Annotated in this window: 225 protein-coding genes and 3 tRNA genes (2 of these 228 cut by a window edge); 103 read left to right on the top strand and 125 right to left on the bottom strand. The window is 64.3% G+C overall.

Features of this window, described 5'->3' with window-relative positions:
- From ACEQZ0_RS03565 to ACEQZ0_RS03540, 6 genes are all read right to left on the bottom strand, one after another.
- Positions 1-632, bottom strand: the 5' portion of a protein-coding gene (locus ACEQZ0_RS03565; protein WP_370188465.1) for a nitroreductase family protein. It extends 40 nt beyond the left edge of the window; only the first 632 of its 672 coding nucleotides appear in the window; it begins with the start codon at positions 630-632; the stop codon falls past the left edge of the window.
- Between the two features lie 27 nt (positions 633-659).
- Complete coding sequence (locus ACEQZ0_RS03560; RefSeq protein WP_370188463.1) at positions 660-1037, bottom strand: argininosuccinate lyase; 378 nt, start codon at positions 1035-1037, stop codon at positions 660-662.
- Between the two features lie 79 nt (positions 1038-1116).
- Positions 1117-1524, bottom strand: a complete 408-nt coding sequence (locus ACEQZ0_RS03555) for a DUF3052 family protein (RefSeq protein WP_370188461.1) — start codon at positions 1522-1524, stop codon at positions 1117-1119.
- Between the two features lie 3 nt (positions 1525-1527).
- Positions 1528-3774, bottom strand: a complete 2247-nt coding sequence (purL, locus tag ACEQZ0_RS03550; RefSeq protein ID WP_370188459.1) for a phosphoribosylformylglycinamidine synthase subunit PurL — start codon at positions 3772-3774, stop codon at positions 1528-1530.
- 10 nt (positions 3775-3784) lie between these two features.
- Positions 3785-4465, bottom strand: coding sequence for a hypothetical protein (locus ACEQZ0_RS03545; protein ID WP_370188457.1), 681 nt, complete (start codon positions 4463-4465; stop codon positions 3785-3787).
- Positions 4466-4468: 3 nt separating this feature from the next.
- Entirely contained in the window at positions 4469-4864 is a 396-nt protein-coding gene (locus ACEQZ0_RS03540) for a DUF2177 family protein (protein WP_370188455.1), read from the bottom strand.
- 64 nt (positions 4865-4928) lie between these two features.
- Between ACEQZ0_RS03540 and ACEQZ0_RS03535 the strand changes: the two genes are divergently transcribed.
- The 5 genes from ACEQZ0_RS03535 to queA all read left to right on the top strand — a co-directional run bounded on the left by ACEQZ0_RS03535 (position 4929) and on the right by queA (position 8480).
- Positions 4929-5186, top strand: a complete 258-nt coding sequence (locus tag ACEQZ0_RS03535) for an exodeoxyribonuclease VII small subunit (protein ID WP_370188453.1) — start codon at positions 4929-4931, stop codon at positions 5184-5186.
- A 5-nt stretch (positions 5187-5191) separates the two neighbouring features.
- On the top strand, positions 5192-6091 hold the full coding sequence (locus ACEQZ0_RS03530) for a polyprenyl synthetase family protein (protein WP_370189919.1): 900 nt from the start codon (positions 5192-5194) through the stop codon (positions 6089-6091).
- Entirely contained in the window at positions 6088-6600 is a 513-nt protein-coding gene (gene coaD, locus ACEQZ0_RS03525; RefSeq protein ID WP_370189917.1) for a pantetheine-phosphate adenylyltransferase, read from the top strand. The genes ACEQZ0_RS03530 and coaD overlap by 4 nt, the downstream gene beginning before the upstream one ends.
- An 84-nt stretch (positions 6601-6684) precedes the next feature.
- Positions 6685-7371 (top strand): peptidylprolyl isomerase, encoded by a 687-nt coding sequence (locus tag ACEQZ0_RS03520; RefSeq protein ID WP_370189915.1) that lies wholly within the window; start codon positions 6685-6687, stop codon positions 7369-7371.
- A gap of 80 nt (positions 7372-7451) precedes the next feature.
- Positions 7452-8480: a tRNA preQ1(34) S-adenosylmethionine ribosyltransferase-isomerase QueA gene (gene queA / locus ACEQZ0_RS03515; protein WP_370188451.1), complete on the top strand. Its 1029-nt coding sequence runs from the start codon at positions 7452-7454 to the stop codon at positions 8478-8480.
- On the opposite strand, the gene ACEQZ0_RS03510 is transcribed toward queA, so the two are convergent.
- The gene (locus ACEQZ0_RS03510; RefSeq protein WP_370188449.1) at positions 8481-9038 is read right to left on the bottom strand and encodes a TetR/AcrR family transcriptional regulator; all 558 of its coding nucleotides are present in this window, start codon (positions 9036-9038) and stop codon (positions 8481-8483) included.
- A gap of 54 nt (positions 9039-9092) precedes the next feature.
- On the opposite strand from ACEQZ0_RS03510, the gene ACEQZ0_RS03505 reads away from it, so the two are divergent.
- The 7 genes from ACEQZ0_RS03505 to ACEQZ0_RS03475 all read left to right on the top strand — a co-directional run bounded on the left by ACEQZ0_RS03505 (position 9093) and on the right by ACEQZ0_RS03475 (position 17258).
- A complete protein-coding gene (locus ACEQZ0_RS03505; RefSeq protein ID WP_370188447.1) occupies positions 9093-10523 on the top strand; it encodes a carotenoid oxygenase family protein in 1431 nt (476 codons plus the stop codon).
- Between the two features lie 6 nt (positions 10524-10529).
- Positions 10530-11471 carry an ABC transporter ATP-binding protein gene (locus ACEQZ0_RS03500; RefSeq protein WP_370188445.1) on the top strand — a complete coding sequence of 314 codons (942 nt, stop codon included), beginning with the start codon at positions 10530-10532 and terminating at the stop codon, positions 11469-11471.
- Positions 11468-12232, top strand: coding sequence for an ABC transporter permease (locus ACEQZ0_RS03495; RefSeq protein WP_370188443.1), 765 nt, complete (start codon positions 11468-11470; stop codon positions 12230-12232). The genes ACEQZ0_RS03500 and ACEQZ0_RS03495 overlap by 4 nt, the downstream gene beginning before the upstream one ends.
- A 57-nt stretch (positions 12233-12289) precedes the next feature.
- Positions 12290-13237: a DUF481 domain-containing protein gene (locus ACEQZ0_RS03490; protein WP_370188441.1), complete on the top strand. Its 948-nt coding sequence runs from the start codon at positions 12290-12292 to the stop codon at positions 13235-13237.
- Between the two features lie 2 nt (positions 13238-13239).
- Positions 13240-14364 (top strand): tRNA guanosine(34) transglycosylase Tgt, encoded by a 1125-nt coding sequence (tgt, locus tag ACEQZ0_RS03485; RefSeq protein ID WP_370188439.1) that lies wholly within the window; start codon positions 13240-13242, stop codon positions 14362-14364.
- Positions 14365-14389: 25 nt separating this feature from the next.
- A complete protein-coding gene (locus ACEQZ0_RS03480) occupies positions 14390-15151 on the top strand; it encodes a M50 family metallopeptidase (RefSeq protein ID WP_370188437.1) in 762 nt (253 codons plus the stop codon).
- A 112-nt stretch (positions 15152-15263) separates the two neighbouring features.
- Positions 15264-17258, top strand: a complete 1995-nt coding sequence (locus tag ACEQZ0_RS03475; RefSeq protein WP_370188435.1) for an alpha/beta hydrolase family protein — start codon at positions 15264-15266, stop codon at positions 17256-17258.
- Between the two features lie 75 nt (positions 17259-17333).
- Here ACEQZ0_RS03475 and rpsD read toward each other — a convergent pair whose 3' ends face one another.
- Positions 17334-17948: a 30S ribosomal protein S4 gene (gene rpsD / locus ACEQZ0_RS03470; protein WP_370188434.1), complete on the bottom strand. Its 615-nt coding sequence runs from the start codon at positions 17946-17948 to the stop codon at positions 17334-17336.
- Positions 17949-18153: 205 nt separating this feature from the next.
- Between rpsD and ACEQZ0_RS03465 the strand changes: the two genes are divergently transcribed.
- Positions 18154-18471: a chorismate mutase gene (locus ACEQZ0_RS03465; protein WP_370188432.1), complete on the top strand. Its 318-nt coding sequence runs from the start codon at positions 18154-18156 to the stop codon at positions 18469-18471.
- A 6-nt stretch (positions 18472-18477) separates the two neighbouring features.
- Here ACEQZ0_RS03465 and ACEQZ0_RS03460 read toward each other — a convergent pair whose 3' ends face one another.
- The 13 genes from ACEQZ0_RS03460 to ACEQZ0_RS03400 form a co-directional block, all read right to left on the bottom strand.
- Positions 18478-18771 carry a hypothetical protein gene (locus ACEQZ0_RS03460; protein WP_370188430.1) on the bottom strand — a complete coding sequence of 98 codons (294 nt, stop codon included), beginning with the start codon at positions 18769-18771 and terminating at the stop codon, positions 18478-18480.
- An 84-nt stretch (positions 18772-18855) separates the two neighbouring features.
- On the bottom strand, positions 18856-19152 hold the full coding sequence (locus ACEQZ0_RS03455; RefSeq protein ID WP_370188429.1) for a hypothetical protein: 297 nt from the start codon (positions 19150-19152) through the stop codon (positions 18856-18858).
- Positions 19153-19241: 89 nt separating this feature from the next.
- Positions 19242-19532 carry a hypothetical protein gene (locus tag ACEQZ0_RS03450; RefSeq protein ID WP_370188427.1) on the bottom strand — a complete coding sequence of 97 codons (291 nt, stop codon included), beginning with the start codon at positions 19530-19532 and terminating at the stop codon, positions 19242-19244.
- Positions 19533-19634: 102 nt separating this feature from the next.
- The gene (locus ACEQZ0_RS03445; RefSeq protein WP_370188425.1) at positions 19635-20363 is read right to left on the bottom strand and encodes an RNA methyltransferase; all 729 of its coding nucleotides are present in this window, start codon (positions 20361-20363) and stop codon (positions 19635-19637) included.
- Entirely contained in the window at positions 20350-20820 is a 471-nt protein-coding gene (gene nrdR, locus ACEQZ0_RS03440; RefSeq protein WP_370188423.1) for a transcriptional regulator NrdR, read from the bottom strand. The genes ACEQZ0_RS03445 and nrdR overlap by 14 nt, the downstream gene beginning before the upstream one ends.
- Positions 20821-21045, bottom strand: a complete 225-nt coding sequence (locus tag ACEQZ0_RS03435) for a hypothetical protein (protein ID WP_370188421.1) — start codon at positions 21043-21045, stop codon at positions 20821-20823.
- Positions 21046-21056: 11 nt separating this feature from the next.
- Complete coding sequence (gene glyA / locus ACEQZ0_RS03430) at positions 21057-22334, bottom strand: serine hydroxymethyltransferase (protein ID WP_370189913.1); 1278 nt, start codon at positions 22332-22334, stop codon at positions 21057-21059.
- A 37-nt stretch (positions 22335-22371) separates the two neighbouring features.
- Positions 22372-22809, bottom strand: a complete 438-nt coding sequence (gene rpiB / locus ACEQZ0_RS03425; protein WP_370188420.1) for a ribose 5-phosphate isomerase B — start codon at positions 22807-22809, stop codon at positions 22372-22374.
- Between the two features lie 67 nt (positions 22810-22876).
- Positions 22877-23431, bottom strand: a complete 555-nt coding sequence (locus tag ACEQZ0_RS03420; protein WP_370188418.1) for a DUF2059 domain-containing protein — start codon at positions 23429-23431, stop codon at positions 22877-22879.
- Positions 23432-23451: 20 nt separating this feature from the next.
- Positions 23452-25467 carry an RNA polymerase sigma factor RpoD gene (rpoD, locus tag ACEQZ0_RS03415; RefSeq protein WP_370188417.1) on the bottom strand — a complete coding sequence of 672 codons (2016 nt, stop codon included), beginning with the start codon at positions 25465-25467 and terminating at the stop codon, positions 23452-23454.
- Between the two features lie 52 nt (positions 25468-25519).
- The gene (gene dnaG / locus ACEQZ0_RS03410; RefSeq protein WP_370188415.1) at positions 25520-27367 is read right to left on the bottom strand and encodes a DNA primase; all 1848 of its coding nucleotides are present in this window, start codon (positions 27365-27367) and stop codon (positions 25520-25522) included.
- A 94-nt stretch (positions 27368-27461) separates the two neighbouring features.
- A complete protein-coding gene (locus ACEQZ0_RS03405) occupies positions 27462-28199 on the bottom strand; it encodes a hypothetical protein (RefSeq protein WP_370188413.1) in 738 nt (245 codons plus the stop codon).
- Positions 28196-28648 carry a GatB/YqeY domain-containing protein gene (locus ACEQZ0_RS03400; RefSeq protein WP_370188411.1) on the bottom strand — a complete coding sequence of 151 codons (453 nt, stop codon included), beginning with the start codon at positions 28646-28648 and terminating at the stop codon, positions 28196-28198. The genes ACEQZ0_RS03405 and ACEQZ0_RS03400 overlap by 4 nt, the downstream gene beginning before the upstream one ends.
- Before the next feature lie 148 nt (positions 28649-28796).
- Here ACEQZ0_RS03400 and carA point away from each other — a divergent pair, with 148 nt between their 5' ends.
- The 4 genes from carA (at position 28797) to greA (ending at position 34299) form a co-directional block, all read left to right on the top strand.
- A complete protein-coding gene (gene carA / locus ACEQZ0_RS03395; RefSeq protein ID WP_370188409.1) occupies positions 28797-29975 on the top strand; it encodes a glutamine-hydrolyzing carbamoyl-phosphate synthase small subunit in 1179 nt (392 codons plus the stop codon).
- Positions 29972-30409: a hypothetical protein gene (locus tag ACEQZ0_RS03390; protein ID WP_372520057.1), complete on the top strand. Its 438-nt coding sequence runs from the start codon at positions 29972-29974 to the stop codon at positions 30407-30409. The genes carA and ACEQZ0_RS03390 overlap by 4 nt, the downstream gene beginning before the upstream one ends.
- Positions 30393-33716 (top strand): carbamoyl-phosphate synthase large subunit, encoded by a 3324-nt coding sequence (gene carB / locus ACEQZ0_RS03385; protein WP_370188405.1) that lies wholly within the window; start codon positions 30393-30395, stop codon positions 33714-33716. Before ACEQZ0_RS03390 ends, carB begins: the two co-directional genes overlap by 17 nt.
- 115 nt (positions 33717-33831) lie before the next feature.
- The gene (greA, locus tag ACEQZ0_RS03380) at positions 33832-34299 is read left to right on the top strand and encodes a transcription elongation factor GreA (protein WP_370188403.1); all 468 of its coding nucleotides are present in this window, start codon (positions 33832-33834) and stop codon (positions 34297-34299) included.
- 154 nt (positions 34300-34453) lie between these two features.
- Here the strand turns inward: greA and ACEQZ0_RS03375 are convergent, their stop codons facing one another.
- The 5 genes from ACEQZ0_RS03375 to ACEQZ0_RS03355 form a co-directional block, all read right to left on the bottom strand.
- The gene (locus ACEQZ0_RS03375; RefSeq protein WP_221603838.1) at positions 34454-34684 is read right to left on the bottom strand and encodes a DUF4170 domain-containing protein; all 231 of its coding nucleotides are present in this window, start codon (positions 34682-34684) and stop codon (positions 34454-34456) included.
- Between the two features lie 108 nt (positions 34685-34792).
- Positions 34793-35323: a hypothetical protein gene (locus tag ACEQZ0_RS03370; RefSeq protein ID WP_370188401.1), complete on the bottom strand. Its 531-nt coding sequence runs from the start codon at positions 35321-35323 to the stop codon at positions 34793-34795.
- A gap of 29 nt (positions 35324-35352) precedes the next feature.
- Positions 35353-35691, bottom strand: coding sequence for a hypothetical protein (locus tag ACEQZ0_RS03365; protein ID WP_370188398.1), 339 nt, complete (start codon positions 35689-35691; stop codon positions 35353-35355).
- Positions 35688-36122, bottom strand: a complete 435-nt coding sequence (locus ACEQZ0_RS03360; protein WP_370188396.1) for a phage holin family protein — start codon at positions 36120-36122, stop codon at positions 35688-35690. The genes ACEQZ0_RS03365 and ACEQZ0_RS03360 overlap by 4 nt, the downstream gene beginning before the upstream one ends.
- A 22-nt stretch (positions 36123-36144) precedes the next feature.
- Positions 36145-36789, bottom strand: a complete 645-nt coding sequence (locus ACEQZ0_RS03355) for a hypothetical protein (protein WP_370188395.1) — start codon at positions 36787-36789, stop codon at positions 36145-36147.
- A gap of 161 nt (positions 36790-36950) precedes the next feature.
- Here ACEQZ0_RS03355 and eno point away from each other — a divergent pair, with 161 nt between their 5' ends.
- Positions 36951-38240, top strand: a complete 1290-nt coding sequence (gene eno / locus ACEQZ0_RS03350; protein ID WP_370188393.1) for a phosphopyruvate hydratase — start codon at positions 36951-36953, stop codon at positions 38238-38240.
- A gap of 23 nt (positions 38241-38263) precedes the next feature.
- Here the strand turns inward: eno and ACEQZ0_RS03345 are convergent, their stop codons facing one another.
- Positions 38264-38509 carry a hypothetical protein gene (locus ACEQZ0_RS03345; RefSeq protein ID WP_370188391.1) on the bottom strand — a complete coding sequence of 82 codons (246 nt, stop codon included), beginning with the start codon at positions 38507-38509 and terminating at the stop codon, positions 38264-38266.
- 78 nt (positions 38510-38587) lie between these two features.
- Between ACEQZ0_RS03345 and ACEQZ0_RS03340 the strand changes: the two genes are divergently transcribed.
- Entirely contained in the window at positions 38588-39637 is a 1050-nt protein-coding gene (locus ACEQZ0_RS03340) for a phosphotransferase family protein (protein ID WP_370188389.1), read from the top strand.
- On the top strand, positions 39637-40728 hold the full coding sequence (locus ACEQZ0_RS03335) for a hypothetical protein (RefSeq protein ID WP_370188387.1): 1092 nt from the start codon (positions 39637-39639) through the stop codon (positions 40726-40728). The genes ACEQZ0_RS03340 and ACEQZ0_RS03335 overlap by 1 nt, the downstream gene beginning before the upstream one ends.
- Here ACEQZ0_RS03335 and ribH read toward each other — a convergent pair.
- From ribH to ACEQZ0_RS03315, 4 genes are all read right to left on the bottom strand, one after another.
- Positions 40725-41147, bottom strand: coding sequence for a 6,7-dimethyl-8-ribityllumazine synthase (ribH, locus tag ACEQZ0_RS03330; protein ID WP_370188386.1), 423 nt, complete (start codon positions 41145-41147; stop codon positions 40725-40727). The genes ACEQZ0_RS03335 and ribH overlap by 4 nt on opposite strands.
- 5 nt (positions 41148-41152) lie before the next feature.
- Positions 41153-42397: a 3,4-dihydroxy-2-butanone-4-phosphate synthase gene (ribB, locus tag ACEQZ0_RS03325; RefSeq protein ID WP_370188384.1), complete on the bottom strand. Its 1245-nt coding sequence runs from the start codon at positions 42395-42397 to the stop codon at positions 41153-41155.
- Between the two features lie 111 nt (positions 42398-42508).
- Positions 42509-42584: transfer RNA gene (locus ACEQZ0_RS03320), tRNA-Lys, on the bottom strand.
- A gap of 99 nt (positions 42585-42683) precedes the next feature.
- Positions 42684-43004, bottom strand: a complete 321-nt coding sequence (locus tag ACEQZ0_RS03315) for a hypothetical protein (RefSeq protein ID WP_370188382.1) — start codon at positions 43002-43004, stop codon at positions 42684-42686.
- Between the two features lie 181 nt (positions 43005-43185).
- Here ACEQZ0_RS03315 and ACEQZ0_RS03310 point away from each other — a divergent pair, with 181 nt between their 5' ends.
- Positions 43186-43896 (top strand): LuxR C-terminal-related transcriptional regulator, encoded by a 711-nt coding sequence (locus ACEQZ0_RS03310; protein WP_370188380.1) that lies wholly within the window; start codon positions 43186-43188, stop codon positions 43894-43896.
- Here the strand turns inward: ACEQZ0_RS03310 and rodA are convergent.
- From rodA to ACEQZ0_RS03285, 5 genes are read right to left on the bottom strand one after another with little or no spacing between them, the layout of a single operon-like run.
- The gene (rodA, locus tag ACEQZ0_RS03305) at positions 43893-45011 is read right to left on the bottom strand and encodes a rod shape-determining protein RodA (RefSeq protein ID WP_370188378.1); all 1119 of its coding nucleotides are present in this window, start codon (positions 45009-45011) and stop codon (positions 43893-43895) included. The two genes, ACEQZ0_RS03310 and rodA, sit on opposite strands and share 4 nt — an antisense overlap.
- Positions 45008-47134 (bottom strand): penicillin-binding protein 2, encoded by a 2127-nt coding sequence (gene mrdA / locus ACEQZ0_RS03300; RefSeq protein WP_370188377.1) that lies wholly within the window; start codon positions 47132-47134, stop codon positions 45008-45010. Before mrdA ends, rodA begins: the two co-directional genes overlap by 4 nt.
- Complete coding sequence (gene mreD, locus ACEQZ0_RS03295) at positions 47134-47685, bottom strand: rod shape-determining protein MreD (RefSeq protein ID WP_370188375.1); 552 nt, start codon at positions 47683-47685, stop codon at positions 47134-47136. The genes mrdA and mreD overlap by 1 nt, the downstream gene beginning before the upstream one ends.
- Entirely contained in the window at positions 47685-48575 is an 891-nt protein-coding gene (gene mreC / locus ACEQZ0_RS03290) for a rod shape-determining protein MreC (protein WP_370188374.1), read from the bottom strand. Before mreC ends, mreD begins: the two co-directional genes overlap by 1 nt.
- 13 nt (positions 48576-48588) lie before the next feature.
- Positions 48589-49632 carry a rod shape-determining protein gene (locus tag ACEQZ0_RS03285; protein WP_370188372.1) on the bottom strand — a complete coding sequence of 348 codons (1044 nt, stop codon included), beginning with the start codon at positions 49630-49632 and terminating at the stop codon, positions 48589-48591.
- A 193-nt stretch (positions 49633-49825) separates the two neighbouring features.
- On the opposite strand from ACEQZ0_RS03285, the gene mutL reads away from it, so the two are divergent.
- Complete coding sequence (mutL, locus tag ACEQZ0_RS03280) at positions 49826-51664, top strand: DNA mismatch repair endonuclease MutL (protein WP_370188370.1); 1839 nt, start codon at positions 49826-49828, stop codon at positions 51662-51664.
- 586 nt (positions 51665-52250) lie between these two features.
- On the top strand, positions 52251-52739 hold the full coding sequence (locus ACEQZ0_RS03275) for a hypothetical protein (RefSeq protein ID WP_370188367.1): 489 nt from the start codon (positions 52251-52253) through the stop codon (positions 52737-52739).
- Between the two features lies 1 nt (position 52740).
- On the opposite strand, the gene ACEQZ0_RS03270 is transcribed toward ACEQZ0_RS03275, so the two are convergent.
- From ACEQZ0_RS03270 to ACEQZ0_RS03245, 6 genes are all read right to left on the bottom strand, one after another.
- Positions 52741-53199, bottom strand: coding sequence for a MaoC family dehydratase (locus ACEQZ0_RS03270; protein WP_370188365.1), 459 nt, complete (start codon positions 53197-53199; stop codon positions 52741-52743).
- A gap of 16 nt (positions 53200-53215) precedes the next feature.
- Positions 53216-53956 (bottom strand): MauE/DoxX family redox-associated membrane protein, encoded by a 741-nt coding sequence (locus tag ACEQZ0_RS03265; protein WP_370188363.1) that lies wholly within the window; start codon positions 53954-53956, stop codon positions 53216-53218.
- A 37-nt stretch (positions 53957-53993) separates the two neighbouring features.
- Entirely contained in the window at positions 53994-54791 is a 798-nt protein-coding gene (locus ACEQZ0_RS03260) for a DUF1206 domain-containing protein (protein WP_370188362.1), read from the bottom strand.
- A 63-nt stretch (positions 54792-54854) separates the two neighbouring features.
- Positions 54855-56126, bottom strand: coding sequence for an ectonucleotide pyrophosphatase/phosphodiesterase (locus ACEQZ0_RS03255; protein ID WP_370188360.1), 1272 nt, complete (start codon positions 56124-56126; stop codon positions 54855-54857).
- 10 nt (positions 56127-56136) lie between these two features.
- Entirely contained in the window at positions 56137-57237 is a 1101-nt protein-coding gene (ychF, locus tag ACEQZ0_RS03250; protein ID WP_370188358.1) for a redox-regulated ATPase YchF, read from the bottom strand.
- Positions 57238-57301: 64 nt separating this feature from the next.
- Positions 57302-58297, bottom strand: a complete 996-nt coding sequence (locus ACEQZ0_RS03245; RefSeq protein ID WP_370188356.1) for an SDR family oxidoreductase — start codon at positions 58295-58297, stop codon at positions 57302-57304.
- 150 nt (positions 58298-58447) lie between these two features.
- On the opposite strand from ACEQZ0_RS03245, the gene ACEQZ0_RS03240 reads away from it, so the two are divergent.
- The gene (locus ACEQZ0_RS03240) at positions 58448-59479 is read left to right on the top strand and encodes a magnesium transporter (RefSeq protein ID WP_370188354.1); all 1032 of its coding nucleotides are present in this window, start codon (positions 58448-58450) and stop codon (positions 59477-59479) included.
- On the opposite strand, the gene pth is transcribed toward ACEQZ0_RS03240, so the two are convergent.
- The 5 genes from pth to ACEQZ0_RS03215 all read right to left on the bottom strand — a co-directional run bounded on the left by pth (position 59476) and on the right by ACEQZ0_RS03215 (position 63291).
- Positions 59476-60045, bottom strand: coding sequence for an aminoacyl-tRNA hydrolase (gene pth, locus ACEQZ0_RS03235; protein WP_370188352.1), 570 nt, complete (start codon positions 60043-60045; stop codon positions 59476-59478). The two genes, ACEQZ0_RS03240 and pth, sit on opposite strands and share 4 nt — an antisense overlap.
- Positions 60046-60083: 38 nt before the next feature.
- Positions 60084-60518: a DUF1330 domain-containing protein gene (locus tag ACEQZ0_RS03230; RefSeq protein WP_370188350.1), complete on the bottom strand. Its 435-nt coding sequence runs from the start codon at positions 60516-60518 to the stop codon at positions 60084-60086.
- A 78-nt stretch (positions 60519-60596) separates the two neighbouring features.
- On the bottom strand, positions 60597-61277 hold the full coding sequence (locus ACEQZ0_RS03225; protein ID WP_370188348.1) for a 50S ribosomal protein L25/general stress protein Ctc: 681 nt from the start codon (positions 61275-61277) through the stop codon (positions 60597-60599).
- Between the two features lie 122 nt (positions 61278-61399).
- A complete protein-coding gene (locus tag ACEQZ0_RS03220; RefSeq protein ID WP_370188346.1) occupies positions 61400-62287 on the bottom strand; it encodes a TraB/GumN family protein in 888 nt (295 codons plus the stop codon).
- 68 nt (positions 62288-62355) lie between these two features.
- Complete coding sequence (locus ACEQZ0_RS03215; protein WP_370188345.1) at positions 62356-63291, bottom strand: TraB/GumN family protein; 936 nt, start codon at positions 63289-63291, stop codon at positions 62356-62358.
- Positions 63292-63488: 197 nt separating this feature from the next.
- Between ACEQZ0_RS03215 and ACEQZ0_RS03210 the strand changes: the two genes are divergently transcribed.
- The 4 genes from ACEQZ0_RS03210 (at position 63489) to ppdK (ending at position 69781) form a co-directional block, all read left to right on the top strand.
- Positions 63489-64388 carry a glycine--tRNA ligase subunit alpha gene (locus ACEQZ0_RS03210; RefSeq protein WP_370188344.1) on the top strand — a complete coding sequence of 300 codons (900 nt, stop codon included), beginning with the start codon at positions 63489-63491 and terminating at the stop codon, positions 64386-64388.
- A complete protein-coding gene (locus ACEQZ0_RS03205) occupies positions 64385-64516 on the top strand; it encodes a hypothetical protein (protein ID WP_370188343.1) in 132 nt (43 codons plus the stop codon). Before ACEQZ0_RS03210 ends, ACEQZ0_RS03205 begins: the two co-directional genes overlap by 4 nt.
- Positions 64509-67004, top strand: a complete 2496-nt coding sequence (locus ACEQZ0_RS03200) for a glycine--tRNA ligase subunit beta (protein WP_370188342.1) — start codon at positions 64509-64511, stop codon at positions 67002-67004. The genes ACEQZ0_RS03205 and ACEQZ0_RS03200 overlap by 8 nt, the downstream gene beginning before the upstream one ends.
- A 113-nt stretch (positions 67005-67117) precedes the next feature.
- Positions 67118-69781, top strand: coding sequence for a pyruvate, phosphate dikinase (gene ppdK, locus ACEQZ0_RS03195; RefSeq protein ID WP_370188340.1), 2664 nt, complete (start codon positions 67118-67120; stop codon positions 69779-69781).
- On the opposite strand, the gene ACEQZ0_RS03190 is transcribed toward ppdK, so the two are convergent.
- Positions 69778-70536 (bottom strand): methyltransferase, encoded by a 759-nt coding sequence (locus ACEQZ0_RS03190; RefSeq protein WP_370188338.1) that lies wholly within the window; start codon positions 70534-70536, stop codon positions 69778-69780. The genes ppdK and ACEQZ0_RS03190 overlap by 4 nt on opposite strands.
- Positions 70537-70590: 54 nt before the next feature.
- Between ACEQZ0_RS03190 and ACEQZ0_RS03185 the strand changes: the two genes are divergently transcribed.
- From ACEQZ0_RS03185 to ACEQZ0_RS03170, 4 genes are all read left to right on the top strand, one after another.
- A complete protein-coding gene (locus ACEQZ0_RS03185) occupies positions 70591-71343 on the top strand; it encodes a double zinc ribbon domain-containing protein (RefSeq protein WP_370188336.1) in 753 nt (250 codons plus the stop codon).
- A 393-nt stretch (positions 71344-71736) separates the two neighbouring features.
- Positions 71737-72069 carry a phosphoribosyl-AMP cyclohydrolase gene (hisI, locus tag ACEQZ0_RS03180; protein ID WP_370189911.1) on the top strand — a complete coding sequence of 111 codons (333 nt, stop codon included), beginning with the start codon at positions 71737-71739 and terminating at the stop codon, positions 72067-72069.
- A 32-nt stretch (positions 72070-72101) separates the two neighbouring features.
- A complete protein-coding gene (locus ACEQZ0_RS03175) occupies positions 72102-72560 on the top strand; it encodes a MerR family DNA-binding transcriptional regulator (RefSeq protein WP_370188334.1) in 459 nt (152 codons plus the stop codon).
- A gap of 52 nt (positions 72561-72612) precedes the next feature.
- Positions 72613-74418 (top strand): acyl-CoA dehydrogenase C-terminal domain-containing protein, encoded by a 1806-nt coding sequence (locus tag ACEQZ0_RS03170; RefSeq protein WP_370188333.1) that lies wholly within the window; start codon positions 72613-72615, stop codon positions 74416-74418.
- Positions 74419-74473: 55 nt separating this feature from the next.
- Here the strand turns inward: ACEQZ0_RS03170 and ACEQZ0_RS03165 are convergent, their stop codons facing one another.
- The 5 genes from ACEQZ0_RS03165 to tyrS form a co-directional block, all read right to left on the bottom strand.
- Positions 74474-75169: a dienelactone hydrolase family protein gene (locus tag ACEQZ0_RS03165; RefSeq protein WP_370188331.1), complete on the bottom strand. Its 696-nt coding sequence runs from the start codon at positions 75167-75169 to the stop codon at positions 74474-74476.
- Positions 75169-76086, bottom strand: a complete 918-nt coding sequence (gene cysK / locus ACEQZ0_RS03160) for a cysteine synthase A (protein ID WP_370188329.1) — start codon at positions 76084-76086, stop codon at positions 75169-75171. The genes ACEQZ0_RS03165 and cysK overlap by 1 nt, the downstream gene beginning before the upstream one ends.
- A complete protein-coding gene (locus ACEQZ0_RS03155; protein ID WP_370188327.1) occupies positions 76083-77393 on the bottom strand; it encodes an MFS transporter in 1311 nt (436 codons plus the stop codon). Before ACEQZ0_RS03155 ends, cysK begins: the two co-directional genes overlap by 4 nt.
- Positions 77394-77466: 73 nt before the next feature.
- Entirely contained in the window at positions 77467-77805 is a 339-nt protein-coding gene (locus ACEQZ0_RS03150; protein ID WP_370188325.1) for a PilZ domain-containing protein, read from the bottom strand.
- Positions 77806-77918: 113 nt separating this feature from the next.
- Positions 77919-79148, bottom strand: a complete 1230-nt coding sequence (gene tyrS, locus ACEQZ0_RS03145; RefSeq protein ID WP_370188323.1) for a tyrosine--tRNA ligase — start codon at positions 79146-79148, stop codon at positions 77919-77921.
- A 32-nt stretch (positions 79149-79180) separates the two neighbouring features.
- Here tyrS and ACEQZ0_RS03140 point away from each other — a divergent pair, with 32 nt between their 5' ends.
- The 5 genes from ACEQZ0_RS03140 (at position 79181) to ACEQZ0_RS03120 (ending at position 84852) form a co-directional block, all read left to right on the top strand.
- Positions 79181-79723, top strand: coding sequence for a DOMON-like domain-containing protein (locus ACEQZ0_RS03140; RefSeq protein WP_370188321.1), 543 nt, complete (start codon positions 79181-79183; stop codon positions 79721-79723).
- A complete protein-coding gene (locus ACEQZ0_RS03135; RefSeq protein WP_370188319.1) occupies positions 79720-80922 on the top strand; it encodes an exo-beta-N-acetylmuramidase NamZ domain-containing protein in 1203 nt (400 codons plus the stop codon). Before ACEQZ0_RS03140 ends, ACEQZ0_RS03135 begins: the two co-directional genes overlap by 4 nt.
- Positions 80922-82376 carry a sulfotransferase gene (locus ACEQZ0_RS03130; RefSeq protein ID WP_370188317.1) on the top strand — a complete coding sequence of 485 codons (1455 nt, stop codon included), beginning with the start codon at positions 80922-80924 and terminating at the stop codon, positions 82374-82376. The genes ACEQZ0_RS03135 and ACEQZ0_RS03130 overlap by 1 nt, the downstream gene beginning before the upstream one ends.
- Positions 82377-82761: 385 nt before the next feature.
- On the top strand, positions 82762-83445 hold the full coding sequence (locus ACEQZ0_RS03125) for an aspartyl/asparaginyl beta-hydroxylase domain-containing protein (RefSeq protein ID WP_370188315.1): 684 nt from the start codon (positions 82762-82764) through the stop codon (positions 83443-83445).
- A gap of 117 nt (positions 83446-83562) precedes the next feature.
- Complete coding sequence (locus tag ACEQZ0_RS03120; RefSeq protein ID WP_370188313.1) at positions 83563-84852, top strand: spinster family MFS transporter; 1290 nt, start codon at positions 83563-83565, stop codon at positions 84850-84852.
- Here ACEQZ0_RS03120 and ACEQZ0_RS03115 read toward each other — a convergent pair.
- The 3 genes from ACEQZ0_RS03115 to ACEQZ0_RS03105 are packed head-to-tail and all read right to left on the bottom strand — an operon-like array spanning position 84849 to position 87239.
- Positions 84849-85691 (bottom strand): DUF817 domain-containing protein, encoded by an 843-nt coding sequence (locus ACEQZ0_RS03115; protein ID WP_370188312.1) that lies wholly within the window; start codon positions 85689-85691, stop codon positions 84849-84851. The genes ACEQZ0_RS03120 and ACEQZ0_RS03115 overlap by 4 nt on opposite strands.
- Entirely contained in the window at positions 85678-86037 is a 360-nt protein-coding gene (locus ACEQZ0_RS03110) for a hypothetical protein (RefSeq protein WP_370188310.1), read from the bottom strand. Before ACEQZ0_RS03110 ends, ACEQZ0_RS03115 begins: the two co-directional genes overlap by 14 nt.
- Positions 86038-86057: 20 nt before the next feature.
- The gene (locus ACEQZ0_RS03105; RefSeq protein WP_370188307.1) at positions 86058-87239 is read right to left on the bottom strand and encodes a VWA domain-containing protein; all 1182 of its coding nucleotides are present in this window, start codon (positions 87237-87239) and stop codon (positions 86058-86060) included.
- 124 nt (positions 87240-87363) lie between these two features.
- Here ACEQZ0_RS03105 and ACEQZ0_RS03100 point away from each other — a divergent pair, with 124 nt between their 5' ends.
- Entirely contained in the window at positions 87364-88764 is a 1401-nt protein-coding gene (locus ACEQZ0_RS03100; protein WP_370188305.1) for a methyl-accepting chemotaxis protein, read from the top strand.
- A gap of 57 nt (positions 88765-88821) precedes the next feature.
- On the opposite strand, the gene ACEQZ0_RS03095 is transcribed toward ACEQZ0_RS03100, so the two are convergent.
- Entirely contained in the window at positions 88822-89688 is an 867-nt protein-coding gene (locus ACEQZ0_RS03095; RefSeq protein ID WP_370188303.1) for an AAA family ATPase, read from the bottom strand.
- A gap of 90 nt (positions 89689-89778) precedes the next feature.
- Between ACEQZ0_RS03095 and ACEQZ0_RS03090 the strand changes: the two genes are divergently transcribed.
- Positions 89779-90999 carry an alpha/beta fold hydrolase gene (locus tag ACEQZ0_RS03090; protein ID WP_370188301.1) on the top strand — a complete coding sequence of 407 codons (1221 nt, stop codon included), beginning with the start codon at positions 89779-89781 and terminating at the stop codon, positions 90997-90999.
- On the opposite strand, the gene parE is transcribed toward ACEQZ0_RS03090, so the two are convergent.
- The gene (gene parE, locus ACEQZ0_RS03085) at positions 90996-92972 is read right to left on the bottom strand and encodes a DNA topoisomerase IV subunit B (protein ID WP_370188299.1); all 1977 of its coding nucleotides are present in this window, start codon (positions 92970-92972) and stop codon (positions 90996-90998) included. The genes ACEQZ0_RS03090 and parE overlap by 4 nt on opposite strands.
- 131 nt (positions 92973-93103) lie before the next feature.
- Positions 93104-94261, bottom strand: a complete 1158-nt coding sequence (locus ACEQZ0_RS03080; RefSeq protein ID WP_370188297.1) for a penicillin-binding protein activator — start codon at positions 94259-94261, stop codon at positions 93104-93106.
- Between the two features lie 37 nt (positions 94262-94298).
- Between ACEQZ0_RS03080 and rsmI the strand changes: the two genes are divergently transcribed.
- From rsmI to ACEQZ0_RS03060, 4 genes are read left to right on the top strand one after another with little or no spacing between them, the layout of a single operon-like run.
- Positions 94299-95150, top strand: coding sequence for a 16S rRNA (cytidine(1402)-2'-O)-methyltransferase (gene rsmI / locus ACEQZ0_RS03075; protein WP_370188295.1), 852 nt, complete (start codon positions 94299-94301; stop codon positions 95148-95150).
- Positions 95147-95497: a YraN family protein gene (locus tag ACEQZ0_RS03070; RefSeq protein WP_370188294.1), complete on the top strand. Its 351-nt coding sequence runs from the start codon at positions 95147-95149 to the stop codon at positions 95495-95497. Before rsmI ends, ACEQZ0_RS03070 begins: the two co-directional genes overlap by 4 nt.
- A gap of 34 nt (positions 95498-95531) precedes the next feature.
- Positions 95532-96500, top strand: a complete 969-nt coding sequence (gene gshB / locus ACEQZ0_RS03065) for a glutathione synthase (protein WP_370188292.1) — start codon at positions 95532-95534, stop codon at positions 96498-96500.
- Between the two features lie 23 nt (positions 96501-96523).
- Entirely contained in the window at positions 96524-97132 is a 609-nt protein-coding gene (locus ACEQZ0_RS03060) for a DedA family protein (protein WP_370188290.1), read from the top strand.
- Here ACEQZ0_RS03060 and ACEQZ0_RS03055 read toward each other — a convergent pair.
- Both ACEQZ0_RS03055 and hemW read right to left on the bottom strand, forming a co-directional pair.
- Positions 97129-98025: a tyrosine recombinase XerC gene (locus ACEQZ0_RS03055; protein ID WP_370188287.1), complete on the bottom strand. Its 897-nt coding sequence runs from the start codon at positions 98023-98025 to the stop codon at positions 97129-97131. The genes ACEQZ0_RS03060 and ACEQZ0_RS03055 overlap by 4 nt on opposite strands.
- Positions 98022-99176 carry a radical SAM family heme chaperone HemW gene (gene hemW / locus ACEQZ0_RS03050; protein ID WP_370188285.1) on the bottom strand — a complete coding sequence of 385 codons (1155 nt, stop codon included), beginning with the start codon at positions 99174-99176 and terminating at the stop codon, positions 98022-98024. The genes ACEQZ0_RS03055 and hemW overlap by 4 nt, the downstream gene beginning before the upstream one ends.
- 47 nt (positions 99177-99223) lie before the next feature.
- Between hemW and ACEQZ0_RS03045 the strand changes: the two genes are divergently transcribed.
- Entirely contained in the window at positions 99224-99808 is a 585-nt protein-coding gene (locus tag ACEQZ0_RS03045; RefSeq protein WP_370188281.1) for a CAP domain-containing protein, read from the top strand.
- 2 nt (positions 99809-99810) lie between these two features.
- On the opposite strand, the gene rdgB is transcribed toward ACEQZ0_RS03045, so the two are convergent.
- Both rdgB and rph read right to left on the bottom strand, forming a co-directional pair.
- Positions 99811-100437: an RdgB/HAM1 family non-canonical purine NTP pyrophosphatase gene (gene rdgB / locus ACEQZ0_RS03040; protein ID WP_370188279.1), complete on the bottom strand. Its 627-nt coding sequence runs from the start codon at positions 100435-100437 to the stop codon at positions 99811-99813.
- The gene (gene rph / locus ACEQZ0_RS03035) at positions 100434-101150 is read right to left on the bottom strand and encodes a ribonuclease PH (protein WP_370188277.1); all 717 of its coding nucleotides are present in this window, start codon (positions 101148-101150) and stop codon (positions 100434-100436) included. Before rph ends, rdgB begins: the two co-directional genes overlap by 4 nt.
- An 84-nt stretch (positions 101151-101234) precedes the next feature.
- Here rph and hrcA point away from each other — a divergent pair, with 84 nt between their 5' ends.
- Genes hrcA through ACEQZ0_RS03020 form a run of 3 tightly spaced genes read left to right on the top strand, consistent with a single transcriptional unit; the run spans position 101235 to position 104674 of the window.
- Positions 101235-102278 carry a heat-inducible transcriptional repressor HrcA gene (gene hrcA, locus ACEQZ0_RS03030; protein ID WP_370188275.1) on the top strand — a complete coding sequence of 348 codons (1044 nt, stop codon included), beginning with the start codon at positions 101235-101237 and terminating at the stop codon, positions 102276-102278.
- 13 nt (positions 102279-102291) lie between these two features.
- A complete protein-coding gene (grpE, locus tag ACEQZ0_RS03025) occupies positions 102292-102897 on the top strand; it encodes a nucleotide exchange factor GrpE (protein WP_370188273.1) in 606 nt (201 codons plus the stop codon).
- A 25-nt stretch (positions 102898-102922) separates the two neighbouring features.
- Positions 102923-104674: a DUF885 family protein gene (locus tag ACEQZ0_RS03020; RefSeq protein ID WP_370188271.1), complete on the top strand. Its 1752-nt coding sequence runs from the start codon at positions 102923-102925 to the stop codon at positions 104672-104674.
- On the opposite strand, the gene ACEQZ0_RS03015 is transcribed toward ACEQZ0_RS03020, so the two are convergent.
- Both ACEQZ0_RS03015 and ACEQZ0_RS03010 read right to left on the bottom strand, forming a co-directional pair.
- On the bottom strand, positions 104671-105096 hold the full coding sequence (locus ACEQZ0_RS03015) for a vgr related protein (RefSeq protein ID WP_370188268.1): 426 nt from the start codon (positions 105094-105096) through the stop codon (positions 104671-104673). The two genes, ACEQZ0_RS03020 and ACEQZ0_RS03015, sit on opposite strands and share 4 nt — an antisense overlap.
- A gap of 113 nt (positions 105097-105209) precedes the next feature.
- On the bottom strand, positions 105210-105689 hold the full coding sequence (locus ACEQZ0_RS03010) for a copper chaperone PCu(A)C (protein WP_370188266.1): 480 nt from the start codon (positions 105687-105689) through the stop codon (positions 105210-105212).
- 177 nt (positions 105690-105866) lie between these two features.
- On the opposite strand from ACEQZ0_RS03010, the gene dnaK reads away from it, so the two are divergent.
- The 3 genes from dnaK to ACEQZ0_RS02995 all read left to right on the top strand — a co-directional run bounded on the left by dnaK (position 105867) and on the right by ACEQZ0_RS02995 (position 109646).
- Positions 105867-107798, top strand: a complete 1932-nt coding sequence (gene dnaK, locus ACEQZ0_RS03005) for a molecular chaperone DnaK (RefSeq protein WP_370188264.1) — start codon at positions 105867-105869, stop codon at positions 107796-107798.
- A gap of 68 nt (positions 107799-107866) precedes the next feature.
- Positions 107867-108985, top strand: a complete 1119-nt coding sequence (gene dnaJ, locus ACEQZ0_RS03000; protein WP_370188262.1) for a molecular chaperone DnaJ — start codon at positions 107867-107869, stop codon at positions 108983-108985.
- 37 nt (positions 108986-109022) lie between these two features.
- On the top strand, positions 109023-109646 hold the full coding sequence (locus ACEQZ0_RS02995; RefSeq protein WP_370188260.1) for a DUF6445 family protein: 624 nt from the start codon (positions 109023-109025) through the stop codon (positions 109644-109646).
- Here ACEQZ0_RS02995 and ACEQZ0_RS02990 read toward each other — a convergent pair.
- Positions 109643-111958, bottom strand: a complete 2316-nt coding sequence (locus ACEQZ0_RS02990; RefSeq protein ID WP_370188258.1) for a patatin-like protein — start codon at positions 111956-111958, stop codon at positions 109643-109645. The genes ACEQZ0_RS02995 and ACEQZ0_RS02990 overlap by 4 nt on opposite strands.
- A gap of 71 nt (positions 111959-112029) precedes the next feature.
- On the opposite strand from ACEQZ0_RS02990, the gene radA reads away from it, so the two are divergent.
- The 9 genes from radA (at position 112030) to rnr (ending at position 123123) form a co-directional block, all read left to right on the top strand.
- Positions 112030-113397: a DNA repair protein RadA gene (radA, locus tag ACEQZ0_RS02985; protein ID WP_370188256.1), complete on the top strand. Its 1368-nt coding sequence runs from the start codon at positions 112030-112032 to the stop codon at positions 113395-113397.
- 21 nt (positions 113398-113418) lie between these two features.
- A complete protein-coding gene (locus ACEQZ0_RS02980) occupies positions 113419-113940 on the top strand; it encodes a CvpA family protein (RefSeq protein ID WP_370188254.1) in 522 nt (173 codons plus the stop codon).
- Positions 113940-114374: an iron-sulfur cluster assembly scaffold protein gene (locus tag ACEQZ0_RS02975; RefSeq protein ID WP_370188252.1), complete on the top strand. Its 435-nt coding sequence runs from the start codon at positions 113940-113942 to the stop codon at positions 114372-114374. The genes ACEQZ0_RS02980 and ACEQZ0_RS02975 overlap by 1 nt, the downstream gene beginning before the upstream one ends.
- Before the next feature lie 44 nt (positions 114375-114418).
- Entirely contained in the window at positions 114419-116065 is a 1647-nt protein-coding gene (locus tag ACEQZ0_RS02970) for an MFS transporter (RefSeq protein WP_370188250.1), read from the top strand.
- A 7-nt stretch (positions 116066-116072) separates the two neighbouring features.
- Positions 116073-117107 (top strand): alanine racemase, encoded by a 1035-nt coding sequence (locus ACEQZ0_RS02965; protein WP_370188248.1) that lies wholly within the window; start codon positions 116073-116075, stop codon positions 117105-117107.
- A gap of 75 nt (positions 117108-117182) precedes the next feature.
- The gene (gene phaR / locus ACEQZ0_RS02960; RefSeq protein WP_370188246.1) at positions 117183-117737 is read left to right on the top strand and encodes a polyhydroxyalkanoate synthesis repressor PhaR; all 555 of its coding nucleotides are present in this window, start codon (positions 117183-117185) and stop codon (positions 117735-117737) included.
- A gap of 49 nt (positions 117738-117786) precedes the next feature.
- On the top strand, positions 117787-119328 hold the full coding sequence (gene proS / locus ACEQZ0_RS02955; RefSeq protein ID WP_370188244.1) for a proline--tRNA ligase: 1542 nt from the start codon (positions 117787-117789) through the stop codon (positions 119326-119328).
- Between the two features lie 141 nt (positions 119329-119469).
- Entirely contained in the window at positions 119470-120816 is a 1347-nt protein-coding gene (locus ACEQZ0_RS02950; RefSeq protein WP_370188242.1) for a M20/M25/M40 family metallo-hydrolase, read from the top strand.
- 12 nt (positions 120817-120828) lie between these two features.
- Positions 120829-123123 (top strand): ribonuclease R, encoded by a 2295-nt coding sequence (gene rnr / locus ACEQZ0_RS02945; RefSeq protein ID WP_370188240.1) that lies wholly within the window; start codon positions 120829-120831, stop codon positions 123121-123123.
- A 105-nt stretch (positions 123124-123228) separates the two neighbouring features.
- Here the strand turns inward: rnr and ACEQZ0_RS02940 are convergent, their stop codons facing one another.
- A complete protein-coding gene (locus tag ACEQZ0_RS02940) occupies positions 123229-123681 on the bottom strand; it encodes a universal stress protein (protein ID WP_370188238.1) in 453 nt (150 codons plus the stop codon).
- 133 nt (positions 123682-123814) lie between these two features.
- Here ACEQZ0_RS02940 and ACEQZ0_RS02935 point away from each other — a divergent pair, with 133 nt between their 5' ends.
- The 7 genes from ACEQZ0_RS02935 (at position 123815) to ACEQZ0_RS02905 (ending at position 131032) form a co-directional block, all read left to right on the top strand.
- Positions 123815-125137, top strand: coding sequence for a pyruvate dehydrogenase complex dihydrolipoamide acetyltransferase (locus tag ACEQZ0_RS02935; RefSeq protein ID WP_370188237.1), 1323 nt, complete (start codon positions 123815-123817; stop codon positions 125135-125137).
- Positions 125138-125223: 86 nt separating this feature from the next.
- Positions 125224-125535 (top strand): hypothetical protein, encoded by a 312-nt coding sequence (locus ACEQZ0_RS02930; RefSeq protein ID WP_370188235.1) that lies wholly within the window; start codon positions 125224-125226, stop codon positions 125533-125535.
- The gene (locus ACEQZ0_RS02925) at positions 125528-125902 is read left to right on the top strand and encodes an acyl-CoA thioesterase (RefSeq protein ID WP_370188234.1); all 375 of its coding nucleotides are present in this window, start codon (positions 125528-125530) and stop codon (positions 125900-125902) included. The genes ACEQZ0_RS02930 and ACEQZ0_RS02925 overlap by 8 nt, the downstream gene beginning before the upstream one ends.
- Before the next feature lie 170 nt (positions 125903-126072).
- Positions 126073-127488 (top strand): dihydrolipoyl dehydrogenase, encoded by a 1416-nt coding sequence (lpdA, locus tag ACEQZ0_RS02920; protein ID WP_370188232.1) that lies wholly within the window; start codon positions 126073-126075, stop codon positions 127486-127488.
- A 34-nt stretch (positions 127489-127522) separates the two neighbouring features.
- A complete protein-coding gene (locus tag ACEQZ0_RS02915; protein WP_370188230.1) occupies positions 127523-129382 on the top strand; it encodes a cation:proton antiporter in 1860 nt (619 codons plus the stop codon).
- A 1-nt stretch (position 129383) separates the two neighbouring features.
- Entirely contained in the window at positions 129384-130310 is a 927-nt protein-coding gene (locus ACEQZ0_RS02910) for an aminotransferase class IV (protein WP_370188229.1), read from the top strand.
- The gene (locus ACEQZ0_RS02905) at positions 130307-131032 is read left to right on the top strand and encodes an HAD family hydrolase (RefSeq protein ID WP_370188228.1); all 726 of its coding nucleotides are present in this window, start codon (positions 130307-130309) and stop codon (positions 131030-131032) included. The genes ACEQZ0_RS02910 and ACEQZ0_RS02905 overlap by 4 nt, the downstream gene beginning before the upstream one ends.
- Before the next feature lie 19 nt (positions 131033-131051).
- Here the strand turns inward: ACEQZ0_RS02905 and ACEQZ0_RS02900 are convergent.
- Positions 131052-131141 (bottom strand) — tRNA-Ser (locus tag ACEQZ0_RS02900).
- Positions 131142-131266: 125 nt separating this feature from the next.
- On the opposite strand from ACEQZ0_RS02900, the gene ACEQZ0_RS02895 reads away from it, so the two are divergent.
- The 10 genes from ACEQZ0_RS02895 (at position 131267) to mazG (ending at position 140187) form a co-directional block, all read left to right on the top strand.
- Entirely contained in the window at positions 131267-132289 is a 1023-nt protein-coding gene (locus tag ACEQZ0_RS02895; RefSeq protein ID WP_370188226.1) for a lytic transglycosylase domain-containing protein, read from the top strand.
- A gap of 82 nt (positions 132290-132371) precedes the next feature.
- Positions 132372-133265, top strand: coding sequence for an SPOR domain-containing protein (locus ACEQZ0_RS02890; protein ID WP_370188224.1), 894 nt, complete (start codon positions 132372-132374; stop codon positions 133263-133265).
- A gap of 34 nt (positions 133266-133299) precedes the next feature.
- The gene (locus ACEQZ0_RS02885) at positions 133300-134460 is read left to right on the top strand and encodes a D-alanyl-D-alanine carboxypeptidase family protein (protein ID WP_370188223.1); all 1161 of its coding nucleotides are present in this window, start codon (positions 133300-133302) and stop codon (positions 134458-134460) included.
- Positions 134457-135095, top strand: coding sequence for a dTMP kinase (gene tmk / locus ACEQZ0_RS02880; protein WP_370188221.1), 639 nt, complete (start codon positions 134457-134459; stop codon positions 135093-135095). The genes ACEQZ0_RS02885 and tmk overlap by 4 nt, the downstream gene beginning before the upstream one ends.
- A complete protein-coding gene (locus ACEQZ0_RS02875; RefSeq protein ID WP_370188220.1) occupies positions 135092-136045 on the top strand; it encodes a DNA polymerase III subunit delta' in 954 nt (317 codons plus the stop codon). The genes tmk and ACEQZ0_RS02875 overlap by 4 nt, the downstream gene beginning before the upstream one ends.
- A complete protein-coding gene (metG, locus tag ACEQZ0_RS02870; RefSeq protein ID WP_370188218.1) occupies positions 136038-137597 on the top strand; it encodes a methionine--tRNA ligase in 1560 nt (519 codons plus the stop codon). The genes ACEQZ0_RS02875 and metG overlap by 8 nt, the downstream gene beginning before the upstream one ends.
- The gene (locus tag ACEQZ0_RS02865; protein WP_370188216.1) at positions 137597-138373 is read left to right on the top strand and encodes a TatD family hydrolase; all 777 of its coding nucleotides are present in this window, start codon (positions 137597-137599) and stop codon (positions 138371-138373) included. The genes metG and ACEQZ0_RS02865 overlap by 1 nt, the downstream gene beginning before the upstream one ends.
- Complete coding sequence (locus ACEQZ0_RS02860; protein ID WP_370188214.1) at positions 138370-139137, top strand: MBL fold metallo-hydrolase; 768 nt, start codon at positions 138370-138372, stop codon at positions 139135-139137. The genes ACEQZ0_RS02865 and ACEQZ0_RS02860 overlap by 4 nt, the downstream gene beginning before the upstream one ends.
- Positions 139134-139301 carry a hypothetical protein gene (locus tag ACEQZ0_RS02855; RefSeq protein WP_370188212.1) on the top strand — a complete coding sequence of 56 codons (168 nt, stop codon included), beginning with the start codon at positions 139134-139136 and terminating at the stop codon, positions 139299-139301. The genes ACEQZ0_RS02860 and ACEQZ0_RS02855 overlap by 4 nt, the downstream gene beginning before the upstream one ends.
- Positions 139302-139422: 121 nt before the next feature.
- Positions 139423-140187, top strand: coding sequence for a nucleoside triphosphate pyrophosphohydrolase (gene mazG, locus ACEQZ0_RS02850; RefSeq protein ID WP_370188210.1), 765 nt, complete (start codon positions 139423-139425; stop codon positions 140185-140187).
- Here mazG and hflX read toward each other — a convergent pair.
- From hflX to dusB, 7 genes are all read right to left on the bottom strand, one after another.
- Positions 140184-141482, bottom strand: coding sequence for a GTPase HflX (hflX, locus tag ACEQZ0_RS02845; RefSeq protein WP_370188208.1), 1299 nt, complete (start codon positions 141480-141482; stop codon positions 140184-140186). The genes mazG and hflX overlap by 4 nt on opposite strands.
- Positions 141483-141499: 17 nt before the next feature.
- Positions 141500-142042 (bottom strand): RNA chaperone Hfq, encoded by a 543-nt coding sequence (gene hfq, locus ACEQZ0_RS02840; protein ID WP_370188206.1) that lies wholly within the window; start codon positions 142040-142042, stop codon positions 141500-141502.
- Positions 142043-142209: 167 nt separating this feature from the next.
- Positions 142210-143595 (bottom strand): sigma-54-dependent transcriptional regulator, encoded by a 1386-nt coding sequence (locus ACEQZ0_RS02835; RefSeq protein WP_370188204.1) that lies wholly within the window; start codon positions 143593-143595, stop codon positions 142210-142212.
- 6 nt (positions 143596-143601) lie between these two features.
- Positions 143602-145833 carry an ATP-binding protein gene (locus ACEQZ0_RS02830; protein WP_370188202.1) on the bottom strand — a complete coding sequence of 744 codons (2232 nt, stop codon included), beginning with the start codon at positions 145831-145833 and terminating at the stop codon, positions 143602-143604.
- 86 nt (positions 145834-145919) lie between these two features.
- A complete protein-coding gene (ntrC, locus tag ACEQZ0_RS02825) occupies positions 145920-147332 on the bottom strand; it encodes a nitrogen regulation protein NR(I) (RefSeq protein ID WP_370188200.1) in 1413 nt (470 codons plus the stop codon).
- A 9-nt stretch (positions 147333-147341) separates the two neighbouring features.
- Positions 147342-148394 carry a nitrogen regulation protein NR(II) gene (locus ACEQZ0_RS02820; RefSeq protein ID WP_370188198.1) on the bottom strand — a complete coding sequence of 351 codons (1053 nt, stop codon included), beginning with the start codon at positions 148392-148394 and terminating at the stop codon, positions 147342-147344.
- Complete coding sequence (dusB, locus tag ACEQZ0_RS02815) at positions 148391-149410, bottom strand: tRNA dihydrouridine synthase DusB (RefSeq protein WP_370188196.1); 1020 nt, start codon at positions 149408-149410, stop codon at positions 148391-148393. Before dusB ends, ACEQZ0_RS02820 begins: the two co-directional genes overlap by 4 nt.
- An 82-nt stretch (positions 149411-149492) precedes the next feature.
- Between dusB and ACEQZ0_RS02810 the strand changes: the two genes are divergently transcribed.
- Together ACEQZ0_RS02810 and ACEQZ0_RS02805 are read left to right on the top strand one after the other, a co-directional pair.
- Positions 149493-150635 carry a bifunctional 2-C-methyl-D-erythritol 4-phosphate cytidylyltransferase/2-C-methyl-D-erythritol 2,4-cyclodiphosphate synthase gene (locus ACEQZ0_RS02810; RefSeq protein ID WP_370189909.1) on the top strand — a complete coding sequence of 381 codons (1143 nt, stop codon included), beginning with the start codon at positions 149493-149495 and terminating at the stop codon, positions 150633-150635.
- 8 nt (positions 150636-150643) lie between these two features.
- Positions 150644-151147, top strand: coding sequence for a CinA family protein (locus ACEQZ0_RS02805; RefSeq protein WP_370188194.1), 504 nt, complete (start codon positions 150644-150646; stop codon positions 151145-151147).
- On the opposite strand, the gene ACEQZ0_RS02800 is transcribed toward ACEQZ0_RS02805, so the two are convergent.
- Together ACEQZ0_RS02800 and lipA are read right to left on the bottom strand one after the other, a co-directional pair.
- Positions 151144-151599 (bottom strand): type II toxin-antitoxin system RatA family toxin, encoded by a 456-nt coding sequence (locus ACEQZ0_RS02800; protein WP_370188192.1) that lies wholly within the window; start codon positions 151597-151599, stop codon positions 151144-151146. The genes ACEQZ0_RS02805 and ACEQZ0_RS02800 overlap by 4 nt on opposite strands.
- Entirely contained in the window at positions 151599-152540 is a 942-nt protein-coding gene (lipA, locus tag ACEQZ0_RS02795) for a lipoyl synthase (protein ID WP_370189907.1), read from the bottom strand. Before lipA ends, ACEQZ0_RS02800 begins: the two co-directional genes overlap by 1 nt.
- Before the next feature lie 99 nt (positions 152541-152639).
- Between lipA and ACEQZ0_RS02790 the strand changes: the two genes are divergently transcribed.
- Positions 152640-153278 carry a carbonic anhydrase gene (locus ACEQZ0_RS02790; RefSeq protein ID WP_370188190.1) on the top strand — a complete coding sequence of 213 codons (639 nt, stop codon included), beginning with the start codon at positions 152640-152642 and terminating at the stop codon, positions 153276-153278.
- A gap of 37 nt (positions 153279-153315) precedes the next feature.
- Positions 153316-154044: an NYN domain-containing protein gene (locus ACEQZ0_RS02785; RefSeq protein ID WP_370188188.1), complete on the top strand. Its 729-nt coding sequence runs from the start codon at positions 153316-153318 to the stop codon at positions 154042-154044.
- A 57-nt stretch (positions 154045-154101) separates the two neighbouring features.
- On the opposite strand, the gene ACEQZ0_RS02780 is transcribed toward ACEQZ0_RS02785, so the two are convergent.
- The gene (locus ACEQZ0_RS02780) at positions 154102-155394 is read right to left on the bottom strand and encodes a hypothetical protein (protein ID WP_370188186.1); all 1293 of its coding nucleotides are present in this window, start codon (positions 155392-155394) and stop codon (positions 154102-154104) included.
- A 304-nt stretch (positions 155395-155698) separates the two neighbouring features.
- Here ACEQZ0_RS02780 and gyrA point away from each other — a divergent pair, with 304 nt between their 5' ends.
- Both gyrA and ACEQZ0_RS02770 read left to right on the top strand, forming a co-directional pair.
- Complete coding sequence (gene gyrA / locus ACEQZ0_RS02775; protein ID WP_370188185.1) at positions 155699-158533, top strand: DNA gyrase subunit A; 2835 nt, start codon at positions 155699-155701, stop codon at positions 158531-158533.
- Entirely contained in the window at positions 158530-159372 is an 843-nt protein-coding gene (locus tag ACEQZ0_RS02770) for a TauD/TfdA dioxygenase family protein (RefSeq protein ID WP_370188184.1), read from the top strand. The genes gyrA and ACEQZ0_RS02770 overlap by 4 nt, the downstream gene beginning before the upstream one ends.
- Here the strand turns inward: ACEQZ0_RS02770 and ACEQZ0_RS02765 are convergent.
- Positions 159369-160037, bottom strand: coding sequence for a lysoplasmalogenase family protein (locus tag ACEQZ0_RS02765; RefSeq protein ID WP_370188181.1), 669 nt, complete (start codon positions 160035-160037; stop codon positions 159369-159371). The genes ACEQZ0_RS02770 and ACEQZ0_RS02765 overlap by 4 nt on opposite strands.
- Positions 160038-160090: 53 nt before the next feature.
- On the opposite strand from ACEQZ0_RS02765, the gene trmFO reads away from it, so the two are divergent.
- On the top strand, positions 160091-161458 hold the full coding sequence (gene trmFO, locus ACEQZ0_RS02760) for a methylenetetrahydrofolate--tRNA-(uracil(54)-C(5))-methyltransferase (FADH(2)-oxidizing) TrmFO (RefSeq protein ID WP_370188179.1): 1368 nt from the start codon (positions 160091-160093) through the stop codon (positions 161456-161458).
- Here the strand turns inward: trmFO and ACEQZ0_RS02755 are convergent.
- The 5 genes from ACEQZ0_RS02755 to ACEQZ0_RS02735 all read right to left on the bottom strand — a co-directional run bounded on the left by ACEQZ0_RS02755 (position 161455) and on the right by ACEQZ0_RS02735 (position 165545).
- Positions 161455-161913: a hypothetical protein gene (locus ACEQZ0_RS02755; RefSeq protein ID WP_370188177.1), complete on the bottom strand. Its 459-nt coding sequence runs from the start codon at positions 161911-161913 to the stop codon at positions 161455-161457. The two genes, trmFO and ACEQZ0_RS02755, sit on opposite strands and share 4 nt — an antisense overlap.
- A gap of 32 nt (positions 161914-161945) precedes the next feature.
- Positions 161946-162608: a hypothetical protein gene (locus ACEQZ0_RS02750; protein WP_370188175.1), complete on the bottom strand. Its 663-nt coding sequence runs from the start codon at positions 162606-162608 to the stop codon at positions 161946-161948.
- 16 nt (positions 162609-162624) lie between these two features.
- On the bottom strand, positions 162625-164010 hold the full coding sequence (locus tag ACEQZ0_RS02745; protein WP_370188172.1) for a pyruvate dehydrogenase complex E1 component subunit beta: 1386 nt from the start codon (positions 164008-164010) through the stop codon (positions 162625-162627).
- 3 nt (positions 164011-164013) lie between these two features.
- Complete coding sequence (gene pdhA / locus ACEQZ0_RS02740) at positions 164014-165090, bottom strand: pyruvate dehydrogenase (acetyl-transferring) E1 component subunit alpha (protein WP_370188170.1); 1077 nt, start codon at positions 165088-165090, stop codon at positions 164014-164016.
- A 140-nt stretch (positions 165091-165230) separates the two neighbouring features.
- Entirely contained in the window at positions 165231-165545 is a 315-nt protein-coding gene (locus tag ACEQZ0_RS02735; protein WP_370188168.1) for a septum formation initiator family protein, read from the bottom strand.
- Positions 165546-165727: 182 nt separating this feature from the next.
- On the opposite strand from ACEQZ0_RS02735, the gene hppD reads away from it, so the two are divergent.
- The 4 genes from hppD (at position 165728) to ACEQZ0_RS02715 (ending at position 169615) form a co-directional block, all read left to right on the top strand.
- Positions 165728-166849, top strand: coding sequence for a 4-hydroxyphenylpyruvate dioxygenase (hppD, locus tag ACEQZ0_RS02730; RefSeq protein ID WP_370188166.1), 1122 nt, complete (start codon positions 165728-165730; stop codon positions 166847-166849).
- Complete coding sequence (locus tag ACEQZ0_RS02725) at positions 166846-167418, top strand: VOC family protein (protein WP_370188164.1); 573 nt, start codon at positions 166846-166848, stop codon at positions 167416-167418. Before hppD ends, ACEQZ0_RS02725 begins: the two co-directional genes overlap by 4 nt.
- 64 nt (positions 167419-167482) lie before the next feature.
- Positions 167483-168361, top strand: a complete 879-nt coding sequence (locus ACEQZ0_RS02720) for a mechanosensitive ion channel family protein (RefSeq protein WP_370188162.1) — start codon at positions 167483-167485, stop codon at positions 168359-168361.
- A gap of 75 nt (positions 168362-168436) precedes the next feature.
- Complete coding sequence (locus ACEQZ0_RS02715; protein WP_370188161.1) at positions 168437-169615, top strand: MFS transporter; 1179 nt, start codon at positions 168437-168439, stop codon at positions 169613-169615.
- Here ACEQZ0_RS02715 and ACEQZ0_RS02710 read toward each other — a convergent pair.
- The 4 genes from ACEQZ0_RS02710 to grxC form a co-directional block, all read right to left on the bottom strand.
- A tRNA-Arg gene (locus tag ACEQZ0_RS02710) sits at positions 169616-169692 on the bottom strand.
- A gap of 38 nt (positions 169693-169730) precedes the next feature.
- A complete protein-coding gene (locus tag ACEQZ0_RS02705) occupies positions 169731-170192 on the bottom strand; it encodes a DUF1178 family protein (protein ID WP_370188159.1) in 462 nt (153 codons plus the stop codon).
- Positions 170193-170200: 8 nt separating this feature from the next.
- Positions 170201-171019: a carbon-nitrogen hydrolase family protein gene (locus ACEQZ0_RS02700; RefSeq protein WP_370188157.1), complete on the bottom strand. Its 819-nt coding sequence runs from the start codon at positions 171017-171019 to the stop codon at positions 170201-170203.
- Entirely contained in the window at positions 171019-171282 is a 264-nt protein-coding gene (grxC, locus tag ACEQZ0_RS02695) for a glutaredoxin 3 (protein WP_370188155.1), read from the bottom strand. Before grxC ends, ACEQZ0_RS02700 begins: the two co-directional genes overlap by 1 nt.
- 165 nt (positions 171283-171447) lie before the next feature.
- Between grxC and ACEQZ0_RS02690 the strand changes: the two genes are divergently transcribed.
- Complete coding sequence (locus ACEQZ0_RS02690) at positions 171448-171924, top strand: Hsp20 family protein (RefSeq protein WP_370188153.1); 477 nt, start codon at positions 171448-171450, stop codon at positions 171922-171924.
- A gap of 329 nt (positions 171925-172253) precedes the next feature.
- Here the strand turns inward: ACEQZ0_RS02690 and ACEQZ0_RS02685 are convergent, their stop codons facing one another.
- The 3 genes from ACEQZ0_RS02685 to tpiA all read right to left on the bottom strand — a co-directional run bounded on the left by ACEQZ0_RS02685 (position 172254) and on the right by tpiA (position 175189).
- A complete protein-coding gene (locus tag ACEQZ0_RS02685) occupies positions 172254-173888 on the bottom strand; it encodes a CTP synthase (protein WP_370188151.1) in 1635 nt (544 codons plus the stop codon).
- A 104-nt stretch (positions 173889-173992) separates the two neighbouring features.
- On the bottom strand, positions 173993-174349 hold the full coding sequence (gene secG / locus ACEQZ0_RS02680) for a preprotein translocase subunit SecG (RefSeq protein ID WP_370188149.1): 357 nt from the start codon (positions 174347-174349) through the stop codon (positions 173993-173995).
- A 78-nt stretch (positions 174350-174427) separates the two neighbouring features.
- Positions 174428-175189: a triose-phosphate isomerase gene (tpiA, locus tag ACEQZ0_RS02675; RefSeq protein WP_370188147.1), complete on the bottom strand. Its 762-nt coding sequence runs from the start codon at positions 175187-175189 to the stop codon at positions 174428-174430.
- 195 nt (positions 175190-175384) lie between these two features.
- Between tpiA and ACEQZ0_RS02670 the strand changes: the two genes are divergently transcribed.
- From ACEQZ0_RS02670 to lexA, 8 genes are all read left to right on the top strand, one after another.
- Positions 175385-177319 (top strand): SurA N-terminal domain-containing protein, encoded by a 1935-nt coding sequence (locus ACEQZ0_RS02670; RefSeq protein WP_370188144.1) that lies wholly within the window; start codon positions 175385-175387, stop codon positions 177317-177319.
- Between the two features lie 13 nt (positions 177320-177332).
- Entirely contained in the window at positions 177333-178826 is a 1494-nt protein-coding gene (trpE, locus tag ACEQZ0_RS02665; RefSeq protein WP_370189905.1) for an anthranilate synthase component I, read from the top strand.
- Positions 178823-179659 (top strand): phosphodiester glycosidase family protein, encoded by an 837-nt coding sequence (locus ACEQZ0_RS02660; protein ID WP_370188142.1) that lies wholly within the window; start codon positions 178823-178825, stop codon positions 179657-179659. The genes trpE and ACEQZ0_RS02660 overlap by 4 nt, the downstream gene beginning before the upstream one ends.
- Positions 179656-180618 carry a prolyl aminopeptidase gene (gene pip, locus ACEQZ0_RS02655; protein WP_370188140.1) on the top strand — a complete coding sequence of 321 codons (963 nt, stop codon included), beginning with the start codon at positions 179656-179658 and terminating at the stop codon, positions 180616-180618. The genes ACEQZ0_RS02660 and pip overlap by 4 nt, the downstream gene beginning before the upstream one ends.
- 76 nt (positions 180619-180694) lie before the next feature.
- Complete coding sequence (locus ACEQZ0_RS02650) at positions 180695-181309, top strand: aminodeoxychorismate/anthranilate synthase component II (RefSeq protein ID WP_370188138.1); 615 nt, start codon at positions 180695-180697, stop codon at positions 181307-181309.
- Positions 181306-182298: an anthranilate phosphoribosyltransferase gene (trpD, locus tag ACEQZ0_RS02645; RefSeq protein WP_370188134.1), complete on the top strand. Its 993-nt coding sequence runs from the start codon at positions 181306-181308 to the stop codon at positions 182296-182298. The genes ACEQZ0_RS02650 and trpD overlap by 4 nt, the downstream gene beginning before the upstream one ends.
- Position 182299: 1 nt before the next feature.
- Positions 182300-183085: an indole-3-glycerol phosphate synthase TrpC gene (gene trpC / locus ACEQZ0_RS02640; protein ID WP_370188132.1), complete on the top strand. Its 786-nt coding sequence runs from the start codon at positions 182300-182302 to the stop codon at positions 183083-183085.
- A 143-nt stretch (positions 183086-183228) separates the two neighbouring features.
- Entirely contained in the window at positions 183229-183918 is a 690-nt protein-coding gene (lexA, locus tag ACEQZ0_RS02635) for a transcriptional repressor LexA (RefSeq protein ID WP_370188130.1), read from the top strand.
- 15 nt (positions 183919-183933) lie between these two features.
- On the opposite strand, the gene ACEQZ0_RS02630 is transcribed toward lexA, so the two are convergent.
- Positions 183934-186117 carry a ComEC/Rec2 family competence protein gene (locus ACEQZ0_RS02630; RefSeq protein WP_370188128.1) on the bottom strand — a complete coding sequence of 728 codons (2184 nt, stop codon included), beginning with the start codon at positions 186115-186117 and terminating at the stop codon, positions 183934-183936.
- A gap of 28 nt (positions 186118-186145) precedes the next feature.
- Between ACEQZ0_RS02630 and gltX the strand changes: the two genes are divergently transcribed.
- The 3 genes from gltX to ACEQZ0_RS02615 are packed head-to-tail and all read left to right on the top strand — an operon-like array spanning position 186146 to position 189084.
- The gene (gene gltX / locus ACEQZ0_RS02625; protein WP_370188126.1) at positions 186146-187594 is read left to right on the top strand and encodes a glutamate--tRNA ligase; all 1449 of its coding nucleotides are present in this window, start codon (positions 186146-186148) and stop codon (positions 187592-187594) included.
- Between the two features lie 10 nt (positions 187595-187604).
- The gene (locus ACEQZ0_RS02620; RefSeq protein WP_370188124.1) at positions 187605-188891 is read left to right on the top strand and encodes a citrate synthase; all 1287 of its coding nucleotides are present in this window, start codon (positions 187605-187607) and stop codon (positions 188889-188891) included.
- A gap of 1 nt (position 188892) precedes the next feature.
- The gene (locus ACEQZ0_RS02615) at positions 188893-189084 is read left to right on the top strand and encodes a hypothetical protein (protein ID WP_221603984.1); all 192 of its coding nucleotides are present in this window, start codon (positions 188893-188895) and stop codon (positions 189082-189084) included.
- Here the strand turns inward: ACEQZ0_RS02615 and ACEQZ0_RS02610 are convergent, their stop codons facing one another.
- From ACEQZ0_RS02610 to ACEQZ0_RS02595, 4 genes are all read right to left on the bottom strand, one after another.
- Positions 189085-190485 carry a sensor histidine kinase gene (locus ACEQZ0_RS02610; protein ID WP_370188122.1) on the bottom strand — a complete coding sequence of 467 codons (1401 nt, stop codon included), beginning with the start codon at positions 190483-190485 and terminating at the stop codon, positions 189085-189087. It abuts the gene before it with no gap.
- Positions 190486-190487: 2 nt separating this feature from the next.
- Positions 190488-191444 (bottom strand): hypothetical protein, encoded by a 957-nt coding sequence (locus tag ACEQZ0_RS02605; protein ID WP_370220937.1) that lies wholly within the window; start codon positions 191442-191444, stop codon positions 190488-190490.
- Between the two features lie 41 nt (positions 191445-191485).
- Entirely contained in the window at positions 191486-192664 is a 1179-nt protein-coding gene (locus ACEQZ0_RS02600; protein WP_370188118.1) for a hypothetical protein, read from the bottom strand.
- Positions 192665-192751: 87 nt separating this feature from the next.
- Positions 192752-193048, bottom strand: coding sequence for an Hpt domain-containing protein (locus ACEQZ0_RS02595; RefSeq protein ID WP_370188116.1), 297 nt, complete (start codon positions 193046-193048; stop codon positions 192752-192754).
- Positions 193049-193118: 70 nt separating this feature from the next.
- Here ACEQZ0_RS02595 and ACEQZ0_RS02590 point away from each other — a divergent pair, with 70 nt between their 5' ends.
- Positions 193119-195743 (top strand): ATPase, encoded by a 2625-nt coding sequence (locus ACEQZ0_RS02590; RefSeq protein ID WP_370188114.1) that lies wholly within the window; start codon positions 193119-193121, stop codon positions 195741-195743.
- On the opposite strand, the gene ACEQZ0_RS02585 is transcribed toward ACEQZ0_RS02590, so the two are convergent.
- The 24 genes from ACEQZ0_RS02585 to ACEQZ0_RS02470 form a co-directional block, all read right to left on the bottom strand.
- Positions 195744-196016 carry a DUF1467 family protein gene (locus ACEQZ0_RS02585; protein WP_370188112.1) on the bottom strand — a complete coding sequence of 91 codons (273 nt, stop codon included), beginning with the start codon at positions 196014-196016 and terminating at the stop codon, positions 195744-195746.
- Positions 196017-196027: 11 nt separating this feature from the next.
- Complete coding sequence (locus tag ACEQZ0_RS02580; RefSeq protein WP_370188110.1) at positions 196028-197677, bottom strand: ribonuclease J; 1650 nt, start codon at positions 197675-197677, stop codon at positions 196028-196030.
- The gene (locus tag ACEQZ0_RS02575; RefSeq protein WP_370188108.1) at positions 197674-198447 is read right to left on the bottom strand and encodes a type III pantothenate kinase; all 774 of its coding nucleotides are present in this window, start codon (positions 198445-198447) and stop codon (positions 197674-197676) included. The genes ACEQZ0_RS02580 and ACEQZ0_RS02575 overlap by 4 nt, the downstream gene beginning before the upstream one ends.
- Positions 198448-198450: 3 nt before the next feature.
- A complete protein-coding gene (locus tag ACEQZ0_RS02570; protein WP_370189903.1) occupies positions 198451-199173 on the bottom strand; it encodes a biotin--[acetyl-CoA-carboxylase] ligase in 723 nt (240 codons plus the stop codon).
- Positions 199170-200633 (bottom strand): NADH-quinone oxidoreductase subunit NuoN, encoded by a 1464-nt coding sequence (gene nuoN / locus ACEQZ0_RS02565; protein ID WP_370188106.1) that lies wholly within the window; start codon positions 200631-200633, stop codon positions 199170-199172. Before nuoN ends, ACEQZ0_RS02570 begins: the two co-directional genes overlap by 4 nt.
- Positions 200633-202189 (bottom strand): NADH-quinone oxidoreductase subunit M, encoded by a 1557-nt coding sequence (locus tag ACEQZ0_RS02560; protein ID WP_370188104.1) that lies wholly within the window; start codon positions 202187-202189, stop codon positions 200633-200635. Before ACEQZ0_RS02560 ends, nuoN begins: the two co-directional genes overlap by 1 nt.
- A complete protein-coding gene (nuoL, locus tag ACEQZ0_RS02555) occupies positions 202189-204180 on the bottom strand; it encodes an NADH-quinone oxidoreductase subunit L (protein WP_370188102.1) in 1992 nt (663 codons plus the stop codon). Before nuoL ends, ACEQZ0_RS02560 begins: the two co-directional genes overlap by 1 nt.
- Before the next feature lie 6 nt (positions 204181-204186).
- Positions 204187-204492, bottom strand: coding sequence for an NADH-quinone oxidoreductase subunit NuoK (gene nuoK, locus ACEQZ0_RS02550; protein ID WP_370188100.1), 306 nt, complete (start codon positions 204490-204492; stop codon positions 204187-204189).
- Entirely contained in the window at positions 204489-205112 is a 624-nt protein-coding gene (locus ACEQZ0_RS02545; protein ID WP_370188098.1) for an NADH-quinone oxidoreductase subunit J, read from the bottom strand. Before ACEQZ0_RS02545 ends, nuoK begins: the two co-directional genes overlap by 4 nt.
- Positions 205113-205138: 26 nt before the next feature.
- Complete coding sequence (gene nuoI / locus ACEQZ0_RS02540) at positions 205139-205627, bottom strand: NADH-quinone oxidoreductase subunit NuoI (RefSeq protein ID WP_370032072.1); 489 nt, start codon at positions 205625-205627, stop codon at positions 205139-205141.
- Entirely contained in the window at positions 205624-206688 is a 1065-nt protein-coding gene (gene nuoH / locus ACEQZ0_RS02535) for an NADH-quinone oxidoreductase subunit NuoH (protein ID WP_370188096.1), read from the bottom strand. The genes nuoI and nuoH overlap by 4 nt, the downstream gene beginning before the upstream one ends.
- Positions 206685-206849 (bottom strand): hypothetical protein, encoded by a 165-nt coding sequence (locus ACEQZ0_RS02530; RefSeq protein ID WP_370188093.1) that lies wholly within the window; start codon positions 206847-206849, stop codon positions 206685-206687. The genes nuoH and ACEQZ0_RS02530 overlap by 4 nt, the downstream gene beginning before the upstream one ends.
- Positions 206849-208858: an NADH-quinone oxidoreductase subunit NuoG gene (gene nuoG, locus ACEQZ0_RS02525; RefSeq protein WP_370188091.1), complete on the bottom strand. Its 2010-nt coding sequence runs from the start codon at positions 208856-208858 to the stop codon at positions 206849-206851. Before nuoG ends, ACEQZ0_RS02530 begins: the two co-directional genes overlap by 1 nt.
- Positions 208858-209145: a hypothetical protein gene (locus ACEQZ0_RS02520; RefSeq protein WP_370188089.1), complete on the bottom strand. Its 288-nt coding sequence runs from the start codon at positions 209143-209145 to the stop codon at positions 208858-208860. Before ACEQZ0_RS02520 ends, nuoG begins: the two co-directional genes overlap by 1 nt.
- Entirely contained in the window at positions 209142-210434 is a 1293-nt protein-coding gene (gene nuoF, locus ACEQZ0_RS02515; protein ID WP_370188087.1) for an NADH-quinone oxidoreductase subunit NuoF, read from the bottom strand. Before nuoF ends, ACEQZ0_RS02520 begins: the two co-directional genes overlap by 4 nt.
- A complete protein-coding gene (locus ACEQZ0_RS02510; RefSeq protein ID WP_370188085.1) occupies positions 210434-210574 on the bottom strand; it encodes a hypothetical protein in 141 nt (46 codons plus the stop codon). Before ACEQZ0_RS02510 ends, nuoF begins: the two co-directional genes overlap by 1 nt.
- Positions 210574-211242 carry an NADH-quinone oxidoreductase subunit NuoE gene (nuoE, locus tag ACEQZ0_RS02505; RefSeq protein ID WP_370188082.1) on the bottom strand — a complete coding sequence of 223 codons (669 nt, stop codon included), beginning with the start codon at positions 211240-211242 and terminating at the stop codon, positions 210574-210576. The genes ACEQZ0_RS02510 and nuoE overlap by 1 nt, the downstream gene beginning before the upstream one ends.
- Positions 211242-212459: an NADH-quinone oxidoreductase subunit D gene (locus tag ACEQZ0_RS02500; RefSeq protein WP_370188080.1), complete on the bottom strand. Its 1218-nt coding sequence runs from the start codon at positions 212457-212459 to the stop codon at positions 211242-211244. Before ACEQZ0_RS02500 ends, nuoE begins: the two co-directional genes overlap by 1 nt.
- Complete coding sequence (locus ACEQZ0_RS02495) at positions 212456-212998, bottom strand: hypothetical protein (protein WP_370188078.1); 543 nt, start codon at positions 212996-212998, stop codon at positions 212456-212458. The genes ACEQZ0_RS02500 and ACEQZ0_RS02495 overlap by 4 nt, the downstream gene beginning before the upstream one ends.
- Entirely contained in the window at positions 212998-213915 is a 918-nt protein-coding gene (locus tag ACEQZ0_RS02490) for an NADH-quinone oxidoreductase subunit C (protein ID WP_370188076.1), read from the bottom strand. The genes ACEQZ0_RS02495 and ACEQZ0_RS02490 overlap by 1 nt, the downstream gene beginning before the upstream one ends.
- 9 nt (positions 213916-213924) lie before the next feature.
- The gene (locus tag ACEQZ0_RS02485) at positions 213925-214491 is read right to left on the bottom strand and encodes an NADH-quinone oxidoreductase subunit B family protein (RefSeq protein ID WP_247715180.1); all 567 of its coding nucleotides are present in this window, start codon (positions 214489-214491) and stop codon (positions 213925-213927) included.
- A 4-nt stretch (positions 214492-214495) separates the two neighbouring features.
- Entirely contained in the window at positions 214496-214870 is a 375-nt protein-coding gene (ndhC, locus tag ACEQZ0_RS02480) for an NADH-quinone oxidoreductase subunit A (protein WP_221604010.1), read from the bottom strand.
- Positions 214871-214988: 118 nt separating this feature from the next.
- Entirely contained in the window at positions 214989-216242 is a 1254-nt protein-coding gene (locus ACEQZ0_RS02475) for a hypothetical protein (protein WP_370188073.1), read from the bottom strand.
- The gene (locus tag ACEQZ0_RS02470) at positions 216239-217669 is read right to left on the bottom strand and encodes a coniferyl aldehyde dehydrogenase (protein WP_370188071.1); all 1431 of its coding nucleotides are present in this window, start codon (positions 217667-217669) and stop codon (positions 216239-216241) included. Before ACEQZ0_RS02470 ends, ACEQZ0_RS02475 begins: the two co-directional genes overlap by 4 nt.
- Positions 217670-217773: 104 nt before the next feature.
- On the opposite strand from ACEQZ0_RS02470, the gene ACEQZ0_RS02465 reads away from it, so the two are divergent.
- Together ACEQZ0_RS02465 and ACEQZ0_RS02460 are read left to right on the top strand one after the other, a co-directional pair.
- Complete coding sequence (locus tag ACEQZ0_RS02465) at positions 217774-218970, top strand: acetyl-CoA C-acyltransferase (protein WP_370188069.1); 1197 nt, start codon at positions 217774-217776, stop codon at positions 218968-218970.
- Positions 218970-219464 (top strand): hypothetical protein, encoded by a 495-nt coding sequence (locus ACEQZ0_RS02460; protein WP_370188067.1) that lies wholly within the window; start codon positions 218970-218972, stop codon positions 219462-219464. Before ACEQZ0_RS02465 ends, ACEQZ0_RS02460 begins: the two co-directional genes overlap by 1 nt.
- An 18-nt stretch (positions 219465-219482) precedes the next feature.
- On the opposite strand, the gene ACEQZ0_RS02455 is transcribed toward ACEQZ0_RS02460, so the two are convergent.
- Positions 219483-219950 carry an SH3 domain-containing protein gene (locus tag ACEQZ0_RS02455; protein WP_370188065.1) on the bottom strand — a complete coding sequence of 156 codons (468 nt, stop codon included), beginning with the start codon at positions 219948-219950 and terminating at the stop codon, positions 219483-219485.
- Between the two features lie 108 nt (positions 219951-220058).
- Between ACEQZ0_RS02455 and ACEQZ0_RS02450 the strand changes: the two genes are divergently transcribed.
- The gene (locus ACEQZ0_RS02450) at positions 220059-221072 is read left to right on the top strand and encodes a 2-hydroxyacid dehydrogenase (protein WP_370188063.1); all 1014 of its coding nucleotides are present in this window, start codon (positions 220059-220061) and stop codon (positions 221070-221072) included.
- Between the two features lie 122 nt (positions 221073-221194).
- On the opposite strand, the gene ACEQZ0_RS02445 is transcribed toward ACEQZ0_RS02450, so the two are convergent.
- The 4 genes in view from ACEQZ0_RS02445 to ACEQZ0_RS02430 are tightly spaced (at most 20 nt apart) and all read right to left on the bottom strand, a layout consistent with a single transcriptional unit that may run on beyond the window.
- Positions 221195-222601 (bottom strand): NAD(P)H-dependent flavin oxidoreductase, encoded by a 1407-nt coding sequence (locus tag ACEQZ0_RS02445; protein ID WP_370188061.1) that lies wholly within the window; start codon positions 222599-222601, stop codon positions 221195-221197.
- Between the two features lie 4 nt (positions 222602-222605).
- On the bottom strand, positions 222606-223349 hold the full coding sequence (locus ACEQZ0_RS02440) for a class I SAM-dependent methyltransferase (RefSeq protein WP_370188059.1): 744 nt from the start codon (positions 223347-223349) through the stop codon (positions 222606-222608).
- Between the two features lie 20 nt (positions 223350-223369).
- Positions 223370-224197, bottom strand: coding sequence for a caspase domain-containing protein (locus ACEQZ0_RS02435; protein WP_370188057.1), 828 nt, complete (start codon positions 224195-224197; stop codon positions 223370-223372).
- Between the two features lie 19 nt (positions 224198-224216).
- Positions 224217-224451 carry the final stretch of a hypothetical protein gene (locus ACEQZ0_RS02430; protein WP_370188055.1) on the bottom strand. 800 nt of this gene lie beyond the right edge of the window, so only the last 235 of its 1035 coding nucleotides appear in the window; its start codon lies off the right edge, out of view; its stop codon occupies positions 224217-224219.

The following is a 224451-nucleotide window of genomic DNA, read 5'->3' as shown; positions in this document are numbered from 1 at the left end:
AGCGCATGGGCGGGAACGGTGGCGCCATCGGCGGGGTGCCCCACGACTACAATCATCAACGGTTTTTCGTGAGTGGGCCTGCCGCATATTTCGCGCAGGAAACCCATCGGCGAGGGCGTGTGGGTCAGCGTCGCCAACCCCGCTTCGTGGAGCGTCGCGATCAGCAGGCCGCAGGCCATTCCGACGCTTTCGTTGACATAGTAGTTCTGTGTCCGGCCATCCTCTTCGATCCCGCCCTTGCGCTGCGCGAAGACCACGATCAGCCAGGGGGCGGTTTCGAGAAACGGCTTGTCTTCGTCCGTCCCGAGCGGAGCGAGCGCCTCGAGCCACTCCTCGCTCGCCTTGCCCGCATAGAACTTGCGCTCTTCCTCCTCCGCCGCCTCGCGGATCGCGCGCTTTGCGTCGGGGGAGGATACTACCGCGAAATGCCAGGGCTGGTGATTGGCCCCGTTGGGTGCCGACCCGGCAGCCTCGATCGCTGCTGCAATCACGGCGCGGGGAACCGGCCTGTCGGAAAACTCGCGGCAGGTACGCCGCTGCCTGAGCCGGTCGCGCAAGGATCGCGCACGCGCGATGCTTTGCGTGTCGGGGAGGACGGGGAGCGAATAGGGTAGGGCTTCATGATCGCGCATGAGACCGTCCCTAGCGTATGCAGGCTGTCAATGCGAAGCGGTCAGGTGGGTATCCCCCGTGCGTGCATTGTAGAAAAGCTCGAAGTGCCAGTCCTCGCACAGGTCGAGCCCGTCCCAGACAGCCTCTTCGCCATCGTTGTAGACCACTTTCAGGTCCCAATCGCAGGTATTTTCGGAACGCCGGAAATCGAGTTCGAATTCCTGCCCGTCCTCGAGCACGTCCCAAGCGAGCACATCCTCTTCCCAGCCGAGCGAAGATGCGGGCGAAATGTAGATCTCGGAAATCGTGTAGCCGGTCGAATTAACCAGCGTGATCTTCTCGTACATTTGTGCCACGGCCCCGCTTGCGGCGCCGACAGCGAGTGCCGCCCCTGCACAAAGCTTCAGCCATATCCGTTTGGTCATGCCGACATCTCCCCCGTAGACGAGCGCGACCCATGCCGATTCTAGGCGCCAATTGCCGGCGCGCAATGGGGAATTGCGGTCAGCGCAATTCCTTGCGTATGACCAGCTTCAGCCCGGACCAGATATCGTCCACGGCGCAGACCTTGGTATCGACAAGGCCCAGCGGCAGAGCGACCTCGCGGATCGTGTCCTCGGTAATGTCGGTCGGGACTTGCGAAGCTTTCTTGGGCCAGCTCACCCAGATGTGCCCGTCGCGCGCCATCGTTTCGCGCAAGGTCGCGAGTTTGGTTTCCATCGCGGCCCGCTCGGTGACGAATATATGCGCTGCGTCGGGGCGCTCTTCGGGACCGGCGACGAAAGTCAGTTCCAGCGCATATTCGCCGATCTCGTCCTGCACGCTCTCCGGCATGGCGTCGAACCACACACGCTGCCCGTCGCGCAGGCTGAGCTTCTTCGCCAGCGGCGTGCCCGAATAGCCCGCCGCCATGGCTCAGGCCTCCATCCATTCGGCAAAGAAGCTGCGGTGCGCCTCGCGCAGGCGGTTCACCGGAACGCCGAACAGGCTGTCGCCACCGGTGGTGCCGAGGCGGAAGAAGCCGACGCGCGCAGTGTCCTCGTTTTCGGTACCCTTGGCGAGATAGGCGTTGAAGGCTTCGGCATCGGGCACGGTGATGACATAACGGCCCTGGTCCTCGCCGAACCACCACTGCGCTTGCGTGTAGTCCTCGTTGCGCTTGACCTCGGCGCCGATGCCGCCCGCCATCGCCATTTCGGCGAGCGCCACGGCGATCCCGCCGTCGGAAACGTCGTGGACCGCGCTGACGAGGCCCGCCTCGATCAGTTCGCGAACGCCTTCGCCGGCATTCTTCTCGAGCGTCAGATCGACCGGCGGGGCGCGCCCTTCGTCGCGGCCGTGGATCTCGGCGAGCCACAGCGACTTGCCGAGGTGCGAGCGTTCGGGGTCGGGGGTGGCCCATTCCTCGGGCCAGATGAGGTAGATCGCCTCGCCTTCGGCCTTGAAGGGCATCGTCATCATGCGATCGTAATCGTCGATCAGCCCGACGCCGCCGATGGCCGGGGTGGGTAGGATGGCCGAGCCGCCGCCGGTCGCCTTGCTTTCGTTGTAAAGGCTGACGTTGCCCGAGACGATCGGGAAATCGAGCGCGCGGCAGGCATCGCCCATGCCTTCGAGCGCATGGACGAATTGCGCCATGATCTCGGGACGCTGCGGGTTGGCGAAGTTGAGGCAATTGGTCACCGCCAGCGGACGCGCGCCGACAGCGCACAGGTTGCGATAGGCCTCGGCGATCGCCTGCTTGCCGCCCTCATAGGGGTTTGCGTGGACGTAGCGCGGCGTGCAGTCGGTGCTGATCGCAAGCGCTTTCTTGGTGCCGTGGACCCTGACCACGCCTGCATCGCCGCCGGTCTGCAGCGTGTCCGCACCGACCTGGCTGTCGTATTGCTCGGAAATCCACTTGCGCGAGGAGAGGTTGGGCGAGACGAGCAGCTTGAGGAGGTCTCCGCCGACATCGTCGCTATCGGGCCGGTTGGTCATCGGCGTGATGCCGGCCCACTCGGTGTATTCCTCCTTGGAAAGATAGGGGCGGTCGTACTCGGGTGCGTCCGCAGCGAGCGGGCCGAGCGGAATGTCGCAGACGACCTCGCCACCGAATTCGAGCACCATGTGCTGCGTGTCGGTAACTTCGCCGATGACCGCGAAATCGAGTTCCCATTTCTCGAAGATGGCGGCTGCCATAGCTTCCTTGCCGGGCTTCAGCACCATGAGCATGCGCTCCTGGCTTTCGCTCAGCATCATTTCGTAGGGCGTCATGCCCTCTTCGCGGCACGGCACCTTGTCCATGTCGAGGCGGATGCCGGCCTTGCCGTTGGTCGCCATTTCGACGCTGGAGGAGGTGAGGCCCGCCGCGCCCATGTCCTGGATCGCCACGATGGCATCGGTTGCCATCAGTTCGAGGCAGGCTTCGATCAGCAGCTTTTCGGTGAAGGGGTCGCCCACCTGCACGGTGGGGCGTTTCGCGTCGGCGTCTTCCTCGAAATCGGCGCTGGCCATGGTCGCGCCGTGGATCCCGTCGCGGCCGGTCTTCGAGCCGACATAGACGATCGGATTGCCCACACCCGTTGCCGCCGAATAGAAGATCTTGTCGGCATCGGCGACGCCCACCGTCATCGCATTGACGAGGATGTTGCCGTCATAGGCGGGGTGGAAATTGGTCTCGCCGCAGACGGTCGGCACGCCCACGCAATTGCCGTAGCCGCCGATGCCGGCAACCACGCCCTGCACGAGATGCTTCATCTTGGGGTGTTCAGGGCGCCCGAAGCGCAGCGCATTGGCATTGGCCACCGGGCGCGCGCCCATGGTGAAGACGTCGCGCAGGATCCCGCCGACGCCGGTCGCCGCCCCCTGATAGGGCTCGATGTAGCTCGGGTGGTTGTGGCTCTCCATCTTGAAGATCGCCGCCTGACCATCGCCGATATCGATGACCCCGGCATTCTCGCCGGGACCGCAGATCACCCAGGGCGCTTCGGTCGGCAGCTTTTTCAGGTGGAGGCGCGAACTTTTGTAGGAGCAGTGCTCCGACCACATGACCGAGAAGATTCCCAGCTCGACCAGATTGGGCTCCCTTCCCAGCGCGTGCAGGACGCGCTCGTATTCCTCGGGGCTGAGGCCGTGCTGGGAGACGACTTCGGGGGTGATCGCGGATTCGACTGTTGCCATGCGCGCGCGCTTAGCGCCGCACGCTCGGAACCGCCAGTCCCACCTTGTTTTTATGCCATCGTGTCGACTGAACCCAGATCGCCAATGCGGTGAGGAAACCGTAGCTCGCGAGCGCCAGGAGATACATGCCTATCCCTGCTGCGGCGGGCTTGGCGCCGAACCAGTCGATCGCCTGGAACAACAGCAGCGCGGCAAGCAGGATTAGCGGGGGAACCAGCGGACCCTTCGTCCGGCGGATGTAAAACCAATAGGCGAGCAGCACGATGCCGATTTCGAGCGGCATTTCGATCGAGGGGGCGTTCCACAGGCCGAGGCCGTATCTGGTTTCGCCCCCGGCGATGGTCAGATCGGGGCGGTGGACCAGCAGGTCTAGAAGCCAGTGGCTCATGACCACGATCGCCCCCCAGGTCGCGCCGACGAGATTGCGTGTGACCAGCCAGATCACCATTCCGAAGCCGATCGCCCAGATCGCGCTCCCTGCCAGGCTGTGCGTATAGGGCATGTGATAGAGATCGAGCGGATTCATCGTGGTGATCCCGGGGACCAGCCGCAGTTTTTCGATTCCGACGATCGCCAGCAGGAAGAAGGCCCAGTCGACAAGCTGCGCCGCGAGGAAGAGCGTGCCCAGCTTGGGCGCCTCGTCGGTGATGGCGCGCGCCGCGAATGCGGGGGCGAAGTGACCGATGAACATGGCTCAGCCGAACCGGTTTGCGGCAAGGGTCGCGGCGCTGGCCGCGATGGCGGTGGCGAAAGCGCCCCAGGCGATATCGGCAATTGTCACCGTGGTGGACCAGTGGCGCAGCGTCGCCTGGTTGGTCAGGTCGTAGGTGGCGTAGCATATCGCGCCGAGCAGCGCGCCATTGAGCGCCGCCGTGCCGAGCCCCCCGGCGATGCCGGGGCGCACGGCGAACCAGACGATCGCGGCGATATAGGCGCAATAGAAGACCAGCGCGGGGACAAGCCGAAACTCGCCCGCCAGCAGCGCGCCGAGCCTGGGGCGGTAGAAATTGGGCCCTGCCCAGTTCAGCCACACGGCGTCGAGCCCGCCAAAAACCAGTGCGGCGACCCCGACGGCGACAATCCACGTCATATTGCCCGTCCCCCTTTTGGGTTTACTTGACCGCGCGCAGGCGGGCCGTCAATGCTTGCCCGCGATGGCAGAGGAACAGTCACAGATTCCGGACATGAGCTTCGAACAGGCGCTCCGCGAGCTTGAAAGTGTGGTTCGCCGGCTCGAAAGCGGCGACGTGCCGCTCGACGAGAGCATCGATCTCTACGAGCGCGGCGAGCAATTGCGCAAGGCGTGCCAGGCGCGGCTCGATGCGGCACAGGCGCGGATCGAGAAGATCGTCCAGGGCGCCGATGGCAAGCCGGCGGGCACCGAGCCGTTCGACGCGGGCAATCCCGCGTGAGCGTGATGACGACCATGCCCGACCTGCTTGGCGATGCCTTCGAACGGATCCAGGGAGAGGTCGACAGTGCCTTCGACGCCTTCCTGCCGGTACCGCGGGACACGCGGGCGCGGCTCGTCGAAGCGATGCGCTATGCCGCGATTGGCGGTGGCAAGCGTGTGCGGCCCTTGCTCGTCGTGGCAACCGCCGAACTTTACGGGGTCAACCGCGACGCGGCTGTCAACGTCGGCTGCGCGGTCGAGGCGATCCATGCCTATTCGCTGATTCACGACGACCTGCCGTGCATGGACGATGACGAATTGCGCCATGGCAAGCCGACGCTCCACCGCAAGTTCGACGAGGCGACCGCCGTGCTCGCGGGCGACTGCCTGCATGCACTCGCGTTCGACATTCTGACCCAACCCGATACCAGCGCCGACCCCTTCGTGCGTGCCGAACTGGTCGCGACACTCGCCCGCGCCAGCGGCCACGAGGGTATGGCCGGGGGGCAGATGATGGACATCGTTTCCGAACAGCAAGCCTACGACCTGCGCCAGATCACCCGACTCCAGCAGCTCAAGACCGGCGCGCTGCTTGCCGCCAGCGTCGAGATGGGCGCGGTGCTGGGCAGGGTCCCGCCCGAGGGGCGGACGCATCTGCGTGCCTATGCCCGCGACATCGGGCTCGCCTTCCAGATCGCCGACGATTTGCTCGATATCGAGGGGGACGAGGCGAAGGCTGGCAAGGCACTGCGCAAGGACGCGGGGCAGGGCAAGCAGACCTTCGTCACGCTGATGGGTGCCGATCAGGCGCGCGCGCAGGCGGAAATGCTGGTCGAACAGGCAGGGCGCCATCTCGCCGGCCATGGCCAGGACGCGCGGCTGCTCGTCGAGTTGGCGCATTTCATCGTCAGGAGGGACCACTGATGGCCCGCCGCATCGGCATATATCCGGGCACGTTCGACCCGATCACGCTCGGCCACATGGACATTATCGAGCGCGGGGCGAAGCTGGTTGACGAGCTGATCATCGGGGTCACCACAAATATCGCGAAATCGCCGATGTTCGACGATGACGAGCGTATCGCCATGGTCGAACGCGAGGTCGCCGGGGTCGATTGCGAGAGCATACGCGTGGTCGGCTTCAATTCGCTGCTGATGGATTTCGCCGAGCAAATGAATGCCGGGATCGTGATCCGCGGGATCCGCGGAGTGACCGATTTCGAATATGAATACCAGCTCACAGGGATGAACCGGCAGCTCAACGACCGGATCGAGACGGTCTTCCTGATGGCCGATGTCGAACTGCAGCCGATCGCCAGCCGATTGGTCAAGGAAATCGCGCTCTACGGCGGTCCGATCGACAAGTTTGTCACTCCCAGCGTGCGCGACGATGTCGAGGCGCGCGTGCGCAAGCTCGGGGGCAAGGGCGGCTGAGGGGCCCATACCAACCTATTCATTGAACGGACAGTCACCCCTCGCTAGACGGTCCGCCATCCAGGACATTGCTACGGAATGACGATGCTCAAGACTTCGCTTGCCCTTGCCGCCGCGTTGACCCTCGCTGCGACGCCCTTTGCCGTCCAGGCGCAGGACGAGGCCGCGGCCGCCGAGCCCGCCGCCGATACGCGGGTCTACTCGCCGGTCAATTTCAACGTCGAGGAAGATCTCGAGAACATCCTCCTGCTCGACCTCTCGAACGGGCAGCGCGTGGCGATCCGACTGAAGCCCGACTGGGCCCCCCGTCACGTCGAGCGGATCAAGACGCTGACCCGGCAGGGTTTCTACGACGGGGTGATCTTCCACCGCGTGATCGACGGCTTCATGGCCCAGACCGGCGATCCGACCGGGACCGGCACGGGCGGGTCCGAGCTCCCCGACCTGGCCCAGGAGTTCAATCCGATGCCGCATGTCCGTGGCACCGTCTCGATGGCGCGCGCCGCGAGCGAGGATAGCGCCAACAGCCAGTTCTTCATCATTTTCTATCCGCGCTTCAACCTCGACAGCAACTACACCAATTTCGGGCGCGTGATTGCGAACATGGCCGCAGTCGACGCGATCCAGCGCGGCGAGCCGCCCGCCAATCCGACGCGGATCCTGCAGGCCTCGATCGCGGCCGACCACAAGCCGGTGCCGACGATGCCCGCGCCGCGGGTTGCCGACGAGGATATTTCGGCCGACGACCTCAACGCGCCGCTCGGGAACTGACTTTCCATCGCGCCGCACCCGGACTAGGGGCGGCGCGATGAAGGCCCTTCGACACGCTCAGGACAATCGAGATCCGCGTCATGCGCGTTGATCTTTTCGATTTCGAACTGCCGCCCGAACGGATCGCGTTGCGCCCTGCGCGACCGCGTGACGCCGCGCGCATGCTCGTCGTGCATAAGGATGGCCCCTTCGAGGATCGCGGCGTGCGCGACCTGCCGCAGCTGCTGCGCGCGGGCGATGTGCTGGTGTTCAACGATACGCGCGTGATCCCCGCCCAGCTCGAGGGACGACGCGGCGAGGCGAAGATCGGCGCGACATTGCACAAGCGCATCGACCTCAGGCGCTGGCAGGCTTTCGTCCGCAATGCCAAGCGGTTGCGCGTCGGCGATACGGCAGAATTCGGTGGCGGGGTGACCGCGATCGCCGAGGAGCGGCTTGCCGATGGCAGCTTCGTGCTGTTCTTCGAGGGGGAGGAGCCGGTCGAGGTCCTGCTCGAACGCGCGGGCCGCATGCCGCTGCCGCCCTATATCGCGGGCAAGCGCGACACAGACGAGCGCGACCGCGAGGATTATCAGACCATGTTTGCGGTGGAAGACGGCGCCGTCGCCGCCCCGACCGCTGCGCTTCATTTCACGCCGGAGCTGATCGCGGCGCTCGATAAGGCTGGCATTAGCCGCGAGACGCTCACGCTGCATGTCGGTGCGGGGACTTTCCTGCCGGTGAAGGCCGAGGATACCGACGACCACGCGATGCATGCCGAATGGGGCCGGATCGAGCCCGAAACCGCCGAGCGGCTCAATGCCGCGCGCGACGCCGGGGGGAGGGTGATCGCGGTCGGCACAACCAGCCTGCGCCTTCTCGAAAGCGCGACGGGAGAGGATGGCGTGATCCGTCCATTTGCGGGCGACACCGCCATCTTCATCACGCCGGGATATACCTTCCGCGCGGTCGACGGTCTGATGACAAATTTCCACTTGCCCAAATCGACGCTGATGATGCTGGTGAGCGCGCTGATGGGGCGCGAGCGGATGATGGCGGCTTACGAACACGCCATCGCCGAGGAATACCGCTTCTACAGCTACGGCGATTCCTCGCTGTTGCTGCCCTGATCAGGGAAACAGGTTTTCGGTATCGAGCAGGCGGTCGATCAGGGCGTCGTCCGCCGGGATGCGCCCGTCGAGCATCAGCATCGCGATGCCGTGCGCGATCGACCACGCCTGTAGCGCCATCGTCTCCGCGCGTTCGCGATCGCTTGTCAGTGCCTGCGTGTTCGCCGTCAGAAGTGCGCGCGCGTCGTCGGGGCCGTCGTTCGCGTCGACCGGGTGACCCTGGGTGAACATCAGCCGGAACAGCGCCGGGTGGGCGAGCGCGAAGCGAACATAGGTACGGCCCGTCTCGGCAAAACCTGCCGCGCCGCCGCCTGCCATCTTCGCCGCTGCGGCCTGTTGGCTGCCGAGCAGCTTCAGTCCTTCATTCGCCAGGGCCTTGTCTAGCGCCTGCTTGTCCGGGAAGTGCCGGTAGACCGCGGTTGCGGAGACGCCCACTTCGCGCGCGAGTTCGCGCAGCGAAGGTGCCTTGCCTTGGGGGCCCTCGAGCGCGTTCAGCCCTGCCGCGATCAGCGCATCGCGCAGATTGCCGTGATGATAGGCTTCGTTCGATGTTGACACTGTTATCTTTGACCCTATGTTTACAGCGTTCACTTTAACCGGAGCGAGTCGGTCATGGCAAGTGTCATCGAGAAAACCATCCGCAAGGCCGTCACACCGGCGATCCAGGCCGTGGCCAGTTTCAACCGCGCCCGCCTGCCCGGGCCGCAGGACAATCCCTTCCTCAAGGGGGTCCACACGCCGCTGACCGAGGAGGTCACCCTCGATCGGCTCGAAGTGACCGGCAACATTCCGTCCGAACTCGATGGTCGCTATGTCCGCATCGGCCCGAACCCCTTCGGCGCGGGAAGCAGGGGGCACCATTGGTTCGTCGGCGACGGCATGGTCCACGGCGTGCGGCTGAAGGATGGCAAGGCCGAGTGGTACCGCAACCGTTTCATCCGCTCGCGCGATCTCGAAGGGAAGGGCGGCCCTGCGGCAGTCGGCGGCCCGCGCCGGGGTTTCGGCGATACGGTGAATACCAACGTCCTCGACATCGGCGGCAGGATCATGGCGCTGGTCGAGGCCAGCAGCTTCCCCGTCGAACTCGATGGCGATCTCGAGAGCGTCGCCTATTCCGACTTCGGCGGCGGGCTGACCGGGTCCTTCACCGCGCACCCGCATCATTGCCCGACGACCGGCGAATTCCACGCGATCTGCTATGACGGCATGTCGACCGACACGATCCGCCACGTGGCGCTCGACAGCGCGGGGCGCGTGCTGCGCGAAACGCCGATCGCCGTGCAGGACGGGCCCTCGATCCACGATTGCGCGCTGACCGGGAATTTCGTCGTCATCCTCGACCTGCCGGTGACCTTCTCGATGCAGGCGCTGATTGCAGGCCACAAGTTTCCCTATCGCTGGAACCGCGCGCACCGCGCCCGCGTCGGCCTGCTGCCGCGCGGCGGATCGGGCGACCGGGTTGTCTGGCACGAGGTCGATCCCTGCTACGTCTTCCACGTCGGCAACAGTTTCGAGGACGACGCCGGCCGCGTGGTCATCGATCTCTGCGCCTACGAGACGATTTTCGACGGCGAGATGGCAGGACCTTACGGCAAGTCGCTGGGGCTCGAGCGCTGGACGCTCGACGGCAAGGGCGGGAAGGTCGCGCGCGAGACGCTCGATCCGGCCGGGCAGGAATTCCCGCGCCCCGACGAACGCTATTTCACGAAGGACTATCGCTACCTGTGGGCGATGGGATTGCCCGAAGACGGCGACCTCGAATTCGTCGCGCCCATGCCGCTCTACCGCCACGACCTTGCCACGGGCGAGCGCGTGCAGCGCGATTTCGGCGAGGGCCGCATTCCCGGCGAGTTCGTCTTCGTTCCGCGCAGCAACGATGCGCCCGAAGGCGATGGCTGGGTGATGGGCTATGTCATCGACCGCAACGAAGGCACCAGCGCGCTGGAAATCCTCGATGCCATGAGCCTCGAGCCGGTCGCATCGGTGCATATCCCCCACCTCATCCCCCCGGGCTTTCACGGCAACTGGATCGCCGCTAGCTAGAGACATGTGGATCCGATTCTCGAACTCAGCGGCCTGTCGAAGGTCTATCCCGGCGGGCTGAAGGCGCTCGACGATGTCGACCTCACCATCCGCAAGGGCGAGATTTTCGCGCTGCTCGGGCCGAACGGGGCTGGCAAGACCACGTTGATCGGTGCGGTCTGCGGCCTCGTACGGCCGACCGGCGGCACGATCCGCGCGTTCGGGCACGACATGGCGAGCGACTGGCGCCGGGCGAGGAGCCGCATCGGGTTGGTGCCGCAGGAACTCTCGACCGACATGTTCGAGCCGGTGAAGCGCGCCGTCAGCTACTCGCGCGGCCTCTTCGGCCTGTCGCCGAATCCGGCGCGGATCGAGGAGATCCTGCGGTCGCTCAGCCTGTGGGACAAGCGCGACGAGCGCATCATGGCGCTGTCGGGCGGGATGAAGCGCCGCGTGCTGATCGCCAAGGCGCTGGCGCACGAACCCGACTTGCTGTTCCTCGACGAGCCGACCGCGGGCGTCGACGTCGAACTGCGCAAGGGCATGTGGGCGATCATCGACGAGATGCGCAGCCGCGGGGTGACGATCATCCTGACCACGCACTATATCGAGGAAGCCGAGATGATGGCCGACCGCGTCGGCATCATCAATCGCGGCAAGCTGCTGATGGTCGACGAGAAGGACGCGATGATGGCGCGGCTAGGGCGGACCGAGGCGCATATCACTCTGGCGCAGCCGCTTGCGGTGCTCCCTCCCGAAATCGCCCGCTTCCCGGTCGAGCTGGAAGAGGGTGGCACCTCGCTCTGCTATCGCGGCGGCGACGGCACCGGAAAGGGCAAGGCCGAAGTGGCCGAGTTGACCAAGGCGCTGATTGGCTCCGGCATCGACTACACCGGCATCGACACGCGCGAGAGCAGCCTCGAGGATATCTTCGTGTCGCTGCTCGGCGAAAGGGAGGGCGCGGCATGATTTCCTGGCGCTCTACATGGTCGATCTACACGCGCGAGCTTATGCGTTTTCTGCGCACCGCCTTCCAGTCGGTGCTCGCGCCCGTCCTCACCACCTCGCTCTATTTCATCGTCTTCGGCGCGGCGATCGGCGGGCGCATGCCCGACCTCGGCGGGGTCGATTACGGCGCCTTCATCATCCCCGGCCTGCTGATGCTCACCCTGCTCGGCGAAACCACGAACAATTCCAGTTTCGGCATCTACATGCCGCGCTTCACCGGCACGATCTACGAACTGCTGAGCGCGCCGGTGGGCGTGGCCGAGACGCTGATCGGCTTCGTCGGCGCGGCAATGACCAAGAGCCTGATCCTCGCCACGATCATCCTCGTCACCGCGCGGCTGTTCGTCGATTATTCGATCGCGCATCCGCTGCTGGCTCTGGTCTACGTCATGCTGGTCGCCGCGGCGTTCAGCCTGTTCGGCTTCATCCTCGGTATCTGGGCGGACAATTTCGAAAAGCTCAACATGATTCCGATGCTCTTTCTCACCCCGCTGACCTTCCTCGGCGGGACCTTCTACTCGATCGAGATGTTGCCCAAGCCATGGGACACGATCGCGCTCGCCAACCCGATCGTCTACCTCGTCAGCGGGCTGCGCTGGACCTTCTACGGCTCGGCCGACGTCGATATCCGGGTCAGTTTCACCATCACGCTCGGCTTCCTGGCGATATGCGTCGCTGTGATTGCCTATATCTTCCGCACGGGCTGGCGGTTGCGCGCCTGAGCCTTCGCATACGATTGCGGGTTGGCGCGGGGGCGCACAAGACGCTAGGCGCGAGCGATGCGTTTATTCCTGCTCCTTCCTCCCCTCCTGCTGGCCGCTGCTGCCGTTCCGGCGCAGGCCGAACTCCCCGAAGGCGCGCGGGCGATGATCGACGCCGCGCTGGCGACGGGTGACAAGACGAAGGTCGCCACCGTGCTCGACCTTGCCCGCAAGACCTGGCCCGACGACGCCGCCGAAATCGATGCGGTTGCTTCAGCTTTCGCAACGACGCTCGCGGCGAGACAGGCGGACGCGGAAAAGAAGAGGGAGCAGACGATCCGCAATGCCGGCCTGTTCGACCTGTGGAAGGGCGAGGGCGAACTCGGCGGGTTCCAGTCGAGCGGCAACAGCAATACCGTCGGCGTCACCGCGGGGCTCAAGCTCAAGCGCGAGGGGATCGACTGGTCGCACCGCCTGCGCGCCCGCTTCGACTACCAGCGGCAGAATGGCGTCACGAGCCGCGAGCAGCTGTTCCTCGCCTATGAACCGCGCTGGCAGTTCGACGAGAACGTCTTTGCCTATGGTCTGGCGCAGTACGAGCGCGACCAGATCCAGGGGGTCGACGCGCGCTATGCGATCTCCGGAGGGCTTGGCTATCAGGTGCTCGACAGGGACGGCCTCAGCCTGTCGCTCAAGGCCGGTCCTGCCTATCGCGTCACCGACTATACCGACGGGCGGAAGGACAGCCGGATCGCCGCCCTCGCCGGGCTCGATTTCGACTGGAAGATGTTCGAGCGGCTGACGCTGACACAGGACGCAAGCGCGGTCGCCGAGACGAGCGGCGAAGCCGTGGTTCTGATCGACGGCGCGAACACCTCGATCAATCTCGTGACCGGGCTCAACTTCGTCGTCAGCGACCACTTGCGCGCCCGGATGTCCTACCAGCTCGACTACGACAGCAATCCACCCGCCGGAAAGGTCTCCACCGACACGCTGACCCGGGCGACGCTGATCTACGGCTTCTGATCATGACCGAACGTTTCGCCTTCACCATCAACGCCACCGATGGCGCTGCCCGCACGGGCCGCATCGAGATGCTGCGCGGCGCAATCCGCACCCCCGCCTTCATGCCCGTAGGCACCGCGGCGACGGTCAAGGCGCTCAAGCCCGAGACGGTGCGCAAGACCGGTGCGGACATCATCCTCGGCAACACCTACCACCTGATGCTGCGCCCCGGTGCGGAGCGCGTCGCGCGGCTTGGCGGACTGCACAAATTCATGAATTGGGACCGTCCGATCCTGACCGACAGCGGCGGCTACCAGGTGATGAGCCTGTCCGACCTCAGGAAGCTCACCGAACAGGGAGTCGAGTTTCGCAGCCATATCGACGGATCGAAACACATGCTGACGCCCGAACGCAGCATGGAAATCCAGCGGTTGCTCGGCAGCGACATCGTCATGGCCTTCGACGAATGCCCGCGCGCCGACCGTCCGCGCGACGAGATCGCAGCGAGCATGGAAATGAGCATGCGCTGGGCGAAGCGCAGCCGCGATGGGTTCGATGCGGGCGGCGAACACGCAGCGCGCTCGGCACTGTTCGGCATCCAGCAGGGCGCGCTCGACGAGGAATTGCGCAAGGTCAGCGCCGAAAAGCTCACCGAGATCGGATTCGACGGCTATGCGATCGGTGGGCTCGCAGTGGGCGAGGGGCAGGAAGCGATGTTCGCCACGCTCGATTTCGCCCCCGGCCAGCTCCCCGCCGATCGGCCACGCTATCTGATGGGGGTGGGCAAGCCCGACGATCTCGTCGGCGCGGTCGAGCGCGGGGTCGACATGTTCGACTGCGTGCTGCCGAGCCGTTCGGGCCGCAACGGACAGGCCTTCACCTGGAACGGCCCGATCAATCTGCGCAACGCGCGTTTCGCCGAGGACCAGGAACCGCTCGACAATCGCTGCACCTGCGATACCTGCGGCACCTATACGCGCGCCTACCTCCACCATCTCGTCAAGTCCCAGGAAATCCTCGGCGCGATGCTGATGACCGAACACAATATCGCCTTCTACCAGCAGCTGATGCAGGCGATGCGCGACGCCATCGGCGAAGGGCGCTTCGCTGCTTTCGCAAGCGATTTTCGCAGCGATTACTTGCGTTAGGCGAGCCCGGCGATAGGCTGAGCCAATGGAAAAGAATACCCAGCCGCTCGTGGTCCCCGCGAAATGGGGGCTGCCCTATGCGGAGGACGAGATGAAGCCGGTCGTCAAACGCGAACAGACCTATATCGTCGCCTTCGCGGTGCTCACCATCATCGCCTGGCAGACCGAAATCGGGACGCTGGCACTGATGCCGTTCACCCTGCTGTCGACCTGGTGGCACGAAATGGCGCATGGCTTCACCGCTGCGCTGTTCGGGGCCGAGTTCCATCGGCTCGTGATCTTCGCCAACGGGTCGGGCTATGCCGAGAATTCGGGTGGATTGTGGGGGGTGGCGCAGGCCATCGTCGCGGCGGCCGGCCTGCTCGGACCGAGCATGGCCGGATGCGCCATGATCATCGCCTCGCGCTCCCGCCGCGCTACCCGGATCGCGCTGTTTGCGCTCGGCACCGCGCTGCTCGTGACCACGCTGATCTGGGTGCGCTCGGTCGCCGGCTGGATCGTCCTTCCCGCTTTTGCCGCCGCCGCGCTCTATATTGCCGCTCGTGGAAGCGCGAAATTGCAGCGCATCGCCGTCGAGTTCCTCGGCGTGCAGGGTGCGGTCGCGGTCTACCAGGACCTTGGCTACCTGTTCAGCCCGGGTGCCGTGGTCGGCGGGCATGTCGCCCTGTCGGACACTGGCCGCATCGCCGATGCGCTGTTCCTGCCGTACTGGTTCTGGGGCGGCGCGATTACCGTAGCGATCGTGGCGATGGTCTGGAAGTCGTTGCAGATTGCGGGTCGTTATTGACAACTTTCCGGCCAATTTCCTCAGGTAATCCTGTTATAATGACTTTGCGAGGTTGCACTGCGACTTGGTATCGGTAGGCTTCGGCCTACTTGGATATCAGGGGTCGAAATCAATGAATAAGTTTCTAGCAGGCGTTGCGGTCGTTTCTCTTTGCGCGGTTGGCGCGCCGGTTTCTGCCGAGACTGCGGAAGAGGTGGCAACGGTGTTCGGGGCGCGACAGACAGTATTCTCTGTCAGCTTATCTCCGTCGGGCACAAAGCTGGCGTATGTCGGCAATGTCGGTGCGGGCGGCGAGGCTTTGTACACAGTGGACCTGGAAAGAGGTACGCCACCCCAACAAGCGATGGCTGCGCTCGACCCCATGAGTGATCTTGCTTACTGCAACTGGATCACAGACGAGCGTCTCGTCTGCCAGACCTATTTGCGTCGCAAGGACCAGTCGATCGGGCAATATATTGGCGCGAGCCGGATGATTTCCGTGAACGCCGACGGTACCGATCCGGACGTCATCGAGGGGCGTGCCTCGATGCGTGCACTTGGGAACATCTACTACGGTGGTGGGATCGTTTCGCTCAATGCCGAGGGCGATGACAGCTCGGTTCTCGTCACACGCAGCTATACCAAGGAAAGCTCACTGAACACGAGACTCGCAAACCAGAAAGCAGGACTTGGCGTCGTGTCGCATGACGTCGTCACGGGCAAGGAAAAGAGCGTCGAGTCTCCGGATGAGGATGCTATTGCGTATATTGCCGATGACGCAGGTGCAGTACGGGTCAAGGGCACTCTCAACGCTAGCCCCAGCGGCTATGCTCGCGATACTGTCGCCTATTTTTATCGCGAACGGGATTCGCAGCGCTGGCAGCCGCTCTCGAGGGCGGAAATCGATAGCCAGACGGTCGATGGTTTCGAACCATACGCGGTCGACGCGATGCGCAACGTCGCTATCGGTTTCGATTACGGAGAAAAGGGGTTTACCAATCTCTACTCGATCGCGCTGGACGGTAGCCAGACGAAGACTCTGCTGCTCAGCGCCGAGGGCGCGGACGTCGACGGGCTTGTAACCATCGGGAGACGGCAGCGGGTGATCGGCGCAAGTTTCGCAACCGAGAAGCGGCTCGTGAAATATTTCGACACCGAGCTCAGAGATCTTGCCGCTGCACTTGGCAATGCCCTCCCGGGTAAACCCCTCATCAACTTTGTCGGTGCGAGCGAAGACGAACGAAAGTTGCTGTTGATCGCAGCGTCAGACGTAGACCCCGGGATGCTGTATCTTTTCAATCGTGACACCAACCAGCTGAATCCCTTGCTCCCCGTTCGCGAAACGACCGATGGACGGAAGTTGGCGGAAATGAAGCCGGTGACCTTTCCGGCCGCAGACGGCACTCGCATTCCAGGCTATCTCACATTGCCGGTCGGATCCGACGGGAAGAATGTCCCGGCAATCGTTATGCCTCACGGCGGGCCTTCCTCCCGGGACGAATGGGGCTTCGATTGGCTTGTGCAGTTTTTTGCTGCTCGCGGGTATGCGGTTCTTCAGCCAAATTTCCGTGGGTCAGCGGGCTACGGTAAGGAATGGTTCGGCAAGAATGGCGTGAAAGCTTGGCAGACTGCCATCGGGGATGTGAATGACGCAGGCCGATGGCTGATTTCTCAGGGAATCGCCGACCCTGACAAAACTGCGATCGTGGGTTGGTCATACGGTGGATACGCGGCTCTGCAGTCGCAAGTCGTTGATGCGGATCTATACAAGGCAGTGGTGGCCATTGCGCCAGTCGCGGATTGGCGGCAGCTGCTCGACGAAGAGCGCAACACGAGCAGTTACAGGTTGGTCCAGAAATTCGTAGGAGATGGGCCTCACCTCGACCACGGTAGCCCGATGCGCAACGTGGCAGCGTTTTCGGCACCTGTATTTCTCGTGCACGGAACTGCCGACAACAACGTTGATGTAGAACAGTCGCGCCAGATGGAGAAGGCACTCAAGAGCGCTGGCAAGCGCGTCGAGTATGTCGAATACGAAGGTCTGGCTCACTCGTTGCACGATGGCGCTGCTCGCAAGGAGATGCTGGTCAAGATCGACGAGTTCCTCTCGGCCAACCTCGGTTCCTGAGCCGGGCCGCACTTCGCTAACGAAAAAGGGCGGCCCCGCGAGGGACCGCCCTTTTTCATGTCGCTGCCGTGAGGCTTAGCGCGAGTAGAACTCGACCACGAGGTTCGGTTCCATGGTGACCGGGTAGGGCACTTCGTCGAGCTTGGGCACGCGGGTGAAGGTCACCTTGTCGTTGCCGTCGGGCGCGACATAGTCGGGGATCTCACGCTCGGGCAGGCTCTGCGCTTCGATGACCAGCGCCATTTCCTGCGCCTTCTTGCCCAGCGAGACGACGTCGCCGACCTTGACGCGGGCCGAGGCGATGTTGGTCTTCACGCCGTTGAGGTAGATGTGGCCGTGGCTCACGATCTGGCGGGCGGCGAAGATGGTCGGGGCGAACTTGGCGCGGTAGACCACCATGTCGAGACGCTGTTCGAGCAGGCCGATCAGGTTCTGGCCGGTGTCGCCCTTCATGCGCGACGCTTCCTGATAGGTGCGCTTGAACTGCTTCTCGGTGACGTCGCCGTAATAGCCCTTGAGCTTCTGCTTGGCGCGCAGCTGCAGGCCGAAGTCGCTCATCTTGCTCTTGCGGCGCTGGCCGTGCTGGCCGGGACCGTAGGAACGCTTGTTGACGGGGCTGTTCGGGCGACCCCAGATGTTTTCACCCATCCGGCGGTCGAGTTTGTACTTGGCGCTCTTGCGCTTCGACATGAGTCGTCTCCAATTTGCTGAGCCGCCCCAGCGGCGGCCATTCAACCCGGCATCGCACCATCGCGCCAGGGGCTACGATGCGGCCACCGCTTCACCGGGGTGCGGGGCCAATTCGCGAAGGCGCGCCAATAGCAGCATCGCGCGCCTCGTCAAGGGTGAAGATAGGTGCTCGACAAGCGCTCGCAAGCGCGGCAGGGCGCGCGCCATGAGTGACGATTTCAAGCTGCCCGAAGAGTGCACCGACATGCGCGAGGTGCGTATCGGGGTGGACCGGACCGATCGCGAGCTGATGGAACTGCTCGACCGGCGCTTCGGCTACATGCGCGCCGCCGCCCGGATCAAGACCAACCGCGATGTCGTACGCGACGAGGCGCGTAAGGCCGAGGTGATCGAGAATGCCCGTGCCGATGCAGAAAAGCGCGACCTTCCCGCCGGGAGGATCGCGCAAATCTGGGACGATCTGGTCGAAACCTCGATCGCCTATGAACTCGACGAATGGGACCGGTTGCGCGCTCCCAAATGATCGAAATCAGTTGCCGCGGGTGGCAACGGCCGATCGATCTTGGCGTTCTCGAGCGGCGACTCCCGCAGCTTCTCTTTCCGCGTTCCAGGCCGCGTTTGTCTTGCAAACCTTCTTGCCCGAAATACGGCTTCCGGCCGGAGGCGGAAGGCGCTTACAGACGACCGTTGCCGGATCATTGGCGCTTCCGTGGTTCTTGTCCACCTTTTGGCCCTTTACCGGTTCACCGGCCGAAAGTCCGGTGATGGGAAGGGTGACAAGAACCGCAGCTCCAATCGCTGCTACGAATTTGGACTTCGTCATAATGACCTCCTGCGCCATAACATAGCACAACACCCGGGGCTCATAAACTCGTCAAGCCTTCCCAATCAGCCTTTCGCGAATTGGTCAGCCACTAGTCCGGGTATTGCCCGTTCCACTGCGGTCCTGCGTTTCGCGCGCAGCGTCCGCGGCGGCTTCACGTTCGAGACGCCAGGCTGCATTGGTCTTGCAAACCTTTTTCGAACCCAGACGCGAACCCACCGGAGGCGGTACGCGTTTGCAGCGAATCGTCTCGTCATTGTCCGCTGCGGCGCTGTCTTCGCTTGCGATGACGCCCTTGTCGTCGTCAGCCGAGGCTGTCGAAAGCGGGATGAAGAGCAAAGCTGCAGTAGCTGTGGCGATGCCGATTTCTCTAATTTTCACAATCTCTCCTTACAGGTGGCTTTCTTAAACCGTGCCCATTCTTGCTCGATGCAAGGAGAATTGTGAAGGGATCTCGCGCGTAAAAATTATCAGTTCGCGTATAGTCGTCCGCGCATTTCGACATCCTGGGCGGTTTCGCGGGTGGTCTTTTCCCACTCCTCCCATTGATAAATCGGCAGACAAACCCGGCGGCCGGGAATGCGCGTGCCGACCTTGGGAGCAAGGTCACGGCAGACGATTGCTTCGTCGCCGCGCTGGGAATCTTCCGCAGCGGCTTCATCGGTCACCGCTGCGCGCTCGATCTTGGCATCCGCCTCAGTAGGCTCCTGCGCCTGAAGCGGAGCGAAAGCGAAAAATGCGCCGATAGTTGCCGCGGCCAATGGGAATGTCTTCATGACTGCACCCTCTTTGAAACCAGCCTTTCCAAGAAGGCCTGAAGAGAAATATAACAGATCGCGGTCTATTCAGCAAATCTACTCGATTTACTTCTTTGCTTCTCTTTCCAGAGAAGAAAGAACTCCGCGCAAGGTGCGGACTTCGAGATGATTCCACGCCGGTTTGGTCAACACGCCCCGCAAGGTCCGCCGGGTCGCTTCGGCACGCGACTCGGGCAGGAAATAGCCCTTCGGCTCGAGCATTGATTCGAGATGCGCGATCAGCCCGTCGAGCTCTTCCTGGGGGGCGGGGGGAAGCAGGTCTTCCTGCGTCGGTTGAACCAATTGTGCGTGCTTCGACCACTCGTAGGCGCACAATATCACTGCCTGCGCGAGATTGAGTGAGCCGAATTCGGGATTGATCGGCACGGTCAGGATGGCGCGGGCGAGCGCCACATCGGCGGTCTCCAGTCCCGAGCGTTCGGGGCCGAACAGGATCGCGCTGCGGCCCCGGGCACCGGCGATCTCGCGGCTCGCCTCCTCGGGCGTCACCACCGGCTTGGTCACGCCGCGCTTGCGCACTGTGGTTGCGTAGACATGCGCGCAGTCCGCCACCGCCTCGGCGGTCGAGGCGAAGACTTCGGCGCGCTCGAGCACGCTATCGGCGCCCGCCGCGGCAGGGCCGGCCGAAGGATTGGGCCAGCCGTCGCGCGGTTCGACCAGCCGCATTTCGGTGAGCCCGAAATTGAGCATCGCGCGCGCCGCCTTGCCGATGTTTTCGCCCAGCTGCGGCCGGACGAGGACGATGACCGGCCCCGAGCCTTCAGCCGCGCTCATGGGCTGCCGCTTCCTGCACCGTGCTGGCGAATTCCTCGAAATCCCGCGCTTCGCTGAAGTCGCGATAGACGCTGGCGAAGCGGATATAGGCGACGCTGTCGAGGCCCTTGAGCCCGTCCATCACCATCTCGCCGATGCGCTGCGAGGGAACCTCGGGGTCGCCGGCGGTTTCGACCTGCCGCTGGATGCCCGAGACGAGTTGGTCGATCCGTTCCTGCGGCACATCGCGCTTGCGGCAGGCGAGCGAAATCGACTGCTCGAGCTTGCCGCGATCGAAAGCCTCGCGCCGGTCGTTGCTCTTGACCACGGTGACGTCGCGCAGCTGGACGCGTTCGAAGGTGGTGAAGCGCGCGCCGCAGCTTGAACATTGCCGACGCCTCCGGATCGAGGTCGAATCCTCGGTCGGACGACTGTCCTTTACCTGGCTGTCGTCATGCGCACAGAAGGGGCAGCGCATTTAGGGTCGGAGGCGCTTGTAGAGCATGAAGCCGGCACCTGCGACGAGGCCCACAGGCCAGGTCACCACCGGCAGGAGCCCTGCCGCGACCGCACCCACGGCGGCCCCGGTTAGGACCGGCTTGGTCGAGGGATGATCGAGGCCCTGCTTCGCCATGGCCTTGATTTCCGCACCTGCGTCGGAAACCAGATCGTGATCCTGGTGGTTGGGTTCGTGGTCATCCATCGCTCGTCTCCTCAGCGCCCGGGATAGACGGGGAAGGCAGCGCAGAGCTCGGCGACCTTGCCGCGCACCTGCTTTTCGACCTGCCCGTCGCCTTCGGGGCCGTTGCGCGAGAGACCGTCTACCACTTCGCAGATCAGCGCGCCAATCTTTCGGAACTCGTCGGGGCCGAAGCCACGCGTCGTGCCGGCGGGCGTGCCGAGGCGGATGCCGCTGGTCACGAAGGGACTGCGCGTATCGTAGGGAATGCCGTTCTTGTTGCAGGTCAGCCAGGCGCGGTCGAGCCCGGCCTCGGCGGCCTTGCCGGTCACATCCTTCGCCGTCAGATCGACCAGCATCGAATGGTTGTCGGTCCCGCCCGAAACGACGCGCAACCCGTTGGCCTCGATCCCCTCGGCCAGCGCGCGGGCGTTTTCGACCACGCGGTTGGCGTAATCCTTGAAGTCGGGGCGCAGCGCCTCGCCGAAGGCGACCGCCTTCGCCGCGATCACATGCATCAGCGGTCCGCCCTGCATGCCGGGGAATACCGACATGTTGATCGGCTTGGTCAGCTCCTCGTCGTCCCACAGGATCACCCCCGAGCGCGGGCCGCGCAGGCTCTTGTGCGTGGTGGTGGTGACGACATGCGCATGCGGGAAGGGCGATGGGTGTGCGCCCCCGGCAATCAACCCCGAAATGTGGCTCATGTCGACCATGAGATAGGCGCCGACTTCGTCTGCGACCTTGCGGAAGGCGGCCCAGTCCCAGACGCGCGAATAGGCGGTGCCGCCCGCGATGATTAGCTTGGGCTTGTGCTCCTTCGCGATCGCCATGACCTCGTCCATGTCGATCCGCTCGTCGTCCTTGCGCACCCCGTAGCTGACGGGATTGAACCACTTGCCGCTCATATTGACCGGCGATCCGTGGGTCAGGTGGCCACCCGAATTGAGGTCGAGCCCCATGAAGGTGTCGCCCGGCTGCAGCAGCGCGAGGAACACCGCCTGGTTCATCTGCGAACCCGAATTGGGCTGGACGTTGGCGAAATTGCAGCCGAACAGCTGCTTGGCGCGTTCGATCGCCAGCGTTTCGACGACATCGGCATAGTCGCAGCCGCCGTAATAGCGCTTGCCCGGATAACCTTCGGCGTATTTGTTGGTGAACACCGAGCCGGTGGCCTCGAGCACCGCGGTCGAGGCGATATTCTCGCTCGCGATGAGCTCGATCTTGTCCTGCTGGCGTGCAAGCTCCTTGCGAATTGCGCCATAGATTTCGGGATCGGCTTCGGCGAGCGTGTCGTGCCAGAAACGGTCCATCGGGCTGCGGTCGGTCGAGGCGGGCTGGGTAGCCAAGTCAGATCTCCGGATTGGATAGCTTGTCGACGCGGCGCTGGTGACGGCCGCCGGCGAATTCGGTGTCGAGGAAGGCCGCGAGGCACGCCTTGGCCATGTCGCTGCCGGTCAGCCGAGCGCCCATGGCGATGCAATTGGCGTCATTGTGTTCGCGCGCGAGGTTGGCCGAAAGCGGTTCGGAAACCAGCGCGCAGCGCACGGCGGGATTGCGGTTGACGCTCATCGAAATGCCGATCCCCGAGCCGCAAAGCGCGACCCCGCGCTCTGCCGTGCCATCGGCGACGACGCTCGCGAGCTTGTAGCCGAAGTCGGGATAATCGACGCTGTCGGTGGTCTCGGGGCCGAGGTCGGCGACCTCGTGGCCCTGCTCGATCAACCAGTCGCGCAGCTCGGCCTTGAGGTCGATGGCGGCATGGTCGGAGGCAATGGCGATACGCATGCGGGGCCACATAGGGGAGGGGCGTGATTCGCGCGACCCCCTGTCCCCGTTTTTGAGATGCCGGGGATCACTCCGCAGCCTGGCTTTCCTTGTATTCCGTCAGGGTTTCGACGAGAGCGGGCATCTTGGCAAAGACCACCGCCATGGCCTCACCCAAATATGCTTCATTTGCAGCGGCGAACTGCGGTGTTGTCATGACCTTAGTCGACTTCAACATGAAGGCACTGCCGGTTTCGGTCGTCACAAAAGCCAGGATATCCCGTAGCTCTTGCTCGCTAAAGATATCCGCATAGCCTTGCGCCCAGGCATCCATTAGCAAGGGGATATGGCGTTTGAGGATCGGTTTCTGATCCTCGGCCACTGCCTTTTGGAAATCTTCGACTATCGAGAGCGCTCCGGGATCGTTGAGGAGCGGTCCCATGGACCGCATCAATTGCGATTCCATTTGTTCCGAAACGCCTTGGAACATCGCCTCGCGTTCGGATTCAGGATACGTAATCGCCAAGATTTCGCGAGCCAGTCGCAACTCGACTTCGGTCGTGCCTGTGTTTGTTAGCTCTTGCGCAGAGACAGCGGTCGGCACCAGCGCAAAGGCCGCCCAGACGAGGCAGATTTTCTTCACGACGACCCCTCCAATTACGTCTACTGATCGAGGAACGAGCGCATCTTGCGGCTGCGGCTCGGGTGCTTGAGCTTGCGCAGCGCCTTGGCCTCGATCTGGCGGATACGTTCGCGCGTTACCGAGAACTGCTGGCCAACTTCCTCCAGCGTGTGATCGGTGTTCATGCCGATGCCGAAGCGCATGCGCAGCACGCGTTCTTCGCGCGGGGTGAGCGACGCCAGCACGCGGGTGACCGTTTCCTTGAGGTTCGCCTGGATCGCCGCATCGACCGGGATGATCGCGTTCTTGTCCTCGATGAAATCGCCGAGGTGCGAATCCTCCTCGTCGCCGATCGGCGTCTCGAGGCTGATCGGTTCCTTGGCGATCTTCATCACCTTGCGCACCTTCTCGAGCGGCATGGAGAGCTTCTCGGCCATCTCTTCGGGCGTCGGCTCGCGGCCCTGGTCGTGCAGGAACTGGCGCGAACAGCGGACCAGCTTGTTGATCGTCTCGATCATGTGGACCGGGATGCGGATCGTGCGCGCCTGGTCGGCGATCGAACGGGTGATCGCCTGGCGGATCCACCAGGTGGCGTAGGTGCTGAACTTGTAGCCGCGGCGGTATTCGAACTTGTCGACCGCCTTCATCAGGCCGATATTGCCTTCCTGGATCAGGTCGAGGAACTGCAGCCCGCGGTTGGTGTATTTCTTGGCGATCGAGATAACCAGGCGCAGGTTCGCCTCGACCATTTCCTTCTTGGCAATGCGCGCTTCGCGCTCGCCCTTCTGGACCATGTTGACGATGCGGCGGAATTCCTCGAGCGCCATGCCCGTCTGGCTGGCGATGTCGGAGATTTCGGCGCGGATGCGCTCGACCGCGTCGGCTTCCTTCTCGGCGAACGCAGCCCACTTCTTGTCCTTCTTGGCGCGTTCCTTGAGCCAGCTGTCATCGAGCTCGTTGCCGATATAGGCATCGAGGAAGTCGAGCCGCTTGACCTTGTGGCGCTCGGCGAGGCGCAGCATCTGGCCGCCGAGAGCGGTCAGGCGGCGGTTGAAGGCATAGAGGTTGTCGACCAGGAATTCGATCTTGGTCGCATGGAACTGGACGCTTTCGACCTCGGCGGTGAGCTGTTCGGACAGCGCTTCGTATTTCTTTTCCTTGGCCGCGCTGAAAGTCTCGCCCTTGGCCATCAGTTCGACGCGCTCCTTCTGGAGCTTCTCGAACTTGCCAAACAGGTCGGTGATGCGCGCGAAGCGTTCGATGGCGTCGGGCTTGAGCGCGGCTTCCATCTGGGCGAGCGACATGGTGTTGTCCTCGTCCTCGTCGTCGTCGCTCTTGGACGAACCTTCTTCGCCGTCCTCGCCGTCCTCGTCGGAATCGTCGTCTTCGTCATCGTCGCGGATGGTCGGTCCGGCGGTTTCTTCCGAAATCTCGCCGTCGTCGTCTTCCTCTTCCTCCGCCATCTTTTCGGGCGGGGGCTCCTTCGACAGCATGGCGTCGAGATCGAGGATCTCGCGCAGCTGCATTTCCTCGGCGTTGAGCGCTTCGGACCACTGGATGATGGCGTGGAAGGTGATCGGGCTCTGGCACAGGCCCATGATCATCATGTCGCGGCCCGCTTCGATACGCTTGGCGATGGCGATTTCGCCCTCGCGGCTGAGCAGTTCGACCGCGCCCATTTCGCGCAGATACATGCGCACCGGATCATCGGTGCGTTCGCCGGTTGAAGTCTTCTTTGCCGCCGCGGCGGTGGTCGTCTTCTTGGCTTCCTTCTTGCCGTCGGCAGCCTCGATTTCCTCGACCTCTTCGGCTTCCTCGGCAGCGGCCTCGGCCTCTTCGTCGCTTTCGACAATCTGCACGCCCATGTCGGACAGGGCAGACTGGATGTCCTCGATCTGGTCCGAGCTCATCTCGCCCGAAGGCAGCGCGTCGTTGAGCTCGTCATAGGTGACGTAGCCGCGCTTCTTCGCCTTCGCGAGGAGCTTTTTCACCGATGCCTCGTTGAGGTCGATCAGGGGAGCGTCGCCGTCGTCCTTGGTCTTCGACTTGGTTGCCATGAGGTGTTTCAGTCCAGTCTTTTTCTTTTCCGCGGGCCGCGCACCCGGCAGATCATGATTCGGTTTCGCCGGTCGCTGCCGCTTTCCTGCGACCGAAACGCTTCAACCGCTCGTTAAGTGCCAGCAATCGCTCGCGCAATCGGGCCTGTTCGGCGATGGAGCCTTCCGGATCGCGCTCGAAACGCGCAGTGGCTGCGGCGAGCGCAGCCTCCAGCGCAGGTCTTTCGACCAGCAACGACACGGCCTCGGCCAGATCCTCGCGCGCATCACCCGGGTCGGTGCCTTCATCAAGGAAGGCGAAATGAGCTTTTTCCGGTGGGGCGGGAAGGCCTCGTTCGAGCGATATGGTCGATTGGGCGGACAAATCAAGCGTCTCGGCCGCTTCGAGCAGCGAATCGATCGCGGGGCCGACATTTTGGTCACGCCGGGCGAGGTCCGACAGCGCTTCCTCGTGGCGCAGGATCTGGTCGGGATATTTGACCAGCCCGGCGATCACCGCGCGGGTCAGGGCATCGCGGGCGCCGCCCTGCATCGCCCGCGTCAGGCTTGCGCGCGCTTCGGGGGCGAGCGCAGGAGCGGGCTGCCTGAACCCGCCTTTCTTCCAGTCGCCACGGGGCTGGAACTCGCGCGGCGGGCGCGGCGGGAAGGCGAGCGCGGAAAAGCGCTCGAGCAGTTCGCGCTTGTAGAGCGCGCGGATGTCGGGGTGCTGGATGGCGTCGACATGGTCGAGCAGCCGCGCCTTGAGGCCGGCCTTGTCCTCGGGGGTGTCGAGTGCGCCGGCGGCCTTCTCGAATTCCCACAGCGTGTCGAGCAGGCTCGCGGGCCGCGCCAGCAGGTCCTCGATGGCGGCGACGCCCTTTTCGCGGATGAGGTCGTCGGGGTCCTTGCCCGCGGGCATGCGCACGATCGCCAGCGAATGCGCCGGGCGCAGCATGGGCAGCACGCGCGCGATCGCGCGCATCGCCGCACGCTGGCCGGCATTGTCGCCGTCGAAGCACAGGATCGGGCGCTCGACCTGGCGCCACAGCAGTTCGATCTGGTTCTCGGTCAGCGCGGTGCCGAGCGGGGCGACCGCTTCGCGAATACCCGCATTGGCGAGCGCGATCGCATCCATATAGCCTTCGACCACGATCATCCGCCCGCTCTGGCGGGCAGCAGGCGCGGCGCGGTGGAGGTTGTAAAGCGTGCGGCCCTTGTCGAACAACGGGGTGTCGGGGCTGTTGAGGTATTTGGGCTTGCCGTCGGGATCGAGTACGCGGCCACCGAAGGCGATCACCCGCCCGCGCATGTCGTGGATCGGCAGCATCAGCCGGCCGCGGAACCGGTCGTAGGGCTCCTTGTCCTCGACCGCGATGCGCATGCCCGATTCCACCAGCATTGCTTCGTCGAACCGGGCCAGCGCGCGCTTGAGTGCCTGACGGTCCTCGGGCGCATAGCCGAAACCGAATTCGCGCACCGTCGCCTCGGAGAATCCGCGCCGGCCGAGATAGGCACGCGCCTGCGCGCCATCGGAGGATTTCAGATTGTCGGCGAACCAGTCCTGCGCCGCCGCGGTCACATCGTGCAGGCTGGCGCGCTTTTCCGCCCGCTGTGCGGCACGCGGATCGGGGGCGGGGACTTCCATCCCGGCCTCTGCCGCCAGTTCCTTCACCGCATCCATGAAAGGCATGCCGCGCTGGTCGGTCAGCCAGCGGATCGCGTCGCCATGCGCCTCGCAACCGAAGCAATGGTAGAAACCCTTCTCGTCATTGACATAGAAGCTCGGCGTCTTCTCGTTGTGGAAGGGGCAGCAGGCCTTGAACTCGCGCCCCGCCTTGGTCAGCCGCAGGGTACGACCGATCACCGCGGACAGCGTGGTCCGCATGCGCAATTCGTCGAGCCATTGGGGAGACAGGGCCATAAGGTCGCAGACCTTACCGCTCGCACTCCTTGGCCGCTAGGCGGCGGCAGAACGCTCCACAGGCTTATCCCCGCACTCTGCGGTCCCGAGGGCCTCAGGTCCTTGCCGGAGGCGCCTCGCAGGCATTGGTCGCGCCCGCTGCCTTGCCGGGATAGGGGCCGCTGCCCGTCGCCTGCGTGTAGTTCGCGGTGATCGCATAGGCCGCGGCAGGCCCCGCGGGGGGCACGGTCGACTGCCACCAGAAGGTCAGCGGTTCGGCCTGGTCCCATTGATCGCCGCCGTCGCCCGCGCTTACGGTCCACACCAGCGCACCGTCGTCGCATGTGATAACGATGTCGGCCTTCGGCCCGATCGCGGCCATGGCCTCGTCCTTCGAATAGCCCGCTGTGCCGGTGAAGCCGATTGCCGGGCGGGTCATGCGGAAGACGGTCGCGCGCTCGACATCGGAGGAATCATTGCCTGCGCCGCTGCCGCTGTCGTCATCGTTGTCCTCGCCCGGGTAGACGACATGGACGTAGGTATAGACCGTTCCCTCGGGTGCCTTAGGCGGGTCGCAGGTCTTCATGCCGGTGGGGCAGGCGACGAAGCTGCGCATGTCGGCGAAATTGCCTTCGGAGTTCGACAGTGCGCTTTCGACCTCTTCACCTTGCGGCCCGACGATCTTCGCGCCGAGCCTGAGGTCGAGGAAATCGCCCGCTTCGATTTGGCGCGCCAGCGCCTCGGCCTCGCCGTCGCTCACTGCCACATCGAGATCGGTCGGCGGTTCGTCGGCATCGCTGCCGCAGGCGCCGAGCGCGAGAACGAGGGGGAGGGCGACGGCGATACGGTTCATGACAGCGCTTCCTTTACCAGCCCGCTGGCCTTGCTCATGTCGAGAGTAGCGCCATGGCGGGCCTTAAGTTCCCCCATCACGCGGCCCATGTCCTTCATGCCCTCGGCACCGAGCTCGGCCTTGATCGCGGCGATGGCGGCTCGGGTCTCGTCCTCGCTCATCTGCCTGGGCAGGAATTCCTCGATCACCGCCAGCTCGGATTTCTCCTTGTCGGCGAGCTCCTGGCGCCCGCCATCCTCGTACATCTCGATCGATTCGCGGCGCTGCTTGGCCATCTTCAGGAGGACGTCGGTGACGAGTTCGTCGTCTTCCGGCTTTGTGTCCGAGGTGCGCAGCTCGATATCGCGATCCTTGATCTTGGCCCCGATCAGGCGCAGCGCGGCGGTGCGCTCCTTGTCCTTGGCCTTCATGGCAGTGACGGTCTCGGCCTGGATTTTTTCGCGCAGCATGGGATTTCCGATAGTTAGTGTCTGGTGTTCGCAGCCCATTTAGAACGGTGCACCGATATGCCAAGTGTTCTGCTTGACGGGAATCGCTGCGGCCCCTAGCGGCTGGGACTTAGCACACATCGCTGGAAACCTTTTACCCGGAGCGCCCATGGCCCTGTCCGCATCTTCGCACGCGCAACCTAAAGGCGCTACCGGAGTCCTCGTCTTCGGCGATGGCTCCGTCATCTGGGGCAAGGGCTTCGGCGCCAGCGGCAGCGCGGTGGGCGAAGTCTGCTTCAACACCGCGATGACCGGGTATCAGGAGGTGATGACCGATCCCTCCTACGACAGCCAGATCGTCACCTTCACCTTCCCGCATATCGGCAATGTCGGCGCGAACGAGGAAGACCATGAAAGCCGCGGCCTCGGCGCGGTCGGCTGCGTGGTGCGGCAGGAAGTGACGCCGCATTCGAACTTCCGCGCGCAGAACGAATTCGTCGAATGGATGCGCGAGCACGGCAAGATCGGCCTGTCGGGCGTCGACACGCGCGCGCTGACCCGTCGGATCCGCATGGCGGGCGCACCAAACGCAGTGATTGCGCACAGCCCGCGCGGCGAATTCGACCTCAAGGCGCTGAAGCAGCAGGCGGCGGAATGGAGCGGGCTCGAAGGCCTCGACCTCGTCCCCGGCGTGACGCGCGAGGGCGCCGAAGACTGGACCGGCGGCCACTGGCAGCTCGGCTTCGGCTATACCAACGGTCAGGCGGAAAAGCCGCATGTCGTCGCGATCGACTATGGCGCGAAGGACAATATCTTCCGCAACCTCGTGAAGGCGGGCGCGAAAGTCACCGTGGTGCCTGCGCGCAGCTCGTTCGACGAGGTCATGGCGCTGAAGCCCGACGGCGTGTTCCTCTCCAACGGCCCCGGCGATCCGGCGGCGACGGGCGAATATGCGGTGCCGGTGATCAAGGCGCTGCTCGATGCCGACGTGCCGCTGTTCGGCATCTGCCTCGGCCACCAGATGCTCGGCCTCGCGGCAGGGGCGAAGACCGCCAAAATGTTCCAGGGCCACCGCGGCGCCAACCACCCCGTCCAGCGTGTCGGCGGCGAGTGGGGCGAGAGCACCGGCCTTGTCGAGATCACCAGCATGAACCACGGCTTCGCGGTCGATGTCGGCACGCTGCCGCCGGAGGTGGAGCAGACCCACGTCTCGCTCTTCGACGGGACGAACTGCGGCATTTCGATCAAGGGCAAGAAGGCGTTCGGCGTGCAATACCACCCCGAGGCGAGCCCGGGGCCGCAGGACAGCTTCTACCTGTTCGAGAAATTCGTGGGGATGCTGGGGTGAGGCGCACCCGCCTCATCTGGTTCCTCGCAGGATTACTGGTGGCTCTGCTTGCGCAAAGTCTGGTTTGGCTTTGGGATGACGACGAAGATTCTACCCGGAAAGCTTACCTTATTGTTTCGGATAGGGAGGATCTCCCCGAAACGACAGCGTTTGCGCGAGACGAAATTTTTGAGAAAAACCCCGAAATTCTTCGAAATTGCGGGATCGAAGAATTTTCGATTTGGGCCTCCAACGGGATGCCACATGTGGGCGTAACTTCTGGTTTTGTTTTAAGTGAACAATCCGACGACGCGCTCAACTGCGTTCTCGAATCGATCGCGGATCACGAAGTCTACGGATTGGTCAGATCCTCAGATCATCCTCAGGCGCTGTCTCCCATCGTACAAGATTTTGAAAGAATAAGAGCGGCGGAAAAGAATGCCCAAACGCACTGACATCTCCTCGATCCTCGTCATTGGCGCTGGCCCGATCATCATCGGCCAGGCCTGCGAGTTCGACTATTCCGGCACGCAGGCGATCAAGGCGCTGAAGGAAGAGGGCTACCGGGTCATCCTGGTCAACTCCAACCCCGCCACGATCATGACCGATCCGGAAATGGCCGACGCCACGTATGTGGAGCCGATCACGCCCGAGATCGTCGCCAAGATCATCGAGAAGGAACGCCCCGACGCGGTGCTGCCGACGATGGGCGGCCAGACCGCGCTCAACTGCGCGCTCGCGCTGTTCAACGACGGCACGCTGGAGAAGTTCGGCGTGACCATGATCGGCGCCAATGCCGATGCCATCGACAAGGCCGAAAACCGCCAGCGCTTCCGCGAGGCGATGGACAAGATCGGGCTCGAAAGCGCGCGCAGCGGCGTCGCCAATACGGTCGAGGAGGCCTTTGCCGTGCTCGAACGCACCGGCCTTCCCGCCATCATCCGCCCTAGCTTCACGCTGGGCGGCACCGGCGGCGGTATTGCTTACAACAAGGCCGAGTTCGACAAGATCGTCCGCGAAGGTCTCGACGCTTCGCCCACCACCGAGGTCCTGATCGAGGAATCGCTCCTCGGCTGGAAGGAATACGAGATGGAGGTGGTGCGCGACCGCAAGGACAATTGCATCATCATCTGCTCGATCGAGAATGTCGATCCGATGGGCGTGCATACGGGCGACTCCATCACAGTCGCGCCGGCGCTGACGCTGACCGACAAGGAATACCAGATCATGCGCACCGCCAGCATCGAGGTGCTGCGCGAAATCGGCGTGGAAACTGGCGGTTCGAACGTCCAGTTCGCGGTCAATCCGGCAGACGGCCGCCTGATCGTGATCGAGATGAACCCGCGCGTTTCGCGCAGCTCGGCGCTCGCATCCAAGGCCACCGGCTTCCCCATCGCGCGCGTCGCGGCGAAGCTGGCGGTCGGCTACACGCTCGACGAGATCCAGAACGAGATCACCGGCGCGACGCCCGCAAGTTTCGAGCCGACCATCGACTATGTCGTCACCAAGATCCCGCGCTTCGCTTTCGAGAAGTTCAAGGGTTCGAAGAACGAACTGTCGACCGCGATGAAGTCGGTCGGCGAGGTCATGGCGATCGGCCGCTGCTTCGCCGAATCGATGCAGAAGGCGCTGCGCGGGCTTGAGACGGGGCTCGACGGCTTCAATCGCATCACAGAATTCGAGAACGTCAGCCGCGAGGTGATCGTGGCCTCGCTCAGCAAGCGCACGCCCGACCGCGTGCTCAAGATCGCGCAGGCCTTCCGCGAGGATTTCACCGTCGAGGAGCTGGCGAAAATCACCGGATTCGACCCGTGGTTCCTGCGCCAGATCGAGGCGATCATCTACGAAGAGAAGATGATCGGCCACCAGGGCCTCCCGCGCGACGCCGCCGAAATGCGTCGGCTGAAGGCGATGGGCTTTTCCGACAAGCGTCTCGCCACGCTCGCGGTACGCTCGGTCGGTGTGGCCGGCGGTCTCGGCGAGACGCAGGCCAAGCGCTCCGGCCTGCTCCACGATGCGCTGCGCGCGATGGCGGGCGCCACCAGCGAACAGGAAGTGCGCGCCCTGCGCCGCAAGCTCGGCGTCTATCCAGTCTACAAGCGGATCGACAGCTGCGCCGCCGAATTCGAGGCGGTCACGCCCTATATGTACTCGACCTACGAGGCGCCCAGCTTCGGAGAGGCCGAGGACGAGGCGATGCCGTCCGACCGCAAGAAGATCGTCATTCTCGGCGGCGGGCCCAACCGTATCGGCCAGGGCATCGAATTCGACTATTGCTGCGTCCACGCCTGTTTCGCGCTGAGCGAGGCCGGGTTCGAGACGATCATGGTCAACTGCAATCCCGAAACCGTCTCGACCGACTACGACACCTCGGACCGGCTCTATTTCGAGCCGCTCACGGAAGAAGACGTGCTCGAAATCATGCGTGTCGAGATGTCGAAGGGCGAGGTCGTTGGCGTGATCGTCCAGTTCGGCGGGCAGACTCCGTTGAAGCTCGCCGCAGCGCTCGAACGCGAAGGGATCCCGATCCTCGGCACCAGCCCCGACGCGATCGACCTTGCCGAAGACCGCGAGCGCTTCGCCAAGCTGGTCAACCAGCTCAAGCTCAAGCAGCCGATGAACGGTATCGCCAAGAGCCGTGACGAGGCCGCCGCGGTGGCGCATCGCATCGGCTACCCGGTGCTGCTGCGTCCCTCCTACGTGCTCGGCGGGCGGGCGATGGAAATCGTCGACAGCGAGGCGCAGCTCGACGACTACATCGCCACCGCGGTCAATGTCTCGGGCGACAGCCCGGTGCTGGTCGACCAGTACCTGCGCGACGCGGTCGAATGCGACGTCGATGTCGTCGCCGACGGCACCGATGTCCGCATCGCAGGGGTGATGCAGCATATCGAGGAAGCGGGCGTCCATTCGGGCGATTCCGCCTGCACGCTGCCGCCCTACAGCCTCTCTGCCGACATCATCGCCGAGATGGAGCGTCAGGCGACCGATCTGGCAGTGGCGCTGAAGGTCCGCGGGCTGATGAATGTCCAGTTCGCGGTCAAGGACGGCGAGGTCTACCTGATCGAGGTCAACCCGCGCGCCAGCCGCACGGTGCCCTTCGTCGCCAAGGCCATCGGCCAGCCGATCGCCAAGGTCGCCGCGCGGGTGATGGCGGGCGAACGGCTCGACAGTTTCGAACCCTTCGACCTCAATCCGGACCACATGGCGGTCAAGGAAGCGGTCTTCCCCTTCGCGCGTTTCCCGGGCGCCGACCCGGTCCTTTCGCCCGAAATGAAATCGACCGGCGAGGTGATGGGGATCGACCGCGGTTTCGCCGCCGCCTTCCTCAAGTCGCAGTTGGGCGCCGGGATGAAGCCCCCGCAGTCCGGGACGCTGTTCGTATCGGTCAAGGATAGCGACAAGGCGGCGATCGTGCCGGCGGTCGAGACGCTGCTCGACAAGGGCTTCCGCGTCATCGCCACCGGCGGCACGCAGCGCTACCTTGCCGAACAGGGGCTGGCGGTCGAACCGGTCAACAAGGTTGCCGAAGGACGCCCGCATATCGTCGATGCGATCATCGACGGCGAGGTGCAGTTGATCTTCAACACCACCGAGGGTTGGCAGTCGCTGCTCGACAGCAAATCGATCCGCGAGGCCGCGCTGGAAAAGAAGCTGCCCTACTACACCACCGCTGCCGCTTCGCTTGCCGTGGCGCAGGCGATCGCCGAGGTTTCGCCGGACCAGCTTGAAGTGCGTTCGTTGCAAGACTATTATAGCTGACAGAACACACGCCACCGATCCCCCCAGACATTCGAACCGATTGGGTTCCGCATCCCGGCGGACCGGGTTCGAATTGTCCCGGGGAACGGCTCGAACAGGAAGGACAAGGGGTCCTATGGAAAAAGTGCCGATGTTGGCCGAGGGCTACGAGAAGCTCACGGCGGACCTGAAGATGTTGCGTGCCGAACGCCCCAAGATCGTCGATGCGATCGAGGAAGCTCGCGCGCATGGCGACCTGTCGGAAAACGCCGAATATCACGCGGCGAAAGAACGCCAGGGCCAGGTCGAGGCCATGATCGGCGAGTTGGAGGACAAGATCAGCCGCGCGCAGATTATCGATCCCACCACGCTGAGCGGCGACAAGGTGATCTTCGGCGCGACCGTCACCCTGCTCGACGAAGACGACAAGCCGGTGCGTTACCAGATCGTCGGCCAGACCGAGGCAGACGCCTCGAAGGGACGGATCAGCTATAACTCGCCGATCGGACGGGCGCTGATCGGCAAGCAGATCGAGGAAGAGGTCGAAGTGACCGTACCCTCGGGCGACAAGTTCTACCTGATCGACAAGATCGAGTTCATCTGATCGCGCGTTCCAACGCCTGAGGCCGATCGGGATGTCGCGATGGCCCTCGGCGATGGGTCGTTCGTGGAATGGAAACGCATGAGGCTGGCTCGCGCGGATGCGGGCCGGCCTCAGTGTGTTGGTATCGTTGTCGTGGTCGAGACGACCGACCGGGTCAGGCGCCCGGGTCGAGCAGTTTGTGCAGGTGGACGATGACGTATTTCATCTCTGCATCGTCGACCGTGCGCTGGGCATTCGAGCGCCACGCATCGACCGCGAGATCGTAGCTGCTGAAAACGCCGGCGACATGGATGCTTTCGGGATCGGCGAACGTCACGCTGCGCGGATCGGTGACGCGGCCACCCATCACGAGATAGAGCGTCTGCTTGCTCTCTTTTTCTTCCATCGGGATGTCTTTCTCTTGGGGAGGGCAGGAATGGCTGCGCCACATAGCGAAAGCGGCGCGACAGGCAAGCCCGCCGCGCCGCTATGGCCGGTCATGGTTGAAATGAAATCAGTGCGTCAGGCGGCTGCGAAGCGCGCGGTAGGCGCGGCTTCCCTTGCGACCGGCCTTGCGCCCCGAGGCGCGGAGCGCATCGCTCGCGGTATCGAGCTTGTAGGCGGCATCGCGGCGCAACCCGCGCGCGGTGGTTGCGGCGCTGTCGCCGAAATCCTCGATCCTGTCGCCGGCATATTGCGCGCCGTCGACCAGACCGTCGATCATGCGCGCGCCATAGGCGATCGCCGCGTCGGCCGCGAGCCCGGCGAAGGCTCCACCGCGCCGCCCGAGACGGCGGCCCTTCCGCGTCATCGCACCTGCGGCAAGCCCCAGTACGAGCACACCGCCCACCACGGCCAGCGGATGCTTTCGCGTGAAATCGAGCGCGGTGTCGGCCATCTCCTTCGCCTGGTCGGCGAGGCTGCGCTGTTCATTGCGCTGCTCACCCGCTTCGATCCGGGCGCGGAGCTGTTCGCGTTTTTCGGAATCGCTCAGCTTGCTATCGGCGCTGATCGGGGTGACGTTGCTTTCGGCTGCATCGGCCATGAAATCCTCCGGAAAATGTGTTCGTGCGATCAACGAATCTCGGCGGTCCGATGTTCCTGCTCTTCGTCCGAATCCTCGTCGTCGCGTTCTTCGGGGGCGAAGCCGAGCAGCTCGAGGATCGGATTGCGCGCGAACCAGACCACCACCGCGGCGACCAGTGCGGCGAGGGCGCCCCTGTTGTCCTCGGCCATGTCCACTGCTTCTTCGTAAAGATCGGTCGCCCCATCCATGACGCGGTCCATCGCGCGTTCGGCGAGGCTCTTGTGCGTGAAATCGGCCTTGAGATGCTCGATATCGGCTTCGACCAGTGCCCGTGCGGAATCGCGCAGGTGCCGGTCTGCGATCATGCGTGCGCGGCGTGTGTTCACGACGGGTCCTCCACGTCGAATGCCTCGCGGATGTCGTCGATGCGGCGCTTGAGGAGGCGCAGCAGGATCACTCCGGCGATGACGAGCACCAGCGTGACCAGCGCAGTTGCGCCCCAGGCACCGATGAGCGGGACGAGGGCGATGACAAGGCCCACGGTCGCGGCGATCAGGGCCAGGTGGAACACGCCGAAAGCCCCGAGGCCGAATGCGATTGCGCCCTTGGTACGGTTGGCGATGAACCCCGCGCGGCTCTTCTGGAACCGCAGTTCGGCTTCGGCATAGGTCTTGCCGTCCTCGATCAGCGCCAGGACGTCGTCGGTCAGCGAATAATCGTGACCGTCGTCGCCCTGCGGATCGGTAGCTTCGTGCTCGTCAGGCAGATCGAGCGGGCCGGCAAAATCGTCCGTACGCTCGGGTTCATCGTCCCGCATTCAGTCCCCCGTGGCAGCTCGCTCAGCGCGAGCTGCGGAATAGACGCGAAAACATGAAGCCGACAAGCGCGGCGATGCCGAGCGCCTTGCCCGGGCTCTTGCGGACGAATTCACGGCCATCCTCGACCAGGTCGTCCACGCTCTTCTCGTCGAGCTTGGTGGCGTAGGTGTCGAGCGACTTCGAGGCGCTGCGGGCATAATCGCCATATTTCGCGCCCAGCTTCTCGTCGACCTGGTGGGCATTCTCACTGACCAGCTTGCTCAGCGAGCGAAGACCTTCGCCGGCCTTGACCTTGCCTTCGGTGGCGAGCTCGCGGCCCTTGACCTTGGCTTCCTCGCCATAAGCCTTGGCGTCGGTCACCCAGTCTTCGCCTTTGCCCTTCGCCTGGTCGCGATAGGCGACGGCACGATCGCGACCCTCGGCCTTGAGTGCCGCAGCACCCGCCTTGGCTTCTTCCAGGGCGGCATTGAAACGCGATTTCGCTTCGGCGCGGTTGTCGGTGGTTGAGCTAGTGGTGGGCTTGGTCACGGGAGCCTTCTCCTTGGCTGTACCGGTCTTGGCCGCGGTCTTGCGCGGCTTCGCGGTGGTGGTTTTCTTGGCTGTGTTTGTCTTGGTGGTAGGGGTCTTGCGCTTTTTGGGCGCGCCGCCTGCGGGGGTCTCTGCCATGGTAATCGTCCTTGCCCTCAATTCGTATTCGTCCGGCGTGATCGCCTTCCACGTTGCAACGCAACTTGCACAGCAATGTTCCGACGCATAGAGCGCTGCGGACTCCCCACCTGGGGGTGTTTTAGACAATTACAACACCTTTGCCCGGAGCGCTAGCACCCATGACCGCAATCATCGACATCCACGCCCGCGAGATTCTCGATTCTCGGGGGAATCCGACCGTTGAAGTCGATGTACTGCTCGACGACGGCAGCTTCGGGCGGGCCGCGGTGCCGAGCGGTGCCTCGACCGGCGCGCACGAGGCGGTCGAGCTGCGCGACGGCGACAAGGATCGCTATCTCGGCAAGGGCGTGACCAAGGCGGTCGATGCGGTCAACACCGAGATCCGCGACCTGCTGGTCGGGGCCTTCGACGCCGAGGACCAGCGCGACATCGACCTCTCGATGATCGCGCTCGACGGCACGCCCAACAAGGGGAGGATCGGCGCCAACGCCATCCTCGGCACCAGCATGGCGGTGGCCAAGGCGGCTGCAAACGCGCGCGGCCTACCGCTCTACAGCTATATCGGCGGCGTCTCGGCGCATGTCCTGCCCGTGCCGATGATGAATATCATCAATGGCGGCGAACATGCCGACAACCCCATCGACATCCAGGAATTCATGGTCATGCCGGTGGGCGCCGACAGCCTCGCCGAGGCGGTTCGCTGGGGAGCAGAGGTCTTCCATACGTTGAAGAAGAAGCTCCACGAGAAAGGACTCGCGACCGCCGTGGGCGACGAAGGCGGCTTTGCTCCCGACCTCGCCAGCACGCGCGACGCGCTCGACTTCATCATGGCATCGATCGAGCAGGCTGGGTTCAAGCCGGGCGAGGACATCGCTCTGGCGCTCGACTGCGCCTCGACCGAATTCTTCAAGGGCGGCAAGTACGAGATAACGGGCGAGAAACTCTCGCTCGACGGACATGAGATGGCCGAGTACCTCGACAAGTTGTGCCGCGACTATCCGATCCGCTCGATCGAGGACGGCATGGCCGAGGACGATTTCGAAGGCTGGAAGGCGCTCACCGACCGCATCGGCAATACGGTGCAACTGGTGGGCGACGACCTGTTCGTCACCAATCCGCAGCGTCTGCGCGAAGGAATCGATCAGGGCCTCGCGAACTCGCTACTGGTCAAGGTTAACCAGATCGGCACGCTGTCGGAAACGCTCGACGCGGTGAGCATCGCCAATCGCGCCGGCTATACCGCGGTGATGTCTCACCGTTCGGGCGAAACCGAGGATGCGACCATCGCAGATCTCGCGGTCGCCACCAATTGCGGACAGATCAAGACCGGCAGCCTGGCGCGTTCGGACCGGCTCGCCAAATACAACCAGCTGATCCGCATCGAGGAAGAGCTGGGCGACAGCGCCATCTATGCCGGACGCAGCTGTTTCGGCCGGATCGGTTCCTGATCGTCATCTCGCCCGAAGATCCGCTAGGCGCGGTTCTTCGGGTGAAACCAGTATTGCCACACGCCCCAGGCATTGATCAGCAGCAGCACGCCGTTCATTGCGGCAAGCGGGAGGGCATCGCTGGTCAGCCCGATGTAGATCCACAGCATCGAAACCAGGCAGAACAGCACGAAGCCCCACGCCGTCGGGCGCCGGCCCAGGTCGAAGGCAATGAGTGCTGCTGCGATTATGGCGCCGATCGAGGCGACCCATTCGATCGGTCCGTTCATTCTCGTCTCTCCTGCATGATTGTCAGGACGCACGGCTCTCGTTAGCGTTCCGGCAATTGCTCTTTGTGGGAGGGGCGCTTGGCGGATTTTCCGGTCCATCCGGACGAGGTGAGCGCAGCTTGGCTCAGCGAGGAGCTGGGCGCGCGCGTCGACGCGGTCAGCTGGGAGCCGATCGGCACCGGCCAGGTTGGCGACAGCGTGCGCTTCCGCCTCGAAGGCGAGGGAGTGCCGAATACGCTGGCGGGCAAGTTTCCGGCCGCAGATGCTACCAGTCGCGGAACGGCGGCCATGTTCGGCCTCTACCGCAAGGAAGTGGAATTCTACCGACAGGTCGCGCCCCTGCTCGATGTGCGCTTGCCCCATGTGCATTTTGCGGCCGTCGACGAAACCGGAGGCGCGTTCGTTCTCCTGTTCGAGGATCTCGGTCCGGCACGGCAGGGGGACCAGATTGCCGGCTGCACGATCGCAGATGCCCACGCCGCCATGCGGCAGGCAGCGGCGATCCATGCGCCGAGCTGGGGCCGCGAGGACCTGCTCCAGGCCGAGTGGATCAAGCCGCCCGCCGACCTGAAGGAGCGTCTCGGAACGATGTATCCGCAGGCGCAGGCGATCTTCCGCGAGCGCTACGCCGCCGCGCTCGAACCCGAATTCATGGCTTTGTGCGAGGAGCTTGCCGAGGCCAGCGCGCACTGGTTCGGACGCGAAGAACCGCCGCAATGCGTGGTGCACGGCGATTTTCGCCTCGACAACATGCTGTTCGACATTCGCGGGGGAGCGGAACCCATCGCCGTGCTCGACTGGCAGACGGTGGCAGGGGGCAGGCCGATGACCGATGTCGGCTATTTTATGGGGTGTGGCGTGGGCGAGGCGCTGTGGCGCGACCACGAAGAACAATTGCTCGAGCTGTGGCGGTCCGAAATGCAGGCGCGCGGCGTCGTGCTGGAGCGGGACGACATCGAACGCGATTACCGGCTCGGTATCCTCCACGGCGTTTCGACGGCGGTTTTCAGCGCGGCCTTCGTAGAGCGGACCGAGCGCGGCGATGCCAATTTCCTGTCCATGGCGCGCGGGGCCTGTTCGCTGGCGCTGGCGCGCGATAGTATCGGGGCCTTGAAGGAGACGATCTAGTGGTTCTGAGCCGCGGCGACGATTATCCGATACACCAGACGCCGGAACCGGTTGCCTATGCCGGGACGGACCGCAATTTCTACGACCGCTATTTCTTCAACGGCTATGCCCCCGATGGCAGCGGGTTCTTCGCGGTCGCCCTGGGCGTGTACCCGCATCTCGATGTGATAGACGCGCATTTCAACATCGTCCGCGACGGGGTGCAGCACTGCATCCACGCCAGCGCCGAGCTGGGCATGGAGCGAATGGCGATGGCGGCCGGTCCGATCTCGGTCGAGATCATCGAGGCGCTGAACATCCTGCGGATCCGGCTGGAACCCTGCGAGGGAATGGCGGCGGACATAACCTTCACCGGGCGGGCCTTCCCGATCGAGGAGCCGCGCTTCGCTCACCGCATCGGTCCGCGTGCCTTCATGGACTATACGCGGCTGACACAGAACGGCACTTACCAGGGCTGGATCGAAGTCGACGGCGAACGGCGCGACCTGGCCGAAGGGACACTCGGAACGCGCGACCGGAGCTGGGGTGTGCGCCCTATCGGCGCGCGCGACATGCAGCCAATGCCCGGGCACACCTTGCCGGGGTTCTTCTGGCAGTGGACGCCTGTCAATTTCCCTCAGGGCAGCCTGTTCTTCCACGTCAACAACGACCAGCACGGCGAAGCCTGGAACACGCGCGCGGCCTGGGCGGGGGAGGGTGCCGGACCCGATGAGCTCGCCGAAGGGCACGGCAGCATGCGGACCCGGCTCGAGCAGGGGACGCGCTGGCCTTCCGGCGGCACGCTGTCGCTGGCACTACCCGGCGCGCCCGAACAGGTCGGCTTCGAGCCGCTCGGGCGCTTCCAGATGCGCGGCCTCGGTTACACTCATCCCGAATGGGGTCACGGCATGTATCACGGACGGCTGAAGGTCGCGCGCGAGGATATCGAACTGGCCGATCTCGACCCGCTCGCTCCCGAGAACCTGCACGTCCAGGTCCCGGTGCGCGTCATAGGCAGTGACGGCACCGAGGGTATCGGCGTGTTCGAACAGCTGATCATCGGCCCCTTCGCGCCGCTGGGGCTCGAGGAATTCCTCGATGGCGGGCGTTAGGCCGCGAAGCGCTGCTGCAGGGCGAGCAGGGCCATCGCGGCCTGTGCCGCTTCGCCGCCCTTGTCCTTCTGCCTCGGGTCGGCGCGGACCAGCGCCTGGTCCTCGTTCTCGACTGTAAGGATCCCGTTGCCGATGGCCATTCCGTCCATCGTCAGCGCCATGATCCCGCGCGCGCTTTCGCCGGCAACGATCTCGAAGTGATAGGTCTCGCCGCGGATGACGACGCCGATGCCGACGTAGCCGTCGTATTGGCCGCTCTCCGAGGCGAGCGCGATGGCGCCGGGCACTTCGAGTGCGCCGGGAACGGTCAGCACGTCGACATCGTGTCCTTCGGCCTCGAGCGCGGCGCGTGCGCCGGCCACGAGCATGTCGTTGAGGTGGTCATAGAAACGGGCTTCGACGATCAGGAAACGGGCCATGCTGGTCACTCCGGAATGGGCATGTGGTCGACGATGTCGAGACCGTAGCCCTCGATCGCCACGACGTTGGGTTGCGAATTGCTGAGCAGGATCATGTCCTCGATTCCGAGGTCGGCGAGGATCTGCGAACCGATCCCGACGTTGCGCTGCGCATCGCTTTCGCTGTAGCCGCGATTGCCTGCCGGACGCCCGGTAATGAGCACGATCACGCCGGCGCCGTGTTCTCCCACTGCCTGCATCGCGCGCTGCAGCGTGCGCTTGCGCGGCCCTGGCTTGCCGAGGACATCGTCGAATATCGAGATCGGGTGGACGCGGGCGAGGGTGGGCTGGCCTTCGACGACATGACCCTTTTGCAGGACATAGCTTTCGCTGCCGTCGACGGTGTTGCGATAGGTAAGCAGGCGCCAGTCGCCGCCATAATCGGACTCGAAGCTGTCCTCGCCGACGCGTTCGACCAGATGATCGTGGCGCATGCGGTATTCGATCAGATCGCGGATGGTGCCGATCTTCATGTCGTGCTTGCGCGCGAAACCGATCAGGTCGTCGAGCCGCGCCATGGTGCCGTCCTCATTCATGATCTCGCAGATCACGCCCGAGGGGTTGAGCCCGGCGAGGCGCGAAATGTCGACCGCGGCTTCGGTGTGGCCGGCGCGGACCAGCACGCCGCCGTCGCGCGCGGCGAGCGGAAAGACATGGCCGGGGGTAACGATGTCGTCGGGGCCCTTGGTCGCATCGATCGCCACCGATACGGTGCGCGCACGGTCGGCCGCGCTGATACCGGTGGTGACGCCCTCCTTGGCCTCGATCGAGGTGGTGAAGGCGGTCTGCATGCTTTCGCGATTGTTCCGGCTCATCGGTTCGAGCCCCAGCGCCTCGACGCGCTTGCGGTCGAGTGCGAGGCAGATGAGGCCGCGGCCGTGCGTGGCCATGAAATTGACCGCATGCGGCGTCGCCATCTGCGCGGGGATGATGAGATCGCCCTCGTTCTCGCGATCCTCGTCGTCGACGAGGATGTACATCCGCCCGTTGCGCGCCTCGTCGATGATTTCCTCGGCCCCGACGATGACCGGCGTTTCGTCATTCGCTTCGAGGAATGCGGCCAGCTTGGCGAGCGTTTCGGCAGTTGGATTCCAGCTGTCCTCGCAGCAATCGCGCAAGGTATTGGCATGGAGTCCGGCGGCGCGGGCAAGCCCCGCGCGGGTCATGAGACCCTGCGAAACGAGGGTGCGAACTTTGTCGATCGTATCCATGGCATCGCGGTATCACACTAGAATGTGATTGCCAATCGACTATATCACATTCGATGTGAATAGGACGCAACGACCCCGATGGGCTGTCGATGTCATGACGAAAGGGAAAAATGGTGGACGCACTAGGGCTCGAACCTAGGACCCGCTGATTAAGAGTCAGCTGCTCTACCAACTGAGCTATGCGTCCACACTGCGGCTTGCCGCGGCCTCGTGGAATGAGGCGTTCCCGACTCGGGAGGCGCTCATATAGCGGGCTTTCGAAAGATGAAAAGCCCTAAATGACCGATCAGGCCACGCGCCGAATTTCGATATCCCGCATGGCGTCCTCGCGAACTTTTAGCGTGGCCCCGAAGGGATCCGAAAGGTTGTCATCGATGACGAGGAGCCGCCCGAATTCGAGCGTCCTGACGGCCGCGAAGGCTTCGTGGAGGGGGAGGCCGGTAACCCGGGGTAAATCCCAGATGGTGATCTGCGCATCGCGCCGGTTCGCGCGGCAGATCTCGGTCAGAACGCGGTCGCAAACATCGTCGCCGATCTTTCGGGCCGGGTCGCAGCAGTCGCCCTGCTCGCGATCCTCCGCGCGCCGCCGGTGGGGGTCGGTATTCATGGTCTCACAATCCCTATTCGCCCGGCGACTTCCCCCACACATCCATCGCCGGCGGTTACTTGCTTGGTTACTATACAAATATACCAATTCTGCCAGTCCCTCACCTTGGGGACGGTACGTTAGCTGTCGTACGCTTACTTATTTGACGGTTTATGTTCCAAGGACTAGTCACCTTGAAATAATGCGCGATTTCTCGGCCCATATCGCCAGGATGTCGGATTGCGAGGCGATCCTTGAATACGTATACGCTGCGTGTCGCGAAGAAGGCGCCGTCTGGTTCAGCTACCACTTCACCTCCGCATTCGAATCGCAGACCTCCAAGAGGACGGCGATCTGGGCACGGGACTATCCCCTTGAGTATCAGAAGCTCTATGTAACCGAGGATTGGCGCAGCCTCGACCCGGTGCCGCGCCTGACCTTCACGCACGGCCCGGTGATAACCTGGACCAAGGCCCGCAGGTGCGCGCAGGGCGAGCGGCGTGCCGAGGAATTCCTTGCGCGACTCGAGGCCCTGGGCATCGATAATTGGGCCAGCTTCGCGCTGTTCGGGCCGCATAATCGCAACGGCTATGCCTCGATGCGGTTTGCGGACGATCCCGAGGGTTTCGACGATGGTCGAATCCTATCTATTCACGCCATGCTCACCGCCGCACATTTCCAGATTTGCACCATCATGGATGGCGGCAATGCTTCGGTGACATTGTCGGAACGCGAACGCGAGGTGCTCGAATGGATGGGGCGGGGCAAATCCTCGTCGGACATCGCGGCGATCCTGTCGATATCGCCCGAAACGGTGCGGACCTATACGCGGCGGATTTACGATAAACTCCAGACCAACGACCGGGTAACGGCCACTGTGCGTGCGCTCAAGATGGGGCTGGTCGAACTCTAGCGGATCAGGCCGGAACGCGGCGCCTTGCGGTTCCAGCGATCGACCATCATCAGCGACCCGATGCAGATCATGTTGGTCAGCATGGAACTGCCCCCATGGCTCATGAACGGCAGCGGAATGCCGACCACGGGGGCCAAGCCCATCACCATCATCAGGTTGATCGCGACATAGAAGAAGATCGTCGCCGTCATCCCGAGCGCGACCAGCTTGCCGAAGCGGTCCTCGCTCGCTCGCGCGACCGACAGGCCCCAGGCGAAAATCAGCGCGAAGGATCCGATCACGACCAGTCCGCCGAGAAAGCCCCATTCCTCGGCCATAGTGGCGAAAATGAAATCGGTGTGCGGTTCGGGCAGGTAATGCAGGTGGCTTTGCGACCCTTCGTTGAATCCCTTGCCCGAAAACCCGCCCGAACCGATCGCAATCTTCGACTGCGTGATGTGATAGCCATCGCCCAGCGGGTCGCTCTCGGGATCGAGGAAGGTGAAGACCCGCTTCTGCTGATAGGGCTGGAGGCCAACGAAGAAGGCGACCGGGGCCAGCAGGGCGCCGGCCAGCCCCGCGCCGACAAACCAGCGTAGCGGCAAGCCTGCGGCGAACATCACCACAGCGCCGCCGAAGAGGATCGCCAGCGACGTCCCCAGATCGGGTTGCAAGAGGACGAGCGCGACCGGCGCCAGGATAAGTCCCCCGGCGGGAATCAGCGATCGCCAGGTCGGAATCATGCCGACGGGAAGCGTGGCGTAGAACCGCGCCAGGACGAGGACGATCGCGGGCTTCATCAGCTCCGAAGGCTGGAGCTGGATGAATCCGAGATCGAGCCAGCGTTGGCTGCCGCCGCCGACGAAGCCGATCGCTTCGACCCCGACCAGCATGACGAGGATGATTGCATAGATCGGGAAGGCGAAGAACATCGCCAGCTCGCGCGTGAAGCGCGCGAGCACGAAGGCCATGACGAGAAAGATCGCGAACCGCAGGACATGCGAGGAAGCGTAGGGCTCCCAATCCCCGGCTGCCGCCGAATAGAGGACCAGCGCACCGAAAGCGATCAACACGAACAGCGGGAACAACATCCGCCAGGGTTGCCGCGCGATCGGCGCGGGGACGATTCCGCTCATCGCCGGATTTCCGGCGTGTCGCCCGCAGGCGCCGGATTGGTCCCGGGAGTTCCCGTGGCATCGGGCGTGGCCGATGTGCGCGACACCTCTTCGGGCGTGCGGGTGTCGACGCGCGAGGGGTTCGATTGCTCGGCCAATCCTTCGGGCTGGCGTGCCGCGACCCGGGCTTCGGCCTCGACCCGATCGAAGATTTCCTCGTCCCGCGAGGGCACCGGCGGCACCGCTTCGCCCTGTGCCGCCGCATAGGCGCGATATTTGGCGTTGAGCCTTTGCTGCGCAGTGCCGCCCCATTGCTCTTCGAGCGGACGGAGCGCATCCATGCCTTTCGCCGGATCGAACAGGAAAGTCATCACATCGCGTGCGATCGGATAGGCGGCACCCGAACCGCCGCCATGTTCGATCACCACTGCACCGGCGTATTTGGGCTTGTCGAAGGGTGCGAAGAACACGAACAGCCCGTGGTCGCGATATTTCCAAGGGCCGGTCTTGCCGTTGGAGACGCTCAGGGAAACCACTTGCGCGGTGCCCGTCTTGCCAGCCATCTTGATGTCATCGAACGGCAGGCGCGCGCGACCCGCGGTCCCCGGGCCATTGACCACGTCGCTCATCGCCTGGCGGACATAGCCGATTTCCTCGGGGCTGAAATCGAAATGCTCGAACTGCGGCTTCTTACCGGTCAGGCGAAGGCGGGGCATCACCTTGTACCCCGTCGCCATGCGCGCGCTCATCACCGCCAATTGCAGCGGGTTCGTCAGATAGTAGCCCTGACCGATGGAAGAATTGACTGTATCGTAGGGCTGCCATTCGCTGTCGTGGCGCCGCTTTTTCCATTCGGGGGAGGGGACGGTGCCGAAAAACTGGCTTTGCACCGGTAGCGGGAATTCCTCGCCAAGCCCCATCCTGTGCGCCCATTCAGCCACTTTTGCGAAGCCGACCTGCTGTGCGAAATGGTAGAAATAGCTGTCGCAACTCTGGTAGATCGCCTTGGCCATGTCGACCCGGCCGTGATTGCTCCAGCAGTTGAAAAAGCGGTTGCCGATCCGCCGACCGCCGCCGCACATGATTGCCTCGTCGGGTTTGATGCCGGCATCGAGAAAGGCCATGCAGTGCATCGGCTTGACTGTCGATCCCGGCGGATAAAGTCCCTTGAGGACCTTGTTGCGCAACGGAACGCGTTCGTCGTCGCGGAGCATGCCGTATTCGACCCGTCCGATACCCTGGGAAAAGCTGTTGGGATCGAAGCTGGGCATGGAGGCCATGCAGAGCAAGTCGCCGGTGTCGCAATCCATCACCACTACCGAACCGCTTTCGAGGCCGATGCGGCGTGCGGCGTAATCCTGCAACGGGCCATCGATGGTCAGCTGGATCGGATCGCCCTGCGTGTCCTCGCGCGTTTCGAGTTCGCGCACGATGCGTCCTGCCGCGGTAACTTCAACGCGCCGTGCGCCGGGCACGCCGCGCAGTTCCTGCTCGAACTGCTTTTCCAGCGCGTCCTTGCCGATCTTGTAGCCAGGCGTGACGAGTAGCGGGTTGCGATCCTGCTCGGCGTATTCCTCTGCATTGGCAGTGCCCACGTATCCGATCAGATGGCCCACGCTGGGACCGGTCGGGTAGAAGCGCGAAAAGCCGCGTTGCGGGACCACGCCGGGCAGATCGGGCAGGCGAACGCTGACTGCGGCGAAGGCATCGTAGCTGATCCCGGATGCGACCTCGACGGGCTGGTACCCCGGGCCGTCGGCGATGCGCTTGCGGATATCGGCGGCCTGGTTCGGATCGAGATCGAGGATCCGGGTCAGCGTGCTCACCGTCGCATCGGCATCGGGCGTACGATCGGGGATGAGGTCAACGCGGAAATCTGCCCGGTTCGAGGCCAGCGGAGCGCCGTTGCGATCGAGGATCCAGCCGCGCCGGGGGGGAATGAGCGAGAGATTGACCCGGTTGCTCTCACTTTCGAGCTTGTACTTCTCGTTCTCGGCGATGGCGATCTGGCCCATCCGCGCGGCCAGCAACACTCCGATACCGCCCATCGCCGTACCCATGACGAATGTACGCCGGTCGAAGGCATTGTCGAGCGTCGACTGGGTGACGACTTCGCGCGGGCGGGCCCTTTTTCGCCAGCGCATCAGACGGCCTTCCAGCGGTGTAGGCGGAAGCGGTCGAGCGTGGCGACCAATCGGGCGGCGACCGGGAAGAGAAGAAGGGTGATCACGAGCTGCGGAACGAGGGCGACGAGCGAATGGATGGTTGGCTGAGCACCCGAGAGCAGCCAGCCGGTAACGAGATAGGCGGTGATCAATATACCCGCGGTGAACCAGTCCTGCCAGAAGGCACGCCACGGCAAGCGGGTCTCGAGTAGCTCGATCGCGAGCATCAGCAATGACCAGGTGAGAATGGCAAAGCCGAAGGGCTGGCCGGAATAGAGATCGTCGACGAACCCTAGCGGCATGCCTGCCCACACCGGCAGCAGTCCGGGGCGTACCAGTCGCCAGCCGAGCAGCATGAGCAGGCCCAGCGGCGGTACCATCGGTAGCGCTGCGGCAATGGGAAAGATCGGCAGGATCGAACAGATCGCGATCGACACCCACGGGACCACATTGGCAAGCAGCGGCGAGTGCGAGCGGTTTATCCGGCTGCCATAGGCGTCGCTGCGCGAGCGGGGGTCGTTGCGCTCCATCAATCGCCCAATTCGCGTTCGATCGGGGTCGCCGCACCGATCGCCGCCTCGGGTTCGTAAATGGGTTCGACGCTGACGAAATCGGTCGCCGCTGGATCGCTTACGATGCGCGCCAGCCCGCCGTCGTCGGTAATCTGGGTCACGATGGCGACAGCGATTCCCGGCCGGTAGTATCCGCCTGCGCCGCTTGTGACGAAGACGTCGCCGGCCTTCAGCGGATTGATCCCGAGGTTGATCAGCTTGATCCGCAGCAGGCCGTCGCCGCGTCCCTCGGCGAAGGCGACCACCTCGTCGTTGGCCCGGCGGACGGGGAGCACGCTTTCGGAATCGGTCAGCAGCAGGACGCGCGAACTGTCGCTGCTGACTTCGAGGATGCGTCCGACGATCCCGCGCGGGGAACGCACCGGCATGCCGACCGCGACACCCTGGTCCGATCCGGCCCCGAGGTAGGCGAAGCGACGGGTGCTCGAAGCGGTCGAGCCGACGAGCCGCGCCACCGCCACGGGTTTGATCTCCTTGTCGCTCAGCCCGAGAAGGCCCTTGAGCCGGATATTCTCCTGCTTCACCGCAGCCGCTTCGGCGAGGCGAATTCGCGCGATTTCCATCTCGCGCTTGAGCGCGGCGTTCTTCGAGCCGGCGCGGTAATATCCGCTGACCGTGTCCCAGAACCCCTTGGTGCCCGTCCGCACGGTGGCTGCCGTTTCGGTGGCGGGCGAGACGCCATCCTGCGCAGCACCGCGCAACCCGCCGAACAGGTGCGGCTGGAAGAACGACAGGGCGAGCAGGATCGCGCCGATCAGCGCGCCGACGCCCGCGATCACGTATCCGGTGAAGAGATTGTACTGCGCCCTGCGCGAATAGCCCGAGCGCCGTGAGCCTGTCGGCGCCATCCCAATGCCTTCCTTAAGCCGTCATCAGGACGCCGCGATAGATCGGGTCCTCCATCGCGCGACCGGTGCCCACCGCCACGCAGGACAGCGGATCTTCGGCGATCGTCACCGGCAGGCCGGTCTCCTCGCGCAGGTACTCGTCGAGCCCGCCGATCAGCGCACCGCCGCCGGTCAGGACGATGCCCTGGTCGACGATGTCGGCTGCAAGCTCGGGGGCGGTGTTTTCGAGCGCGATACGCACGCCTTCGACGATCGCGCCGATCGGTTCGCTAAGCGCTTCGGCGATATGGCCCTGGTTTATGGTGATTTCCTTGGGCACGCCGTTGACGAGGTCGCGGCCCTTGATGGTGATGCTTTCACCCACGCCGTCCTCGGGCTGCCGCGCGACGCCGAAGTCCTTCTTGATGCGTTCGGCGGTGCTGTCGCCGATCAGCAGGTTGTGGTGTCGGCGGACGTAGGAAACGATCGCTTCGTCCATCTTGTCGCCGCCGGTGCGGACCGAGGTGGTATAGGCGAGACCGCGCAGCGAGAGCACCGCGACCTCGGTGGTGCCGCCGCCGATGTCGACGACCATGCTGCCGACCGGCTCGGTCACCGGCATGTCTGCACCGATCGCCGCGGCCATGGGTTCGAGGATCAGGTAGACCTGGCTCGCGCCGGCATTCGAGGCCGCATCGCGGATCGCGCGGCGCTCGACGCTGGTCGAGCCCGAGGGCACGCAGATGGTGATCTCGGGATAGCGCATCAGGCTCTTGCGACCGTTCACCTTGCGGATGAAGTGCTTGATCATCTCCTCGGCCACGTCGAGATCGGCGATCACGCCGTCGCGCAACGGGCGGATCGCTTCGATGCTGTCGGGCGTCTTGCCCATCATCATCTTCGCATCGTCGCCCACGGCCTTGACGCGCTTCATGCCGTTGATTGTCTCAAGCGCGACCACGCTCGGCTCGTTCAGGACGATACCCTGGTCCTGCACGTAGACCAGCGTGTTGGCGGTCCCCAGGTCGATCGCCATGTTCTGCACGCCGAATTTGAAGAGATTGTTCCAGAAGCCCATTGTAACTCGATTTTCCGTTTGTGCGTGATCAGGCGAGGGGGCCGCGACCCGCTCGCACCTCTCCAGGGGGGAATGGTGGCGGTGCCTTAGCGAGATTATGCCGCGAATGCCAAAATTTTCCGTGCGCGCTTCGGGGGAAAGATGAACGCGCCATCTCGGATTCCCGGCGCTTCGTCGCTAGGATCGATCGACCATGCCGCAAATCCGTCGCCTGCCCGAGAATTTGGTCAACCGCATCGCCGCCGGCGAGGTGGTCGAGCGGCCGTCTTCGGCGCTCAAGGAACTGGTCGAAAACGCGATCGACGCGGGTGCGACGCGGATCGCGGTCAAGCTCGTCGAGGGCGGGCTGACAAGTCTCGAGGTAACCGACGATGGCTGCGGCATGAGCCCCGAGGAAATGGCGCTCGCGCTCGAACGGCACGCGACCTCCAAGCTCCCCGACAAGGCGATCGAGCAGGTCGCGACGCTGGGCTTTCGCGGCGAGGCGCTGCCGAGCATCGCCAGCGTGGCGCGCTTCACGATCGAGAGCCGCCCGCATGGCGCAGAGCAAGGCTGGAAGCGCGTCGTCGATCATGGCGAGGTGACCGCCGAAGGGCCCGCCGCGCTGCCACCCGGCACGCGCGTCCGGGTCGAGAGCCTGTTCGGCAAGATACCCGCGCGGCGCAAATTCCTGCGTACGCCGCGCAGCGAATACGCCGCCTGCAAGGACGTCGTGCTCCGGCTCGCCATGGCGCGACCCGAAGTCGCGATGACGCTCGACCATGGCGATCGGCGGATTTTCGGCCTGCAGGGCGGGGAAGGGCTCGCCAATCGCGTCGCGCAGCTGGTGGCGCGCGAACTCAAGGACAACGGCGTCATCCTCGACATGGAACGCGGCGCGATGCGGCTCACCGGGATCGCCGGCCTGCCGACCTACAATCGCGGCGTCGCCGACCACCAGTATCTCTTCGTCAACGGCCGTCCGGTAAAGGACCGGCTGCTGACCGGCGCGGTGCGCGGCGCCTATGCCGACATGCTGGCGCGCGACCGGCACGCGGTGCTCGCGCTGTTCCTCGAAATCCCGTGCGAAGATGTCGACGTCAACGTCCATCCCGCGAAGACCGAGGTCCGCTTCCTCGATGCGCAGGGCGTGCGCGGCTTTATCGTCTCGGGTTTGCGGCAGGCGCTGGCCACCGGCGACAAGCGGAGCGCGCAGTCCCCCGATGCCGGGGCAATGGCGCGCTGGCAGCAGGAGCCGATCGCGCGCTCAAGCAGCGAAGCGGTAGCGCATCAAGGACGTGGAGAGCCCGCTCCCGCTTTGCGATCGATCTTCGAAGGGCGCGACTGGTCCGCGCCGCGAGAACACGTTGCAGAGCCCAGCCAAGCTTGGCGCGCGGCGGACAGCGACGTCATGGCCGAGCCGCGCGGTCGCGCCGAAGAAGCCGCCCCGGCGGCCGAGGAGGCGCAGGACTATCCGCTGGGCATTGCCCGCGGACAGGTCGCCAACACCTATATCGTCGCCGAGGCGAAGGACGGGTTGGTGCTGGTCGACCAGCATGCCGCGCACGAACGGCTCGTGCTTGAGCGGCTGCGCGCGGCCGGGGCCGAGGAAGCCGTCGCACGCAGCCAGGCGCTGCTGATCCCCGAGGTCGTCGAGCTCGACGAAACCAGCTGCGACCGGCTCGAGGAAGCGGCGCCGAAGCTGGCCGAGCACGGGCTGACGATCGAGCGTTTCGGCCCTTCGGCCATGCTCGTGCGCAGCCTGCCGCACGCCATCGCTCGGACCGATCCCGAAAAGCTCCTGCGCGATATCGACGACGACCTCGCCCTCAATGGCGAAGCGCTACTGCTCGGCGAGAAGCTCGACCTGGTGCTGGCGACAATGGCCTGCCACGGCTCGGTCCGTGCTGGCCGCGTGCTGCGGGTCGACGAGATGAACGCACTGTTGCGCGAGATGGAGCGCACCCCGCGTTCGGGGCAGTGCAACCACGGGCGCCCGACATGGGTGAAGCTGTCGATGGAGGAGGTCGAAAAGCTTTTCGGCAGGCATTAGAGCAGGTTGGCACGCACTTTTGTTTGCGCAGCTTTGACGCCTTTGTCATAAGCGGACTGTCGGTTAGCGACGCCATTGCGGACGTTCCTAAAAACTGCTTCGGAGTTCTGGGCGGAGTGGGCCTTGCGGCTTTTTGGTCGAGAGAAAAAGATGTTAAGAGGTGGCTGCGCAATCACCGTATCGTCTATCGTGAGCATCCTGACTCTTGTTTTCGTTTCTGGCTGGACCAATAGGCCGCTTCATCTAATTGTCAGTCCACCCACGCAGCGCGGATTCGAGGGATTTATCTATTGGGGTATCTTCCTCGTTATTGTTTTCTCACCTTTGATAATCGCCGTATTTTTCTTTCTCCGTCAGTATCGCGCCAACGCGCGTGCCAAGAAGAGCGGGCCTAAGAACCGCGGCTGAATGTTTTCGCTGACTTCCGCTTCCACCCCAAGGTCAGACGTGCCGGCCCCGCTTATTCTTGCCTGAAACTAGACGTTGAACGAACACGGGAAACTCTGGAGCAGATCGTCCATTTTTGTGTCTTGAGAAAGGTGAAGCTGTCGATGGAAGACGTCGGTAAACTGTTCGGGAGGCATTGATGCGCACGACTTTCCTGATGCTTGCCGCTGCGGCGTTGGCCGCCTGCTCGGAGGCGCCGAGCGAAGAAGAGCGCGCTGCCGCCGTCGCCGAAGTCGAGGCGCACCAGACGCCGCCGCCCGAACAGCTCGACCTTGCGCCGATCCGCTATCGCGAGATCGAGCAGCACGACCTGTTCGGAGCGGGGTGCAGCTTCGCACCCGACGGAGGCGGTTTGGCCGCAGTTGCGCTTGCGATGGCGGACACCGGGCATTTCCTGCGCGGGAGCGAACTGGTCACGCTCGCCGCCGATAAGGGCAGCAGCGAACTGCCTTATCTCGCGCGGCGCAAATATGACGGGAAAGCCTTTTCGATGGTGCTCGACCTGGACGAGGCGGCAGGCCGACAATCGGGGGAGGAGACCAGCGACTATCCCGCCACGCTGACGATCCGCGATTCGAACGAACAGGTGGTCTATCGCAAGGCGGGGATCGCCCAGTGCGGCGCGTGATCTAGTCGGTCCCTTCGGGGTCGCGCGTGCGGATCAGGCCGTTCGAGATCATCGTCATGACCGGTTCGTCGTTCTGGTTGAACACCGTCAGCCGGCTCTTGAAGATGCCCATTTCGGGACGTGAGGCGCTGCGGCGCTTCTCGATGATCTCGCTTTCGCAGCGCAGCGTGTCGCCCGGATAGACCGGTTTCTTCCAGCGCAGCTGATCCACGCCGGGCGATCCCAGGCCCGCCTGCTTGTTGGCTTTTAGATACGCGACCAGCATCGACATGGTCATGGCGCAGGTATGCCACCCACTGGCCGAGATGCGCCCGAAATGTGTCTGCGCCGCCGCCTCGTCGTCGAGATGGAACGGTTGCGGGTCGTATTTGGAAGCGAAATCGATCACTTCCTCGCGGGTGACTTCGTAATGCCCGAAAGCCTGCTGGTGCCCGACGGCGATGTCTTCGTAGAACTGCATTGCAATTTGCAATGGATTACATCGGCATGCGAAGCAACATCCAAATTGCCATCCCGATCATGGCGAGGTTTTCGGTCAGCGAGACAAAGCCGAGCGGTACATTGCTCGACCCGCCGACACAGGCGCATTTGATGTCGCGCTTCTCGATGTAGACCGCATGGAAAACGCTGACCGCGCCAATCGTGCCGATGAACAGCGCCACCGGGATGGACAGCCAGTCGAGCGCATGCGCGGCCATCAACGCCCCGGCACCGAATTCGAGGAACGGATAGGCATAGGAATAGGGAACCCAGCGCCGCGCGAGGAGGTCGTACCCCAGGAACATCGAGGAAAACTTCTCGACATCCTGCAGCTTGAGCATCGCGAGAATGACCATTGAGAACGCGATGAACCATTCTGCAGCGCGAAGGGTGAAGGCAGTGCCGAATGCGAAATGGCTGACGGCGAGGGCCAGAGCGCCCGCCGCGGCAAACACTGCAAGGACGGGGATGTAGCTCGTCGTGCCCGGTTCGGGCAGCGGCCGGTCGAAGTGATTGCGCAGATCGGTATAGCCACCGATCCGGTGGTCCCCGATAAAGGTCTGCGGGGTCGTCGCCACGCCGTGCTGCTCTTTGAAGGCATCGGTCTGTTCGCGCGAGGTCAGGTGGTGATCCTCGACCTGGTAGCCTTCGCGTTCGAGCAGCCATTTCGATTTGATACCGTAGGGGCAGACATGCTTGTCCATCACCATACGGTATAGTTGCGCGGTCTTTGTCATGGCAGCCGAGATGTATCCCCTGGGGGTGTTCTTCAAGTCAGGCGCGGAAGTGGGGCACCTTTCCGTGCACCCCCAGGTCGGGGATGATCCGGTAGCGCGCGAGCACCAGGCTGAAGAGACCGAAGGCCAGCAGGCCGATCGCCACCAGCGTGAAGACAATTTCCTGGCCCGCCAGACTCGCGACCGAATCGCCGAGCGTCTTCACCTGATGCGAGCCGCCCGAGAGAAAGCCGACCTTGACCAGCGACCAGCCGATGACGAGGAAGACCACCGCCCGGGCGACGTAGCCGATCCCGCCGATGAGCCGGGTTTGCCGGGGGGCCTGACTGCTGATCCGGTTCATGAAGCTGCCTGTCAGGCCCTTGCGAGCCTGGAATGCGGCGGCGACGAGGAAAGCTATGCCCAGCAGTCCGAGCACCGCGCCGCCGAACTGGATGGCGAGGATGCCCGAGGCCGCTTCTTGCGCGCTACCGCTGTCCGAACGTCCGCTGATGGCGAATTCATAGGCCGAAAACGCTAGCGCGAGGTGGCCGATCGCGCTGCCGGCATGTCCGATCCGATGCGCCCAGCCGGTGGTGTCGCTGCCGTGGTTCTCGATGTCGAAGGCGGTGGAAGCGAAGCGGAACAGGGCGTAGGCAATGAGGCCGACGACCATCAGCCAGAGGATCGCGGTGCCGAGCGGGAAATCGTCGATCGCCTCGAAGATTCCGTTGGTGCCGCGGCTGATGCGGCCCGCGCTTGTCAGCGCGATGAGGCCGAGCACCGAATAGAGGATCGCCCGGCTGAAGAAGCCAAGGCGCACCAGTGCACTGAATTTTTCGGATTTGTCGACCACCGCTGTCTCCCCGTTGAATGTGATATGCCAACGGGGCTGGGGCGGGCGCGTTCCGCCCCGAGACTAGTTTTGTGTGGCAAGCGCGCCGGCGACATCCTCGCTCCTGCCATCGCTGCGCGCGGCGGGCGGCAGGTCGAGAAGGACGCGGAGCAGCGGGGTGATGGCGGTGTTCTGGAAACTTGCGAGAGTTGCGCCGCGGCGGAACGCGGGACCATTGCCGATAAACACCGCAGCCATTTCGGGTGCAAAGGGATCGTAGCCATGGTTGCCGCCGCTCCAGCTACTATCGGACGCGGTAGAGGCGATCGTCCAGCCGGTGTCGGGCAGGCAGAAATAGGGTGGGATGCGCCGGTGCGTGCCATACTGGAAACGCGCGGGAATTTCCGACTTGCGCCAGCACTCCATATGGTCGTGTGGACGCAGCAGCGCTGCTTCGAGTGCCGCAGTATTGCCTTCGGTCGGCTCGAAGGTCGCATAGGCGCCGCCTTCGACCAGGCGATAGAGCGAAGGATCGACGATATCGGCCAGCACGACCATCTTGTCCGATCCGGTCGCCGCCATGCCGTGATCGGCGACGATGACCAGATTGGCAGGCTGGTGGAGCGTTTCGAGCCCTGCCACGAGGTTGGCTATGTGGTGATCGATATCGCGCAGCGCAGCATCGATCTGCTTGCCCTCCGGCCCGCCGCCATGCCCCGCGCTGTCGATCGTGTCGAAATAGAGCGTGACGAATTCGGGGCGGATGTCGGCGGGACGGCGCATCCAGTCGAGCACCGCATTGACGCGCTGCGTATTGCTCACCTGCATGCTGAAGGCCTGCCAGTCGCTCGCCATCTCGCCGTCGGTGACGGGGCCGTAGCGCACCGCCGTGCCGCCCCAGGGCACCGCCGAGCCGGGCCAGAACATCGCTGCGCTGCGAATGCCCGCTTCCTCGGCCTCGACCCAGATGGGCTTGGCATCGCTCCACCACCAGGGATCGACAGTCGCCATGGTGAAGTTCTCACCCGGCCTGTCGGGATCTTCCATTGAGTTGGCGATGATGCCGTGGTGGTCGGGGACGAGCCCGGTGACCAGGGTCCAGTGGTTGGGAAAGGTCTTCGAAGGGAACGAGGGGCGCATCGAGGCGCGCACGCCTTCGGCCGCGAGGCGCGACAGCGTCGGGGTCAGCCCGCGATCGAGATAGTCGGGACGGAAGCCGTCGATCGAGACGAGGATCGTCACCGGTTCGCGCTGTTCCACCGCCGGCGCGCTCGCCACCGGTGGTTCGGCATAGGGCGTGCACCCGGAGATGGCCGTCGCGAAACCGAGGGCGAGGGCGGCGGCGATCCGGTCCATGGGACTTTCCTCAGACGTTGAACTTGAACAGCATGACGTCGCCGTCCTGCACGAGATATTCCTTGCCTTCCTGACGCAGCTTGCCCGCTTCGCGCGCACCGCTCTCGCCGCCGAGCGCGATGTAATCATCGAAGGCAATTGTTTCGGCACGAATAAAGCCGCGCTCGAAATCGGTGTGGATTTCGCCCGCGGCCTGCGGCGCCTTGGCGCCTGCCGGGAAGGTCCAGGCGCGCGATTCCTTGGGGCCGGCGGTGAAGAAGGTCTGCAGGCCGAGCAGCTTGTAGCCGGCCTTGATGACCCGGCTGAGGCCCGATTCCTCCAGGCCCAGCTCGGCAAGGAATTCGGCGCGGTCCTCGACCGGCATGGCGACCAGTTCGGCCTCGATCGCGGCGGAGACCACGACCGCCTCGGCGCCCTCGGCCGCGGCCTTGGCGAAGACCTGCTCGCTCAGAGAATTGCCGCTCGCGGCGTCTTCTTCGGCAACGTTGCAGACATAGAGCACCGGCTTGGCGGTGAGCAGCTGCGCCTGGCGGAAGACGCGCGCTTCCTCCTCGTCCTTGGGCTCGGTCAGCCGCGCGGGCTTACCGTCGCGCAGCAGGTCGAGCGCCTGGCCCAGCACCGAGGCGGTGAGCTTGGCTTCCTTGTCTCCTCCAGTGGCGCGCTTCTGCGCCGCGGGGACGCGCTTTTCGAGGCTTTCGAGATCGGCGAGCAGCAGCTCGGTTTCGACCACCTCGGCGTCGGCCAGCGGATCGACCTTGTTGGCGACATGCTGGATGTCGTCGTCCTCGAAGCAGCGCAGCACGTGAACGATCGCGTCGACCTCGCGGATATTGCCGAGGAACTGGTTGCCGAGGCCCTCACCCTTGCTCGCGCCTTTCACCAGGCCGGCGATATCGACGAAGGCAAGCTGGGTGGGAATGATCTTGGCCGATCCGGCGATGGCGGCGATCTTGTCGAGCCGCGCGTCGGGCACCGCGACCTGCCCGACGTTGGGCTCGATCGTGCAGAAGGGATAGTTCGCGGCCTGCGCGGCCCGCGTCTCGGTCAGTGCATTGAACAGGGTGGACTTGCCGACATTCGGCAGGCCGACGATCCCGCAGCGGAAACCCATCAGAAACTCCGGAAAAAATGTGTGGCGCGCGCCTTAGACGGGCATTGCGCGAAATGCCAGAGCGTCAGACGTTGTGCACCGCCCTGATCAGCGGGCCATAGCCACTCTCGCCGAGCCAGCCGAGCTGGGTCTTGGCGCAGACCTCGTTGATTGCGACCTGCGGAATCGCGCCGCCGCTGACAGGCAAGCGGACAGGGCGCGTGCCCGGTGCCATGCCGAGGACCTTTGCCATGGCGCGCGGGACATCCATCGGATCGGCGCTGCGGCCCGAACCGTCCTCGGTCCCCATGCGCGCGACCGCCTGCGGATAGCCGTCGAGGTGGAGCGGCGATGCCCGGTCCTTCAGCTCCTGCGAATAGCGGTTGCGGTTGACCCAGACCTTGGTCGGATAGCCGCCGGGTTCGATCACGGTGACCCCGATATTGTGCGGCACAAGCTCGTAGGCGAGCTGTTCGAACATCGCCTCGACCGCAAACTTGGTTGCCGAGTAGTGTCCGGCATAAGGCACGATCACGCGGCCGAGCTGGCTCGACACGGCGAAGATATGGCCCTGCCGGCGCGCGCGCATGCCCGGCAGCACCGCGCGGGCGAGGCGGTGGTAGCCGAGGACGTTGGTGTCGAAGGCCAGTTTGGTCGCCTCCATGTCCTGTACCTCGACCGGGCCGGTGATGCCGATGCCGGCATTGTTGACCAGCACGTCGAGGCCGCGACCGGCGATCCGCTCGGCTTCCGCCACTGCCTGCGTCACCTCGTCGTCGCGCAGCACGTCGAGTTGCAGCACATGGATATCGAGGCTTTCGTCGCGCGCCAGTTGCCGCAATTCCTCGGCCTCGGGGCGCGGTGTGTTGCGCATGGTGGCGAACACGGTCGCGCCCAGGCGAGCGAAGTGTTCGCTGGCCAGTCGCCCGAAGCCGGACGACGTGCCGGTGACGAGGATCGCCTTGCCACCGAGGTCGGGCGCGGGGTCGAGCGCGTCTTGGGCTGCGAGCCTGGCCGCGGACGCCAGTGCCCCCGTGGCGGCGGCACCGGCAAGCAACGAGCGGCGGGTAAGGTCGGACATGGTTCTCTCCTCCAGGCGCTACCATGCCCCTGCGGTGCGGGTTTTGCCAGTGCGGGAAGTGTTTTGCTTGCGACCCGCAATGCTCTAATCGGAAGCCATAACAGGAAGGGCCGGGTCGCGAACGAATCGCCAACGGGGGTCCTTGCACACATGCCGACCATGGTTCTGAGCGAAGCCGAGGAGCGCGCGCACGCGCTTCTCCAAGCCGGAAAAGCGGACGAGACCGTCGCCAGCCTGATGAAGCCGGCAGTGGGCATCTTCGCGCCGACCACCACCGTCGCCGAGGCAATCGAGGTCCTGCGCGAGCAGGTTCGCAGCGCCTTCATCACCTATCTCTATGTGGTCGATTGCGCGAACCATCTCCTCGGGCTCGTGGTGATGCGGGAAATGCTGCTCGCGACGCCCGAGACCCGGCTCGAGGAAATCATGATCAAGGATCCCTTCGCGCTGGAGCGCGACATGTCGCTCGGCGAAGCGCTTAAGGCGGCGCTGCGCAAGCATTTCCCCGTCTATCCCGTTGTCGATCCCGACTACCGCCTCGTCGGGCTCGTGCGCGGAACCGAACTGTTCGCCAATCGCGCGATCGAACTGTCGGCACAGGCGGGCGAGATGGTCGGTGTCGAGAAGGAGGAGCGGCTGTTCACCCCGCTGCTGACCAGCCTCAGGTTGCGTCATCCGTGGTTGCAGGTGAACCTGCTCACCGCATTCGTGGCGGCGGCGGTGGTCGGCCTGTTCGAGGATACGCTCAGCCGGCTTGTCATTCTCGCCGTGTTCCTCCCGGTGATGGCGGGGCAGACAGGCAATACCGGGTGTCAGGCACTCGCCGTCGCATTGCGCGGCATGACTTTGGGCGAGGTCAAGGCGGAGAGCGCGCGGCACCTGGTGCGCAAGGAAGGGATGCTCGGCCTGGCAAACGGCCTGCTCGTCGGAGTGACCGCGGGGGCGGGGATGTTCGCCTATGCGCTGATCCAGGGGGAGGCCGACCCGGTCTGGTTCGGCATCGTCGTGCTGATATCGATGGTGATTGCCTGCACTGTCAGCGGGATCGCGGGGGCGCTGATCCCGCTCACGCTCAAGCGGCTCGGCGCCGATCCCGCGACAGCCTCGAGCATCTTCCTGACCACGATGAGCGACGTCGCCAGCATGGGCGTATTTCTCGGGCTGGCGACGCTGCTGCTCTAGCCCTGGAGGCGCAGCGCGTATTCGCTCATGAAACGGGCATCGTCGCCCCGTGCAAGCCACTCGGCCTCGGCGCCGATCGCGCCGAGCATGTCTGCCAGGTCGTCCATTTCCGCCTTGGCGTAATTTCCCAGCACATGGCCATGGACCCGATCCTTCGATCCGGGGTGGCCGATGCCGATACGCACGCGGCGGAAATCGGGGCCGAGATGCTGGTTGATCGATCGCAGGCCGTTGTGCCCGGCCAGCCCGCCGCCGGTGCGGACCTTGACCTTGCAGGGGGCGAGGTCGAGCTCGTCATGGAAGACGGTCAGCGCATCGGGTTCGAGCTTGTAGAAGCGCAGCGCTTCGCCCACCGCGCGGCCGCTTTCGTTCATGAAGGTTGCGGGCTTGAGCAGCAGGATCTTCTGTGTCGCGATGCGGCCTTCGCGCACCCAGCCCGAGAACTTCTTCTGCACCGGGCCGAAGTCGTACATATCGCCGATGACGTCGACCGCCATGAAGCCGACGTTGTGCCGGTTCATCGCATATTGCGGTCCGGGATTCCCGAGGCCTGTCCAGATCTGCATCGCGCGCTGTTAGCTGGTGAAGGCCGCGAACCCAAGCCCTAGGCGGGCATGGTCCCCGGCCACAGCGGCAGCAGGCGCGAATCATACACCGCCGCGGTGCGGTGCCGGGTGATGCGTTGCGCTTCGGGGTTCGCGGCGAAGGCGAGGAAGCTGGCCTTGCTCGCCTGCTTCACCAGCATGGCGAAGTCCCAGTTCTCGTCCTCGGGCCCGATCAGGAAGGCATCGGCCTTGCCCGCGAACAGCACTTCACCGCCGCTGGCTGCCAGCAGCGGTTCCAACTCGCGCATGTAGCGGACATAGGCCTCGGCGCCGCTGGTTCCGCCCTGCGGTTCGAGGTCGGGTGCGTGGGCATAGTCCGCACGATCGCGGAAGCGCAGCAGGTTGAGCATGACCACCGGCCCGTCGCCGGGCGTGCCGAAAAACCGTGCGCCCGACTGCGGCGAGACGTCGAGATAGGTCGGGGCATCTGTCATCGCGGCTCTCCCAAAGCAAAACGCCGGCCCCGCTGGGGGCCGGCGTCTCGTATAGGCCAAAGCGGCAGGTGGAAAGGATCAGTCCTCGCCGCCTTCGCCTTCTGCTTCTTCTTCGGCGTCCTGCTCGGTGGCGGGCACGTCGTCGGCAGCGGTTTCACCTTCCTGCGTGGTATCGCCTTCGGCCTTCTTGAGCGCCGAGGGAGCGACCAGCGTGGCAATGGTGAAGTCGCGATCGGTGATCGCGCTTTCGCTGCCCTTGGGCAGGCTGACTTCGCTGATGTGGATCGAGTCGCCGACTTCCTTGCCGGTGACGTCGATTTCGATCTCGCTCGGGATCTTGTCGGCTTCGCAGACCAGCTCGAGCTCGTGACGGACGATGTTCAGCACGCCGCCCTTCTTGAGGCCCGGCGAGGCTTCTTCGTTGGTGAACACGACCGGGACGCTGACTTCGACCTTGGCGTTCTTCGACAGACGTAGGAAGTCGACGTGCTCGGGGCGGTCGTTGACGGGGTGCAGAGCAACGTCCTTGGGAAGCGTGCGCAGCTTCTTGCCGCCCACTTCGATCTCGACGATCGAGTTCATGAAGTGACCGGTCATCAGCTGACGGACCAGTTCCTTCTCTTCCACGTGGATCAGGGTGGGTTCTTCCTTGCCGCCATAGATCACGGCGGGGACGCGGCCATCGCGACGCAGTGCACGGGAGGCTCCCTTGCCAGCCCGTTCGCGCGTCTCGGCCGGCAGGGTCAGAGCGTCGCTCATGTCACTTACCTTTCGAATGCATATTGGTTACCCGGTCCACCACGCCTCCAGGGATGACCATGGTGCCGGAGGCGCGCGCCTAGCAGGATGCGCGGGAAAAGCAAGCGTGAAGAGCGCAGCTTCTATTCGATCCGCCGGACCTTGTAACCGCGTGCCTCGAGCATGGCGGGGAGGCCCGCCTCGCCGAGCAGGTGCCCCGCGCCGACCGCGATCAGCGGCTTGTCGCGTGCCGAGAGGAGGTTCTCGATCTGAGCCGCCCAGTTGGCGTTGCGATTGCGCAGCAGCACCTGGACGAGTTCGGGATCGGCCAGGATGCCGCGCCGGGTCAGTTGCTGGAGCCGGTCGGTATCTCCTGTCAGCCAGGCCTTGGCGAGCGTGCCCATACCATCGTCGTAGTCGCGCGATTCCCTGAGCACCGCATTGAGCAGGTCGCGCTGCTCCGTCTCGGGCAGCCGGTCGAAGATTTCGAGCTGCCCGCGCGCGCCCTCCAGCTCCACCACCTCGCGCTTGTCGAAGGCTGCGAGAAGCGCGCGGTCGGCGCCGTTTTCCGACTTGGCCGATTGCGCCACCTGCGCCAGCGCCAGCGCGGCGGCCCAGCTTTCCATCGGGTCGAAATAGGCGCGGCGCACCTTGGCCCTGACCAGCAGCGTCTCGAACTCGTCGGTCAGATCGGGGTCGATACGCTGCGCGATCGGGCCCGCTGGGCGGTCGAAGGCCATCTGCTCGAAGGTCTTCGAAAGTTCGGCACTATCCTCGAGATTGGCGACCTCGACCACCAGCATATCGGCCTTGCCGAGGATCGCGTCGAGTTTGGGCGAGCGCCATTTGGTGTCGTCGGGCAGGGCATGAATCGTACCGAACATCCAGCCTTCGACCGCGCCCTTGCTGTCGGCGATTTCCCACAGTGCCGGGTAGGGGCCTTCGGGCTTGGCATTGTCGGCCTGCTTGCCGCAGGCGGCGAGCAGCAGCGCCAGGGCGAGAAAAAGCGGGGAGAACGATCGGGCGGTCACGCTCGCTTCCCTGCATTGTTTGAAGCGCTTGGCAAGACTGGATTTGTGCCTGACCGCCTACGGGACAATTACTGGATCCGCGTCACGGTGAGGCCGCGACTGGCAAGAAAGTCCTGTACGCTGCGCGAGCCGGCGAGATGCCCGGCACCGACCGCGAGGAATACCGTGCCGGGATCATCGAGCCGCGCGTCGATCCAGTCGGCCCAGCGCGCATTGCGATCATAGAGCAGCGCATCGGCGAGCACCGGGTCGGCGAGGCCCTGGTTCATCAGCTCGGCGAGTCCATCGGCATCGCCCTCCAGCCACTCGGTGATCATGCGCTTCATCAGCGGGGCGATCTGGTCGATATTGTCGGCCGCAACCATCAGGAAGGCGATCTGCGAATCCTCCGGCAGGCCGTCGAAGAGGTTGATCTGATCGTCGAGAGATTCCAGCCCGGCGCGCTTCGCATCGGCGGGGGCCAGCTTCTCGATCATCGCTTCCACGCCGCTCTCCGCGGAATAGCCCTCCCTCATCAGCGGCAGGACGCCGAGGTTCATGCCCGCGAACCACGGCTCGAAAGGGTCGAACGCCGCCGGGGGCATGCCGAGTGTGCCCAGCGCGGCTTCGAAACTGGCGCGATCCTCGTCGCTGAGCCGGTCGCGCAGCGTCTCGCCCTGGGGAAGCAGGGCCTTGCTCATGACCATCTGCTGTGCCGCCGGATCCTGCGCCGCCGAGGCGGGGATTTCGGTGATGAGCTCGTCCGCTCCGGCGAGGGCGCTCTCGATCGGGCCGCCATACCATTCGGTATCCTTGGGCAGCGCGTGTACCGTGCCGAAGAGATAAATCGTGGTGTCTTCGTCGGCGACCTTCCACAAGGCGGGTCCGGTGCGCTGGACAGGTTGCTGTTGGGCAACGGTGGGCGCGGGCGAGGATGCCAGCTCGCTATCGGGCGCCGTCGCGCAGCCTTGCAGGAGGAGCGCGACGGCGGGGAGCCAGGCGAAGTTGGCGGCAGACAGTTTCATGGACACGATCCCTTACTTGTGCCGACGGATTTGTCAGCAGTGATTTCGGGCCCGAGGGCGGGTGGTGGCCGGCGCTATATGTCAAGCAAGCTTTCCAATGGCAAATCTCCTTTACCAAAAGTAAGGCGACCATGTCATCAAACTTCCCTCCTCGGCAGGATTGACCGCGTTTCGCGCTTGCGCCATTGCCCGCCGCCATGGACCGCAACCCGCAAAATTCCTTCCAGGACATGATCCTCGCGCTGCACGATTTCTGGAGCGCGCAGGGGTGCCTCATCCTTCAGCCCTACGACATGCGCATGGGCGCGGGCACCTTCCACACCGCCACCACGCTGCGCGCGCTCGGGCCCGAGCCGTGGAACGCGGCGTTCGTGCAGCCCTGCCGCCGCCCGACCGATGGCCGCTATGGCGAGAACCCCAACCGGCTGCAGCACTATTACCAGTACCAGGTGATCCTGAAGCCGAGCCCGGCGGACATCCAGGACCTCTATCTCGAGAGTCTGCGCGTCATCGGCATCGATCCGCTGAAGCACGACATCCGCTTCGTGGAAGACGACTGGGAAAGCCCGACGCTCGGAGCATGGGGCCTTGGCTGGGAAGTCTGGTGCGACGGAATGGAAGTCACGCAGTTCACCTATTTCCAGCAGATGGGCGGCTTCGACTGCAAGCCGGTCGCGGGCGAGCTGACCTACGGGCTCGAACGCCTCGCCATGTATATCCAGGGCGTCGACAACGTGTATGACCTCGATTTCAACGGGCGGGGCGTCACTTATGGCGATGTGTTTCTCGAAAACGAGAAGCAGATGTCGAAATGGAACTTCGAGGTCGCCGAGACCGACGCGCTGTTCGACCTGTTCAACAAGGCCGAGGCCGAGTGCAAGAACGCGCTCTCACACAACGTGCCCATCGCTGCATATGAGCAGGCGGTCGAGGCCAGCCACATCTTCAACCTGCTGCAGGCGCGCGGCGTGATCAGCGTGCAGGAACGCGCCAGCTATATGGGCCGCGTCCGCGATCTCGCCCGTGGCAGCTGCGAAGCCTACATGGAAAAGGAAGCGCCCGTGTGGGCAGAGAAATATCCGGAGTGGTCGAAATGAGCGCCCTCGCACCACACCAGATCATGATCCGTCATTGCGAGCGTGGCGAAGCAATCCAGTCCCGCGCTTTCTGGATTGCAGCGGCGCCTGCGGCGCCTCGCAATGACGAGGAGGCGGCCAATGTCTGACTTCCTCCTCGAACTGCGCAGCGAAGAAATTCCCGCCCGCATGCAGGCAGGCGCGCGCGCCGAGCTTGAAAAGCTGTTCCGCCGCGAGATGGACGCAGCCGGTGTCGAAACCGGAGCCATCACCGTCTGGTCGACCCCGCGCCGTCTTGCGCTGATCGCGCGCGGCCTTCCCGAGGCCACCGAGGCCATCAGCGAGGAACTCAAGGGACCGCCCGTCGGCGCACCCGACCAGGCCATCGACGGCTTCTGCCGCAAAGCCGGAGTCGAAAAGGGCGCGCTCGAAACTCGCGATGTGAAGGGGCGCGAGACCTACTTCGCCGTGAAGAACATTCCCGGCCGCGCGACCAAGGACCTGCTCGCCGAGGCAATCCCCGCGATCGTGCGCGATTTCAGCTGGCCCAAGTCGATGCGCTGGGGCGCCGCCTCGATCAGCACCGAGAGCCTGCGCTGGGTTCGCCCGCTGTCGGGCATCGTTGCGCTGCTGGGTGACGAAGTCATCGAATGCGAAGTGCACGGCGTCACCTCGGGCGCGGTCACGCTCGGCCACCGTTTCCACCATTCGGGCGACATCACCATCGGCAATGCCGCTGATTACGCGATGAAGCTGCGCGCGGGCCATGTCATCGTCGACCACGAAGAGCGGCAGGACCTGATCCGAAAGGGCGCCGCAAAGGTCGCGTCCGAAGGCGGTCTCACACTTGTCGAGGACGAGGGACTGGTAATCGAGAATGCCGGCCTCACTGAATGGCCCGTCCCGCTGCTCGGCCGGTTCGAGGAGGATTTCCTCGAGGTCCCGCCCGAGACGATCCAGCTCACCGCGCGCGTGAACCAGAAGTATTTCGTCTGCACAGCCTCCCCCGACGGGGGAGGGGGACCACGCAGTGGTGGAGGGGCACCTCCGTCTGATCAGAACGGTTCCGAGCAGCCGGACCTGCCCCACCACCATCCTGCGGATGGTCCCCCTCCCCGTGCCGGGGAGGCCAGACTCGCCAACGCCTTTATCTGCACCGCCAATATCGAGGCGGAAGACGGCGGCGCGCGCGTGATCGACGGCAACCGCAAGGTCCTCGCGGCGCGCCTCGCCGATGCGCGCTTCTTCTGGGACGTCGACCGCAAGAAGACGCTCGCCCAGCACGCCAAGGGGCTCGAGCGGATCACCTTCCACGAGAAGCTCGGCACCGTCGCCGACAAGGTCGAGCGCGTCGCCAAGCTGGCTCGCTGGCTGGTGGAATCGGATATCGTCACCCCGGACTTGATCCGGGGTGGTGCTTCTTCCGGCGCTGCAAAGGAAAAGCACGACCCCGGCTCGGGGGCCGGGGTGACGAAGGAGCAGTTAGCGGACTGGGCGCAACAGGCCGCCGAATTGTGCAAGGCCGACCTCGTCACCGAAATGGTCGGCGAGTTCCCCGAGCTGCAGGGCCTGATGGGCGGTTACTACGCCCGTGCTGAGGGTCTGCCCGACGAAGTCGCCGATGCTATCCGCGATCACTACAAGCCGGTGGGTCAGGGCGACGAAGTGCCGACTGCTCCGGTGACGGTGGCGGTCAGCCTGGCGGACAAGATTGATAGTCTTTCGAGCTTCTTCTCCGAAGGGGAGCGTCCCACTGGCTCCAAAGACCCTTTCGCGCTTCGTCGCTCTGCTTTGGGTATAATATTAATTCTAACAGAAAGTCGAACCCGGCTGCCCCTGTTGGACATTACCGATTTCGCAATTCGAAATCTCAATCAGCAATTAGTGCGACGTAGTCGGGATGATGCCGACCGTGCGAAGGCGGACGCTCTTTCGAAGGGGGTTCTCGCGAAGCAAGCCATATCGATGGGTGTACCTGAGCTCTCGACCGATCGCGGCATCGAGGGACGATTGCATTTGCTCCAATCGTGGGACCTCCTCGACTTCTTCGCCGACCGCCTCAAGGTCCAGCAGCGCGAAGCCGGCGTTCGCTACGACCTGATCGACGCGGTATTCGCGCTTGGTGGTGAGGACGATCTTGTCCGCCTGCTCGCCCGGGTGAAGGCGCTCCAGTCCTTCATGGACAGCGAAGACGGCGCCAACCTGCTGGCCGGCTACAAACGCGCCGCCAACATCCTCAAGAAGGAAGACTGGCACGGCACCGAGGGCGAGATCGCGCGCACCGGCGAGGAAGACCCGCTGGCGCTGGTCGACGATCCCGACATGAAGGCGGTGATCGACGCCAAGATGGCCGAGCGCCATGCGAAACAGCTTTCCTACACGCCCGAGCCGGCCGAAAAGGCACTGATGGATGCGCTTGCACAGGCGGAACCGGCAGCGGCGCGGGCCATTGAGGCGGAAGACTTCTCCGCCGCTATGGCGGCGCTCGCGTCGCTGCGTGCACCGATCGACCGTTTCTTCGATGAAGTGACGGTAAACGCGGATGAAGAAATGAAGCGGGCCCATCGGCTCGACCTGCTTGCGGCCTTTCGTGCTGCAGTGCACAAAGTGGCCGACTTCAGCCGCATCGAGGGCTGATTTCGCGCCCGCACCGCTGTCCGTCACTTTACGCAAAGGTGCCGGAAAACAGCGGCTTGTAAGAATTTTATCGGGTGACGCGGTGTAACCTTCGTCACCCCGGAAGGGACACGATGAACGATACGGTCTTCACCTTCGGCGGCAACGCTCCGCATTCGAATGCACGGCAGAAGGACAAGACCGTTACCGGCGGCAAGGGCGCCAATCTCGCCGAAATGGCCAGCATCGGCCTGCCGGTCCCCCCCGGCTTCACCATCGCGACCGAGGAATGCCTCAAATATCTCGCGGGCGGCTCGGATTTCTCCGACAAGCTACGCCGCGACGTCGCCGAGGCGCTGAAGCATGTCGAGGCGACCGTCGGCAAGGGCTTCGGCGATGCCGCCGACCCGCTGCTCGTCTCGGTCCGCTCGGGCGCAGCGATCTCCATGCCCGGGATGATGGACACGGTCCTCAACCTCGGCCTCAACGACGAAACCGTCGAGGGGCTGGCGAAGACCAGCGGCGACGAACGCTTTGCCTGGGACAGCTACCGCCGCTTCATCCAGATGTATGGCGATGTCGTGCTCGGCGTCGACCACGGCCTGTTCGAGGAAGCGCTCGAAATCGCCAAGGAAGACAATGGCTATTACGCCGATACCGAACTGAGCGCCGGGGAATGGAAGGCGCTGGTCGGTCAGTACAAGGCCATTGTCGAGGAAGAGCTGGGCAAGCCATTCCCGCAAGACCCGGTCGAACAGCTGTGGGGCGCAATCAGCGCGGTGTTCGACAGCTGGGATACCGATCGCGCCAAGATATACCGCCGCCTCAACGATATTCCGCACGACATGGGGACCGCGGTCAACGTACAGGCGATGGTGTTCGGAAACATGGGCGACACGAGCGCCACCGGCGTCGCCTTCACGCGCGACCCCTCTACCGGCGAGAAGGCCTATTACGGCGAATGGCTGGTCAATGCGCAGGGCGAGGATGTGGTCGCGGGCATCCGCACGCCGCAATATCTGACCAAGGCGCGGCGCGAGGCGGCGGGGGCCGACAAGCCGAGCATGGAAGAGGCGATGCCCGAGGCCTTCGCCGAGCTCGCGCGGCTGTTCGAGCTGCTCGAACGTCATTACGCCGACATGCAGGACATCGAGTTCACCGTGCAGCAGGGCAAGCTGTGGCTGCTCCAGACGCGCAGCGGCAAGCGCACCGCCAAGGCCGCGCTCAAAATGGCGGTCGACATGGTCGGCGAGGGGTTGATCGACGAAAAGACCGCGATCCTGCGCGTCGATCCGATGGCGCTCGACCAGCTGCTCCACCCGACGCTCGATCCCGATGCGCCGCGCGACGTGCTGACCACCGGCCTGCCGGCATCGCCCGGCGCGGCGAGCGGACGGATCGTGCTCGATGCCGATACCGCCGAGACCTGGGCCGGGCGGGGCGAAAAAGTCATCCTCGTGCGCGTGGAAACCAGCCCCGAGGATATTCACGGCATGCATGCCGCGACCGGCATCCTCACCGCACGCGGCGGGATGACCAGCCACGCGGCGGTGGTCGCGCGCGGCATGGGCCGCCCCTGCGTTTCGGGCGCTTCGGCGGTCTCGATCGACCGGGCGGGGCGCAGCCTGCGGATCGGCGATCGCGACCTGCTCGAAGGCGATGTCATCACCATCGACGGTGCCAATGGCCAGGTGATGGCGGGCGAGGTGGCGACGATCGAACCCGAACTCGCCGGCGATTTCGGAACGCTGATGGAATGGGCCGACAAGCATCGCCGCATGCGCGTGCGCACCAATGCCGAGACCGAAACCGAATGCCGCATGGCGCGCCAGTTCGGCGCCGAGGGTATCGGACTGTGCCGGACCGAACATATGTTCTTCGACGCGGGCCGGATCAGCGCGGTGCGCGAGATGATCCTCGCCGATAGCGAGGCAGGCCGCCGCGCCGCGCTCGCCAAACTGCTGCCCGAACAGCGCAGCGATTTTGTAACGATCTTCGAAGTCATGGCAGGGCTGCCCTGCACGATCCGCCTGCTCGACCCGCCGCTGCACGAGTTCCTGCCGCATGGCGATGCCGAATTCGAGGATCTGGCCGAGACGACCGGCGTGGGGATCGACAAGCTGCGGCGCCGCGCGGGCGAGCTGCACGAATTCAACCCCATGCTCGGCCATCGCGGCTGCCGCCTCGGGATCACCTATCCCGAGATCTACGAGATGCAGGCGCGCGCGATCTTCGAGGCCGCCTGCCAGGTCGCCAAGGATAGCGGCGAGGCGCCGGTGCCCGAGATCATGATACCGCTGGTCGCGACCCGCCGCGAGCTCGAACTGCTCAAGGATGTGGTCGACCGGGTGGCGGAGGAGGTCTTCGCCGACACCGGGGTTACGCTCGACTATCTCGTCGGCACGATGATCGAACTGCCGCGCGCGGCGCTGATGGCGGGCGAAATCGCCGAGGTCGGCGAATTCTTCAGCTTCGGCACCAACGACCTGACGCAGACCACGCTCGGCGTCAGCCGCGACGATGCCGGGCGCTTCCTGACGACCTATGTCGACAAGGGCATCTTTGCGCGCGATCCCTTCGTCAGCCTCGATGTCGACGGGGTCGGCCAGCTGGTCGAACTCGCCGCCGAACGCGGCCGGGCTGTGCGCGACGGGCTCAAGCTCGGCATTTGCGGCGAACACGGCGGCGATCCGGCCAGCATCGCCTTCTGCGAGGCGACCGGGCTCGATTACGTCAGCGCCTCGCCCTACCGCGTGCCGATCGCCCGGCTCGCGGCGGCGCAGGCAAGCCTGCGCTAATCCTTCCAGCCGGTTAGCGTCAGGATCTCGAAGCTTTCGAGGACGCGGCCTTTCCTGTTGGCGGCCTTGCGGAAAGCGGTTTCGGCGCGTTCCAGCGCGGCCTTGCCGAGCGGCGGCGGGGCACTCGCCAGCGCGCTGCCGAGGCCCTGGTCGCGCAGGTCCGAGACAAGCCGGTCGAGCGAACCGAAGGATACCGTCAGCGTCCGGCTGTCGACCACCTGGCGCCGGAACAGTGCGCGCTCGAGCAGCGCCGAGGCCGCGCGGTTGTCGACCAGCGGGTGCATCCGCGCCGCGGGCCGGTCGGGCTCGGCGGCGAGCATCGCGCGGCGCAGATTGGGCAGGCTGCCCGCGCCGAGGAAGCTGGCGATCATCATCCCGCCTTCGGTCAGCGCGTTGCGGATATGGAGCAGCGCACCGGGCAGGTCGTTGACCCGGTCGAGCGAGGCGAGGCTGACGACGAGGTCGTAGGGCACCGCCTCGATCGGCGCTTCCTCGTCGAGCGAGGCGACATCCTGTTCCTGGACCTGCGCCCCCGCACCGCGCAGCGACAGCGCGAGCGTGCCGGTCCAGTCGCCGATGACGAGCACACGGCGAGGGTTCATGCGGACGAATTCGAGCCGGTCGAGCACGTCCTCGACCATGTCGTCGAGGATATAGCGCGCCGCATTGCGATGCGCCTGGCGGACCCGCGCCCGGCGCAGGCCGACGATCCGGCGGCGGCGCGAGAAGATCCGGGGCGGGGCTTGCTGGGCCATGGCTCTGCCCCTGCCGCGCTTGCCAGCCCGGCGCAAGCGGTGCAGCCTGCGAAGGTGTCGACAAGCCGTTTCCTCGCCGCCAGCCTCGCGCCGCTGGTGGATTTCGTCTACCCGCCGCGCTGCCCCGCCTGCGGTGGCGGCGTGGCCGAGCAGGGCGGCTTGTGCGCGGCCTGCTGGGAAGGTTTGGTGATCCCGGGCGAGCCGAGTTGCGCCGCCTGCCAGCGTCCGTTCGGCGACAGCGGGCCGCAAGCCGGGGCGATCTGCGCCCCCTGTCTTGCGAACCCGCCGCGGCACGACGGCATCGCTGCGGGCACGCTCTACACCGATGTCTCACGGCAGCTCGTGCTTGCCTTCAAGCATGGCCGCCGACTGGCTCTTGCGCCGATGCTGGCCCGCCTGATGGCTGCGCGTCTGCCCGTGACGGATCCCGAGCGGGTGATCGTTCCCGTCCCGCTTCATCGCTGGCGCCAGTGGCGGCGCGGGTTCAACCAGGCGGGATTGCTTGCGCGCGAGTTGCAGGCGCTCGGGCACGGACGGCTATGCGTCGACGCGCTCGTCAGGGCCAAGCCCACGCCCACGCTCGGCGGGCTCGGTCGGAAGGCGCGCGCGCGTGCCCTGTCGGGATCGATCCTGCTGAATTCCCGCCGACGGAGCGCGGTAGAGGGCCGCGACATCCTGCTGGTCGACGACGTGCTGACCAGCGGGGCGACCAGCGACAGCTGCGTTCGTGCACTCAAGCGGGGCGGGGCGGCGAGTGTCACCATTGCCTGCTTCGCTCGCGTCCTCGAGGAGGCGCTCGACGTCTGACCGGAAAACGAAACGCCCGGGACCTTGCGATCCCGGGCGCCACGTGACGAATTTTACCGGACCCGCCTTGCGGCGCCGGTGCAGCCCCCCAGCATGCACCATGGGTCCATCCCTCATCGTTTTCGGATGCGCCGCGTAAACCCTCGATCGCGGCTGCGTATCCGTGACCCCCTGAACCTGGCGCTCTGACTGGCACCTGCTCCGGTGGGCAGGCCTCACGTGCCTGCGGACACATTTGTTACTTAAATGACGGCTTGAACAAACAAGCATTTGCGCCAAAGCCCGATTTTGGGTCGACTTTGTGGTTATCTTGCAACAAGTGTGGCCGCCAGGTTCGAGGTGAAGGGTGGTGATGTGACCGATGTGAACGAGCGCGAGGCAGGGCCGACGTTCATGCCCAAATTCGATGACAAGGGGCTGCTGAGTGCGATCGTCGTCCACGCCGAGACGCGCGTTGTGCTGATGGTCGGGTTCATGGACGCCGAGGCGTTAGCCGCCACCCGCGAGACGGGATTTGCGCATTTCCATTCCCGGTCGCGCGACCGGCTATGGAAGAAAGGCGAGAGTTCCGGTCACGTCCTCGCGGTGGAGGAAATTCTCGTCGATTGCGATCAGGATGCCTTGCTGCTGGTCTGTCGACCGGAGGGACCGACCTGCCATACTGGTGCGCCGAGTTGTTTCTATCGTCGGCTCGAAGGCGATGCTCTCCAACCCGTCAAGACTTGACGCTTACGTAAACGTGCGATTATGTGCAGCGCATGACCAAGCCGCTGCCCAAGGATTTTCGCGCCGACAATGGCGATCGCCGCCATGCCGGCGCCCATATCGAGCGCCCCGACGAGCTCGGTCGCGAGCAATATTCGATTTCCGACCTGACAAGCGAGTTTGGCTGTACCGCCCGCGCTCTGCGATTCTACGAGGACGAGGGGCTGATCGCCCCCTCGCGCATTGGCCTGACCCGCATCTATTCGAAGCGCGACCGTGCCCGGCTTGCGTGGATCATGCGCGCAAAAAACGTCGGTTTCTCGCTCACCGAGATCCGCGAGATGATCGATCTCTACGATCTCGGTGACGGCCGCGTCGAGCAGCGACGCGTTACGGTCGAGAAATGCAAGGCGCATGTCGCCAAGCTCAAGGAACAGCGCGACGACATCGACAGTTCGATCCACGAACTCACCGAATTCATCGATCATATCGAAAATCTCGATTCCGACTGACTAGCCTCCCACCGGCACGACGCCGACCAAAACCAGACCCAAGGACACGCAGATGCCCAGCTATACCGCGCCCACCCGCGATACCCGCTTCATCGTCAACGAGCTGCTCGACCTTTCCGGTTACGGCAACCTTCCGGGGTTCGAGATGGCCAGCGCCGACGTCACCGACGCGGTCATCAACGAGGGCGGCAAGTTCTGCTCCGAGGTCCTCGCCCCGCTCAACCTGCCCGGTGACCAGGAAGGCTGCACGCGCAACGAGGACGGCTCGGTCACCACGCCGAAGGGTTTCAAGGAGGCTTTCGACAAGTTCCGTGAAGCGGGCTGGGGTACGTTGGCGCAGCCCGAGGAATTCGGTGGCCAGGGCCTACCTCACGTCCTCGGCTTTGTGATGGAGGAATTCATCTCGAGCGCCAACCAGGCTTTCGGGATGTATCCCGGCCTCACCAATGGCGCGATCTCGGCGCTGATCGCCAAGGGCAGCCAGGAACAGAAGGAAATGTATCTGCCCAAGATGGTGTCGAACGAGTGGACCGGCACCATGAACCTGACCGAGCCCCATTGCGGCACTGATCTCGGCATGATCCGCACAAAGGCCGTCCCCAATGACGACGGGTCCTATGCGATCACCGGCACCAAGATCTTCATCTCGGCCGGCGAGCACGACATGAGCGAGAACATCATCCACCTCGTGCTCGCGAAGACGCCGGGAGCGCCGGACAGCACCAAGGGCATCTCGCTTTTCGTGGTGCCCAAGTTCCTTGTCGACGAGGATGGCAATCCGGGCGAGCGCAACGGCGTGATGTGCGGCTCGATCGAGCACAAGATGGGCATCCATGCGAACTCGACCTGCGTCCTCAATTACGATGGCGCCAAGGGCTGGATGGTCGGCGAGGAGAACAAGGGCCTCGCCGCGATGTTCATCATGATGAACGCCGCGCGCCTCGGCGTCGGTATCCAGGGCCTGAGCCAGGCGGAGGTCGCCTATCAGAACGCCGTCGCCTATGCGCTCGATCGTCGGCAGGGGCGCGCGCTGACCGGCCCGGTCGATCCCGAGGCCCAGGCAGATCCGATCTTCGTCCACCCCGACGTGCGCCGAATGCTGATGGATGCCAAGGCCTTCACCGAGGGGATGCGCGCGCTGTGCCTCTGGGGTGCCCTGCTGGTCGATCTGACGCACAAGGCGCAGACCGAGGAAGAGCGCGCCGAAGCCGATGCGATGATCGGCCTGCTGACACCGGTCATCAAGGGCTATGGCACCGACAAGGGCTATGAAGTCGCCACCAACATGCAGCAGGTCTTCGGCGGCCACGGCTACATCGAGGAATGGGGCATGAGCCAGTTCGTCCGCGATGCGCGTATCGCCCAGATCTATGAAGGCACCAACGGCGTGCAGGCGATGGACCTGTGCGGCCGCAAGCTCGCCAGCAAGGGGGGGGCAGCGATCCAGGCTTTCTTCAAGGCTGTTGGCGAGGACATTGCTGCGGCCAAGGGCGACGAGGAGCTCGGTCAGCTCGCCGAGGCACTGGAAAAAGCGCTCGGCCAGCAGCAGGCCGCGACCATGTGGTTCATGAACAATGCTATGCAGAACCCCAACCACCTCGGCGCGGGCGCCCATCACTACATGCACATCATGGGCATCGTGACGCTGGGCTGGATGTGGCTACGCATGGCCAAGGTCGCGCAGGCGGCGCTTGCTGGCGGAACCGATGACAAGGCGTTCTACGAAGCCAAGCTGGCAACCGCGCGCTACTACATGGATCGCTTCCTGCCCGACGCCGGTGCGCTGCGCCGCAAGCTCGAGGCGGGCAGCGACAGCATGATGGCGTTGGGCGAGGAGGCCTTTGCCACCACCGCTTAGGGTTCCGAACTTCTTGAAATCGAAAGGCCCGGGCTTCGGCTCGGGCCTTTTCGTTCTACCCAAGTAGCTCGTCGAACAAGGCGTGCATCGCCGCCCAGCTTTGGCGATCGGCGCTGGCATTATAGGCGGGGTTGGGTGAGCCATCGAGCATGCGCGGATTGGTGAAGCCGTGCTCGACCTCGGCGTAGGAATGGAAATGCCAGCTCGCCTTCACCGCATCCATTTCCTCCCAGAAGCCCGTTACCTGCTCGCGCGGGACAAGCGCGTCGGCATCGCCGTGACAGACGAGGATACGCGGATTGATCGACTTGTTGGCGGGCAGGGCGGTTTCGAGCAGGCCGTGAAAGCTCACGACGCCAGCGAGGTCCTGCCCGTCGCGTGCCATTTCGAGCACGGCCATCCCGCCGAGACAGAAGCCGATGGCGAGGTGCGGGATGTCGGTTTCGAGTTTGCGCAGCAGGTCGAGCGTCGCGCGAAGCCGCTGTCGCATCGCCTGCGGATCGCCACGCAATCGGCCCATGGCTGCGAAGGCTTCTTCGAAGTTCGCAGGAGCTTCGGGGCCGTAGAAATCTCCGATCAGGACGGCATAGCCCGCCTCAACAAGTTGCTGCGCCTTGGCCTCGACGCCGGGAGTGGAATTCATGAAGGTCGGAAAGATCGCCACCCCGGCGCGGGGCGTTCCCTCCGGCCGAGCGTGAAGCGCGGTCAGCTCGACCGCGCCATCGCGATATTCGACCTTCACGAAATCCATCACTCCGGCAGAAAGTCCGGTACCGAAAGATAGCGCTCGCCCGTGTCGTAGTTGAAGCCGAGTACGCGGCTTCCCGCGGGCAAGTCGGCAAGCTTCCTCTTGATTGCTGCCAGCGTCGCGCCGCTCGAGATGCCGACCAGCAGGCCTTCCTTCACCGCGCACTGGCGTGCCATTTCCTTGGCATCTTCGGCAGCGACCTGAATCGCCCCGTCGATAGCGTCGGTGTGGAGATTGCCGGGAATGAAGCCCGCGCCGATGCCCTGGATCGGGTGCGGGCCGGGCTGGCCGCCGCTGATGACAGGCGACAGTTCTGGCTCGACGCCCCAGGCCTTCATGGCAGGCCAGGTCTTTTTGAGCACTTCGGCACAGCCGGTCAGGTGCCCGCCCGTGCCCACCCCGGTGATCAGCGCGTCGATCGGCGTTTCGGCGAAGTCGTCGAGGATTTCCTGCGCGGTGGTGCGCGCATGGACCTTCCAGTTGCTTTCATTGTCGAACTGGCTCGGCATCCATGCGCCCTCGGTCTGTTCGACCAGCTCCTGCGCGCGCTCGATCGCGCCCTTCATGCCCTTTTCCTTGGGCGTCAGGTCGAAGGTCGCGCCATAGGCCAGCATCAGGCGGCGGCGTTCGACGCTCATGCTTTCGGGCATGACGAGGACCAGCTTGTAGCCCTTCACCGCCGCGGTCATGGCGAGGCCGATACCGGTATTGCCGCTGGTCGGCTCGATGATCGTGCCGCCTTCCTTCAGCTTGCCCGCCTTTTCGGCATCTTCGATCATGGCGAGACCGATGCGGTCCTTGATCGAGCCCCCGGGATTGGCGCGTTCGTTCTTCACCCAGACCTCGTCGTCGGGGAACAGGCGGGCGAGGCGAATATGTGGGGTTCCGCCGATAGTGGCGAGGACGGAGTCGGCTTTCATGGCATCTGCTCCTGCATTTTGTCTTCGGGGGGAGTGTCTAGCAATTCGTCAGGCGGGTCAAAGGTCCGCGTGGTGCGCAGCACGGGGAATATCCGGGCCCAGATGGCGACGGTGACGATCGCTCCCGCGCCGCCACCGACCACTGCCAGCACGGGGCCGACAAGGTAGGCGAGGCTGCCCGAGAAGAAATCGCCGAATTCGTTCGAGGCGCTGATCGTCAGCAGGCTGACCGAGGAGACGCGGCCGCGCTTGTCGTCGGGCGTGTGCAGCTGGATCAGCGATTGGCGGATATAGACGCTGAACATGTCCGCCGCACCGACGATGAACAGCATTGCTAGGCTGAGCGGCATCCATGTCGAGAGGCCGAACACCACCGTGGCGAAGCCGAACAGCGCGACCGCGCCAAGCATCTTGGGACCGACATTGGTCCTGAGCGGCCGGAAGCTGAACCACAGTGCGGTCAGAGCAGCGCCGACTGCAGGGGCCATGGCGAGCTGCGCGAGGCCGGTCTCGCCGACCTCCAGAATGTCGCGGGCGAAGACCGGGAACAGTGCGGTCGCGCCAGCGAGAAACACGGCGAAGAGATCGAGCGTGATCGCACCGAGGACCATCTTGTTGCGTATGACATAACGCAACCCCTCGACCATCTGGTGGATCGGGCGCTTGTTCGCCTCGCGCGGCGGCTGCGGTACCTGTCCGATGAAGGACAGCGCGGTCAGCGCCACCGCGAACAGAACGCAAGCGACGAAATAGGGCAGGGCGGGGAGGATCGCGTGGGTATAGCCACCGATCGCGGGGCCCACGATCATGCCGACCTGCCAGGCAATGCTCGACAGCGCGATGGCATTGGGAAGGATTGCCTTGGGAACGAGGTTCGGCGCGAGTGCCGACAGTGCCGGTCCGTTGAAGGCGCGCACCACCCCGAGCACGATGGCGACGCCGAACAGCGCGGGCAGCGTGAGCTTGTCGCTCCAGGTCAACCACGCCAGCGCAGAAGCGCAGCCGAACTGCGCGAGCACGGTCAGGCGGGCGATATTGCGGCGATCGAAATGATCTGCTGCCCATCCCGAAAAGGGCGTCAGCAGGAACAGCGGCACGAATTGCAGCAGGCCGATCAGCGCCAGCTGCCCCGATGCTGCGGCGACCCCCAATCCGCTGTCGCGGGCGATGTTGTAGGTCTGCCAGCCGATAATCAGCATCATCGCATATTGTGCCAGCGTCATCGTCAAGCGGCTGAGCCAGTAGGCCCGAAAATTGGCGATGCGCAGCGGCGATTGCCGGAATGCGGGAGCGTCGGTTTCGGTCACGCCGGACGCATGGCAGGCCCGCCATCGGTTGTGAAGACGGGCCTGCTTGTCGTTCTAGTAGAAGCGTTTGGGACTAGCGCTGTTTGCGCAGGCGCGGATTGGGCTGCAGCGTGTCGATCATGGCGAGAAAATCGTCGATCCGGATGATCCGTTCGAATTGGAAGCCGGCGCGGTTGTCGCGCGTCCAGATACAATAGGCCTCGATCCGCCCGATCACCGGGAGGCGTACGATCACGCGTTCACCGCGGCCGATACCATCGGCATTGTCGATCATGAAACCGTTGGCGGAAATATTGGCGATGTGCAGCCGCACGTCTCCCTTGCCGAAATGTTCGGCGATCACGGGATGATCGACCGGATGGCGCGCCATGCGCCGTTGGTCGGTTACGCTGAGTTGGGCTCCGACAGCCATACTGGCGATCCTTTTGCAACGGTGCAGTCAGACTGAACCCTATGCAGGCAAAAGGCTGCCAAATGGTAAATCGAGCGCCCGATTCGGCAACGAAACCTGCCGCTTGCGAAGTTTTAGCGGCGCAGGATCGCGTGCTTCTTTTTGCCCAGGCTGAGCTTGGCCTCGTCCCCAACAGCCACGGTCACGAGAACCCCCGGGTCGGTGATCGCCGCACCGTCGAGCTTGACCGCGCCTTCGGCCAGCTTACGCTTGGCTTCGCCATTCGAGGCGGTGAAGCCAAGCGCAGTGAGAACCGCGCCAATGCGCATGCCCTCGTCGCCAAGGGCGAGGGAGGGAAGGTCTTCCCCCGCGCCACCGCCGGCAAAGGTTTCCGCAGCGGTGCGCTCTGCCAGCGCGGCGGCGTCCTCACCCCGAACGAGCTTGGTTACCTCATTGGCAAGGACGGTCTTCGCGCGGTTGATCTCGGCACCCTCCAGCGCCTCGAGCCGGGCGATCTCGTCGAGCGGGAGGTCGGTGAAGAGGCGCAGGAAACGACCGACATCGCGATCATCGACGTTGCGCCAGTATTGCCAGAAATCGTAGCTCGGCAGCTGGGCCTCGTTGAGCCACACCGCTCCGGCCGCGGTCTTGCCCATCTTCGCGCCGTCGGCGGTGGTCAGCAGCGGCGTGGTCAGGCCGAACAATTCGCTGCCGTCCATCCGGCGCGCGAGTTCCATGCCGTTGACGATATTGCCCCATTGGTCGCTTCCGCCCATCTGCAGCCGGCAGCCGTAGCACTGTGCCAGCTCGCGGAAATCATAGGCCTGCAGGATCATGTAGTTGAATTCGAGGAAGGTCAGCGGCTGCTCGCGTTCGAGCCGCAGTTTCACCGAATCGAAGGTCAGCATGCGGTTGATGGTGAAGTGCGGGCCGACATCGCGCAGCAGCTCGATGTAGCCAAGTCGGCTCAGCCATTCGTCGTTGTCGACCATCACGGCGTCGGTGGGGCCGTCGCCGAAAGCCAGCAGGCGCTCGAAGACCTCGCGGATCCCGGCGATATTCGCCGCGATATCCGCATCGGTGAGCATCTTGCGGCTTTCGTCCTTGCCGCTGGGATCGCCGACCTTGGTCGTCCCGCCGCCCATCACCACGATCGGCTTGTGCCCGGCCTGCTGGAGGCGCCGCAACATCATGATCTGCACGAGGCTGCCGACATGGAGAGAGGGTGCGGTGGCATCGAAGCCGATGTAGCCCGGCACTATCTGCGCGGCAGCGAGCGCATCGAGGCCTGCAGCATCGGTGATCTGGTGGATATAGCCGCGCTCGTCGAGGAGGCGCAGGAGATCGGACGAATAGTTGCTCATGACGAAGCGCCCGCTAGCAGGTAAGGAGCGGCATGGAAACGTACCGATTGCGGCCGCACCCGGCCCATCCTCCCCGGGCGGTTTCAGCCGTCGAGGCGCGAATCACCGGGCGCGATGAAAACTGGCTTAGACTGCGCTGGCGGATCGAGAATTCGGTCGATCTCGTGATCCCACCCTTTGCAGGCAAGGGCCGCGCGGACGGCTTGTGGCAAACCACCTGTTTCGAGTTGTTCCTGTGCCCCGAGGGCGGCGAAGCCTATTGCGAGTTCAACCTTTCGCCTTCCGAGCGGTGGAATGCGTATGATTTCACCGCCTATCGGGAAGGAATGCGCCAGCGTGAGTTGCCGCGGGAACCTGGGTGCACGATTCGCCAAGGCAGCAGTTTCGCGATCTTCGATGCCGCGCTGCCGCGTGCCGGCCTGCCAACCGGTTCGTGCGCGATGGCATTGACCTGTGTCATCGAGGAGCGAGGCGGGCGGAAGAGCTATTGGGCGCTCGACCACGCCACTGACGCGCCCGATTTCCATGATCCGGCTTGCTTCATAGCGCAGCTTGCGGCACCGAACGCGGCATGAAATTCGGCATCGATCGGCTTATCACCGAAGAGGAATTGCGCAGACCACTCGAGGGCAAGCGCGTTGCCTTGATCGCACATCCCGCTTCGGTCACCGCCAGCCTCGACCATTCGCTCGACGCGTTGATCGGGCGCGACATCAATGTGAGCTCCGCCTTAGGCCCGCAGCACGGGCTCAAGGGCGACAAGCAGGACAATATGGTCGAAACGACCGACGAGACCGATCCGCAATACGGCATCCCGGTCTTCAGCCTTTATGGCGAAGTGCGCCGCCCGACCGGCCAGATGATGTCGAGCGCCGACGTGTTCCTATTCGACCTGCAGGACCTCGGTTGCCGGATCTACACCTTCGTCACGACCTTGCTCTACCTGCTCGAGGAAGCAGCGAAGACGGGCAAATCGGTATGGGTCCTCGACCGTCCCAACCCCGCCGGTGGGCCGATAGAGGGGACGCTGCTCGAGCCAGGCCAGGAAAGCTTCGTCGGAGCCGCGCCCATGGCAATGCGGCATGGCCTCACCATGGGCGAGATGGCGCACTGGTTCGTCGACCATTTCAGCCTCGACGTCGATCTGAAGGTGATCGAGATGCGCGGTTGGACGCCGGGCAAGGCGCCGGGCTATGGCTGGCCCGAAGACCGGATCTGGATCAATCCCAGCCCCAATGCCGCCAGTCTCAACATGGCGCGCGCCTATGCCGGCACGGTCATGCTCGAGGGCACCACGCTGAGCGAGGGCAGGGGGACGACACGCCCGCTCGAGGTGTTGTTCGGCGCGCCCGATGTGGATGCGAAGGCGGTATTGGCCGAAATGCATGATCTGGCGCCGGTATGGATGCGCGGCTGCGCGATCCGCGAATGCTGGTTCGAACCGACTTTCCACAAGCATGCCGGTACGCTGTGCAACGGGTTGATGGTGCATGCGGAAGGCAAGTTCTACGATCACCACGCCTTTCGCCCCTGGCGCTTGCAGGCGCTGGCCTTCAAGGCCATCCGCCGCCTCTACCCCGCTTATCCCTTGTGGCGCGATTTTCCCTACGAGTACGAGTTCGACCGGCTTGCGATCGACGTCATAAACGGGGGATCGGCCTTACGCGAATGGGTCGACGATCCCGAGGCAGTGCCCGACGATCTCGACGAACGCGCCGAGGCCGACGAAGCGGCGTGGCGGGAAACAATTGCCCCGCACCTGATCTACAGCTGATGCGCGCGACGGCGAATGCGCTCTCGCGAGAGGCGGCTTTGCTCTATCGCTCGGGCCGCTTCGACGCGGCGCGCGAGACATATGGGCGCTTGCTGGAGAGGGATCCGCAGCGGGCCGACGACTGGGTCAATTACGGTCTGCTGCTGAGGATGAAGGGCGATTTCCATTCAGCCCTTTGCGCCTATGATGCGGCCCTGGAGCATGGCGCTGCACGAGCCGAAGAGGTCCATCTTAATCGCGCCGTTATCTTGGTAGATGATCTGGCGAAGCCGGAAGAAGCGCTGGAAGCGCTCGAGGCTGCACTGGACATCCGGGCCGACTATGTACCGGCGCTGCTTAACCTCGGAAACATCCGCGAGGATGCGGGCGACCGCGAAGCGGCTTGTCACGCATATGGGAGGGCACTCGAACTCGAACCGGAAAATCCGATGGCGCTGATGCGCCTCGCCGAAGTCACTCGTTTCGAGGGGCCGGACGATCCGCTCATTGCGCGCTTGCGGAAAGCGGTCGCGCAAGCCGGTCGCACCGCGCTCGAACGCGCGGATATGGGTTATGCACTGGGGCGTGCGCTCGACGAGTGCCGACAATACGACGAGGCGTTTGCCGCCTATCGCCTTGCCAACCAAGCGAGCCGCGGGCTGGCCCCGCATCCTTACGATCCAGCGGGAGCGGAGCGATTCATTGAGGCGCTGATCGCGGCCTTCCCTTCCCGAGGTAACGAAGCGAGCGGTGGTGGCGCGTCACCCATATTCATCTGCGGGATGTTCCGCTCTGGATCGACGCTTGTCGAGAGAATCCTGGCAGCACACAGCCATATCAAGGCCGGGGGCGAACTGCCCCTGTTGCCGAACATGGTCCGTGAGCGCTTGCAGCCCTATCCTCAGTCGCTCGCTGGTCAAACGGAAGCTTTTTACGACCGACTGCGCGGACTTTATCTCGAGGGTCTGGCGCGGATGGGCCTCCGGGGCGAAGGTTTGACCGACAAACGGCCTGACAATTTTCTACATGTGGGATTGATCAAACGCCTGTTTCCCCGGGCAAAGATCGTCCTGACACGGCGCAATCCGCTCGATAATTGTCTATCGGTGTATTTCGCCCATCTCGACCCCACTCTAAGTTACGCCGCAACGCTGCAAGGGGTGGCACATTGGCATAGCCAGTACGAAAGGCTCGCATCGCACTGGCAGGCGCTCTTTCCAGATGACATCCATTTCGTGGATTACGATTTGCTGGTCGCCGATCCGCGTAATGAAGTGCGACGCTTGCTCGAATTTCTAGATCTCGAATGGGAAGTTGCGTGCCTCGAACCGCACCGGGGAAATGCACGGGTCCGCACGGCCAGCGCATGGCAAGTGAGGGAACCGCTCTACAAGCGTTCGTCGGGACGATGGCAGAACTACGCCGCGCATATCGGTCCGCTACTCGAGGTATTCGGAGAGCCTGGAAATCCTTGACCTCCTGGCCGGGGGCGCTGACAGTCTGCAATCTCATCGACAGGAACGCGCGATGCCAGTTACATCCCCACCAGTTATGTCCGTTGCGGAAGCAGACAGGCGCCTATCGCGGGATCAGTATGATTTTTCTGCACTGATCGCCAAGGGCGACCATCATTATGGGCATGGCGAATTGCGGGCCGCAGGTTCTTTCTATGGCATGGCAGTTTCGGTGGCTCAGAGCGGGCGCCCGGCGGATACCAGGGAAGCCAGTCGCGCGGTCCAGGCCATGCAAGAGATCCAGGGGCATTTCGTGCGCCACCTGGTTGCCTCGTTGACTGAAGCAGGCCACCCCCAGAGGGCTTGGCATCCACGTTTTGCCCAGTCGCTTGCCATGATGATCGGCATGGCCGAGCGACCGCCGGAATCGCGTGCCTATCCGGCTATGCCCAATGTTTATTATTATCCGGGTCTCCCCCATGTGGAGTTTGCCGATACGCGGCAATTCGAATGGCGCGAGGCGGTGGAAGCGCGTACTGAGGAGATAGCCGAGGAAGCGCGCGGTCTATTGGCCGGTTCAGGTACGTTCAAGCCCTATGTCCAGGCGGAAGCCGATCGTCCGCAAGGCGACATGCACGGAATGCTCGACAATGACGATTGGAGCTCGCTCGACCTGATCGAGAAGGGTCTTCCGGTTGAAGACCATATTCGTTATGCGCCCATCGCCTATCGTACGATTACCGAGGAAGTCCCGGTCTGCACGATCCCCAACCGCGCTCCGACGCTGCTTCTCTCCTTGCTCAAGCCGGGTAAGAAAATTCCACCGCATCACGGCATGCTCAATCCGCGCTACATTTGTCATTTACCATTGATAGTCCCGGGCAACGGCGCATTGCGGCTCGGGTCACAGAAACGCGAGTGGCACAAGGGTGAGTTGCTCGCCTTCGACGACACGATTGAACATGAAGCCTGGAACAATTCGGACGAGGACCGGCTTGTCCTGCTGTTCGACGTCTGGAGGCCCGAGCTCGAACCGATCGAGCGAGCCCAGATTGCCGCGCTGTTCGAAGCGGTCGACACCGCAGCCTGAACGAGCGGACAACCGACCGACCATTCGATTTTCGATCAACAGGGTTGACGAAATACCCCGAGCAAGGAAGCTTGGGCGAAAGTGACGGGCATACCCGCGCTTCGGGAGAGGAAGACAATGGCGACGGCGACGGCACGGAAGGCCGGTGGATCGGTGCGGGTGACCCTGTGGATCCTGCTGGTGGTCTACATATTCAACTTCATCGACCGGCAGATCGTCAATATTCTGGCCGAGCCGATCGCGCAGGAACTGCGCCTGAGCGATACGCAGATCGGGCTGATGACGGGGCTCGCCTTTGCGCTGTTCTATACCGTCCTGGGCTTGCCCATCGCGCGGTTCTCGGATCGGCCCTCGACCAACCGACCGTGGCTGATCGGCACCGCGCTGGCGGTGTGGTCTGCGATGACCGCGCTTTGCGGCCTGGCGCAGAACTTCGTCCAGCTACTGCTTGCCCGCATCGGCGTGGGGGTGGGCGAGGCGGGCTGTACCCCGCCTGCGCACTCGCTGATCGCCGATCTCGTCGAACCCGCCAAGCGCGCCTCGGCACTCGCCTTCTATGCTCTCGGAATTCCGATTGGCACGCTGCTCGGGATGCTGATCGGGGGACTGCTCGCCGATACGGTGGGGTGGCGCAATGCCTTCCTTATCGTCGGACTGCCGGGCCTGCTGCTGGCGGTGGTCGTCTTCATGGTGCTCAGGGACCCGCGGCGCACGGGGATGATGCAGGCGTCGGCTACATCGCAACCGGGCGCGCAGATGCCGATGGGGGACGCACTCAAGGCGATGTTCAGTTCGCGCGCTTTCGTGCTGCTTGTCACCGCGGGGTCGGCCGCGGCTTTTCTTGCCTATGGCAAAGTCACCTGGATCACGATCTTCTTCCAGCGTACCCATGGTCTGACGCCGGGTGAAACGGGTTTCTGGTTTGGACTGGTCAATGGTGCCGCAGGCATCACCGGGACCTTTCTCGGCGGTTATCTGGCCGATCGCTTCGGGTCGGCCAACCGGCGGCATGTGCTCACCGCACCCGCAGTGGGCATGGTGGTGACGATACCCTTCGCGCTGTTCGCCTTCATGAGTGACGACTGGGTTATGGCGCTGGCGCTGCTGATTGTGCCGACGCTCTGCAACTCGCTCTATTACGGTCCGACCTATTCGAGTGTGCAGGGCTTGGTGCCACTGCGTGCGCGGGCGATTGCGGCGGCGGTACTGCTGTTCTTCCAGAACCTGATCGGCCTCGGTCTGGGTCCGCTGTTCTTCGGGATGCTGTCTGACGTGCTCCAGCCGACTTACGGGGAGGAAAGCGTGCGCTATGTTCTCTACGGCGCGACCTTGCTCGGCGTGGTCCCTGCATTCTTCTTCTGGCGCTGCTCGCTGCGGCTCAACGAGGAGCTCGACCGGAAGGACTAGTCGGGTTCGCGAATGGGCGAGACCAGCGCAACCAGCACGAAGCTGATTAGCATCAGCAGGAACCAGCTGCCGAGCTTGGCAAGGCTGACCATACGCCAGCCGTTCTCCTGTCCGGGATAGGTCCAGGCGCGCGCGAAGGTGCCGATATTCTCGGCACCCCAGATGAACAGCGCGACGAGCAGGAAGCCAAGCAGCAGCGGCATCCAGCGATGCGCGCGCCAATTGCGGAAATGCACGCGCGTTCTCCAGAACAGCAGCCCGGTCGCGGCGAACAGCGCCATGCGGATATCGGGCAGCCAGTGGTGGGCGAAGAAATTGATATAAATCGCGGCCGCAAGCAGCCAGGTCGCCCAGCGCGGCGGATAGGCGGTGTAGCGAAAATCGAAGATTCGCCAGACGCGCGCGATATAGCTGCCGACAGCGGCATACATGAAGCCCGAGAAGAGCGGCACGGCATCTATGTGGAGCAGGCTTTCCTCGGGATAGATCCACGATCCCGCCGCGGTCTTGAAAAGCTCCATCACCGTGCCGACGACGTGGAAGATCAGGATGACCTTGGCTTCTGCCCAGGTTTCGAGCCGGAAGGCGAGCATGCCAGCCTGGATCGCAACGGCCGACAGAGTCAGGAAGTCATAGCGATGGAGCGGCGCATCCGCGGGGTAGAAGAAATGCGTCGCGAGCAGCAGCGCGAGCAGGAGAGCTCCGAAGAGGCATGCCCAGCCCTGCTTGAAGCCGAACAGCAGGAATTCGTAGAGCCACAGCCGCCAACCCGTGCCGGGATCGAATTGCTCGAGGCGGAGGCGAACCGCTTCGAAGCGAGAGTGGTTAGGCGCCGTCATCGCTGCGAGCGCGTTTTGCGCGCCGGGTAGCCTTCGTATGACTTTCGCTATCGCGATATTCGGGAGGAAGGCGATATTTCGTGTGTTTGTCGAAATATGTGTCGGACCATTCGATGTAAGCCTTCCAACCGACAGCTATCACGAAGCAAGCATAGAACATTCCCATTGTCGCCGAGATGCCCAAAACGATCAAGGTTGGCGTCGAGGCTCCGAATGTCAGCGCAAGCAGGAACAGAAAGCCGAAAACTCCGCCTTTCATGGCCTCCCGGTCAAGGCCGCCATCCGAGATGAAGTAGATGCCGCCTCGTGAGTTAAAAACTCGCGATCTAATAAATTCGCGCCGCACCCGTAGGAACTCTCCTAGGTTCACCCTTGCTTGCGGCTCAATTCGCGCATGGCATCGTCGAGACCATCGAGCGTCAGCGGGTACATGCGGTCGTTGACGATTTGCTTCATCACCTTGGTCGACTGCGAATAGCTCCACTGCTTTTCGGGTACCGGGTTGAGCCAGACGGTCGCGGGATAGGTGTTGACCACTCGCTGCATCCAGGTGGCCCCTGCTTCCTCGTTCATATGCTCGACGCTGCCGCCCGGATGGGTGATTTCATAGGGGCTCATCGCCGCGTCGCCGACGAAGATGACCTTGTAATCATGGCCATATTTGTGGAGCACGTCCCAGGTCTTGGTCCGCTCCTGCCAGCGGCGACGATTGTCCTTCCACACGCCTTCGTAGAGGCAATTGTGGAAGTAGAAGAATTCGAGATTCTTGAACTCGGCCGTCGCCGCGCTGAAGAGCTCCTCGCACAGCTTGATGAAGGGATCCATCGAGCCGCCCACATCGAGAAACAGCAGCAGTTTCACTGCATTGTGCCGCTCGGGTCGCATATGGATGTCGAGCCAGCCCTGCTTTGCCGTACCGTCGATCGTCGCATCGAGATCGAGCTCGTCGGCGGCACCTTCGCGCGCGAAACGGCGCAGGCGGCGGAGTGCCATCTTGATGTTGCGGGTACCGAGCTCTTTCGTGTTGTCGAGGTTTTTGAACTCGCGCTTGTCCCACACCTTGAGCGCGCGCTTGTGTTTGCTCTCGCCGCCGATCCGCACGCCTTCGGGGTTGTAGCCCGAATTGCCGAAGGGCGAGGTGCCACCCGTGCCGATCCACTTATTGCCGCCTTGATGGCGCTTTTCCTGTTCTTCGAGCCGCTTTTTCAGCGTCTCCATGATCTCGTCCCAGTCGCCCAGGCTCTTGATCTTGTCCATCTCCTCCGGCGTGAGGAACTTCTCGGCCACGGCCTTAAGCCAATCCTCGGGAATATCGACCGGGTTCTGGCCGTAATCGGTGAGGATGCCCTTGAAGGTTTTCTGGAAAACCTGGTCGAACCGGTCGAGGAGGCCCTCGTCCTTCACGAAGGTAGCGCGGGACAGGTAATAGAACGCCTCGGGCGACTGCTCGATCACGTCGCGGTCGAGCGCCTCAATCAACGTCAGGTGTTCCTTGAAGCTGGCGGGAATACCCGCCGCGCGCAGCTCGTCGACGAAATTGAAGAACATGGCCGCAGGTCTAGCGCGTGCGGCACCACTGCACCAGTGCAGGAATCGCAAAGCATTTTTACGCTCCGCTAACCATCTGTCTTTATGGCGACCCGCAGCGAAATATATCGGGGGTCACCTAATAATGGAACTCAGCGCGATCGATGCCCGCGGCGCATCGGCCCTGGACCGGATTCCGGAAGCCTGCGGCAAGGTAACCGTGGGCTGTTCGGATGTCGCGGGGATCGTTCAGGGGGTGATCGATTCCTTCGGTCACCTGCGCAGCGAATATGTCGAACTGCAGGGAACGGTCAGCGCGCTCGACGAGGACCAGCGCAAGGTCCTCGAAGCGAGCGACGAAGCGCGCCTCCTGTCGGAACGGGCGATAGAGCGTCTCAACCATGGTTCGACCATGATCAGCAACTCGCTGAACGAGATCGGTAACCTGCTGAGCCTGGTCGAGACATTGACCGAGCATGTCACCGGGTTCGCCGCGGCGATGGACCAGGTGCGCCGTTCGAGCCAGGAGATCGACCAGATCGCCGAGACCACGAACATTCTCGCCCTCAACGCCACGATCGAGGCGATGCGCGCCGGCGAACAGGGCCGCACCTTCGCGGTCGTCGCCAACGAGGTGAAGGCGCTCGCCAGCGAAACCCGCAAGGCGACGGAGGAAATCGGCCGGACGATCGACATGCTCGGCAACGAGGCCGGACAGGTGATCGAGAAGATCGAAAGCGGGGCCGAGGCGAGCAGCCAGGCGAAGAATTCGGTCGGCTCGATCGAAGATACGATGCGCAGCGTCACCGAACTGCTGATGGAGGTCGACGGGCAGCAGGAGCTCATCGCGCGGAACACGGCGACGATATCCGATCACGTCCACCGGGTGCAGGACGTGCTCGGCGATTTCGACGGCGCGGTGAGCGAAAACGAAGACAAGCTCGCGACCGCGCATGGTCGCATGGAAGACCTCGAACTGATCGCCAGCGATATGTTCGACAAGCTGGTCAAGGCCGAACTCTCGCCTCAGGACAGCGCCACGGTCGAGAAGGCGAAGGGCCACGCCAGGGAAATCGTGGCCATTGCCGAAGAGGCGATCGCTGCAGGCACACTGACGATGGACCAGCTGTTCGACCAGGACTACCGGCCCGTCCCCGGCACCAATCCACAGCTCTATCGCACAAGCCTGAGCGACTGGGCCGATGCCAACTGGCGCCCGCTCAACGACCGCGTGAGCGGCGAGGGCGGGGCGGTAATCATGTGTTCGCAGGCCGATATGAAGGGATTTCTCCCGACGCATGTCACCGAACATTCGCGTGCGCCCACCGGAGACCTGGCACACGACACCAAATATTGCCGCAACGGTCGCATCATCCTCGAGGGCGTCGATCACGTCGCCAAGACCACGAGCGATCCCTACACCATGGCGGTCTATCGCCAGGAGGGCGACGGCAAAAATTACCTCGTGGTACGCAACGTCTACGTGCCGATCGAGATCAACGGTCGCCGTTGGGGCGATTTCGAACTCGCCTACAGCTTCAACTGATCTAGTGCCTGTCTCCTGGGCCCGACGCCGGCTCGCGCACGCGCGCGGGCCGGCGTCTTACGTTTGCCGGCGCGCCATGAAGGCGAGACGTTCGAACATCATCACGTCCTGTTCGTTCTTGAGCAGTGCGCCATGCAGCGGCGGGATCGCGGCGTTGGGGTTGGCGTCCTGCAGCACGTCGAGCGGCATGTCTTCGTTGAGCAGCAGCTTGAGCCAGTCGAGCAGTTCGCTGGTCGAGGGTTTCTTCTTCAGGCCCGGGACCTCACGGATTTCGTAGAAGACCTCCATCGCCTTGGTGACGAGGGTCTTTTGAATTCCGGGGAAATGGACCTCGATGATGTCGCGCATCGTCTCGCGGTCTGGAAACTTTATGTAGTGGAAGAAGCAGCGGCGCAGGAACGCATCGGGCAGTTCCTTCTCGTTGTTCGAAGTGATCACGACGATCGGACGCTCTTTCGCTTCGATGCGCTCGTGCGTTTCGTAGACGTCGAAGCTCATGCGGTCGAGTTCCTGCAACAGGTCGTTGGGAAACTCGATGTCGGCCTTGTCGATCTCGTCGATCAGCAGGACAGGGAGCTGTTCGGAGGTGAATGCCTCCCACAACTTGCCCTTCTTGATGTAGTTCGAAATGTCGTGGACGCGCTCGTCGCCGAGCTGGCCGTCGCGCAGGCGGGCGACCGCGTCGTATTCGTAAAGGCCCTGCTGCGCCTTGGTGGTCGACTTCACGTTCCACTCGATCAGCGGGGCGTCGATCGCCTGGGCTATTTCGTGCGCGAGGACCGTCTTGCCCGTACCGGGCTCGCCCTTGACCAGCAGCGGGCGGCGCAGCGTCACCGCGGCATTGACGGCCACCTTGAGGTCGTCGGTGGCGATATAGGATTTGGTCCCCTCGAAGCGGGCAGGCTCGCTGGTCTGTTCGGTCATCGGTTTTCCCTTGCAACTTTACGTAAGCGTTAGGGGGCGGGCACGAGACACGCAAGGGGGCGTTATGGGACCAGGACCCGAGGAGAACCCATGCCGACCGAACGTCTAACCATTCCCACCACCCGCGGTTACGAACTGTCGGGAGCACTCGAACTTCCGAGCGGGCTGGTGCGCGGCGCGGCGGTGTTCGCGCATTGCTTCACCTGCACCAAGCAGAGCCGTGCGGCGGTCGAGGTCACGCGCGCTTTGGCACAGCACGGGATCGCAACGCTGCGCTTCGATTTCACCGGGCTGGGGCGGAGCGGTGGCAATTTCGGCCGTGCCGGATTTGCAAGCGACCTCGAGGACTTGGTCGAATCGACGCGGTATCTCGCGGGGCGCTTCGGCAAGGGCTTGCTGCTTGTCGGTCACAGTCTCGGTGGGGCCGCGGTGCTGGCGGCGGCCGACATGCTCGAAGAGGACACTGTCGCTGCGATCGCCACGATCGGCGCGCCGGCCGAGGTCGAACATGTTCTCGGCACCGTGAAGGGTGATCTCGCCGCGATCGAGCGCGATGGCGAGGGACAGGTCGATATCGGCGGGCACCGCTACAATCTAAGCCGCGACTTCCTCGATGCGGTTCGCGATGTCGACCTGCTCGGAAGGGTCGAGGCGTTGCGGATCCCGCTGATGTTCTGCCATTCACCGACCGACGAGATTGTCGATGTGGACAATGCGGCGAAGCTCTTCGTCGCCGCCAAGCATCCCAAGAGTTTCGTCAGCCTGGCCGGGGCCGATCACCTGCTCAGCCGCCACGAGGATGCGCGATTCGCCGCCAGTGTGATCGCCAGCTGGGCATACCGCTACATCCCTATGCGCGAGGATTGGCCGATGCCCGAGGAGGGCGTGGTGGTGAAGACCGGGCACGGGAAATTCGGCACCGAGGTGCATACGCGCAGCCACCGATTCCTTGCCGACGAACCGACCAGCTATGGCGGCGACGACAGCGGCCCGACGCCCTACGATCTGCTCAATGCCGCGCTCGGCACCTGCAGCGCTATGACGATGAAGATGTACGCCGACCGGAAAGGCTGGCCGCTCGAGGGCGTCACCGTCAGGGTGACACACGAACGCGATCACAAGGACGAATGCGACCATGTCGCGGCGATGGAGGAAGGGCGGCAGATGCAGGCGCTCCATCGTTCGATCGAGCTGCACGGCGAGGATCTCGACGAGGACCAGCGCGCACGGCTTATCGAGATCGCCGACAAGTGCCCGGTGCACCGCACGCTCGAAGGCGAGCTGCATGTGCATACAGAGCGAGCCGACTAGGCGTCGATCATCTCGCGGTCGAATTCGCCGGCATTGTTCTGGATGAAGTTGAAGCGGTGCTCCGGGTTGCGGCCCATGAGCTGGTCGACCAGGTCCTTGACCTTTGCACGGTCCTCGAATTCGGGGGGTAGTGTGATGCGGATGAGGCTGCGCGTGTCGGGATCCATCGTCGTCTCGCGCAGCTGGCCGGGGTTCATCTCGCCGAGGCCTTTGAAGCGCCCGACCTCTACCTTCTTGCCCTTGAACACCGTCTCTTCCAATTCCCTGCGGTGCGCGTCGTCGCGGGCATAGCGGCTCTCCTTGCCCGCGGTCAGGCGGTAAAGCGGGGGCTGGGCGAGATAGAGATGCCCATTGCGCACCACCTCGGTCATTTCCTGGAAGAAGAAGGTCATCAGCAGCGTGGCGATATGCGCGCCGTCGACGTCGGCGTCGGTCATGATGATGATGCGGTCGTAGCGCAGGTTTTCGGGGTCGCAATCCTTGCGCGTCCCGCAGCCCATGGCGAGCGTGAGGTCGGCGATTTCGCTGTTCGCGCGGATCTTGTCGGCGCTGGCCGAAGCGACGTTGAGGATCTTGCCGCGGATCGGCAGGATCGCCTGCGTCTTGCGGTTGCGCGCCTGCTTGGCGCTCCCGCCGGCCGAATCGCCCTCGACAATAAACAGCTCGGTCTCGCCATCGCCTTCGCCCGAACAGTCGGTGAGCTTGCCCGGCAGGCGCAGCTTCTTGGCATTGGTCGCGGTCTTGCGCTTGATCTCGCGTTCCTGCTTGCGCCGCAATCGCTCGTCCATGCGCTCCATAACCTGGCCAAGCAGCGCCTTGCCGCGGTCCATGTTGTCGGCGAGGAAATGGTCGAAATGGTCGCGCACAGCGTTTTCGACGAGGCGCGCGGCTTCGGGCGAGGTTAGGCGGTCCTTGGTCTGGCTCTGGAATTGCGGGTCGCGGATAAAGACGCTCAGCATCACCTCGGCACCGGTCATCACGTCGTCGGCCGTGAGGTCCTTGGCTTTCTTCGCCCCGGTCAACTCGCCGAATGCACGCAACCCCTTCGTCAACGCGGCGCGCAGGCCCTGTTCGTGCGTCCCGCCATCGGGCGTCGGCACGGTGTTGCAATACCAGCTGGTCGAGCCATCCGAATAGAGCGGCCAGGCGATCGCCCATTCGACGCGGCCGGCCTCGTCGGGGAAGTCCTGGCTGCCCGCGAAGGGCTGGGCCGTGACACATTCGCGCCCGCCGAGCTGCTCGGCGAGATGGTCGGCCAGGCCTCCGGGGAATTTGAACACTGCTTCGGCCGGCACGTCCTCGCTGGCGAGGCTCTCGGCGCATTTCCAGCGGATCTCGACTCCGGCAAAGAGATAGGCTTTCGAGCGAGCCAGCTTGAACAGCCGCTTGGGGCTGAACTGGCGGTCGCCGAAGATCTCGGTGTCGGGCACGAAGCTGACCGTGGTGCCGCGGCGATTGGGGGTGGGGCCGAGCTGTTCGAGCGGGCCCAGCGTCTGTCCCTTGGAAAAGCTCTGCGTATAGAGCTGCTTGTCGCGCGCCACCTCGACCCGCGTGTCGCTCGACAGCGCATTGACCACCGAGACGCCGACGCCGTGGAGGCCGCCGCTCGTGGCATAGGCCTTGCCCGAGAACTTGCCGCCCGAATGCAGCGTCGAGAGGATCACCTCGAGCGTCGACTTGCCGGGGAACTTGGGATGCTCGTCGACCGGCATGCCGCGGCCGTTGTCGGCGATGGTTACCCGATTGCCTTCGTCGAGCCGCACCTCGATCCGCGTGGCATGGCCGGCGACCGCCTCGTCCATCGAATTGTCGAGCACTTCGGCGACGAGATGGTGCAGCGCGCGGTCGTCGGTGCCGCCGATATACATGCCGGGGCGGCGGCGCACGGGCTCGAGGCCTTCGAGAACCTCGATCGAGGACGCGTCATAATCGCCGGAGGAGGTGGGCGTGTTTTCGAACAGATCGTCGGACATGACGAGCGAATACCGCTGTCAGCTTGTTCCTTACAAGCTATCTCGCGCCTTTACCCACGTCCGCTCGGCCCGAGCTTGTCGAAGGGCCATCGCCCATCCCTCGACCAGCTCAGCATGTAGGGGCCTGGTCGCTAGAAGCGCTCGGGCGCATTCTCCACCACGGCCACCGCACCCTGGCGCACTTCGCGTACCTCGAATGCCCGCTCGACCAATCCGTTGCGGCCGAAGCGGAACGCCCCGTCGAGGCCGAGAAATCCGTCGGTGCTGCGCAGGGCACCCTGGGGGAAATCGCGCCCCACCCGCCAGTCGCGTGCGACGCGGAGGGTCAGCAGCACGGCATCATAACCGAGCGTCGCGATGCGGTACGGCTGGCTGCCGAAGCGTGCCTCGTAGCTGTCGACGAAGCGCTTGTAACGGCTGTCGGACACGGCCGAAAACCATGCTCCGCGCAGCGCCGAGGCGCGGGTGACCGAGCTTTCGCCGCTCCACAATTCGGTTCCGAGGAGTTGTGGCGTGGCCGCGCCGCCGGACTTGAGCACGCCCGCCGCCTGCGCCGCCAGGCGTGCACCGTCGGCGATCAACACTGTGTCGTAACCGCCATGCGCCTTGAGCCGTTCGGCCGCGCTGACGATCGAGGTGTTGCCGCGCGCGTAGCGCTCGGTCCACACCACGGTCCCACCATAGGCGGCCACTGCGCGGCGCATCGCCTCCTCGGCCCGGGCACCGTATTCGCCATCGGGGGCGATGATGGCGAAATTCTGCGAGCCCATTCCGCGCGCATATTGCACCGAGCGCATGATCGACTGCTCGGGAATGTGGCCCATGATATAGACGTCGGGCCCTGCCGCGCCGGTATCGTTGGAAAATGAGATCACCGGGACATCGGCAGCCCGTGCGGGCGCAACGACCGAGGGGATGTTCGAGCCGAGCAGCGGGCCGAGGATCAGCTTGTTGCCCTCGGCAATCGCCTGGCGTGCGGCGGTCTCGGGCCCTTTCGCGGTGTCGTAGGTTGTGATGCGCAGGTTGCTTGCATTGGTATCGAGCAGCGCCATGGTGGTGGCGTTGGCGATCGACTGGCCGACTGCGCCGTTCTGGCCCGACATCGGGACCAGAAGCGCGATACGGTGGCGCGTCTCGTCGCTCGGCAGGGTTTCGGTCGGTTCTGGCGCGGGAGTGGTGGCCACTGGCGCTGGGCGTTCAGTGCCCTTGGGAATGACCGAACAGGCCCCCAAAAGGGCGGCCAGTCCCGCCGTTACCAATGTCCGACGGTCGAAAGTCCAGCGCTTCATCTTGCCGCGTCCCTCACTCTTGGTTCATGGAGCAAGAGTGACCGACGCCACCCTTCCCGAAAATTCCCTTACGCCGGGGCTCTATATCGTCGCCACCCCTATCGGCAACCTCGGCGACATCACGCTGCGCGCGATCGAGGTGCTGCGGGGCTGCGACGCGGTCGCCTGCGAAGATACGCGGGTGACGGGCAAGCTGCTCAAGCATCTGGGCTTTTCCAAGCCCTTGTGGCGCTATGACGACCATAGCGAGCACCGCGACCGGACAAAGCTGGTCGACGCGGCTCGCACGCGTGCCGTCGCATTGGTGAGCGATGCGGGCACGCCGATGATTTCCGATCCGGGCTATCGTCTCGTCAACGATTGCCGCGCCGAGGGCATTCCCGTCACCGTACTCCCCGGCGCCTGCGCCGCTATCACGGGATTGGCGCTGAGCGGTCTGCCCAACGATCGCTTTCTATTCGCCGGCTTTCTCCCCGCCAAGGACAAGCCACGGCGCGACCTCCTCGAAGAACTGGCGGGCATCGACACGACGCTGGTGTTTTACGAGACCGCCCCGCGCCTGGCGAAATCGCTGGCAGCGATCGAAGAGGCCTTGCCGCACCGCGATGTCGCCGTGGCGCGCGAACTGACCAAACTGCACGAAGAACTGCGGCGCGGGCTTCCCGCCGGTCTGATCGCCTATTACGAGGCTCATCCGCCAAGGGGTGAAATCGTATTGCTCGTCGGCCCGCCTCCCGAAGAGATGGCGAGCGAAGACGATGCCGATGCGCTGCTGGTGGAGGCCTTGCGTACGCTGAAACCTTCCCAGGCGGCGGCACAGGTGGCCAAGGCCACCGGTTTCGACCGAAAGACGCTCTACGCGCGGGCGATGGAGTTGCGCTCCGCATGAAACGCCAGCTGGCCGAAAAAAGCGGCCGTGAAGGCGAAACCCGGGCGGCGCTCTGGCTCAGGGCCAAGGGATGGCAAATTCTCGGCCGGCGGGTGAAAACACCAGCGGGAGAAATCGACCTCGTCGCCAAGCGGGGCGGGGTGGTCGCCTTTGTCGAGGTCAAGTGGCGGCGAAAACGCGCCGACCTCGATCATGCGGTGGACGAATATCGCCTCACGCGCGTCGCCGCAGCGGTTGAAGCCGTAGCGCATCGCTACGCAACCGGCGGAGAGGACCTGAGGATCGACGTGATCCTGCTTGCACCCGGCAGCTTCCCCCGCCACATCGCCAATGCATGGCAGCCCTGAGACCGTCGTCTGCCTTTGACTATCGGAGTTTGAAATGAGTTTGCGCGTCGCCGTCCAGATGGACCCGCTCGACAGGATCAATATCGCTGGCGACAGCTCCTTTGCGCTGATGCTCGCCGCGCAGGCGCGCGGACACCAAGTCTGGCACTATGATGTCGACAGCCTTGCCTATGAAAGCGACGGAACGCCTCAGGGACGGATCACGGCACATGCGGCCCCGGTCACCGTGCAGCGGACCGAAGGCAATCATTTCAGCATGGGCGAGCGTCGCCGGATCGATCTCGCGCGCGATATCGACGTGGTGCTGATGCGGCAGGATCCGCCGTTCCACCTCGGCTACATCAGCGCGGCCTTCCTGCTGGACAGGCTCAAGGGCACAACGCTGGTGGTCAACGACCCTCGCGAGGTGGTCAATGCGCCCGAGAAGATGTTCGTGCTCGATTATGCGCGCTTCATGCCGCCGACGCTGGTCGCGCGCCATCTGGACGACCTGCGCGATTTCCAGAAAAAACACGGCGCGGTGGTGGTCAAGCCGCTCCACGGCAACGGCGGTAAGGCGATCTTCCGCATCGACGAGAGCGGCACCAATCTGTCCGCACTGTCCGAGGTCTTCGACCAGACCTGGCCCGAACCGCACATGGTTCAACCCTTCCTTCCCGAAGTGGCCGAGGGAGACAAACGGATCGTCTTGGTCGACGGCGAATTCGCCGGCGCGATCAACCGTTTTCCGGGGGAGGGTGAATTCCGCTCCAACCTCGCACAGGGAGGCCATGCCGAGGCGACGACGCTGACCGCGCGCGAGGAAGAAATTTGCGCGGCGATGGGGCCCGAGCTCAAGCGGCGCGGGCTGGTCTTCGTCGGCATCGACGTGATCGGCGGCAAGTGGCTGACCGAAATCAATGTCACGAGCCCGACCGGCATCGTCGCGATAGACAAATTCAACGGAACCGACACGCCCGGCCTCATCTGGGACGCCATCGAGCGCAGGCAGGCGGACCAATAACGCTTCCAGAAAGTTGACTCGCCATGAGCGCGTTCATTCTCGATGCGATCGCTGCGGGCGGTTATTTCGGCATATTCTTCCTCATGGCGCTGGAGAATATCGTACCCCCGGTGCCCTCGGAAATCATCATGGGTTACGGCGGCGTTCTGGTTGCGCGCGGCCAGATGGAATTCCTGCCGCTCCTTTTCATCGGCACATTGGGTACGGTCGCCGGAAACTACTTCTGGTACTGGCTCGGGCGCCGCTGGGGCGAGACGCATCTCGAACATTTCATCCGGAGGCATGGTCGTTGGCTGACCTTCGAGTGGGAGGAATTCGTAGGCGCGCGCAGGCGCTTTCGTCGCCATGGCGAATGGGTCGTTTTCCTGTTCCGTTTCTCGCCCTTCCTGCGCACGATCATCTCGCTGCCGGCAGGTCTGGCACAGATGAAATTGTGGCGCTTCCTGGTGTTCACCTTCCTGGGTTCGCTGATCTGGAACGGGGCGCTCATTGCCGGCGGCGGTGCCCTGTCGGGCCTGATCGAACGTTATGAATCCGCTGCAGGATGGGTGGTGGGCGGCTTTCTGGCAGCGGGCATCATCTGGTACGTCTATCGCCTGGTAACCTGGCGGCCCAACGGGGTGGAAGGCTAATCCTTTTCGCGCGGATGGGCGCTGCGGTAGGTGTCGAGAAGGCTAGCCGCGTCCACCTGGGTATAAATCTGCGTCGAACCGAGGCTCGCGTGGCCGAGCAATTCCTGCAGGCTCCGCAAATCGGCACCCGCACCCAGCAAATGCGTGGCGAAGCTGTGGCGCAGGGCGTGGGGCGTCGCGCTGTCGGGCAATCCCAGCGCCTTGCGCGCTCGCGCTGTGGCCTTCTGAACCATCCCCTGGGCAAGCGGGCCCCCCTTCGCTCCGCGGAACAGCGGATCGTCATTCCCAAGCGGCCAGGGGCATTGCGCAGCATAATCGGCTACCGCCTCGCGCACGATCGGCAGCAGCGGCACGACGCGCTGCTTGCCGCCCTTGCCGGTGACGGTCAGCTGTTCGCCGAGAGGTAGCGCCTTGCCGGTGAGCGACAGTGCCTCGGCAATCCGCATTCCCGCGCCATAGAGCAGCAGGAGCACCGCGCGGTCGCGCGCGCCGATCCAGTCCTCGGTCGCGATTGCCTCGACCGTTTCGGCAAGACCGACCGCTTCGTCGGGCGTGACCGGTCGCGGAAGGCCTTTCTTGATCCGCGGCCCGCGCAGGCGCGGCGGGTCGGTCAGCGCATAGCCCGCCTGCGCCCGCGCAAAGGCGATGAAGGCCTTGAGCGCGGACAATTCGCGTGCGGCAGAGGCATTTGCCAGCCCGTCGGCCCGGCGCGATGCCAGATGGCTACGGAGCCGCGCAGCGTCGAGCGCAGCCACGCTGTCCCAATCGCTCAGCTCGAGACCGGCAAGAAGGCGTTCGGCGGCCCTGCCATAGGCACGGACGGTATGGGGGGAGCGCCGCAGGCCGAGTGCAAGGTGGTCGTGCCACGCCTCGAGCAGGTCGGCCTTGCTCACGACGCCACGAGGTCCGCCTGGACCAGCTCGCCCAGTAGCGCGTCGAGCAGGGGCATGCCGCGCGCCGAGACGCCAATCCGCTCGCCCTCGCTCCACGCCAGGCCGAGATCGCGATAGAGCGCGAGTCGCGAATGGTCGATCAGCGCCGCGGGTGTCGTGTCGAAGCGCCGGGCGAGGCCGTCGAGGTCGATCCCTTCGGCAAGGCGCAAGCCCATCAACAGCGCCTCGCTCGCCTGTTCGCGGCGACCGAGGTCGCGCGCTTCGGCGATGCCGTGCCCCTGGCGAGCGACGGCGGCAAGATAGTTTTCCGGCTTGCGATGCCGGACGGTGGCAATCTCGCGACGGCGCCCGTGTGCGCCCGGGCCGATCCCGAGGTAATCCTGGTAGCGCCAATAGGTAAGGTTATGCCGGCTTTCCTGCCCCGGGCGGGCATGGTTGCTGATCTCGTAGGCCGGCAAGCCGGCGGCCATGGTCATCTCGCGTGTCACAGCGAAAAGATCTGCGGCGCTGTCGTCATCGAGCGGCTCGAAAAGGCCACGCCGGACATCGGTGGCAAAGCGCGTGCCCGGCTCGATGGTCAGCTGATAGAGCGAGATATGGTCGGTGCCCAGGGCCAGCGCGCGGTGCAGTTCGGCGCTCCAAGCGCTCTCGGTCTGGCCGGGACGGGCATAGATCAGGTCGATCGAGATTCGTCCGAAGTGGCTCTGCGCCGTCGCGACGGCAGCGAGCGCCTCGTCCGCGCCATGCATCCTGCCGAGAAAACGCAACGCCTCGTCGTGCAGACTCTGCACGCCAAGCGACACGCGATTCACCCCGGCTGCGGCAAGATCGACGAATTTGGCCGCCTCGACGCTGTTCGGGTTAGCCTCGAGCGTGATTTCGATCGCCGGATCGAAGCGCCACAGTCGCTCCGCCTCGTCCAGCAGGTTCGCGACGAGGGCGGGTGGCATCAGCGACGGAGTTCCCCCGCCGAAAAAGATACTTGTCAGTGTTTCCTGTGAAACTGCTTCAGCGTGCTCGTGGCGCATGTCGGCGAGCAGGGCGTCATGCCACGACACGATATCCGCAGAATCCCGGACATGGCTGTTGAAGTCGCAATAAGGACATTTTGCGATGCAGTAGGGCCAGTGAATGTAGAGTGCGCGAGCCAAGGATGTCTTCAGCTGATCTTAATCGTCAGGACGGATTCAGGGCCGCCATGGACGGGTCGAAAAAATGGATTGCGCCGGTTGCTGGCGCGGTAGCGCTTCTGTGTGCCACGGGTACGGCGATCGCCGCAAGTCGAACCGTATCCCGGGTACCGCAGCCTGCGACGCGCAATATCGACAATCGCGGGATGTCGGACCTTCATCTCGCGGCTCGCATCCTGCGAACGCACAATGATGAACGCCAGCGTCTCCAGCTCAGGCCGCTCAAGTGGAATATCCATCTCGAGCGCGAGGCGCGGCAATGGGCACAATACCTTTCGAGCAAGGGCGTGCTGCAGCATGCCGATCAACGCGGCCGCAACCAGACCGGAGAAAACCTCTGGATGGGTACGGCGGGTCATTGGCCGGTCGAAACCATGGTCGGCATGTTCATCGACGAAAAGAAGCATTACCGCCACGCCCACTTCCCGAACATCTCGAAGACCGGCAACTGGGCCGACGTCGGCCACTACACGCAGATCGTCTGGCGCGATACGCAGGAAGTCGGCTGTGCGGTGGTGACCGCACGGGGCAACGATGTGCTGGTCTGCCGCTATTGGCCCGCGGGCAACGTCTGGGGCCAGAAGGCCTACTGAAGTCAGCCGAACTGGTCGGCGACAAGCTTGGCAAATGCGTCGGCCCGGTGGCTGATGGCGTGCTTCTCCGCCGGATCGAGTTCGGCGAAGGTCAGATCACGCCCCTGCGGTACGAATACCGGATCGTAGCCGAACCCCATCGTCCCGCGCGGCGGCCAAGTTAGAGTGCCCGGCGCAGTACCCTCGTAGACCACCTGTTCGCCATCGGGCCAAGCGAGCGCGAGCACGCAATGGAAAGCGCAGGAGCGGTCGATATCGGCACCCTTTTCCTGCAGCATGCCCTCGACCTTGCCCATCGCCATATACCAGTCGCGGCCCGGTTCGCCCTCGAACCACTGCCGCTCGGCCCAGTCGGCAGTATAGACCCCGGGGCGCCCATCGAGCGCGTCCACCGCCAGCCCGCTGTCGTCGGCCAGCGCGACGAGCCCCGAAGCCTCCGCCGCCGCGCGGGCCTTGATCAGCGCGTTCTGGACGAAAGTGGTACCGGTCTCCGCCGGCTCGGGCAGGCCCAGCGATCCCGCCGAGATGCACTTCACCCCATGCGGTTCGAGCAACGCGGAAATCTCCTTGAGCTTGCCCGTATTGTGCGTGGCGATCACCAGCGTGCCCGAACCGATGTGGCGCGTCATTTGCGCGTCGCCTCGTCCTGTGCCTTGAAGATCTGTGCGCAGCCGATCTGTGCAAGACGCAGCAGGCGCAGGAAGCCTTCTTCGTCGTAAGGCGCGCCTTCGGCGGTGGCCTGTGCTTCGGCGATCTTGCCCCCCTCGATCAGTACGAAATTGGCATCTGCATCGGCGCCGCTGTCCTCCGGATAGTCGAGGTCGAGTACCGGCGTACCTTTGTAGATACCGCAGGAGATCGCCGCGACCTTGGCGCTGATCGGGTCCTGCGTGATCGCGCCCGACTTCATCAGCCCGTCGACCGCGAGCCGCAGCGCGACCCATGCGCCCGAAATCGAGGCGGTGCGGGTGCCGCCGTCGGCCTGAAGCACGTCGCAATCGAGCGTGATCTGGTGCTCGCCGAGTTTCTTCATGTCGACCACGGCGCGCAAGCTACGGCCGATAAGTCGCTGAATTTCCTGCGTCCGTCCGCTCTGCTTGCCCTTGGCCGCTTCGCGCTGGCCGCGGGTATGCGTGGCGCGTGGGAGCATAGAGTATTCGCCCGTCACCCAGCCTTCGCCCTTGCCGCGCAACCATGGCGGGATACGGTCCTCGACCGATGCGGTGCACAGCACGCGCGTCTCGCCGAAGCTGATCAGGCAGCTGCCCTCGGCATGCTTGGTATAGCCGGTTTCGATGGTGATGGCGCGCATTTCGTCGGGCGCACGGCCGGAAGGTCGCATGGGTCTCTCCAGTGCAGTCGAATCTCGTGGATGCCTGTGGCGCATGGGTCTTGAGGCCGCAAGGGGAGTGGCTAGATAGGAAGCATGAATTCGCCCCCGCTCACCGACCTTTCCGATCGCGCGCGCGAAATCTTCCGGCTTGTAGTCGAGGGCTATCTCGACAGCGGCGTGCCGGTCGGGTCCAAGGCACTGGCGGGGCAGGGCGGTGTCAATCTGTCGCCGGCCTCGATTCGGTCGGTTCTGGCGGAGCTCGAGACGCGCGGGCTGCTTGCCGCACCGCACACCAGCGCGGGGCGGATGCCGACAGAGACCGGTTTGCGCCTTTTCGTCGACGCGATGATGCAAGTGGCCGAACCGACACGCGAAGAGCGCGCGGCGATCGAGCAAAGGCTTGCCGAACCGGGCCCGATCGAGCGCGCGCTCGAGGAAACCAGTGCGTTGCTGTCCGACCTGTCGGGCGCGGCCGGAATGGTCATGGTCCCGACACGCGAACCGCGCCTGGCGCAGGTATCCCTGACCGCGCTCGATGCAGGCCGCGTGCTCGCGGTGCTGGTCGGCGAGGATGGACAGATCGAGAACCGCATCCTCTCGGTGCCTGCCGAAGCGCTCGGGACCTCGCTCGAACAGGCGAGCAACTACCTCACCGCCCGCACTGCGGGACGGACGCTGGCCGAAGCAGCAAGCGCGATGGAAGAGGAGATCGCGAGCGGCCGGTCTGCGCTCGACGAAGCGAGCCGTGATCTCGTCCAGCGCGGCCTGGCGGTCTGGAGCGAGGATGCGGCGCGGCGCCCCGTACTGATCGTGCGCGGGCAGGCCAATCTGCTCGACGACGCGGCTCTCGGCGATATCGAACGCGTCCGCTCGCTGATCGACGAGCTCGAAAGCAAGCAATCGGTCGCCAGCCTGCTCGACCGCGCGCGGCGCGCAGAAGCCATGCGGATTTTCATCGGTAGCGAGAACCGGCTGTTCTCGCTTTCGGGCTCGTCGGTCATCGCCGCACCCTATCGCGACCGCGACGGCAAGGTAGTCGGCGTGCTGGGGGTGATCGGCCCTACTCGGTTGAATTACGCGCGGGTCGTCCCCATGGTGGATTTCACGGCCCGATCCTTGGGCAAGAGAATAGGCTGACAGGGTTTTTCGAGTGAACGACGAGAACAAGAACGAACCGCACAAGCAAGCGGTCGACGAAGAAGTGGCGCGCGAGATGGAAGGCGTGCCCGAACACCTGCGTGACGACGGCGAAAGCGACGAAGCCGCCAAGGACGGCAAATCGCTCGAAGAGGCGCTCTCAAAACTTCGCGGCGATCTCGAAACCGCGATGCAGGATGTCCTCTACGCCCGCGCGGAAACCCAGAACGTGCGCCGCCGCCTGGAAAAGGATGTCCAGGATGCGCGCAATTACGCTGCGACCGGTTTCGCCCGCGACATTCTGAGTGTCGCCGACAACCTGGCCCGCGCGCTCGACCACGTGCCGGAGGAACTGCGCGAGCACGAGAAGGCGAAGAACTTCATCGCCGGGATCGAGGCGACCATGCGCGAGCTGGAAAAGGTCTTCGGCCAGAACGGCATCACGCGCATCGCTGCCAAGGGCATGCCGCTCGATCCGAACCAGCACCAGGCGATGATGGAAATTCCCACCGACGAGGCCGAACCGGGCACGATCGTTCAGGAAATGCAGGCCGGCTACATGATCAAGGACCGCCTGTTGCGCCCCGCCATGGTCGGCGTGGCGAAAAAGCCGGACTGATCTCCTTTATTCGAGGAAAGAGACGATGAGGACTGCATTCTTCGGAGCGGCGGTCCTCGTCGCTGCAGCGTGGGTGTCGCCAGCGATGGCACAAGCCAGCGCCGACGAGCAGGTCGAGGCGCTGGGCGATGCCTATTATGATTTCAATCTGGCGCAATACGGCCTGATCGAAACGGCCGGCGGCGACACCGAATATGGCGATCACCTGTGGTCGGTCACACCCACGGCGCAGCGCGGGCGGGCGGCGAAATATGCGCAGCTCCTCGCACAGCTCGATGCCATCGACCCTTCGAAGCTGAGCGCTGATGTCGTAACCGATGCGCTCGTCCTCAGGACCTTGCTCGAGGCCGAAATCGGCGACGCGCGCTTTGCCGAATGGGAAATGCCCTTCGATAGCGACAGCAATTTCTGGTCCTATCTCGCCGCGCCGCGCGGGTTCACCACCGCCGCGGATTACGACAATTACATCGGACGGATGCGCGACATCCCGCGCTATTTCGCCGAGCAGACCGCCAATGCCCGTTCCGGTCTGGCACGAGGCTTCTCGGTCCCGCGCGTGACTCTGGAAGGGCGCGATGTTTCGATCGCTTCCTATGTCGTCGACGATCCCGAAGAGAGCCCGTTCTGGAAGGCCTTTGCTGACATGCCGCGCAGCATCCCGGAAGACGAGCAGGCGCGTCTTCGTGCCGCGGGCCGTGCGGCAATCGCCGAGAGCGTCACGCCGGCCTACGCCGATTGGCTGCAGTTCTTTCGCGAGGAGTACCTGCCGCGCACGCGCACCACGCTGGGAGCGAGCGAGTTTCCTGATGGCGAGGCCTATTACGCCCAGCAGATCCGGCAGTACACGACCACCGATTTGACAGCCGAACAGATACACCGGATCGGCCTTGGGGAAGTCGCGCGGATCACCGCCGAGATGGAGAAGGTCAAGGCCGAGGCGGGTTACGAGGGCACCCTCAAGGAGTTCGTCGCCTTCCTGCGCAGCGACCCGCAATTCGTCGCCAGTACGCCTGACGAACTGATGGGCGTTTCGGCCTATGTCGCCAAGCGGGTGGACGGGAAGATCGGCGACTATTTCGGCTTCCTTCCGCGCCACCGCTTCACCATCCGCCCGGTCGATCCGGCGATTGCGCCGTTCTACACCGCGGGGCGGGGCGGGCTCGATGCCTGCCAGATGAACACTTACGACCTGCCCTCGCGCCCGCTCTACAACATCCCGGCGCTGACGCTGCACGAATGTTCGCCCGGGCACAGCTTCCAGGCGGCGGTCGCGCTCGAACAGGAAGAGGCGCCGCGTTTCCGCCGACGGACCTACTTCTCGGGCTTCGGCGAGGGCTGGGGGCTCTACACCGAATATCTCGGTGAGGAGATGGGCATCTATCGCACACCCTACGAAAAGTTCGGGCGGCTATCCTACGAGATGTGGCGCGCCGCGCGGCTGGTGATCGACACCGGCATCCACCGCTATGGCTGGAGCCGCGAGCAGGCGGTCGACTATCTGTCGAGCCATACCGCGCTGTCCGACCGCGAAGTGGGTACCGAGATCGACCGCTATATCAGCTGGCCGGGGCAGGCGCTGGCCTACAAGCTCGGCGAAATGACCATCCGCCGCGTGCGCGCAAAGGCCGAAACGGCGCTCGGCGAGGATTTCGACATCCGCAAGTTCCACGATGTCGTGCTGTCGCTCGGTTCGGTGCCGCTACCCGCGCTCGAGGCGCGGATCGATGCCTTCATCGCCGATGGCGGACAGGGCCTGCCCGGTGTAACCTACGACTAGGCCGGTGTGGCGCCCGGGAAACGCACCAGCATGTCGTAGGCCGCAGCGTCGCCGACCCCTGCCAATTTCACCCCGTTGCGCAGCCAGAAGGCGTGCTTCACGATCTCCGCCTGCTGCTCGATCCCGTAGCGTTCGAGCCGCCAACCGGGCCTCAACGCATAATCGTAGCGCGCCCAGGGCATCCGGCGGGTGACGAGGTACCAGCTGCCGCGCGTCTGCACCTGCCAGACATGCACCATCTCGTGGATAAACAGGCCCTGCCGGAGCAGTTCGGCGGCCGAGAAATCGTCGCAATAATTTTCGGACGCCGGATGGAAATGCAAATGGCCGCGCGGCGCCATGGTGACGCGGCGAGGCTGGAAGGGAAACCATTTCCGTCGCCGGATGGTCACCCGTGAATAATCGATCGCATCGCCGAACACCGTTCGTGCCAGCGCGATCTCGCCCGTCGTCAGCGGTCGCTCGCCCCCGGCCGGACAGGAGGGCGCGACAGGGATATCGTGGCTTTCGACCCCGAGGCTGTCGCGCCCTGCGTTCAGCGTTCGTCACCCGCCGCGCGGATTTCGACCGGGAAGCTCTTCTTCTTGCCGCCGACCACGGTCAGCGTCATCTCGGTCGTGCCGCCCGCCGCGAGCGAGGGGTCGAGATCGAACACCATCACGTGGAAGCCGCCTGGCTCGAAGCTCTGGCTGTCGCCCGCATTGACCAGGACCTGGCCGAGGCTGTCCATCGTCATCTGCCCCTGGACTTCCATCGAGCCATGCAGTTCGGCCCTGCCTGCCCCTTCCACATCGGCGCGACGGATTGCGTAGTTCCTGTCTCCGGTATTCTCGACGTCGAAATAGATCGCCCCGGGATTGCCCGAAACCGCCGGCAGCATCAGCCGAGCGTTGCTGACTTCGAGCGCGACTTGGTCGGCGGCAGGCGCCGCCACATCGCCGGATTCTCCCGAACAACCGGCCAGCGTAACCGTGGTCAGTGCCAGCGCAACGGGCGCGAAATGCGTCAATTTCATCGATTTGTTCCCCTCTTTTCCTCGCCGAAAAACTAGCGTGCCCCCTCCCTTGTGCCAAGAGAAACCACACCTATATCGCCCATGTAATACACCACCGGATCGAGCCGCCGACCGGTTCCGCCGTTTTCGGGGAACCCATGATGCGGTGTCCAACGACTTGAAACAGATGGGGAAACCATGAGCAAAGTTATCGGTATCGACCTCGGCACCACCAACAGCTGTGTCGCTGTGATGGACGGGGGCAAGCCCAAGGTCATCGAGAATTCCGAAGGCGCGCGCACCACGCCGTCGATCGTCGCCTTCACCAAGGATGGCGAGCGCCTGATCGGCCAGCCGGCCAAGCGCCAGGCAGTCACCAATCCCGACAACACCCTCTTCGCGATCAAGCGCCTGATCGGTCGCCGCTTCGACGATCCGCTGACCAAGAAGGACATGGAGCTCGTCCCCTACGACATCGTCAAGGGCAAGAACGGCGATGCCTGGGTCGAAGCCGGCGGCGAGGAATATTCGCCCAGCCAGGTTTCCGCCTTCATCCTCCAGAAGATGAAGGAAACCGCCGAAAGTTATCTCGGTGAAACCGTGACGCAGGCCGTCATCACCGTGCCCGCATACTTCAACGACGCGCAGCGCCAGGCGACCAAGGACGCCGGCCAGATCGCCGGCCTCGAAGTGCTGCGCATCATCAACGAGCCGACAGCCGCGGCGCTTGCCTATGGCATGGACAAGGAAGACGGCAAGACCATCGCCGTCTACGACCTCGGCGGCGGTACCTTCGACGTCTCGGTCCTCGAGATCGGCGACGGCGTCTTCGAAGTGAAGTCGACCAATGGCGACACTTTCCTCGGCGGTGAAGACTTCGACAGCGCGATCGTCGAATACCTCGCGGACGAGTTCAAGAAGAAGGAGAACATGGATCTCCGGACCGACAAGCTCGCGCTGCAGCGCCTCAAGGAAGCAGCCGAAAAGGCCAAGATCGAGCTGTCGAGCTCGGCCCAGACCGAAGTCAATCTGCCCTTCATCACCGCACGCATGGAAGGCGGCAGTTCGACCCCGCTGCACCTCGTCGAAACGATCAGCCGCTCGAAGCTCGAACAGCTCGTCGGCGACCTGATCAAGCGTACGCTCGAGCCCTGCAAGAAGGCGCTTGCCGACGCAGGCGTATCGAAGGACGAGATCGACGAAGTGATCCTGGTCGGCGGCATGACCCGCATGCCCAAGGTCCGCGAAGTCGTGGAAGAGTTCTTCGGTTCGAAGCCGCACACCGGCGTGAACCCCGATGAAGTCGTCGCCATGGGCGCGGCGATCCAGGCCGGCGTCCTCCAGGGCGACGTGAAGGACGTGCTGCTGCTCGACGTGACCCCGTTGTCGCTGGGTATCGAAACGCTGGGCGGCATCATGACCAAGATGATCGACCGCAACACGACGATCCCGACCAAGAAGACGCAGACCTACTCGACCGCCGAGGACAACCAGAACGCGGTGACCATCCGGGTCTTCCAGGGCGAGCGCGAGATGGCGCAGGACAACAAGATGCTCGGCCAGTTCGACCTAGTCGGTATCCCGCCCGCACCGCGCGGCGTGCCGCAGATCGAGGTCACCTTCGACATCGACGCCAATGGCATCGTCAACGTGTCGGCCAAGGACAAGGGGACCGGCAAGGAACAGCAGATCCGCATCCAGGCTTCGGGCGGTCTTTCCGACGAGGACATCGAGAAGATGGTCCAGGATGCCGAGAAATTCGCCGACGAGGACAAGAAGCGCCGCGAAGGCGCCGAGGCCCGCAACCAGGCCGACAGCCTCGTCCATGCGACCGAAAAGCAGCTCGAAGAGCATGGCGACAAGATCGACGCTTCGCTGAAGAGCGAAGTCGAAGAGAAGGTCGCGGCGCTCAAGACCGCGCTCGAGGGCGACGATGCTTCCGACATCAACGCCAAGGCGCAGGACCTGTCGCAGTCGGCGATGAAAATGGGCCAGGCGATCTACGAGCAGGAACAGGCCAACGCCTCTGCCGAAGCGCCCGAAGGCGGCGACGCCGGAACGGACGGCGGTGCGGAGGAAGAGGTGGTCGACGCCGAATTCTCCGAAGTCGACGAAGACTCGAAGAACTGATCGCCGGATGAAAAGCAAATCGCCATCGGTGCGCCAGTGCACCGGTGGCGATTAGCCATTGGAAAGCCATGTCGACGACCGAAACCGACCTTTACGAAATCCTCGGGGTGAGCCGCGATGCCGATGGCGCGACGATCAAGTCCGCCTATCGCAAGCTGGCGATGAAGCACCATCCCGACCGCAATCCGGGCTGCACAGATAGCGAGAATACCTTCAAGGCGGTCAGCGCCGCCTATGAAGTGCTCAAGGATCCGCAGAAACGCGCCGCGTATGATCGCTATGGGCACGCTGCCTTCCAGAACGGCGGCGGAGGCGGCCACGGCGGTGCCGACTTCGGCGATCTGGGGGACATTTTCGAGACCATCTTCGGCAGTGCCTTTGGCGGCGGGAGCGGACGTGCCCGACCGCGCCGCGGTGCCGATCTGCGCTACGATATGCAGATCGATCTCGAAGAGGCCTTCCACGGCAAGTCGACCGAGATCGAAATCGAGGTCTCGCAAAATTGCGATACCTGCCACGGCTCGGGCGCCACGCCCGGCACGCGCGCGCGGACCTGCAATCTTTGCCATGGGCAGGGTAACGTCAGGGCCAAGCAGGGCTTTTTCGTAGTCGAAAGGCCATGCCCCAACTGCCACGGCAGCGGGGAAGTGATCACCTCGCCCTGTCGCGACTGCCGCGGCGAGGGTCGCGTCGACCTGCCGCAGACGCTCGAAGTCGACATTCCCCCGGGGGTCGATACCGGCACCCGTATCCGCCTGTCTGGCAAGGGAGAGGCGGGACCGCGCGGCGCACCGCCGGGCGATCTCTATATCTTCATCCACGTCAAGCCGCACCCGATCTTCCAGCGCGAGGGCACGACGCTGGCCACACGCGTGCCGATCAGCTTCACCACCGCCGCGCTCGGCGGCTCGATCGAGATACCCAATCTCGACGGCGAGAACGTGACGATCGAGATTCCGGCAGGCATTCAGTCGGGCAAACAACTGCGCCAGCGCGGCGCGGGTATGCCCGTTCTGCAGGGACGCGGTCGCGGCGACCTGGTGATCGAGATCGCAGTCGAGACGCCGACCCGGTTGTCGAAAGTCCAGCGCGCGCTGCTCGAACAGTTCCGTGATGAGGAAACGGGCGAGGAGTGCCCCGAAAGCCGCGGCTTCTTCGACAAGGTGCGGGATGCTTTCGGCGGGTGATTGCCAAGCGTGGCGGGGCTGGCAATAAGCGGCCTCCATGCTGCCTTCGCTAACGATCATCGACGATTTCCTGAGCGATCCCTGGGCCGCGCGCCGCGCTGCGCTGTCGCTCGACTATGCCGCTCCCGGCGCCGGGGGGAATTATCCCGGACGCGATTCGACCGCCGCGCTGCCGATGGATGGCATAGACGCCGCAGTATCGCGCCATGTCGGAATTGAGCTGACCGGAGCGAAGGGCACCGAACACGGTCATTGCCGGTTGACGCTCAAGGCCGACAAGGGGCGCAGCGGGGTGCATATCGACCCAGCCTTCTATTCGGGCATCCTCTATCTCTCGCGCCCCGAGGACTGCGCCAAGCCGGGTGCGGGCGGGACCGATTTCTTCCGTCACAAGCGGACCGGGCTCGAGCGGGTACCGTCCAATGGCGCTGATCTCGCCGCCAGCGGATTTGACACGCTCGACGATCTGATTGCGGGTGTAGTCAACAAGGACACCACGCAACCGGCCAAGTGGGAACGGGTGATGCGGGTACCGATGCGCTTCAACCGGCTGGTTCTGTTCTCGCCCTGGCAGTTCCACAATGCCGCACCGGGCTTCGGGACCGAGCCGGACAACGCCCGGCTGGTGATGCTGCTCTTCTTCGGGCGCAAGAAACCTTAGGACAAGCGTTCGGCAACTTCGCCGCGAATCTCGTCGATCAGGTGTTGCGCGCAGCGACCCGATGTCTGCTCCTCGTCGAGGATGGCATTGAAGGCCGCGCGCTTGACCTCGCGACACTGATCGACGGAGGGCGGCTTGTCGACGGTCGAACAGACCAGATCGATCATCCGCTCGGCCCCGTGGAGCCGGCCCCAGAGATAATCGTTCTCGCGGTAGGCCCGGCTGAAGAAGGCTCCGAAATTGTAGAATTCGATCCCGCGCAAAGTCGCCTGCGTGCCGCCCTCGCGGATGCTGCGGGCATCGTCGGGACTTATCCGGTCGACCTTGACCGGGTCGAATTCGGTCAGCCCTTCATTGCGCAGCAGGGGAAGCGTGGCGACATCGTAGAAGGGAAAGCCGAGGTAGGTCAGCAGCATGCGCCGACGCAGGTTCTTGGGCATCTGGGCAAGAGCCACCGAAAGCATTTCCTCTGCGCGGTCGTCGAGTTCGGGCAGCAGGCGCTGCGCCTCGATGCGATCGAGCAGTTCTCCGGGCTCCGCCATCACACCTTCGGCGGCCGCTTCGAAATCGGGCCCCAGGGCTGTGAGGCCCTCTTTCGCGAAATAGAGCGCGAGGATGCGGTAGACCGCATCGCGTCCGCGTTCGAGCGCCTCGTCCGAAATGTCGGGATCGGCTTCCCAGTCGCGCGCCATCCGCCGGGCGAGCAAGCGCAGCCTCCTGATACGAAACCCGATATCGTGCTCGCGGAAGAAGGCGATCGCCTCGGGAGAGGCGCCTCCCGACGGTGCCGTAAGCTTCTCCAGCCCGCGACGCTTAAGTTCTGCGCGGAGCACCGCCTCGATCGGGGAGGGCTCGTCGAAACCCAACTTGGGTGCACCCGAGAGCGCGAGCCGCGCGAGGCGCATGACAATTCCCGAAAACTTGGCCTGCGCATACGCATGGAAGGCATAACCGGCGCGCTCGGCCGCCGCCTGCTGCGCTTTCTGCCGCCACGCGCGGAGCCGGGCCGGGGTCGGGTTATCGAGGAAAAGCGTACGCCCGAACAGCTTTTCGACCACCGCGTCGACCTCGGGACGCAGGGCCGCGACAATCCGATTGAGCCGGGCGGCCTCGCGGCTCTGTTCCTCGATCTGGTCGAGATTGTCGCGGATCGGCTGTTCGCGCGGGATGGTGGAAAGCGAGCCGAAGATCGCCGAAAAGAAGCCGACCGGTTCGGTCTTGTTGGTGCTTTCGGCACCGAAACGGTCCGGCCGCGGGTCGACATAGACGAAACGGCGATCGACCTCCCGCTGGGCCGGACGCCCCTCGAGCGCGGCGATCGCACCGGAAAAGGGTTTGTTGACCAGCACCGAGCCATCGATGAGCGACACATGGTCGAGCGAACCGCGCACCGCATGGACCGGCATGATTCGCTCGAGAAAGGCTTCGCGGCCCGGCCAGGCACGCTCGGTAAGACCGGACAGTTCGTCGATTTCTTCGATCCGCAACGGCGGGAAGGCGCCGGGAAAGCTGGCTGTCGCACGCGCGGCGAAGACCAGCTCGAGCGGATTGGCCAGATCGGTCCCGCCCCTCGCAGGCGTATTTGCGCGAAAGGTGATCGGCATGCGGTGTTCGGTGTCTTCGACCACCGGCGGACTATGGAGCCGGACCAGCTCGTGAAAGCCGTAGTAATCGGTAGCGGTGACATAGAGATCGAGCGGGTGGCCGGGCGGAAGGAGGGGATCCTCTACCGGGCCCGTTGCCATCGCCGAAAAAGCGGTTTCAAGCAGGCGCGAGAAGCCGATGCCGGAGAAAGGCGGCTCAAACCAGCGCCCGCGGATGAGATGGGAGACCTTGCGCTCTACTTCGGCCTGCGTCTCGGGCGAGACCGCATCGGCGATGTCGCTGCCGGGTCGGCTAAGCAGCCAGGTCGCGAATGGCTGCGCCCAGATTTTCGAGAAACGCCATTTCAGCCGCGCGGCGGGATCGACCAATTCGTCGACATCGGCGACCTCGAGCCACAAATCGGTAAGCGGTTCGAGCGACTGGCCCGAATGCACCGCCTGGGCGAGGAAGACGGCATTGATTCCACCGGCGCTGGCGCCGCTCATGATATCGGGCAGGACCCTGAGGCGCAGGCCCTGTTCGCGCACCAGTCTCTCCAGGAGCTCGCGATAGACCGCTTCGACACCCTTTCGTGCGGGGCCCTCGACGTGGAAATCCCGACTGGCGCGGGCCAGGTGCCAAAGCTCGCGCGTGACGCCATGCATGTAGACCGCCAGGCTTACCCCGCCATAGCAAACCAGTGCGATCCTCAATTCCTTTTGGCGCATCGCAGGTGCTGTGCACGGATAATACGCGCAAGGCAATTGCGTTCCGCAAATGTTCCGTTTAGCAGGTGCGCATGGCAAAGCCCAAGAAACGCTATGTCTGCCAGGCCTGTGGCAGCGTCTCGCACCGCTGGCAGGGCCAGTGCGCCGATTGCGCCGAATGGAATACGCTGGTCGAGGACGCCCCGGCGACGGTGTTTTCGATGAAGCACGATCTGTCGAGCGGGGGCAGAGCGGTCGAGTTCGTCGATCTCGACAAGCCGGGGGCGCTGCCCACACGTCAACCCACAGGGCTTGCCGAGTTCGATCGCGCCCTCGGCGGAGGGTTGGTCCCGGGCTCGGCGATCCTGCTCGGCGGCGATCCGGGGATCGGCAAGTCGACTCTGTTGCTCCAGGCTGCAGCCAAGATCGCACGGGAAGGGCGCGGAGTGGTCTATGTCAGCGGGGAGGAGGCGACCGCACAGGTGCGCATGCGGGCTGCGCGGCTCGGCCTGTCGGATGCGCCCGTAAAGCTCGCTGCGGCGACCGGAGTGCGCGATATCCTCACCACACTTGGTTCAATCGACACGCCCGGTCTGCTGGTAATCGATTCGATCCAGACGATGCATTCGGACACGATCGAAGGCGCGCCTGGTACGGTCAGCCAGGTACGCGGCTGCGCCTTCGAGCTGATCCGCTATGCCAAGGAAAACGGTGTTGCGCTGGTCCTCGTCGGTCATGTGACCAAGGACGGGAATATCGCCGGACCGCGCGTGCTCGAGCATATGGTCGACGTGGTAATGAGCTTCGAGGGCGAGCGCAGCCACCAGTACCGCATCCTGCGCGCACTCAAGAACCGCTTCGGCGCGGTCGACGAGATCGGCGTCTTCGCGATGGCGGGGGAGGGGCTCGAAGAGGTCGACAACCCGTCGATGCTGTTCCTTTCGGGACGCGACGAGCCGATGGCGGGGAGCGCGGTCTTCCCCGCGATCGAAGGGACGCGGCCGGTACTGGTCGAGATCCAGGCGCTGATCGTCCGGCTGCAATCGGGTGCCACCCCGCGTCGTGCGGTGGTCGGCTGGGACAGCGGGCGGCTCGCCATGCTGCTGGCGGTGCTCGAATCGCGCTGCGGGCTCAATTTCTCCTCGGCCGAGGTCTATCTCAATGTCGCCGGCGGCTATCGCCTCTCCGACCCGGCCGCCGATCTCGCGGTGGCCGCTGCGCTGGTCAGCGCGATGGCCGACCGGCCGCTGCCGCCGCGCAGCGTATGGCTCGGCGAAGTCTCGCTTGCAGGCGAAATCCGCCCCGTGGCGCATGGCGGGCTGCGGCTGCGGGAAGCAGCCAAGCTCGGCTTCGATCGCGGATTCGGTCCCGCGGACGTGAAGGCGGGATCGGCAGCCCTGACCTACGACGGCCTGACGCAGCTGGCCAATCTCGTTGACCGGATAATCGGGAGTTCATAAGGCCCGCACCAAGGAAGGGTCATGACGGGTTTCGACTATATCGTCCTGTTGATTGTCGGCATCGCAGCCGTGGGCGGCTTCCTGCGCGGTTTTATGCAGGAAGTGCTGTCGCTTGCCGCCTGGGTGCTGGCCGCCTTCGCCATCCGTTTCCTCCACACGCCGCTGACGCTGGCGTTGCAGGACTACATCGGCCGCGACATCACAACCTCGCTGCTGTCCTTCACCCTGCTGCTGCTGATTCCCTATGCGGCAATGAAGGTCATCGCCAACAATGTCGGCAAGGCGTCGCGCGATTCGCTGCTCGGCCCCGTCGACCGCGTGCTCGGCTTCGGCTTCGGGGCCCTGAAGGGCAGTGTCATCGTGGTCATCGCCTTCTCGCTGCTGGTGCTCGGCTACGACACCGTCTGGGGCTACAAGGGGCGGCCCAGCTGGATCACCACCGCGCGCAGTTATGAGCTGGTCGATGCGAGTTCGCGCGCGCTGGTCGAAGTGCTGGCCGAGCGGCGCGCGCAATTGCGCGAACGCTCAACCAGCGACGAGTGATGGCTGCCCCGCGCGCCGCGGCGCTTTATTCTCCCGCGCTGCTGGCGCTCACAATCGAGCTGGCCGACGTTCCCTATGACGACCGCGCGCCTGCACTGGGCCAAGCGCGCTCGCGCAGCTGCGGCAGCACGATCCACCTGTCCTCCTCGCGCTCCGACCGGCTTGAGGAGATCGGTCTCCGGGTCTCAGCCTGCGCGGTCGGCCAGGCCTCCGCGGCACTTTTCGCGCGGGAGGCGAATGGACTGGATCTCGACGCGGTCGAGGCCATGCTCGAACGCCTCGGCGAATGGCTCGAGGGCGGGGCGCCCAGCGCCATCCTGCCGCGGCTGGAACTGCTCGAGCCTGCCCGTCCGCATAGCGGTCGCCACGAGGCGATCCTCCTGCCGTGGAGAGCCGCGCGCGACGCGCTTTCCAACCCCGGGACGCCGGGCTAGACCCGTTTCCAGACAGAACGATATCGCGAATGAGGGAGCGCGACATGCCCGAGGGCGCAAAGGCCACGCACACGGAACCGACCGAGCGGGAGATCCGCCTGGTTATCGCCGCGAGCAGCGCGGGGACGATCTTCGAATGGTATGACTTCTTCATCTATGGCACGCTCGCCGGGCTGATCGGGGCGGCGTTCTTCCCGAGTGACAATGAAACGCTCGAGATCCTGCTCGTCTGGGCCGGATTCGCCGTCGGGTTCGGCTTCCGCCCGCTGGGCGCGATCTTGTTCGGCTATCTGGGCGACAGGCTTGGGCGCAAATACACATTCCTCGTCACCGTCACGCTGATGGGGTTTGCCACGGCCGGCGTCGGCCTGATTCCGAGCGCAGCGAGTATCGGGCTGGCCGCGCCGCTGATCGTAATCGGGCTGCGGATCCTCCAGGGGCTGGCGCTGGGCGGCGAATATGGCGGCGCGGCGATCTATGTCGCCGAACACGCCCCTCCCGAGAAGCGCGGCTTCTATACCAGCTTCATCCAGGCGAGCGTGGTCGGCGGCTTCGTGCTGTCGATCATCGTCGTGATCGCCTGCCGCGCGCTGATCCCGGCAGAGGATTTCGCCGCATGGGGCTGGCGCATTCCCTTCCTGCTATCGATCGCCCTGCTCGGCATTTCGCTGTGGATGCGATTGAAACTGTCCGAGAGCCCGGTGTTCAAGGCGATGAAGGAAGCCGGCGAGACCAGTACAAATCCGTTCAAGGAAAGCCTGACCTATCCCGGCAATCCCAAGCGCATCTTCGTCGCGCTGTTCGGCATCACCGGTGTGCTCACCACGATCTGGTACACCGCTTTCTTCTCGGGCCTGTCCTTCCTCCGCGGCCCCATGCGGGTCGAGGAAAGCGTCGTCGAATGGATGCTGCTGATCGCCGGGACGATTTCGATGAGCTTCTACGTGATCGTGGGGCGCTGGTCCGACCGCGTGGGGCGCAAGAAGCCGATCATCATCGGTGCGCTGGCTTCGCTCGTGCTGCTGTTCCCCGTGTTCTGGGGCATCGGGTCGCTTGCCAATCCGGGGCTCGAGGCGAGCGCCCGCGCCGCGCCGGTCACCGTCAGCGGAGCGCAATGCGAATACGATCCCTTCGCCGAGGTTCAGGCCAGCCCCTGCGGTCGAGCGCTGCAGGATCTCACCGCGCTCGGCGTTCCCTATGCCATCGGCGACGATAGCAAGCCGGAACTGGCGGTCGGCAGCGAAACATACGGTTATGAAGACCTGCCCGACACCACGCGCCGCGCGATCATCCAGGCCTGGCTCGAAGGCAATGGCTATGATTTCGCGCGCCAGACACCGCCCCTGGCCAGTGTCGTCGGGATCATCGCGCTGCTGCTTGTGCTCGGCATGCTCTCGGCGCTTACCTATGGGTCGGTCGCGGCATTGTTGACCGAGATGTTTCCGGCCAAGATCCGCTACAGCTCGATGTCGATCCCCTACCATATCGGCGCGGGATATCTGGGCGGCTTCCTGCCGCTGATCGCGGGATACATCGTGGCGATGACGGGTAACGCCTATGCCGGGCTTTGGTACACCATGGCCGTGGTCGGCTTCGGGCTCGTCGTCGCCTGGTGGGGCCTGCCCGACGGCCCGCCGCGCGACTTTGCCGACAGCGGGGAGGACCCGCCCGCATCGCCCGTCCTTCCGTGAGCCCCGCATGACCGAGCTTCCGCCGCCGACCCTGCGGCTGCGCATCGACGGCGACGCGCTCGCGCGCAACTGGCAAGTGCTCGATGCCTTGTCGGGCGACGCGCGTGCGGGCGCGGCGGTCAAGGCGAATTGCTACGGTCTCGGCGTCGATCGCTGCCTGCCCATCCTGCGCGACGCGGGCTGTCGCGACTTCTTCGTCGCGCATTGGAGCGAGGTTCCGGCGGTGCTGCGGCATGTCCCGGCGGACCAGGTCTCGGTCCTCCACGGCCCGCTCGGCGCCGACCACGTCGCCTATGCCCGTGCGACCGGCGTGCGTCCGGTGATAGACAGCCTGCGACAGGCGAGGTTGTGGACCGACGGCGGTGGAGGCGCTTGCGACCTGATGGTCGATACCGGGATCAACCGGCTCGGCGTGGCTCCTGCGGAGCTGTCCGATCCGGTCATCCAGGCGCTCGAAGTTAACATACTGATGAGCCACCTCGCCTGCGCCGACGAAGACAGCGCGATGAACGCGCGGCAGCTCGCCAGTTTCCGGGCATGCCTGCCGATGGTGGATCACAAGCAAGTGAGCCTCGCCAACAGTGCGGGCATCGCGCTGGGCAAAGACTATGCCTTCGACCTGACCCGGCCGGGCCTCGCGCTCTATGGTGGAACGCCGCGCGCGGAACTCGAGGGCCGCATTGGCCAGGTCGCCTTTCCGCAGGCTGCGCTGATCCAGACGCGCGATCTGCGGGCGGGCGATACGGTCGGCTACAACGCGACCTTCACGGCCCCCCGCGCGATGCGTACGGGGGTGGTCTCGCTTGGCTATGCCGACGGCATCCTGCGCAGCTGGGGCGGGGGACACTTCCTCCATGGGGAACGCAGGCTGCCGATCCTCGGCAAGGTCTCGATGGACATGATCGTACTCGACCTCACCGGGACCCCGGAGCTGGCCGAAGGCGACTGGGTCGAGCTGCCCTATCGCCTGCCCGATGCTGCGCAGCAAACCCTTCTTTCGCAATATGAATTGCTCACCGTTCTGGGCCGTCGTTTCGGTTGACCTTCGCGTCATGTTGCGCTGCGGTTTGTGCACGTGCTAATCTTCTCGCAGCGCACAATTGGGGAGCATGTGACCATGGCCAAGCGGACCGCCGACGGCGAACCGATCATCATCAAGAAATACGCCAACCGGCGACTCTACAACACCGATACCAGCAGCTACATCACGCTCGACGACCTCGCGAAAATGGTCCGCGAGAATGTCGACTTCCACGTGCTCGACGCCAAGACCGGCGATGATATCACCCATACGATCCTGACGCAGATCATCGTCGAGGAAGAAAGTCACGGGGCGCAGATGCTCCCCGTCAGCTTCCTGCGCGATCTCATTTCCATGTACGGCAATTCGATGCAGGCGATGATGCCGAGCTATCTCGAGGCGAGCATGGCGAACCTGCGCAAGAACCGCGAACAGCTGCAGGCGGCCTTTGCCAAGGGGATGGAAAACAATCCGCTGGCCAAGATGGCCGAGGCCAATTTCAAGATGATGCAGAACGCGGCCGAAGCCTTCATCCCCGGGCGCAACAAGTCGGGCCAGGACAGGCGCGGGCCCGACCAGTCGGACGAACTCGCCCAGATGCGCGAGCAGATGGCGGCGATGCAGAAGAAGCTGGACGAAATGAGCAAATAACGGCATCGGCCCGCGCGCCGATCCGACCAGCAACAACGGGAAATACATCTTGGCCCAGATCCGCCATGCCTTGAACACCAGGCGCGAAGACGATTTCGCCGCCTGGTACCAGGAAGTCATCAGCGCCGCCGAAATGGCCGAGGAATCGGGCGTGCGCGGCTGCATGGTGATCCGCCCGTGGGGCTATGGCATCTGGGAGCGGATGCAGCGCCTGCTCGACGACCGGATCAAGCAGACCGGCCACGACAACGCCTATTTTCCGCTGTTCATCCCGCTGTCGAATTTCGAGCGCGAGGCCGAGCACGTAGAAGGCTTCGCCAAGGAAATGGCCGTGGTCACGCACCACCGCCTGATCGCGGGCAAGGACGGCGGGCTGGTGCCCGATCCCGAAGCCAAGCTCGAAGAGCCGCTGGTCGTCCGCCCGACCTCGGAAACGATCATCGGCGATGCCATGGCGCGCTGGGTCCAGAGCTGGCGCGATCTGCCGCTGAAGCTCAACCAGTGGGCCAATGTCGTACGCTGGGAAATGCGCACCCGCATGTTCCTGCGCACCAGCGAATTCCTCTGGCAGGAAGGCCACACGGCGCATGCCGACGAGGCCGAGGCCAAGGAGCACACGCTGCGGATGCTCGAGGTCTATCGTGCCTTCGCCGACGAGGATCTCGCGCTTGCGGTGATCCCGGGCGAGAAGCCCGAGAACGAGCGATTCCCCGGCGCGGTCGAGACCTGGTCGATCGAGGCGATGATGCAGGACGGCAAGGCGCTCCAGGCGGGCACCAGCCACTATCTCGGCACCAATTTCGCGCAGGCGAGCGGGATCAAGTTCCAGAACAGGGAAGGCAGCGAAAGCCTCGCCCACACCACTAGCTGGGGCGTGTCGACGCGCATGGTCGGCGGCGTCATCATGACGCATGGCGACGATGACGGGCTGCGCCTGCCGCCCAAGATCGCGCCGCAGCAGGTCGTGATCCTGCCGATGCTGCGCGACAAGCCCGAAGACCAGGAACTGATCGACTATTGCGAGGTGCTGCGCGCGATTCTCGCGAGCCAGAGCGTGTTCGGCGAGCGCTTGCGCGTCCTGCTCGACACGCGCCCCGGCAAGGCCGCGCAGAAGCGCTGGGACTATGTCCGCAAGGGCGCCCCGATCATCGTCGAGGTCGGCGGCCGCGACATGGAGAACGGTGTCGTCTCGATGCTGCGCCGCGACCGGTTGTGGGACGAGGAGAGCGGCAAGCCCGCGTTCCAGAACCCCACGCGCGAGGTCGCGGGCCAGACCATCGCCGACGTGCTCGCCGATATGCAGGCCGCCTATCTCACCGAAGCCGCCGAGCGGCGCGATGCCAACATCACCCGCGGCGTGACCGATTTCGCGGAAGTCGAGAAGCATTTCGCCGCGTCGCGCTATCCGGGCTGGGTCGAGGTGCAGTGGTCGAAGCCGACCGGTGATGCGCTCGCAAAGGTGGTCGAACGGCTCAAGGAGCACAAGCTCACCATCCGCAACGTGCCGATGGACGCCGCGCCCGCCGACGGTGCCTGCATTTTCACCGGCGATGCGGCGGTCGAGCGAATCCTGCTGGCGAAGGCCTACTGAGAACCCTCTAACGTCACCCCGGACCTGATCCGGGGTGGTGCTATTTTCCCGCGCTTCGCCCGCGCCCCAGCACCGGCCCGGATCGAGTTCGGGCCGACGAGACGGTTGTGTTTGTTTCCAAATCCGGCGAAGCAGGCGCGCATGAAGAAACTGCTCCTGCTCGCCGCCCTCGTAGCCACCCCGCTTGCCGCCCAGGAGAGCGATCCGGCGGCAGGCGTGTCGCAGGAGCGGCTGCGCGCCGATATCGATACGCTGGTCGGCTTCGGCACGCGCCACACTCTGTCCGAACAGGACAATCCCGAGCGCGGGATCGGCGCGGCGGTAGACTGGGGCCTTGCCGAATTCGGCCGGATTTCCGCAAATTGCGGCGGCTGCCTGACGGTGGTTGCGCCCGAGCGGATGGTGACGGGCGCGCGCATTCCCGAGCCGGTTCGCCTGCGCAATGCGGTCGCGATCCAGCGCGGCACCGAGCGCCCGAACGAGGTGGTCATCGTCCAGGGCCATATCGACAGCCGCGCCAGCGACGCGATGGACTGGCGAAGCGATGCCCCCGGCGCCAATGACGACGGTTCGGGCACCGTGCTGGTGCTCGAGGCGGCGCGCAACCTGTCGCAGCGCCGCTATCCGGTGACGATCGTCTATGCGCTGCTCTCGGGCGAGGAACAGGGGCTGTTCGGCGGCCGGCTGATGGCCGACTATGCCGAGGAGCATGGGTGGCAGGTCAAGGCAGTGCTCAACAACGATATCGTCGGCGGCAGCTGCGGCAGCGATGGCTGGTGCGACGATGCCCATGTGCGCGTCTTTTCCGAAGGTCCGCGCGCCGATTTGACCGAGGACTTGCGCGCAGCGCAGCGCCGCGAAGGCGGCGAGAACGATACCCCCAGTCGCAACCTCTCGCGCTATATCGACAGGCTGGCCGATAAAACCGAAGGCGGGCTCGACGTGCGCCAGATCTGGCGGACCGACCGCATGGGGCGCGGCGGCGACCAGATTCCCTTCCTCGAAAAAGGCTATCCCGCGGTGCGCTTCACCGTCGCGGTCGAGAACTACAACTGGCAGCACCAAGACCTGCGGACCGAGGACGGCATCGACTATGGCGACACGCCCGACAAGATGGACTTCGCCTATCTCGCCAAGGTCACCCAACTCAATATCCGCACGCTCGATGCGCTGGCCCGCTCGCCCGTGCCACCCGCTTCGGAGGCAAAGGCAGCGGTGCAGACCTTTACCGACGTCGCCTGGCAAGAAGTGCCCGGAGCGATCGGCTATACCGTCTGGCAGCGCCGTACCGACGAGCCTTATTGGCGCCCCGAACCGGTGATCGAGAATGTCGTCGCGACCAATGCCCGCCTCAGGGGCGTGCGTGGCGACGACTGGATCTTCGGCGTCAGCGCGACGGGTGAAGACGGGACGCAGAGCCCCGTATCGAGCGCAGTACCGGCGGGACAATTCGCGCCCAATCCGGCACCGGAGGGTGAAACCCGCTAACCGCATCCCCATATGCCGCGCATGACAAAACAGAACAAGTTCCGGAAGCCCAAGGGGCTGCCGTCGAAAGACCAGATACTCGAATTCATCCAGACCTCCGACACCCCCGCGGGCAAGCGTGAGATCGCCAAGGCCTTCGGACTGAAGGGGCAGGAAAAGATCGCGCTGAAGAAGCGCCTCAAGGACATGGCCGAGGAAGGCCTGATCGACGGCAAGCGCACCGCCTATCACCGGATGGGCGGCGTGCCCAAGGTGACCGTGCTCAAGGTCGTCGCGATCGAGGATGGCGAGGCGATTGCCGAACCGGAAAACTGGGCCCCCGACAGCAAGCAGAAGCCGCCACGGCTGGTGGTGAAGGACAGCAAGAAGATCGCCGCGGTCAAGCGCGGCGATCGCATTCTCGCGCGCAACGAGGAAACCGGGCGCGGCTGGATCGCGCATCCGATGAAGAAGCTGCCCGCGCGCACCGAAGGCCTGATGGGCGTGGTCGAGTTCGACGGTGCGGGCAGGCCGTGGCTTGCGCCGGTCGACAAGCGCGTGCGCGACAGTGCGCCGATCGGCGATCTGGGCGAAGCCAAGGAAGGCGAGCTCGTGCTCGCCGAACGCATGGGCAAGTCGGCGCGCAGCAAGGTCAAGGTGGTCGAAGTGGTGGGCGATCCGCTCGCCCCCAAGGCCTTCAGCCTGATCGCCATCGCCAAGCATGGCATCCCGCATATCTTTCCGCAGGAGGCCATTGCCGAGGCCGAGCGCGCGGTCGACCTGTCGCTCTCGCCCGACCACCGCGAGGACCTGCGCGATGTCCCCATCGTCGCGATCGACCCCGCCGACGCGCGCGACCACGACGATGCGATCTGGGCGGAGCCCGACGGCAAGGGTGGCTACCGCGCGATCATCGCGATCGCCGATGTCAGCTATTACGTACGGCCGGGCGGCGCGCTCGACCGCGAGGCGCGCAAGCGCGGCAACTCGGTTTACTTTCCCGACCGCGTCGTGCCGATGCTGCCCGAAGTGCTCAGCGCCGACGTCTGCAGTCTCAAGCAGGACGTCGATCGCGCGGCGATGGCCTGCCACATCCGCATAGACAAGGACGGCAAGGTCACCGACTGGCGCTTCACCCGCGCCATCGTGCGGCTCGCGAAGAACATCGCCTATGAGGACGCGCAGGCCGCCATCGATGCGGGCGACGCGCCCGAATACCTGCAGAACCTGTGGGGCGCGTGGAAGCTGCTGTTCAAGGCGCGGGAGGCGCGTGATCCGCTCGATCTCGAGCTGCCCGAACGGCAGGTCCGGCTCAATGATGCCGGGCAGATCGAGGAAATCGCCGTGCGCGAGCGGCTCGATGCGCATCGCGTGGTCGAGGACTTCATGATCGCCGCCAATGTCGCCGCGGCCAAGGCGCTCGAGGCCAAGGCGGCCCCGGTGGTCTATCGCATCCACGAGCAGCCGAGCCGCGAGAAGCTGCTCGCCTTCCGCGAATATCTGGCCAGCCAGGGTCGCAAGTTCGCGCTCGGCCAGGTCATCACGCCGGGCCTGTTCAACCGCATGCTCAAGGACATCGCCGATCCGTCGGAAAAGGCGCTGATCATGGAGGCGGTGCTGCGCAGCCAGACGCAGGCCTTCTACGGCCCGCAAAACGCCGGCCACTTCGGGCTGTCACTGGGCTCCTACGCGCATTTCACCTCGCCGATCCGGCGCTATGCCGATTTGCTGGTCCACCGCGCGCTGGTCGATGCCTACAAGCTCGAACAGCCCAAGCCCAAACTCGACCTTCCGGAGGGGACCGGCCTGTCCGAGCGCGACAGGACGGCGCTCCACCAGATTACCGACGCGATCAGCCAGACCGAGCGCCGCGCGATGGAGGCCGAGCGCGACACGATCGACCGCTATGTCGCCGCCTGGCTCTCGGGCCGAGTCGGCGAAACCTTCGACACGCGCATCACCGGCGTGCAGGGCTTCGGCTTTTTCGCCACGATCGAGAAGCTAGGCGGCGACGGGCTGGTCCCGGTCAGCACTCTGGGCCGCGAATATTTCAGCTATGACGAGAAGGCGCAGAAGCTCGTCGGCGAGCAGAGCGGCACCGAATATGCCGTGGGCGACCGGTTGAAGCTCAAGCTGGCCGAAGCCAATGCGCTGACCGGCGCACTCAAGTTCGAAGTGCCCGACAGTGGCGGGTCGGGGATCGAGCCGCGTGGCAACCGGGTGGCGGCGAAGAAGCGCTCCCACCAGAAGCGCGGGCCCAAGAAGGCACCGGTGAAGGGCAAGGGCGGGCGTCCGGGCAATATCCGCCACCAGGGGCGCAAGAAGTAGGCACGCTTTCTACCAGTCATTGCGAGCGGAGCGAAGCAATCCAGGCCCGTCCGATCTGGATTGCCGCGTCGCCTGCGGCTCCTCGCAATGACCGCGAGGATTTCGCTACGCCAGCTCGTCGATCTGTTCGCGGCTCAGCCCGCCGGGGACGAGATAGAGGGGGCAGGGCAGCTGCCCCGCATGCCCCGCGAAATGCGTCACCAGCGGGCCCGAATTGCCCTCCGCGCTGGTCGCCAGCACCAGCGCGGCGATATTGCCGTGTTCTTCGATATATTTGCGGATAACGTCGGCGGGCGGGCCGGGGCGCACCGCGATGGTGGGCATCTTGCCCATCTCTCCGAAGATATTGCCTGCGGCCGAATTGGCCATCACCTCGGCGCGCTGGCGCGCTTCCTCCTCGATCGTCGCCTGGACCCCGCCGAAGGCGTTGAAGGTCTGCTGCGGCACCAGCGCGAGGATGTGCACCGATCCGCCGGTCTTCTGTGCGCGCAGCGAGGCGAAACGCAGCGCGGTCTTCGCCTCCTCGGTCTCGTCCATCACGACAAGGTATGTACGCATGTTTGCTCCCGGCTCCCTTGCGACAGCGCCTATCCGGTAATTCGTATTCTACGCAAGGACCTTGCGGCGCATCGCCCTTTTCGCCAGAGGTGCCATCGAACTCACTCCCCAGCGAGGACGTAACGTCACAACCATGCCCACGCCGATCAAAATGCCCGCCCTGTCGCCCACCATGGAGGAAGGCACGCTCGCCAAATGGCTGGTCAAGCCGGGCGACAAGGTCGAAGCCGGCGACATCATGGCCGAGATCGAGACCGACAAGGCGACGATGGAATTCGAGGCGGTGGACGAAGGCACGATCGCGAGCATCGCGGTCGACGAAGGCACCGAGGGCGTGAAGGTCGGCACGGTCATCGCCATGCTCGCCGAAGAGGGCGAGGACGTGGACGAGGCAGCTGCGGCTGCGCCTGCGGAAGGCAAGACCGAACCCGAAGCCAAACCCGCACCCACGCCCGCTCGGCCTGAGCCTGTCAAAGGCCCCGGCAAAGCGGCGGCGGCGAGTGACAGCCCTTCGACTGGCTCAGGGCGAGCGGATGTTGCTCCAAGCGGCGACCGCATCATCGCCTCGCCGCTCGCCAAGCGCATCGCCGAGCAGAAGGGCATCGACCTCGCCAGCGTGACCGGCACGGGCCCCAACGGCCGTATCGTCAAGGCAGACGTCGAAGGTGCCGGATCCCCAGCGAAGGCTGGGGCCTCCAGCAGTCCGGCGAAACCGCAGGAAACCCCTGCCTCCGCAGGGGCTCGGCCAAGCGGCGGCGATCTCGACGCACCTTACGAAGCGCAAAAGCTCAACAATGTCCGCAAGGTCATCGCGCGCCGCCTCACCGAGGCGAAGCAGACCATCCCGCACATCTACCTCACCGTCGACGTGCGCCTCGATGCGCTGCTCAAGCTGCGCGGCGAGCTCAACAAGTCGCTCGAGGCCGATGGCGTGAAGCTGTCGGTCAACGACCTCCTCATCAAGGCGCTCGCCCGCGCGCTCCAGCGCGTGCCCAAGTGCAACGTCAGCTTCCAGGGCGACGAGCTGTTCCAGTATGCCCGCGAGGATATCTCGGTCGCGGTCGCCGCGCCTTCGGGCCTGATCACCCCGATCATCCGCGATGCGGGCCGCAAGGGCCTGGCGCAGATCAGTACCGAAATGAAGGAGCTTGCGGGCAAGGCGCGCGACGGCAAGCTGCAGCCGCATGAATTCCAAGGTGGCACCGCCTCGCTCTCCAACCTCGGCATGTTCGGCACCAAGCAGTTCGACGCGGTGATCAACCCGCCGCAGGCGATGATCCTCGCGGTCGGCGCGGGCGAACAGCGCCCCTGGGTGATCGACGGCGCATTGGGCGTCGCCACCGTGATGAGCGCCACCGGCAGCTTCGACCACCGCGCCATCGACGGCGCCGACGGCGCGCAGCTGATGGAAGCCTTCAAGCAGCTCTGCGAAAACCCGATGGGGCTGGTGGTTTGAGGTCTATCCTCATCCACGCGTTGTATGTCTCATTGGTCGCAGGCATTCTAGCGACTCTGCCATTCGCGATTTTGTTCAGCTACGGAATGGATGCCTCACTCGCACTCTTCGCCGGAACTCGGTATTTCGGCTTTGGGATCGGTTGTTCGCTTCTGATCGGGCTACCAGTTTCTTTAGCGGTGTTTCAGATCATTAAGCGTGATCCCGACTTTAGCTTTGGCGATCTCATGCTTGTTGCGAATGGGGCCGCGATCATTTTGGCGACATTGCTTGGCCTTTTTTCAGGTTGGTTCGCAGTGATTTTCTTCGGTATCCCGACAATCCTCGCTGCAAATGTCTATGCCATCCTTGGTTGGCGAAAAATCCTGGGCCCATATCAGGCAGAACAGAATGCCTGACCGCTCCCCCCAAATCCGCGTCACCGCCATGCCGACCGACCTCAACCCCTATGGCGGGGTGTTCGGTGGGTGGCTGATGAGCCAGATGGCCTTGGGCGCCGGTTCGCTCGCGAGCCGCGAGGGCAAGGGCAAGGCGGTGGTCGTCTCGGCAAGTGATTTCGCCTTTCCCGGCGCGATGCAGGTGGGCGACGAGCTGTCGGTCTATTGCGAGATCGCCGCCACCGGCACCACCTCGCTCACCATCGCCGCCGAGGCCGTCGCGCGCGAGCGCAATGGCGAGGCCGAGACCAGGGTCGCGCAGGGCACGTTCAAATTCGTGCTGCTCGACGAAAACGACAGCCCGCGCGCGGTAGCGAAATGGGCTTGAGCGCTGTCCTACAGACCGCGCCCCATGCGATGATCGCGCGATGAGCCACACCGAACACGAGCGCCGGACCGCCGCAATTCGCGGCTCCGCGCGACCCCGATTTTCTTCGCTTGGACTGTGTAACATGCGGTCCATGTCTGCGACCAAACGAGAGATTACAGAGACGAATCATGGCTGACACCAATTACGACGTCATCGTGCTCGGCAGCGGCCCCGGCGGCTATGTCGCGGCGATCCGCTGCGCGCAGCTGGGGCTGAAGACCGCCATCGTCGAGCGCGAATTGCTCGGCGGGATCTGCCTCAACTGGGGCTGCATCCCGACCAAGGCGCTGCTGCGCTCGGCCGAGATCCTCCATTACGCCCAGCATGCGAGCGATTACGGGCTCAAGATCGCCGGCAAGATCGAGGCCGATCTCGAAGCGGTGGTGAAGCGCAGCCGGGGCGTCGCCAAACAGCTCAACCAGGGCGTCACGCACCTGATGAAGAAGAACAAGATCGCAGTGCATATGGGCGAGGGCACGCTGACCGGCCCGACCAGCCTCACGGTGAAGGGCGAGAAGGGCGAGGAGAAGCTCAGCGCCAAGCACGTAATCGTCGCCACGGGCGCGCGGGCGCGTGACCTGCCGTTTGCCAAGGCCGACGGCAAGCGCGTGTGGACCTATCGCCATGCGATGACGCCGCCTGAAATGCCGAAGAAGCTGCTGGTCATCGGCAGCGGTGCAATCGGGATCGAATTCGCCAGCTTCTACAACGACATGGGCTGCGACGTGACCGTGGTCGAAATGCTCGACCGCGTCGTTCCGGTCGAGGACAAGGACGTCTCCGCCTTCCTCGAGAAGAGCCTGACCAAGCAGGGCATGACCATCATGACCGGCGCGGGGGTCGAGGACCTCAAGGTCTCCGACAAGGGCGTGAAGGCGAAGATCAAGGACAGCAAGGGCAAGGTGTCCGAGACCGAGTTCAGCCATTGCATCACCGCCATCGGCATCGTCCCCAACACCGAGAATGTCGGCCTCGAAAAGCTGGCCGAGATGGACCGCGGCTTCATCCAGATCGATCCCTACGGCCGCACCAAGTCCAAGGGCCTGTGGGCGATCGGCGACTGCACGCCCGGCCCGTGGCTGGCGCACAAGGCGAGCCACGAGGGCGTCACCACCGCCGAAGCCATCGCCAAGGAACTCGGCAACACAGACGTCCACCCGCACCCGCTCGACCGCGCCAACATCCCGGGCTGCACCTATTGCCACCCGCAGATCGCCAGCGTCGGCCTGACCGAGGCCAAGGCGAGGGAGGCCGGCTATGAGGTGAAGGCGGGCACCTTCCCCTTCATCGGCAATGGCAAGGCCATCGCGCTGGGCGAGGCCGAAGGCTTCGTGAAAACCGTCTTCGACGCCAAGACCGGCGAGCTGCTCGGCGCGCATATGGTCGGCGCCGAAGTGACCGAAATGATCCAGGGCTTCGTCGTCGGCAAGACGCTGGAGACGACCGAGGCGGAACTGATGAACACCGTCTTCCCGCATCCGACGATCAGCGAGAGCATGCATGAGAGCGTGCTTGCGAGCTACGGGCGCGCGCTGCATATCTGATCGACGCCAGGAATAGGGGAGGGGCGAGAGACCAATGACCGGCTTCCTGATCCTCGCCTTCCTCATCCTCGTCGCGGGGGTGGTGGCGGTGCCGCTGGCGAGCCGGTTCGGGCTCGGCTCGGTGCTCGGATACCTGCTCGCGGGCATGGCGATATCGCCGCTGCTTGCCTCGCTCAACGTCAATGTCGAGGCGCTGCAGGTCTTCGCCGAATTCGGCGTGGTAATGATGCTGTTCATCATCGGGCTCGAGATCGAACCCAAGCGGCTGTGGGCGATGCGCGGCAAGCTCGCCGGGCTCGGCGGCGGGCAGGTGCTGCTGACCACGCTGGTGATCGCAGGCATCGCGTTGCTCGACCGCCAGCCCTGGCAGACCGCGCTGGCGATCGGCATGGTTCTCGCACTCAGCTCGACCGCGATCATCGTCCAGACGCTGACCGAGAAGGGCCTGCTCAAGACCGAGGGCGGCGAGGCCAGCTTCTCGGTGCTGCTGGTGCAGGACGTCGCGGTCATCCCGATCCTCGCGCTGATCCCGCTCCTCGCCCTGCCCGAGCTCGGGGGCGCTGCGGCGGCTGCCGGGGGCGAGGGCGCCCATGCCGGCATCGACCTGACCGCCCATATGAGCGGCTGGCTCGCCGGGGTGACGCGCGTCGGCGCGGTCGCGGCGGTGGTCGCGCTCGGCATCTTCGCGATCCGTCCGCTGTTCCGCTACATCGCCAAAGCCAATCTCCGCGAACTCTTCACAGCGGCCGCGCTGGTGGTGGTCATCGGCATCGCGCTGCTGATGTCGCTGGTCGGCCTCTCGCCCGCGCTGGGCGCCTTCATCGCCGGCGTGGTGCTGGCGACCAGCGAGTACCGTCACGAGCTCGAAAGCGACATCAACCCGTTCAAGGGGCTGCTGCTCGGCCTGTTCTTCATCACCGTCGGCGCGGGGATCGACTTCGAACTGGCGAGCACGATCTGGGGCTCGGTGGTGTTCTGGGCCGCGGTCACGATAGCCGCGAAGATGGCCGTGCTGCTGGTAGTCGGCTGGCTTTATGGCCTTCGCAGGCAGGCCTTGTGGCTGTTCTGCCTCAGCCTCCCGCAGGCGGGCGAGTTCGCCTTCGTCCTGATCGCCTTCGCGGTCGGCAATGCCGTGTTCGACCAAGGTTTCGCCGACCAGCTGCTGCTGATCGTGGCGCTCTCGATGCTCGTCACGCCATTGCTGTTCATCCTCTACGACAAGCTGATCGCGCATGCCTATTACGCGGGGCAGGCCCCCGACGAGGCGGACACGATCGACGAGGAGAACCCGATCATCATCGCCGGGCGGGGCCGCGTGGGCGGGATCGTCGACCGCATGCTCGATGCCGCCGGGCACCGCGCGACGGTGATCGACTACAACAGCCAGCATCTCGAGAACCTCAAGAAGTTCGGCATCACCACCTATTACGGCGATGCCACAAGGCCCGACCTGCTCGCGAGCGCGGGCATCGAACGCGCGCGCATCCTGGTCGTCGCGCTCGACGAGCGCGAGCAGATCGACAAGCTCGTGCGCTATGCCTGCACCAACTTCCCCAAGCTCCATGTGGTCGCGCGCGCCAAGGACCGCGACCATGTCTACCACCTGTGGGCGATGGGGTGCCGCGACATCGTCCGCGAGACCTACGACAGCGCGCTGCGCATGGGCCGCTCGGTCTACGAGGCACTCGGAAACGACCGCCAGGCGGCTACCGCGATGGTCGATGCATGGGAGGAAATGGACCGAACCTCGATGCGCGAGATCGCCGATGTCTACCGGCTCGACATCCCTCCCTACGAGAACGAGGACCTCCTCGCCAAGATCAGGGAGTTGAAGGCCGAATGGGATCCGAAGCTGCGCGACGCGATGGACGAGATCGCGGCGAGGGGGCGCTGAGGTGACTCAGGGCACGCATCTCTACCTCCCCGACGACCGCAACGCCTCGGTGCTGATCGACATCAATGGCGAGCATTGCGTGCGGCCCGAGGCGAAGATCAGCGTCTTCGACAGCGGTTTCATGCTCGGCGACGGCGTGTGGGAAGGCATCCGCCTGCATTGTGGACGGCTCGCCTTCCTCGACCGTCATCTCGACCGATTGTGGCGCGGTGCCAAGGCGATGCACATGGATGTCGGGATCACCCGCGAGGAAATGGAGCGGCGGCTTTACGCCGTGCTCGACGCCAACGGTATGCATGGCGACGGCGTCCATATCCGGCTGATGGTGACGCGCGGCATCCGTTCGACTCCCTACCAGGACCCGCGCGTTGTGGTGACGCCCGCGACCGTGGTGATCATCCCCGAGTGGAAGGAGCCCGCGCCCGAAACCGCAACGCGCATGCTCAAGCTCGCGACCGTCCACGTCCGCCGCGGCTATCCCGACGTACAGGACCCGATGCTCAATTCGCACAGCAAATTGAACTGCATCACTGCCTGCATCCAGGCGGCACAGGCGGGCGCCGACGAGGGGCTGATGCTCGATCCGCACGGTTTCGTCGCGACCTGCAACTCGACCCACTTCTTCATCGTCAGGGACGGCGAGATCTGGACCTCGAGCGGCGATTACTGCCTCGACGGGATCACGCGCGGCGTGGTGATCGAAGTAGCGCGCGAAGCCGGTATCACCGTGCGCGAACGCAACTTCTCGCTCACCCACGCCTATGGCGCGGACGAGGCGTTCACCACCGGTACGTTTGCGGGAGTCGCGCCGGTCGGATCGTTGGACGGGCGGGTGCTTGGCAGCGAACGGGGGCCGATGGTGGAGCGCCTGCAACAGCTCTATCTCCAACGGTTGGCAAGCGACGTCGAGGGGAGAAACCGGCCGTGACCATCCGTATCGCCATGTGGTCGGGGCCGCGCAACATCTCGACCGCTATGATGCGCAGCTTCGGGGCGCGGGCCGATTGCGCCGTATCGGACGAGCCCTTCTATGGCTGCTTCCTCAAGACGACGGGCGAACGGCATCCGATGGCGACCGAAACGATCGCCGACATGGACTGCGATTGGCATTCGGTACTCCGTACGCAGTCGAGCGATCCGCCCCGGAGCGAGCCGATCTGGTACCAGAAGCATATGCCGCATCACATGGTCGGTCCCGTCTCGATCGCCGATATGCCCGACCATCGCCACGCCTTCCTCATTCGTGCTCCGGAGAGGGTGGTGGCCAGCTATCGCGAAAAGAACGAGCTGCGCGAACCGGCTATGCTCGGCTTTGCGCAAATGCGCGCCTATTTCGACGCCGAGGTGGGGCGGACCGGGGTGATCCCGCCGGTTGTCGATTCGGACGATATTCTCGCCGACCCGACCGGTGTTTTGGCCCGGCTGTGCGATGGCCTCGCGATCGATTGGGATCCTGCCATGCTCTGCTGGGCGATGGGGCCGCATGCCGAGGACGGGATGTGGGGGCAACACTGGTACGATCGCGTCAATGCCTCGACCGGTTTCGCGCCTGCGCCGGGCGAGCTCCCGCACCTCGAGGGCGAGCATGCACGCGTGGCCGAGGCCTGCCGTGACGATTACGAAGCGCTCAGGCGCTACGCCCTCACCTAGGCGCCCGAACCATGCGTGCTGGCGGAGAGGGTGGGATTCGAACCCACGAAGGGCTTGCACCCTTGCCGGTTTTCAAGACCGGTGCATTCAACCGCTCTGCCACCTCTCCGCGAGCGCGGGCTAGCTAGTCCTTCCGTCCGATCTTGTCACGCATTTCCGGGAACGCCGACGGGTGGTGCATGGTAAAAGACGAATGACACTTGCCGTTCAGCTTCGCTCTGCGACAATTACGCAATGATTTTTCGACGCTTCTTCGCCGCCCTCGGGGTACTGGCCCTTTCGCTTCCTGCCGTTCCCGCGCAGGCGCAATCCAATCTCGGATTCGATGCCTATCTCCAGCTGCTCATCGCCCGCGCGCGCGCCGAAGGTGTCAGCGAGGCAACGCTTGCGCGCATGACCTCCGGGCTCGAACCCAATCAGCGCGTCATATCGCTCGATCGAAACCAGCCCGGATCGTCGAGCGGCAGCGGGTATCCGCCCCTGGCGCCCTATATCGCCTCGCATGTCGATGCTGCACGGATATCCGGTGGCCGCTCTGCCCGCGCCAATTGGTCGGGTGTGATCCGGGCGATCGAACGCGAATATGGCGTACCCGGCGAGATTCTTGTGGCGATCTGGGGCCATGAGACGGCCTATGGCGCGGTCAAGGGCGGGTTCGACCTGTCGCAAGCACTCGCCACGCTCGCCTGGGAAGGGCGTCGCCGCGAGCTGTTCGCCAGCGAGTGGGTGGCGCTGATGAAGGTTGCCGACAAGGGCTATGCGCGCAGCGAATTGAAAGGGAGCTGGGCAGGGGCTTTCGGCAATCCGCAATTCCTCCCCTCGGTCTATCTCCGGCTCGCCGCCGATGGCAATGGCGATGGGCGCGCCGACATCATGAACAATGGCGCCGACGCGCTGGCCTCGATCGCCAATTATTTCCGCGATGCCGGTTGGCGCGAAGGCCTGCCCTGGGGCGTACGCGCCAGCGTGCCATCCGGATTCGACGTCTCCGCCTATCGCACGCGGATCGTCGCGCCGACCTGCCCGCGGGTTCACGAACGACACAGTGCCTACAAGACCGTGCGCGAATGGCGTTCGCTCGGCGTTCAACCCCAACGGGCCCTGGGCGACGATGTGCTGGCAACGCTGTTCCAGCCTGACGGAGCGGGCACCCCCGCCTGGTTGTTAACTTCGAATTATCGGGTCATTCTGGAATACAACTGCTCGAACTATTATGCGATGAGTGTGGGGCTGCTGGCCGATGAAATTGCCAATTAGGGTTCTCGCTATTGCCTTTTCGGGATGTGGGCTCCTCACCCTTGGGGCCTGCGCGAGCACGGCCCAGCCTGCATCGCCTGCCGTGTCCCCCCCACAGGCGAACGGGCCTGCTGCGGACTATCCCGTGGTCATCGGCGATCCGTATACAATCGACGGGGTTGTCTACACGCCGGTCGATACCTTGAACTACGATCGCGTCGGCTATGTGACTGTAGACGAGAACGCCGTGGGAGTGACCGGTTCGCACCCAACATTGCCACTTCCTAGCTATGTCGAGGTTACCGCGCTCGATACCGGACGCACCATCCTCGTCCGGCTGGAGCGGCGGGGACCGATGACGAACGACCGTCTGCTCGGTCTTTCCAGTGCCGCGCTCGCGCAGTTGGGAGTCGGCGAAAGCGCTCCGATCCGCATGCGGCGGGTCAACCCGCCCGAAGAACAACGCGCCGAACTGCGCGCCGGGCGGGAAGCTCCGCCGCGGATGGACACACCGCAGGGGCTGCTCGAAGTGCTGAAAAGACGTCTTCCTGAGCGGGGCTCCGCTCCGCTCGGCGATCCGCGGCAGGCCGAAGTGAGCGGTACTGTTCCCATCCCGGGACCGATCGCCAGGCTCGATCCGAACGAGGAGGCTGCCGTGAGCCAAGAGCCAGTAGATCCAGCGGAGCAGGTCTCGCCACCGCCGGCAGAGCGCCCGGGCGGCCCTGAATTGCCGCGCGCCTACGAAGGGGGGCCAACCCCGGCACCGGTGATGGTACAGCCCGCATCCGACGGAAGATTCGCGGTCCAGCTCGGTGCATTTGCGGTTCGCGCCAATGCCGATCGGCTGGCGCGCGAAATCCAGGGCTACGTCGAGGACAGCGGCTCGCTTGCGATTGTGCGGGTCGGGCCCTTCGCAACCCGTGGACAGGCCGAGGAGGCGCTCGCCAAGCTGCGTGAGCGCGGTTATAGCGACGCCTTGATAAAAACACTCGACTGACACGCCGCGGCTCCCGCCCGGCACGGGAGCACAATTGCGTAACTGTCTGATTTCGCTGGTTGGCCTGGCTGCCATATCCTTTACCTCTCCGCTCGGCGCGAAAGCATCGATCGCTCCTTCGATCCCCAGCGAAGAGGATGCACCGATTGCCTACATGCTCGATGCGTCGAGCGGGCAGGTCCTCTTCCAGCGCGATGTGGATCGCCGGTTCATGCCGGCCTCGATCACGAAAGTGATGACGACCTTCCTCGCCTTCGAATGGATGGAAGAGGGACGGCTTTTCCCGCAACAGGTCTATGGCGTCCGCCCCGAGACCTTCCGGCGCTGGCACCGCAAGGGATCGACCATGTTCCTGCCCGCCGATGCGCGGGTCACGGTCGACGATCTCCTCCACGGTGTCACCACCGTTTCCGCCAACGATGGCGCCGTCGTGCTCGCCGAGGGCGCGGCAGGCACGGTCGAGGACTGGGTTGCCGCGATGAATGCCAAGGCGCGCGAGATCGGGATGGCCAATTCGCATTACGGGACGGCCAACGGCTGGATGGACGAGGGCAGGACCTTCGTAACGGCGCGCGATCTCGGTACGCTGGCGCGCGCCATGATTACCCGCCATCCGTCGAAATACCGCCACTTCGTCGGGGCCACGGGCCTCAAATACAACGGCATCGAGCAGCGCAATCACGATCCCATTTCAGGGGTCGTGCCGGGAGCAGACGGGATAAAGACCGGGTTCACCAACCAGGCTGGTTATGGTTTTCTGGGGTCGGCCAAGCGAAATGGCAGGCGGCTGATCATGGTCGTGGCCGCGAGCCCGACCGGCCGCGCCCGCAACCGTGCTGCGCGCAGCTTCATCGAATGGGGGTTCGACAATTTCGACACGCGGACGCTGTTCGCGGATGGCGCTCGCATTGCCAGCGCGAGGGTCCAGCAGGGCGGCGTTTCGAAGGTCGATCTAGCCGCGCGTGGACCGGTACGGATATCGGTGCCCAAGGGGCTAGATCCACGGGTTACGCTCACCTTGCGCTATGAGGGCCCCTTGCAGGCGCCTATCGCCAAGGGTGAGCAAGTGGCCGAGCTGATCGTTGAGATAGATGGCATGCCCGAGCATCGCGTGCCGCTGGTCGCGCGCGAGGAAGTGCTCGAGGCGACCGCGGTGCAGCGTGTGTTCAATGCCCTGCGGAGCTGGGTAACGTGAGCAAGGGACGTTTCATCGCCTTCGAGGGCGGGGAGGGCATGGGGAAATCGACCCAGGCGCGGCTGCTCGCCGATATGCTTCGCGAACAGGGTAGGGAAGTCGTCCTGACCCGCGAGCCGGGCGGAACACCGGGCGCCGAGGCGATCCGCGCCTTGTTGCTGGCGCCACCCGGCGATGGATGGACCCTCGAAGCCGAAGCCCTGCTCTTCGCCGCCGCACGCGCCGACCATGTGGCGCGCCGGATCCGACCCGCGCTGGACCGAGGGGCATGGGTCCTCTGCGATCGGTTTCTCGATTCGAGCCGTGCCTATCAGGGCATTGCCGGTGGACTGGGTGACGAAGGTGTGCGGGCGCTGCACGCTATCGGCAGTGCGGGTCTTCTGCCCGATCTCACCATCGTGATCGACGCGCCGGCCGCAGCCGCCGCCGAGCGCCTCGTCCAACGCGATGGCGACTGCAGCGACGCCATTGGAGGCCGGGCGGCCGAGTATCACGCGCGGGTCAACGCCTCTTTCCTCGAATTCGCACGCTCGGAACCAGAGCGGTTCGCGGTGGTCGACGGCGCCGGCTCGATCGATGAGGTGCACCGCCGCGTCGTTGCTGCAGCGGCGCGCTTGTTGGCCGTGCCGAGATGAGCCTGCTTGGTCATGAGGCGGCCTGGCGCGAGTGGCGCAAGGCGATGGCGGGGGAGCGGATGCACCACGCCTGGCTGCTCGCTGGACGGCGTGGGGTGGGCAAGGCAAGCTTCGCCCAGGCGGCGGCGCGCGAACTGGTCGGCGCCGCCCCTGGCGACAACGGGCTCCATCCCGATATCGTGACGCTGACCTACGGCCCCAAGGACGACAAGGAAGAGCGCAAACGCACCGACGGCAAGCCGTTCGAACTCGCCCGCAGTATCCGCATTGCACAGATCCGCGCAATGCAGGCCCGTCTAGGTACAAGGCCGACGCTGGGTGACAAGCGGGCGATCATCATCGACCCGGCCGACGATCTCGAACGCAATGCGGCCAACGCCCTGCTCAAGAGCCTCGAAGAACCACCACGGGGCACGTATTTCCTGCTCGTGGCGCATAGTCCTGCACGGCTCCTGCCGACGATCCGCTCGCGCTGTCGGGTGCTGCGTTTTCCAACCGTTTCCGACGGCGAGATGGACCGCCTGCTGGGCAAGATGGCGCCCGGTGCGGACGATGCGACACGCGCGGCGGCGATCGTTGCCGCTGCCGGCTCGCCCGGTGCCGCGCTGGAGTTCGTCGAGTTGGAACTGGGCAAGGTCGCCCAGGCCATGGGCCTTATCCTTGATCGCGGCGATCCCGATTTTCACCTCCGGGGCACACTCGCCGGGCTGATCGGCGCGCGGCCCGATCGCAACAGGATACGGGCGATCCTCGAACTCGCTCGATCCGTGGTGGCGCAGCGCCTCGATCTCGTGCCCGGCGATCCACGCCCGATCATCGACACGCATAGCGAATTGGTGCGGCTCACGGCCGAGCAGCCGACCTACAATTTCGACGCCGGATTGCTTGCGATGGAAATCGGCACCTTGCTCGCCAAGGCGGCTACCGCTAGCGAGCGGGCCGATGGCTGAACCCTATTACCTTACCACCGCGATCCACTATCCCAACGGCCGGCCGCACATCGGCCATGCCTACGAGACGATCGCTGCCGACGTACTCGCCCGTTTCCAGCGCCTGCGCGGACGCGACGTGCGTTTCCAGACCGGGACCGATGAGCACGGCTTGAAAATGGCGCAAAAGGCGCGCGAGTTGGGTAAGACCCCGCGCGAACTCGCCGATGAGATGTCCGGATATTTCAGGGAATTGTTCGATGTACTGAACATCTCCTATGACCGATTCATTCGAACCACGGATGCCGACCACCACCGCGCAAGCCGAGCCATCTGGAAGGCGATGGAGGCAAAGGGCGATCTCTATCTCGATCGGTACGAAGGTTGGTACTCGGTCCGCGACGAAGCCTATTACGACGAAAAGGAGCTGGTCGAGGGCGAGGGCGGGGAAAAGCTCTCCCCGCAGGGCACGCCGGTCGAATGGACCGAGGAAGAAACCTGGTTCTTCCGCCTTTCAAACTATGCCGAACCGCTGCTCGAACTGCTGAACACACCGGGCTTCCTCGAGCCGGCAAGCCGGCGCAACGAAATGGTCGCCTTCGTCGAACGCGGATTGCAGGACCTTTCGGTCAGCCGCACCAGCTTCGACTGGGGCGTCAAGGTGCCGGGAAGCGACGACCATGTGATGTATGTCTGGGTCGATGCGCTGACCAACTACATCACCGGTGTCGGCTATCCCGATGGCGGCGAACTGTGGGACAAGTACTGGCCTGCCGACCTGCACCTGATCGGCAAGGACATCGTTCGCTTCCACACGATCTACTGGCCGGCATTCCTGATGAGCGCGGACCTGCCGCTGCCGAAGAAGGTTTTTGGTCACGGTTTCCTGCTCAATCGCGGAGTCAAGGAATCCAAATCGCTCGGCAATGTGACCGATCCGATGGATTTGGCAGACCGTTTCGGGGTCGATGCGCTGCGCTATTTCCTGCTCGCCGAAGTCACCTTCGGGCAGGATGGCAGCTATTCGGCAGAAGCGCTTGTAAACAAGGTCAATGCCGAACTGGCGAACAGCTTCGGCAACCTTGCGCAGAGGACGCTTTCGATGATCTCCAAGAACATGGATGGCAAGCTCGAGGCTTTCGAACCTTCGGGTGACGACAAGCAGCTGCTCGCGACGGTGACCGGGGCTTGCGCCGAAACATTGCCGCGCGAATTCGAGCAGCTGGCCTTCTCGGTCGGGATCGAAGCCTGGCTCAAAGCCGTTTATGCCTGCAATGCCTATGTCGACGAACAGGCCCCCTGGGCACTCAAGAAATCCGATCCGGAGCGGATGAAGGCCGTGCTCCAGACGCTGTTCATCGCCATTCGCGATCTCGCCATCGCCATCCAGCCCGTGGTGCCTGAAAAGGCCGCTGCCGTACTCGACCAGCTTGGAGTGAGCGCAGAGGGCCGGACCTATGCCGACCTCGCCGATGCCGGCTGGTTCGCCGCGCTGGTCGCCGCAGGCCACGCGATCGACAAGCCGACGCCGGTTTTCCCGCGGCTCGAACTCCCGAGGGAGGAGCCGGCCTGATGCTGGTCGACAGCCATTGTCACCTTGAATACGATGGCCTGGTCGACGATCAGGCGGCGGCCCTCGATCGAGCGCGCGAGGCAGGAATCGAGGCCTTCCTCAATATCTCAACGAAGCGCGCCGAATGGACGCAGGTCGTCGGAACTGCGCGCTCCGAAGACGACGTCTTTGCCAGCGTCGGCATCCACCCGCACAATGCGGATGACCACCTCGACCTCACGCGGGAGGAATTGCTCGAGGCGACGCGCGATCCCAAGGTGATCGGCATCGGCGAAACAGGGCTCGACTACTACTACGAGCATTCGGATCGCGCGGCGCAGCAGCGTCTGTTCCGGCTTCACATCGATGTGGCGCGCGAAGTGCAGCTGCCTGTCATCATCCACACGCGCGATGCCGAAGAGGATACGCTGGCGATTCTCGAGGACGAGCTGGGGAAGGGGGCTTTTCCCGCACTGATCCACTGTTTTACTGCCTCGGCCGAGTTCGGCAGGCAGGTGCTCGATCTGGGTCTGTCGGTGTCGATCTCGGGCATCGTCACCTTCAAGAGCGCGCGTGAATTGCAGGATTTCGCCAGGGAGATCCCGCAGGACCGGCTGCTCATCGAAACCGACAGTCCGTTTCTCGCCCCCGTTCCACATCGCGGCAAACCGTGCGAGCCCGGCTTCGTGCGCGATACCGCGCAATTCATCGCCGATCTGAGGTCGGAGCCGCTCGGCGAGCTCGCACGCTATACCACGCAAAATTTCTATACGCTCTTCGGCAAGGCGGCAGCGTGAAGTTGCTGATGCTCGGCTCGGGTACCTCGACCGGGGTCCCGCGGATCGGAGATGACTGGGGCGAATGCGATCCGCATGAACCGCGCAACCGCCGCAGCCGCGTGTCGATCATCGTTGAAAACGATGCGGGGCAAAAGATCCTCGTCGATACCTCTACCGACTTGCGTGCGCAGCTGCTCGCGAACGGCATCGACAAGGTCGACGCGGTGTTCTGGACGCATGACCATGCCGACCATTGCCATGGCATCGATGATTTGCGCGTGATGCGCTATGACCGCTCGAACCCGCTCCCGGGCTTCGCCAGCAAGATTACCTGCGAAAGGCTGCGGAGGCGCTTCGACTATGTGTTCGAGGGCCAGTTCGGCTATCCTACTATCGTAGGACTGAAAGATATTACCGAAGCCCAACTGGTTGCGGGGTTCTCCTTCGATCATGTCGAAATGCCGCACGGACCGGTTACAAGCACGGGCTTCCGGTTCGAGGCCGACGGCAAGTCGATCGTCTATGCGACCGATTTCAGTGAAATCACGCCGGCGATGGTCCGTTGTTTCGAACGAGCCGACATTCTCGTCGTCGATTGCCTTCGCCGCCGGCCGCATCCGACGCATGCGCATCTCGACATGGCGCTCGACCTGGCGCGCAAGGCCAAGGTACGCCGGGCGGTCCTGACGCATCTGGACAAGAGCATGGACTATCGCAGTCTCCGTGCCGAAGTGCCCGATCATATCGAGGTCGGTTATGACGGATTGGAAATGACGGCATGAGCGAACACCAAATCGTTTCGTTCATCTCGCTGGTGGGTTTCCTGATTTTGGTCGGAGCCGGTTTCCGGGCGCGCGACGTTGGCTGGAAAAGGGGATTCTTCCTGGCTGGAGCATGGGCCGGGATTTTCGCGGTGGTGATCCTTTTCATCGATATGGTCCGCTGAGGCGAAGAACCGAGCCACTCCTAATTTAACATAATATATATTATCGCACTCGAAGTTGAAACGTGGGGATCGCCGCTAACACCGCCTTTCGGGGCCCATCGCCCCGCGCTAGGCTCTGCCGATGTCAGACCAGACCGACCGCCTTCTCACGATCATGGCGCGACTGCGCGATCCGCAAACGGGTTGCGAGTGGGACACGGCGCAGAACTTTTCCACCATCGCCCCTTACACCATCGAAGAGGCTTACGAAGTCGCCGATGCAATCGACCGTGGCGACATGGACGATCTGCGCGGCGAGCTCGGCGACCTTTTGTTCCAGGTCGTTTTCCACGCCCGGATGGCGGAAGAAGCCGGCCACTTCGCCTTCGAGGATGTCGCCCGTCATATCGCCGACAAGATGGAAGCTCGCCACCCGCATATCTTCGGCGATGAAGGCGGCGTCATGGAAGATGGCCGCTGGGAAGATCTGAAGGCGGCCGAGCGCGAAGCAACGGGAGCCACCGGCGCGATGGATGGCATTGCGCAGGCGTTGCCGGCACTGCTCCGCTCGCACAAGCTCCAGAAACGGGCCGCTCGGGTCGGATTCGAATGGCATGACGTCACGGGGCCGCTCGCCAAGCTCGAGGAGGAACTCGCCGAGCTGGAAGCGGCCGAAAGCGATGAAGAACGGTTGATGGAAGCGGGCGACGTGCTCTTCGTCGTCGTCAACATCATCCGCCGTTATGGCGTCGACCCCGAACAGGCCCTCCGCGCATCAAATTCGAAATTCGAAAGACGATTCAGGATGATGGAGCGTCTCGCTAAGACCGACGGTCAAGAATTTTCCGCGCTCGATCTCGACGCGCAGGAGCGGTACTGGCAACGGGCCAAAGGCGACATCGGCTAGGACAGGGCCTCGAACTGCCCCAGTTCCTTGGGATTGAGCCGTACGGTGATGAGCCGCTTGGCCCCTCCCTCCCCGGCTTCGATGTCTTCGATCACTTCGCCATGTGCGTGGAGCCAGGCAATTCGGCGCCCATCGGTGGCCGCCACTTCGAAGGTCCGCAGAGCGGCATTGCGCGTCAGCATTTCCCCGAGCCGCTCGAGCAGACTGTCGATCCCTTCTCCGCTCAGGGCCGACAGGGCGACGATGTCGTCATCGGCTGCAACCTGTTTGGCCAGCTCGTCTGCATCCTCGGGCGCAAGCTGGTCCCACTTGTTCCAGATTTCGAGGATCGGGATCGACGATGCGCCCTCCTCTCCCTCGATCACGCCCAGGTCGCGCAGCACTTCGAGCACTTGGGCCTTCTGGGCGCCGGTCGAGGGATTGGAAATATCGCGCACGTGGCAGATTACGTCGGCGGAAGTGACTTCCTCGAGCGTGGCGCGAAAGGCGGCGACAAGCTGTGTTGGAAGGTCGGAAATAAAGCCGACCGTATCCGACAGAATCGCCTTCTCGACCCCCGGCAGCGCGATCGCGCGCATCGTCGGATCGAGCGTGGCGAAGAGCAGGTCCTCGGCCATTACGCCGGCACCGGTCAAGCGGTTGAACAGCGTCGACTTTCCGGCATTGGTATATCCGACCAGCGCGACCACCGGCCATGGTGCGCGTTCGCGGCGCTCGCGGTGGAGGCCGCGGGTCTTGCGGACCTGTTCCAGCTCCTTGCGCAAGCGCCCCATGCGCTGGCGGATCATCCGCCGGTCGGCTTCGATCTGCGTTTCGCCGGGGCCGCCGAGGAAGCCGAAACCGCCGCGCTGTCGCTCGAGGTGGGTCCAGCTGCGCACCAGGCGGCTCTGCTGGTAATCGAGATGGGCCAGTTCGACCTGGAGGCGCCCCTCGGCAGTGGCCGCACGTTCACCGAATATCTCGAGGATCAGACCGGTGCGGTCGATCACCTTGCGCGCAAGCTTGTCCTCGAGATTGCGCTGCTGGATCGGGGTCAGCGCACCGTCGACGACGACGAGTTCGGCCTCGTTCTGCTCGCACGCGATACGGATGTTCTCCACCTGGCCCGCGCCGAACAGCAGATTGGGGCGCACGTCGCGCACCGGCAGCACGAAACTCTCGGCGATGACCATACCGATCGCCAGCGCCAAGCCTTCGGCTTCTGCCAGGCGCGACTGTGCATCGAGATCGTAGGCGACCCCGCGGATGTCCGGGCACACGACCAGCGCCCGCGCCCCGCGCGACACCTCGCCCATCAAATCATCGTCGAAGCTCAGTTGTCGGACTCTTCTTCCCAGTCCTCGGTCAGATCGACTGGGGTGGCCGGCTGGATCGTCGACACAGCGTGCTTGTAGGCAAGCTGGACGTAGCCGTCACGCTCGAGCAGCATGCAGAACAGATCGTAAGCCGCGATCCGTCCCTGGAGCATGACCCCATTGACGAGGAACATGGTCACCTGCGCTTCCGCCTGGCGCACCCGGCTCAGGAAAACATCCTGCAGCAAACGCTGTTTGGCGCCCGATCCCTGGCTCGCGAACTGGCCGGTATCGATTGGCTGCGCGGGCATGATGGTGCTGATCGCATGTTTGTAGACCAGTTGCGACTGGCCGTCGCGACGCAACAGGATCGAGAAATTGTCGAACCAGGTCACGATCCCCTGCAACTTCACGCCCTTGACGAGAAACATCGTCACCGGAGACTTGTTCTTGCGTAGCAGGTTGAGGAAAGCGTCCTGCAGGTTGGCAGGGCGGTTGGCCGAACCGCTTTCGGGCGGTCTCGCACGCGGCCGTGCCGAGAGAGTACGTTCGCCGGACATGTCTTTTTCCCGTTCTTGGCGGCTCCAGCGGAGCCGCAATCTGGACGCCCACCACGTCCGATGGCGTTCGCAACTGCTCGCGAACCTCTATATTGTGGAAGAAAATCGCAAATAGCGCAACGCTATCCTGATTTGCGGCTCCAATATGTAACTTTAGGCCTCCGGTATCAGTTCTTTCGCTCCGGAGTCTTGCGTTCGACCATTCCGAGCAGCTTGAGCTTCCGGTGAAGCGCTGAACGCTCCATGCCGATAAAGGTCGCAGTCTTTGAAATGTTCCCGGAAAAACGGCGGATCTGGACGGTCAGATATTCGCGCTCGAAGTTCTCGCGTGCCTCGCGCAAGGGCGCTCCCATCATGGCACCAACGGCGCTGTTCCCGCCCAGCTTCCCGCCGAGAACCTCTTCGGGGAGCATGTCGACCTCGATCTGCTCGAGGTCTTCGCGCGGTGTCAGGATGATCGTCCGCTCGACGACATTGCGCAATTGGCGAACATTGCCCGGCCAGTCATAGGCCTGCAGCGCGGCCATCGCCTCGTCGCTGATGGTCGGCGGCCTTATGCCCTGTTCGGTGGCGTAGCGGGCAAAAAAACTGTTGGCCAGGGCGGGGATGTCATCGCGCCGTTCGGCCAGCGAGGGAACTTCCACCGGCACCACGTTGAGGCGATAGAACAGGTCTTCGCGGAAGCGTTTCTCTTCCATCTCCTTGGCGAGATCTCGCGAGGTAGAGGATACCACCCGTACGTCGACCCCGATTTGCCGGGTCCCCCCGACCCTGACGAAGCTTTGCTCGGTCAGGACACGCAAGATGCGGGCTTGGGTAGAGAGCGGCATGTCGGCCACTTCGTCGAGATAGAGCGTTCCGCCATCCGCTGTTTCGAGCAGGCCTGGCCGAACCAGCTTGCCGTCTGCCTCTTCGCCGAACAGTTCCTCCTCGAAACGCTCGGGAGTGATGCGTGCGGAATTGACGATGACGAACGCCTTGTCGCCCCGTTGACTCCAGCTGTGCAAGAGCCGCGCCGCGACTTCCTTCCCGGCCCCGGCAGGCCCTGTAATAAGAACCCGACTGCCCGTGGCCGCGACCCGTTTGAGCGTGGCGCGGACATTGTTGATGACGGCCGAATTGCCCGTAAACTCGTCGCCCTGCGCCAGGTTCTCGCGCAGGCGCGTATTCTCGCGGCGCAGGCGCTCGGTTTCGGTGGCGCGCTCGACCAGATGCAACAGGCGCTCGGCCTCGAACGGCTTCTCGATGAAGTCGACCGCACCGCGACTGACCGCGCTCACCGCGGTATCGATATTGCCGTGACCCGAAAAGATGATCACCGGCAAATCGGGCTCGCGCAGCTTTATCGCGTCGAGTACCTCGAGCCCGTCCATCGGGCTGCCATGCAACCACACGTCGAGCAGCACGAGGCTCGGACGTTTCTCGTCGACGGCCTCGAGTGCCGAGGTGCTGTCCCCGGCTGTGCGGCAATCATACCCTTCGTCGCTCAGCACGCCCGCGACGAGTTCGCGAATGTCGCGTTCGTCGTCGACGATGAGAATATCCAGCGCCATGCGTCCCTACCCTTCTGTCTTCAAACTGCCCTGCTCGCCGCTCGCCGCGGCAAGAGGATCGCGCGCAAACCGCATCGTCACGCGCGTGCCCCCGGTCTCGACCGAGGTGAATGTCATTTCCCCGCCGTGTTCCTCGACGATCTTGTTGACGATCGCGAGCCCGAGCCCGGTGCCCTTTTCCCGTGTCGTCACATACGGCTCGAGTATGTTCACGCGGTCCTGCGGCAGTCCGATCCCGTTGTCCTCAACCGATACGGTCACGAATTCCTCGTCGGGAACAACCTCGACGCGGATCTTGCCGCGGTAATCGAGTTCGGCCGACTGCGCCTGCGCCTCGATCGCCTCATAGGCGTTCTTGAGCGTATTGGTCAGCGCCTGGCCGAGCTGATGCCTGTCACATTGGATCCGCAGGGGACCGTTCTCGGGCGCCTGCAAGCGATAATCCACGTCGGGATGTGCCACCTCCTGAAGGAACAGCGACTGGCGGACGAGATCGAGTGCATCCTCGGGCCGAAAGCTAGGCTTCGGCAGACGCGCAAAGCTGGAAAATTCGTCGACCATTTTACGCAAGTCGCCAACCTGCCTGACGATCGTGCTGGTCAATTCGTCGAACAGCTCGCCGTCCTGTTCGATCTGCTTGCGATAGCGGCGCCTGAGTCGCTCGGTGGCCAGCTGGATCGGGGTCAGCGGGTTCTTGATCTCGTGCGCTATGCGTCGAGCCACGTCGGACCAGGCGGCCTGCCGCTGGTCGAGTAGCTGGCGGGTAATGTCTTCGAAGGTGATCACGTGGCCGTCGCTTTCGCGACCGATCTTGACTGCAAAGGTCAGTAGTTCGCCGTTGCGGCTGTGCGAGATAACGCCCTGAGCCAGCCCCGCGCGGACCATCGCCCCGATTTGCGGGGCGACATCGTCGAGCGCGTCGGCTTCGTGTCCCGCTTCGGCTTCGATGCCGAGCATGGTGTAGGCGCGCGCATTCATCAGCAGCACGTTGAGATCGCGGTCCACCGAAATGACCCCCGCACTCACCGATTCGAGCACCGCCTCCATGAAGCTGCGCCGCTCTTCGAGCTCGGTATTGGCGGACAGCAGCGCATCGGTCTGTTTCTCGAGCTGCGCGGTCATGCGGTTGAAGGCCCGGTTGAGCAGGCCGATTTCGTCGGCTCCTGTCCGCCCCTCGACGCGCAAGGCAAAATTGCCCGCACCGACCTTGCGCGCGGCGGCCACGAGATCGGTCAGAGGTTCGACCTGACGATCCGCGAAGCGCAGCGCGAACCAGACGGCAAGCCCGACCAGGGCCAACGAAACGAAGAACAGCGCGAGGTTGAAGCGCAGTTGGAGCGCGCGGGCGCGCTTGGTCAACTCGTCATAGGCGGTCGAAATCGATCGCGCCGTCTGCCAGCTCCTGAAGCTTCCGGCTTCGGCATTGCGCGCAGTGTAGAGGTAGATCCCTGCGTCGCGATCGATCGGAGCCACCGCCTCGATCCGTTCGGGGCTTCCGCGCACCGCAACCTGCTCGCCGCGTGCAAGCTGGGCGAGCGAGTCTTGCGCGAAAGTGCGTGGGTCGCTGTCTTCACTGAGACCATAAACGACAGCGGTGCGCATCGTCTTGTCCGGCATGGCCTGCAGGATCGCACTTTCGATCACGTCGCGCGGCTCGGCCTGATACTGATAAACGAGGGCGAAATTGGGATCGGTCACCTGCACGCGTCCGAGGATCGCGCGCATGTCCATAGCCATCGAGATCGTCTCATTGGCGAGATCGAGCTGGTTTTCCTCGTAATAGCCCTCGGCGAGTCGGTTGGCGTTTTCCATCAGTCCGCGCGAATCGTCGGAAAACCAGAAATCGACCCCCGACTGGAAGAGGAAGGCGGCGAAGCCGGCTACGAGCAGTGTCGGAACCGCAGCGATCATCGAGAAAAAGAACACCAGCCTGACGTGCAGGCGCGCCGTGCTGCCTGCCGCGCGGCGCAAGGCGATCCGGCGACCCGCCAACACCAGCAGGGCCATCGCCGGGATAAGCGTACCGATAAGCAGTCCTGCAACCTGCCGCGAAGGGAGCAATGCACCATTGGGCGGGGCGTTGGTAAAGGTCGCCCAGGTGCTGACAACCATAACCAGGAATGCGACGGCCGCGAGAGCTTCGATGTAGCCGAAGACATTCTGTCTTCGCGAAGTTACGACGAACCTGCGCCACCAGCGCGGCGTATGCCGCCTTGCTCCTGCTATGCTCGTCGCCATCGTGGCGCGCATACAACGGCACTGTTGCAGATATGCAAGTACAAATTCGACAAACGGAGTATGTTACCCGACAGCGCACCTTCCGGTCATCGCCGACGGACAAAACTCTCCGGGGCGATGTCCAGTTCGGAAAGACGCTTGCGCAAGGTGTTGCGATTGATCCCCAGCAAGTGCGCCGCACGTAACTGGTTGCCTCCGGTCCGGTCCAGGGCGAGTTCGAACAGGGGCTTCTCAAAGGCTGCCAGTGCCGCGTGATAGAGGGTGCCATCCGCTGGACGGGCTTCATCGATCCATGTCTCCACCGCGGATGCAAAACCCGATCGCCCGCCGGCCTCGCCGGTCTTCACTGGCGGCGGTAGAATATCGTCAACCGAGGTGCGATCGATCACCTCTTCGCGCGCTAGCAGGGCAAGGCGAAACACCGCGTTGCGCAGTTCGCGCACATTGCCCGGCCAGCTACGCGCCGCTAGCGCGCCGATTGCCTCAGCACTCGCTTGTCGGCTCGGCAATCCCTCGCTGGCGGCCTGTCCAAGGAAATGACGGACGAGCGCACCTATGTCCTGCTGCCGTTCGCGCAACGGCGGCAGGTGGATCGGCACCACATTGAGGCGATAGTAGAGGTCTTCGCGGAACCGGCCATCGGAAATCATCGGCGTAAGGTCGCGATTGGTCGCCGCGACGATGCGGACATCGACGCCGATTTCCTGACGCCCACCGACCCGCCGGATGCGGCCCGATTGCAGCGCGCGCAGCAGCCGCGTCTGCGCTTCGGCGGGCATGTCGCCGATTTCGTCGAGGAACAGCGTCCCCCCATTGGCCTGCTCGAACTTGCCGATCTGCTGGGTCACTGCGCCGGTGAACGCTCCACGCTCGTGGCCGAACAGCTCGCTTTCGAGGAGGTCATGAGGGATGGCGGCCATGTTTACCGCAACGAAGGGTCCGGTTTTGCGCGCGCCCAGTTCGTGGATCGCCTCGGCCACCAGTTCCTTGCCCGTCCCGCTCTCGCCGGTGATCAGCACGGTGAGATCGTTGCGCAATACGCGCGTTATCATCCGGAACACGCCCTGCATCGCGGGGCTGCGGCCGATCAGCGGGAGCGCGCTGTCCTCTCCCTCATCTGCACTCTCTGCTGCGGGCCGGCTGGCAACCGCCTGCCCCACGGCCTGCGTCAACTCGTCCAGATCGAAGGGCTTGGGGAAATATTCGAACGTTTCGCTGTCGCTCGCCCTCACCGCCGTATCGAGCGTATTCTGCGCCGAAAGGACGATGACCGGCATGTCCGGAGCCCGCTGGCGGACCGCATCGATGGAGGCCAGGCCATCGCCATCGACCAGCATGACATCGGTCAGCATGACGTCGAAATCATGGTCCGCCAAAAGCGAATCGCGCCGGGCGATACTGTCGCAGGCGGTTACCTCGAAGCCGTCGTCGTGCAGCGCCTCGGTGATCACCGTGACGATGCTCTTGTCGTCCTCAACCAACAGTACCCTGTGAGCCATTGACCTCCCCTAGCCTGCCACCGGCAGGTTGATCCGAAAATGCGTTTCGCCAGCACGATCGTCGCGTTCGTGCGATATCCGCCCCCCCATGTCGCGCAGGAGCTTGCGTACGAGCGCGAGGCCGAGCCCCTGCCCCTGCGGCTTGCTGGAGACGAAGGGTTCGAACACGTGATCGCGCAGGACAGGATCAACTCCCGGCCCGCAATCGGTGACGGTGATCTCGATCGGCAGGCGCGTCGCCTTGCCGAAGCGGATCGTGTTGAAGACCAGTCCGCTGACGAAACGCGTTCTCACGGACACCCTTGGCCGTTCGGTCGTCGCGCTGGCATCGCAGGCATTTGCGATAAGGTTGATCAGCACCTGCTCGAGCGCTCCCTGGTCGGCGGCGACCGGCGGCAGCGAAGGGTCGAACTCCTCGATCAGTTCGCAGCCATCGCTGCGCCCGGCGCGTACGGTCCCCATGGCATTGCGGATCGCTTCGTGAAGATTGCAAGGTCCGGTGACTTCGACCGGTTTGGCGCCCAGTAGCTGCATGCGGTCGATCAACTCGGCGATGCGATCGACCTCTGCGGAAATCATCTTCGCGAGGGGTTTGTCTTTCCCCGCGACCCGCCGCGCGAGCAGCTGGCTCGCCCCGCGAATTGCCGAAAGCGGGTTCTTTATCTCATGTGCGAGAACGGCCGGGGCGCGCAATTCCACGCGCTCGTCTTCGTTCTCGTCGTTTTCCGGTTGCCCCGCATCGGACAGGGTCACCACCCGCCAGCCCGTTTCAGCATGCATCGGCGAGCTGCTGATGTTGACGCGCCGGTCACCGACGGCCGTGGCGATGGTGACGCCGCGCGCGATGACCTGTGCGTCCGAGGACGCGAGCCTGTCGCACAGTCGCTGGTCGGCGATCCCGACCACATCCCAGAAGCGCTTTTCCGACAGCTTTCTTGCGCTTCGGCCGAGCATTTCCTCGGCCGCGTGATTGGCTTCTACGATGGTGTCGTCCTCGTCGAGCAGCAGAACCGCGAAGATCAGGGCGGCCAATTGGGCCCTTGCGCCGGGGGCGGCGGTCACGCGGCCCTGCGCTCCAGGAACGGCTCGTAGAAGCGCTCGAGCTCGTCGAGGACCTTGCGCGGATCGTCGATGAAATTGACGAAATTGCGGAAGTCGGCCGATCCGTGCAGTCCTTTGGTGTACCACCCGAGGTGCTTGCGCGCGATCTTGGTCCCGACCCCCTCGCCATAGTGGTCGAGCATCATGGTATAGTGCTCGACCAGCGTCGCGTATTGCTCGTCGAAACTTGGGGAATCGAGCACCTCGCCCGTGCGCCACCAGTGCATCACCTGCCCCAGCAGCCAGGGTTTGCCATAGGCCCCGCGCCCGATCATGATTCCGTCCGCACCCGACTGGTCGAGCGCCTTCGCGGCATCGTCGATCGTGCATATGTCGCCATTGGCAATAACAGGGATCGACACCGCATCCTTGACCTTGCGGATGAAGGCCCAGTCCGCGCTTCCCTTGTACATCTGGTTGCGCGTGCGCCCGTGAACGGTGACCATCTTGATCCCCAGATCCTCAGCGATGCGCGCGAGTTCGGGAGCGTTGAGATCGGCATGGTCCCAGCCCATCCGCATCTTGACCGTGACGGGCACGTCGACCGCCTTGACAGTCGCTTCCATCAGCTTCGTCGCCAGCGGCACTTCGCGCATAAGCGCCGAGCCGGCGAGCTGGCCCACGACCTTTCGGACCGGACAGCCGAAATTGATATCGATGATCGCAGCGCCATTGTCCTGCTGCAGCTTGGCTGCCTCGGCCATGCTAGTAGGATCGCAGCCGACCAGTTGCATCGACACCGGTTCCTCGGTCGCGTCCCATGCCGCCTTCTGGATGCTCTGACGCGTCTCGCGGATCGCCGCCTCGCTGGCGATCATCTCGGTGACATTGAGCCCAGAGCCGTAACGGCGCACGAGCTTGCGGAACGGCAAGTCGGTCACCCCCGTCATCGGGGCGAGCACGACCGGCGTGTCGATCGTCACGTCGCCGACGAGGATCGGCTTCGGCGGCGCCGGAGGAAGGGGGGAAATGGTCATGCCGGAATTCATTGCCTAAATATTGGGCAGGCACATAGTGCGTTGCAGCGTTAACGGCAAGCCGCTAGCGGGCAGCTTTCGTATGCAGGACGACCCGCCCCTTCCGAGCTTCGCCGCGATCGTCGTCGCGGCCGGGCAAGGCCTGCGCGCGGGACAACCGCTGCCTAAGCAATTCGCCATCTGGCGCGGCAAGCCGGTGCTTCGCCATTCCGTCGATGCGCTCCTCGCGTCGGGCGCCGAGCCGCTTGTTATCGCGATTCCGACCGGGGCCGAAGAACTTGCGCGCGCCGCGCTCAAGGGGCTGGACGGCTTTATGCTCGTCGAAGGTGGCGATACGCGCCAGCAATCGGTCGCCCGCGCGCTGGCGGCGATCGATTCGGCCAAGCGCGTCCTCATCCACGATGCCGCGCGCCCGGACCTGCCCCGTCAGGTCATCGAGCGCCTCCTCACTGCGCTAGATGGGCACGCTGGTGCCATCCCGGTGCTGCCGGTCGTCGACAGCCTCTCGATCGATACCGACGGCATGATGTCGGGCAGCGCCCCGAGAGAACAGCTGCGTCGCGTCCAGACCCCCCAGGCCTTTCGCTTTTCGGCTATCCGGGACGCTCATCAGGCGTGGCAGGGCGAGCCCACCGCCGGTGACGATGCCCAGGTCCTACGCGCCGCAGGAGAACGGGTAGCGCATGTACCGGGTGACGAGCGCCTCGCCAAACTGACTTTCGCGGAGGATTTCATGGCCGTCTTGCCCCCCGTTCGCACCGGAATGGGCTTCGACGTCCATCGTCTCGTGGCAGGGGAGGAACTATGGCTCGGCGGCATTCGGATCGAATACGAGAAGGGGCTGGCCGGGCACAGCGACGCCGACGTCGCGCTCCACGCCATCGTCGACGCACTCCTCGGCGCCATCGGAGCCGGAGATATCGGCAGCCACTTTCCTCCCAGCGATCCGCAATGGAAAGGCGCCAGCAGCGACCGCTTCCTGATCCAAGCCGGGCGATTGGTCGACGCCGCCGGATATTTCACGGGCAACATCGATCTGACCATAGTTTGCGAGGCCCCCAAGATCGGCCCTCATCGCGACGCCATGCGCGCGCGCATTGCCGAATTGCTCGGCGTTGACATCGGAGCGATATCGGTAAAGGCCACAACCACCGAACGCCTCGGATTCACCGGTCGCGGCGAAGGCATCGCGGCACAGGCCGTAGCGACTGTATTGAGGAAGTGAGAGACGTCATGACCCTCGAAGCCCTTCTCCCGGACGACATTGCCACGCTGGCAAAGCGCGTGGTCGAGGAAAATATCGCCATCGGGCGCAAGGTCGCGCTGGCCGAGAGCTGCACCGGGGGGCTTGTCGCGGCGGCGCTCACCGAAGTACCCGGTTCCTCGGCGGTCTTCGACCGCGGCTTCGTGACCTATTCCAACGAAGCGAAGATGGAATCGCTCGGCGTACCGCTCGAGATTATCGAGACCTTCGGCGCGGTGTCGATCGCTTGCGCCTGGGCCATGGCCAAGGGAGCCCTTGAAAAGAGCCACGCCGACCTCGCCATTGCCATCAGCGGTGTCGCCGGCCCTTCAGGCGGCAGTGATCTCAAGCCGGTCGGGACGGTCGTATTCTCACGCGTCTGTCGAGGAAACAAGGGAGAGCCTGAAGGCGAGTTGAAACGCTTCGAGCCGACGTCGCGCGCAGATATCCGCCGGCAAGCGACGATCTGCGCGCTCGAACTCTTGCTACCCTAAAGGTTCGCCGCGGCGTTCTCGCGGCCGTAAAGCGCGTCCGCACGATCTTCGAAGGCCTGCACCATCTTGCGAAAGGCGCGGTCGAAATACTGGCCTGCGAGCGCCTCGAACACCGCGTTGCGAAACGTGAACTCAACGCAGAAATCGACTTCGCAGCCGCCATCTTCTGTGGGGGTGAAGGTCCAGTTGTTGTCGAGATCCTTCAGCGGCCCGTCGACATAGATCACTTCGATATGACCCGGGCGTTGCTTGAGCACCTTCGAGGTGAATTTTTCGCGGATCGCCTTGAAGCCGACCAGCATGTCGGCGACCATCTCGGTCTCGCTGTCGCTGCGGATCCGTGTCGCCACGACCCAAGGCAGAAATTTCGGATAGCTGCCGACATCGGCCACCAGGTCGAACATCTGCTCCTGGCTGTAGGGAAGGCGGCGCTTCTCGCGGATGCCGGGCATCAGGTGCCCTGCTTGGCGAGCATCGCTTCGCGCGCCGCGCGCATCTCGGCGAAATCGTCGCCGGCATGATAGCTCGATCGGGTCAGCGGGCTCGATGCGACCTGGAGGAAACCCTTGGCCCGTGCGATCGCGCCATAGGCGGCGAACTGCTTGGGTGTGACGAAGTCTTCCACCTTCGCGTGCTTGGGCGTGGGCTGGAGATACTGGCCCATGGTGATGAAATCGATATCGGCGCTGCGCATGTCGTCCATCACCTGATGCACTTCGAGCCGCGCTTCGCCGAGGCCAAGCATGATGCCCGACTTGGTGAAGATCAGCGGGTTGTGTGCCTTGACCTCCTCGAGCAGGCGCAGCGAGGCATAGTAGCGCGCGCCCGGACGTATGGTCGGATAGAGCCGCGGCACCGTCTCGAGATTGTGGTTGAAAACGTCGGGACCAGCCTCGCAGATCTCGGCGATCGACTGCTTCATCCGACCCTTGAAGTCGGGAGTGAGAATTTCGATCGTCGTGTCCGGCGTCTCGCGGCGCAGCGCGTTGATGACCTTGACGAACTGGCCGGCACCGCGGTCCGGCAAATCGTCGCGGTCGACGCTGGTGATGACGATATGCTCGAGGCCCATCGCAGCCGCCGCGGCGGCGGTGTGCTCGGGTTCGAGCGGGTCGACCGGCATCGGCATGCCCGTCTTGATATTGCAGAAGCGGCAGGCGCGCGTGCAGGTATCGCCGAGGATCATCACCGTGGCGTGCTTCTTGGTCCAGCATTCGCCGATATTGGGGCAGGCGGCTTCTTCGCACACCGTGTGCAGATTGAGTTCGCGCATCAGCTTGCGCGTTTCCTGATAGCCCTTGCTGACGGGAGCCTTGACGCGGATCCAGTCGGGCTTGCGCTGCATCTTGGGGCGTTCGCCCTCGGGCTGGGGTGCGGAGGAGAGGTCGTTCATGTCGCGGCCCATCTAGGCCCCCTCCCCCGCCACGGCAACCCGCATAGCAATGCGCGTGCGGACTTGCATCGCCGCCCGTTTCGGGGCAGCGGGTCGGCCATGAAGACATTCGAAGAGATGATCGAAGGCTATCGCGGTTTTCGCGAGGGCGATTGGCTCACCCAGCGCGAGCGCTGGAAGGAACTGGCAGAGGGCCAGTCCCCCCAGGTCATGGTCATCTCCTGCTCGGACAGTCGGGTCGATCCGGCGCAGATCCTCGGCGCGGCGCCCGGGGAGATTTTCGCGGTTCGCAATGTCGCGGCGATGGTCCCGCCGTATGAGACCACACCAGGCCAGCACGGCGTTTCGGCTGCGGTCGAATTCGCGGTACAATTCCTGAAAGTGCGTGAAATCCTCGTGATGGGTCACGGTGCATGCGGCGGCTGTAAGGCAGCCCTGACACGTGCGCTGCATGGTAACGAGCCGGGAGAAGGTGGCTTCGTCGCCCACTGGGTATCGATGCTGGACGAAACGCGCGATGCGGTTTGCGCGGAACATGGTAGCGAAGGCGCCGAGGCCGAGCTCGCCATGGAGTTGGCCGCCGTTCGCAAGAGCCTCGAGAACCTGCGCAGTTTCCCTTTCGTCGCCGAAAAGGAACAGGCAGGGGAGCTGACGCTGCACGGCGCGCATTTTGCCATTGCGGACGGCATTCTGCGCACGCTCGACGAGGACAGCGGCGAGTTCTCCGCCGCAGGCTGACTTGCACTGCGGATGATTGATCGTCATGGGTCGGGCCATGTCCGATAGTGATCTCAAGAACATCGCGCTGCTGATCGACGCAGACAACACCACGCCCAAGGGCATCGACCCGGTGCTGACCGTCATGGCCGAGCTGGGCCAGGTCAACATCAAACGGGCCTATGGGAATTTCGCGAAAAACAACCTCTCCAAATGGGGAGAGATCACGCACAAATACGGCATCCAGCCCCAGCAGCAATTCGACCTGACCGCGGGCAAGAACGCCACCGACATGGCGATGACGATCGACGCGATCGACCTGCTCTATCAGGGCAAGGTCGACGGCTTCGGTATCATGAGCTCGGATAGCGACTTCACCCCGCTGGTCACGCGCCTTCGCCAGGATGGCCTTGTGGTCTACGGCTTCGGCAGCACCAAGAAGACCCCTGCCGCCTTCAAGAGCGCCTGCACCCGGTTCATCGACATAGACGCGTTGATCAAGGGTGCTTCCGACGAAACCGAAGTTCCCAAGACTCCGGCTGCGGCCGAAAAAGCCGCGATCGACGAGGAACTCGTCGAACTGCTCGGCACGGCGTGGAAGGCTGCCAAGCGCGACGACCAGGGTTTCGCCTCGCTCAGCGAGGTGGGCAATATTGCCGGTAACCGCTCCAGCTTCGACGTTCGCAACTACGGCTTCAAGCGCCTGTCCGACCTGTTCGAATCGCTCGACCAGTTCCAGGTCGAACGCCGCGACAACAATCACCTCTACGTCAAACGACTTCGCTGACGAAAAAGGGCGCGAACCGCAGTTCGCGCCCTTCCCGATCTTCAGAACTGAAGCGTCTTACATCGTCGCAGCGGTCGCCTTCTGGTTCGCATAAATGGCCCAGAGATTGGCAATCGGTTTGCGCGCCCCTTCGACCTTGTTGAAGGTGGCTTCGGCCTCGGCATACTTACCCTGGTCGAACTGCGCGATTCCCAACCGGGTCGTCACCATCGGCGCATTGACGCTCGGCATGTTCAACGCCTTGGCGTAGAAGGATTCGGCGTCCGCCGGACGACCGAGAGCGAGCAGGGTATCCCCGGCTGCCAAAACGGTAGCCAGTGTGGCCCCCGCCTTGTTCGCATCGGCCATCAGCTTTTCGATATCGGCACGGTCGGTCGCCGCGCGTTCGGCAGCCTGACGGCGCGTATCGGTGACATACGGATCGGTCTTGTCGAGTTTGCCCTTGGCATAGCCTTCGTCAATCACCGTCACGACTTCGGCGGGAAGGCGGCGATAGTCCGCAGCGTCGACATATTCCAGATAAAGCTTGCTGTCGCGCAGGACCCCAACACGCTTTCCGAGCCGCAGGAGGTCGAGGATCTCAGGATTCTGGTATCCGCCCGTGTTGAGCAGGATGGCAACGGCGTCACCCCAGCTGTCCTCGCCCGGATACTGCTTGACGTACCAACTCGAATACTTGTTCGCTTCGGCATTCAGATTGTTGTTGTACGCCTGCGCCAGACCCCGCTTCAGCCATGCCTCATCCACGGTTTCACCGGCGGCCACCTTGGCGTTGATAAGGTCGGTGAGATAGGTCAGGCCCTGCCGGACCTTGTCCTCGGCGAAATAGCTTTCAGCAACGAAGATAAGTGGGTCAGTGTCGGTGTAGCCGGCATCGGCAGCCGCCTGAAAATAGGGGCGAGCCTTGGCGTAGTCGTTGGCCGCATAGGCCAGCTGGCCGGCGACGAAATTGAACTGGCCGACATTTTCTGCCGGGACCTTGCCGCTCTTCAGCATCAGTTCCATGCCCTGAAGTGCCATGGCCTGGTCCTGCTGCTTGGCAGCGTTCGAATAGATGAAACTACCGGCCGCATAGCGATCGTCGTCAGTCACGAGTGCGGCGAGCAGCGTCGGGAAACCTGCCTTGAGCGCGGCATAGTCCAACGGCTCGGCTTTCGCGAGCTCCTCAAGCGGCTTGTACGCTGCAACGAATGCCGGCGAGTAAGTCGGCTTGGCCTTCTTTTCCTTCTTTGCTGCGTGCGCCGGGGCGTCGAGCATCGCCGTACCGGCCACGCCGCCAGCCGCCAGGGCCAGGGCGAGAGCGAAGGTCGAAGCTGCGCCATTCTTGCGGGCAAGACGGGTGAAAATCATGTGATAGGCTCCCAAGAGTGGAAAGGGGTCTGAGCGCACCGAGCGCCGTTAGGAAATTGGCTGGGCGGCACATGCCGCGTGTCGGCTCTCATTGCAAATTCTTCTATGGAATTGCGGCTTAACGCGCTTTGAATGTACATCCTGCCGACCGTTCATGCTTTCCATCGCAAGGCGGAGCACCCATATGTGGAAAAAGCGCGTGAAACGGGGCTTTGGTTCCCCGTTCGAGTGGCTCTTTTTCCCTCCATCGCCTAGGCTCGCGCCGATCAGAACATAAGCAGTTCGTAGCACGGAATTATACGTTTTGCCCGACGATACCGACATTCTGGATACCCCCGCCCCGGGCGGACACGATTACGCACGCATCGACATCGTCGATGAGATGAAGACCAGCTATCTCGATTACGCGATGAGCGTGATCGTCAGCCGCGCGCTGCCCGATGTGCGCGACGGCCTGAAGCCGGTCCACCGCCGCATCCTTTTCGCCAGCCAGGAAGGCGGCTTCGTCGCCGGACGTCCCTATCGCAAGAGCGCGAAGATCGTCGGCGACGTGATGGGTAACTATCACCCGCATGGCGACGCTGCGATCTACGACGCGCTTGCGCGTATGACGCAGGACTGGTCGCTGCGCGTGCCGCTGGTCGACGGCCAAGGCAATTTCGGCTCGATGGACCCCGATCCGCCAGCATCGATGCGCTACACCGAAGCGCGCCTCGCCCGGGTGGCCAATGCCCTGCTCGACGATCTCGACAAGGATACGGTCGACTTCACCGACAACTACGACGGCTCGCGACAGGAGCCGACCGTTCTCCCTGCCCGCTTTCCCAATCTGCTGGTCAATGGCGCGGGCGGGATCGCGGTGGGCATGGCGACCAATATCCCGCCGCACAATCTCGGCGAAGTGATCGACGGCTGCCTCGCCTTTATCGAGAACCCGGCAATCACATCGGAAGAGCTGTTCGAGATCATTCCCGGCCCGGACTTTCCGACCGCCCCGCTGATCCTCGGCAAATCGGGTGCACGCGCCGCCTACACAACCGGCCGCGGCTCGGTGCTGATGCGCGCGCGCCACGAGGTTGAGACCAAGGGCAACCGCCAATCGATCGTGCTCACCTCGATCCCCTATCAGGTCGGCAAGAGCGGCCTGGTCGAGAAGATCGCCGAGGCGGCGAAGGAAAAGCGGATCGAGGGAATCTCCGACATCCGCGACGAATCGAGCCGCGAAGGCGTGCGCGTCGTCGTCGACCTGAAGCGCGATGCCTCGCCCGAAATCGTGCTCAATCAGATCTGGCGCTACAGCCCGGCACAGGCAAGCTTCCCGGCAAACATGCTGGCGATCCGAGGCGGCCGGCCGGAAGTGCTGACCCTGCGCGATTTCATCCAGGCCTTCATCGGCTTCCGCGAAGAAGTCATTACGCGGCGGACCAAGTTCGAACTCAACAAGGCGCGCGAGCGTGCGCATATCTTGCTCGGCCTCGTGGTCGCCGTTTCGAACCTCGACGAGGTCGTGGCGATGATCCGTGGCTCGTCCAACCCGGCCGATGCCCGGGCCAAGCTGCTCGCCAAGGAATGGCCGATTGGCGACATCGCGCAGTATATCGCGCTGGTCGAGGCGATCGAGCCGACCGATGAACAATCGGGCGGTACCTATCGCCTGTCCGAACGCCAGGTGAAGGCGATCCTCGACCTGCGCCTCCACCGTCTCACCGCGCTGGGGCGTGACGAGATCGGCGACGAGCTCAAGGAATTGAGCCTGGCGATCGAGGAATATCTCTCGATCCTTGCCGACCGGGTGAAGCTCTACGGCGTGATGCGCGAAGAGCTTGAGGAAATCCGCAACACCTACGCCACCCCGCGCATAACCGAGATCGCCCCCGCCTGGGACGGGATCGAGGACGAGGACCTGATCGAGCGCGAGGAGATGGTCGTCACCGTCACCCACGGCGGCTACATCAAACGCACTCCGCTCGATGCCTTCCGCGCGCAGAACCGAGGCGGCAAGGGCCGCAGCGGCATGGCGACCAAGGACGAGGACGCCGTGGTCGAGATGTTCGTCACCTCGACCCATAACCCGGTGCTGTTCTTCACCAACACCGGTCGCGTCTACCGGATGAAGGTGTGGAAACTGCCCGAAGGCGGGCCGCAGACCAAGGGCCGTCCGATGGTCAATTTGCTGCCGCTGGGCGATGAGGAGCGCGTGACCAACGTGCTTCCGCTCCCCGAGGACGAGGACGAATGGGCGAAGCTCAACATCGTCTTTGCTACCGAGCAGGGCATGGTCCGCCGCAATTCGATGGACGCCTTCACCAATGTGCCCTCCAACGGCAAATACGCCATGGGCTTCGTCGAGGGCAGCGGCGACCGCTTGATCGGCGTGCGCCTGCTGACCGAGGACCAAGAGATCTTCCTCGCCTCTGATGCCGGCAAGGCGATCCGCTTCTCAGCCACCGATGCGCGCGAGACCAAGAGCCGCACCGGTATCGGCGTGCGAGGCATGAAGCTCAAGGACGGGCAGAAGGTCGTCTCGATGGCGGTTCTCGACGGTGGCGCATGGACGACCGAAGACCGCGATGCCTATCTGCGCGCGGCGCCGTGGAAGGACAATGATGCCGAACCCACTCTCGCGGCCGAGACCGTCGTAGAGATGGCCGAAGCGGAAGAATTCGTCCTCACATTGACGGCCAACGGCTACGGCAAAATATCGTCTGCCTATGAATACCGCACGATCGGGCGCGGCGGGCAGGGTCTCACCAATATCGGCACGCCCGAAAGCAATCCCGGCCGCAACGGGCCCGTGGTCGCCAGTTTCCCCGTTCGCCACGGATCGCAGCTCATGCTGGTTACCGACCAGGCGAAGCTGATCCGCATGCCGATCGATTTCCGTCACCTGCTCGAAGGAGAAGACCCCGGCGGCTTCCGCATCATCGGACGCGGATCGGCAGGCGTACGCATCTTCAATGTCGCCAAGGGCGAACAGGTCGTCGGCGCGGCGCTGATCGACGAATCCGAAGAGCCGGAGAACGAGGCCGAGGAAGCCGTGGCGGATGAGATCGCCTCTCACGGTGGCAGCCTCAATCCGACCACGCCGCATACGACGGCGCATTCGGACAGGAACATCGACGGGGAACCAGGCGGATGAGCCTGAAGGTCGAGCCCAGCGGTCGGGCGTGCGGTGCACGCGTGACCGGGCTCGACCTCTCGCAACCGGTGTCTCCTGACCTCGCACGCGAAGTTCGCGCGATCTGGCTCGAGCACAAGGTTCTCGCATTTCCCGAACAGCACGTGGACGACGACGCGCTCGAGGCCTTCACGCTCGCCATGGGTGGCTTCGGCGAGGACCCCTTCTTTGCGCCGATAGAGGGGCGCGAGCATATCGCTGCGATCCTGCGTGAGGCGGACGAGGAAACGCCGCTCTTCGCCGAGAACTGGCACAGCGACTGGAGCTTCCTGGAACATCCTCCCGCGGGGACCTGCCTAATGGCTGTCGATATCCCTCCGCACGGTGGTGACACGCTGTTCGCCGATCAAGGGGCGGCGTTCGCTGCGCTGCCCGAGGGGCGGAAAGATCACCTGCGTGGCCTGACCGCGATCCATAGCGCCAAGCTCGCCTATGCGCCCGACGGCACCTATGGCGAGCGCGACACGGGCCGCACGATGGCGATCCGGCCGGACGAGAGCGCCCGGGCCAAACAGATGCATCCGCTGGTCCAGCGGCATCCTGAAACGGGTGTTGAATGCCTCTATTCGACGATCGGCTACATCATCGGGATCGAGGGCATGGAGCAGGCCGAGGCGATCGCGCTGCTGGCCGATCTGGCGCAATGGCAGACACGCGAAGAGTTCGTCTATCGCCAGCGATGGGAACCCGGCATGCTGGTGATGTGGGACAACCGCTCGGTGCTGCACAAGGCGAGCGGCGGTTACGAGGGCTACCGCCGCGAATTGCACCGCACGACGATTGCCGCCTGGAAGGGCTAGGCCGCGGAGCGCGTCACGCTTTTACGCAGCGTCTGCACGACCCCCACGGCGATGAGGAACTGCGCCCCGTAGTAAAGCGGCCAAATGAGCCACGACGTGATTGTCTCGGGAATGACCGATGCCTCGCGCGCAAAGATCAGCAGATCGCTGACGACGAACATGACCGCCCCCATTCCCACCCGGTACCGCGGAAAATGACTGGTCCATGCCGCGGCGGCCATCGCTCCGACGATCGCAGAGTAAGCGGTCGCGACGATCCAGTTGTCGAGACCATAGGTCATCATAGCAGCAATAGCTGGGGTAAAGATCAGCAGCGCGGCGCCAGCAAGCACTTGGCTTGGCGTCGTTTTCTTACGCGGATTGCGCAGGTAGAGAGCGATGGCGACGAAATGCCCGAGGGCGAACAGGCCGCCCCCGATCAGGAAGCTGATTTCGAGCGCGATGTCGCCGAGCGCTCCGAATGCCAGAACCGCTGCGATCAGGAGGCCGTCCATCCCCCGTCCCCTGAATGCCGCGTAGATCGCCAGGAAGCCGACACCAGCACCCTTCCACAGCATCAACCACACGCCGCCGATCGGATCGTCGGACACGAAGAAATAGCTCACGCCCGCAATCAGGCTGGCGAGCAGCCAGGGGCGGTGTTTGGCAAGCGCACGACGAGGCATCGCGCGACGCTAGGCCTTGTCGAAGCCCCCATGCAAGCACTAGGGCGCGCGCGATGACCCACGATATCCACATCATTGGCGGCGGCCTGGCTGGCAGCGAAGCCGCCTGGCAGCTCGCCACGCGCGGCTTCAAGGTGCGCCTTTCGGAAATGCGCGGCAGCGGCGAAATGACCCCCGCCCACCAGACCGACGGCCTTGCCGAACTGGTCTGCTCGAACAGTTTCCGCTCGGACGACGACACCAAGAACGCTGTCGGCCTGCTGCATCACGAAATGCGGCGCCTCGACAGCCTGATCATGCGCGCGGGCGAAGTCGCGCGCGTGCCCGCGGGATCGGCCATGGCGGTCGATCGCGATGTCTTTTCGGCCGAAGTCCAGCGCACGCTCGAGGCCCATCCCAATGTCACCGTGGTGCGCGAGAGGGTCGATGCCTTGCCTGCTGCGGGTCCGGCGATCGTCGCCACGGGCCCGCTGACCGCACAGGCGCTCGCCGACAGTATCGTCGCGGCGACCGGGCAGGACCGGCTCGCCTTCTTCGACGCCATCGCGCCAATCGTTCACCACGACAGCATCGACATGTCGAAATGTTGGATCCAGAGCCGCTGGAACAAGCGCACCGAAGCCTCGAACGAGGGCGGCGACTACATCAACTGTCCGATGACCAAGGAGCAATACCTCGCATTCCACCAGGGTTTGATGGATGGCGAGAAGACCGAATTTCGCGAGTGGGAGGCGGACACGCCTTATTTCGACGGCTGCATGCCGATCGAGGTTATGGCCGCGCGCGGCGTCGAAACACTTCGCTATGGGCCGATGAAAGGTGTCGGGCTCGACAACCCCTTCGACACCTCCGAGGAATTCCCGCAGGGTCGCTGGCCCTATGCGGTCGTCCAGCTCCGGCAGGACAACAAGCTCGGCACGCTGTGGAACATGGTCGGCTTCCAGACCAAGCTCAAATACGGCGCACAGATCGAACTGTTCCGTACGATCCCAGGATTGGAAAATGCCGAATTCGCGCGGCTCGGCGGATTGCATCGCAACACCTTCATCAATTCGCCGCTAGTGCTCGACCGGCAACTGCGGCTGAAAGGCGGCGAACATGTCCGCTTCGCCGGCCAGATTACCGGCTGCGAAGGCTATGTCGAAAGCTCCGCTGTCGGACTCATGGCGGGATTGATGGCGGCTGCGGAGCTGGGCGGTCGCGACTGGACACCGCCACCCCGCACGAGTGCATTCGGGGCGCTGCTTTCGCACATCACCGGCGATGCCGAAGCGGAGACCTTCCAGCCCATGAACGTCAATTTCGGCCTCTTCCCGCCGCTGCACGAGGTCGGCAAGAAGGTCCGCAAGGAAGCCTATACCAACCGCGCCAAGGCCGACTTCGGCGAATGGCTGGCGCAGGCCGAACTCACCGCCGCCTAACAGGCGCAGCGCGGCTTCTTCTTAGGTTTCGGGGCGGTCGTGGCAAATTCCGCGGGGCTCAGCTGGTTGTCGCCATCGGCATCGGCACCTTCGAATTTCTCGACCGTGGCTACCGCCCATTCCTCGAAATCGAGCAGATTGTTGCCATCCTTGTCGAGCTTGCGGAAGCCGTCGCTCCGCGTCGAAAGCATCTCGGTGCGGGTGATCCGCCAGTCGCGATTGCGATCGTAGCGGAAGAAACGCCGCTGCTCCTTGGTGAGTTCGGTCGCCTCGGGCGGCGCGGGGCCCACTGCGTCGCCCGCGTCGGAAGGCGGAATTTCGGCCTCGGCTGCCGGCGCTTCGACGGGCTGCGGTGGCGGCGCACCGCGCTCGATTTCGGCCCGGCCCTGCCACCAGAAGGCGCCCAGCCCCACCAGCGCCAGCGCAACTACGGCTCCAAGCACAATCCGGTTCATGGGCCACCCTCCCTCGCCCGCATGTAGATAGCCTAGCGCCCGAAAAGCCCCAATCGCAAGGCAATGAACGGGCTAAGGCGGTCACCCACGAGCGGGCACCCTCCCAGACGAAGCGAACGGCGGGCAAGTCCTCCGATGACCGACAAGGGTCGCAAGCTCCGCGGCAGGCGTAAACTGTCCTGCGCGAACTCGACTGCATCGTCGAGTGCAGCGCTGCGTTCGCCCGGTTCCTGCGCATGAATGGCGAGGTCTGCGAGCGCCCAAAGCGTTCCGGCGCATTGGGCCTCGCGCGCGGCGGAGGGGCTCCCGGCCCGATCGGCCAGCGCCCGCGCAAGGCTCGCCCGCCCTGCGATAAAGGAAGCCCGGTCGGTCCCGCTCAAAGGTCTGGGAGAGAGCAAGGCTTCCCATCCGTCGACGAGTTCGCGCAGCGCACTCTCACCGCCCTCCCACTTCCTGCCTATGAGATCGAGCAGCGGGTCGCCCTCCGGCCGCTTGGTCACAGGCTGACCGAACTGGTCCCGCCACCAGGCAAGCCGCATCTGGCCGAGCATCGGCTCGCTCGCGCCGAGCACCATCCGGCCGATGCGTCCATCCAGTGCGAAGGCAGCCAGCCACAGATCGCGGTTGCGGCCCGCGCTCGCCAATGCGATGCGCGATACCTCGGGGCATTCCTCGATCAGTTCGGTACGCTCCACTGCAGCGCCCTCCCCGTCAATCGCGGTAGCAGACCTTCTTCGCCGCCGCGACAATCCGCGGCGTGTCGATCAGCGCCAGCTTTTCGAGATTGGCAGCATAGGGCAGCGGCACGTCCTCGTCGCACACGCGGGTGACCGGCGCATCGAGATGGTCGAAGCCCTCCTCCATGCAAATCGCGATCACTTCGGACGCGATCGAGCAGGTCGGCCAGCCCTCTTCGGCAACCACAAGCCGGTTTGTCTTGGCGAGCGAGGTGAGGATCGCCTCCTTGTCGAGCGGGCGCAGCGTGCGCAGGTCGATGACTTCGGCTTCGATGCCTTCGCCCGCCAGCTCCTCCGCCGCTTCGAGCGCCAGCCCGACGGCGATCGAATAGGCGACGATCGTGACGTTCGCACCTTCGCGCATGATCCGGGCCTTGCCGATGGGCAAAACGTAATCCTCGATGTCGGGGACATCGAAACTGCGGCCATAGACGAGCTCGTTCTCGAGGAAGACCACCGGGTCCTCGCTGCGGATCGCTGCCTTCATCAGGCCCTTGGCATCGGCCGCGTCATAGGGCGCGATGACGATCAGGCCGGGGACGCTGGCGTACCATGGACCGTAGTTCTGGCTGTGCTGCGCGCCGACGCGGCTCGCCGCGCCGTTGGGACCGCGGAAGACCACCGGGCAGCGCATCTGGCCACCCGACATGTAATTGGTCTTGGCCGCCGAATTGATGATGTGGTCGATCGCCTGCATGGCGAAGTTGAAGGTCATGAATTCGACGATCGGGCGCAACCCGCCCATCGCCGCGCCCGTGCCGATGCCGGCAAAGCCGTACTCGGTGATCGGCGTGTCGATCACGCGCTTCGGCCCGAATTCGTCAAGCAGGCCTTGCGTCACCTTGTAGGCGCCCTGGTACTGGGCGACCTCCTCGCCCATCACGAAGACGCGTTCGTCCTTGCGCATCTCCTCGGCCATGCCGTCGCGCAGGGCTTCGCGCACACTGGTCGAAGTGTAGCTGGTGCCTTCGGGCACGTCCGGGTCCTTCACATCGGTCTTGCGTGCGGGCTTGGTGATCTCCGCTTCGCTCGGCTCGCGACCAACGTCCTTGCCCTCGCCCGGCACGTCTTCCGGGGATCCGGACTGGGCGGGAGCCTCGATATCGGCGGCATCCTCACCTTCGCCGGCGAGCATGGCGATCACGGTGCCCACTTTCACGCCTTCGGTGCCTTCCTCGACAAGGATCTTCCCGAGCGTGCCCTCGTCGACCGCTTCGAATTCCATCGTCGCCTTGTCGGTCTCGATCTCGGCGATGATGTCGCCCGCGACGATCTCGTCACCTTCGGACTTGAGCCACTTGGCGAGCGTGCCCTCTTCCATGGTCGGCGACAGCGCGGGCATCTTGAGTTCGATAGCCATGGCTCAGTACTCCCCCACCAGAATATCGGTGTAGAGTTCGGATGCCTCGGGTTCGGGCGAACTCTCGGCGAAGTCGGCTGCCTCGGTCACAGTCTTGCGAATATCCTTGTCGATGGCCTTGAGCTCTTCCTCGGTCGAACCGTTCTCGAGCAGAGCTTTCTTGAGGCCCTCGATCGGGTCCTTGTGCTCGCGCACATCCTGCACTTCCTCGCGCGTGCGGTACTTGGCTGGATCGGACATCGAGTGGCCGCGATAGCGGTAGGTATTGCATTCCATCAGCACCGGCCCCTTGCCTTCACGCACGTGCTTGAACGCGATCTCGGCGGCCTGGCGCACTTCGAGCACGTCCATTCCGTTCACGTCCATTCCCGGGATGCGGAAGGCGGTGCCGCGGCGGTGGAACTCGGTTTCGGCCGAACTGCGGCCGACGGCCGTGCCCATGGCATACTGGTTGTTCTCGACCACGAAGACGATCGGCAGCTTCCACAGCGCCGCCATGTTCATCGTCTCGTAGACCTGGCCCTGGTTGGCCGCGCCGTCGCCGAAATAGGCGAGGCACAGCCCGCCGTCATTGTTGTACTGATGCGCAAGCGCGAGCCCGCCGCCGAGCGCCACCTGCGCGCCGACGATGCCGTGCCCGCCGTAGAACTTGTGCTCGGTCGAGAACATGTGCATCGACCCGCCCTTGCCCTTCGAGATGCCGGCTTCGCGGCCGGTCAGTTCGGCCATGATCACCTTGGGATCGATGCCATAGGCGAGCATGTGACCATGGTCGCGATATCCGGTGATGACGCTGTCCTTGTCGCCGTCGAGCGCCGACTGGAGGCCGATCGCCACCGCTTCCTGACCGATGTAGAGGTGGCAGAAACCGCCGATCAGGCCGAGGCCATAGAGCTGCCCTGCCCGTTCCTCGAACCTCCGGATGAGCAGCATCTGCTCGTAGAAATGGAGCATCTGCTCCTTGCTCGCATCGAAGCGTTTGTTCTTCTCGAGCGCCTCCTGCAGCGAATGGAGGACGAAATCACTGTCCTCCGCAGGCGACTGTGCGGGCTTTTTCTTGCTCCGGGGGGCTTTGGCCAAGACTTTTGTCCTTGTTCTTCCGGGGAGGAATATCGGGAGCGCCTATAGGCACAGGCGTGCGTGCCGCGCAACGGGGCAGCGCATATGCATACGAAAACCCTTACGGAAAGCTGTGGTTTCCGCCGGGTCTTCGCGCCACGTCATTCTTCGAGTTTGATGACCACTTCGTCTGGGTGGACGACATTGAGCTGGCTGCGCAGCAATTCGCCAACCATGTCGGGATCCGCATGATCGGGATCGAGCAGTGCGACACGGTTTTGCAGCGCCGTGCGTTCGGCCTCCAGTTCGGCCAGCTGGGCCTTGCGCTGGTCGAGCAGGCGCAGGTTTTCGCTCCAGGCGAGCAGGCCCGAGGGACCCGCGATAGCGAGTCCGCCCATGATCAGGAGCACTGCAAGCGCAGCATGCTGCGTGACTTTCGCCCTCTGAATCGTGGCTGTGGAATTCCTGCGGTGCATGACGGCACAGAATCACAGTTAACCCCTTCACGCAAGCCCATTCTCTTGCCTGCAGACCGTTACGAACGGCTTGTCGCAAGAGGGTAACAGACCAGGGCGCGCGAGGCTGCTCGCCTTGACACGAGGCCCTCGGAGGCGTAATTAGTTTCCATTGAAACCAAAAGCTTTCCCAGAGGATTGAAATGCCCGATCTCTTCGAAAACCCCATCGGCCTCGACGGCTTCGAGTTTGTCGAATTCTGCGCACCGGAAAAAGGCGTGATCGAACCGGTTTTCGAAGCCATGGGCTTCACCCATGTCGCCACGCACCGCTCGAAGGACGTCGACCTCTGGCGCCAGGGCCAGATCAACCTGATCCTCAACTACGAGCCCAAGAGCGCCGCCTGGTTCTTCGCCCGCGAACACGGACCCTCGGCTTGCGGCATGGGCTTTCGCGTCCGGGACGCCCGCAAGGCCTATGCCGAGCTGCTTGAACGCGGAGCCAAGCCGGTCGCCGTCCAGACCGGCCCGATGGAGCTGCACATCCCCGCGATCCGGGGGATCGGCGGCGCAATCGTCTATCTGATCGACCGCTATGAAGATGACGAGGGCAACGGCCTGTCGATCTACGATATCGACTTCGAATACCTGCCTGGAGTCGAGAAGCACCCGGTCGGCGCCGGTTTCAACGTGATCGATCACCTGACGCACAACGTCTACAACGGGCGCATGAAGTACTGGGCGGACTATTACGAAACGCTCTTCAACTTCCGCGAGATCCGCTTCTTCGACATCAAGGGCGAATATACCGGCCTGACCTCCAAGGCGCTCACTGCGCCCGACGGCAAGATCCGCATCCCGCTCAACGAAGAAGGCGAAGGCGGCAAGGGCCAGATCGAGGAATTCCTGCGCGAATTCAACGGCGAAGGCATCCAGCATATTGCGCTGATCTGCGACGATCTCGTCAAGTGCTGGGACAACCTCAAGGAACTCGGCGTGCCTTTCATGACCGCGCCGCCCGAGACCTATTACGAGATGTTGTCCGAACGCCTTCCCGGTCACGGCGAGAAGGTCGATGAGCTGAAGGCGCGCGGTATCCTGCTCGACGGCACTACCGAGGGCGGCCAGCCCCGCCTGCTGCTCCAGATCTTCGCCGAAGCGCAGGTCGGCCCGGTGTTTTTCGAATTCATCCAGCGCAAGGGTGACGAAGGCTTCGGTGAAGGCAATTTCAAGGCGCTGTTCGAAAGCATGGAACGCGACCAGATCAAGCGTGGCGTGCTGAGCGTGGACGAGGCGAAATCGGTGGAAGCGGAGCCGGCCGAATGAGCGATGTAGCCAGCCACCCCGTCAAGCTGGGCGGTGTCCACCACGCCGCCTACCGCTGCAAGGACGCGAAAGAGACCGTCGAATGGTACGGCAAGGTGCTGGGCATGGATTACACCACGGCCTTCGCCGAAGACCACGTGCCCTCGACCGGCGAATACGACCCCTACATGCACGTCTTCCTCGAGGCGGGTAACGGGAACATTCTCGCCTTCTTCGAACTGCCCAACCAGAAGGACATGGGCCGCGACGAGAATACGCCCGCCTGGGTCCAGCACCTCGCCTTCAAGGTTGGCAGCGAAGAGGAGCTGCTGGCGGCCAAAGACCATATCGAAGGCCTCGGCATCGAGGTGCTCGGCCCGACGCATCACGGCATCTTCAAGTCGATCTATTTCTTCGATCCGAACGGCCATCGCGTAGAGCTAGCCACCGATATCGGCACCGACGAGCAATATGCCGAGCTCAAGCGGGTCGCCCCGCTGATGCTCGACGAGTGGAGCCAGACGAAGAAGGCGCCGCGCCACGCCGACTGGTTGCACGAGATCGCCCGCAAGGAACACGGCCAGGGTTGATCGCGACCCGGCGCGGAACTTCACCCTTTGTGTTGCGTTGCAGCGCAAAGGGAGTTCCGCACACGTGAATTACATCGGTACGCTGCGCGAACAGCTGCGCGAAATGGGTCAGGGCTTCATTGCCAGCCTGCCCAGTCTCGCCATCGCCTTCTTCATCGTCTTCCTGACCTGGATGGTCGCGCGCTTCGCGGTGCGAATATCCGACATGATTGTGGGTCGGACCGAAATCAGGGCCAGCCTCAAGAATTTGATCGACACGCTGGTCCGGCTCGGCATCTGGCTGTTCGGCCTCTTCATCGCGGCGATCGTGGTCATGCCCGACCTGACCCCCTCGAGCCTGCTCGCGGGGCTCGGGATCGGCGCGGTCGCGATCGGCTTCGCCTTCCAGGATATCTTCGAGAACTTCCTCGCCGGCGTGCTGATCATGCTGCGCGAGAAGATGCGGATCGGTGACATCATCGAGTGCGAGGGCATCTCCGGCAAGGTCGAGCACATCACGCTGCGCGAAACGCATGTGCGCAAGCTGTCGGGCGAGCTGACCGTCGTGCCCAATTCGATCCTCTTCAAGAACCCGGTCGAGATTCTCACCGATGTCGACGAACGACGCCACGAGGTGGTCGTCGGCGTTGCCTACGACACCCGGCTCGACCATGCCGCCGAGGTCATCCGCCGCGCGGTCGAGGATGTCGACGACGTGCTTGCCAGCAAGGGCATCGACATCTTCGCGCAGGAATTCAATTCGAGTTCGGTCGACTTCCTTGTCCGCTGGTGGGCAGGCTCGGCCCCGCGTGCCGGCTGGGAAAGCAGGGACAAGGTCGTCCGCGCGATCAAGGCGGCGCTCGACGAAGCGGGGATCGAAATTCCCTTCCCCTATGTCACGCACACCTTCAAGGAGACCGTGCCGGTCAGCCTGCTGGGTGACACGCGCAACAAGACGCCTTAAGGTTTCGAATCGAGACGGGATTTTCCCGATCTTTTGTCGGGAACCCGTCGTGCCCCAACCAAACGGACATCAGGCTTGAGCGCCGCTGCACGACTGACCGCCGCGCAGGAAACCTCGCTCGCCATAGCCGCGGCGGTGGTGACCGCGAACGCCTATTACATCCACCCGATCATTGCGGACGTCGCCGACCATTTCGGCGTCACCCATGCCCGTATCGGATTGGTCCCCGCGCTCAATCAGCTGGCGCTCGCGCTGGGCATTTTCATGCTGCTGCCGCTCGGCGACCGTATCTCCAACCGCCGGCTGACGATTGCCTTCGCCGCGGGCCAGACTGCCTCGCTGGCGCTCATGACGCTGGCTCAAGGTTTCACCCTCTTCGTCATCGGCTCGACCCTGCTCGGCTATTTCACCATCGCGCCCTACCTGCTGCCCGCCTATGCTTCGAAACGGGTCGCGCCCGAACGCCTCGGTCAGGTCACGGCCAAGCTCGCTGCGGGGGTGATCCTCGGAATCCTCGTCGCGCGCGTCGGCGCAGGGGTCATGGCCGAGTACCTCGGCTGGCGTTCGGTCTATTGGCTGGCCACCGGCCTGATGATCGCAGTCACGCTCGCGCTTCCGCAGCTGATGGAAGGCGGGGACCGCTCTGTGCGCGACCGGCAGTCCTATCCCGCCCTGCTGATGTCGGTGTTTCCGCTAATCGTACGGCACCGCGAGATCGTGATTTCGGGCGCGATTCAGGCGCTGAACTTCGGCCAGTTCATCGCCGTGTGGCTCGGTCTCGCATTGTATCTCACCTCGCCGCAGATGGGATATGGCACCGACACGGTCGGCTATCTCGCCGGCCTGGCCGCGGTAAGCATCGTCTCCACGCCACGGCTGGGAAGCTGGGCAGACCAGATCGGGCCGCGGCGGGCACGCACGATCTTCGCGTTCATCCAGCTGGCAGGGATCGCCCTCCTCTACCCGTTGAGCGGATCCTTGTGGACACTCCTGGTTCCGCTGTTCCTTTCCAACCTCGTGGGACCGGGCATCGACGTCACCGGACGAATGACCTTCCTCGCGCTCGATCCCGCAGTCAGAACCCGCCTGACCACGGTCTATATCGTGATCATGTTCATCGGCGGCGGAATCGGGAGTTTCGCCGGGACTGCCGTGTACGACGCATTCGGCTGGGCCGGGACCTGCGCCCTGATGGGCCTGGCTTCGTTGCTGTTGACCGCATTGGCGATGATTGCACGTCGCTACGGGCGGTGATGGTGCGCCCGACAGGATTCGAACCTGTGGCCCCCAGATTAGGAATCTGATGCTCTATCCTACTGAGCTACGGGCGCATCCGGAGCCCGTATAGCGGCTCGTCGCCGCGAGGCAATCAGTTGAGTTCGTCGGGCGGCGCGACCGGCACGAGCAACGGCGCGACGGCAATACCCTCGGCCGAAAGCTCCTCAGCCTCGTCGCGCGTTGTGCGCCCGTGGATCGGCGCCTCGTCCACCTCGCCATAATGCATTTCGCGCGCTTTTTCGGCGAATCGGTCACCCACCCAGGTGCTGTTTTCGAGCGCCTTGGCCTGCGCCTTCGCGAGCCCTTCCAGCGCCTTCCTGACTGCTGACGGCATGTCGCCGGTGGCCATCTGCTGCGCCTCGTCGCCGGCTTCGGCGCGGGCATTGCCCTTGGCCGGCACCGAAGGCGCCATCGGGGCCTTGCCCACATTGTCGCAGCCGCAGGTCGGGCATTCGAGCAACCCGTCTGCCTTCTGACCGGCAAAGTCGTCGGACGAGCCGAACCAGCCCTCGAACCGGTGGCCCTTGCTGCAGGAAAGGTCGAACACGATCATGGCGCGGCCTATTTGGCGATTTCGCGGCGGTTGGCAAGGCTGGGTACCTGCGCGCGCACCTCCGCGATCCGCGCGAGATCGATGTCGCAGAAGCCGAGGCCCGGTTCCTCGCCGCCCATGTCGAGCAGTACTTCGCCCCAGGGATCGACGACGAGGCTGTGGCCATAGGTCCGGCGCCCGTCTTGATGATGCCCCACCTGGGCCGCCGCGACAACAAAGGCGCTCGCCTCTATCGCGCGGGCACGCTGGAGAACGTGCCAATGGGCCGCCCCGGTCGGCACGGTGAACGCGGCGGGAATGGCTATGACATCGCAGCGCTCGCGGCCCAGCGCGTCGAACAGTGCTGGAAAGCGGATATCGTAACAAACGGTAAGGCCGAGTTTGCCGACAGGGGTGTCGGGGATGGTTACAACCCGTTCGCCAGGACGATAGGCATTCGACTCGCGCCAGCTCTCGCCGCTAGCGAGATCGACGTCGAACATGTGGATCTTGTCGTAGCGCGCCGCGATCGCACCGCTCGGATCGATGACGAATCCGCGATTGGCCCAGCGTCCCGCGCCCGCATCGACCGCGAGCGATCCCAGCGCGATCCAGATGCCCTGCTTGCTCGCGGCTTCACGAACCTGCGCCAGGACCGCAGAGTCCTCCTCGCTCATGATCGAGGACGCAGCGCGCTTGCGGTCGCGGTCGAGCAGGCCCGACATTTCGGGAGTGAAAAGCATTTGCCCGCCCTCCCCTCCGACCCGCGCGGCAGCGTCGGTCAGCACACGCGCATTTTCCGCAGGATCGATCCCCGCGGTCATCTGGAGGACGGCGATGCGCGGCATCAGCCGCCGAGCAGCGCGTCGAGCCTGCCCTCGCGTTCGAGCGCGGCGAGCTCGTCGGACCCGCCAACATGCGTCTCGCCGATGAATATCTGCGGCACGGTCATCGCATTAGGCGCGCGCTCGAGCATTTCCGCGCGCTTCGGACCGCCGAGGGTGATGTCGAACTCGGTGTAATCGACCCCCTTCTCGTCGAGCAGGCGCTTGGCGCGGAAGCAATATCCGCAACCGAACTTCGTGTAGATGTCGACCTGGGGCTGGCTCATCGATTTCCTCTTGTATTCGGGCGCGAAACTAGCGTGCGCAACAGGTACTTGAAAGCCCAATCCGCGCGCCTATCTCGATGGTGTCGCCACGATGAACGTGGCGGCGACGGGGTGCCGAATGCGGGCCCCGCCCAGATAGAATCGCTCACAAGAGGATTTGTTTCGATGAACCGTATGGACCTTACCCCCTTCCGTCGCTCCACCGTTGGCTTCGACCGCGTGTTCGACCTGATGGAACGCCAGGCGCGCGGCGCCGGCGGCGACAACTACCCCCCCTTCAACATCGAGCGCCGCGGCGATGACGAATATCGCATTACGCTGGCCGTGGCCGGCTTCCGCAAGGGCGATCTCGATATCGTCGCGCAGCAGAACCTGCTCGTCGTCACGGGCAAGAAGCGCGACGAAGTCGCCGAAGGCGAAATGCTGCATGTCGGCATCGCCAATCGCGGCTTCGAACGCCGGTTCGAACTGGCCGACTACGTGCGGGTCGCCAATGCCGACCTTGGCGATGGCCTGCTGGTGATCGACCTGGTGCGCGAAGTGCCCGAGGCGATGAAGCCGAAGAAGATCGCCATCGGCGGCCAGCAGCCGCTCGAAGTGGTCAAGGACGAAGAGGACGACGGCGACAGCAAGGCCGCCTGAGCCCTCTCTCCTTCTTATCAAGTTGGAAACGAATAGGGGGCGGAACTTGGGTTCCGCCCCCGCGACGCATGACGCCGCCTAACCTCGAAATCGACCGTCCGGGTCGCAGAAGACGACCGTCATCGAGGCAAGCCCCACCGCTTGTCGGCAAAGCGCTTGTCTCGTTAATTCGCGCCATGTGAGCGGGAATGCGATCTATCCTGCATCAGATATAACAAAAGATAAAGCCGTCAGCGCCCCGCGCGTGGATTTTGTCGCGTCGCTACAAGCGCTTGTGGGGCCAGCCTTAAGAAATACAGAGGCTTAGAAAAATACCCCGTTGGAGCGGCTCAGACCAGGCGTGCCTGCTCGAGAGCCGCACCGACGAAACCGGCGAACAGCGGATGCGGATCGAAGGGCTTGGACTTGAGCTCGGGGTGGAACTGCACGCCGACGAACCACGGGTGATCAGGGCGTTCGACGATCTCGGGCAGCAGTCCATCGGGCGACATGCCCGAGAAGATCAGTCCCTGCTTCTCAAGCGAATCGATATAGGTGCCGTTGACCTCGTAGCGGTGGCGATGGCGCTCGGAAATCGTGGTCGCGCCGCCGTAGATGCTCGACACGTGGCTGTTTGCGGCCAGCTTTGCATCATAGGCGCCAAGCCGCATGGTGCCGCCGAGATCGCCTCCGGCTTCGCGCGTCTGCAAGCCCTCTTCGGTCATCCATTCGGTGATGATGCCGACCACGGGCTCCTCGGTCTCGCCGAATTCGGTCGAGGAGGCCTGGCCGAAACCTGCCGAGCGGGCGGCCTCGATGCAGGCCATCTGCATCCCGAGGCAAATCCCGAGGAAGGGCACCTTGCGTTCGCGTGCGAAGCGCACTGCGGCGATCTTGCCCTCGCTACCGCGTTCGCCGAATCCGCCGGGAACGAGGATCGCGTGCATCGGTTCGAGCCGGGCGGCGATATCGGCATCGTCGCCTTCGAACACCTCTGCATCGATCCACTTCACATTGACCTTGACGCGGTGCGCCATGCCCCCGTGGACCAGCGCTTCGTTGAGCGACTTGTAGGCGTCCTGCAGGCCGACGTATTTGCCGACCACGCCGATGGTGACCTCGCCTTCCGGGTTCGAATGGCGGTCGACCACGTCGTACCAGCGCGACAGGTCGGGATCGGGCGCGTCGGTGATGCCGAAGGCGCGCAAAACCTCTGTATCGAGCCCCTCGCCGTGATATTGCAGCGGCACAGAATAGATCGACGGGGCGTCGAGCGCGGGAATGACCGCTTTCTTGCGCACGTTACAGAAATTGGCGATCTTCTGGCGTTCGCTGTCGGGGATCGGGTGTTCGGCGCGGCACAGCAGCACGTCGGGCTTGATGCCGAGGCTGGCGAGCTCGCGTACCGAGTGCTGCGTCGGCTTGGTCTTCAGCTCGCCCGCGGCGGCGATATAGGGCACCAGCGTTACGTGGACGCTGAGCGTCTGCCATGGTTCGAGCTCGTTCCGCAGCTGGCGGATCGCCTCCATGAAGGGCAGGCCCTCGATATCGCCGACCGTGCCGCCGATTTCGCACAGGATGAAATCATGGTCGTCCTGCCCCGCGAGGGCGAAAGCCTTGATCTCGTCGGTAACGTGCGGAACGACCTGCACGGTTGCGCCAAGATAATCGCCGCGGCGTTCCTTGGCGATGATGTCCTGATAGATCCGCCCCGAGGTGATGTTGTCGCCCTGGTGTGCTGAAACGCCCGTGAAGCGTTCGTAATGCCCAAGGTCGAGATCGGTCTCGGCACCGTCGTCGGTGACGTAGACCTCGCCGTGCTGATAGGGGGACATCGTCCCCGGATCGACATTGAGATAGGGGTCGAATTTCCGGATGCGGACCTTGTAGCCACGCGCCTGAAGGAGGGCAGCGAGCGATGCTGCCATGAGACCTTTGCCAAGCGAGGAGACCACGCCGCCGGTGATAAAGATATACCGCGCCATGGGAGTCGGGCCTTAAGCTGAAGGGTTGAGTCGGGGCAAGCACAAACACATGCAAATCGCGCCGCGTACACGGCGCAATCCACAGGCCTGCAACTGGGTTTCGGTTATTCGGCTACGTCGGCAAGCGGATCGTCGCCGGTCGGGGCGGCCTCACCCGTGGTCGCCGGGCCGAGCGGGTCGGCCGGCGCCGCCGGGGCCACCGAACGGTCGAGCGTCGATTCGATCGCGTCGCTACCGGTGGTTTCGACTGCGACCGCGGCGAGCGCGATCGACAGGACGACAAAGGTAATCGCGAGCCATTTGGTCGAACGGGTAAGGAAGTCCGCTGCACCGCGCGCGCTCAGCATGCCCGAGGGACTGCCACCCACGCCGAGGCCGCCCCCCTCGGAGCGCTGCATCAGGATGACGCCGACAAGCGCGGCTGCGACGATCGCCTGGACGACGGTGAGAAACAGGAACATGCGGATACTCTTGGAACTGCGATAGCGGGGTTCACGCGCATTTAGGCGCGCACGCGGCAAACGGCAAGCGCGCCGGGATCAGACCTCTTCGGCTTCCGAGGCCCCCACCACGATGCCGAGGAAGCTTTCGGCCGAGAGGCTGGCGCCACCGACCAGGGCACCGCCGACTTCGGGTGTCGCGAGGATCTCGCGGGCATTATCCGGCTTGACCGACCCGCCGTAGAGAATACGCACCTGCGCCGAGGCTTCGGTGCCATAGGTTTCGTCGAGCAATCCGCGGATCGCCCCGTGCATGGCGGCGATATCGTCGGCGGTCGCGGTGCGACCGGTGCCGATCGCCCAAATCGGCTCGTAGGCGATCGTCAGGCGCTCGGCCGGATCCTGGAACATCGGCAGCGCCGCCTTGAGCTGCGCCAGCACGAATTCTTCCGCCTTGCCTGCGTCGCGCGTTTCGAGCGTTTCGCCGCAACACAGGATGACGCGCAGTCCCGCATCGAGCGCCGATTCGATCTTTGCGTTGATCAGCTCATTGCTCTCGCCATGGTCCTGCCGCCGCTCGCTGTGACCGAGGATGACGAACTTTGCCCCGGCATCGGCGATCATCGAGGCATTTATGTCGCCCGTATGCGCGCCTTCCGCGCCGGGATGGCAGTCCTGTGCCCCAACGCCGATCTGCTCGGCTTCCTTGTGGACCGCGTGAATCAGTGTGTAGGGCGGCGCCACAGCCACCTCCACCTTCATGTAGCGCTGCGCGGCACGATCGATGGCGCGTGCTTCGGAAAGCATTGCGCGCGTGCCGTTCATTTTCCAGTTTCCGACGATATAGGGCCGTTCGGCCATGGGTAAGTCCTGCGAATAATCTGAATCTGTGGCCCGCTATATGGGGCGTGGGATGGGCTCCGCTAGAGAAGGTTTCTTCGCACGTCAAAACCCTTTGCTACCTGTTGCCGCGAGGTCGCAGGGCCGATAAAGCGCCCCAACCCATCCAGGCCCCGCCTGATCGACAGCCGCCAGACACGGGATTGCCCGCACATCATGTTCCAGTTCTTCCGCAATTTCTTCAAGACCAAGCTGGGCCTGGCGATCGCGCTGGCCTTCCTCGGCCTGATCGCTCTCGCTTTCGCCAGCGCCGATGTTTCGAGCAGCGGCGCTTTCGGCGGAATTGCCGGAGGAGACAGGGTCGCGGTCGTCGGCGACGAAAAGATATCCACCGCCGATCTCGTGCTCGCGGCCAATAACGGCCTTCAGAGGGTGCGCCAGGAGCAACCGACTGCAACGATGCAGGCCTTCCTGCGCGACGGCGGCCTCGAGAGCGCGCTCGATTCCCTGATCAGCCGTGCCGCACTCAAGGGCTATGCCGAAAAATACGGCATCCGCGCCGGCGACAATCTGATCAACAGTGAAATCCGGATGATTCCCGCCTTCCGCGGTCCCGACGGCAATTTCAGCGAGGAAGTCTATCGGCAGGCGCTTTCGCAACAAAGGCTGACCGATGCGCAGGTCCGCGACGATCTCGGCGTGGGGCTCCTGTCGCAGCAATTGCTGATCCCCGCGGGATTCGGCGCCACCGTCCCCGACAAGCTCGCCTATCGCTATGCGCAACTGTTCAAGGAACGGCGCAAGGGTGAAATCGCCCTGCTCCCCGCGGCGTCCTATGCCCCGACCGGCAAGGCCGATCCCAAGGTCTTGCGCAGCTATTACCAGAAGAACCGCGATGCTTTCGTCCGGCCCGAGCGCAGGACGATCCGCTACGCAACCTTCGACTCGTCGGCGCTGGGCGACAGGATTGAACCGACCGATGCGGAAATCGCCGCGCGATACAAGCGCGACGCCAAGACATATGCAGCGAGCGAGACGCGCAACGTCACGCAGGTCATCGTCCCGACCGAAGGTGCCGCCAATGCCATTCGCAAACGCGTGGTCGCCGGCGAATCCTTCGAAGCCGTCGCGCGCGAAGCGGGTCTCCGCGCCGCGCCGGTAGTCGATGTTCTGCGTGAGGGCCTGTCGGCACAGGCATCGCCCACGGTGGCCGCGGCCTATTTCGCGGCATCGCGCGGTTCCATGACCAAACCCGCGCGGAGCCCGCTCGGCTGGCATGTCGCTCGCATCGACGCGATCGACGCCACGCCGGCGCGCACGCTGGCCCAGGCACGCGACGAGATCGCTACCGCCCTGCGCGAGGAAAAGCGCGTTCGCGGACTGGCCGACCTCGCCAGCGAAATCGAAGAGCAACTCGACGACGGAGCCACGCTGTCCGAAGTCGCGAAGGACCTCGATCTCGACCTCGAAACCACCGGCCCGGCGGTGGCCGACGGCCGCCTCTTCGCTTCGCCCGACAAGGCGGTGCCCGAAGTCCTGCGCCCCGCGCTCTCCACCGCCTTCCAGATGGATGTGGAGGAGCCCGAGATTGCCCCCGTAGAGAGCGGACAGACCTATCTGGTCTACGAAGTCAGCGACATCGTTCCCGCCGCGGCGGCTCCTTTCGCCGAGATCGAAAAGCTCGTCGAGGCGCGCTGGCGCGCCAGCGAGGGAATGAAGGCCGCCAAGGCCGCCGCAGACCGCGTGATGGCGCGCGTGCGCGCGGGCAAGTCGATCGCCGAGGCGCTGGCCGACGAGGACCTTCGCGTGCCCCCGGCGCAGAAAGTCGACATGACTCGCGAAGATCTTGCGCGCCAGCGCGAGCGGCGGATTCCGCCCCCCATCGCGCTGCTCTTCAGCATGGCCGAAGGGACGACCAAGAAGCTCGACGCGGGCGGCAATGCCGGCTTCTTCGTGGTCAAGCTCGACGATATCGCGATGGACGACATCGCGAAGGATGATCCGCTGATCGCGCAGGCGCATCGCCAGATGGGTCCCTTGCTGGGTGAGGAATATGCCCAGCAGTTGGGCCGGGCGATGCGTGAGGAACTGGGCGTCTCGCGCAATCCGGCAGCGATCGAGGCCGTGCGCAAGCAGCTGGCCGGAAACTGAGGCGCGTTTGGGTATCGGCCTGAAAGGCGTCGAGCGGGCGCGGGTTGCGCTGGCGCACGGCAATCCTGCGCTGGTGTGGCGTGAGATCGTAGCCGATACCGAAACTCCGGTCGGCGCAGCGCTCAAGCTGTTCGAACCGGGGCGCGGAGACTTCCTGCTCGAATCGGTCGAAGGCGGCGAGATCCGCGGGCGCTACAGCCTCTTGGGGCTCGACCCCGATCTCGTGTTTCGCGCGACCGGTGATGACGCCGAGATCAATGCCGAATGGCAGAAGTCGCGCGAGGCATTCGTGGCGTGCGACGAGGGGACACTCGACGGCCTGAGAGGGCTCGTCGAATCCTGTCGCTGCGATGTACCGGAGGAACTGCCCCCCGCCCTCGCCTGCCTCGTCGGCCATTTCGGCTACGAGACCATCGGCCTGGTCGAGAATCTGCCGCGTCGCTCGCAAAACGCACTCGGTCTTCCCGACATGCTGTTCGTACGACCCACCGTTCTACTGGTATTCGACGGGCTCAGCGATGCGCTGTTCTGCATCGCGCCGGTATGGCGCAACGGCTCGATCGAGCAGGCGGACGAGCGAATCGACGAGGTGCTCCGCCGACTGGCTCGCGCCGCACCCGCCGACCTGCCCGATGCAGCCCGGCATCCCGAACCTGCCCTCGCCCCGACGATGCCTGCGCAGGACTATGCGGCGATGGTGTTGCGCGCGAAGGAGTATATCGAGGCGGGCGACATCTTCCAGGTCGTCCTGGCCCAGCGCTTTACGTCCCGCTTCGAACTCCCGCCCATGACGCTCTATCGTGCGCTGCGTCGGGTCAATCCCTCGCCCTTCCTCTACTTCCTCGACATGCCCGGCTTCGCGATCGTCGGGTCGAGTCCCGAAATCCTCGTGCGCGTGCGCGCGGGCGAGGTTACGATCCGGCCCATTGCAGGCACGCGCCCGCGCGGCGCAACGCAGGCCGCCGATCGACTCGCCGAACAGGAACTGCTGTCCGACCCGAAGGAACGCGCCGAGCATCTGATGCTGCTCGATCTCGGCCGCAACGATGTCGGACGTGTCGCCGAATCCGGCAGCGTCACCGTCACCGAAAGCTTCACCGTCGAACGCTATAGCCACGTCATGCACATCGTCAGCAATGTCACCGGGCGGCTCGATCCGGCGAAGGATGCAATCGATGCGCTCTTCGCGGGCTTTCCCGCAGGCACGGTCAGCGGCGCGCCCAAGGTGCGAGCCTGCGAGATCATCGCCGAGCTCGAGCCAGCCACGCGCGGCCCGTATGCCGGCGGGGTAGGTTACTTCGCGCCCGATGGCTCGGTCGACAGCTGCATCGTTTTACGCACTGCGGTGGTCAAGGACGGCACGATGCACGTCCAGGCCGGCGCCGGGATAGTCGCGGACAGCGATCCCGCCTATGAGCAGAGAGAATGCGAGGCGAAGGCGAGCGCGCTGCTCGCCGCGGCCAAGGAAGCCGTCCGCCTCGCCAAGGAGCCCGGATACGGTCAATGAAAACGACACTTGTTGCGCTGGCCCTGCTGGCGCTGACTGCCTGTGAAGCCCAGCCCGAGGGCGAGCCCGTCGCCCGCGCACGGATCGACGGCAAGGCGCAGGATGCCGCGCCCTCGTCCGAGCCAAGCCCAACCGAGACGCTTGCGAGCCAGGTCGAAAGTGCCTGTCGCTCGATCATCTTCGAAGACACGCCGCTAACCCACTGCCTCGCCGTGCCCGGTCGCAACACGATCGGGATGGCGCTTGCTTCGGATGGAAAGCGCTTTCGCAGCCTGAAGGATTTTGCGGCCGTCAACGATGGCGAAACGATCGCTTTCGCGATGAACGCAGGGATCTTCGATTCTGATGGCACGCCGGTCGGCTATTTCGTCGAGAACGCCGAGCGCCTCCAGACGCTCGACACCGGCACCGGTTCGGGCAATTTCTACATGAAGCCCAACGGCGTGTTCTACGGCAGCGATGGCAAGTGGATGGTGCGCGAGACCGACTGGTTCCTCGCCAATGTCACCGAGCGCCCGCAATTCGGCACGCAATCGGGTCCGATGCTGGTCGTCGATGGCAAGATCCACCCGCAGATCGTCCATGACGGGCCTTCGCGCAAGGTCCGCAACGCGGTGGGCGTCGATGACGAAGGCCGCGCGCATTTCGTCATCTCCAACGCGCCGATCTCCTTCGGCAAGCTCGCCCGTTTCTACCGGAACGAACTCGAGGTGAAGAACGCTCTGTTTCTCGACGACACGGTTTCGCTGCTGTGGAACCCCTCGACCGGTCGCCTCGATACGGGCGCCCCGATCGGCCCCATCGTCGTCGTCAGCAAGAAGGCCAGCGAATGACCCAAGACCGCCGTACGCTCTATCCCGAAATCGAGCCCTACGAGACCGGCATGCTCGATGTCGGCGAGGGCCATTCGCTCTATTGGGAGCGTGTCGGCACCCCCGGCGCCAAGCCGGCGGTCTTCCTCCATGGCGGGCCCGGTGGAGGCATGGCACCCGACCATCGCCGCCAGTGGGACCCCGCGCTCTACGACGTATTGCTGTTCGACCAGCGCGGCTGCGGCAAGTCGCTGCCCTTCGCCGAGATCGAGCACAACGACACCTGGCGCATCGTCGACGATATCGAGCGCCTGCGCGAAATGTGCGGCCATGAAAAATGGCAGGCTTTCGGCGGCAGCTGGGGCTCGACGCTCGCGCTCGCCTATGCGCAGAAATATCCTGAACGGGTAAGCGAACTCGTGTTGCGGGGCGTGTTCCTTGCGCGGCAGCAGGAGAAATCCTGGCTCTACCGCTACGGCGCAAGCGAAGTGATGGCCGAACAATGGGACCAGTTCACCGGCCTGATCCCCGAAGAGGAACGCGGCGACCTCGTCCGCGCTTATTATGAGCGCCTCACCAGCGAAGACGAGGCAACGCGCCTCGCCGCCGCGCGCGAATGGTCGCTGTGGGAGGGCCACGTCGCCACGCTGCTGCCCAATGAGGAACTGCTCGACAGTTTCGGCGATCCGGCCAAGGCGGTTCCCTTCGCCCGCATCTGCGCGAAGTTCTTTCTCGAAGACTTCTTCCTTGAAGAGAACGAACTGCTCGAAAATGTCGACAAGCTCGCCGGCATCCCCGGGATCATCGTCCAGGGCCGGCACGACATCTGCACTCCGCCGAGCGCCGCCTGGGCGCTGAAGAAGGCCTGGCCCGAGGCCGAGTTCCGGATCGTCCCCGATGCGGGCCACAGCGCCGGCGAGCCGGGGATTATCGACGGCCTCGTCCGGGCGACCGACCAGTTGGCCGGCAAGATCTCGTGACGAGGTGCCGACGTTTCGCGCCCTGCAGCTTTCCTTGCTTGAAAGGCCAGCGTCCCCGTCGCATTGACGCCCGAACATGACCGCTAGCCGCTCCATCCTCGTAGTCGACAATTACGACAGCTTCACCTTCAACCTCGTCCATTACCTGATGGAGCTGGGCGCAGGCGTGGAGGTGGTGCGCAATGACGCCATTTCGGCGAGCGAGGCGCTGGCGTCTGATTATGCGGGATACCTCATTTCGCCCGGTCCCTGTACACCGAACGAGGCCGGCGTGAGCCTCGAGCTCGTGGCGGCATGCGCCGAGGCGGGCAAGCCGCTGCTCGGCGTGTGTCTCGGGCACCAGGCGATCGGCCAGCATTTCGGCGGTCGCGTGGTGCGTGGCGGCTTGATGCATGGCAAGACCTCGCCCGTGACGCATGACGGCAGCGGCGTCTTCGCCGGGCTGCCCTCGCCCTACACCGCGACGCGCTACCACTCGCTGGTGGTCGAGGACATCCCCGATTGCCTGGTGGTCAATGCGACCAGCGAGACTCCCGGTCTCGATGGCAGCAGCGTGATGGGTTTCCGCCATCGCGCGCTGCCGATCCACGGGGTCCAGTTCCACCCCGAGAGCATCGCGACCGAGCACGGCCACGCGCTCCTCGCCAATTTCCTCGAAATCTGCGGTATCGCCGCAAAGGTCCCGGCATGAAGAGCCTCCCCGACGCTAGGCAGCACCTCGAAGAAGCCGAAGCCGAGGAAGTCTTCGGCTGGATCCTCGATGGCGAAACATCCGACGAGGCGATTGCGCGCTTCCTCGTCGACATGTCTGCCCGCAGCGAGACCTCGGACGAGATCGCAGGGGCCGCCCGCGCCCTGCGCGCCCGGCTCATTCCCGTCGATGCGCCCGAAGGCACGGTCGACTGCTGCGGCACCGGGGGCGATGGCCATCACACGCTCAACGTCTCGACTGCCGTCAGTCTGGTCGTGGCGGCCTGCGGCGTACCCGTAGCCAAGCACGGCAATCGCGCCGCAAGCAGCAAGGCGGGCGCAGCCGATACGCTCGAGGCGCTTGGGCTCGACATGGAAGCGGCGGGAAGAAGCGCCGAAAAGACACTGGCGGAACTGGGAATTTGCTTCCTCTTCGCCAAGAACCACCACCCCGCGATGGGCCGCATCCAGCCCATCCGCCAGACGCTCGGCGTGCGCACCATCTTCAACCTCATGGGCCCGCTGTCTAACCCCGCCGGCGTGCGCCGCCAGCTGATCGGCATCGCGCGGCCCGCCTACGTCCCGATCTATGCCGCGGCGAAGGCCAAGCTAGGGACCGAACGAACCTTCATCGCCTCGGGCGACGAGGGGCTCGACGAGCTCAGCCTGGCAGGCGGCAATGAACTCGCCGATGTCGTCGACCACGATTTCGAGATGCGCCGGGTGGTGGCGGTGCAGGCCAATCTGCCGCACGCGCCCGTCGAGGCGATCCGCGGCGGCGATCCGCAGCACAATGCCCGCGCGCTGCAGGCGCTGCTGATGGGCGCACCCGGCCCCTATCGCGACGCGGTGCTGTTCAACTCCGCCGCGACGCTGATCGTCGCCGGGCGCACCGACGACTGGACCGAGGGCGCAGAGATCGCTGCCGAGGCGCTCGATGCCGGCAAGGCCAAGGACCTGCTCGAGCGGTGGATCGAAATGGCGGCCTGACATGAACAAGCTCGACGAGATTTGCGCCACGAAGCGCGAGGAAGTGGCGTCGCGCAAGGCGGCCCGCACACTCGCCGAACTGGAAGCGCTTGCCACCGGTCAGTCCGCTCCGAGAGGCTTTCGCGCCGCGCTCGCCCGTGCCCAGCGGCACGGCTTCGGCCTGATCGCGGAGATCAAGAAGGCATCGCCATCCAAGGGCCTGATCCGCGCGGACTTCCAACCCGCGGACCACGCCCGCGCCTATGCCGAGGGTGGCGCCGCCTGCCTCTCGGTGCTGACCGACGCACCCTATTTCCAGGGTCACGAGGATTATCTGGTCGAAGCACGCGCCGCCTGCGATTTACCGGTGCTGCGCAAGGACTTCATGGTCGACCCCTGGCAGGTGCTCGAGGCTCGTGCGATCGGCGCCGATGCGATCCTGATCATCGTCGCCGCGCTCGACGACACGCTGATGGCCGAAATCGAGGCTGCCGCCCTGGAACAAGGCATGGATGTGCTGGTCGAAGTCCACGACGAGGCGGAGATGGAGCGCGCAACGCGGCTGCGTTCGCGCCTGATCGGGGTCAATAACCGCGACCTGCGCAGCTTCACCACCGATCTCGCGACGACCGAGAGGCTCGCCCGACTGGCGCCCGAGGGCGCCTTGCTTGTGGGAGAAAGCGGCATTGCCACGCATGCCGATTGCCTGCGTCTCGCGCAGAGCGGCGTACGCACCTTCCTCGTCGGAGAGAGCCTGATGCGACAGGCCGACGTCGCAAAGGCCACCCGCGCTTTGTTGCAAGGCTGACTCCACAAAGGGGTAAAGCGTGAACGCCTGTTCCGCGCATCCTCAGGAGAAACGGCGCGATTGCTTGACTTGGCGAATCAAGTTGCTTACTTGTTCCGCATTCGTTCACAGCCTTGTGAACAGGCGATACGGGAGTTCGCACCATGCTGACCGCCAAGCAGCACGAATTGATCCGCTTCATCCAGCAACGGCTTGAGGAAACCGGCATCTCGCCGAGCTTCGAGGAGATGAAGGAAGCGCTCGACCTCAAGAGCAAGTCGGGCGTCCATCGCCTGATTTCCGCGCTCGAGGAACGCGGCTTCATCCGCCGCCTGCCCAATCGAGCGCGCGCGCTCGAAGTGGTCAAGCTGCCCGAGGATGCGGTGATGGGCTCGCCCAAGCCCGCCGCGGCCAATGATGCGGTCGGCGCGGCGATGCCGACCAAGACGGTCGCGCCCGAAGCCGCCAACGATATCATCGACGTGCCCCTGCATGGCCGCATCGCCGCCGGCGCCCCGATCGAGGCGATCGAGGGCCAGTCTTCCATGCCGGTGCCCGCCGCCCTGCTCGGCCCGGGTGAACATTATGCGCTCGAGGTTTCGGGCGATTCGATGATCGAGGCAGGCATTTTCGACGGCGACTTCGCGCTGGTGAAGCGCACCGACAGCGCGCGTGACGGCGAAATCGTGGTCGCGCTGGTCGACAATGAAGAGGCGACTCTCAAATATCTCCGCCGCGATGCCGGCCGGATTCGGCTCGATCCGGCAAACGGGGCCTACGAACCGCAGATCTACGAGGCGCACCGCGTGCAGGTGCAGGGCAAGCTTGCGGGGCTCCTGCGCCGCTACCACTGACCGGCTGGCGCGCGCTCACCGGTAGGACGCGCGCCACCATCCATGGGCACCCTGTTCCTGCGCCACGGTATCGATCCGCTGACGCGCGAGATAGATTGCCGTACCGCCCTCGCGTTCGAGAAACCGGCGATCGGCCTTGAGCCAGCGCGGACGGCAGCTGCGGGGCAGGAAACGCGCCGCGATGACGATATCGACCTTCGCACACGCGGCTGCGAGCGCGCGTTCTTCGACCAAATCACGGCTGCGCGCGACTAGGACCGACCAGTCGCGGTCGCCCCGTGCCAGCCCCAGCACACAGAATTCGTCGCTGCATCGGCTGCCTGCCCATTGCGCCAGCGGGATCGGCTCGTCCGTGCTGCCGGCGAGTTCGAGCAGATTGTCGCGCGCATAGCTTTCGCCGCCCTCGCGCAGCACCAGCAGCTGCTCGCTCTCGCCGGCCACACCGATATCGCGCCCGTCGCGCGTGATCAGGATGTCGGGTACGGGGGCCCTGGCGATCAGCGCCGCTGCCACGGCGATCGGGACAAGGCCCAGCATGCTTTGCCGCCCATGCCACAATGCCAGCCACAGGGCGCCCGCCGCGTAGAGCACGGTTATGGCCATCGGGATCCGCGGCGCCAGCTTCACCGAACCGGGTTGGTCGGCGAAGAAGTGCGCGATTCCGAGCAGTGCCTCGAGCGAATGCCCGACCAGCCACCACACCGGCCCGCCCGCCCCGAATAGGTCGAGCACGAGCGCCAGCGCCACCAGCGGCATGGTGACGAAAGTCACGAGCGGGATGGCGAGCAGATTGGCCGCCGCGCCGTAGACCCCCGCCCGGTGGAAATGGAACAGGACGATCGGCATCAGCGCGAACTCGATGATCAGTCCGGTCAGGAAAAGGACCGCCGTCCGGCGACCGGCGCGCCGCAGCCAGCTCTCCTCGCGCGGGGAAAGAAAGGCGCGGATTGCCGCTGCATTGTGCAGGGCGACGATCGCAATCACCGCAGCGAAGCTCATCTGGAAACTCGGTCCGACCAGCGCCTCGGGCCACAACGCCAGGACCACGCCGGCGGCCACCGCCACCATCCGCAGCGACAGGGGTTCGCGCCCGATCGCCAGCGCGCCCAGGATGAGCAGTGCGCCGATGCAGCTGCGCACCGTCGGCACCTCGGCCCCGGTGAGCAGCGTGTAGCCTACGCCTGCAGCCGCAGCCACGCCCATGGAGACCAATGGCAGGCGCAGCCGCAATGCCAGCCACGGCCATATGGCCATCAGGCGGAGCGCGAGCAGATAGGTCGCGGCGATAATGGCGCTGACATGCAAGCCACTGATCGAAAGCAGATGCGTGAGGCCGGCATCTCGCATCGCCTCCTCGTCGGCCACTGGAATGGCACCGCGATCGCCACTCGCCAGTGTCGCGGCAATCGCACCCGGAGTCCCCGAGAGGTTCGCACGCACATGCGCCGAAAGGTCGCGCTGGATTGCAGCCAGCGACCATGCGCGCGATGGCGGGGGCTCGACCAGTTCGATCTCGCCGATCAGGCTGCCGGTAGCGCTGAGCCCCTCGAACCAGGCGCGGCGGGCAAAATTGTAGGCACCCGGAACGATTGGCGGAGACGGCGGCATCAATCGCGCTGCGAGGTGCACCCGCGCGCCTTCGCGCAACCCCGGCAGGTCCTCGGCAAGCGGCACGTTGACGCGATAGGCCAGCGCCCGCCCGCTCTTTCCATCGCGGGTCGCCAGCACCAGCCTGACTCGTTCTTCGGCCGGCTGTTCCTCGCGCTCGAGAATGCGGCCGTCGATCCGTTCGAAACGCGGGTGCGGGATGGGTTCCGCGCCGACCAGGGCCGAACGGGCCCAGACCAGCGCAAGGCCCAGCGCCAGCGCGAGTGAAAGCGAGATCGATGCGGCGAGCAAGTGGCTGCGCGCTTCTTGCCTGCGCCACAGCAGCGCCGCCGCGCCTGCACCACCCAGCGCAACCGCGATGGCGGCACTCCAGTGCCCGGGTGCGGGAAGCGCGAACCACAGCCCGATGCCCGCGGCAAAGGCCACCACCAGCCAAGGGCCACGATCGAAATCCGCCCGTTCGAGGAAGGCATCGATCTGTCCGGGGAAACTGGACAATCCGGCGCGCATGCGCCAAGGGCGCGGCACTGCATCGCGGGCCTCTTCGCCCGCCTCCCCCATCGGTACCGAAGGCGTCCCAAGTGTCGCCATGCCCAGAGTTGAAAGGAAGCGAGAGACAATGGCAAGCGATAGTGGCAACGAGGCCCCTCCGGTCGTCACCCGCTTCGCCCCCTCGCCCACCGGCTATCTCCATATCGGCGGCGCGCGCACGGCGCTGTTCAACTGGCTCTATGCCCGGCACCACGGCGGCCGCGTGTTGCTCCGGATCGAGGACACCGACCGCAAGCGCAGCACGCAGGACGCGATCGACAAGATCATCGATGGGCTCGACTGGCTCGGTCTCGATTTCGACGAACCGCCACTGTTCCAGTCCGACCGCGCCGAACGCCATGCCGAAGTCGCGCTGAAGCTCCTCGACGCCGGGCACGCCTACAAGTGCTACGCCACGCCCGAAGAGCTCGAGGCGATGCGCGTCGAACAGCGCGCCAACAAGCAGCCGATGCGCTACGACCGCCGCTGGCGCGATCGCGACGAGAGCGAAGCGCCCGAGGGCGCACCCTACGTTATCCGTCTGAAGGTTCCGACCGAGGGTGAAACCACGATCGAGGACGAGGTCCAGGGCAAGGTCACCGTGCGCAATGCCGAGATCGACGATTACGTCCTGCTCCGCGCCGACGGCACCCCGACCTACATGCTCGCAGTGGTGGTCGACGATCACGACATGGGCGTGACGCATATCATTCGCGGCGACGACCACCTCAACAACGCCTTCCGCCAGCTGCCGATCATCCGCGCGATGAACCGGATCGAGGGCGGCTGGCCCGATCCGGTCTATGCACATGTCCCGCTGATCCACGGGCCCGACGGGGCGAAGATGTCGAAGCGCCACGGCGCGGTCGGCGTCGAGGCCTATCGCGATGAAGAGGGCGTGCTGCCCGAGGCGCTGTTCAACTACCTGTTGCGGCTCGGCTGGGGTCATGGCGATCGCGAGGAGATTACCAAGGCGGAAGCGATCGAACTGTTCGACCTCGACGGCGTCGGCAAGGGCCCCGCGCGGTTCGACATCAAGAAGCTGCAAAATCTCAACGGCCATTACATCCGCGCCGCGGACGACGCCCGGCTGGCCGAAATCGTCGCCAGCAAGATCGGCCCGGAAGCCGATGTCGCGTTGCTGACCGAAGCCATGCCCGTACTTAAAACGCGCGCCAAGTCGGTCAACGAACTCGTTGAAGGTTCGGCCTTTCTATTTGCAGATCTTCCGCTCGAAATGACCGAGAAGGCATCCGCGCTGCTCGACGATGAAGCGCGCGAGCGGCTCGCCGGATTGTCGAAAATGCTGCATGTGCAAAATGACTGGACAATCGAGGCGCTGGAAGCCACTACGAAATCGTATGCGGAGGCTCTCGAGCTGGGTCTCGGCAAGCTCGCGCAGCCCATGCGCGCGGCGCTGACGGGCACGACCACGTCGCCCGGCATTTTCGATGTGCTGGTCCTGTTGGGCAAGGAAGAAGCGCTCGCGCGTATCGACGCGCAGGCCTTTCCCGCAGGCACCGATGAGAACGAGTGAGGAGACACGCGTGGCCGACAAGCAGGCAACCCTCGATCTGGGCGGTCAGACCCAGGAATTTCCCGTGCTGCAGGGTAGCGTCGGGCCGGACGTCATCGACATCCGCAAGCTCTATGGCGCGACCGGCAAGTTCACCTACGATCCGGGTTACAAGTCGACCGCCAGCTGCGAAAGCGCGCTGACCTATATCGACGGCGAAGAAGGCGTCCTGCTCCACCGCGGCTACCCGATCGGGCAGCTCGCCGAAGGCTCCTCCTTCATGGAGGTCAGCTATCTGCTGCTGAACGGCGAACTGCCGAGCCAGGAAGAACTCGACGACTTCACCTACACGATCACGCGCCACACCATGGTGCATGACCAATTGCGTCAATTCTACCAGGGTTTCCGCCGCGATGCGCACCCGATGGCGATCATGTGCGGCGTCGTCGGCGCGCTTTCGGCCTTCTATCACGACAGCACCGACATTTCGGACCCCGAACAGCGCAAGATTGCCAGCCACCGGCTAATCGCCAAGATGCCGACGATCGCGGCGATGGCGTACAAATATTCGGTCGGCCAGCCCTTCATGCAGCCGAAGAACGAGCTCAGCTACACCGGCAACTTCCTGCGCATGACCTTCGGCGTCCCGGCCGAGGAATATGAGATCCACCCGGCGATCGAACGCGCGATGGACCGCATCTTCATTCTCCATGCCGATCACGAACAGAACGCCTCGACTTCGACCGTGCGCCTCGCCGGTTCGTCGGGCGCGAACCCGTTCGCCTGTATCGCTGCCGGCATCGCCTGCCTGTGGGGACCGGCGCATGGCGGCGCCAACGAGGCGGCGCTCAACATGCTGCAGGAAATCGGCTCGCCCGATCGCATCCCGCACTATATCGAGCGCGCCAAGGACAAGAACGATCCTTTCCGCCTGATGGGCTTCGGCCACCGCGTCTACAAGAACTACGATCCCCGCGCGACGGTGATGCAGCAGACGCTGCGCGAGGTTTTCGACGCACTGAACGTCAACGATCCGGTATTCGAAACCGCGCTGCGGCTCGAAGAGCTCGCGCTCAACGACGATTACTTCAAGGAAAAGAAGCTCTTCCCGAACGTGGATTTCTATTCGGGGATCATCCTCAACGCGATCGGCTTCCCGACCACCATGTTCACCGCGCTCTTCGCCCTCGCCCGCACCGTCGGCTGGGTGGCGCAGTGGAACGAGATGATCTCCGACCCCGCGCAGGTCATCGGCCGTCCGCGCCAGCTTTACACCGGTCCGACCGAACGCGATTACGTTCCCATCGGGCAGCGCTGAGATGCGTTTCGTTCTCATGGTCTTCGGAGTGGCACTCATGCTCTCCGGAGGCCTGTGGGCGCTTCAGGGTCTCGGCTTGGTCATGTGGCCGGCCGAGAGCTTCATGCTCGCCGAGCGGCAGTGGGCGCTCTACGGCGCGATCACCTTCCTTATCGGGGCGTTGCTGTTCTGGCGCGGATCGCGCCGCCGCTGATCAGCGCGGTTTCTGCCGCAGATCGTCGGCAGCCGGAACCGAAAGCGTGAACCGCGCGCCCTGCCCGGGCGCGCTTTCAACCGTCAGATCGCCATCCATCGCCCGCGCAATCCGGCGCGAGATGTAAAGCCCGAGTCCCGAACCGCCGTCACCACTGCGTCCGAGCCGCTCGAATTTCTCGAACACCCGCTCCTGCTGTTGTTCGTCGAGCCCGTGCCCCTGGTCGGCTACGGTGATCAGCGCGCGGCTGCCGATGCGGTCGAGCCGGATCCAAACCTGGCTTTCCTCGGGTGAATAGCGGATCGCATTGGCGACGAGGTTGAGCAGGATCTGCAGGACGCGGCGGAATTCGGCGATCGCCAGCTGGCTTTCGCCCTCGGGGGGCGCGACGAGCGTAATGCCCTTTTCCCGCGCCCTGACGCCAAGGATTCCGCAAGCGCGCCGCGCGACGTCGGCCAGTTCGATGCGGTCCGGCGCGGTGGTGAAGTCCTCCGATTCGACCACTTCGAGATCGGACAGGTCGTCGATCAGTGCGAGCAAGTGCTGCGCGGCGGTGGCGATGTCGGCGGCATAGGAGCTGTATTCGTCGGCCAGCGGACCGGCGAGCTTGGTGCGGATCGTCTCGGCATTGGCGATGATACGGTTGATCGGTTGGCGCAGGACCGGAGTCAGGTCGCGTCCGAACGAGGGGCCTTCGCTCGTATCCGCCGCAGCTCCCTCATCCGCAATCGCCAGGGGCCGATCGGCGCTGAGATAAAGCACGAAGCCCGCGCTCCCCGGCTGTGGCTGCCCAAGCGGTTCGAGATGTGCGGTCCAACCTCGCTGCGAGCCGTCGATTTCGCACCGTGCCCCGTCAAGCAGGCGCCAGTGCAGCGGTTGCTGGTGCGCATTGCCGGGCAAATCGACGAAATCGGTCCAGGGCTTGCCGACATTGGCGAGCGCTTTCTCCGCGAAGTCTGCAAGATCGGGCGCTTCGGTCTCCACCGACAGCAGGCGCTGGTTCGAATCGAGCCGCGCGGTGCAGTCGGCGAGGTGGCGGTTGATCTCGATGCGTCGCCGCGCCGCCGCAATATCGTTTTCGGGCGGCAGGTCCTCGCTCTGCCAGCTGACAACATCGATCGTGCAGCCATCGACCTCGCCCGCCTCATCCGTCAGCGGAGCGATTTCGACCCAGGCGGTTATCCTGTGTTCCCCGTCCACCGCCTCGAACTGGCGCGCGAGCCTCAGCCCATAACGCTGGGCCTTCTCGACCAGCGCAAGCAGTTCGGGGATGGCAACGCGCGTGCCGACCGCGCCGCCGCAGGCCACCTGCAGCTGCGCGAGAAGCTCGTCGGCCTCGGTCAGCCTACCCTCGCCATCGGTGCGGGCATGCGCAAGATATCGCGTTCCGACAGTCGCCATGATCACTCGGTTCCAGAAATGGGTGTTTCGGTGAGCAAGCGGCGTGCCTCCTCCACTGTGAATCCCGCCATTCCCCGGGGCGGATTGGCCTGCGGATCGAGCCGCAGCACCTGACGCTCGATATCGGTGCTGTCGAGTCCGGCAGCGCGCAATCCCAGCGACAGACGTGCCGTTTGCCGGTGATTGGTCGACAGAATGGCATCGACCCGCGACTGTCCCGAGCGGATCGCGAGCGCGGAGACGAACAGAGCCGTACCGGCCCGATCGATGTCGAGCGCCCGCAGCCCGTCGCTGCCCATGGCTGTGACCACACGTGCCATGAGTGAAATCCTCGTCGCGCCTTCGTCGAATGCCTCGCGCAATTTGGCTTCGGCACGGATCATCGCATCCGAACGCACCTGGCCCGCATAGGCGCGCCAGCCCATCAGCAAATCGTGGAACAGGTCGCCCGGCAATTCGCTGAGCGGAAGCTCCATCCGCCGCTGGCTCTGCGCGAACCGCGCCTGCGCCGTCAGCGAGGCCATCGCCGCGCTGGCGAGGCTGCTGTCTTGGTCGGCGAGCAGCTCCTGCACCAACGGGGAGAGAACCGGGTCGATGCCATATTGCACCTCGAGCTTTTCAGTCAGCTGCCATTCGATGGCCAGGGCGTGGCAATGGGCCAGCAGCGCCGGGCTGCCGAAGAAATGCTCCGCCAGTGCAGCGCCGTGACGCTCGGCGAACGCCTCGCGCCCTGCCTGACCCGCGGCTTCGGCCTGTGCGCGCAGCACCTGCCAGGCCAGATGCTGGCACATGCCGCGGATCCGCGCGACGATTTCGTCGCTGAACAGCGAATGATCGGGCGTGCTCAGGAGGTGCGACAGGATCGGTGCAATCCGCACAAGCGCAGCGGTCCCCGCCTCGAGCGCTTCGCGCAGGGCATCCTGGTCCGACACGACCTTGGGAGATGCGGTTTCAGGCATCGTCATCGTCCGGAATTAGCATCGCCATGGTTAATTGCGCGTTATCCCTGCGGTTCGGATGTCAGGAACAGCGATAGCAAGACCGCGAGCGCAAGTATCGCCACCACGGGCTGCACGATACCGAAGATCGCCGCGGGGACGAGCAAGGCCGTGAGCGTTACGCGATCGGCATAGCTGCGCCGCCAGCTCCGGGCCGCATTCCGTTCTCCCAGATGGAGCAGGCCCAACAGGACGATCGGGACGAACAGCCGCAGCCATTCAGAGTCTTCGGGCGATGCGCGAGCGATGAGAATGACAAGCAGGGGATCGAGCAAGACGGTGAGGGCCCGAACGAGGAGCGGTACCTGCGGACGCAGCTGCCCGGCATGGGCAACCCGTCGTACCACCTCTTCCATGGCAAAGAAGATTGCCGCCAGCGCTACGAGGCCGAACCCTAGAACCACCCACCCCGCCGCCGCGGAGGTCAGGGCAAGCAGACCCGCGATCGCCGAACTCAGCGCGAGTATTCGCGGCAGGTTTCCCACCAGCGTATCCTGCGCGAGCCTTACGCCGAGCCGCTCGGCTATAGCCAGCCCCGGCGCGGTGAAGGGCGCGACATCGGCATGGCCGGACACCCAGCTCCGTTCGCGTGCGGCCAGTTCCTCGGCAGAGGGATCGCGCAGCCAGCCATGCTCTTCGAGCAGGCGCCTCTCGAGCGGGTACGTTCGCGTGCCGGACTGCAGCGCGATACGCAGAAGCGCGGAAGGCGCATCGACGTCGCCGGGCAGGTGTGCCAGCTGCTCGACCGCATTTCCGCGGACGAGCAAGGCCCCCGCCCAGGCGAAGTGCGCATCGACCCGCTCGTAACCCCGTGCGATCGCAGGATCTTCGGGGAATACGAGTACACCGGGCTTCGCAAGGTGGCGCAGGACGGACTCCTCGTCAGGCAGCACCCCGGCTTCGAGAACCAGCAATTCGTCCTGCGCCGCGACGATGCCCGACAGCTTGTGCGGATCGCGCAGAGCGATGAACCGGGCACCGGCAGCCTCGGCACGGTGCTGCAATGCAATCACCTCGCGCCCCACTGTGTTGGCAAGACATGCGACGGTTTCGCAGCCCCCCGCGAGCGCGATATCGAGCTGGCGATCTACCAGTCGCGCGCCCGCCAGCTTGCGAAACGGCGCTGGCACCGTGCGGATATCGGCAGGGCTGTGGAGCACGGACAGCAGGGCGATGCGCACGCTTTACTCCGAATTGCGAAAGGCTGGACGAAACCCGCTTCTAGGGGCGCCCTGCCCTGATCGCCAAGGGGCGGGTGCCGGTTTCCCTCAGCCGAGCGCAGCGATGAAGGCGTCGATCCGCCGGATAACGCCCGGTTCGCCGGGTACGCCCGAACGTGCCTCGGCTGCCAGTCCCATCAGTTCGGCGGCATGGAAGCTGGCGGCGACCGCGTGGAGTCGCTCGGCCGCAACCTCCCAATTCGCATCGCAGCGCGACCGCCGCAGCAAATCGAGCTGCCGCGCAGCACTCTCGACAAAGGCAGCACGCAGCTCGCTCCTCAGCGCCAGATCGTCGCCCGCCGCGCTCGCGAGCGCGGCATCGAATGCAATGGAGTGATACGCCATCGCCACAGCCTGCCCCCAATCGGTTAATGGTGGTTTAAGCCCGGCATCTTTGGTGATAGTTTCGACAGCGATGAGAAAGCGCTCGCTGATCCAGGCCGTCGAACAGCCGGTAGATGAAGCCCATTCGGAAGCTCAGGTTTCGGAAGGGGTTGTCGAAGAAAGCTCGAACATGGAAGAGGAAATGTTCGAGGAAGAATGGATCGAGGAGCCGGAGCTTCCCCGCCGTTCCGGTTGGATCCTTCCCACGCTCGCCTTCGCCGCGGTAGCGGGCTGGACGGCCTTCTTCCTCTGGGCAGAGCAGGCCACGATCCTTGCCCGTCCATCCCCTAGTGACGCGATCGATCTCTTGGCCCGGTGGGCGATCCCCGTGCTGCTGGTTCTCGCACTCTGGTTGCTCGCCATGCGCAATTCGACACGCGAGGCGCAGCGCTTTTCGGAGGTCGCGCACAGCCTTTCGCGCCATTCCGCCGAACTCGAAACGCGGCTGGCCCGCGTCAATCGCGAGCTGAGCCTGGCGCGCGAATTCCTTTCGAGCCAGACGCGCGAACTCGACTATCTCGGCCGCACCGCGACCGAGCGCCTGTCCGAACATGCCGACCGCCTGGAGGCGTTGATCGGCGAGAACGGCGAACGAGTCGAATCGATTGCAAATGTGAGCATCACAGCTCTGGAAAACATGGATAAATTGCGCGACAACCTTCCGGTTATCGCCACTTCGGCAAAGGATGTCTCCAACCAGATCGGCAGCGCCGGTCGGACAGCGCAGGCGCAGCTTGAAGAACTCGTCGAGGGCTTCGAACGGCTCAACGAATTCGGCGCGGCGAGCGAGCGCCAGGTCGCCTCGCTGCGTGAGCGCGTCGATGCGGCGCTCGACGCATTCACCGCCCAGGCAGACCATTTGGGGACGATCGCCGACCAGCGTTTCGCCGAGTTGCGCGACCGGAGCGAAAGCTTCCGTGGCGAGCTCGACAGCCGCGAGGTCGATGCCCTCGCCGCCATCCGCTCGCGATTCGAGGCGCTGCGGAGCGAACTGGCCGAAGCCGACGTTGCTGCGGGTGCCGAGCGCGAGACGGCGATGGAAAGTCTTCGCGAGGGGCTGGCCGCGCTGCGTGAAGAGGCGCTGCAAGTTGGCGCAACCATTCGCGAAGGCGAAGCCCATGCCCTGACTGCCTGGCGCAATCAGATAGACGGGCTGCAGCAGCGCCTCCACGATGCCATTGCCGAGGTCGAACGCGTCGACGAAGCCGCGATTGAGTCCGCCAATGCGAAGCTGGCTGCGCTCGCCGCCGAAGCCGAGGCGGTCGATGCCCGGATCGCGGAACGGAACCAGACCTTCGGTGCGGAGACAGCACAGCGCCAGAGCGCCTTTGCCGAGGCCGAGGAGGAAGCCGAAACGCGACTCACCGAACGCCTTGCCGCGCTCGACGAAGCAATTGCGGAACGGCGCGCCGCGCAGGCCGAACAGCTATCGATCATGGCAGCCGAAGGAGAAGAGCTCGGCGAGCGTATCGCCGCGCTCGGAACGATCTTCCAGACCATCTCCGAACAGGGCCGGGCCGCGCGGGAAGATCTCGCGGGAGGGATCGCCGAACTCACCGCCAAGCTCGCGGAGAGCCGCGAAGCGCTCGATGGGACCGATGCGGCGGTGGAAACGCTGACCGATGCCAGCGTGCGGCTGCTCGAACTGATCCAGGCCAGCGCCAAGCACAGTCGCGAGGACCTGCCCGAGGCGATGGAAGCCAGCGAAGCCCGCCTTGCCGGCATCGAAAACCGCGCGGAAGAGGTCAAGGCCCTCCTTGAGCAGGCGAGGGAGGCAGGCGAAGCGCTCACCACAAGCATGGCGGCAGCGGAGGACCGAAGCCGCGACGCGATCGACAGCGTGGAATCATTCCAGGCGCGCTTCGGCGAAACGGCGAGCGAACAGGCCGGCAGCGTCGACAGCCTGCGCGCGAGCGTGGCTGCGCTGGCGGACGAAAGCGCTGCCCTGTCGGAAAGGGCGCAGGCCGAATTGCGCGACGCCATCGGAGCGCTCGAAGATAGCGCACGCGAGGCGCTGGCGGCAATCGAGGACGAGCAGGCGCAACGCATCGCGCGGATCGCCGAGCGGGTGGGCGAACAAAGCGCGGCGGCCATCGACCGCGCCCTGCGCGAGCATACCGCCGAAGCCATCACTGCGCTCGACCAGGCGACGGGGCGTTCCGCCGAGGCAGGGCGCGAGGTGACCCGCCAGCTGCGCGACCAGCTGGCCAAGGTCAACGAGCTGACCGGCAACCTCGAAAACCGCATCGCCCATGCCCGCGAACGCGCCACCGAAGAGGTCGACAATGATTTCTCGCGTCGCGTGGCGCTGATCACGGAGAGCCTCAATTCGAACGCCATCGACATCGCCAAGGCGCTCTCGACCGAGGTTACCGACACCGCCTGGGCGAGCTATCTGCGCGGCGACCGCGGCATTTTTACCCGCCGCGCAGTCCGCCTCATCGACAACACCGAGGCGCGCGAGATCGCCGAGCTCTACGATGCTGATCACGATTTCCGCGAGCACGTCAGCCGCTACATCCACGATTTCGAGGCCATGCTGCGCACCATGCTGTCGACGCGCGACGGCCATGCCGTCAGTGTGACGCTGCTCAGCAGCGACATGGGCAAGCTCTATGTCGTGCTGGCGCAGGCGCTCGAACGCCTGCGACAATGATCAAGTGGCGTCGGGGCCCCAGAAGATGAGGTCCTCGACCTCGATCCACCCGTAGATATAGTTCAGGACGAACAGCGCCGTGACGACCGCGGCAAGTATGGCAGCGCGCAACAGCAGCCTTCCCGGGCGGAATTCGACCGGTGCGCTATCGGCCTGCCCTGGGATCTTCTCCAGACCCGCTTCGTCATGCGTGCGCACGCCAAAGGGCAGCAGCACGAATGCGCTGAACACGAAGAACAGGAAATAGATCGCCAGAACGCTGGTCCACTGCACCGCTGCGTCTCCTAGAGGTTGGGTACGATCACGCGCACCTGCGGGCGCTTGCCCGACCAGCGTTGCGCCGCCCGGCGTGCGGCAAGGCGCGCGGCCTCGTGCACGCTGGCCTCATTGCGCCGGTCGCCCCCGCGCAGCTTGCCGATGGCCGCGCGAATGTCCGCTGTCGCTTCGGTCACGAAATCCGCGTAGTCCTCGTCGAGCGGGAGGCCGAGACTGTCGATCCGCGGGTTGAGATCGCCGTCGAGCGCAACGATCACCACGCCTTCGCGCATGATCCGGCGCCGCATGGCGATCGCCTCGCCATCGGCGGGGACGATGATGTCGCCATCGAGCACGAGCCGTCCTGCACGCACGTCGGCCACCTTGCCCGGTGCCCCGGGAGCGAGCCGCACAAGGTCGCCGTTCTGCTGCACCACCTGGTCGGGGATGCCGCAGGCTTCGCCAAGTCGCGCCTGTTCCTGCATGTGCCGCATCTCGCCATGAACCGGGAGCAGGATGTCGGGGCGCAGCCAGCCATAGAGCGCTTCGAGTTCGGGGCGCCCGGGATGGCCCGAGACATGGATCATGCTCTGCCGGTCGGTGACCATGGTGATGCCGCGGGCGGCAAGCCGGTTCTGGACCGCCCCGATGGCGATCTCGTTCCCGGGAATCTGGCGGCTGGAGAACAGCACGACATCGCCGCGAACGAGTTCGAGCGGATGGTTTTCCTCCGAAATCCGCGAGAGTGCTGCACGAGGTTCGCCCTGCCCGCCGGTCGCGAGGATCAGCAGTTCGCCCCGCGGCAGACCCATCGCCGTGTCGAAATCGACCGGCTCGGGGAAGTCCTCGAGATAGCCGTTGTCCTGCGCCACCTCAATGATGCGGTCGAGCGAGCGCCCGGCAACGCAGACCTGTCGTCCGGTTTCGCGCGCGACATCGCCGAGCGTCTGCAGCCGCGCGACATTGCTGGCGAAGGTGGTGACCAGCACCCGCTTTCCCGCGTGCCGCTGGACCTCCTCGAGCAGTCCCTTGTGGACCGCACCCTCGGACCCGCTCGGGGCGGGATTGAAGACATTCGTGCTGTCGCACACCAGCGCAAGCACGCCGCCGTCGCCGATCTCGACCAGCTCTTCCTCGGTCGTCGGCTCTCCGATGATTGGATCCTCGTCGAGCTTCCAGTCGCCGGTGTGGAAGATGCGGCCGTGCGGCGTCTCGATCAGCAGTGCATTGCCTTCGGCGATCGAGTGCGCGAGCGGTATATAGGTGACCTCGAAGGGGCCGACGACGAAGCTGCCGTGATCGTCGGCGATGACATAGACTTCGACCTGGTCGAGCAGCCCCGCCTCCTCCAGCTTGCGGCGCACGAGATCGGCGGTGAACGGCGTCGCATAGATCGGCACCCCGAGATCGGCGGCGAAATAGGGCACCGCACCGATATGGTCCTCATGCGCATGCGTAAGCACGATCGCATCGAGCTGGTCGGCGCGGTCTTCGATGAATTCGAGATCGGCAAAGACGAGATCGACGCCGGGATACTGGTCGCCCGCGAAGGTCATGCCCAGATCAACCATCAGCCAGCGCCCCTGGCAGCCGTAGAGATTGACGTTCATGCCGATCTCGCCCGACCCGCCGAGTGCGAGGAAGAGCAGTTCGTCCTCGGGAGTGAAATCCTTCTTCACGCGGCGCGCTCCGCCAAAATCGCGAGGCCTTCGAGCGTGAGGTCGGGATCGACCGCGTCGAACAGCGTGGTGTGTTCGTCGAACAGTATGGCCAGACCGCCGGTAGCAACGACCTTGGCCGGGCGGCCGATTTCCTTCTTCATGCGCGCGATCAGTCCCTCGATCAGCGAGACGTATCCCCAGAAGACCCCGATCAGCATCTGGTCCTCGGTGTTGCGCCCGATCACGCTGTCGCTTTCGGGCCGTTCGATCGCGATGCGTGGCAATTTTGCAGTGTTCCCGACCAGCGCGTCGAGCGAGAGGTTGATCCCGGGCGCGATGATCCCGCCCTTGTAGGCCCCGGTGAAATCGACCGCGTCGAAAGTGGTCGCGGTGCCGAAATCGATCACGATCAGATCGCCTTCGTATTTGGCATGCGCCGCGATCGTGTTGAGCGCGCGATCGGCGCCGAGCGAACTGGGCTGCTCGATATCGAGTTCGATGCCCCACTGCCCTGCCCCCTGCCCCGCGATCAGCGGGGTGATGCCGAGATATTTCTCCGACAAGACGGTGAGGTTGTGGATCGCCCGCGGCACGACGGAGCCGATGATGACCTGGTCGATATCGGCGCTGTCGAAACCCTGGAATTCGGCGAGCTGAAGCAGCCATACGGCATATTCGTCGCCCGTCCTTCGCGGGTCGGTGGCGATCCGCCAACGGGCCTTGATCTCGCGCCCTTCGAACAGCGCGAAGACCACATTGGTATTTCCGACATCGGCTGCGAGCAACATGGCTCAGCTCTCCTCGTTCACGAGCATCACGTCGCCCGCGTGGATGGCACGGGTGGAGCCATCCGCCAAGCGCAGCGACAGCGCACCCTCGTCGGTCAGCCCGACAAAACTGCCCTCGAGCATGCCTTCTCCCGGCGGATGCACCTTGAGCGGCGTGCCGGCCGCATGCGCGGCGCTTTCCCAGCGACGGACCAACGGTTCCAGGCCATAGGTCCGCCAGCGCTCCAGCTCGCGGTCGAAAGCGGCAGCAAGTGCGCGGGCGAAGAGGTCGCGGTCGGGGGCCGGTCCCAGTGCCGTCAACGCGATCGTCCTCCGATCGGGCAAGGCGGGCGCCACCGCGAGGTTGATGCCCATGCCAACTATGATCGCATCGCCTTCGCGTTCGAGCAGGATCCCGGCCAGCTTGGCATCACCGAGCATCAAATCGTTGGGCCACTTGAGCCGCAACCGGCTGGGATCGGCGAGGATTTCGGCGACTGCTTCATAGGCGGCCACGCCGGCCACCAGCGCAAGCGTCGCCGGATTGGGATCGCGCGGAGAAACATGCACCACGGTCGAGCCCATGAAATTGCCGCTGCCGTCGAACCAGTTCCGGCCCTGTCGCCCACGCCCCGCCAGCTGCCGGTCGGCCACGAGCCACTGGCCTTCGGGCACCGCCTCGCCCGCGCGCAATTGCGCGGCAAGGTCTGAATTGGTCGAACCGGTTTCGGTAACGAAGCGGATCACATCGCCGCGACGAAGGAGGCGGCCGCCTGCGCGGTCCATTCACCCAGCGGGATGGTGAGCAGATAGCCGAGCGGAGAGATCACCGCGACGCAGATTGCCAGCACCGTCCAATGGCTCACCGGGCTGCTCGCTTCGACCTCGCGCAACGGCTCGTCGAAGAACATCACCTTGATGAACTTGAGATAGTAGAAGGCGCCGATCACGCTTGCCGCGATACCGATCGCCGCCAGTGCGACGAGATCGGCCTGCACGGCAGCCTGGAAGACCACGAACTTGCCCCAGAAGCCGAACAGCGGCGGAATGCCCGCGAGGCTGAACATCAGCGCCAGCAGCGACCACGCAAGCGCCGGACGCCGGGTCGACAGGCCGGAGATGTCGGCGAAGGTTTCGAGATTGTTGCCTGCCGGATCGCGCAGCATCAGCAGCGCGGTGAAGCTGCCGACGACCATCGCGACATAGATCGCGAGATAGGTAAGCGCCCCGGCAATCCCCGCCGGCGTCGCCGCGGCAAGGCCGATCAGGATGAAGCCGACGTTGTTGATCGAGGAATAGGCGAGCAGCCGCTTGAGGTTCTGCTGGCCGATCGCCCCCAGTGCGCCGACCACGATCGACGCCAGCGCGGCGAAGATGACAATCTGCCGCCAGGCATCGACTTCGCCCGCGAAGGGATCCATGGCCATGCGCAGCAGCATGCCCATCGCCGCGACCTTGGGAGCGCTGGCGAAGAAGGCGGTGACCGGCGTCGGCGCCCCTTCGTAGACGTCCGGCGTCCACATGTGGAACGGCACGGCGCTGACCTTGAAGGCGAGTCCTGCGAGGACGAAGACCACGCCGAACAGCGCGCCGGTGGGGAAACTGGTGGTGAAAGCGGCGCGGATGCCCTCGTAATTGGTCGAGCCGGTGAATCCGTAGACCAGGCTGATGCCGTAGAGGATGATCCCCGAAGCGAGCGCGCCGAGCACGAAATATTTGAGGCCCGCCTCGCTCGACCGGTCATCCTGCTTAAGGAAACTCGCGAGGACGTAGCTCGACAGGCTCGACATCTCGAGGCCGATATATAGCGTCATCAGGTCGGTGGCGGAGACCATCATCCCCATGCCGACCGCGTTGAACACCATCAGCACCGGATATTCGGCGCGGTAGCTGCCCGACTGGGCGAAGAAGCGCGGGGTCACCACCAGCACCGCCGAAGCCGCGAGATAGATGAGGATCTTGGCGAAGCTGCCGAAGGCATCGGCGCGGTAGAGGTCACCGAAGGCCCGGCCCGCGACTTCGCTGCCCGCGCGATCGAACAGGCCGACGCTGAAGATCGCGGCGCCGATCAGCGCGGCGACGCTGACAATCGTCACCAGGCGTGCGGATTTGCTCCCGCCCCAGGCGGCGACCAGCAGCAGCACGAGCCCGGTCAGCGACAGGCCGACTTCGGCCCCGGTGAGGTAGAGCGAGGTTGCGTAGGACATCAGTGCGCTCCCTCCGCCTCGTGCTCTTCGCCATGCGCGGGTGCGACGAAGTTCGCATTATGCTCGCGCGGGGTGCCGATTACATTGTCGGCATCGTAATCGGGCGCGGCGCGCGCGATGCGGGCCTCGAGTGCGGCAATGTCCTGACGCATGGGGGCAAGAAAGCTTTCCGGATAGATGCCCATCCACAGCACGGCGGCTGCGATCGGGGCGAGCATGGCCCATTCGCGGGCGTTGAGGTCGGGCATGGCCGCCGCATCGGCGTTCTTCTGTTCGCCGAAGGCCACGCGGCGGTAGAGATAGAGCATATAGGCGGCGCCAAGGATGATGCCCGTGGTGCAGACCAGCGTCACGAAGGTCGAGACCTGGTAGATCCCCGCCAGCGCGAGGAATTCACCGACGAAGTTGCTCGTTCCGGGCAGGCCGACCGAGGCCATGGTGAAGAGCATGAAGAACAGCGCGTATCTGGGCATGTTGATCGCAAGTCCGCCGTAACGCGCGATCTCGCGGGTATGCAGTCGGTCGTAGATCACGCCGACGCAGAGGAACAGCGCGCCCGAGACGAGGCCGTGGCCGAGCATGACCATCATCGCGCCTTCGATGCCCTGTGCGTTGAAGGCGAACAGGCCGACCGTCACGATCGCCATGTGCGCGACCGAGGAATAGGCGATCAGCTTCTTCATGTCGTGCTGCACCAGTGCGACGAGCGAGGTGTAGACCACCGCCACCATCGAGAGGATGAAAACGAGCCAGGCGAACTGCTCGCTCGCTTCGGGGAACATCGGCAGGCTGAAGCGGATGAAGCCGTAACCGCCGAGCTTCAGCAGCACGCCCGCGAGGATCACCGAACCGGCGGTCGGCGCCTGCACATGTGCGTCGGGCAGCCAGGTGTGGACCGGCCACATCGGCATTTTCACTGCAAAGCTGGCGAAGAAGGCGAGCCACAGCCAAGTCTGCGCCTGTGGCTCGAAATCGTAGTTCAACAGCGTCGGAATGTCGGTGGTGCCCGCCTCGTTCACCATCCACATCATCGCGATCAGCATCAGGACCGAGCCGAGCAGCGTGTAGAGGAAGAACTTATACGAGGCGTAGATGCGGTTATCGCCGCCCCACACGCCGATGATGAGATACATCGGGATGAGGCCGGCTTCGAAGAAGATGTAGAACAGGAACATGTCCTGCGCGGCGAACACGCCGATCATCAGCACTTCCATCAGCAGGAAGGCGCTCATGTATTCGCCGACGCGCTTCTCGATCGCATCCCAGCTTGCGAGGATGCAAATCGGCATCAGGAATACGCTGAGCATGATCAGCATCAGCGCGATCCCGTCGATGCCGAGCGCATAGCTGAAGCCCGCGAAGATCTCTGCGCGTTCGACGAACTGCCACTGCGCGCCGCCGATATCGTAGTTGAGCCACAGCACGATGCCGAGCGCGAGGTTGGCCAGCGTGACCACCAGAGCGGTCATGCGCGCGCTTTGCGCACCGAGGAACAGGCAGGCGATTGCGCCGACCAGCGGGACGGCGAGCATCAGCGAAAGGATGGGGAACTCCATCAGAACAGCACCCAGGTGATCGCGGCGACGAGCCCGAGGAGCATCACCAGCGCATAGCTATAGAGATATCCGGTCTGGAACTTGCGGGCACCGACGGAGCCCTTCTCGACCACCCAGGCAACGCCATTGGGGCCAAAGCGATCGATCGTGCCGATATCGCCAAGTTTCCAGAACTGGCGGCCGAGCCAGAAGGCCGGCACCACGAAGAGGTAGTGGTAGAGCTCGTCGAAATACCACTTGTTGTAGAGGAAGCGGTAGACCGGACCGAGTTGCTCGGCGGTCTTCGCCGGAACGTCGGTGTTCTTGATATAGGCATACCAAGCGACAGCGAGGCCGATGATCATAACGATGAGCGCGGCGTATTTTACCGGCCAAGGGACGGCGTGCATCGCGTGGATCAGCGGCTCGTTGTAGAAGATCGAGCTGCCCCAGAATGCCGCGTCGTCGAGGAAAGTGGGCGCGAAGACCTGCCCCGCCAGCACCGCCCCGACCGACAGAACGCCGAGCGGAATGAGCATCGTCAGCGGGCTTTCATGCGGGTGATAGCCCCCCGTGGTGTCCTCGCCCGCTTCTGCGGGAGTCTTGTGGACGCTGTGCTGGATATGCTCGCTCTCGATCCAGCGCGGCTTGCCCCAGAAGGTGAGGAACATCAGGCGCCAGCTGTAGAAGCTGGTCAGCAGCGCGGCGAGCGTGCCCATCCAGAAAGCGAAGTTGCCGAGTTCGGTGCCGCGGCCATAGGCGACCTCGAGGATCGCGTCCTTCGACCAGAAGCCGGCAAAGCCCGCGCCGAGGTGGTAGATGCCCACGCCGGTGATCGCCAGCGTGCCCGCCATCATCGCCCAGAAGGTCAGCGGGATGTGCTTCCGCAGATTGCCGTAATAGCGCATGTCCTGTTCGTGGTGCATCGCGTGGATGACCGAGCCCGCACCGAGGAACAGCAGCGCCTTGAAGAAGGCGTGCGTGAACAGGTGGAACATCGCCGCGCCATAGGCGCCCACGCCGGCGGCAAAGAACATGTAGCCGAGCTGCGAACAGGTCGAATATGCGATCACGCGCTTGATGTCCCACTGCGTCGTGCCGACGGTGGCGGCGAAGATACAGGTGGCGGCGCCGACGAAGGTCACCATGGCGAGCGCGGCGGGCGCGGTCTCGAACATGGGGCTGAGGCGGCAGACCATGAACACGCCCGCGGTCACCATGGTGGCGGCGTGGATCAGCGCGGAGACCGGGGTCGGGCCTTCCATCGCGTCGGGCAGCCAAGTGTGCAGGCCAAGCTGTGCCGACTTGCCCATCGCGCCAATGAACAGGAGGATGCACAGCAGGTCCATCGTATGGACGCTGTAACCGAGAAAGCCGATCGTCGCCCCGCTCATGCCAGGCGCGGCGGCAAGGATCTCGCTGATCGAGACGGTGTCGAACACGAGGTAGGTGCCGAAGATCCCCATCATGAAGCCGAGATCGCCCACACGGTTGACCACGAAGGCCTTAATCGCGGCAGCATTGGCGCTCGGCTTTCTGAACCAGAAACCGATGAGGAGATAGGAGGCGAGGCCCACCCCTTCCCATCCGAAGAACATCTGGACGAGATTGTCGGCGGTCACCAGCATCAGCATGGCGAAGGTGAACAGCGAGAGGTAGGCGAAGAAGCGCGGCTGGTCCGGGTCTTCTTCCATATAGCCCCAGCTATAGAGGTGGACGAGCGCCGAGACGGTGTTGATCACCACCAGCATGACCGCGGTCAGCGTGTCGACGCGCAGCGCCCAGTCGAAGGCGAGCGTGCCCGACTGCATCCAGGTAAGCACCGGGACCACGGTCGGCTCGTAGGTTCCGCCCACGAAACCGAGGAAGATCGGCCAGCTCAGCGCGGCGCTGATGAACAGCGCGCCGGTCGTGATCGACTTGGCGAAGACGCTCGGCGCGGCCTTGTTGGTCAGGCCGGCTACGATTGCCGCAAGCAGCGGCAGGAAGACGATAAGGAGAATCGGATGCACCGGAGCTTATCCCTTCAGCCGGTCGACGTCGTCGACCGCGATCGTGCCGCGGCCACGGAAATAGATGACGAGAATGGCGAGCCCGACCGCAGCCTCGCCCGCGGCCACGGTCAGCACGAACATGGCGAAGACCTGGCCGACCATGTCGCCGAGGAAGGCGCTGAAGGCGACGAGGTTGATGTTCACGCTGAGCAGGATGAGCTCGATCGCCATCAGGATGACGATGATATTCTTCCGGTTGAGGAAGATGCCGAGCACGCCGAGCACGAAGAGGATCGCGCTCACCACGATATAGTGTTCGATGCCAATCACAGCTCGACCCCCTCGCCCACATTGGGCCGCTTCATGACAGTGGCTTCGTCCGGCTTGCGGCGAACCTGCTTGGAGATGTCCTGCTGACCGCGCGCACCGTCGGGGCGTTGGCGGTGCGTCAGTACGATCGCGCCGACCATGGCGACGAGCAGGATCAGGCCCGCCGCTTCGAACAGGAACAGGTAATCGCGATAGAGCACCGCGCCGAGGCTGGCGGTGTTCGAACCGTCGAGAATCGGGGCTGCTGCCCCGCTCGCCACGCCGAGGTCGAGGCGACCGGCCTGATACGCGCCGATGCCGAAGATCAACTCGGCCGCGAGCACCAGAGCTATGAGGATGCCGAGCGGAAAGTTCTTGACGAAACCGGCGCGCAGTTCGGCGAAGTCGATGTCGAGCATCATCACCACGAACAGGAACAGCACGGCGACCGCGCCGACATAGACGATCACCAGCAGAGCGGCGATGAATTCGGCGCCGGTCAGGACCATCAGCCCCGCAGCGTTGAAGAAGGCGAGGATCAGCCACAGCACCGAATGCACCGGATTGCGCGCCATGATGACCATGACGGCGCTGGCGATGACGAGCGCGGCGAAGAGGTAGAAGGCGAGCGTCTGGATCACGATGTCATATCCCTTGGCGCGGGCCCCTATCGATACGGCGCATCGGCTTCAAGGTTCGCGGCGATCGCCCGCTCCCACTTGTCCCCGTTGGCCAGCAGTTTTGCCTTGTCGTAGAGCAGTTCCTCGCGCGTTTCGGTCGCGTATTCGAAGTTCGGCCCTTCGACGATCGCATCGACCGGGCACGCTTCCTGACAGAAACCGCAATAGATGCACTTGGTCATGTCGATGTCGTAGCGCGTGGTCCGGCGGCTGCCGTCTTCGCGCGGTTCGGCTTCGATCGTGATCGCCTGCGCGGGACAGATCGCCTCGCACAGCTTGCAGGCGATGCAGCGCTCTTCGCCATTGGGATAGCGGCGCAGCGCATGTTCGCCGCGGAAGCGGGGCGAGATCGGGTTCTTTTCGAACGGATAGTTGATCGTCGCCTTGGGCTTGAAGAAGTACTTCAGCGTGAGGGCATGCGCCTTCACGAACTCCCACAGGGTGAACGATTTGATGAGATGCGCGACGGTGCTCATGCGTAATGCCCCGTGGCCATCAGATAGCCACTGATAAGAACGACGAAACCCAGGCTGAGCGGGAGGAACACCTTCCACCCCAGGCGCATCAGCTGGTCATAGCGATAGCGCGGGACGGTGGCCTTCACCCAGCTGAAGACGAAGAAGAAGAACAGGATCTTGATCACCAGCCAGAAGAAGGCGGTGAGGCCCGGTCCGAACAGGAAGGTGTAGAGGATCGGGATGTCGAGCGGCGGCAGCCAGCCACCGAAGAACAGGATCGCGTTGAGCGCGCACATCAGCAGCACGTTGGCATATTCGCCGAGCCAGAAGAGCGCGAAGCTCATCGAAGAATATTCGGTCTGGTAACCGGCGACGAGTTCGCTTTCGGCCTCGGTCAGGTCGAAAGGTGCGCGCGCGGTCTCGGCGAGCGCCGAGATCAGGAACATCACCCACAGCGGGAACAGCAGCGGGTTGAACACGAAGCCGTTGATCAGCCCAAAGATGTGCCCCTTCTGCGCGAGGATGATCTCGTTCATGTTGGTCGTGCCCGCCCACAGGATGACGCAGACGAGGATGAAGCCGATCGAGACTTCGTAGCTGATCATCTGCGCGGCGGCGCGCATGGCCGAGAAGAAGGGGTATTTAGAGTTCGACGCCCACCCGCTCATCACCACGCCGTAAACACCGAGCGAGCTGATCGCGAGGATGTAGAGCAGGCCTATATTGATGTCCGACAGTACCGCGACGGGGCCGAAGGGGATCACCGCCCAGGCCATCAGCGCGACGGTAAAGGTGATGATCGGCGCGATCAGGAAGATGCCCTTGTTCGCCGCGGTCGGGATGATGGTTTCCTGCAGGAAGACCTTTAGACCATCGGCGAAGGACTGGAGCAGGCCGAACGGCCCGACGACGTTGGGCCCCTTGCGCAGCGCAATGGCAGCCCAGATCTTGCGGTCGGCATAGATGATCATCGCCACCGCCAGCATCAGCGGCAGTGCGATCAGCAGGATGCCCGCGACCGTCGCGAGACCCCATGCCCATTCGTAGGTCATGCCCAGCGATTGGAAGAATTCGGTCATTTCGCCTTCCTGCCCTTCGCGGCCTCTTCGCGCGCCGAGAAGGCTTCGTTGCGCCAACCATTGGCGGCATTCGACTTGTGCTTGCGATCGGTGCGGAAGCCGCGCCACACGGCATACCCGCCGGCGCCCAACAGCGTCAGGGGAATGATCGGTACAGCCATTATTCCGCTGCCTCCGCCAATTCGCCGCCATGGAGCAGCTCTGCCGAACAGCGCTGCATCACCGCGCTGGCGCGGGCGATCGGGTTGGTGAGGTAGAAGTCCTTGATGGGATATTCCGAGATGGTGCCCTCGGCTTTCGCCCCGGCGTCGGCCTTGGGCAGCGCGCCGTAGTTGGCGAGGCCTTCCTCGCCCAGCGCCGGCACCTCGGCGATCATCGCCGCCTGGAGCTGCGCAAAACTGTCGAAGCCGACCGAGACGCCCAGCGCATCGGCCAGCGCACGCAGGATCGTCCAGTCCTCACGCGCGTCGCCCGGCGCGAAGACCGCCTTTTCGGCGAACTGCACGCGCCCTTCGGTATTGACGTAGGTGCCGTCCTTTTCGGCATAGCTTGCGCCCGGCAGGATGATGTCCGCCGCATGCGCACCGCGGTCGCCGTGGTGGCCGATGTAGACCTTCAGCGCGTCGGCGAAGGGTTCGAAATCCATCTCGTCCGCACCAAGGCTGATCACGACCTTTGGGCTAGCCGCGACAATGTCCTTCATCCCGCCCTTTTGCGCGTAGCCGAGCATCAACCCGCCCATCCGCGCCGCGCTGAAGTGAAGCACGTTGAAGCCGTTCCAGCCATCCTTCACGAGGCCGAACCGCTCGGCGAAGGCGAGACCTGCGCCGAGCGCGCCCCTGGCCAGCGCCGCACCGCCCATGATGATCGCGGGACGTTCGGCCTTGCCGAAGGCTTCAGCCACTTCTTCGGGCAGCTCGCCGAGAATCGAGAGCTCATCGCCGAGGAAATGCGTCGGATAGGTGGTGTCCCAGAAGGGGCCGATCACGAAGACCTTGGCGCCGCGCTTCACCGCCTTGCGCAGGCGGACGTTCACCAGCGGCGCTTCCCAGCGGATGTGGCTGCCGACGATCAGGATCGCATCGGCAGTCTCGATCCCGGCAAAGGTGGAATTGAAATTCACCGCGGCGAGGTTCGACACGTCGTAGTCCATGCCGGTCTGGCGGCCTTCGAGCAGGCTCGAACCGCTTGCCTTGAGCAGCGCCTTGGCGGCGAACATCGTCTCGCAATCGACCATGTCGCCGGCGATGGCGGCAATATCCTTGCCCGGCTTGGCCTTGGCGATCGCTTTGAAGGCCTCGTCCCAGCTGGCGGGCTTGAGCCCCCCCCTTGTGCGCATGAAGACCTTGTCGAGGCGGCGCTTGGTCAGGCCGTCGACCTGGTAGCGCGCCTTGTCCGAGATCCATTCCTCGTTGACCTCGTCATTGATGCGCGGGAGCGCGCGCATGACTTCGCGGCCGCGGCTGTCGAGGCGGATGTTCGCTCCGACTGCGTCCGAGACGTCGATGCTGAGCGTCTTCTTGAGCTCCCACGGGCGCGCCTCGAAGGCATAGGGGCGGCTCGTCAGCGCGCCGACCGGGCACAGGTCGATCACGTTCGCCGACAGCTCGTGCTCGACGGCCTGCTCGAGATAGGTCGTGATCTGCATGTCCTCGCCGCGACCCACCGCGCCAATTTCGTCGACCCCGGCAATTTCCTCGCTGAAGCGCACGCAGCGGGTGCAGTGGATGCAGCGGGTCATCACCGTCTTGATCAGCGGGCCCATGTACTTCTCGGTCACCGCGCGCTTGTTCTCATGATAGCGCGAGCCGCCGCGGCCATAGGCGACCGACTGGTCCTGCAAATCGCATTCGCCGCCCTGGTCGCAGATCGGGCAATCGAGCGGATGGTTGATGAGGAGGAACTCCATCACGCCTTCGCGCGCGGTCTTCACCATCTCGCTGTCGGTGCGGATTTCCTGGCCCTCGGTGGCCGGCAGCGCACAGGACGCCTGCGGCTTGGGCGGTCCGGGTTTCACCTCGACGAGGCACATGCGGCAATTGCCGGCAATCGACAGCCGTTCGTGATAGCAGAAGCGCGGGATTTCCTTGCCCGCAAGCTCGCAGGCCTGGAGGACGGTCGCGCCCTCCGGAACCTCGATTTCCTGTCCGTCTACGGTGACTTTAGGCATCAGCGGATGACCTCGATATCTTTCCAGCAAAGGGACGGAGTGGTCGTGTGTGGTCCAACCATTCGGATACCCCAGCCCTGTTCAATTAGATCGGCAGCCTCATCCAAAGTCGCCACAGATTTGGAATTATGGAGGCGATTCCAATGACGCTTCCCGTCTTCACCCATCACTCCCTTCGGAGAGAAAAGACGATACATGCCATCGCCATGCTTGTGTGGGTGACGCACCTCGACAAGGCCTTTGCGTGGACCGCGGTCAAACGCATGCTTCTTGCGAATGACGGTCATTCCGCTGCCTCGGCAAACTTGGCGTTGTGTTCGGTGATCCGGCGTTCGAGCTCGGGGCGGAAGTGGCGGATGAGGCCCTGGATCGGCCAGGCCGCCGCATCGCCCAATGCGCAGATGGTGTGGCCTTCGACCTGCTTGCTGACCTGCTGCAGCATGTCGATTTCCTCGATTGCTGCATCGCCGGTGCGCAGGCGTTCCATCATGCGCCACATCCAGCCTGTGCCCTCGCGACAGGGGGTGCACTGCCCGCAGCTCTCGTGCTTGTAGAAATAGCTGAGACGCGAAATCGCGCGGACGATGTCGGTCGACTTGTCCATCACGATGACGCCGGCCGTGCCGAGGCCCGATCCGAGATCCTTGAGGCCGTCGAAATCCATCGGCGCGTCCCAGATCTGCTCGGCCGGGACCAGCGGGACCGAGGAACCGCCGGGGATCACGGCGAGGAGGTTGTCCTTGCCGCCGCGAATGCCGCCGCAGTGCTTCTCGATAAGCTCGCTGAACGGGATCGACAGCGATTCTTCGACCACGCAGGGCTTGTTCACATGCCCGCTGATCTGGAAGAGCTTGGTGCCCTTGTTGTTCTCGCGTCCGAAGCTGGCGAACCAGCTCGCGCCGCGGCGCAGGATGGTCGGGACGACGGCGATCGATTCGACATTGTTGACCGTGGTCGGGCAGCCATAGAGGCCGGCCCCTGCCGGGAACGGCGGCTTGAGGCGGGGCTGGCCCTTCTTGCCTTCGAGGCTTTCGATCATCGCGGTCTCTTCACCGCAGATGTAGGCGCCCGCGCCGCGATGCAGGAAGACGTCGAAATCGTAGCCGGACTTCGCGGCGTTCTTGCCGATCAGGCCCGCGTCATAGGCCTCGTCGATCGCGGCCTGCAGCGTTTCGGCCTCGCGGATGTATTCGCCGCGAATGTAGATGTAGGCCGCCCTCGCCCGCATGGCATAGCCGGCGACCAGCGCGCCCTCGATCAGCTTGTGCGGATCGTGGCGGATGATCTCGCGGTCCTTGCACGAACCGGGTTCGGATTCGTCGGCGTTGATGACGAGGAAACTGGGACGGCCGTCCTTCGATTCCTTCGGCATGAACGACCATTTGAGGCCGGTCGGGAAGCCCGCACCGCCGCGGCCGCGCAGGCCCGAGGCCTTGATCTCTTCGATGATATTGTCGTGGCCGCGCGCGATCAGCGACTTGGTATCGTCCCAGTCGCCGCGCTGCTGCGCTGCCTTCAGCCCCCAGTCCTGGAAGCCGTAGACATTGGTGAAGATGCGGTCCTTATCCGCGAGCATCAGAATGCCCCTCCCTGCGAGAGGAAATAGATGGCGGCCACCGCGATCAGGGCGAGCGCGCCGAATTTCACGAGGCCGACGAGGACCTTCCAGGCGACGAAGCCGAGCACCAGCGCGATGAGGATGGTGGCAATGCTCATCACCATTCCTTCCGGTAATCGTGATTGGCGTCGACCATTTCCTTCAGCGTGGTCGGGCCGCCTTCGGGTTCGCTGGTGCGCTTGCCGGGAACCTGCGTTCCGGTCTTCGGCTGCTTGCCCGCGGCCAGTTCGTCGAGGATTTCGTCGAGGCGTTCGGGCGTCAAATCTTCATAATTGTCGTCGTTGATCTGGACCATCGGCGCAGTGGCGCAATTGCCCATGCATTCGACTTCGGTGAGCGTCCACAGCCCGTCTTCCGATACGTGGCCCTTTGTCATCCCGCGCTTCTTGCAGGTCTCGAACAGTCCGTCCGAACCGCGCAGCATGCACGGCGTCGTGCCGCAGACCTGCACGTGGTACCGGCCCACGGGCTTGAGATTATACATGAAGTAAAAGCTGGCGACTTCGAGCACGCGGATGACCGGCATGTCGAGATAATCGGCGACATATTCGATCACCGGCAGCGGTAGCCAGCCCTGCGTGTTCGTCTCTTCGCCAACCTGGCGCTGGGCAAGGTCGAGCAGCGGCATCACGGCAGAGCGCTGGCGCCCCTCGGGATAGCGCGCGATCGCCTTGTCCGCGCGTTCGCGGTAGCTTTCGGTAAATTCGAAAGCGCCCCAGCGCTCGCGCAGCTCAGGCGTATCGGGTGCAGGAGTACGGTCAGCCATTAGCGGTCACACTCCCCGAACACGACGTCGATGGCGCCGAGGATGGCGGTGGCATCGGGCAGCATGTGGCCTTTGCTCATGAAATCCATTGCTTGCAGGTGGCTGAAGGCCGTCGGGCGGATCTTGCAGCGATAGGGTTTGTTCGAGCCGTCGCTGACGAGGTAGACGCCGAATTCGCCCTTGGGGCTTTCGGTGGCGACATAGACTTCGCCCGCGGGCACATGGAAGCCCTCGGTGTAGAGCTTGAAGTGGTGGATCAGCGCTTCCATCGACTGCTTCATCTCGGCGCGCTTGGGCGGCGCGACCTTGCGGTCGTCCGAGCAGATCGGGCCCGACGGCATCTGCGCGAGGCACTGCTTGATGATCCTGGCGCTTTCGTAGACTTCCTTCACGCGCACCATGAAGCGGTCGTAGCAGTCCGAATTGGTGCCGACGGGGATGTCGAACTCCATTCGGTCATAGACGTCGTAGGGCTGCGACTTGCGCAGGTCCCACGGAATGCCGGCAGCGCGGATCATCGGGCCGCTGAAGCCCCAGGCCACCGCGTCGTCCTTGCTCACCACGGCGATGTCGACATTGCGCTGCTTGAAGATGCGGTTGTCGAGCACCAAGCTCATTGCGTCGCCGAACAGTTCGGGCAGGCGCGTGTCGACCCAGTTGCCGATATCGACCAGCAGCTTTTCGGGCACGTCCTGGTGGACGCCGCCGGGGCGGAACCAGGCGCTGTGCATGCGCGCACCCGAAGCCCGCTCGAAGAAGTTCATGCAGTCTTCGCGCAGCTCGAACACCCACAGGTTCGGCGTCATCGCGCCGACGTCCATGACGTGCGCGCCGATGTTGAGCATGTGGTTGCAGATGCGGGTCAGCTCGGCGAACAGCACGCGCAGGTACTGCGCCCGCTCGGGCACCTCGACATTGAGCAGCTTCTCGATCGCGAGGACGTAGCTGTGCTCCATGCAGAGCGGCGAGCAATAGTCGAGCCGGTCGAAATAGGGCAGTGCCTGAAGATAGGTCTTGTGCTCGATCAGCTTCTCGGTGCCGCGATGGAGCAGGCCGACATGCGGATCGATCCGCTCGATGATCTCGCCATCGAGCTCCATCACCATGCGCAGCACGCCGTGTGCCGCGGGGTGCTGGGGCCCAAAGTTGATCGTGTAATTGGTGATGACCTCGTCGCCGGTGGTCGGCGATTCTTCGAGATGCATGGCGTGGCTCATGCGCAGATCCACTTGCCGCTGTAGGATTGGGTTTTGCCCGAAGCGTCACGCACGGTGACATTGGCCGGGCGGCTCTGCTGCTCTCCGGCAGCCGGGGCCACGGTGATGGTGAAGCCTTCCCCGTTGAATGTCGTGCCGGCCTTGATCGCATCGAGACCGCCGACATCGGCATCGACCATCGTCAGGCTGTTCCCGACGCGGACAACCGCCTTTCCGGGCAGCGCCTTATCGCGCATGCCGGCGGCAATCAGCATTTCCTCATTGCCGACCATCAGCGTGCACCCACCTTCGCGCGGGCCAAGATTCACGCCGCCGATATCGCCCAACTGGGCCAGCTGCGTGAGATCGGCCCCGGCGGGCGGGGCATCGTTTGCCGTATTGGGCGCATCGGGATCGGGCTGCGACGGATCGAGCTGCGCGCCCTCACCGCTCTGGCCGATACGGGTTGCGAAGTCGTCGGCACTTTCCTGTTCTGCAGCCGGTTCGGAGGAACAGGCAGCAAGCGCAAGCGCGGCCAGCGGAAGGATCAGGCGAACCATCACTTGTCGTCCTTCTTCTTTGCGGCAGGCTTGCGTTTGACAGGAGCCTTCTTGGCAGCGGGTTTCTTCTTGGCGGAAGCCTTTTTCGGTTCGGTCGCCTCGGCGGTATCGCTCGTCTTGCCCTGGCGCTTGGCGCGCGCCGGACGGTCTTCGGTGGGCTCCGGCGCAGCAGCGTCCTTGCCGCCGTCTTCCTCGGCCGGCGCGCCCTTGCTCACGGTGTCGGCCGCCTTCTCGTCGGCCTTCTTTCCAGCACCGGTGTCGGCGGGCTTCTCGGTGGTCTTGACGTCGGCAACCGGAGGCGTTGCCGCCTTCTCGTCGCCCGGAAGGACGTAGTCCGCGCCTTCCCACGGGCTCATGAAATCGAACTGGCGCAAATCCTGCGCAAGTTCGACCGGCTCGTAGACCACGCGCTTTTCGTCTTCGGAGTAGCGCAGTTCCTGATAGCCGGTGAGCGGGAAGTCCTTGCGGAAGGGATGTCCTTCGAAGCCGTAATCGGTGAGGATGCGCCGCAGGTCGGTATTGCCCGCGAAGAGCACGCCGTAGAGGTCGAACACCTCGCGCTCGAGCCAACCCGCATTGGGCCACAGCGTCGTTACCGTCGGCACGGGCGTGTCTTCGGAGGCCGAACACTTGACGATAATGCGGCTGTTGGTGGTCAGCGAGAGCAGCATGTAGACCACTTCGAAGCGCTCGGCACGCGACGGATAGTCGACTCCGGCGATTTCCATCAGCTGCTGATAGGCGTGATCGTCGCGCAGGATGCGCAGCGCGTCCTCGATGCTGTCGCGCTTCACGGTGAGCAGCAGCTCGCCATGCTCTTCGTGCGCTTCTAGTAGGTGCTCGCCGAGCGCGCCGGATAGCGTGCCCTTGAGCCCGTCGATCTGCGTGAAGCGGGGCGCGGAATGGAGTGTAGCCATGATGCGCCCTTACCTCTCGATCGTACCCGAACGGCGGATCTTGCGCTGCAGCTGCATCACGCCATAGAGCAGCGCCTCAGCCGTCGGCGGGCAGCCGGGAACGTATATGTCGACGGGCACGATCCGGTCGCAGCCACGCACCACCGAATAGGAATAGTGGTAATAGCCGCCGCCATTGGCGCAGCTGCCCATGCTGATCACGTATTTCGGCTCCGACATCTGGTCGTAGACCTTGCGCAGCGCCGGAGCCATCTTGTTGCACAGCGTGCCGGCGACGATCATGACGTCAGACTGGCGCGGGCTGGCGCGCGGGGCGACGCCGAAGCGCTCCATATCGTAGCGCGGCATGTTGACGTGGATCATCTCGACCGCGCAGCAGGCGAGGCCGAAGGTCATCCACCACAGGCTGCCGGTGCGCGCCCACTGGAACAGGTCTTCGGTGCTCGTGACGAGGAAGCCCTTGTCGTTCACCTCGGTCGAGAGCGCGTTGAAATAGTCCGCATCGGGCTGGCGCACTTCGCCGCCCTGCGCAGCGGGCACCGCATTCGGCGGCGTGATGATGGTCGACTGGGTCATGCGATCACTCCCACTCCAGCGCGCCGACCTTCCACGCATAGGCGAGGCCGACGGCGAGTTCGCCGAGGAACACCATCATGGTGATCCAGCCCGGCCAACCGGTCAGGTCGAGGCTTACCGCCCAGGGAAACAGGAAGGCCGCTTCGAGGTCGAAAATGATGAACAGGATGGCGATCAGGTAGAAGCGCACGTCGAACTGGCTGCGCGGGTCCTCGAACGCCGGAAAACCGCACTCGTATTCGCTGTTCTTCTCCGCATCGGGCTTGTGCGCGCCGGTCAGGCGGGCGACGCCCATGGGGAGGAAAACGAAGAGTGCCGACAGGCCGACGGCGATGAACAGGAAGATCAGGATGGGCAGGTATTGTTCGAGATCGACCACGAATGATTCCTAGGCGTCAGGCTTGCTTCGCGCCCGCCTCTAGGCCCGTCGCGAAGTTGGTGCAAGGGTGCGCATGGCGCAATTCCCTCATCTCCTATTGCGCTTAGAGCGAGGACAATCAGCGATCGAGCGACAACTTGCGGATCACCGTCTCGACGAAGGGACGGGTCGGGTCCGGTCGCCCTTCCTTGAGGCGATTCCACTGGCCATTGCCGACGTAATAGAGCGTGCCTCCTTCCAGATAGCCAGAAAGCGGTTCGGTCCACTCCACGTTGGATTCTTCCAGTATCCTGCGCCCGGTAACGCGCAGTCCGTCGTCGGACAGTTGGAGCGCCACGATCCGCATCGGGCTGCTCCCATTCTGGACAGCAATCAACTCGTTGCCATGGCGCCATAGTCCATCGATCCCGTCGAGCAAGATCGGGAGGTCGGTCGCGAGCCGCCGGATCGGGCTGCCATCGAGCGGGATGATCGCAATTCCGTAGCGATAGTCGCTGACATAGAGCCACGCGCCGTTCCTGCTCGTCGCAAGGCCCTGCGGCGAACGAAAACTCCCCGGAGGCACGAGCACGTCGAGAACGGTGTCATCAGCTCGAAGTTGGTAGATACCGCCGCCGAGCGGGTCGCTGGCGAATATCGTGCCGTCGCCGGCGCGGTGGAGGTCGGAAAGGTTCGCGCCTTCAGGCGCAGATATGCGTTGTCCTACGGACCTATCGGCCGGAACCTCGACCAGACCGGAAAACCCTGCACCCTCCTTTGGCCCTCCGTCAATATGTCCCGAGGCCGCCCAAAGCGTATTGCGATGGGGATCAAAAACTATCCCCGAGAGATTGCCGACGCCCGCTGGTCTGACCTCGCGCCACTCGCCTTGGGTGGAACCACCCCAGACGCTGCGCTGCGACACCGACGTGGCCGCGATCCTGCCGGTGTCGAGATCGACTACGAGACTCTCGACCAATCCTGCCGAGGAAGGAATCCTGGCGAACACTTCGCTGGTGGCTTTGGCTTCTCGCGGCGCGCGCAAGAGAGAGGATATCTGCGCGGCTCTGTCCACATCGATCAGCCCAGGCAACTGGCGCCGCGCGCCCTCGGAGAAGACATAACCGCGCTCATGCAGCCAAAAAAGCGTGGCGATTGCCGCGTCGCCGTCCTCCGCTGCGATCTGCGCGTTGAGTAGCCGCAGTTGCACCGAACCGCTGTCAGGATAGACCAAAGCAAGGCGCTTAAGCGCCTCGATCTCCGTAGTCGCGCCGGTTCCCGCATGGACCGGACGCCAGAGAGCCGTGCTCGCGGGAACTCCGGCCTCAATGGCAGGCGGAACGTTGGTACAGCCGGAAAGCGCGATGGCAAGCGCTGCGCCAAGCACCCTCATTTCATCATGGTCTTCACGGCCTTTTCGGTCGCGGGACCATAGGGCGGCTTGAACCCGCCGAGCTTGGCAACATCGATCTTGGGCTGTGTATAAACGCTCCGTGCATGGCTGAATTCGCGGAAGCCCTCGACGCCGTGATAGCTGCCCATGCCGCTCGGTCCGACACCGCCGAAGGGCAGGTCTTCCATCGAAACGTGGAAGATCACGTCGTTGACCGTCACCCCGCCACTGATCGTCTTGGTCAGCACCTTCTCGCGCTCGCCTGCATCCTGACCAAAGTAATAGAGGCCGAGCGGGCGGTCGTGCTCGTTCACGTAATCGATCGCGTCGTCGATGCTGGTATAGGTCTTCACCGGCAGCACCGGGCCGAAAATCTCCTCCTGCATCGCCTTCATGTCGTCGGTGACGTTCTTGAGGATCGTAAGCGGCATCTTGCGGGCGTTGGTGCTCGAGAAATCCTCGTTCCCGGGATTGACCTCGATCACCTCGGCACCCTTGTCTCGCGCATCGGCGACAAGATCCTGCAGCCGATCGAAATGACGGTCGGAAACGACGCTCGCATAATCCTCGTTCTCGAGCAGCGTGGGATACATGTTGGCAGTCCCCTGCCACACGCCGTGGATCGCCTCGTCCTGCTTGCTCTCGGGGACGTAGAGATAATCGGGCGCAAGGCAGATCTGGCCGGCATTCATCATCTTGCCCAGCGCGACGCGTTCACCGGCCTTGGCGAAATCGGCGCTCTCGCCCATGAACACGGGCGACTTGCCGCCCAGTTCGAGCGTCACCGGGACGAGGTTCTGCGCCGCCGCCTCCATCACCTTGCGCCCGGTGGCGGTCGATCCGGTAAAGACGAGATGGTCGAAGGGCAGCGTGCTGAAGGCGTGCGCCACTTCGGGCCCGCCGGTGAACACGGCGCATTCGTCGGGGGTGAAATATTCCTCGACCAGTTCCTTGGTCAGCAGGCTGGTCTTCTCGGTGAACTCGCTCGGCTTGATCATCGCGCGATTGCCCGCGGCGAAGACCTGCATCAGCGGCCCGAAGCTGAGATTGACCGGGAAATTCCACGGGCTGAGGATGCCGACCACGCCCTTGGGCTCATAGCGCACCTCGGCCTTGGCGCCGAGCAGGCCGAGCGGAAACTGGACGTGGCGCTTGTCCGCCCGCGCCCATTTGTCCATGTGCTTGAGGCAGTATTTGCCGAAATTGACCGTACCGGCGATGTCGGTGATCATCGACTGGTGGGGCGAGCGATTGCCGAAGTCGGCAGCCATCACCTTGCACAGGTCCTCGCCATGTTTCCTGAGCAAGGTCATCGCGCGCTCGATGCGGTCCTTGCGCAGCGCCATCGGCTCGGGCCGCATCTGGTGGTGCGCGGCGCGCTGTTTGCGCAAAACGGCTTCCATGTCGCTCTTACGATTATCCGCCATCGCTCTCTCCGTTTGATATTGCTGCAACGCAGCACTAGGTTACGCACCACAATTTAGGTCGCCTTTGGCAACCGATATTCCAGATCAAGAGGAACAGCACAAGCATGCCCCAGTTCAGCGCATCCGATCCCGTCGTCATCCTGTCCTATGCCCGCACCCCCATGGGCGGCATGCAGGGTGCCCTTGCCGATGTCTCCGCGACCGAACTCGGCGCGACGGCGATCAAGGCGGCGGTCGAGCGTTCGGGCGTCGCGACCGACCAATTCGATCGCACCTATATGGGTTGCGTCCTTCCCGCCGGGCTCGGCCAGGCCCCTGCCCGCCAAGCCTCGATCAAGGCCGGCCTGCCCAAGTCGGTCCAGGCGACCACGGTCAACAAGGTCTGCGGCAGTGGCATGCAGACGGTCATCATGGGCGCCGAGGCGCTCGCCAGCGGCACCATCGACTATGTCGTCGCCGGCGGGATGGAGAGCATGACCAATGCGCCTTACCTCCTCAAGAAGCACCGCTCGGGCGCGCGCCTCGGCCACGATACGGCCTATGACCACATGTTCCTCGACGGGCTCGAAGACGCCTATGAGGAAGGCCGCGCAATGGGCACCTTCGCCCAGTGCACCGCCGACGAATACCAAATGACCCGCGAGGAGATGGACGCCTATGCGATCGAATCGCTGCGCCGCGCCAATGCCGCGATCGAGAGCGGCGCCTTCGCCGACGAGGTCGTGCCGGTGACCTTCTCGACCCGCGCGGGCGAGCAGACGGTCGAGCACGATGAACAGCCCGGCAAGGGCAAGCCCGACAAGATCCCGACGCTGCGCCCGGCCTTCGCCAAGGACGGCACGATTACCGCGGCCACGTCGAGCTCGATTTCCGACGGCGCCGCTGCCGTGGTGCTGACGCGCGAGAGCGTGGCGAAGCAAAACGGCCAAGAACCGGTGGCGAGGATCGTCGCCATGGCCGCCCATGCGCAGGAACCGTCGCAGTTCACCGTCGCCCCCATCGGCGCGATCGAGAAGGTACTCGACAAGGCCGGTTGGACGGCCGAGGACGTCGACCTGTGGGAAGTGAACGAAGCTTTCGCCTGTGTCGCCATGTTCGCGATGCGCGACATCGGCATCCCGCACGACAAGATCAACGTCAACGGCGGCGGCACCGCGCTCGGCCATCCGATCGGCGCCAGCGGGACGCGTATCATCGTCACGCTGCTCAACGCGCTCAAGCAGCAGGGCAAGACACGCGGTGTCGCCTCGCTGTGTATCGGCGGCGGCGAAGCCACCGCGGTGGCGGTCGAACTCGTCTGATGGAACAGGCTCAGCCCCCCGCCCTGCATGTCGACGCCGCCAGCGGCGAGGGGGCACCGACGCTGAAGCGTTTGCTAGTCGTCGCGGCGGTCGGCGCCCTGCTGGCCGCCTGCGGCACCAAGGATGATCCCGCCGAACCGGTCGAACCGGAAGAGGCCACGCTCGACAGCACCGCCATGGGTAACCTTGCGGGCACCTATGAGGTCAAGCTGGCGGACGGTTCCGTCATGCAGCAGACGATCCACCCCGACGGCACCTATGTCGAGGCGACCGCGGACGGCACACGGACTGGCGGAGGGACCTGGCGTACGGGCGAGCAGGGGAAGATGTGCTTCGACCCCGAAGGCGACGAACCCGAGGAATGCTATGCCGGCGGCGCCCCGGGCGAGGACGGTGCCTTCGAAGTGCGCGGCGAGGATGGCAAGGTGAAGTCTTCGGTCCGCAAGCTCGAAACCGAAGCCGATCCCGTCGCTACGGCTACAGCCGAAGAATAGGCACGCACGGCCAGCCCGTCAGGGTTCGCCAACACCCCAGAGGCGCGATTCGAGGACATAGCCGCGCCGGTTTTCGACCGCGAACTCGCACCAGCCATCGTCGCAATCGCCCAGCACGCCGACGACACCTGGCTCGACCTGCCATTTTAGCGCGGCATCCGCGCTGGCACCGGCACGCATCGCCGCCAGCCCCTCGCCGATGACGATCGCCCCCCGGTCGGGGCTCAGCAGCCGGGCGACCACCCAGCCCCTCGCCCCGTCGGGGTCCTCGATCAGCCGCCAGCCTTCCATCAGCCGTATAACCTTCACCGGCAGGCCGGGGCGGCGATAGACCCAGTCGATCTTGTAGTCGGCGCTCGGCCCCACGCGCAGGTTGAGCACGCTGGCGCGAATCGTCGCCCAATAGGGTACGTCGCGGTCCTGCGCTCCGGCGGGGGCCGCAAGCCCGGCGAGCAGAAGGAAAGGTATGAAAATCCGTGCGAACATGGCCCGCTGAATCGGACAATGCGGGCCGACAGTCAACGCTCTTCGCGAATGCCTCCCGGTGCGAATCCTTGACCGCTCCCCGCCGCGCGTCCTAGCGCTTGGCAGCACATGGACAGCACCGACGCCCGCCCCGCCAAACGCCTCGATCGCAAGCCCCGCGTCTTCGTGACGCGGCATCTGATGCACAGCGTCGAAGAGCGCATGGGCGAATTGTTCGAGGTGCAGCTCAATGCCGGGGATGTGCCGCTGACGCGCGAGCAATTGGTCGCGGCCATGCGGGAATACGATGTGCTCGTCCCGACCGTGACCGACCGGATCGATGCCGCGATGATCGCCGAGGCCGGCGAGGATCTCGGCCTGATCGCCAATTTCGGCGCGGGCACCGAGCATATCGACCTCGGGGCCGCCGCAGCGCGGCACATTCTCGTCACCAATACACCCGGAGTCTTCACCGACGACACCGCCGACCTCGCCATGGCCGGGATCATCGGCGTGCCCCGCCGCATCCGCGAAGGCGTCGAGCTCATCCGTCGTGGCAAGTGGACCGGGTGGACCCCGACCGCACTGCTCGGCACCAAGCTCGCCGGCAAGGTACTCGGCATCGTCGGTATGGGCCGGATCGGCCAGGCCGTGGCGCACCGCGCGCGCGCCTTCGGGCTTGAGATCGCCTATCACAACCGCAAGCGCCTGCCCGAGGCGGTCGAGCGCATGTTCCACGCGCGCTGGGTCGACAGCCTCGATGCGCTGATGGCCGAGGCCGATATCCTCACGCTCCACTGCCCCGCCGGGCCCGACACGCATCACATGATCGACGCGCGCCGGATCGGGCTGATGAAGGAGGGCGCGAGCCTCATCAACACAGCGCGCGGCGATCTCGTCGATCAGGAGGCGCTGATCGCGGCGCTGGAAGGCGGCACGCTGGCGGGCGCGGGGCTCGACGTCTATCCCGACGAGCCGAATGTGGACGAACGCCTGATCCGCCATCCCAACGTCATGACCCTTCCCCACATCGGCAGCGCGACGCGCGAAGGCCGCGAGGAAAGCGGGCTCAAGGTCATCGCCAATATCCGCATGTGGGCCGATGGGCACCGCCCGCCCGATCAGGTGCTGACGGGCTTGTAGGCCGCATTCGCCGGCCCCGATCTGATCCGGGGCCAGTGCCATTGCGCTAGAGCCTCGCCAAAAGAGGTTCCCACCCCGGCCCGTAGGCCGGGGTGACGCGTTTCACCGGTCGGCGAGAAGCCTCAATCGCCCGTCAGGATGCGCTCGACCAGTTCCTTCACCGTCGGGGTGAAGTTGTTCGAATAGAACGGGTCCTGCTTGAAACGGTAGGCCGCGTGGCCGGCGAAGGCGAGGTTTTCGTCCGGGTCGCCGCCGTGGGCGATGTCCTGCAGGGTCTTCTGAATGCAGAAGCTGCGCGGATCGGCGAGCCGCCCGGTGGTGTGGTTGTCGTGATCCTTCCAGCTCGAGAACTGGCAGTGCGACAGGCAGCCCATGCAGCCCTGCTGGTCGGCGCGGATCTGCTCGGCGCTCTCGGGCGTGGTGAAGACCACCGTGTCGTCGGGGGTCTTGAGCGCCTCGGTGAAGCCTTCGTGCATCCACGACTGCGCCTTGCGCTGGTCGCCGGGGTGAACGTAGAAATATTTCGCCTTGCCGTGATCGGCAAGCGGGATGGTGCCCTCTTCCTCGTCGCGCTTGAAGATCGGGATCTGGCGCTCGCTACGATGCATCAGGTCATAGAGGAACGGCGTCTTCACCGCGCTGGAATAGAAGCCGGTGGGGCTGAACTTGTGCAGCAGCACGTCGCCTGGCTCGACCGTCCGCAGCATGTCCTTCCACACCTGCGGGATCGGGCTTTCCTGTGTCAGCAGGGGGCGGGTGCCGAATTGGAACATGATCTTGCCGAGCTCGGGATTGTCGATCCAGTCGTTCCACTCGCGCAGGAACCACACGCCGCCGGCCATGACGATGGCGGTGTCTTCCGAGACGCCTTCCGCACGCATTGTATCGCGCAGCGCCTTGACGCGGGGATAGGGATCCTCGGGCTTCGTCGGATCCTCGGCATTGGAGAGGCCATTGTGGCCGCCGGCGAGCCAGGGGTCTTCATAGACCACCGCCGCCATCAGGTGCGGAACCTTCGAATAGCTGCGCTTCCACAAGGCCCGGAAGGCGCGCGCCGAACTGACGATCGGCAGGTAGTGGACATTGTGCCTGGCCGCGATCTCGGCGAGCTTGTAGGGCATGCCCGCGCCGCAGGTGACGCCGGTGACGAGGCCGGGGCAGTTTTCGAGGATACCCTCGAGCACCTGCTGCGCGCCGCCCATTTCCCACAGCACGTTGATGTTGATCGCGCCCTTGCCGCCGGCGATGTCGTGCGCGCGCTTGACCTGTTCGGTACCGCCTTCGATGCCGTAGCGCACCAACTGTTCGAAGCGTTCGACACGCGTCGCCTGCGGATAGACCTGCGGGATAGGGTTGCCGTCCTCGTCGTAGCTGTCGGCATTGACCGCGCTGACCGTGCCGATACCGCCAGCGGCGGCCCAGGCCCCCGAGCTCATATGATTGGTGGCCGACACGCCCTTGCCGCCCTCGACCAGCGGCCAGACTTCCTTGCCGCCATAGGTAATCGGCTCGAGACCCTTGAAACTCATATGCTCATGCTTTCTCTCTTGTCGCGGGGCGGGGCCCCCCATCGCGCAGGGCGGCACGGTCGCCGCGGCAGCGCTCTATCTCTCCGGGAGCCGGCCTCGTAGCGGCTGCCTTGAACTGTGCATAGTACCCCGCCAGCTGGGGGGCATCCTTGAATTCGACCAGCTCGTAGCCGACCGCCTCGAATTCGCAGCTCAGCAGCAGCGGGTCGATGCCGTGCTGGTCGGTCGGCCGGTCGATGTCGACGACCACCACCTGGCCGCCCTCGCGCAACGAGGGCCACATGCGCCAGAGGAATTCGTAGGGCTGCGCGATCTCGTGGTACATGTGGACCATGAAGATGCGGTCGAAACTGTTCGCGGGGAGCCGCGGATCGGCCGGTTCGCCCAAGCGGATCGAGACGTTCTCGAGCCGCTGGCGCTCGATCCGACGGGCCAGGCGGCTGAGAGCGTCACGATCGATATCCTGCGCCAGCACGCGGCCCTGCGCGCCCACGCGCTCGGCGAGGCGCACGGTGTAATAACCATTGCCCGCGCCGATATCGGCCACCGTCATGCCCGGTTCGAGCTGGGCAAGGTCCATCACCGTTTGCGCCTCGCCCCGGCTGTCGCGCTGATCCTCGGTCGAGAACTGGTTCGACCCGGCTTCCGACACCGGCCGGTCGGGCTCGGGAAAGCGGTCGCTCCGCTCTGCAGCGTCGCAGGCGCCCAATGCGAGAGCAATCAGGCCGATGGCAGCAAACCGAGTCATGCAGCGCCTATGCCGTGAGGTTAGGGGATCGGCAATGCCCGCATACCGCCGATGAACACATCGAAGGGGAGATCGCCCTGCCGCCACGGCGACTGGCGTCCCCCCGTACGCTGGTTTACCGCAACCGCAGTCTTGCGGAAGGTCTCGTCGAGCGACTGTCTGCGGCGGATCTCGCGCGCGAATTCGATCGCGAAGGGACTGCCCTTGCCCGCCGATTCGCCATCCTCGGCGACATTTCCCGGCTCGGTCGAGAAGAACACCACCGCCGACAGGCCGCGCAGGCTTCCGACCTGGGCCAGCCCCTTGTTCGAGAAGACGATGTCGTCGAGTGTGACCGTCTCCAGCGCGCGCATGTTCCCCTCGATCTCGACGATTTCCAGCGCGGTCGAACTGTCGGCATCGAGCAGCGGATTGTTACGGCAGGCATCGACCACGAAGACCACCCCCCGCGCCTTCTCTGTCAATCTCCGCAGCATGGCATCGAGCCCGATCAGCGATCGCCCGTCGGCCGCCAAGAGATAATTGCCACCGTCGATCTGGAAGCCGTGTCCGGCGAAGTAGACCAAGGCGATATCGTCGCCACTGAGCGATGCGGTGAAGTTCTCGAAGGCCGCCTCCCAGCGGGCGGCATCGGGCTCCTCGACTAGTTCGACCTCGTCGACCGTCGTGCGCCGCAAGGCCGCAGCGATCATCCGCGCATCGGTGACCGGATTGGCAAGTTGCAGCCGCTTGTCCTGCGAAGCGACATAGTCGCTCGCGAACAGCAGGGCCTTCACCTCCGCCTGCGCCGGAGCGGTCATCGCGAGCGCGGCGATGGCAATCAGGAAAAGGCGCAGGACAGCCAGCATCGTTTCTCTCCCGGCAGGGTCAAAGCCGCAGCGACAGCCCCAGATTGACCCCGTGATTGACCCGCGCATCGCTGAAGCTCGCGGCTCCCGAAAGCGGGAAGAACAGCACCGCGCGATAACGCAAGTCGAGCGCTAGGTTTTGCGACAGAATGAACTGCGCCCCGACCGCGAAATCGGGACCGATACTGAATTCGCCTTGCTCGGGACTTTTGTCGGAACCGCTGAATGCGCCGACGGGATCGTCGATCACGGTC

The sequence above is a fragment of the Qipengyuania sp. genome, from assembly GCF_964227205.1.
Classification (GTDB): domain Bacteria; phylum Pseudomonadota; class Alphaproteobacteria; order Sphingomonadales; family Sphingomonadaceae; genus Qipengyuania.
The sequence above is the reverse complement of the archived record's forward strand: the minus strand, read 5'-3'. Positions and strand labels throughout refer to the sequence as shown.

Excerpts from the sequence above, each read along its gene's own strand:
- ACEQZ0_RS03560 (WP_370188463.1), bottom strand. The coding sequence starts at position 1,037 with ATGACCAAACGGATATGGCTGAAGCTTTGTGCAGGGGCGGCACTCGCT.
- ACEQZ0_RS03555 (WP_370188461.1), bottom strand. The coding sequence starts at position 1,524 with ATGGCGGCGGGCTATTCGGGCACGCCGCTGGCGAAGAAGCTCAGCCTG.
- purL (WP_370188459.1), bottom strand. The coding sequence starts at position 3,774 with ATGGCAACAGTCGAATCCGCGATCACCCCCGAAGTCGTCTCCCAGCAC.
- ACEQZ0_RS03545 (WP_370188457.1), bottom strand. The coding sequence starts at position 4,465 with ATGTTCATCGGTCACTTCGCCCCCGCATTCGCGGCGCGCGCCATCACC.
- ACEQZ0_RS03540 (WP_370188455.1), bottom strand. The coding sequence starts at position 4,864 with ATGACGTGGATTGTCGCCGTCGGGGTCGCCGCACTGGTTTTTGGCGGG.
- ACEQZ0_RS03535 (WP_370188453.1), top strand. The coding sequence starts at position 4,929 with ATGGCAGAGGAACAGTCACAGATTCCGGACATGAGCTTCGAACAGGCG.
- ACEQZ0_RS03530 (WP_370189919.1), top strand. The coding sequence starts at position 5,192 with ATGACGACCATGCCCGACCTGCTTGGCGATGCCTTCGAACGGATCCAG.
- ACEQZ0_RS03520 (WP_370189915.1), top strand. The coding sequence starts at position 6,685 with ATGCTCAAGACTTCGCTTGCCCTTGCCGCCGCGTTGACCCTCGCTGCG.
- queA (WP_370188451.1), top strand. The coding sequence starts at position 7,452 with ATGCGCGTTGATCTTTTCGATTTCGAACTGCCGCCCGAACGGATCGCG.
- ACEQZ0_RS03505 (WP_370188447.1), top strand. The coding sequence starts at position 9,093 with ATGGCAAGTGTCATCGAGAAAACCATCCGCAAGGCCGTCACACCGGCG.
- ACEQZ0_RS03495 (WP_370188443.1), top strand. The coding sequence starts at position 11,468 with ATGATTTCCTGGCGCTCTACATGGTCGATCTACACGCGCGAGCTTATG.
- ACEQZ0_RS03490 (WP_370188441.1), top strand. The coding sequence starts at position 12,290 with ATGCGTTTATTCCTGCTCCTTCCTCCCCTCCTGCTGGCCGCTGCTGCC.
- tgt (WP_370188439.1), top strand. The coding sequence starts at position 13,240 with ATGACCGAACGTTTCGCCTTCACCATCAACGCCACCGATGGCGCTGCC.
- ACEQZ0_RS03480 (WP_370188437.1), top strand. The coding sequence starts at position 14,390 with ATGGAAAAGAATACCCAGCCGCTCGTGGTCCCCGCGAAATGGGGGCTG.
- ACEQZ0_RS03475 (WP_370188435.1), top strand. The coding sequence starts at position 15,264 with ATGAATAAGTTTCTAGCAGGCGTTGCGGTCGTTTCTCTTTGCGCGGTT.
- rpsD (WP_370188434.1), bottom strand. The coding sequence starts at position 17,948 with ATGTCGAAGCGCAAGAGCGCCAAGTACAAACTCGACCGCCGGATGGGT.
- ACEQZ0_RS03465 (WP_370188432.1), top strand. The coding sequence starts at position 18,154 with ATGAGTGACGATTTCAAGCTGCCCGAAGAGTGCACCGACATGCGCGAG.
- ACEQZ0_RS03460 (WP_370188430.1), bottom strand. The coding sequence starts at position 18,771 with ATGACGAAGTCCAAATTCGTAGCAGCGATTGGAGCTGCGGTTCTTGTC.
- ACEQZ0_RS03445 (WP_370188425.1), bottom strand. The coding sequence starts at position 20,363 with ATGAGCGCGGCTGAAGGCTCGGGGCCGGTCATCGTCCTCGTCCGGCCG.
- nrdR (WP_370188423.1), bottom strand. The coding sequence starts at position 20,820 with ATGCGCTGCCCCTTCTGTGCGCATGACGACAGCCAGGTAAAGGACAGT.
- ACEQZ0_RS03435 (WP_370188421.1), bottom strand. The coding sequence starts at position 21,045 with ATGGATGACCACGAACCCAACCACCAGGATCACGATCTGGTTTCCGAC.
- glyA (WP_370189913.1), bottom strand. The coding sequence starts at position 22,334 with ATGGACCGTTTCTGGCACGACACGCTCGCCGAAGCCGATCCCGAAATC.
- rpiB (WP_370188420.1), bottom strand. The coding sequence starts at position 22,809 with ATGCGTATCGCCATTGCCTCCGACCATGCCGCCATCGACCTCAAGGCC.
- rpoD (WP_370188417.1), bottom strand. The coding sequence starts at position 25,467 with ATGGCAACCAAGTCGAAGACCAAGGACGACGGCGACGCTCCCCTGATC.
- dnaG (WP_370188415.1), bottom strand. The coding sequence starts at position 27,367 with ATGGCCCTGTCTCCCCAATGGCTCGACGAATTGCGCATGCGGACCACG.
- ACEQZ0_RS03405 (WP_370188413.1), bottom strand. The coding sequence starts at position 28,199 with ATGAACCGTATCGCCGTCGCCCTCCCCCTCGTTCTCGCGCTCGGCGCC.
- ACEQZ0_RS03400 (WP_370188411.1), bottom strand. The coding sequence starts at position 28,648 with ATGCTGCGCGAAAAAATCCAGGCCGAGACCGTCACTGCCATGAAGGCC.
- carA (WP_370188409.1), top strand. The coding sequence starts at position 28,797 with ATGGCCCTGTCCGCATCTTCGCACGCGCAACCTAAAGGCGCTACCGGA.
- carB (WP_370188405.1), top strand. The coding sequence starts at position 30,393 with ATGCCCAAACGCACTGACATCTCCTCGATCCTCGTCATTGGCGCTGGC.
- greA (WP_370188403.1), top strand. The coding sequence starts at position 33,832 with ATGGAAAAAGTGCCGATGTTGGCCGAGGGCTACGAGAAGCTCACGGCG.
- ACEQZ0_RS03375 (WP_221603838.1), bottom strand. The coding sequence starts at position 34,684 with ATGGAAGAAAAAGAGAGCAAGCAGACGCTCTATCTCGTGATGGGTGGC.
- ACEQZ0_RS03370 (WP_370188401.1), bottom strand. The coding sequence starts at position 35,323 with ATGGCCGATGCAGCCGAAAGCAACGTCACCCCGATCAGCGCCGATAGC.
- ACEQZ0_RS03360 (WP_370188396.1), bottom strand. The coding sequence starts at position 36,122 with ATGCGGGACGATGAACCCGAGCGTACGGACGATTTTGCCGGCCCGCTC.
- ACEQZ0_RS03355 (WP_370188395.1), bottom strand. The coding sequence starts at position 36,789 with ATGGCAGAGACCCCCGCAGGCGGCGCGCCCAAAAAGCGCAAGACCCCT.
- eno (WP_370188393.1), top strand. The coding sequence starts at position 36,951 with ATGACCGCAATCATCGACATCCACGCCCGCGAGATTCTCGATTCTCGG.
- ACEQZ0_RS03345 (WP_370188391.1), bottom strand. The coding sequence starts at position 38,509 with ATGAACGGACCGATCGAATGGGTCGCCTCGATCGGCGCCATAATCGCA.
- ribH (WP_370188386.1), bottom strand. The coding sequence starts at position 41,147 with ATGGCCCGTTTCCTGATCGTCGAAGCCCGTTTCTATGACCACCTCAAC.
- ribB (WP_370188384.1), bottom strand. The coding sequence starts at position 42,397 with ATGGATACGATCGACAAAGTTCGCACCCTCGTTTCGCAGGGTCTCATG.
- ACEQZ0_RS03315 (WP_370188382.1), bottom strand. The coding sequence starts at position 43,004 with ATGAATACCGACCCCCACCGGCGGCGCGCGGAGGATCGCGAGCAGGGC.
- ACEQZ0_RS03310 (WP_370188380.1), top strand. The coding sequence starts at position 43,186 with ATGCGCGATTTCTCGGCCCATATCGCCAGGATGTCGGATTGCGAGGCG.
- rodA (WP_370188378.1), bottom strand. The coding sequence starts at position 45,011 with ATGAGCGGAATCGTCCCCGCGCCGATCGCGCGGCAACCCTGGCGGATG.
- mrdA (WP_370188377.1), bottom strand. The coding sequence starts at position 47,134 with ATGCGCTGGCGAAAAAGGGCCCGCCCGCGCGAAGTCGTCACCCAGTCG.
- mreD (WP_370188375.1), bottom strand. The coding sequence starts at position 47,685 with ATGGAGCGCAACGACCCCCGCTCGCGCAGCGACGCCTATGGCAGCCGG.
- mreC (WP_370188374.1), bottom strand. The coding sequence starts at position 48,575 with ATGGCGCCGACAGGCTCACGGCGCTCGGGCTATTCGCGCAGGGCGCAG.
- ACEQZ0_RS03285 (WP_370188372.1), bottom strand. The coding sequence starts at position 49,632 with ATGGGCTTCTGGAACAATCTCTTCAAATTCGGCGTGCAGAACATGGCG.
- mutL (WP_370188370.1), top strand. The coding sequence starts at position 49,826 with ATGCCGCAAATCCGTCGCCTGCCCGAGAATTTGGTCAACCGCATCGCC.
- ACEQZ0_RS03275 (WP_370188367.1), top strand. The coding sequence starts at position 52,251 with ATGCGCACGACTTTCCTGATGCTTGCCGCTGCGGCGTTGGCCGCCTGC.
- ACEQZ0_RS03270 (WP_370188365.1), bottom strand. The coding sequence starts at position 53,199 with ATGCAGTTCTACGAAGACATCGCCGTCGGGCACCAGCAGGCTTTCGGG.
- ACEQZ0_RS03265 (WP_370188363.1), bottom strand. The coding sequence starts at position 53,956 with ATGACAAAGACCGCGCAACTATACCGTATGGTGATGGACAAGCATGTC.
- ACEQZ0_RS03255 (WP_370188360.1), bottom strand. The coding sequence starts at position 56,126 with ATGGACCGGATCGCCGCCGCCCTCGCCCTCGGTTTCGCGACGGCCATC.
- ychF (WP_370188358.1), bottom strand. The coding sequence starts at position 57,237 with ATGGGTTTCCGCTGCGGGATCGTCGGCCTGCCGAATGTCGGCAAGTCC.
- ACEQZ0_RS03245 (WP_370188356.1), bottom strand. The coding sequence starts at position 58,297 with ATGTCCGACCTTACCCGCCGCTCGTTGCTTGCCGGTGCCGCCGCCACG.
- ACEQZ0_RS03240 (WP_370188354.1), top strand. The coding sequence starts at position 58,448 with ATGCCGACCATGGTTCTGAGCGAAGCCGAGGAGCGCGCGCACGCGCTT.
- pth (WP_370188352.1), bottom strand. The coding sequence starts at position 60,045 with ATGCAGATCTGGACAGGCCTCGGGAATCCCGGACCGCAATATGCGATG.
- ACEQZ0_RS03230 (WP_370188350.1), bottom strand. The coding sequence starts at position 60,518 with ATGACAGATGCCCCGACCTATCTCGACGTCTCGCCGCAGTCGGGCGCA.
- ACEQZ0_RS03225 (WP_370188348.1), bottom strand. The coding sequence starts at position 61,277 with ATGAGCGACGCTCTGACCCTGCCGGCCGAGACGCGCGAACGGGCTGGC.
- ACEQZ0_RS03215 (WP_370188345.1), bottom strand. The coding sequence starts at position 63,291 with ATGAAACTGTCTGCCGCCAACTTCGCCTGGCTCCCCGCCGTCGCGCTC.
- ACEQZ0_RS03210 (WP_370188344.1), top strand. The coding sequence starts at position 63,489 with ATGGACCGCAACCCGCAAAATTCCTTCCAGGACATGATCCTCGCGCTG.
- ACEQZ0_RS03205 (WP_370188343.1), top strand. The coding sequence starts at position 64,385 with ATGAGCGCCCTCGCACCACACCAGATCATGATCCGTCATTGCGAGCGT.
- ACEQZ0_RS03200 (WP_370188342.1), top strand. The coding sequence starts at position 64,509 with ATGTCTGACTTCCTCCTCGAACTGCGCAGCGAAGAAATTCCCGCCCGC.
- ppdK (WP_370188340.1), top strand. The coding sequence starts at position 67,118 with ATGAACGATACGGTCTTCACCTTCGGCGGCAACGCTCCGCATTCGAAT.
- ACEQZ0_RS03190 (WP_370188338.1), bottom strand. The coding sequence starts at position 70,536 with ATGGCCCAGCAAGCCCCGCCCCGGATCTTCTCGCGCCGCCGCCGGATC.
- hisI (WP_370189911.1), top strand. The coding sequence starts at position 71,737 with ATGCCCAAATTCGATGACAAGGGGCTGCTGAGTGCGATCGTCGTCCAC.
- ACEQZ0_RS03175 (WP_370188334.1), top strand. The coding sequence starts at position 72,102 with ATGACCAAGCCGCTGCCCAAGGATTTTCGCGCCGACAATGGCGATCGC.
- ACEQZ0_RS03170 (WP_370188333.1), top strand. The coding sequence starts at position 72,613 with ATGCCCAGCTATACCGCGCCCACCCGCGATACCCGCTTCATCGTCAAC.
- ACEQZ0_RS03165 (WP_370188331.1), bottom strand. The coding sequence starts at position 75,169 with ATGGATTTCGTGAAGGTCGAATATCGCGATGGCGCGGTCGAGCTGACC.
- cysK (WP_370188329.1), bottom strand. The coding sequence starts at position 76,086 with ATGAAAGCCGACTCCGTCCTCGCCACTATCGGCGGAACCCCACATATT.
- ACEQZ0_RS03150 (WP_370188325.1), bottom strand. The coding sequence starts at position 77,805 with ATGGCTGTCGGAGCCCAACTCAGCGTAACCGACCAACGGCGCATGGCG.
- tyrS (WP_370188323.1), bottom strand. The coding sequence starts at position 79,148 with ATGAGCAACTATTCGTCCGATCTCCTGCGCCTCCTCGACGAGCGCGGC.
- ACEQZ0_RS03140 (WP_370188321.1), top strand. The coding sequence starts at position 79,181 with ATGGAAACGTACCGATTGCGGCCGCACCCGGCCCATCCTCCCCGGGCG.
- ACEQZ0_RS03135 (WP_370188319.1), top strand. The coding sequence starts at position 79,720 with ATGAAATTCGGCATCGATCGGCTTATCACCGAAGAGGAATTGCGCAGA.
- ACEQZ0_RS03130 (WP_370188317.1), top strand. The coding sequence starts at position 80,922 with ATGCGCGCGACGGCGAATGCGCTCTCGCGAGAGGCGGCTTTGCTCTAT.
- ACEQZ0_RS03125 (WP_370188315.1), top strand. The coding sequence starts at position 82,762 with ATGGCCGAGCGACCGCCGGAATCGCGTGCCTATCCGGCTATGCCCAAT.
- ACEQZ0_RS03120 (WP_370188313.1), top strand. The coding sequence starts at position 83,563 with ATGGCGACGGCGACGGCACGGAAGGCCGGTGGATCGGTGCGGGTGACC.
- ACEQZ0_RS03115 (WP_370188312.1), bottom strand. The coding sequence starts at position 85,691 with ATGACGGCGCCTAACCACTCTCGCTTCGAAGCGGTTCGCCTCCGCCTC.
- ACEQZ0_RS03105 (WP_370188307.1), bottom strand. The coding sequence starts at position 87,239 with ATGTTCTTCAATTTCGTCGACGAGCTGCGCGCGGCGGGTATTCCCGCC.
- ACEQZ0_RS03100 (WP_370188305.1), top strand. The coding sequence starts at position 87,364 with ATGGAACTCAGCGCGATCGATGCCCGCGGCGCATCGGCCCTGGACCGG.
- ACEQZ0_RS03095 (WP_370188303.1), bottom strand. The coding sequence starts at position 89,688 with ATGACCGAACAGACCAGCGAGCCTGCCCGCTTCGAGGGGACCAAATCC.
- ACEQZ0_RS03090 (WP_370188301.1), top strand. The coding sequence starts at position 89,779 with ATGCCGACCGAACGTCTAACCATTCCCACCACCCGCGGTTACGAACTG.
- parE (WP_370188299.1), bottom strand. The coding sequence starts at position 92,972 with ATGTCCGACGATCTGTTCGAAAACACGCCCACCTCCTCCGGCGATTAT.
- ACEQZ0_RS03080 (WP_370188297.1), bottom strand. The coding sequence starts at position 94,261 with ATGAAGCGCTGGACTTTCGACCGTCGGACATTGGTAACGGCGGGACTG.
- ACEQZ0_RS03070 (WP_370188294.1), top strand. The coding sequence starts at position 95,147 with ATGAAACGCCAGCTGGCCGAAAAAAGCGGCCGTGAAGGCGAAACCCGG.
- gshB (WP_370188292.1), top strand. The coding sequence starts at position 95,532 with ATGAGTTTGCGCGTCGCCGTCCAGATGGACCCGCTCGACAGGATCAAT.
- ACEQZ0_RS03060 (WP_370188290.1), top strand. The coding sequence starts at position 96,524 with ATGAGCGCGTTCATTCTCGATGCGATCGCTGCGGGCGGTTATTTCGGC.
- ACEQZ0_RS03045 (WP_370188281.1), top strand. The coding sequence starts at position 99,224 with ATGGACGGGTCGAAAAAATGGATTGCGCCGGTTGCTGGCGCGGTAGCG.
- rdgB (WP_370188279.1), bottom strand. The coding sequence starts at position 100,437 with ATGACGCGCCACATCGGTTCGGGCACGCTGGTGATCGCCACGCACAAT.
- rph (WP_370188277.1), bottom strand. The coding sequence starts at position 101,150 with ATGCGACCTTCCGGCCGTGCGCCCGACGAAATGCGCGCCATCACCATC.
- hrcA (WP_370188275.1), top strand. The coding sequence starts at position 101,235 with ATGAATTCGCCCCCGCTCACCGACCTTTCCGATCGCGCGCGCGAAATC.
- ACEQZ0_RS03020 (WP_370188271.1), top strand. The coding sequence starts at position 102,923 with ATGAGGACTGCATTCTTCGGAGCGGCGGTCCTCGTCGCTGCAGCGTGG.
- ACEQZ0_RS03010 (WP_370188266.1), bottom strand. The coding sequence starts at position 105,689 with ATGAAATTGACGCATTTCGCGCCCGTTGCGCTGGCACTGACCACGGTT.
- dnaK (WP_370188264.1), top strand. The coding sequence starts at position 105,867 with ATGAGCAAAGTTATCGGTATCGACCTCGGCACCACCAACAGCTGTGTC.
- dnaJ (WP_370188262.1), top strand. The coding sequence starts at position 107,867 with ATGTCGACGACCGAAACCGACCTTTACGAAATCCTCGGGGTGAGCCGC.
- ACEQZ0_RS02995 (WP_370188260.1), top strand. The coding sequence starts at position 109,023 with ATGCTGCCTTCGCTAACGATCATCGACGATTTCCTGAGCGATCCCTGG.
- ACEQZ0_RS02990 (WP_370188258.1), bottom strand. The coding sequence starts at position 111,958 with ATGCGCCAAAAGGAATTGAGGATCGCACTGGTTTGCTATGGCGGGGTA.
- radA (WP_370188256.1), top strand. The coding sequence starts at position 112,030 with ATGGCAAAGCCCAAGAAACGCTATGTCTGCCAGGCCTGTGGCAGCGTC.
- ACEQZ0_RS02980 (WP_370188254.1), top strand. The coding sequence starts at position 113,419 with ATGACGGGTTTCGACTATATCGTCCTGTTGATTGTCGGCATCGCAGCC.
- ACEQZ0_RS02975 (WP_370188252.1), top strand. The coding sequence starts at position 113,940 with ATGGCTGCCCCGCGCGCCGCGGCGCTTTATTCTCCCGCGCTGCTGGCG.
- ACEQZ0_RS02970 (WP_370188250.1), top strand. The coding sequence starts at position 114,419 with ATGCCCGAGGGCGCAAAGGCCACGCACACGGAACCGACCGAGCGGGAG.
- ACEQZ0_RS02965 (WP_370188248.1), top strand. The coding sequence starts at position 116,073 with ATGACCGAGCTTCCGCCGCCGACCCTGCGGCTGCGCATCGACGGCGAC.
- phaR (WP_370188246.1), top strand. The coding sequence starts at position 117,183 with ATGGCCAAGCGGACCGCCGACGGCGAACCGATCATCATCAAGAAATAC.
- ACEQZ0_RS02950 (WP_370188242.1), top strand. The coding sequence starts at position 119,470 with ATGAAGAAACTGCTCCTGCTCGCCGCCCTCGTAGCCACCCCGCTTGCC.
- rnr (WP_370188240.1), top strand. The coding sequence starts at position 120,829 with ATGCCGCGCATGACAAAACAGAACAAGTTCCGGAAGCCCAAGGGGCTG.
- ACEQZ0_RS02940 (WP_370188238.1), bottom strand. The coding sequence starts at position 123,681 with ATGCGTACATACCTTGTCGTGATGGACGAGACCGAGGAGGCGAAGACC.
- ACEQZ0_RS02935 (WP_370188237.1), top strand. The coding sequence starts at position 123,815 with ATGCCCACGCCGATCAAAATGCCCGCCCTGTCGCCCACCATGGAGGAA.
- ACEQZ0_RS02930 (WP_370188235.1), top strand. The coding sequence starts at position 125,224 with ATGGATGCCTCACTCGCACTCTTCGCCGGAACTCGGTATTTCGGCTTT.
- ACEQZ0_RS02925 (WP_370188234.1), top strand. The coding sequence starts at position 125,528 with ATGCCTGACCGCTCCCCCCAAATCCGCGTCACCGCCATGCCGACCGAC.
- lpdA (WP_370188232.1), top strand. The coding sequence starts at position 126,073 with ATGGCTGACACCAATTACGACGTCATCGTGCTCGGCAGCGGCCCCGGC.
- ACEQZ0_RS02915 (WP_370188230.1), top strand. The coding sequence starts at position 127,523 with ATGACCGGCTTCCTGATCCTCGCCTTCCTCATCCTCGTCGCGGGGGTG.
- ACEQZ0_RS02895 (WP_370188226.1), top strand. The coding sequence starts at position 131,267 with ATGATTTTTCGACGCTTCTTCGCCGCCCTCGGGGTACTGGCCCTTTCG.
- ACEQZ0_RS02875 (WP_370188220.1), top strand. The coding sequence starts at position 135,092 with ATGAGCCTGCTTGGTCATGAGGCGGCCTGGCGCGAGTGGCGCAAGGCG.
- metG (WP_370188218.1), top strand. The coding sequence starts at position 136,038 with ATGGCTGAACCCTATTACCTTACCACCGCGATCCACTATCCCAACGGC.
- ACEQZ0_RS02865 (WP_370188216.1), top strand. The coding sequence starts at position 137,597 with ATGCTGGTCGACAGCCATTGTCACCTTGAATACGATGGCCTGGTCGAC.
- ACEQZ0_RS02855 (WP_370188212.1), top strand. The coding sequence starts at position 139,134 with ATGAGCGAACACCAAATCGTTTCGTTCATCTCGCTGGTGGGTTTCCTG.
- mazG (WP_370188210.1), top strand. The coding sequence starts at position 139,423 with ATGTCAGACCAGACCGACCGCCTTCTCACGATCATGGCGCGACTGCGC.
- hflX (WP_370188208.1), bottom strand. The coding sequence starts at position 141,482 with ATGGGCGAGGTGTCGCGCGGGGCGCGGGCGCTGGTCGTGTGCCCGGAC.
- hfq (WP_370188206.1), bottom strand. The coding sequence starts at position 142,042 with ATGTCCGGCGAACGTACTCTCTCGGCACGGCCGCGTGCGAGACCGCCC.
- ACEQZ0_RS02835 (WP_370188204.1), bottom strand. The coding sequence starts at position 143,595 with ATGGCGCTGGATATTCTCATCGTCGACGACGAACGCGACATTCGCGAA.
- ACEQZ0_RS02830 (WP_370188202.1), bottom strand. The coding sequence starts at position 145,833 with ATGGCGACGAGCATAGCAGGAGCAAGGCGGCATACGCCGCGCTGGTGG.
- ntrC (WP_370188200.1), bottom strand. The coding sequence starts at position 147,332 with ATGGCTCACAGGGTACTGTTGGTTGAGGACGACAAGAGCATCGTCACG.
- dusB (WP_370188196.1), bottom strand. The coding sequence starts at position 149,410 with ATGACCATTTCCCCCCTTCCTCCGGCGCCGCCGAAGCCGATCCTCGTC.
- ACEQZ0_RS02810 (WP_370189909.1), top strand. The coding sequence starts at position 149,493 with ATGCAGGACGACCCGCCCCTTCCGAGCTTCGCCGCGATCGTCGTCGCG.
- ACEQZ0_RS02805 (WP_370188194.1), top strand. The coding sequence starts at position 150,644 with ATGACCCTCGAAGCCCTTCTCCCGGACGACATTGCCACGCTGGCAAAG.
- ACEQZ0_RS02800 (WP_370188192.1), bottom strand. The coding sequence starts at position 151,599 with ATGCCCGGCATCCGCGAGAAGCGCCGCCTTCCCTACAGCCAGGAGCAG.
- lipA (WP_370189907.1), bottom strand. The coding sequence starts at position 152,540 with ATGAACGACCTCTCCTCCGCACCCCAGCCCGAGGGCGAACGCCCCAAG.
- ACEQZ0_RS02790 (WP_370188190.1), top strand. The coding sequence starts at position 152,640 with ATGAAGACATTCGAAGAGATGATCGAAGGCTATCGCGGTTTTCGCGAG.
- ACEQZ0_RS02785 (WP_370188188.1), top strand. The coding sequence starts at position 153,316 with ATGTCCGATAGTGATCTCAAGAACATCGCGCTGCTGATCGACGCAGAC.
- ACEQZ0_RS02780 (WP_370188186.1), bottom strand. The coding sequence starts at position 155,394 with ATGATTTTCACCCGTCTTGCCCGCAAGAATGGCGCAGCTTCGACCTTC.
- ACEQZ0_RS02770 (WP_370188184.1), top strand. The coding sequence starts at position 158,530 with ATGAGCCTGAAGGTCGAGCCCAGCGGTCGGGCGTGCGGTGCACGCGTG.
- ACEQZ0_RS02765 (WP_370188181.1), bottom strand. The coding sequence starts at position 160,037 with ATGCCTCGTCGTGCGCTTGCCAAACACCGCCCCTGGCTGCTCGCCAGC.
- trmFO (WP_370188179.1), top strand. The coding sequence starts at position 160,091 with ATGACCCACGATATCCACATCATTGGCGGCGGCCTGGCTGGCAGCGAA.
- ACEQZ0_RS02755 (WP_370188177.1), bottom strand. The coding sequence starts at position 161,913 with ATGAACCGGATTGTGCTTGGAGCCGTAGTTGCGCTGGCGCTGGTGGGG.
- ACEQZ0_RS02745 (WP_370188172.1), bottom strand. The coding sequence starts at position 164,010 with ATGGCTATCGAACTCAAGATGCCCGCGCTGTCGCCGACCATGGAAGAG.
- ACEQZ0_RS02735 (WP_370188168.1), bottom strand. The coding sequence starts at position 165,545 with ATGCACCGCAGGAATTCCACAGCCACGATTCAGAGGGCGAAAGTCACG.
- hppD (WP_370188166.1), top strand. The coding sequence starts at position 165,728 with ATGCCCGATCTCTTCGAAAACCCCATCGGCCTCGACGGCTTCGAGTTT.
- ACEQZ0_RS02725 (WP_370188164.1), top strand. The coding sequence starts at position 166,846 with ATGAGCGATGTAGCCAGCCACCCCGTCAAGCTGGGCGGTGTCCACCAC.
- ACEQZ0_RS02705 (WP_370188159.1), bottom strand. The coding sequence starts at position 170,192 with ATGATCGTGTTCGACCTTTCCTGCAGCAAGGGCCACCGGTTCGAGGGC.
- ACEQZ0_RS02700 (WP_370188157.1), bottom strand. The coding sequence starts at position 171,019 with ATGCCGCGCATCGCCGTCCTCCAGATGACCGCGGGGATCGATCCTGCG.
- grxC (WP_370188155.1), bottom strand. The coding sequence starts at position 171,282 with ATGAGCCAGCCCCAGGTCGACATCTACACGAAGTTCGGTTGCGGATAT.
- ACEQZ0_RS02690 (WP_370188153.1), top strand. The coding sequence starts at position 171,448 with ATGAACCGTATGGACCTTACCCCCTTCCGTCGCTCCACCGTTGGCTTC.
- ACEQZ0_RS02685 (WP_370188151.1), bottom strand. The coding sequence starts at position 173,888 with ATGGCGCGGTATATCTTTATCACCGGCGGCGTGGTCTCCTCGCTTGGC.
- secG (WP_370188149.1), bottom strand. The coding sequence starts at position 174,349 with ATGTTCCTGTTTCTCACCGTCGTCCAGGCGATCGTCGCAGCCGCGCTT.
- tpiA (WP_370188147.1), bottom strand. The coding sequence starts at position 175,189 with ATGGCCGAACGGCCCTATATCGTCGGAAACTGGAAAATGAACGGCACG.
- ACEQZ0_RS02670 (WP_370188144.1), top strand. The coding sequence starts at position 175,385 with ATGTTCCAGTTCTTCCGCAATTTCTTCAAGACCAAGCTGGGCCTGGCG.
- ACEQZ0_RS02660 (WP_370188142.1), top strand. The coding sequence starts at position 178,823 with ATGAAAACGACACTTGTTGCGCTGGCCCTGCTGGCGCTGACTGCCTGT.
- pip (WP_370188140.1), top strand. The coding sequence starts at position 179,656 with ATGACCCAAGACCGCCGTACGCTCTATCCCGAAATCGAGCCCTACGAG.
- ACEQZ0_RS02650 (WP_370188138.1), top strand. The coding sequence starts at position 180,695 with ATGACCGCTAGCCGCTCCATCCTCGTAGTCGACAATTACGACAGCTTC.
- trpD (WP_370188134.1), top strand. The coding sequence starts at position 181,306 with ATGAAGAGCCTCCCCGACGCTAGGCAGCACCTCGAAGAAGCCGAAGCC.
- trpC (WP_370188132.1), top strand. The coding sequence starts at position 182,300 with ATGAACAAGCTCGACGAGATTTGCGCCACGAAGCGCGAGGAAGTGGCG.
- lexA (WP_370188130.1), top strand. The coding sequence starts at position 183,229 with ATGCTGACCGCCAAGCAGCACGAATTGATCCGCTTCATCCAGCAACGG.
- ACEQZ0_RS02630 (WP_370188128.1), bottom strand. The coding sequence starts at position 186,117 with ATGGCGACACTTGGGACGCCTTCGGTACCGATGGGGGAGGCGGGCGAA.
- gltX (WP_370188126.1), top strand. The coding sequence starts at position 186,146 with ATGGCAAGCGATAGTGGCAACGAGGCCCCTCCGGTCGTCACCCGCTTC.
- ACEQZ0_RS02615 (WP_221603984.1), top strand. The coding sequence starts at position 188,893 with ATGCGTTTCGTTCTCATGGTCTTCGGAGTGGCACTCATGCTCTCCGGA.
- ACEQZ0_RS02610 (WP_370188122.1), bottom strand. The coding sequence starts at position 190,485 with ATGGCGACTGTCGGAACGCGATATCTTGCGCATGCCCGCACCGATGGC.
- ACEQZ0_RS02605 (WP_370220937.1), bottom strand. The coding sequence starts at position 191,444 with ATGCCTGAAACCGCATCTCCCAAGGTCGTGTCGGACCAGGATGCCCTG.
- ACEQZ0_RS02595 (WP_370188116.1), bottom strand. The coding sequence starts at position 193,048 with ATGGCGTATCACTCCATTGCATTCGATGCCGCGCTCGCGAGCGCGGCG.
- ACEQZ0_RS02590 (WP_370188114.1), top strand. The coding sequence starts at position 193,119 with ATGAGAAAGCGCTCGCTGATCCAGGCCGTCGAACAGCCGGTAGATGAA.
- ACEQZ0_RS02575 (WP_370188108.1), bottom strand. The coding sequence starts at position 198,447 with ATGTTGCTCGCAGCCGATGTCGGAAATACCAATGTGGTCTTCGCGCTG.
- nuoN (WP_370188106.1), bottom strand. The coding sequence starts at position 200,633 with ATGTCCTACGCAACCTCGCTCTACCTCACCGGGGCCGAAGTCGGCCTG.
- ACEQZ0_RS02560 (WP_370188104.1), bottom strand. The coding sequence starts at position 202,189 with ATGGAGTTCCCCATCCTTTCGCTGATGCTCGCCGTCCCGCTGGTCGGC.
- nuoI (WP_370032072.1), bottom strand. The coding sequence starts at position 205,627 with ATGAGCACCGTCGCGCATCTCATCAAATCGTTCACCCTGTGGGAGTTC.
- nuoH (WP_370188096.1), bottom strand. The coding sequence starts at position 206,688 with ATGACCGAATTCTTCCAATCGCTGGGCATGACCTACGAATGGGCATGG.
- ACEQZ0_RS02530 (WP_370188093.1), bottom strand. The coding sequence starts at position 206,849 with ATGGCTGTACCGATCATTCCCCTGACGCTGTTGGGCGCCGGCGGGTAT.
- nuoG (WP_370188091.1), bottom strand. The coding sequence starts at position 208,858 with ATGCCTAAAGTCACCGTAGACGGACAGGAAATCGAGGTTCCGGAGGGC.
- ACEQZ0_RS02520 (WP_370188089.1), bottom strand. The coding sequence starts at position 209,145 with ATGACCGTCATTCGCAAGAAGCATGCGTTTGACCGCGGTCCACGCAAA.
- nuoF (WP_370188087.1), bottom strand. The coding sequence starts at position 210,434 with ATGCTCGCGGATAAGGACCGCATCTTCACCAATGTCTACGGCTTCCAG.
- ACEQZ0_RS02510 (WP_370188085.1), bottom strand. The coding sequence starts at position 210,574 with ATGAGCATTGCCACCATCCTCATCGCGCTGGTGCTCGGCTTCGTCGCC.
- nuoE (WP_370188082.1), bottom strand. The coding sequence starts at position 211,242 with ATGGCTGACCGTACTCCTGCACCCGATACGCCTGAGCTGCGCGAGCGC.
- ACEQZ0_RS02500 (WP_370188080.1), bottom strand. The coding sequence starts at position 212,459 with ATGAGCCACGCCATGCATCTCGAAGAATCGCCGACCACCGGCGACGAG.
- ACEQZ0_RS02495 (WP_370188078.1), bottom strand. The coding sequence starts at position 212,998 with ATGGTTCGCCTGATCCTTCCGCTGGCCGCGCTTGCGCTTGCTGCCTGT.
- ACEQZ0_RS02490 (WP_370188076.1), bottom strand. The coding sequence starts at position 213,915 with ATGGCTACACTCCATTCCGCGCCCCGCTTCACGCAGATCGACGGGCTC.
- ACEQZ0_RS02485 (WP_247715180.1), bottom strand. The coding sequence starts at position 214,491 with ATGACCCAGTCGACCATCATCACGCCGCCGAATGCGGTGCCCGCTGCG.
- ACEQZ0_RS02475 (WP_370188073.1), bottom strand. The coding sequence starts at position 216,242 with ATGAGGGTGCTTGGCGCAGCGCTTGCCATCGCGCTTTCCGGCTGTACC.
- ACEQZ0_RS02470 (WP_370188071.1), bottom strand. The coding sequence starts at position 217,669 with ATGGCGGATAATCGTAAGAGCGACATGGAAGCCGTTTTGCGCAAACAG.
- ACEQZ0_RS02465 (WP_370188069.1), top strand. The coding sequence starts at position 217,774 with ATGCCCCAGTTCAGCGCATCCGATCCCGTCGTCATCCTGTCCTATGCC.
- ACEQZ0_RS02460 (WP_370188067.1), top strand. The coding sequence starts at position 218,970 with ATGGAACAGGCTCAGCCCCCCGCCCTGCATGTCGACGCCGCCAGCGGC.
- ACEQZ0_RS02455 (WP_370188065.1), bottom strand. The coding sequence starts at position 219,950 with ATGTTCGCACGGATTTTCATACCTTTCCTTCTGCTCGCCGGGCTTGCG.
- ACEQZ0_RS02450 (WP_370188063.1), top strand. The coding sequence starts at position 220,059 with ATGGACAGCACCGACGCCCGCCCCGCCAAACGCCTCGATCGCAAGCCC.
- ACEQZ0_RS02445 (WP_370188061.1), bottom strand. The coding sequence starts at position 222,601 with ATGAGTTTCAAGGGTCTCGAGCCGATTACCTATGGCGGCAAGGAAGTC.
- ACEQZ0_RS02440 (WP_370188059.1), bottom strand. The coding sequence starts at position 223,349 with ATGACTCGGTTTGCTGCCATCGGCCTGATTGCTCTCGCATTGGGCGCC.
- ACEQZ0_RS02435 (WP_370188057.1), bottom strand. The coding sequence starts at position 224,197 with ATGCTGGCTGTCCTGCGCCTTTTCCTGATTGCCATCGCCGCGCTCGCG.